This is a genomic window from Marinobacter flavimaris (genome assembly GCF_045057155.1).
In the GTDB taxonomy this organism is placed as follows: Bacteria; Pseudomonadota; Gammaproteobacteria; order Pseudomonadales; family Oleiphilaceae; genus Marinobacter; species Marinobacter manganoxydans.
The window spans coordinates 3303138-3530392 of sequence record NZ_CP171359.1 but is presented as its reverse complement, the minus strand read 5'-3'; the positions used below and the strand labels follow the sequence as shown (position 1 = coordinate 3530392).

Sequence of the window (227255 nt, the reverse complement as noted above, 5' to 3'; positions counted from 1 at the left end):
TCCTGATGAACCTGATGGACCTGGTGCCCGTGGACTTCCTGCCCCAGCTGTTCCACCTGATGGGTCTGGAATACATGAAGGTCGTTCCGACTACGGATGTAAACGTAACTCTGGGCATGTCCCTGTCCGTATTCGCTCTGATCATCTATTACAGCCTGAAAGTGAAGGGCGTGGGTGGCTTCGTTGGTGAGCTGACCCTGCACCCCTTCTCTTCAGACAACCTGTTCCTGAAGATTTTGCTTGTCCCGATCAACTTCCTGCTGGAAGGCGTGAGCCTGATCGCCAAGCCGATCTCACTGGCGCTGCGTCTGTTCGGTAACCTGTACGCAGGCGAGCTGATCTTTATCCTGATTGCACTGCTGCCGTTCTGGGCACAGTGGGCACTGTCTGTACCCTGGGCGATTTTCCACATTCTGGTTATCACCCTGCAGGCATTCATCTTTATGATGTTGACGATCGTGTACCTGAGCATGGCTCACGAAGACAGTCACTGATCGGACACCATTAAGCCGTAGTTCTAAACCCTAAACCCTTAAACTGAAAAACCTAACTGAAAACTGGGAGTTATCATGGAAACTGTAGTTGGAATGACCGCTATTGCCGTTGCACTGCTGATTGGCCTGGGTGCCCTGGGTACTGCGATTGGCTTTGGTATCCTCGGTGGCAAGTTCCTGGAAGGCGCTGCGCGTCAGCCGGAAATGACCCCGATGCTGCAGGTTAAAATGTTCATCGTTGCAGGTCTGCTGGACGCCGTAACCATGATCGGTGTTGGTATCGCACTGTTCTTCACTTTCGCCAACCCGTTTGTCGGCCAGATCGCCGGTTAATCGAGTCGCCAGAGCCGGGGTTTTGCCCCGGTCAGATGATTCTTAACAAAACAGGCGAGAGGTGAAGACGTGAACATTAATTTGACGATGATTGGTCAAGCCATCGCGTTCTTTATCTTTGTCGTCTTCTGCATGAAGTACGTGTGGCCGCCAATCATGGCCGCACTGCAGGAGCGTCAAAAGAAGATCGCTGACGGACTGGCTGCCTCAGACCGCGCTGCGCGCGATCTGGAACTGGCTCAGGAAAAGTCAGCTCAGGAACTGCGTGAAGCCAAGCAGCAAGCTGCTGGTCTGATTGAACAGGCCAACAAGCGCGCGGCCCAGATTGTGGAAGCATCCAAGGATGACGCCCGCAAGGAAGGCCAGAAGCTGATTGAGCAGGCCAAGGCCGAAATTGAACAGGAGCGGAATCAGGCTCGTGACGCTTTGCGTGCAGAAATTGCCAGCATTGCCGTTGCCGGTGCCGAGAAGATCCTGGAAACCTCTGTCGATGCCTCCAAGCACAACGAGATGTTGGAAAAACTGGCGGCAGAACTTTAAACGACGAGGTTCATCATGGCAGAACTGAGAACGCTGGCCCGTCCCTACGCAAAGGCAGCATTTAGTGCCGCTCAGGAGCATGAACAGCTGGCTGAGTGGTCCAAGGTGCTGACGATCGCCGGGCAGGTCACCGCGAACAAAGACATTCGACAGCTTCTCGCGAATCCGGGTCTGGAAGAGCAGAAGAAGGCTGAACTGATTCTGGAGGTCGCTGAAGATGGCGTCACCGATCAGGTCCGCAACTTTTTCGCTGTACTGGCTGAAAACCGCCGGCTGACTCTTCTTCCTGAGATTGCAGCGCTCTTCAACACGTACCGGGCTGATCTGGAGCGCACTGTTGATATCGAAGTTACCGCGGCTTTCGAGCTGACGGACGAACAGCAACAGAAGCTCGCCCAGGCACTTTCGAAGAAACTCGAGCGGCAAGTGTCACTCGCAGCGTCATTGGACAAGTCTCTGATTGGCGGCGTGATTATTCGCACCGGCGATCTGGTCATTGACGCATCTGTACGCGGAAAGCTGACCAAGCTGGCCGACGCTCTGGGCTCCTGATTTCAGCACAAGGTTTGAGGATATTGGCATGCAGCAACTGAATCCATCCGAGATCAGTGACATCATCAAGAAGAGAATCGAGAAACTCGACATCTCTTCCGAAGCAAAGAACGAAGGTACGATCCTGTCGGTATCCGACGGTATCGTGCTGATCCACGGTCTGGCCGACGTTATGTACGGCGAGATGATTGAATTTGCCAACGGCACGTTCGGCATGGCTCTGAACCTGGAGCGTGATTCCGTTGGTGCGGTTGTGCTGGGTGACTACGAAGATCTGGCTGAAGGCCAGAAAGTTCGTTGCACCGGCCGCATCCTGGAAGTACCGGTTGGTCCGGAACTGATGGGCCGTGTGGTCGACGCTCTGGGTAACCCCATCGACGGCAAGGGCGACCTCGGTACCGACCTGACCTCTCCGGTCGAAAAGGTTGCACCGGGTGTTATCGCTCGTCAGTCCGTTGATGAGCCGGTTCAGACTGGTCTGAAGGCAATCGACACCATGGTGCCGATCGGTCGCGGCCAGCGTGAGCTGATCATCGGTGACCGTCAGATCGGTAAGACCGCTGTCGCCATCGACGCGATCATTAACCAGAAAGACACCGGCATCAAGTGTATCTACGTTGCCGTCGGTCAGAAGCAGTCTTCCATTGCCGCCGTTGTGCGCAAGCTGGAAGAGCACGGTGCCATGGATCACACCATCGTGGTTGCCGCCGGTGCCGCCGATCCTGCAGCGATGCAGTTCCTGGCTCCGTACTCCGGTACCTCCATGGGTGAATACTTCCGTGACCGTGGTGAAGACGCCCTGATCATCTATGATGATCTGTCCAAGCAGGCTGTGGCTTACCGCCAGATCTCCCTGCTGCTGCGTCGTCCGCCAGGCCGTGAAGCATACCCGGGTGACGTATTCTACCTGCACTCCCGTCTGCTGGAGCGTGCGTCCCGTGTTAACGCTGATTACGTTGAGCAGCTGACCAACGGTGAAGTGAAAGGCCAGACCGGTTCCCTGACCGCTCTGCCGATCATTGAAACCCAGGCTGGTGACGTATCCGCGTTCGTACCGACCAACGTAATCTCCATTACCGACGGTCAGATCTTCCTGGAAACCAACCTGTTTAACTCCGGTATCCGTCCGGCGATGAACGCCGGTATCTCCGTATCCCGGGTAGGTGGTTCGGCCCAGACCAAGATCATGAAGAAGCTCGGCGGTAACATCCGTCTGGCTCTGGCCCAGTATCGTGAACTGGCCGCTTTCGCACAGTTTGCTTCCGACCTCGACGAAGCAACCCGTCAGCAGCTTGAGCACGGTCAGCGTGTAACGGAACTCATGAAGCAGAACCAGTACAGCCCGATGTCTGTGGCTGAAATGGGTACGGTTCTGTTCGCAGCCAACGAAGGCTTCCTGGACGACGTTGATGTCGACAAGGTAGTGAAGTTTGAAGCGCAGATGCTCGACTGGATGCGCTCCGAGCAGAAAGACCTCCTCGACAAGATCAACGAGAAAGGCGATTACAACGACGAAATCGCTGCCGGCCTCAAAGCTGCACTTGAGAAATTCAAGACCACTCAGAGCTGGTAAGAAAACGGGCCTGCGGCAATTGTCGCGGGCCGCTTTTCGTAGCAACGAGTGTCTAACTTGAGAAGGCAGTGAGTTATGGCCGTCGGCAAAGAAATACGTAACCAGATTTCAAGCATCAAGAGCACGCAGAAAATCACCAGCGCCATGGAAATGGTGGCTGCGAGTAAAATGCGTAAGGCTCAGGAACGCATGCAGGCAACTCGCCCGTATGCCGACAAGATGCGTCAGGTGATCGGGCACATTGCCAAGGCGAATGCTCAGTACAAGCACCCGTTCATGGTCGAGCGCGAGGTAAAGCGCGTGGGCTATATCGTGGTGTCAACTGATCGTGGCCTCTGTGGTGGTCTGAACATCAACCTGTTCAAAGCGCTTGTCCGTGAAATGAAAGCGTGGAAAGAAAAAGGAGTGGAAACCGATCTGTGCGCCATCGGGCAGAAAGGGGCTTCCTTTTTCCGGAGCTACGGCGGCAATGTCGTCGCGGCGCTGACCCATCTGGGGGACAGCCCGAGCTCTGAAAAACTCATCGGCAACGTCAAGGTTATGCTGGATGCGTTCTCGGAAGGCAAGATCGACCGTCTTTATGTGGTCAGCAACGAGTTCGTCAACACCATGACCCAAAGCCCGAAGGTCGAGCAGCTTCTGCCCCTGCCTGAGAGCGAAGACGAAGAAGAGATCAAGAACCAGTGGGATTATCTCTACGAGCCCGATGCCAGGCAGATCCTCGATGGCCTTCTGCCACGTTTTATTGAATCCCAGGTGTACCAGGGTGTGGTAGAAAATCTGGCATGTGAACAGGCAGCCCGGATGATCGCCATGAAGAGCGCAACTGATAACGCCGGTAGCATTATCGACGAGCTTCAGCTGGCTTATAACAAGGCGCGTCAGGCAGCCATTACCCAAGAGATATCGGAGATTGTGAGCGGCGCCGCTTCGGTCTGATCCGACCCACAATCCAACTGGTTTTATTGACTATCAAGATAACGAGGAACCGAGCATGAGTAGCGGACAAATCGTTCAGATCATTGGCGCGGTTATCGACGTGGAATTCCCACGTGACTCCGTACCCAAAGTATATGACGCACTGCTGCTTGAAGGTGGCGAAACAACTCTGGAAGTCCAGCAGCAGCTGGGTGACGGCATTGTTCGTACCATCGCCATGGGCAGCACCGAAGGCCTGAAGCGTGGCCTGAAAGCAGAAAACACCGGCAACCCGATTTCGGTACCGGTTGGTACCCAGACTCTGGGCCGTATCATGGATGTTCTGGGTCGTCCTATCGACGAAGCCGGCGAGATCGGCGAAGAAGAGCGTTGGGCGATTCACCGTAAGGCACCGGGCTATGCCGATCAGGCAGCGTCTGCGGACCTGCTGGAAACCGGCATCAAGGTTATCGACCTGATCTGCCCGTTCGCCAAGGGTGGTAAGGTTGGCCTGTTCGGTGGTGCCGGTGTTGGTAAAACCGTAAACATGATGGAGCTGATCAACAACATCGCGAAAGAGCACTCCGGTCTCTCCGTATTCGCAGGTGTTGGTGAGCGGACCCGGGAAGGTAACGACTTCTACTACGAAATGAAGGAGTCCAACGTTCTCGATAAGGTTGCCATGGTTTACGGCCAGATGAATGAGCCCCCTGGAAACCGTCTGCGTGTGGCCCTGACCGGTCTCACCATGGCCGAGAAGTTCCGGGACGAAGGTCGTGACGTACTGTTGTTCGTCGACAACATCTACCGTTACACCCTGGCAGGTACCGAAGTATCCGCACTGCTCGGCCGTATGCCGTCTGCGGTAGGTTACCAGCCGACTCTGGCTGAAGAGATGGGTCAGCTGCAGGAGCGTATTACCTCCACCAAGAACGGTTCCATCACGTCCATCCAGGCGGTATACGTACCGGCGGATGACTTGACTGACCCGTCGCCTGCAACCACCTTCTCGCACCTGGATGCTACCGTTGTACTGAGCCGTGACATCGCTTCCAAGGGTATCTACCCGGCGATCGATCCGCTGGATTCCACCTCTCGTCAGCTGGATCCGCTGATCATCGGTCAGGAGCATTACGAAGTGGCCCGTGGCGTGCAGACCAACCTGCAGCGCTACAAGGAGCTGAAAGACATCATCGCCATCCTGGGTATGGATGAACTGTCAGAAGAAGACAAGCTGACTGTAGCCCGTGCCCGTAAGATCGAGCGTTTTCTGTCCCAGCCGTTCCACGTTGCTGAAGTATTCACCGGTTCCCCCGGTAAGTACGTTTCCCTCAAGGAAACCATCAGCAGCTTTAAGGGCATCCTGAATGGCGACTATGATGAACTGCCCGAGCAGGCGTTCTACATGGTTGGTACCATTGAGGAAGCGGTCGAGAAAGCGAAGGAAATGAAGAGCAAGGCAAAGAGCTAATCTGAGCCGACGCATTTGTTTCCGGATCGATCAAAGAGGCAACTGACATGGGTATGACCGTGCATTGTGATGTGGTAAGTGCCGAAACAAAGATCTATTCCGGATTGGTGGAAATGCTGATCGCAGCGGGCTCTGAAGGTGACCTGGGTATTGCCCCGGGTCACACCCCACTGCTGACCCAGCTGAAGCCGGGCCCTATTCGGATTATCAAGCAGGGCGGTGAGGAAGAAATTCTTTACGTGTCCGGCGGGTATCTGGAAGTCCAGCCCAATCTGGTGACTTTGTTGGCGGATACCGCTGTTCGTGCAAAGGATGTGGACGAAGCAGCCGCGCTCGAAGCTCAGAAAGAAGCCGAGAAAGCACTTGCCAACAAGACTGGTGAATTCGAGTACTCCCGTGCCGCTGCAGAGCTGGCCGAGGCTGTTGCCCAGCTTCGTACCATCCAGCAGCTGCGTAACAAAATGCGCTAAGCATTTCCGTTTCGGGTTTGCCGAACACCGAAGCCGCATCCTGAGCGGCTGGAAGACCAACGTGTTGCGTTGGCCGTCCGGCCCTGAAGGGTGCGGTTTTTTTATTTTCAGCATTCAGAGAGTAAACACTCCGGGAGCCTGACTTTTCCATGAGCCCGCTACACGTCGTCATTCTGGCCGCTGGCCAGGGTTCCAGAATGAAATCCGCACTGCCAAAGGTGCTGCATCCGATTGCCGGCCACCCTATGCTTCATCACGTGATCGACACCGCCAAACAGCTTGGCGCCGAGAGGATCCATACGGTCATAGGTCATGGTGCTGACAAGGTTCGGGAAACCACCGATGAGGCCTCGGTAAACTGGGTCACCCAGAGTGAGCAGTTGGGTACCGGCCATGCTGTGGCTCAGGCCCTGCCGGATCTTCCCGATGACGCCCGTGTTCTTGTGCTTTACGGCGATGTGCCTCTGACTCGTCATGAGACGCTCGACGGATTGGTTGGGACACTTGATGACCACACCCTGGGTTTGTTGACCGTCACCATGGACAATCCCCAGGGATACGGACGGATTGTCCGGAGTGCTGATGGCGACGTGCAGTCGATCGTCGAGCAGAAAGACGCCTCTCCCGAGCAGCAGCAGATCCGCGAAGTGAACACCGGGATACTTGCGGTGTCGGCGAAACACCTGAAAACCTGGTTGCCGACGCTCTCCAACAGCAACGCCCAGGGCGAATATTATCTGACCGACATCATTGCCATGGCGGTGGAACAGGGTCTCCGTATTGCGGTGTCCCAGCCGGAGAATCCCTATGAAGTCCAGGGAGTCAACAATCGCCTGCAACTGGCTGAACTGGAACGCTGGTTCCAGCGCCAGCAGGCTGACCGGCTGATGACAGAAGGAGCGACACTCGCGGACCCCTCCCGGATAGATGTCCGTGGCGAGCTGAGTATCGGCAATGACCTCTGGATTGATGTGAACGTGGTATTCGAGGGCAAGGTCAGCCTTGGCAGTAATGTATCCATTGGCTCCGGTTGCGTCATCAAGGACGCCACCATTGCAGATGGCGCGGAGATCAAGGCCAACAGCGTGATTGAAGGGGCCGTAATTGGCGCCAGCGCCCAAATCGGGCCGTTTGCACGTATCCGGCCGGGCACGGAACTGGCGGCCAACACCAAAGTGGGCAACTTCGTGGAAACCAAAAAGGCCATTGTGGGTGAGGGCAGCAAGATCAACCATCTCAGCTATGTGGGTGATGCCTCACTGGGCCGTAATGTGAATGTGGGTGCAGGAACCATCACCTGTAATTATGATGGTGTGAACAAGTACCGGACGGTGCTCGGCGATGGTGTTTTCGTAGGTTCTAATTGTTCGCTGGTCGCCCCGGTTACCGTTGCGGCCGAGGCCACCATAGGCGCAGGATCGACCATAACTCGCGACGTTGCCGACCACGAGTTGGCTGTCGCCCGGGGCCGGCAGCGCAATATCGCCGGTTGGGAAAAGCCGAAGAAACACTGATACAAACGATCAACAGACAGGTAGAACAGCATGTGTGGAATTGTAGGCGCGGTTTCGGAAAGGGACGTTCAGGGTATCCTTCTTGAGGGTCTGCGCCGTCTGGAATACCGGGGATATGATTCCGCCGGTATGGCCGTAATTGGTGGAGACCACAGTGTCCAGCGCGCTCGTGAAGTGGGCAAGGTAGCCGCCCTGGCGGAAGCTATGGAAGCTAATCCCCTGGCAGGCCACCTGGGCATTGCCCATACCCGCTGGGCAACCCACGGCGAGCCCTCTCAGATCAACGCCCATCCGCACATGTCCGGCGACCGGCTGGCTATTGTCCACAACGGGATCATCGAAAACTATCAGGAGCTGCGTGAGGAATTGCGTGCTGACGGTTTCGAGTTTACGTCCCAGACCGATACCGAAGTTGTCGCGCACCTGATCGAGAAACACTACCGCACCCTGGGTAATCTCCATGATTCTGTGCGTTCGGCGATCGCCCGTTTGCGTGGAGCCTATGCCCTGGCGGTGGTACACGCCGACGAACCGGAGCACCTCGTGGTATGCCGTGAGGGCAGCCCCCTGGTCATTGGTGTGGGTATTGGCGAAAACTTCATCGCGTCTGACCAGCTGGCGCTGCTGCCAGTGACCGACCGGTTCATGTTCCTGGAAGAAGGCGATATCGCCGATATCCGAAAGGACGCCATTGCCATTCTCGACCGCGATGGCAATGCCGTTGAGCGGGAAGTAACACGCTTCGAGCACGGCGCCGATTCCGCCGACAAGGGCGAGTATCGCCACTTCATGCTCAAGGAAATCTACGAGCAGCCGAAGGTGATCAAGGCGACCATGGAAGGCCGGGTCACCAGGACCCGGGTACTGGAACAGGCCCTCGGGACCGAGGCCGCCAACCTTCTGGAGAACGTTCGTCATGTCCAGATCATTGCCTGTGGCACCAGTTACCATGCCGGTATGGTGGCCCGTTACTGGATTGAGGAGCTGGCGGGCGTTGCCTGCTCCGTCGAGGTGGCTTCCGAATTCCGCTATCGCAAACACGTGATCCAGCAGGACACCCTGTTCCTCTGTATTTCCCAGTCCGGCGAAACCGCCGATACCCTGGCGGCCCTGCGTCAGGCGAAAAAAGCAGGTTTCCGGGCAGCATTGGCCATCTGTAACGTGCCGGGCAGCTCCCTGGTTCGCGAATCCGACCTGGTGATCATGACCCAGGCGGGACCGGAAATCGGCGTGGCCTCTACCAAGGCGTTCACCACCCAGCTCACGGCTTTGCTGATCTTTACCCTGGCCCTGGCCCGTCATAATGGGCTGCCCGAGGAGCAGGAAGCTGAAATCGTCGAGGCTCTTCACCTCGTGCCTGGCCAAGTCAGCGATGTGCTGGCCCTGGATGGCGAGATCGCCGAGATGTCCAAGGCATTCATGGATAAGAACCACAGCCTGTTCCTGGGGCGCGGTTCCCAGTTCCCGGTGGCTCTTGAAGGTGCCCTCAAGCTCAAGGAAATCTCCTACATCCACGCCGAGGCCTATCCTGCCGGCGAGCTCAAGCACGGCCCCCTGGCCCTGGTCGACAGCGAAATGCCAGTGGTCACTGTCGCTCCCAACAATGACCTGGTTGAGAAGCTGAAATCCAACCTGGAAGAGGTCCGGGCCCGCGGCGGTGAACTGTTTGTCTTTGCTGATAAAAAGGCCGACGTCAAAGCGGAAGAGGGCCTGCACGTGATGCAGATTCCGTCCGTGCATCCGATTACCGCGCCGATCGTGTACACCGTGCCACTGCAGCTGCTGTCCTACCATGTGGCCGTGTTGAAGGGTACCGATGTGGACCAGCCGCGGAACCTGGCCAAGAGCGTCACTGTAGAATAGCCCCGCAGGCCAGCAAGGCCTCGATCACAGAATAAACGTTTTCTTGTATTTCACGATAATGATAATTATTATCATTATCGTGAATAAACAAGGAGAACGTGATGGAATTCCTGTGTCCCAATCACCGCCAACAGTTCGCGGACCTGCCGCTGGAAGAACGCAAAGACCTCTGGCTGTTCTGGATGGAGAATGCCCACGACTGCAGTGAGCAGGGGCAGTGGCGGGATGTTATCTCGCTGGCTGGCAGCGCCTTCGATCTTGCTTGCCTGCACGGGCCGCGGGATGAATCCTGCATGCACATCGAACTGACTCTCTCAGCCATACTGGTCTCCCGGGCCCTTTCCGATCGCGGTGAGCGGGCCGGTATGGACGCGGTGATTCTCCGGGCACTGGAGAGCCTTCAGCACCCGGACCATGCCGCCCCCATCGACGGTTGCTGTGATATCCACGACTGCGTTTCTGTGCTTATAGATCCTTCACGGCACGCAGACTTTTTTGCTGACTACCTGAACTGGCCCTCCTTACCTTTCGTTCCACCGAAACGGGCAACTATGGTACGGACGCTCCATTGACCTCGTAACCGGACAAACACAGGCACAGTTAGCAGACCAGGTTGGATAGGCGTGGAGTGGGCAGGTTGCACACATTCAGTCAGGCAGATTTCGAACGTTTCGGGCAGCTTTACGACATAGAATTTCGGTTTCCGGCCATCCAGGGCGACACCGGAAGTGATGACCGTATCGTTGCCCGGGGTGAGATTGCCGAGTACAGCCTGGCTTCGGGTTTTCGGTTTACGTTTTCTTCGCTTCAGGTGCTCCAGGCGTATGAATCAGTCTCTTCTGGTCATGCGCCGTTGCTTGTGCTGGTCGTTCTGGATGGCACCGTTGAGCTTACCCTCGGGTCGGTCGAACACGTTCTGTCATCGGGTAATGCTGTCAGCATGCAGCTGCACCCGGACTATCCGTTACGGGCGCACCAGCCTGAGCAAGAGCATCTGCAAATTGTGGCACTCGCTTTCGACCCACGCGGCGCAACATTGGACCACGTCTCCTCCAGCTTACAAGACCTGACCATTCTTCCCAGGGTTCCCCTGCGTCAATGGAGTGTGCCCCACCCGTTCGAGGAGTTGCTGCGGACCCATGCACGCCTCACGATGACCGTCGCCCAGAAAAGCCTGGTTTTGGAGGGCCTCGCGCTGCAGCTTGCCGGATTGGGTCTGGCAGGCGACGAGCATGAATCCCCGGATGCTCCGGTGGTTCCGGTCCAGCAACGTCAGCGACTTGAGCTCGTAAGGCAGCATCTGGAGTTCACCCCGGACCATGACCACACCCTAAAGGACCTCGCACAGATGGCTGCCATGAGCCCAAGCGGCTTGCGAGTGAAATTCCGGGCGATGTACGGCGTGCCGGTGTTCGACTATCTCAGAAAATGCCGACTTCGGTTGGCAAAGCATTATCTGGAGCAAGGCTTCAGTGTTGAACAGAGCGCGAACAGGGTGGGTTACACCCACGCGACCAATTTTTCGACGGCGTTTCGCCGAGAGTTCGGCTTTTCTCCCCGACAACGGGCGGCCAATCACAAGAAATAGCATTGCGCATAGGTTTTTTGGCTTCTGGAATACCAAAGCTCGGATCTAAACGACAATAATTCGCATTACACTTAAACTTGTAAAGCGCGTTGTTTGGAGCTGATCAATGAATTCGTTACGTGATAATCGCCAGTACTTACTCCCGTCCGGCCTGGCCTTGGCCATAGCCGGGGTTCTGGCAAGCCCGATACTGTACGCGCAGGAAGCGAATATTACCGAGCTGGATGCCATTGAAGTATCGGCAGATGCCGCCGAACCGAGCGGCACCGCACCGAGTGATGGCTACACCGCAGAGGCGACCGTTACCGGCACGAAAACAACCACCAACGTGGTTGAAACGCCCCAGTCCATTTCCACAGTCACAGCGGATCAGATCGAGGACCAGAACGCGGCCAACCTGGGCGAAGTTCTGCGTTATACAGCCGGCGCCCGAGGCGAGACCTTTGGTTTCGAGCCGCGCACCACGTTTCTGAGAATACGCGGCTTCGATGTGGCCACCAGTGGCTTGTTTCGTGACAACCTGAAACTGGCGAACCCCGGCTTTGCCGCCGGTTACAGCCTGGAGCCCTATGGCGCCGAGCGCATTGATGTGCTCAAGGGGCCTTCTTCCGTTCTGTACGGACAAGCGGGCCCGGGTGGGTTGGTGAACTATGTGTCCAAACGTCCTACTTTCGACACCCGTCGAGAAGTGCGCGTTGAGGCTGGTACCAACGATCTGGTCCAGGGCCATTTTGATATCAGTGGGGCGGTGAACGACAGTGATACCCTCGCGGTTCGCCTGGTGGGCCTGGTTCGCGACAGCGAAACCCAGGTGGATTTTGTCAACGACGACCGAAAGTACCTGGCCCCCAGCCTGACCTGGCAGCCCACGGACGCCACCCGACTGACGGTATTGGCGCACTGGCAGTACGACGATACCCAGCCATCTCAACGTTACCCGTTGCAGGGCACGTTGGAGCCAAATCCGAATGGCCCGATTCCTGACAACCGGTTTACCGGCGAGCCAGGGTACGATGCCTATGAGCGTCGCGAGAGTGCCATTGGTTACGAGTTTGAGCACCGCATCAATGACCAGATAGTTCTGCGTCAGAATGTCCGGGACTACCGTAACGATGTTGACGACCAGACCATCTACACCACCGGTTTGCTGGCGGATCAGAGAACCATTACCCGGTCGCGCTTTGACAGTTTCGGTCGCATTGACGGACTGGTCATGGATAACCAGCTGCAGTTGACCGCTCAGGCGGGCGCGGCAGAGCACACGGTATTGGTCGGCCTGGACCATCAGGATATCGATGTGTCATCCCGGCAGTTCTTTGGGGCCGCCAGTAACCTGGACATCTATGATCCTGTCTATGGGGCGCCTGTCCCTGATGCCCCGTTGTTTAAAGACGAGGACGGACAACTCAAACAGACCGGCATTTACCTTCAGGATCAGATCCGGGTAGACCGTTGGACGGTTTCCCTTGGCGGCCGGTATGACGTGGCCCGTTCCGAGACACTCAATAATCTCACCGGCGCCACAGCTAGCCGGGAAGACGAGGCCTTCACTGGTCGTGCCGGTGCCAGTTACCAGTTCGCGAATGGCTTTGCCCCTTATGTGAGCTACATGGAGTCGTTTCTCCCCACCACAGGTACCGATGCGGCCGGCAACCCGTTCGAGCCCGAAACCGCACACCAATATGAGGTGGGCGTAAAGTACCAGCCCAATACGGACACGCTGGTGACACTGGCCTGGTTCGACCTGACCCGGGAAGACTACCTGACCACCAACCCATCGACCTTCGCCAATGAGCAGAAGGGCGAGGCCAACTCACAGGGCCTTGAGATGGAAGCGCGCACCCGTCTGTTCCATGCGCTGGATGTGATCGCCAGCTATAGCTATACCGACGCCGAGATCACCAAAGCCAGCAATCCGGTGGAAGAGGGCGAGCCGCTGGAATACACACCGGAACATGAAGCGGCCTTGTGGGGAAAATACAGCTTCCGGGGCGGCATGCTGCATGGCCTGGGGCTGGGTGCCGGCGTGCGTTACATCGGCGAGAGTTTTGGCGCGGCGTTCAATGCGGATAATTCTGCCCTGGAAGTACCGGATGTCACCCTGGTGGATGCTGCGATTACCTACGACATTGGCCAGGTGTCGCTGGGGCTGCATGCCCAGAACCTGCTGGACGAACAGTATGTAGCAACGGCTTTCGACAGCTCCGGTACGTATGGCACCCGTCGTGAAGTGACCGGTTCCGTTACTTACCGGTTCTGATTGCATTATCCTCCCGGCGCAGGGACGCGCCGGCTCCGACCCATTTTCTCAACAGACCCTATCAGTGTCCTTCCCCCAGAACATTTGTGTATTTTTTTCACAAAGCGACCTCACAGCCACGCAAATCGGTTAAAATACGCGCGCTACATCTTTGTTGATCAAGTAATACTACGAAGATATCTGTGTTGATCAGCGCCCATTCCCCATTTGCTTGTTAGTAAGACCAAAATCGGTCTTCATTTTGTACCTTTGGCCCATACCCCGGTACGCAAATATCAAGGAAGATGCGGGCCTGCTGGCACACAATACCAATAACCCGTTTTCTCAGAAGATTTCCGTAATGCCCAATACCGTTATCTCCGGCTTTACCCACAACTTCCTTGGCAAGGCGCCCGTCTGGTACAAGCAGGTGATCCTGCTGTTTCTTGTCGCCAACCCGATTGTCATGTGGACCCTGGGGCCCGGAACGGCCGGCTGGCTTCTGATCGCAGAGTTTATTTTTACTCTTGCCATGGCCCTGAAATGTTACCCGCTTCTGCCGGGTGGCCTGCTGGCGGTAGAGGCATTGCTGATTGGCCTGACCACGCCGGATGCAGTGTATCTGGAAGTGCTAACCAACTTCCCGGTGATCCTGCTGCTGATGTTCATGGTGGCGGGCATCTACTTCATGAAGGAACTGCTGCTGGTGACGTTCACCCAGATTCTGGTGGGTGTGCGTTCCAAGTCGGCGTTATCGTTGCTGTTCTGTAGCGCAGCAGCACTGCTTTCGGCCTTCCTCGATGCACTGACGGTTACCGCGGTTATTATTAGCGTGGCGGTCGGGTTTTACGCGGTTTACCACAAGGTGGCCTCCGGCAAGGGCTACCAGCACAAGGACCACAACGCGGGCAGCGATGACGAAGTAATCGAGCTGCACCGTGAAGATCTGGAAAATTTCCGGGCGTTCTTGCGCAGCCTTTTGATGCATGGTGCTATCGGTACCGCGTTGGGCGGCGTTGCCACCATGGTAGGTGAGCCCCAGAATCTGTTGATTGCCAAAGTCGTGGGTTGGGACTTTGCCGGTTTCTTCCTGCACATGGCGCCAGTGAGTTTGCCGGTATTGGCGGCTGGTTTATTTACCTGCTGGGCCCTGGAGAAGCTGCGTTGGTTTGGCTACGGCGGGCGTTTGCCCAAGCCTGTGCGTCAGGTGCTGGAAGAATTTGCGGAGAACGAGCGGACCAAGCGGACCAAGGCTGATCAGGCGGCTCTCTGGGTACAAGCCTTTGCCGCCGCGATCCTGGTGGTGGGCCTCGCTTTCCATCTCGCCGAGGTCGGCCTGATTGGCCTGCTGGTCATCATCCTGATTACCTCCTTTACCGGCGTTACCGACGAGCATCAAATTGGCAAGGCCTTCCAGGAATCCCTGCCGTTTACCTCGCTGCTGGTGGTGTTTTTCGCGGTGGTTGCGGTGATCCACGAACAGCACCTGTTCAAGCCGATTATTGATTACGTGCTGTCGCTTCCGGAAGCCCGGCAGCCTGGCATGTTCTTCATTGCCAACGGCGTGCTCTCAATGATCAGCGATAACGTCTTCGTAGCGACTGTTTATATCAGCGAAGTCAAACAGGCTCTGGATGCAGGGGCCATCAGCTACGAGCATTTCCAGAAGTTGGCAGTTGCCATCAACACAGGTACCAACCTTCCCAGCGTTGCGACTCCCAATGGCCAGGCGGCTTTCCTGTTCCTGCTGACGTCTGCCATAGCGCCGCTGGTTCGGCTGTCCTACGGCAAGATGGTGGTGATGGCGTTTCCCTACATGCTGGTAATGGGCGGTGTTGGTCTGTACATGGTTATCAACCATATTTGACATTATGTTCGGATTTTTGCGGGCGGTGTCAGTGCAGATCTTTCCGGGTCTGTTAATCTTTGGCTAAACAGACCCGAACAATACGGATTCCATGCCCAGAAACTGCCCGGTCCATTCTTCCCGACTCTCTGAAGCCATGCATTTGACCGTTGTCCGGCTTTGGATATTGCTGGTAGGTTTATTATTTACGTCCGCCTCCCTTGGCGCGTCGGAATCCGTAAACAAGACTCTGCGCATTGCCTATGTGGAGTTTCCCCCCATTACCTATCAGGCCAGCGATGGCCGCCCTGCTGGCAGCTTTATAGAGCTTACCCGGAAGATCGCTGTGGAAGCGGGTTACGAGCCGGAATTTCTCTTCTTGCCCATCAGCCGGGTATACCTGTATCTGCGCAACGGTAGAATTGACGTTTGGCCAGGTTCGGCCAACGTTCCTGCCCTTAACGGTGAAGTTCTTGAGACCTGGGTCACTCCCCTCGCGACCCAGCTCAGTGCCTGGTATCTGGAGGGAACCGAACCACTTACACATTTTGATCAACTGCAGGGCAAGACCGTCATCACGATAGGCGGGTACACCTATGGAGGGCTCTTGTACTGGCTGGAGGCGGAAGGTTCGATTGACGTCACCCAGGCTCCAAACTATCGGGCTGCTCTGGAAATGCTCAAGCTTGGCCGAGGCCATTACCTGTTTGGGCATCGGGATCCGGTCGTGGAAACCCTGACCATGCCCAAAGACGAGAAAATCCGTGAATCGGCGATCCGTTTGAGGAATCTGACCTGGCTGTTCTCGCTGGCCAATCCCCGGGCAGCGATCCTGCGGGAAGAGTTCAATGATGCCTACATCCGTCTGGCTGAAAAGGGTGAAGTGCCGCCGATACGAAACCTTGGAGAAAGCTTTGTGATCCCCGGATTTCCCGAGCAATACCGTTAGTAGTGTTCAGGGCTCAGGAATCCGGGTTCAGAAGGATGTCCCCATACCAGGCCGTGGCCTTTTCACCGGTGTTGTCCGAATCCGACATGATGGCAATGCCCACGACCGGTGGCGGTTCCTCGCCAAACGCTTCCCGATAATCGGCCATGATATCCCGCTCCACCGTGACCCATTCGCCGACCTGTTCTGATCCGGAATTCACGGCAATCATCATGGTTTTCTCGGTGTACGGGTTGGGCACAATCTCGCCCTTCGGGAGAGTATTGGCCCAGATGTAGTTGAGGGCATTGCCCGGCAGGGACTCACCGAATAACACCTCGACGGTCTTGCGTTTGGCGCGCTCGAAAAACCCCGCCTTCTCGGGCTGGAACTCGAACGCCACATAGATTCTGGCCGGGTAATCGTCCCCGGACTTTTCCCGGGCATCCCCGTTTTCGAAGACATTCGAGACCTTCCAGCACCATTGCAGAATCAGCGAATCGGTTGGCTCCAGCCTGACCCGTGCGATCAGTCCCGACGCACCGCCGTCCGTGGTCGCCCGCACGACCTGCTGACCGTATTCGGTTGTCAGTTCATAGCGGCTGAGCTGATCTATCTTGGGGAATTCCAGGGGTTCCCAGCCATCGTTCAGGGACTGCATCTGGGAGAAGGGTGTCAATGTACTCTCTTGCGAACTGACCGGTGCAGACAGCAGCATGGAAATGAGGAGCGGGCCCCAGATTCTTTTGTATCCGACCTTCTCCATAGTGCCTCTCCTCTTGTCAGGGTGTTTCCGTTGCAGACAGATCTTTTACCGGAAAGTGCCTTGTCCTGAAAAGTGGACCTGTATATAGTGTTTCTATCCTTGGTCAAATACCAGATGTAGTGATCAGCGCGTAACCAACTCGGTCAACGTGTGATCATCTCAGCCATTCTGGTATCGGGAATCCGGTGAGACTCCGGAACTGACGCGCAGCGGTATTGGGGAACAAGCGTGGCATCAAGACACTGGCGAAAGCCGGGAAGTCGCCACACGAGGCCGAATCGAACGATTCACGCCCCTGAGTCCGAAGACCTGCCAGGGATACGGAGCTTCAAAGCTCCTGACTGCACCTTCGCGACCCAGGGTGAGCAGACCGGTTATGCCCAGCCATTCCCATGGCGAGGTGTGCCCCTGCGTACGCGATGGTGAAAGGAACTCAACGCGTATTCAGGAGAACACTGCATGTCTGCCTCAGCCCTGGCCGAACCCCGGCCAACCTCGCACACGGACACCGAATCCCTTCAGGTCATCAAGCGCAACGGCACGCTTGTGGGCTTCGACCCCTCGAAGATCAGCATCGCCGTAACCAAAGCGTTCCTCGCTGTTGAGGGCGACACCGCCGCCGGTTCCGCGCGTATCAATGACGCGGTACACCGGGTGACCGACCAGGTCATCCAGGCGATTAGCCGTCGCCTGAAGGCCGGTGGCAAGGTGCATATCGAAGACATCCAGGATCAGGTGGAACTGGCCCTGATGCGGGCCGAAGAACAGAAGGTGGCCCGCGCCTACGTCCTGTATCGGGAAGAGCATGCCCGCGAGCGCGCCCGCCATGCGCCGGTTGAGGCGCACCCCCATCTGACGGTGAAAAAGACCAGTGGCGAGATTGCTCCGCTGGATCTGGGCCTGATGAAACTGCAGGTGGAAAAGGCCGCCACAGGGCTGGAGGGCATCGACGGTGATTCCCTGGTGGACGATGCCCTGACCAACCTCTACGACGGCATCGCCGAGGAAGACGTGCTGTCGGCCCTGATCATGACGGCCCGCAGCCGGATTGAGCGGGAGCCGGACTACAGCGCGGTCACCGCTCGTCTACTGCTGGAACAGCTGCGTCTGGAGAATGCCGCCGCGTTGGGCCTGCCCATCAGTCTGCCATTGGCTGAGATTTATCCACAGGCACTGAGCGCCTTTGTCGAAGCGGGAATCCGGTACGAATTGCTGGATGACGCTCTGGCCGCCTTTGATCTGGAGCGCCTGGGTGCCGCCCTTCAGCCGGAACGGGATCTGCAGTTCGGCTTCCTGGGTCTGCAAACCCTGTACGACCGTTACTTCCTGCACTGGAACAAGGCCCGCCTGGAATTGCCCCAGGTATTTTTCATGCGCGTTGCCATGGGCCTGGCCCTGCGCGAAGATGACCCGAATGCCCGGGCCATCGAGTTCTACAATCTGCTGTCGTCGTTTGACTACATGGCGTCCACACCCACGCTGTTCAACAGCGGTACCCGCCATTCTCAGCTGTCCTCCTGTTACCTGACGACGGTGGGCGACGATCTTGAAGACATCTACGGCGCCATCCGTGATAACGCCATGCTGTCGAAATGGGCTGGCGGTCTGGGTAACGACTGGACGCCAGTCCGTGCGCTGGGCTCCCACATCAAAGGAACCAACGGCCAGAGCCAGGGCGTGGTGCCCTTCCTGAAAGTAGTCAACGACACCGCCGTGGCGGTCAACCAGGGCGGCAAACGTAAAGGTGCGGTGTGCGCCTACCTGGAAAGCTGGCACCTGGACATCGAGGAGTTCCTGGAACTGCGCAAGAATACCGGCGACGAACGCCGCCGAACCCACGACATGAATACGGCCAACTGGGTGCCCGATCTGCTGATCGAGCGCATGCGCGAAGACCGTGACTGGACCCTGTTCTCCCCCAGCGATGCGCCGGATCTGCACGACCTGTACGGCAACGCCTTCCGTGAACGCTACGAGCATTACGAAGCCCTGGCAGAGCAGGGCAAAATCAAGCTGTTCAAGAAAATCCCGGCCAAGCAACTCTGGCGCAAGATGCTCACCGTTCTGTTCGAAACCGGCCACCCCTGGATCACCTTCAAGGACCCGTGCAACCTGCGTTCCCCCCAGCAGCACCAGGGCGTGGTGCACAGCTCCAACCTGTGCACCGAAATCACCCTGAACACCAGTGCCGACGAGATTGCCGTGTGCAACCTGGGTTCCGTGAACCTGACGGCTCATATCGCCAACGGCGAGCTGGACGTGCGGCGTCTGGAACAAACGGTGAACACCGCCGTGCGCATGCTCGATAACGTTATCGACATCAACTACTACGCCGTGCCCCAGGCCCGCAATTCCAACCTTAGGCATCGCCCGGTTGGCCTCGGCCTCATGGGATTCCAGGACGCGCTCTATCAACTGGGCCTGCCGTATTCCAGCCCGGAAGCGGTTGAGTTCGCTGACGTTGCCATGGAGCAACTCAGCTACTTCGCCATCCGCGCCTCAGCTTCGCTGGCGGGTGAGCGAGGTGCCTATGAGAGCTATGAGGGTTCACTCTGGCAGCAGGGTATCCTGCCCATCGACTCCATCAACCTGCTCAAAGAGAACCGCCGGGAAGGGGACCTCTCTGTAAACACCAACGCCCGGCTGGACTGGTCGCCGATACGCGAACTGATCACGAGAAACGGCATGCGCAACAGCAACGTGATGGCCATTGCCCCGACGGCGACGATTTCCAACATCGTGGGTGTGTCCCAGTCCATCGAGCCGGCGTACCAGAACCTCTTCGTGAAATCGAACCTCTCCGGCGAGTTCACGGTGGTGAATCCCTCCCTGGTCCGGGATCTCAAGGCCGAAGGCCTTTGGGACAACGTGATGGTGAACGACCTCAAATACTTCGACGGCAGCGTTCAGCAGATCGACCGCATCCCGAATGATCTGAAAGCGCGATACGCCACCGCCTTCGAAATCGACGCGAGATGGCTGGTGGAAGCCGCCGCCCGGCGCCAGAAATGGCTCGATCAGGCCCAGAGCCTGAACCTGTACATGGCCGAACCCAGCGGCAAAAAGCTGGATGCCCTGTACCAGCTGGCCTGGGAACGTGGGCTGAAGACCACCTATTACCTGCGCTCCCTGGGTGCCACCGGTGCTGAAAAAACCGCTCCGGTTGCCGCGCCCCAGCCCCAGGTGTGCAGCATCGACGATCCGGACTGCGAAGCCTGTCAGTAACTGCTCACTTAACGATTTCGAGGCAAAACCATGCTTGATTGGGACGACGAACTAAAAACTGAATCCAAAGCGGCGCATCCCGGCGCCCCGGCACCGGTGAACGTGGACGACAAACGAGTCATCAACGGCGAAACCGACATCAACCAGCTGGCACCGTTCAAGTACCCCTGGGCCTGGGAGTACTTCATGAACGCCAACAAAAACCACTGGACCCCCCTGGACGTGAACATGGCCCAGGACGTTCACGACTACCATCACCGGCTAACCGCGCCAGAAAAGCACGTGTACGAAAATGTACTGGCGTACCTCACCACCTCCGACATCCTGGCCATGCGCAACATCGGCCTGGCGGTGATGGAGAAGATGAGCGCCCCGGAGCTACAGATCTACCAGGCCCGGCAGGTATACGAGGAGGCCATGCACACCTGGGCCTACCAGCACTGCATCGAAACCCTCAACCTGGACCAGAGCGAGATCTACAACCGCTACCGCGTGGTACCGGCGATCAACGGCAAGATCCAGATTGCCAACCGCAGGCTGGATGCGGCCATGCGGCCGGACATGAACCTGCGTAACAAGGACGACCTGCAGGAATTCATCATGTCCTACCTGTTCTTCGCGGCGGTGTTCGAAGGCACCTGGTTCTACAACGGCTTCAGCCCCATCTTCGCCCTGCAGCGTCGAGGACTGATGCGCGGCACCGGCGAGCAGTTGCAGTACATCCTGCGGGATGAGGCCATGCACTTCTCATTCGGCCTGAAAGTGGTTAACCAGATCGTGGAAGAGGAAAACATCACCTTCGACCCGAAGGCCGTGCGCGAGATGTGGGACGAATCGGAAGCCGCCGAGAGGGCCTATGCGGACTACATCCTGCGAGACCCGATTCTCGGTTATTCGGCTGAGTATCACAGCGAACAGTTCCGCTTCGTGGCCAACCGCCGTGCCCGCACCGTTGGCCTGGAAGAGCCGTTCCCCGGCGCGAAGAACGTGTCGCCCTGGCTAGATGAGCAGGCCACCCTGCGCAAGGAGAAGAACTTCTTCGAAACGCGGGTGATTGAGTACCAGACCGGGGCACAGTTGGAGTGGTGAGGGCTTACTGACCGCTAGCCGAGCGGACTGCGCACCCCTGCGAAACCCTGTCCGAGGACGTGGGTATAAATCTGGGTGGTGCGCAGATCCGGGTGGCTGCCGCGACATTACGATGCACAGCGAGTTAGGTCAGAAATTCATCGACGTCTCTGGGACCCATATCGCGAGGGTGCTTCGTTTGCTGAAAACGAATGAAATAACGGATCTAGTATCAGTACGTTTTTCGGTACGGATGCTGTAATGATTCACCCGAATAACCGCACGAACCTGGTCCCGTAAGCGAGATTGTTTTCCCTTCATTCGTCCCGGCTCCCTGCCAGCGCTGTTTATTTGTACAGTATTCTTGATGGAGTGGATCACAGATGTCAAATGATTACATGGAAAGGCGGTGTGTCGTGGGCTAACCTGTTGTTTTATACATTTATGGGCATTGCGTACTGTGATCCAGAAGCCGTAATAACGAAGCGGTCAAATTTCTGCAATCATGAAGCGCTCTGTCTAATTGCTGTTATATTTGAGGGAGTAATGAGCAAACTCGACAATGTTGTTCAGGCAATTCGCTCAGATCTCTCTGATATCGCCACAGATCACGATAAAGACGACTGCGATCTGTATCGCTTCGTCGGTGTTGAAACTTCGCGTTCGTACAATTTTATTCTGGATGCTTTTTACCTTTTGGAGGACACCCAATTGGCAAAGGCCTCATTCAGAGATTCTGAGCTTCGAGACTTAGATTTTGGGAAGTTGCATCTGCTTTACTATGGCCTTCTGAATGCGTGTTATATGCAACAACAGGCTACCCTGGTGTTATGTAGAGAGCTTGGCGTTACTGACGGCCTGGAGACAATTAAAACCGCAGACATTGTAAATTTCAGAAATAGCTTTTCTGCCCATTCGCCTAATCGTGGCAGAGGAGACGAGCAGCACAGCTTTATCCTCGACAGACACGCTATGCGTGTTGGCCGAGTTGAAGGTTGTTCCGCCAATCATGTAAGCGGCCATCTTTCTCTTCAAGCAAATATTTTCCAGTTGCTCAACGATTGGGATGACAGCCTCGATAAGGTGTTCGACCTGATTGGAGAGCGTGTCTACGGTGATCAGTTATGCCAGAAAATATAACAAGGCCAGGCACGGCGACGTCTACTACATTGCGGCTTCTCCTCCATTCCGTACCCGCGCATGCTGGCTGGCGTTAGCACTTCATTGGGACCTTAATTGGGATAAGAAATCTATAAAGGGAGTTATTGAGTGTAAGCGCCGTTAAATCGACCCACTTGCCCTAATCGTATTGAGCCACTTTTTTCAAAGCCGGCAACTCGGCATTCCAGGGCAGCAAGGCTTCAAGCTTCTCCAGTGTATCGGCCCCAGCAATGCGCTCCAGCACATGGTGGATATAAGCGGAGGGCTCCAGGCCATTGGCCTTGGCGGTTTCTATGAGCGAATAGCAGGTGGCGCTGGCTTTCGCCCCTTGTGAGGTATCGGCGAAGAGCCAGGCCTTTCTGCCGAGGGCAAACGGGCGAATAGCGTTCTCGGCACCGGCATTGCTGATGTTCAGGTCACCGCGTTCGCAGTAACCAACCAGAGTGTCCCACTGGTTCAGGGTGTAGTCCATGGCCTTACGGGTGAGCAGGCCTTTCATCACCTGGGGGGCATTTTTCTCCAGCCAGGCTTTGAAGGTGTTGAGCAATGGCAGACTCTTTTCCTGACGTAACTGATAGCGCTCTTCATCGCTCAGATCTCGGGCGGCCTTTTCAATGGCGTACAGTTTGCGGATGTGGCTCAGGGCCACATCCGCTTTTGAGGGTGGGCCTTTTTTGCCTTTGGCCGGCGCAGCCCGGGCCGCTTCCACGTATTTACGTCTCGCGTGGTCCCAACATCCGATTCGGGTCAGCTTGTTCGCGGCACAGACCTGACCGTAGCCGGAATAGCCATCGGCTTGCAGAATGCCCTGGAAGTCATCCAGCAGGCGCACCGGCACTTTGCCACCTCGCGATGGGTCGTACTCGAACAGAACAGAGGGTTGTCCCGGTGGGCCACCCCGGGTGACCCACATCCATTTGTCGGAGTGAACCGATTTGCCGTCTTCCTTGAGCACCTGGATCCGGGTTTCATCGGCTTGCAGGTAATCACTGCCGTTCTGGGTTTCCCGCATCAGGTTGATCAGCGGTTGGAAGACGTCATTCAACCGGATGATCCAGTGAGCCATGCTGGTGCGACTCACTTCATGCCCCAGGCGCTGGAACATCTGTTCCTGCCGGTACAACGGCAGGCCGTCGGCATACTTGGAGGTAATGAGGCAGGCCAGCAGTGATGGGGTGGCGATGCACTTACCCAGCGGGTGTGCTGGCCGAGCAGCCGCAACAATCCGTTCTTCGCCGTCCTGCTCGAACACCGCCTTTTCCTGCCAGTACTCCAGCACTTTCAGTTGGGCCGGGATATATTCAAGCTCTTCTTTCACCTTGGTGAAGAAGGTCTTGGTGGCACCGGCTTTCTCTTCGTCGCTGAGGGTCAGTTCAATGCGCTCGCGCAGTAGCGTATCAGAGAAGCCACGCTGACGACGCTTGCGGGAACGACGAGGAGCGTCGGCCTCTTCGACATCCTCGGGCAGCTCCTCGCGCAGTTCATCAATCTCGATTTCCAGCTCCGCTTCATCGAACAGCAGGATCTGGTTGGGCTGCTTTTCACTGCTGGCCGCGAACTGCTGGATCTTCTTGTGACGCAGCAGTTCTTCGAGGATGGCGATATAGTTGTCGCGACGCTGGAGGGTCTCGTCGTGCTGTTTCAGTTGAACTTGTTGGTTCTGGAGGGCGTCTTCTTTAGCGGCCAGCTGTGCTTGCAGATTGCTGATAACAGACATCATTTCAGCGGTGGAGAGACCGCTGAAATCGGGAGTTGAAGAGGCGTTATCAGGCGTTGATTTCATGGCGAAATTATAGCAAAAACAACGTCCTGGCACACCAAAAAAGTGCTACTAAAAGCACTATCCAACGCTCTCATAATGCAGGGTTTTATGGCCTCTCAACAGCGTGATGTCGTAGCCGTCCAGCAGCCAGTTGATCTGCTCACCGGTCAGCGACATCAAGTCATCCGCGGGTCCTGGCCATTTGAACTTTTCTTCAGCCAGAGCTTTGTCCTGAATCAGTGACTCCGCTCGAATATAGCACCCTGAGCCTTGGTTGGCTCACGCCTAACTCATTTTTGAAGCCAGTCCGGTTATGTTGAGAGCACGACTGTCAGTTTACCGATTGAAACACCTGCAAACCGGTCTTGCTTTGGCCGAATATTGATCAAGCTGTAACTCTCAGGCACGGGCGATCTGCCCAACAAGATGATCGGGGTGAGATCAAGCAACGAAGCGATCCGGGTTGTCTACCCGGGAGACGCAAGACCGCGATAGAGGTCACGGTAAACGGCAAAACCCGGGCAATGGCGGCCAAAGCGCAGGAACCGTTGCCTACTGCTGTGGATCAGGCGACAGGCCATGTACATCAGCTCCTGCATCACGGTTCTCAGGCGGCGGCGCTTGGCCGGGTGGCGCACAGGTGCATCGGGGCCGGTGAGCCTCAGTCCCATCCAGCGCAGTACGTTGTAGCCCAGCGTTGCAAACGTCATCACCAAGTTGTTGGTGGCGAATTTGCCTGAAGGCAAGCGCTCCAGATCCAGATCGGTTTTGAACTCACTGTGGAACTGCTCACTGGTGGCATGATCGCAATACAAGTCTATAACCTGCTGGTTGCTGGCAACACTCACTGGCAGCGATGTCACCCAGCCTTCCAGGCTGACGTCCGGTTCCAGATATAACTGGCCCTGCGCATCACTGGTACGGACCGTCACTTTGACGATCCGGCGAATGCCGGGTTCGTCCGGTAGCTCTTCCGACAGAACCGCTTCCATTTTGCCGTAGCGGCCCAGCGTCCAGACTTGCTGCTCCTGAGCTTTGTCGGCCCAGACCAGAGGGTCTTGTTTACGAGGATTCCACTTGATCAGGAAATCCACTTGTTCTTGCTGACTCAGAAAATCCCGGTTGTCGCGGGCATCGTGGGCACTGTCCAGACGCAGCAGGATGGGCGAACCAGTCAGTGACCGGGCCCGGGGTAAGACGCGTTTCAACGTTTCCAAAAAACCGTTATTGGCGTGTTGGCTGCCGGGGCGCAGTTCACACCCTAGACACCAGCCTTCCTGACCAAGGTAAGCAGCAATGGGCGCATAGCCGTCGTGCCCCTTGTAGGTGTAACTGACGCCTTCCTTGCTCGTCTGGCTGTTATCCATAGGGAAAACGTCCATGTCTAAGGCCACATGCCCCATCTTCAGGGGAGAAACCGGCGCTTCGACGGACGTCAAAAACTCACAACTGGCATCCTCCAATAAGGGCGTGAGCGCCTGGGCATCTTCATCAAATCGCTGCCGTAATCGGGCCGAGGAGGGCGATTGTTTGATCCCCATGGCGGATTTAAAAAAGGGATCTGTACGCGCTGACTCCACGGCCTCGAAATCGCTCTTGCCGAGCGTGATCAAGCCCAGATAGGTCCGGATCAGGTCGATGTTCGGAATACCGTGACGCTTGACCACGGTGCGGGCGGTTTGGGGCAGCGACGTGTGCCGATTCAGGCAGTGGCCCACCAGAGCCAGTCCGCCGTGGGGAGTGTAGACTTCGGTCTTTGATTGCTGGAGGGTGAAGGTACGCATGGGCCGGTGCACTGACTGGGTGAATGGATGTCAGGTGCGATTATATCGCCTCAGGCCTTGCGGTTGCAGGTCTGGGGATTAAATTAGACCGTGTGAAGTCACGGATTCAGGTTTGTAATAGAGCACAAAGCCGTTGTCTTCCCACATCAGGCATTTGATCTTGTTCCGCTGCCGGTTGGTGAAGGCATAAAGCGCTCCAGAGAACGGGCTGTGCCCCAGTTCCTGTTCCACCAACAGGGCTAGGCCGTTGGCCTGCTTGCGGAAGTCGATCGGCTTTCGGTACAGATAGATCTCCGGCAGATCCCAGGAGGGACGCAGATAGCGGTGACGCATCACATCTGCCTCAGCACCGCGCCCAGCAACTCAATGTTGCCAGCGTGCAGGCCGGTGATTGATACGCCGCCGGGCAGTGACACGGTCAGACCGGCTCCGGCATTCGCAACCGGTGCCACGCGGGCGAATCCGGATCGAGTTTGAACCGGCTTGCTGGGCTCCTCGCGGCCAGTCAGCTTCTGCCGCCAGTAGACAAACCGGTGGTAAACAAGGGACTCTTGTTTGCAGTAGGCGGCACCGGACAGGCCCGAGGCCTGCCAGTCCGATAGCGTCTGTTGCCAGAACTGATGTAAATCAGGGGTGGTCATCGGATTCCTCCTTCATTTGAAAGCAGGAATCAGTGTGGCGAAATTCAGTTGCCAGCCACAGGTGCGGATTTATTGGCGCTTACTATTGAGTGAATGGCCTTAAAACTGCAAAAAATGCTGTTTTTACCTTGATTGTCTTAGGCTTACTCTCTACCAATGTCTTGTTGGTTACCAGCGCCAAATTCCACGACCTTCTCTACGGGGCACTGTCGAACTTCCCTTATGAATCACTTTTCTCGAATAGCAAATCAAAACAATATCAGTTGCTAGCTGAGGAAAATGATCGCCTGAAAAAGAAAAATGCGAAATTAGAACAGCAAGCAGCCTCGCGCAGAATGAAAATTGCTCGTGCCAAAACTTTATCAAGGAATATCACTAAGAGAACGGCGAGGAATGTAGCGCTGAACGTCTCCTCGGTTGCTGTAGAAGCAATACCTTACCTCGGTATTGGAATGATTGTATCCGTAACCATTGCAGACGTGGCTGCTGGATGCCAAAACGTCAGAGATACAAATGAGATTTTGAGCATTCTTGATGAAGCTCCCCTTGAGGAAATGGAGCGGAAAGTATGTGGCGCTTCTGTTCCAAGCGTCGACCAACTCAAGGCCAAAATAGATGATGTGCAAAGATCTTTGGGTGATGCAATAGGTGGTACGATTTATGAAATATTGCATTAGTGCATGATTTTCATGTTGACTCTCATGAATGCCGCACCGCTGACAAGCCACGGAAGACGGACGCGTGGGACGCGCCGCTTCGCTCCGCAGTTAGGCGAAGAAACACATGAATAGGTTTAGGGGAAATTCAATATGATCTCTGAGTTAGCAGGGTACACATTAACGCGCTCGATTCCGGACAGCGTACTAGCCGGCGTACTCAGTGGCTCATACAAAGTATTTGGTGGCGTTGTCAGAAATGATGCTGGTCAGATTGTTGCCCATTTAGTAAATGCAGGCAATCCAGCTAATCTGCTTTCCACCTTTTTATCACCAGTGAATACAGCCTTCTCCGGGTTGAACACTTATCAGCTGTACCGTATCGGTGCAGATTTCCAGCAATTAATTGGCTTGGCTCAAGCCAGCATGGTCATTTCAGGATTAACCCTGGCAGTCAGTTCTGCTGGCTTTTTGTTTTTAAATAAAAAAATCAATAAAATTGATAAAAAACTTGAGGAAATGGCCGCAGATTTAAAATTCATAAAGAAATTTCTCGAGCTGCAGGAAAGAGCAAGGCTGATTTCCGCATTAAAAGTAATAAGAGAGTTGGGTCAAATCGAAGACATATCAACTAAAACGCAAATGCTTATAAACAGCCGTCAGACTCTTGGTGAGATACATGAGAAATATAAAGCACTGCTTCTTGAGGACAAAAGTGTAAAAGAGCTGATGCCTGTCGAGGAATATTTCACCATAACCGCGATGGGTCATGCGTTGTGTTCCGCAGAATTAGGTATGTACGATCAAGCTACAAATGATCTGCTAGAGTCTCAAATGACATGGAGGGAGGCAGCAAAAACATTTGTAGGCGAGAAGGTGATTGGTAACGAGCCGCAACGATTTCTTACCAAGAAATATGTTGGGCACATTAAGTCAGAAGAAATAGCTGGCTGGATGGATTTCGCAGAAGATACTGAGTTAGGTATTGATCGGCTTGACCAGCTCAGAGGTATGTCCCCTAAGATTGATATCAACATCTTTAATTCAATAGATAAAGAAGAAGCAATAGCGATTGATGTAGCTAGAAAAATTGTTCAACGAGACCGGGTGTTGCAAGGCTATGTTGATCAATACGGATATTATTCTTCATTGAGAAAGAAGCCGTCTGAAATACAGCAGTATTTCGACAGTCTTTCGGAGGAAAGTAAAATCAATGAATGCTATGTGTTTCTTTCAAATGACAAAGTTGGCGCCTAACAATGGTCTCCAAGGGACGCTCCGCTCGTACCTCGCTCCGCGCCGCTTCGCTTGTCGTTAGAACACGTTTTAATTAATGGACTTGGAATGAAAATTCATCGCTTTATGGCAGTCGCGCTCTTTCTTTCCGGCTGCGCATCGGGGCCAAGGTCGTACGACGGTGTGCTTGGCTATAGTACCGAGTCGCTACCAGCTGGAATCCAAGTCACCTATGTGGATGAAGCAGACAGTAGTACAGAGAAAATACTCTCCCAAATCTCTGAGGTTTGTAATGAGGCACTCGGGCCGACCTCTAATGCGCCAGTTATTAAGGTGAAATCGGTTACCGAATATGAGCGTCAAGTTAAAATGAGTGTACCAATACCTGTTGGTGTTCAGAATATTGGGACATTTTCCAGCGGAGGGAGCAGTCTTCCAGGCGCCACAATACAGAGTTCAGTTACCCAAACCGATACGGTGTTTCGCAACATTAAACTTCAAGAAGTGGTGGCTCTTTGTTCAACCGCGCCCTAACCAGCGCAGGCAGGGCGACACCCTTTTCATTGCGTCTTTGGCTCCATTACAAGGGTGCTCATGCTGCGGGCGTTAAATGCCGGTGATAGTCAGGTCCAAAGCTCCAACAATCTGGTCTCTGAAATGTGAGAGAGAGCCAATAGGGCTCTTGAGATGTTTTTCAGGCACGGAGGAAATTTGCGGAGTTAACAGCAACAGCTCTTGATCGGCAAAGCTGATTTCGGGAGTGAGCCCTTGCATAGCTTCGCCACCGAAGGCAGAACGTTTGCCCAAAGGGATGACAATGCGAGTTGCCAAATCGCTAAGAAGGCTGCTTTGAATATCCACAAGGTAAGGATAGTGAGCCTTGCTGATTTTGCTCGGGTTGGGGTACACATCGAACTGTGCCATCAAAACTCCCTGAACTCGTCGCCGAAGCATCCATGTTGTTCGACGAAATCGTTGTAGCTTTTTATCGCAGCGCGATTCTCTTCAACCCATTGAGCGGCTTCGCGTTTCGAAAGCTCTTCTTTCAGAGCTCGTTCCAGGGTGGCAGACAAGTTAATGTTCAGTTCCCGGGTCTTACGCAGAAGATCGCTATTGATTGAGAGGTTCGCTGCCTTTTTGGGGGCGGCTGAGTCATAGAGTTCGGCCATGAGGGCCTCCCAGAAGATTTAGAATACAAAGCTTGATCGTATGCGCATCGCTATGCGCATGCAAGCGGTTAACCAATGGCTGTTGTCGGACGTGCCTACTCTGGCGCTCTGTCACGCCGCAAAGCCAAGGCGTTAGAACTTAGAGAGGAAATGAATGTTTGTTGCCGTTTATGAGTTTGAAATCAAGGAAGGCGCAGAGACTTCATTTCGCGAAGCCTGGCTTGAGGTGACGAAAGCTATCTCCTGAATCAGTGACTCCGCTCGAATATAGCACCCTGAGCCTTGGTTGGCTCACGCCTAACTCATTTTTGAAGCCAGTCCGGTTATGTTGAGAGCACGACTGTCAGTTTACCGATTGAAACACCTGCAAACCGGTCTTGCTTTGGCCGAATATTGATCAAGCTGTAACTCTCAGGCACGGGCGATCTGCCCAACAAGATGATCGGGGTGAGATCAAGCAACGAAGCGATCCGGGTTGTCTACCCGGGAGACGCAAGACCGCGATAGAGGTCACGGTAAACGGCAAAACCCGGGCAATGGCGGCCAAAGCGCAGGAACCGTTGCCTACTGCTGTGGATCAGGCGACAGGCCATGTACATCAGCTCCTGCATCACGGTTCTCAGGCGGCGGCGCTTGGCCGGGTGGCGCACAGGTGCATCGGGGCCGGTGAGCCTCAGTCCCATCCAGCGCAGTACGTTGTAGCCCAGCGTTGCAAACGTCATCACCAAGTTGTTGGTGGCGAATTTGCCTGAAGGCAAGCGCTCCAGATCCAGATCGGTTTTGAACTCACTGTGGAACTGCTCACTGGTGGCATGATCGCAATACAAGTCTATAACCTGCTGGTTGCTGGCAACACTCACTGGCAGCGATGTCACCCAGCCTTCCAGGCTGACGTCCGGTTCCAGATATAACTGGCCCTGCGCATCACTGGTACGGACCGTCACTTTGACGATCCGGCGAATGCCGGGTTCGTCCGGTAGCTCTTCCGACAGAACCGCTTCCATTTTGCCGTAGCGGCCCAGCGTCCAGACTTGCTGCTCCTGAGCTTTGTCGGCCCAGACCAGAGGGTCTTGTTTACGAGGATTCCACTTGATCAGGAAATCCACTTGTTCTTGCTGACTCAGAAAATCCCGGTTGTCGCGGGCATCGTGGGCACTGTCCAGACGCAGCAGGATGGGCGAACCAGTCAGTGACCGGGCCCGGGGTAAGACGCGTTTCAACGTTTCCAAAAAACCGTTATTGGCGTGTTGGCTGCCGGGGCGCAGTTCACACCCTAGACACCAGCCTTCCTGACCAAGGTAAGCAGCAATGGGCGCATAGCCGTCGTGCCCCTTGTAGGTGTAACTGACGCCTTCCTTGCTCGTCTGGCTGTTATCCATAGGGAAAACGTCCATGTCTAAGGCCACATGCCCCATCTTCAGGGGAGAAACCGGCGCTTCGACGGACGTCAAAAACTCACAACTGGCATCCTCCAATAAGGGCGTGAGCGCCTGGGCATCTTCATCAAATCGCTGCCGTAATCGGGCCGAGGAGGGCGATTGTTTGATCCCCATGGCGGATTTAAAAAAGGGATCTGTACGCGCTGACTCCACGGCCTCGAAATCGCTCTTGCCGAGCGTGATCAAGCCCAGATAGGTCCGGATCAGGTCGATGTTCGGAATACCGTGACGCTTGACCACGGTGCGGGCGGTTTGGGGCAGCGACGTGTGCCGATTCAGGCAGTGGCCCACCAGAGCCAGTCCGCCGTGGGGAGTGTAGACTTCGGTCTTTGATTGCTGGAGGGTGAAGGTACGCATGGGCCGGTGCACTGACTGGGTGAATGGATGTCAGGTGCGATTATATCGCCTCAGGCCTTGCGGTTGCAGGTCTGGGGATTAAATTAGACCGTGTGAAGTCACGGATTCAGGTATCTATCAGCACTGTGGCAGTTTTGGTTCAAGACTCCACACTTCAGACAAGCCGAATATCCTGGTTGGTTATGCTCAGTGGCCTGATCGGGAAACGTGGCAGAAAGATCGTCACGTAATCGATGAAAAATATCATAGGGCACGTAAACAAATGCTCGACTGCCTGGTTCAATCGAAAACTGTCTATGAATTGGAAGTCAGTGACGATTACTTGCGTGCCAATCTGTCCCGTAGTCCCAACCAGGACTGACTGACAGCCTTCCCCCGTTCAGCAAGACGCGCAACCTTCTCCATGCCATATCTCACATCAGGCTGCGCGTACGGCTACCCTCGTACCGTTGAACGCCGCATTGCCCGTCAACGCGTCAATGCGCCCGGAATCGGTGACGTCGTTCATGCTCACGCCGGGTTGTCCCTCGGCGATCGACATGGCGGTGTCCGGCCGGTTATGGCCCCAGCCCTGGGGCATGCTGATCACACCCTCGAACATATCGTCGTCGATTTCTACTGGCAGGTTGATGCTTCCGGAAGCCGACGTAACCGTGGCCAGTTGTCCGTCTTCAAGCCCGATTTTGAGGGCATCTGACGCGTTCATCTGCAAAGTGCACGGGTTCTTGCCTTTTACCAGCCGGTGGGAGTTCTGGGTCCAGGTATTGTGGCTGCGGGGCAGGCGGCGGCTGACCAGCGTGAACGGATAGTCGCTGGTCTCATCTGCCTGCAACAGGCCTGAGGCATCCAGGCGTTTCAGATCGTCCAGATACAGCTGCGGAGCCACCCGGATCTTGCCGTCTTCGGTCTGGATGCGCTGCGCCAGGCAGGGCTGCAGCGGTCCCAGATCCACGCCATGGGGGTAGGCTTTCAGGGTCTCGAGGCTCATGCCTTCCTTTCCGTAGGCGCCGTGTTTCAGGCCCAGATCCAGCATGGCCTCCGGCGTTACGCCATCGTCTTCCAGGCCGGTTAACTGCAGGGCCAGATCCCGCAGAATCTCCCAGTCGTGTTTCTGGTTTGGCGCTTTTTCGAACATCGGTTCCGAGAATTTCGCGGTATTGCGAACGGCGAAAGAGTTGAAGAACACATCGAAGTGCGGCACTTCCAGCCCGGTCGTGGCCGGCAGGATGATGTCGGCGTGCCGGGTGGTTTCGTTCAGGTAGATATCCACCGACACCATGAAATCCAGGGTATCGAAAGCGTCTTCCAGTCGGGCTCCGCCGGGCGCCGAAAGCACCGGATTACCGGCGATGGTGATCATCGCGCGAATCTGGCCCTCGCCCGGGGTCAGAATCTCATCGGCCAGGGTGGCCACGGGGAATTCGTTGTTGAAGTAGGGCAGCTTTCGTACCCGGGACTCGTAACGGCCATAGGAACTCGGCTTGCCCTTTTTGTCCCTGACAAGATCAAAGGCCGGCTGGGGGAACATGGCGCCACCGCGGCTATCGAAGTTGCCGGTGAGAATGTTCAATACATTGTTGAGCCACTGGCAGAGGCCGCCGAACGACTGCGTCGAGGCGCCCATGCGGCTGTAGCAAACGGCGCTCTTCGCAGCTGCCATCTCCCGGGCCAGCTCGCGGATGGCCTCCGCGGTCATACCACAGGCTGCCGCCACGTTTTCCGGGCTATAGGGTTTTACGGCCTCGGCCAGTTGCTCCAGCCCGTCGATCCGGTCTTCCAGATGACCAAGGGTAACCAATTGTTCCTCAAACAGGGTGTGAACCATGGCCAGCATGAACAGGGCATCGGTTTCCGGGCGGATAAACAGGTGCTGGTCGGCCTTTCTCGCAGTCTCGGTGCGCCGTGGATCAACCACCACCACCTTGCCGCCACGTTGCTGGATGGCCTTCAGGCGTTTGCCGACGCCGGGGGCGGTCATCAGGCTGCCGTTGGAAACAATCGGGTTGGCACCAATGATCAGCATGAAATCCGTATGGTCGATGTCCGGCACCGGAATCAGCATGCCGGCACCCAGCATGTAATTGGAGGCCACGTGGTGTGGTAACTGGTCCGCCGATGCGGAGCTGTAGCGGTTATTGGTGCCCAGCGCCTTGAAGAACCGCGGCAGCATGATGGCGTTGCCGAAGTTATGGGCGTTTGGATTACCCAGATAAACCCCGACCGCATCCTGCCCGTGTTCCTGCTGGATGCCGCGAAACCGCGAGGCGATTTCCTCGAAGGCAGCTTCCCAGCTGATCTCCTGCCAGCCGTCCGCGGTGCGCTTCATAGGTGCTTTCAGGCGGTCCTTGTCATTGTAGAAATCCTGCAGTGCAACGGCTTTCGGGCAGATATGGCCGTGGCTGAACGGGTCGTTGCTGTCGCCCTTGATGGACAGGATCTCGCTACCCCGATGCTGGATTTCGAGGCCACACATGGCTTCACAGATGTTACAGGTGCGGTAATGGGTCTGGGTGTCGGTCATGGCAAACACTCGGTCCGGATATTGTCGTTATTGGTACTGGCAGTGTGGCACAAGCCGGCGGAAAATCAGACGGTCATAATTCACATAAAACCGGTCAATCCCGCCAAATACTGTTTCTCTCGGTGCCTGAAAGACAGGCCGGAATTTCATCGTACAATAGCCCATGGCTAAAACCTTTTACCGTCGGGGCCCGGACCATCGAGCCGGAGCGCCGGTTACCTTTCTCGACGTCCGCCGTCGTTTCCAGTTCCGTTCCATCGAGCTTGGCCGCTGGGTCACCGAGCCGGAAAAACAGCGCAGTGCGTCGCTGTTCTACGATGCCCTGTGCGACCTGATGACCATTCTTGGCGGCACCGAGTCTCTGGTTTCCCTGCGTGGCACCCTGGCTCTTCAATATGGCATTGGCGGCCGACCGGGTGTGTCGGCCCACTACACGCCGGCCACGCGCAGCTTCTCACTGGCCAAAAATGCCGGGCCCGGCAGCATCGCCCACGAGTGGTTTCACGCCTTTGATCATTACATCGGCGAGAAACTTTTCGGCGAGGCCCACAGAGGCCAGTTTGCTTCGAAGCTCTGGCTTGGCCGTGACGACGCTGTGCGGCATCCGCTGAACGATCGACTGCAGGCCTGCTTCAAGGCGATTCTGCTGGACGAAAAAGGCGCAGAGCCCAGCGAGCTCTTCCGGTGCTCGGTGAGGGCGGACAAAGCGGCAGGGATTCAATATTTCAGCTTGCCTGAAGAGCTTTGCGCCCGGGCGTTTGAAGCGTTTGTGCAGGATGCAAACGTGAAGAACGCCTTTCTGGTGAGCGGAACCCGGGAATCTGAAGAGGCAAAACTGGGTCTGTACCCGGTGGGCGCGGAACGCGAACGCGTCAACAACGCTTTTTACGATTATTATACCGCTCTTGGCCGGGCGCTCCGGTCAGCAGAGGAGTAATGGCTTGTGACAGCACTTGAGCTGAAAATACCACCGGTGGTTCTTGTCGCTATTGTGGCGGTTGGGATGTGGGCTCTGTCCCGCATTGCACCTGACTTGGCAATCGCCATTCCAGCAGCAGGCTGGTTGGCGTCTGGCGTTGCACTGACGGGTATGGCGATCGCGGTTCTTGGTGTCTTGGCGTTCAGAAAGGTGGGCACAACGGTAGATCCCAGGGTTCCCGGGCAGTCGGAAAGTCTCGTGGTTTCTGGTGTCTATCGGTACAGCAGAAACCCGATGTACCTCGGATTCCTGCTGGTTCTCTGCGCCTGGGGGCTGTGGCTTGGCAATCTGCCGGCCCTGCTTTTTCTACCGGCATTTGTCCTCTACATGAACCATTTCCAGATTGTTCCGGAGGAGCGGTTCATGCGGGACAAATTCGGTGCCACCTATACGACCTACTGTGCCAAGGTTCGCCGCTGGATATGAGCAGCAATTCAGCGGCAGTGCGCGTGAGCAAACCAACTAAAGGAGCCGTTCCAGGCTAGAAGCCTTCCTTTCAACCTCCAGCCAGGCCTGTAGCTCGTGGAGCGGCTTCGGCGAGCAGATCCAGTAGCCCTGGAGCATTTCCGCTCCCAACTGGTTGAGAAGGCGGGCCGACTTTTCGGTTTCGACACCCTCGGCCACCACCTGATAGCCCAGGCCCTGGCCCATCCTGATGGCGGTTTCGACAATCATCCGCGCGCCCTCGCTGGATTCGATGTCCTGTAACAGAGCGCGGTCCAGTTTGATTTCGCTGGCCGGTAGTTTCTTGAGATAGGAAAGCGAGGAGTAGCCGGCGCCAAAGTCGTCAATCGACAGCTTCAGCCCGATAGCCGTTAATTCGTTCAGGGCGTTCAGGCCCCTGTGGGGATCGTCCATGGCAGCGGTTTCGGTCAGCTCAATGATGACCTGTTCCGGATTCAGCTGATTGCGCTTTGTCCGGGTTTCGAACAGCCCCACCAGTTCCGGAGAGCTCAGATCCCGGGCAGAGATATTCACAGAAACGGTCAGAGACGGATCGAGGGCATGGAGTTCCTTCAGATCGTTCAGAGCCTGGTCCACCACCCATCGGGTCAGATGTTTGATCACTCCGGTTTTCTCCGCCATCGGAACAAACTCAATCGGCGGCACCCAGCCCCGGTCCGGGTGATGCCAGCGGATCAGGGCTTCCACACCCACCACTTTACCTGTCGCCAGGCTGATTTTAGGCTGATAGTAGAGCTCGGTCTGATTGTGGTGCAGTGCCTCCCGGAGGTCGGACATCAACGTCAGCCGGCTTTCGTCATAGATGTCATCCTTGCGGGAATACAGGCCGGTTTGATACGGGCCATGAGGCGCCATTTCCATGCCGACATGGGCATTGCGGATCAGCAGAGCGGCTTTCTTGCCATGTTCCGGATAGCTGGCGGCACCAAACCGGGGATTGGGCTCTATGGCAATGTTATCCAGCAACACGGGTTCCGCCAGTTGTTTGAGTGCGTTATCCAGCGACTGGAAGTCGTCTGCCGTTTTACTGACGTTCACCAACAAACCAAAACTGTCGCCAGACAGCTGATATACCCGCTCATCGTTCCCACGCGCATCGACGGTGTGATGAACCATGGGCAGGCCTGAGGCCAAACGGGTCATATGCTCTGCCATGGCCTTGAGCAAACGTTCGCTACGGTCGAGGCCCAGGGTCCGGCTGATTTCCTTGAGCTGCGTTATCCGGGTAACGCCCACCATGAAGCGCCCGTTGGGGTTTTCCCGCAATTGCTCATCCACCATCCATTCGAACCGGTTCCGGTTTGGTAGCCCGGTCACCGGATCGTGGGTCAGTGCTTCATTCAACTGGGTCTGGGCTTCGTTGCGGGCCTTCTGTTGTTTGAGGATATCGGCCTGAGCCTGGATTTTCTGTTCCCGTTCCCGGTACAGGCGGTCGGCGAGGGCAAGCGTGAGAATGAAAGCCTCGAGCCCGGAGCCGATCTGCATGGCGTACTCGGTAAAGAAATTCTCTGGCAACAGGCCCAGGGCCCGCCCCGCCGTTGCCGAGACCCCTATCGTAAGAGGTGTCCAGGCGATCGTGAAGAACACCCCGGCCCTGACACCGGCAGCCCAGGCCACAGGGCCGGCCACCAGGAGCAGCGAGAAGAATGCGAACGCGGAAACGGCCGCCACCCGGATACCGGTGTCGTAATCCAGCAGCGGCGCAGACAGGAAAAACAGCATCTCAAACAAGAGCATCGCCTGCAGGGCCCGGTACAGCCTGGGGCTGTTAGAGCGCACCTGGAGGAACTCCATGCAGAACAGTATCGAGAACATCGCCAGGAATGGCATCGACAGCAGAAGCACATGCGTGTGAAGAAACGGTGCGCCCGGGTAGATGTGCTGAAGTGTATAGCCGCGCACAGCGGCGAAGAACAGGAAGTAGCCGGAAATGGCCAGGGCGTAGAACAGGTACAGCTTTTCTCGCAGGGTCAGGAACACGGCCAGGTTGATCAGGATGATCACTGCCAGACTGCCGTAGTAGAAAAAGTGCAGTTTCTGCTCGTTGGCAGCGGCTTCGTAAAAATCATTCTGCTGCCAGATCTGCAGCGGCACCACCATCGTGCCCTGGGTGGCGACCCGGATATAAAGCGTTTTCGAGGCGTCCGGGGCTACATGGAATCGATATAGCATGTTGGGATGGTCGACATCCCTGGGGTAGAAAGAGCGGGTGTCCCCGGTGGCGAATTCTCGGAGCAGGGTGCCGCCGGAGAGCTCGTGAAACACCACGTCATCAAGCTGGGAATAGCCCAGCTCTGCAATCAGAAGCTGGTCGCGGCCGGTCTGGTTTTGCACCTCAACCCGCAGCCAGTAGGCGGAATCGGTAATCCCGAAGGTGGCCTTACCCGATGGATTGGTCTGCCAGGCGCGATCGGGAAGGGCGCGAACATCGGCCAGTTCCGCTTCGGCGCTGGCGTCTTCCCAGTACTGGAAATGGCTTTCAATCGGTTTTTCTGAGGCAAGTGTGACCGGGGCGCTATTCGCATGCGCAAACTGCGACGTGAAAGTCGCCAGACTCAGTAAAAAGATACGCAGAGCAGTGCTGAGGATCACCAACAGTAGACCCCGTTATATCGCCATCAGGCTTTTTTATTTTCCTGATCATCAGCTTAACAGCCTTTCTTCACCGGAAAAGCCGAGAACCAATATTTAATGTAGCGAAATGTCTCATATCTGCAGATTCTCCGCCTTGCCCACCCGTCCTTTTGTGCTCCCCGTAGCCCTCAAGCACCTGTCTCGATAGCGGCCCATCTGCTACGTTGAAAGGAGACATTCATTCCCAAGGAGGCCTCTATGTTCGTCGCTGAAAAAGCAACCGGGCACCTGATCGAAGTTCTGGATACACAGGCGCTGTTTGATCCCCATAGCCAGCAGGTGCGAGGCAGCCTCCATTACGGAGAGGAGGCGCAGGATCCTGAATTGTTTAAAAAAGCCGAACTCGCATTTCCCTCCGGTGAAGCGCTTCCTGTGTGCTGGACAGACCCGGATTACCGTCGCCATAGCTGATATTTGCTTGCCCTTCCTGCCGTCACAACCGCGCCATATCAGAGTGGCGCGAGGCTTCCCTGCTTTCTGATCAGGTTTGAATTCCCCGCCTCGCTTCTGTAAGATTTTTATTAATTGAACGTTCAATTAATAAAAAGCAGGGCTGATTGGTGCTGCTTTTCAACACCGGAAACAAGACGAGTAACCGAAGCCGCCATGCCAAAAGTTGGGGTCAAAGACACACGCAAGCAGCAGCTGATTGAAGCCACCATGCATTCGATTGCCGAGCTGGGCATGCAGAACACCACCATTGTGAGCATCAGCAAACGGGCGGGCATGTCCTCCGGGATTATCAGCCATTATTTCGGCGGCAAGCAGGGTCTGATTGAGGCGGCCCTGCGTTATCTGCTCGATCAACTGGGCAAGGAACTCCGGGAGCGTATGGCCAAGACCGACCGCTCCCCGGAACAGCGGCTCAATTGCATTATCGAGTCGAACTTTTCCGAGTTTCAGCGCTCGGCGCTGGCGGCCAAGACCTGGCTGAGCTTCTGGGCCCGGTCGATGCATGAGCCGGGGCTCAAGCGCCTGCAGCAGATCAACAACGCCCGGCTGTACAGCAACCTGCGATATTCCTTCGCACAGGTGCTTGAACCCGGCGCAGCAACTGAGGCCGCCCGGCAAACCGCGGCAATGATCGATGGGTTCTGGTTGCGCAGTGCCCTGAGCCTGGACCCGGCAGAGAGTTTTGAAGCCGGTGAGCGGCTCTGCAAGAAATTTGTCCACGAGACACTGGCCCAGGCAACCGCCTGAGCCGGGATTGATTCGAACGGCCCACAAGGCCTGAAGACACCGAACCGAGGTTAATTACCGACTATGTCTGCATCTCTTCCTGTTGTTCAGAATTTCGTCCATGGCCGTTTCCTGGCCAACAGCACCGGCGAAACCTTCCCTGTGGTGAATCCGGCCACGGGTCAGGTTATCTACGAAGTGGAAGTGGCGGATGAATCCGTGCAGCAGGCCGCCGTTGAAAGTGCCCGCGCCGGTTTTGCCGAGTGGTCTGCCATGACTGCCATTGAGCGCAGCCGGATTCTGCTTCGGGCGGTTGCGCTTCTGAGAGAGCGTAATGATGATTTGGCTGCCGCAGAGGTGCGCGATACTGGCAAGCCCTGGCAGGAAGCAGAAGCCGTGGATGTGGTCACCGGTGCCGATGCGGTTGAGTTCTTTGCCGGCCTGGCACCCTCCATCGAAGGTAACCAACAGGACCTGGGCGGTGATTTTTACTACACCCGCCGGGAGCCCCTGGGCATCTGCGCCGGCATTGGCGCCTGGAACTACCCGATCCAGATCGCCTGCTGGAAATCCGCGCCGGCCCTGGCCTGCGGTAACGCCATGATCTTCAAGCCATCCGAGGAAACCCCCATGGGTGCGGTGAAGCTGGCGGAAATCTTTACCGAAGCGGGTGTGCCGGCGGGCGTATTCAACGTGGTGCAGGGCGCCGCCGAAGTGGGCCAGTGGCTGACCCACCACCCCGAGATTGCCAAGGTCTCCTTCACCGGCGAAGTGGCCACCGGGAAGAAAGTTATGGCCGCGGCATCTTCCACCCTGAAAGACGTCACCATGGAACTCGGCGGAAAATCCCCGCTGATCATCTTTGACGATGCGGATCTTGAGAACGCCATTTCCGCCGCCATGGTCGGCAACTTCTACACCCAGGGTGAGATCTGCACCAACGGCACCCGGGTGTTTGTTCATGAAGATCTGTACCCGCGCTTTATCGAACGTCTGCTGGAACGCACCCGCAACAATATCAAGCCCGGCGACCCGATGAATCCGGACACCAATTTCGGCGCGCTCATCTCCGCAAAACACCGGGATCTGGTGCTCGATTACATCGCCAAAGGCCTGTCCGAAGGCGCGACTCTCAGCCACGGCGGTCGGGCCTTCGAGCCTGAGGATTCCAAGGGCGGCTATTTTGTGGAACCCACCATTTTCACCGACTGCACCGATGATATGACCATCGTAAAGGAAGAGATTTTCGGGCCGGTGATGTCGGTCCTTACTTTCCGCGATGAGGACGAGGTGATTGCCCGCGCGAATAACACGGATACGGGGCTGGCCGCTGGCGTGTTCACCAACGATATCCGTCGGGCCCACCGGGTGATTCACCAGATCCAGGCCGGCATCTGCTGGATCAACAGCTACGGCGCTTCCCCGGCGGAAATGCCGGTTGGCGGCTACAAACTCTCCGGCATCGGCCGCGAGAACGGGCGCGAAACCATTGCGCACTACACCCAGATCAAATCGGTGTATGTGGGCATGGAAGATTTGGACGCACCCTTTTAGTCGCAGGCCACACAGGAGAACGCGTATGACAGAAAATCGATACGACTACATCATTGTGGGTGCGGGTTCCGCCGGTTGTGTACTGGCCAACCGCCTGACCGAGGACGCGCGCCACCGGGTGCTGCTGCTGGAAACCGGCGGCAGCGACAAGAGCATCTTCATCCAGATGCCCACCGCCCTTTCCATTCCCATGAACACCAAGAAATACGCCTGGCAGTTCGAGACCGAGCCGGAGCCCTTCCTGGACAACCGTCGCATGCACTGCCCACGGGGCAAGGTGCTGGGGGGGCTTCCTCCATCAATGGCATGGTCTATGTCCGTGGCCACGCCCGGGATTTTGACGAATGGGATTCCGAGGGCGCTACTGGCTGGCATTACCGCAACGTCCTGCCGTATTTCAGGAAGGCCGAAACCTGGGCCTTTGGCGGCAACGACTACCGGGGCGATAAGGGCCCGCTCGGTGTGAATAACGGCAATAACATGCAGAATCCGCTCTACAAGGCCTTTATCAGGGCGGGTTCCGATGCCGGTTACTTCGAGACCGATGATTACAACGGTACGCAGCAGGAAGGCTTCGGCGCCATGCACATGACCGTGAAGAACGGTCGTCGCTGGTCCACTGCGAACGCCTATCTGCGCCCGGCCATGGAGCGCGATAACCTGACTGTGGTCACCCATGCGTTGGTGCACAAGGTGTTGCTCGATGGCAAAACCGCCACCGGTGTCCGTTACGAGCAGGGCGGCAAGGTGCACGAGGCGAAAGCCGCCGAGGAAGTCATCCTGTCAGCGGGCTCTATCGGTTCGCCCCACCTGCTTCAGCTGTCCGGAATTGGCAAGCGTGAGGTACTGGAGAAGGCTGGTATCGAGGTAAAGCACGAGCTACCCGGCGTTGGTGAGAACCTGCAGGACCACCTGGAGTTCTACTTTCAGTATCGCTGCAAACAGCCGGTGTCGCTCAACGGCAAGCTAGACTGGTGGAACAAGCTGAAGATCGGTGTTCGCTGGATTCTCCGCAAGGATGGTCTGGGCGCCACCAATCACTTCGAGTCCTGTGGCTTCATCCGGTCCAAGGCCGGCGTCGAGTGGCCCGACCTGCAATATCACTTCTTACCGGCAGCCATGCGCTATGACGGTAAAGAAGCCTTCAACGGAGACGGATTCCAGCTGCACATTGGTCACAACAAGCCGAAAAGTCGGGGCTTTGTGCATGTGCAATCGGCCGACCCGAAACAGGCACCGACCATCCGCTTCAATTATCTGCAGCACGAGGCAGACCGGGAGGGCTTCCGGGACTGTGTGCGCCTGACCCGGGAAATCATCAACCAGCCGGCCATGGACGAGTACCGGGGAGCGGAGATCCAGCCCGGTGCCGAGGTCCAGACCGACGAGGAAATTGATGCGTTTGTCCGCCAGGCGGTGGAGAGCGCCTACCACCCGTCCTTCTCCTGCAAGATGGGCACCGACGAGCTGGCGGTGGTGGACCCGGAGACGCGGGTTCACGGTATCCGGAATCTCAGGGTGGTGGATTCGTCCATCTTCCCGACCATACCCAATGGCAACCTGAATTCGCCCACCATCATGTTGGCCGAGCGGGCAGCCGATCTGATCCGGGGCAGGGAGCCCCTGCAACCTTCTGACGCGCCTGTGGTGATGGACGACCAGTGGCAGACACGTCAGCGACCGGGACAGGCAAAGCGCGCGCTCGCATAGCGCGTCGTCATCCCACCCGGGCGTGCAACGCGCCCGGGGTTTTGCAAGCCCTCAGGATTTCCCTATCAGCGCGACGGTGTTCTGCCGTTTTCGGGCGCCCGATAGGCAAGTCCTGGGTTTGTGTCCGATTCGAACCAAGTAGAGGAGGAACACCCATGCTGTTTATCAAAAAGAAAGAAAGTAACCGGAGGACGTTATGACACTCTGGTTATCCGCAGGTCTGATCTTCACCTTCGCCGCCATTGTGCTGATCCTGTACAAATGGTGGGACATCCAGTGCATCGGCGTAACGCCGGTACGAACCTTCACCTTTATCGCCATTCTGTTCACCTCCGGTCTGGATGTGGGGCTGATCATGTTCCCGCTGACCGAGTTCGGTGGCTATGGCGATCTGTCGGCAAGCCCGGAGTACGGCTTTGCCAATCCGCTGGCTATCGAATTCGGGTTCTGGGCGTTCCTGATCTGGGGCTTCTATTTCCTGACCTGTTTTTACTTCGCGATCATTGAGCCGCGGGTGCAGTTCTTTGAGATTCCGTTGGAGAAGGTCGTAAACAACGTGGTGATCATCGGCACCTGTGCGTTTACCGCCTATCTGCTGCTGGTGAATCTGCCCTGGTACCTGCCCATGCTCGGTGATGGCGAATCGGTGGTACCAGCGTTCTACTTCATTGTATTTGCCTCGATTGCGCTGGCGGTCTATTCCAGCTCCAAGATCAAATATGTGCGCATCCTCAGTCTGGGCTCGAGCCTGTTGTTTATTGCCCTGATCGTGGGCATGTGGTTCCGGGCGTTCGTTATGGGTGCGGGCTCACCGGCAGATTTCTTCGGCACCGCCGGATTGATCGGCGAGTACTTCGCCAACATCCACCAGTTTGCCCTGCCGATCAATGACTACCACGAGTTCTACCTATTTTGGTGGTTTGCCTGAAGCATCATGATCGGCCAGTTCACCGCCCGTTTCGTGAGCGGTATCCGCACCTGGCAGCTGTTGATTGCCATGCTGGTGGTACCGTCCATCGCCATTGGTGTCTGGTTTACCGTGCTTTACCACTACCACGCGGAAGGCCTGCAGATTGCGGCGTTCACCAATATCGCCATGATTTCGGTGGGTGTTTTGATGGTGGTGAACTCGCTGGATTCATTGATCCGGCTCTATACCGACAACCTCAATCTCACTGCCCAGCGCCTCGGGCGGGTGAACTATGTGGTGTTCAATTTCCTGGCGATGGTTGGTCTGACCATGCTGTTCCAGCTGGATTTCTTGCGGATTCAGTGGGTTGGTGCCCTGGTGATTGCGCTGTATTTTGGCTGTTTCGTCTATATCCTGGCGAACAAGCGGGCAGAAGTGGCTGCCATTAAAGTGTCACCGAAAGAGAATATTCTGGACTTTGGAAAGATTGAACTGGCTGGTTAAGACCCCATAAACGGGGTGGCGGAAAAATTCCCTTCAAAAGCCAGAGATAGGTTTTTTCTATCCCTGGCTTGGGAATTATCAATTTTATCCGCATCGCCGATATCCGTACTGTGGGCGCCACAAATTCATTAACCTATGAATCCATCAACAAGGAGTTCTTTAATGGGCATCATTAACAGCGAGATCAAACCGTTCAACGCTACCGCCTTCAAAAACGGCGAGTTCGTTGAGATCAGCGAAGCAGACGTGAAAGGCAAGTGGGCGGTATTTTTCTTCTACCCGGCCGACTTCACTTTCGTGTGCCCGACTGAGCTGGGCGACGTGGCTGACAAGTACGAAGAGCTGCAGAAACTGGGCGTTGAAGTATTCTCCGTGTCTACCGACACGCACTTCACCCACAAGGCATGGCACAGCAGCTCCGAGACCATCGGTAAGATTAACTACTACATGGTTGGCGACCAGAACGGCACCATCACCAACAACTTTGGTGTGATGCGCGAAGGTCAGGGCCTGGCAGACCGCGCTACCTTCCTGATCGATCCGGACGGCGTTATCCAGGCCATGGAAATCACTGCTGAAGGTATCGGCCGTGACGCAGACGACCTGATGCGCAAAGTGAAAGCCGCTCAGTACGTTCGCAAGAACCCTGGCGAAGTATGCCCGGCCAAGTGGAAGGAAGGCGAAGAAACGCTGACTCCGTCACTGGACCTGGTTGGCAAGATCTAAGCTCTCCTGACGGAAAGCTTGGTTACAAAAAACCCCGGAAAATCCGGGGTTTTTTATGTCTGATGAAAAAGTGAGGTTCAAAGAGCCTCTAGGATGGTTTCGGCGCTGGTCTGGTCCAATCCCTGGGCGTCGATATTCAGCAGCTCGACCTTGCCGTCGTTCACGATCATGGCGTAGCGCTGGCTACGAATGCCCATGCCGTTCGCAGTCCGATCCTGGGTCAGATCCAGAGCCTTGGCGAACTCTGCCACGCCATCGGCCAGCATGACGATTTCTTCGGCGTTGTGGGCCTTGCCCCAGGCGTCCATTACAAACGCGTCGTTTACTGACGTGCAAACGATGCTGTCGATGCCCTTGGCCCGCAGTTTGTCGGCATTTACCACAAAACCGGGTAAATGGGCGGCTGAACAGGTGGGGGTAAACGCGCCGGGTACAGCAAACAGAACGGCTTTCTTGCCGGCAAAGAGTTCACTGGTACGGACTTTCTCAGGGCCTTTTTCGCCCATTACCTGAAGTTCGATGTCTGGCAGGGTATCACCCGGCTGAATTGGCATTGCTATGGTCTCCGCTGTTGTCCTTGTTGAAATAGTCGGCACCCCGGGCCTTGAGGCGATAGAACTCTTCAATTACGCCGGCCATCGCCTCGGCACAGTAGGGCCGCAGACCACTTAATACGAGCCGTTTGGTCACTTCGCCCACTGGTTTGTGATCGGCGGTCAGACGGTATTCCAGAAGAACGTTACCCCGTTTACCGGCTGCCTCCAGGGTGGCGTTGTGCAATTCCAGCCCGGGCGAGGGCAGATCCAGATTCTCCAGGGCCAGGCTCATGCTCTCGTACATCACCATGGGGCGATCAGGATTGAACATCACCCCGTTAGACTCCATCAAAGGTTTCAGGGTATGGGGGAAGTTCTTGCCGGAGGCCGCCACATAGGCACGGGTGATGGTCTCGATCAACTCCTCATCCCGGGTTGTCGCGCCGCTGCGGGCCACCTCGATATAGACTTTGCCGGCGTCGTCACAGACGTCAATGGTGTTTTCGGTTTCAACGAACTTGAGCGGCACATTCTCTCCAAGCAGGCTGCGGAACCGGAAGGTCATGTTCTCCGACAGCCCGAACCGGGCGAGCACAATGGCGAAAAGCAGGTCTCCTGGAACGCAGAAACGGCGGGCATCCGGGTCGTGGATGGGATTGAAATCCCCCGCGATTTCCTTGGCGAACTGGCTTGCCTGCAGGGCGGAAATTACGACGTGTCCGTCCTGGACGGAGTGGAAACGGTCTAGAAACATGCGTTGCCTATTCTGGATACCAGAGAATGATGTTGCGACGATATGACAACATCATACTGCGGCAGGCTTTCGGTGGATATGCGCTATTGGTCAAGCCCCGAGCAGCGGTGAATCTGGAGGTATAGCAAAGCCCTATCAAACAGTTTGGGTCAATTAATTTGAGCATTGAGTGGCGGGGCCGTATTGTTGCACCAACTCAACTTAACCACCGTATTTGATTCAAATACTTAGTTCCGAAATTTAAAGGAGAAGTCAGACTATGTTGGATGCCAATATCAAGGAACAGCTCAAGGCCTACATGGACAAGCTGCAGCAGCCGATTGAGCTGGTTGCGGCCTATGACGACAGCAAGAAGTCCCAGGAACTCCGGGAGCTGCTGGAAGAGCTGGAGCCGATGTCTTCCAAGATCAGTCTCCGCACTGAAGAATCCAATGACGTGCGTCGTCCGTCCTTCGCCATCAACCGAGTAGGCACCGATATTGGCGTTCGCTTTGCGGGCATCCCCATGGGCCACGAGTTTACTTCCCTGGTCCTGGCCCTGCTGCAGGTGGGTGGTCATCCCTCCAAGGCGTCCCAGGATGTGATCGAGCAGATCCAGTCTCTGGAAGGCCGGTTCGAGTTTGAAACCTACTTCTCGCTGTCCTGCCAGAACTGCCCGGACGTGGTTCAGGCCCTGAACCTGATGAGCGTGTTGAACCCGAACATCACGAACACCTCTATCGATGGGGCCCTGTTCCAGGATGAAGTGGAGCAGCGCGAAGTCATGGCGGTTCCCAGCGTTTACATGAACGGTGAGCCCTGGGGCCAGGGCCGTATGACCCTGGAAGAAATTGTTGCCAAGCTGGACACCAGCTCCAGCGAGAAAGACGCCGAGAAAATCAATCAGAAAGACGCCTTTGAGGTCCTGATCATTGGTGGCGGCCCGGCTGGCGCTTCTGCTGCTATCTACGCTGCGCGGAAGGGCATTTCCACCGGCATCGCGGCCGAGCGTTTCGGTGGCCAGGTAGCTGACACCATGGGCATTGAGAACCTGATTTCCGTACCCTACACCGAGGGTCCGAAACTGGTGGCGGCCATGGAGCAAAACGTCAAGGAATACGACGTGGAGATCATGAACATGCAGCGCGCGGAGAAGCTGATCCCGGCGTCACGCCCGGGCATGCTCCACCAGGTAAGGTTGGAAAACGGTGCCACACTCAAAGCGCGCAGCCTGGTGCTGTCCACCGGTGCCCGCTGGCGCCAGATGGGCGTTCCGGGAGAGGAAGAGTACCGCAACAAGGGTGTGGCCTACTGCCCGCACTGCGACGGCCCCCTGTTCAAGGGCAAGCGCGTGGCGGTAATCGGTGGAGGTAACTCCGGTGTCGAGGCAGCCATCGATCTGGCCGGTATCGTGGGCCATGTAACCCTGATCGAATTCGGTGCCGAGATGCGTGCTGATGAGGTGTTGCAGAAGAAACTGCGGAGTCTGAAGAACGTGGAGATCATCACGTCAGGACAGACCACCGAGATTACCGGGGAGAATGGCAAGGTCAACGGTCTGAATTACACCGACCGCAACTCCGGTGAGCAGCATCACATCTCCCTGGAAGGTGTGTTTGTACAGATCGGCCTGGTGCCCAACACCGAATGGCTGAAGGGTGACATCGAACTCAGCCAGCACGGCGAGATCATCGTTAACGACCGCAACGAAACCTCCATTCCGGGCGTTTTTGCAGCGGGCGACGCGACGACCGTGCCTTACAAGCAGATCGTGATCTCCATGGGCGAAGGTTCCAAAGCCGCCCTCAGCGCCTTTGACTTCCTGATCCGCAATTCTGTGGACGAGAGCGAAGACGAAGCGGCGTAATCCACTCAACGCCGCCTGATGAGAGAGAAAGGCACCGGAGCGATCCGGTGCCTTTTTTTTCAAATCCCCATATTTAACAAGGTTTTTCTGGCGTATAGAATACGACATTGCCATACTGCGGAACCTGTATGAAAAATAGTCATTTATTTGTCGTCATGGACTGATGCGCGAGTCATGAAACGCTACCTCTCTGGATTTCGGGTACTCCTGTTTGCCGCAGTCATACTGAGTACGCCTGCCGTGGCCGATCCGGTGATCCGGATCGCGGTTCCGGATATCACCAGCCTGCTGACCGAAAACCGGGATGGTGTTTACCAGAGAATCCTGCACAGGGCCCTGGAAGGCCTTGATGTGCCTGTGACCGAGCAGTTCTTTCCCTACAAACGGGCCATGATGGTATTCGAGCAGCATGGCGCAGACTGCATCTATTCCTTCACCGAGGTCCTGGAGCGTCGATTGGGCGACGATGCGGTTATTGCCAGTTTTCCACTCGGCAAATTCACCTATTACCTGTTCACCCCGCAGGACGCAGATCCCATCAGTTCCCTGTCGCAACTGGAGGGGAAAACCGTGGGTGCGGTTATTGGTCATGAGACCTATCTGGACGGAGTGCTGGAGGGCCACGACGTTAATGTGATCTGGTCGAAGAGCGATGCCCAGAACCTGGCCATGCTCGAGCACCAGAGATTCGGCGCCATGATTGCTGCGGTTCCGGATGTCCGGCCTTTCATGGACGAGCTCAGCTACGATCCGAAGACGCCCCTTCTTGAAAGTTACGATCGGCTTACCTGCCACAACACCGAAGCCAACCGGCAGTTCCTGACCAGGCTCTCGGCTCGGATGAAGAGCCTCAAAGAAGCCGGGCTCTACGAACAATTGGCCGGCCAGCTCTACGTTGAGTTTGAAGACCCCGCTCCGGCCGCTGAACATTCCCTTCTGAACTGAGACATTGGTTACGGATCTCCGCTTGTGTGTTACACGACAGGTCGGTAGCTTAGGCCCCTTAAAAGCCAACTCTGCCAGATCGTCCAGAGGGTTGTTCATTACATGAAGTCCTTTCCAGCCCGCTTCCTCATTGGTTTCCTGCTCCTGTTTACAGTTCCTTTGGCAGACGCCGGCACCCGGCCAAGCGTTGTTTTTCTTTCCCCGGACGACTCCCGGTTCTGGCAACTGGTGGCCGGTTTCATGGAGGCAGTAGCGGAGGATCTCGAGGTAGACCTGGAGGTTCAGTACGATCGGGAGAGTCATCGATTCAGCTATCTTCGCATGGCGAAGGACGTATTGGCCCGAGAAGAAAAGCCCGACTACCTGCTGTTCATGTGCAAGGAGCATGTTACCGAATCCATGCTCAGGCTCGCGGATGGGGCCGGTGTAAAGACGTTTACCTTCAATACCGATGTGCCTGACGCCGCTCGAGCCAGCATCGGTATGCCCCGAAGTGTCTTGTCGGGCTGGCTCGGCCATCTTTCGCCGGACAATATTGCCGCCGGCCGTTCTCTGGTAACGCTGCTGGGCAAACAGGCCGAACAATTGGGGCTGGCCTCCGGCCCCAGTATTCCCATGGTCGCCCTCTCGGGAACCCTTGATTCGTCTGCCACCAAGGACAGGAATGGAGGGCTGCTGGCGGCTGCGGTCCAGCAGCGCAGCGAGCTTATGCAACTGGTGTACGCCAACTGGAGCGGCACGCTGGCCCGTGAAAAAACGGAGGTCCTGCTGAAGCGCTATCCGAATACTGTCTCAATCTGGAGCGCGAGTGATGGTATGGCAATGGGTGCCATTGAAGCCGCTCGAAATGCCGGCCGGACGCCGGGCAAAGATCTGTTGGTGGGCGGCGTAGACTGGGAACCTGAGGCCCTGGAAAGTATCCGGCAGGGGGAGTTACTGGTCAGCCTCGGCCGACATTTCATGGGCGGTGGACTTGCCTTGCTCCTGCTGCATGATTATCACCATGGCCAGGATTTCGGAGATATGTCACCGGACTATGTTTTCCGCTACAAGCTGGAACCTGCAACCCGTGAAAATGTTGAGCGGGTGCAGCGCATTATGGACTCGAAGAATTGGAGCGCCATTGATTTTAGGCGCTTCAGCCGCATTGGTGAGACTGAGACCGGGAAAACAGTGCCCGATTCTGATGCCGTGCTGGATGCGATCAGTGGGGCGCTGGCAGGGCAGAGAGCAGACACCGTAGCGAGGAGAGAATAAGGTCTTCCTGGATTCGAGCAGGCTCTAGGGGCTCGATATATCCTGCACCAGACTGCCTTTCGGAGCTTCAGGCTCCTCTTCTTCGGCAAAGAGATGACTGTAGGCCGCCCGGACACCAGAGACGATAAACTCATGGGGCACGTCGTCGAACAGGCCGTGGTCGTTCACATATTCCATGTGCGCGTGGCCATCCTCGGTGTACTCCTGGAACATGGAATCGTGCACCCCATCGAATTCCAGCGGCTCCACCTTCATCAGCTCGCACAGTTGCCGATTGAACGCCGGCGTCGCCTTCACCCATTGGCCATTCAGGAACAGCTCGATATACCCGTGCATACGGAAAATGTCCGACCGCAGCCATTCGATCAGTTTCGGGCTTGAGAGATGGTTGCGTACATCGGCCAGGCCGAGGCGGCTGGGAACGCCAATCGAGCGAGCTGCCGCGCCCAGGAGAACCGCCTTTGGGATGCAGTAGGTTTCGCCGCTTTCCAGAGCGTAGCTGGCACTGAACGTGTTGGCATCGGTCCGGAATACGTAGGGGTTGTAGCTGATGCTGTCACGAACAGCGAGATAGAGCGCCTTGATCTGCTCCACCGGCTCATCAGGAACTCCCTCCAGCTCTGACTCGATCCAGGCCTGCAGCCGGGGATGGTCATAGTCAAAAAAAGCGGTGGGCTGGAGATAGCGTTCCATAGTCATCAGTCCGGTCTCGGGATCAGACTCTGATCGTGCTCAATTGGCAATGCACAGGCAATGGCGGTTTCCGCCAGAACGATTGGGGAAAGTGCTCAGAGCATGGGGTTTGCAGTCTAAAGGTCCCGCATTAATTCGTAGGTGCACATATTCACCGCTGAGGCCAGGTTCAGGGACTCGATCTGCCCCTGGCCTTGAATGCTGTACGACACCGCCTTCAATTGATTGAGGGCCTCCCGCGGCACGCCCCGGGCCTCGTTGCCGAACAGATAACAGTCGTGTTCCCTGAAGCCCCGGGATGCCATCGAACCGCCATTGAGGTCGAGGCAGGCCAGGCTCTGGTATCGGTCGGGAAGGCTTGTCAGAGCAACGTCGGTTTCAAGAGGGACGTGAAAGAGCGCCCCCATGCTGGCTCGCACTACCTTCGGGTTGAAGGGGTCGACACTGCCCGGGCTCAGCAGACACCGGAAACCGCCGAACCAGGCGAGGGTGCGCAGTATCGTACCGAGGTTGCCGGGGTCCTGAACCTCATGCAGGTAAATCGTTTTTTCGCCGGGCACCGGTTCCGCCGGGCGCTCCGGCATGGGCACCACCGCCAGAATCCCCTGGGGTGTTCGGGTGTCGGCGAGCTGTGCCATCTGGCGATCGCTGATGACATGGGTTCTGAACGGGCTCTGCCAGTGCTCATAGGCTCCGGTGACGTAAAGTTCCGAGGCCGTCAGAGCGGGTTGGCGGTCGGCGGCTTTCTGCAGCTCGAGAACCAGGTGTTCGCCCTCAACCAGATAGTGGCCAAACGACTGCCGGTATTTTTTCTGGTGCAGCTTTTTGATGTCGGCCAGATTCACGAGGGGAGTCTCCGGTGAGGTGGGCTTGGTCGGTTCTGAAAAATCACAGAATGCTGGCCGGATTGTACGTGTGGCCAGCGCGGTTGTCAGGGTTTTGCCGCGGCCCGGCGCGGCACGTACAATAAGCGCTTGGCTTTCCCGTTCTGAAGAGACCCCATGGCCCGATCCAAAAGCAGTAACCGCTGGCTCGAAGAGCACGTCAACGACCCCTTCGTGAAGCAGGCGCAGGTGGATGGCTACCGCTCCCGTGCCAGTTACAAGCTACTTGAGATCAACAAGAAGGATCGGCTGATCCACCCCAACATGGTGGTTGTGGATCTGGGCTCCGCCCCCGGTGGCTGGTCCCAGGTGGCGGCCAAACTGGTGGGCCACAAGGGCCGTGTCATCGCCTCCGATATCCTGCCCATGGATGCCATTGCCGGCGTCGATTTTATCCAGGGTGATTTCACCGAGAACGACGTGTTCGAATCGATCATGGCCACCCTGGGCGATGACCCGGTGGACGTGGTGATTTCCGACATGGCTCCGAACATCAGCGGCGTGACCGTGGCCGACCAGGCCGCCTCCATGTACCTGGTGGAACTGGCCCTGGACATGGCAAGCCAGGTACTCAAGCCCAAAGGCAGTTTCCTGGCCAAGGTGTTTCAGGGCGAAGGGTACGATGAGTACCTGAAATCGGTCCGCGCTGTCTTCGACAAGGTTGTGGTGCGAAAGCCGGATTCCTCCCGCTCCCGCTCCCGGGAAGTCTACATTCTCGGCAAGGGCTTCAAGGGCTGATTCAGCCTGCAGCCCTGTCGAATCCCTGCATGACGTTCACCGCATTCACGCCGATGGCGTCGACGTCGTAACCGCCTTCCATGGTAAATACCGTTGGTAGTCCAAGCCGGGCGAGACGTTGGCCCAGGGTCAGATAATCGCCGGAGGTCAGCTTGAAGAACGAAATCGGGTCTTCCTCGAAGGTATCAACACCCAGGGCGACCACCAGGGCGTCCGGCTGGAATGACTGGATCCGCTCGCAGGCGGTTTCCAGCCCCTGACTCCAGACGCTGTAGGGCGTGTTTGGCGGGTAGACGATATTCAGGTTGTAGCCCTCGCCGGCGCCCTCGCCAATCTCGTCTTCAAAGCCCAGAAAATGGGGAAACACCAGGTCCGGATCGCCATGCAGGCTGATGGTGAGCACATCGCTGCGTTCGTAGAAGATCGCCTGGGTGCCGTTGCCGTGGTGGAAGTCCACATCCAGCACCGCGACCTTGCCATAGCCCCGGTCACGAAAGGCCTGAGCCACGATGGCGGCGTTGTTGAAGAAACAGTACCCGCCGAACAGATCGGCATGGGCGTGATGTCCGGGTGGGCGGCACAGGGCAAAGGCCGCGCGCTCGCCTCCGGCCACCAGTTTCTGGGCGGTAAGGGCCACATTGGCGGATGCCCGGGCGGCTTCCCACGTACCATCCGGGATCGACGTCTCCGCCGCGAAGCTGTAATAGCCCAGCCGGCCGTCGATGTCCCTGGGCAGCCGATGGCGCATGCCGCGACCCGCCCAGACCGCCGGGATGGCTTCACCCGGTTTGCCGGCAGCCAGCCAGTCCTGCCAGCAGGTTTCCAGGAACGCCACGTAATCGGCGGTGTGTACCCGTTTGACGGGCTCCAGGCCATATTCTTCCGGTTCCAGAATCTCTCCCAGCGCCTGTTCTTTCACTCGTGCCAGGATGGTTTCGGCACGGGACGGCTTCTCGTGAGGCTCGATCAGCAGTCCGCCATCCAGTTCGGTTTTGACGTGTCGGCGGCTGTGCAATGGAGAGAATACGGTTTTCATGGTCTTGAGTGGTCCTTGCTGAATGACGTGAGCACTTTGGCACAGGGAGCTTGATGGCTCAAAGGCCCTGATTGTGGCAGGCTGAAACCTTTTGCGGGCAGAGGGGATTACCGATATGGCGACGAGCGACAGGCCGGTAAAGGATGATTGATCTGATCGCGGACATGACCCTCGCCGAGGTTCTGGGCCAGGTGTGCGGTCTTGTAGCCCTGGGTTTCTGCATTGCCGGCTTCGCGAACAAGAATGACGACCGGTTGATGGTGCTGCTGATCTCCGCCAACGTTGCGTTTGCCCTGATGTTCGCGTTCTTCGAGAGCTGGACCGCCTCGGCACTGACCGTTCTGGTGATTGTGCGCATTACTTTGGCGCGCAAGTACCAGGGCAACTGGCCTATTATGCTGGGCATGCTCGTGGTGAACCTGGTGGTAGCCTGGGCGACCTGGAAATCCATCACCGATGTATTCCCGCTCGCCGCCGCCGTTTTCGGCACCGTGGGCATGTTCATGCTCAGGGGAATTCCCCTGCGAATCGTGCTCGGGTTTGCTGCCCTGGCCTGGATGCTCAACAACATCGTTATCGGTTCCGTGGGTGGAACCCTGGCAGAAGGCATGGTGCTGGTCACCAACATCATCACCATCATCCGGCTCTATCGGCTGCAGAAGAAATACCCCGATTTCACGCCCGGGAGTTGAACGGCGTTGCGGGTCGGCGGTTTCGCATCTCGAGACTGACTGAAACAACCAGGGGCAGGGACCACTTTGGCCAATTCCCGACCAGCCCAGCCTGAGCTATCTTGATTGCAGGCCATTGATTATAAAAAGCGGACTGGAATCCGAGAGGACAGGCAATGAGTAACCAGCATTTCGATGTACTGATCATCGGCGCCGGCGTTTCCGGCATTGGCATGGCATGCCATCTTAAGCGTGAATGCCCCGGCAAGTCGTTTGCCATCCTCGAACGTCGGCAGTCCCTGGGTGGCACCTGGGATCTGTTCCGTTACCCGGGAATCCGTTCGGATTCGGACATGTTTACCTTCGGCTACAATTTCCGCCCCTGGACAGGCGGCAAAGTGCTGGCCGACGGCGCATCGATCAAGAATTATGTGGCGGAGACCGCCAGGGAGCATGATGTCGAACGCCACATCCGCTTCGGGCTGGCGGTGAAGACAGCGGACTGGTCAGGTGTCGACAAATGCTGGAAGCTCTCGGCCCTGAACGAAGCCACCGGCGAAACAGAACACTACACCGCCAGCTTCATGGTAGGCTGTACCGGCTACTACAATTATGATCAGGGCTACAAGCCGGACTTCCCGGGTGAAAATGATTTCCGCGGCCAGATCATACACCCGCAGCATTGGCCGGAAGATCTCGACTACGCGGGCAAGAAGGTGGTGATTATTGGCAGCGGCGCAACCGCCATTACCCTGGTGCCGACCATGGCAGAGCAGGCCGCTCATGTCACCATGCTTCAGCGCTCACCCACCTATCTGATGCCTCTGCCTTCAACCGACAAGGTGTCTCTTGCCCTGCAGAAAATTCTGCCCGAGAGAACCGCCTATCGGCTGACCCGGGCCCGGAATATTTCCATTTCCCGTTTCCTTTACTTGCGCTCCAGAAGGAGCCCGAAGTTCATGCGCCGGCTGTTCCTGGGCATTATCAAACGCAAGGTTGGGGACACCGCCGACATGCGGCACTTCACGCCGGATTACAATCCCTGGGACCAGCGCCTGTGCGTGGTAAAAGACGGGGACCTTTTCCAGGCCATGAAAGCGGGCAAGGCGTCCATTGCCACCGATCATATTGACCGCTTCACGGAAACCGGCATCCGCCTGAAATCGGGTGAGGAACTGGAAGCAGATATCATCATCCCGGCAACAGGTCTGGATATCCAGATGCTGGGTGGAATCCGGCCGACCGTGGACGGCCAGGAAGTCGTGATGAAAGACAAGATTATCTACAAGAACGTGATGGTGGAGGGCGTGCCCAACGCCGGCATGATCTTCGGTTACACCAACATTTCCTGGACCCTGAAGGTGGACATTGCCGCCGAGTACCTGTGCCGGCTGATGAACCTGATGGACAAGCGTGGCTATCGTACCGTGGTGGCCCGGGACACTGAGAACAGTCGCGGCGACGACACGGTGCTTGGCTCTCTGGATGCCGGCTACATTCGCCGGGCCGCCGATCGCCTGCCCCGCCAGGGCACTCACGGGCCCTGGAAGTCGTCCCAGAATTATCTCGAGGACGTCAAAATCCTGCGATTCGAGCCGATTGAGGATGGCTATCTGGAATTCGATGGAAAGCGGACCCACGCGAGCCACAAGGAATCCGGTGGTTTCCTGCGGCCCCTGCGCTCGGCCCTGTTCGGAACCTGATCACTCAAAAGCCGAACGTATGACATCCCGGTAGTTGCGAATGCGCTGCACGTAATGCACCGGCTCATAGCCTCGGGCGTATCCGTAGCGGGTGCTGGGGTAGTATCGCTTGTCGGCTTTCAGGGGTAGCACCTCGGTCATATCCTGCCAGGAGTCCGGATTCTTGTTCAGGTTCCGCGCCAGTTCCCGGGCATCCAGCAGGTGCCCACGGCCGATGTTGTAGCTTGCCAGCGCCAGGAAGGTGCGGTCCGGCTCAGGAATAGTCTCTGGCAGGCGGCGGTGACGGTCGGCCAGATAGCGGGCGCCACCATCAATAGCTGCATCGGGATCGAGCCGGTTGGTTACACCCAGAGATTCGGCGGTTCGTCGGGTAAGCATCATGATGCCGCGGACACCGGTGGGGGATTTCGCCGCTGGATCCCAGTGGGATTCCTGATAGGCCAGTGCGGCCAGCAGGTCTGCGGGCATGCCGGTTTTGGCCTCCGCTTCCCGGAATTGATCGATGAAATCGGGCAGGCGGTCTTCAATGCGTCGATTCAGGGCCCGCAGATCCACGAAATCAAAGTCGCCAATGTAGGCATAGTAGCGGTTCTCCATCAGCCCTATGGCCTCATCGCCTTCGACGCTATTCATCCACTCGTGGGCATCGGAGGCCAGATCTTCGGAAGCCTTGGGCATGTACCAGCCAAGATTCCGCCCCTGTGTGAGCGTCATCGCCACTTCCAGGTGGGGGAAATGCCGGCGCATGACCTGAACAATGTTGGAATCAGCGACGGTGCAGCCGACATCCCGTTCGGCAACATCCGAGAGAATGACCTCTGTCGTGCGATCTGCATCCTCCTCAAAAGCGATTCCCGGATGCTGTTCATTCAGCTTGTTCAGGGTTTCAACGTAGCTGGAGCCGGCGGTTACGACAATATCAGTGCCGGGAATGTCCTCAGGTTTGCGGGGCATGGGCCGAGCGTCGCGATGGCAGACGAGTTGTTCGGTAATCTCGGTGTGAGCCGGGCCTCTTACAAAGCGCTCATCGCGGGAGGCGAGGTGCGTCAGTCCCGCTGCGGCCAGATGGGTGTTGCCAGATTCCAACGCCGCCAGAACGTCGCTGGTGGAATCAAGCATGGTCCATTCTACCTGCCAGCCCCGACTCTCGGCGTAGGCGCTGATCAGTGCGTGCTCCGGACCGACGGGGTTCTCATGCCGATCCACGTAATAGGTTGTGGAGCCATTGCGGGTAGCCACTTTGAGTACGCCCGTTTCCGACGGTGGCTTGATATCCGTTGTCGTTGGTTGGCTGGTGCTGGTGTTGTCACTGCAGCCGGCAAGCAGGAGTGGCAGGATCACAAGACCCGCGGCGAACTTCCATCGGAACATAGCGAGGAATTTCCTGTCTTTTGAAATGACTTCTACGTATTAACACGTATCTTCTTAAAACCATACTCCTGAATTCGGGAATTGGATTCCCTTTGACCAACCGCATCCATGAGTAAATCACGTATCTAGCTGAGAGAGATTGTGTCAGGCTGGTCGACCGTTTTCTCATTATCACAGGCCACTGTTGAATGGCGTCCGGCAAAAGAAACAGGAAACACTCTCTCTGGCATCCGTCGTACTGGCCGGCCTGGGCTCTGGTCTGCTTGCTCTGGCTTTTGTCCTTTCTTCCGATGGGACTGAAGCAGCGTTTTGGAGGCTGGTTGGGCAAGCGCCTTTCCAGCAAGATGCGATCCCGTGCCAGGGTTGCGGACGCCAACCTGGCGGCCTGCATGCCCGAACTCGACCAAGCGACCCGCAGCCAGTTGGTGGAGGATGCGTTTGTGGCCTCGGCCCGGGGCGTTCTGGAAAGCGTTCATGCCTGGTGGCGGGATATGACCCCCTATTGTGAGAGCGCGTCGGTCCAGGGTACCGAGCACCTTGAAGAAGCGAAACGACGCGGCAAGGGAGTGCTGTTGATCGGCGGGCACTACAGTATTTTCGACTTTGCCCTGCCTCTGATTGCCTGCAAGCTTCAGAAGCCGGGTTACATGTACCGCCCTAACAACAATCCGGTGATTGACCGTATGATCGAACGTGGCCGGCGGCGGCATTTTGGTATTCGCCCCTTCACCAAACGTCAGATCAGACCCATGTTGTCATTCCTGAAAGAAGGGGGGCAGGTCTGGTTCGCCTGTGACCAGGATTTCGGCAAGAAGTCCGAGGTGTTCGTGCCCTTTTTTGGGGTCAGTGCCGGCTGTATTACGTCGCCAAGCTTCGTTGCCAGGGAGTCCGGCGCTGCGGTTATCTGCGTCAGTCACTTGCGAATGCCCGATGGCAGTTACCGGGTGGTGTTTTCTCCGATTCAGGAGTCCTTTGGCGAACATCCGGAACAGGACGCCAAAGTCTGGAACGGTTTTATTGAAGCCACTGTTCGTGAGCAACCCGATCAGTACCTCTGGCTGCACAAGCGATTCAAGAGCAGGCCAGAAGGTGCGGCAACGATATACTGAGGCGCGTTCATGCGTAACGCCTGCCTCTGTTCTATCCTGAAAACTTCAACAAACCCTCTGGAGGATACTATGCGCTGCACTCTCAGACTGGTTCTGGTGGCATCGGCTCTGCTGTTCGCCACGCTCACCCATGCCGCAGATGGACTGGTCGCGATCAAAAGCAGTCACGATGTAAAAGCCACGGCCGACAAACTCGAGTCTGTGCTCAAAGAGAAGGGCATGACGGTCATGGCTCGCGTTAATCATCAGCAGGGCGCGGAAAAAGCCGGTCTGGAATTGCGTCCGACCGAAGTGGTTATTTTCGGCAACCCCAAAGTCGGCACACCGCTGATGCAGTGCGCCCAGAGTGTCGCCATCGACCTGCCCCAAAAAGCCCTGATCTGGGAGGATGCCAACGGAGAGGTGTGGCTGGGTTACAACGACCCGCAATACCTCAAGAGCCGCCATGGCATTGAGGGGTGCGATGAGGTGCTCGGAAAAGTAAGCGGCGCACTGGGAAATTTTGCCAAAGCGGCAACCCGGTAGATAAAAACGCCATGCGGTTAACGGGCACAGCGGGCCTGGTTCACTGGTCGGGTCCGCGGATCTTTTCCAGGCCCCTGGCCAGTGTTGCCCGTGACAGCTCGCCCATGTGGGAATCGATGAGTTCGCCCTGGGCATTGTAGAAAAGCGTTGTTGGCAAGCCATTGCTGCCCACGGCGCGTGCCAGCTGGGCCTGATCGTCCCGGTAAAGGTTGTTCAGGTTCAGGCGGTTTTCCTCAAGAAAGGAACGGATGGTCTCGGGCTGTTCGCGCTGGTTGGCAAACACAAACGCGACATCCGGATAGATGTGTTGGGCTTCCTCCAGCACCGGCATTTCCCGGATGCAGGGTGGACACCAGGTTGCCCAGAGGTTCACCACCAGGGGTTGGCCTGGCGCTAATTGGTCCATGTGGACTGCTTCGCCATTGAGCGAATGCAGCGCAACGTCCGGCATGCCTCGGGCCTGCTGTTCGATCAGTGTGATGGTTCCTGCGGTGGCAGCCCAGAACAGGGCGCCCGTCAGCGCAGCAGTAGCCAGGGGTTTGCGCTGCGCTTCCCTGCGCCAGAGCAGAAAGCCGGTGAAGATGAGGGCGCCGACGACACCCCAGAGCACATCGAAACCGCCGTCCCGGATATCAATGATGCCCAGAAGATCATTCTGGTAATGCTCGAAGTAACTGATAACGAAACCGACCCGGGCACAGAGCATCGCTACCACGAAGATATCGGCCACCGATCCGGCTACGGGCACCCTATATTTGCGGCCCAGCACCCCTCCAACCAGCAGAGCCAGGCCGAAGGCGATGACCAGGAGCAGGTGGTCGATGGACAGGCTCAATGGGCCGATACTGACGCTCATTCTTTCAACTCCATGTTGGCTTCCGGTGATCAAAACACTCTGACTTGAGGATGTCCGCCAGGTTCCTTCGGATGCTTATTATAATCACCTATGGCTAATTGCCCGGGCCTCTGTTAATGTGCCCGCATCCTGCCTCTAGGGATTCCGCAGTTTAAGGCTTTAAGCCCGTGCGACCTTTCCATACGACCTGTCAGAGGACGTCACCCCGATAACGGCGCGTGACCGTAGTCGTCTTTTATTCCATGAATGTTCATGGCATCTGCCCGCATTCACCGAGAACGGTGGTCGTGGAGGCAGAATAATCAAGAGTTGATCCAATATGAGTTTTTCTTCACTCGGTTTGTCCGAGCAGCTGGTCCGTGCCACGTCTGACCAGGGTTATGAAACCCCGTCTCCCATTCAGGCCCAGGCCATTCCCGCCGTGCTTTCTGGCCGGGACGTTATGGCTGCTGCCCAGACCGGTACCGGCAAAACCGCCGGTTTTACCTTGCCCTTGCTGCAGCGTCTGGGTGAAAACCCGCGCACCGGCAAAGGCCCCCGCGCGCTGATCCTGACGCCCACCCGTGAACTGGCGGCACAGGTTCACGACAGCGTGAATCTTTACAGCAAATACGTTCCTACCAAGGCCGCGGTGGTTTTCGGTGGTGTGAAAATCAATCCGCAGATGATGAAGCTGCGCAAAGGCCTGGACGTGCTGGTGGCAACACCGGGCCGCCTGATGGACCTGTATCAGCAGAACGCTGTGCGCTTCAACGAAGTGGAAATCCTGGTGCTGGACGAAGCCGACCGCATGCTGGATATGGGCTTTATTCGCGACATCCGCAAGATTCTTGCGCTGCTGCCAGCCAAGCGCCAGAACCTGTTGTTCTCCGCCACCTTCTCGAACGAGATCCGGACTCTGGCCGAAGGTCTGCTGGATAACCCGGTTCAGGTTGAAGTGGCGGCTCGAAACACCTCTGCCGAAAACATCAAGCAGTCTGTCTACCCGGTGGATCAGAGCCAGAAAACCGCCCTGCTGAGCAAGCTGGTGCGTGACAACAGCTGGGACCAGGTGCTGGTGTTTACCCGCACCAAGCACGGTGCCAACCGCCTGACCCAGAAACTGGAGAAGGACGGTATTACCGCTGCTGCCATTCACGGCAACAAGTCGCAGGGTGCCCGCACCCGCGCGCTGGCGGACTTCAAGGCTGGCGAAGTGCGTGTGCTGGTGGCAACGGATATCGCTGCTCGTGGTCTGGACATCAAGCAGCTGCCCCAGGTGGTGAACTTCGAACTGCCCAACGTGCCGGAAGACTATGTGCATCGTATTGGTCGCACCGGCCGTGCCGGTGAGAGTGGTCATGCGCTGTCACTGGTCAGTGCCGATGAAGGCAAAATGCTGGCGGGCATCGAAAGGCTGATCAAAAAGCAGCTGCCGCGCACGGAAGTGGAAGGCTTTGAGCCGACCAACAACCTGCCGCTGAAGCCGAGAGCCAAGGCCGATCCCAGCCGCGCCCGTACCCGCAGTAGTAACGGTGGTGGTAATGGCCGGCCCGGAGGCAAGCCGAAAAGCTTTGGGGACAAGCCAGGTGGCCGCAGTGGTGGCCGGAGCCAGAATGGCGGTGGTCAGCGAAGCCGCTCAGCCCAGCGCCAGAGTGCCTGAGGCAGGTCAGGAAGGCGGGGCAGATGCTCCGCCTTCCTGTTTCTGGCGGACAAAAAAAGGCGGGGCCGGAGGGCCCCGCACAGGAGAGCGCACCTTTCGTCAGCCAACAGACCGTGGCGACTGACGGAGGCACGGGGATCAAAACTTGTAGGACAGGCCTACCATGTAGACTAGGGGATCAATTTCCACATCCACGGTCTGGTTTACAGCTTCAATTTTCGCCTCGGTGTCGATGTCTATCCACCAGACTGCCGCGTTAACACCGATGTTTTCGGTGATCATGTAATCCAGGCCAACTTCCGCAGCCAGGCCGAAGCTGTCATCGAGCTTGATATCGGTGCCTGCAAGAGCGCCGGCGGTTTGTTCATCAAAAAAGACGGTATAGTTCACACCCGCTCCAACATAGGGTTGCAGCTTGCTGCCGCTCGGCATCGGGAAATACTGAAGTGTGATGGTTGGTGGCAGCTGTTTTGTTTCGGCCAGCTTACCAAGACCAGCGAGGTCACCGTCACCTTTAATATCGTGGCTGAAGGGAGTTGCTGCGAGCACGCCCAAACCCAGTTGATCTGTAAGCATATAGCTCAGGGTCAGGCCTAGTTGGGTGTCGTTGTCTACGTCAACTCTTGCGTCGGAGCTGAGGTTGGTAATAGGGTCACTCGAAGCGTCTGGTGCAACTGTCACCACACCAACGCGGCCAATAAAATCACCAGCTTCGTACGCTTGAACAGCCGGCGCCGCAGCCATAACCGCTGCAGCCAGAACACCAAGTTTAAATGTGCGGGACATATCCATCTCCTTAACCTGAATCGTTGATGGCTTCAGATTAGTGGCAGCGGAGAAAGGAAACTTGATTTAGCGCAAGATTGGCCGGGCAGGGGGGCTGGTTTGATCGCAAGATTGACGTAGCTCAAGAAATCGGGCGGTGCCGCGATTACTGCGGAGAGTCAGGCGGAGGTCTTTTGCCTTCGGGCAGACTCTCGTCCGGTACGAACACATCCCGGATGCTCAGGGGGTTGCCATCGGCATTCTGGACTTCCACCGTGTGAATAGGGCGGCCGGTGGCACGGTCGCGCAGGTCCAGGGGTGTCTGGTCCGGGGCGGGATTCCACTTGTCGCCCCACTGGCGCAGGGCAATCACCACCGGGAACAGATCCCGGCCTTTCTCAGTCAAGCGGTATTCAAAGCGGGAGCCGTGTTCGCCCACATCCACCTTGCGCAACACCTCGTTATCCACCAGCCGGGCCAGACGATCGCAGAGGATATTCTTGGCAATGCCCAGTTCCTGCTGGAAGTCCACGAACCGGCGGGTGCCATACATGGCGTGTAGTACGATCAGCAGGGACCACCAGTCACCCACTTCATTGAGGGCACGGGCGACGGAGCAACTGGAGTCATCAAAACGTTTTCTGGCCATGGTGGGAGTGTACTGAATAGGGTTGCATTTTAAAACCAGATTCAATATGGTTGCTTAACGAAACCAAACTAGTAAGGTTGCACATTACCATGAGCATGAATCTTGGCCCGCTTTTCGAACCGTTTGAACTTCACAACCTCAAGCTGCGTAACCGGGTGGCGATGGCACCGATGACCCGCAACTTCTCGCCTGATGGTGTGCCGGGTGAGGATGTTGTGGCCTATTATCAGCGCCGCGCCGAAGCCGGCGTTGGTCTGATCATTACCGAAGGCACTACAGTAAATCACCCCGCCGCCAGTGGTTATCCCAATGTGCCGGCATTTCATGGTTCCGACGCCCTTCAAGGCTGGAAAAACGTTGTTGATGCCGTGCACGAAGCCGGTGGAGCCATTTTCCCGCAACTCTGGCACGTTGGCGCCGTACGCAAGGAAGGCACACCTCCGGATCCTTCGGTGCCCGGTTACAGCCCATCCGGTCTGTTTGGCCCTGGCAAGCCCAACGGCAAAGCCATGACCAAAGAGGATATTGAGGACGTGGTCACCGCCTTTGCCGATGCCGCCCAGGATGCCAAAGCCCTCGGTTTTGATGGTGTCGAGATCCACGGTGCCCATGGCTACCTGCTGGACCAGTTCCTGTGGGAAGGCACCAACCAGCGGGACGATGAATACGGCGGCTCTATGGAAAACCGCCTGCGCTTTGTGGTCGAAATCGTTGAGGCGGTGCGCCATCGCGTCGGGCCTGATTTCCCGATCATGCTGCGGTTCTCCCAGTGGAAGCAGCAGGATTACGAAGCCAAACTGGTGAACAGCCCTGAGGAACTCGAACGGTTCCTGAAGCCACTGGTGGAAGCCGGTGTGGACATTTTCCACGCCTCTACCCGCCGGTTCTGGGAGCCGGAGTTTGAAGGCTCGGATCTGAACCTCGCAGGCTGGACCCAGAAGCTTTCCGGCAAGCCGACCATGTCCGTGGGCAGTGTCGGGCTGACCGAAGATTTCATCAGCGGCACCTTTGCCAGCAAGCAGGAAGCGGTTGAGAAAGCCGGGATCGATGAGCTGGTGGAGCGGATGAATAACCACGAGTTCGAGCTGATTGCCGTTGGTCGGGCACTTCTGCAGGATCCCGAATGGCTGATCAAGGTGAAAGAAGGCCGGTTGAACGAAGTCGAATCCTTCGCCAAGAAGTCCCTCGCCAAACTGTATTGATTATCCCCTTCGATCGGACGATCGACCTGCCGCAGCGCCTCCCGGCCTGCGGCTTTTTTGTTTCCGGAAACCTGTCGTCTTCGTAATCGCGTCTGCTCAGAGACACGTTATGATGGGTGAAATTCACCCGAATATGAGGGATACGTATGTCGATGATTGGTTCGGTTAAAACGTTGTGCGTGGCTCTGGTGATGGCGGCCATGGTGGGCTGTGCGACTGTCGGCAAAGACTTCGCCACCCACAATGTGGACCAGATCCAGATTGGTGAAACCACGCGGGCCGATATCCAGGAGATGTTCGGCGAGCCGTGGCGCACCGGGATCGAAGACGGCAAACGCACCTGGACCTATGGCAAGTACAAGTGGTCTGCCTTCGGTGAAGCGGAAACCACCGACCTGGTGGTGCGGTTCAACCAGGACGGCACCGTGTCGTCCTACGTGTACAACACCACCGAATAACTCCCGAAGAAAACAGGCGCGGGGCTGCCTTCAGCCCCGCAAGCCTCCTACCAGCTTATCGATGCTTTCCTTGGCATCGCCGAACAGCATACGGGCGTTGTCCTTGAAGAACAGTGGATTCTCCACCCCGGAATAACCGGTGGCCATGCCCCGCTTGAGGATAACCACCTGGTGGGCCTTCCAGACCTCCAGCACCGGCATGCCGGCAATCGGACTGCCCGGGTCTTCGGCGGCGGCCGGGTTCACGGTGTCGTTGGCGCCGATGACCAGCACCACGTCGGTATCCGGGAAGTCATCGTTGATTTCGTCCATTTCCAGCACGATGTCATAAGGGACGTGGGCTTCCGCCAATAGCACGTTCATATGCCCTGGCAGACGGCCGGCCACCGGATGAATGCCGAAACGCACGTTTACGCCCCGTTCCCGAAGGATCTTGGTCATCTCGCTGACGCCGTTCTGGGCCTGGGCGACCGCCATGCCATAACCGGGCACAATGATCACCGACTGGGCGTTGCGCAACTCCTCGCAGACATCATCGGCACTGGATTCGTGCACCGTTTGATCGGCGTCCGCGGCCGCCGAACTGCTGCTGGTCTGGCCGAAGCCACCGAGAATCACGCTGATGAACGAGCGGTTCATGGCCTTGCACATGATGTAGCTGAGGATGGCACCGCTGCTGCCCACCAGGGCACCAACGACAATCAGCAGATCATTGCCCAACATGAAACCGATGGAAGCGGCGGCCCACCCGGAGTAACTGTTTAGCATGGATACCACCACCGGCATGTCGGCGCCGCCAATAGCCATGATCAGGTGAATGCCGAGGACCGAGGCAATGGCGGTCATCAGGATCAGGGCAACGATTCCCAGGGCCATGCTCTCGGTGCCCAGGAACCAGGCCCCGAGCAAGACGCAGACAATGATCGCTGTCAGGTTCATCAGATGCCGTCCGGGCAGGGTCAGCGCCTTGCTGTCGATTCGGCCGTCCAGTTTGCCGCAGGCCACCAGTGAACCAGTGAAGGTAATGGCACCTATAAAAATGCCGACAAACACCTCCACCAGTTTGATGGTGTGCTCGGTACCGGAGGTGGCAATCAACGGCTCGATATAACCGGAAAAACCTACCAATACCGCCGCCAGACCCACGAAACTGTGGAGCAGGGCGACCAGCTGAGGCATCTGGGTCATTTCCACCTTGTTGGCGATGGGAATGCCAATGCCGGCACCGAGCAACACGGCAATGATGATGGCGGTAATGCCTCCGTCTACGCTGGCCAGAGTGGCCCCCACCGCGATGATAATGCCGGCGACGCCGTAGAGATTACCGCGCCGTGCCGATTCCTGGTGGCTGAGGCCACCCAGGCTGAGAATAAACAAGATACTTGCGACCACGTAGGCCACGCTCACCAGTCCTGTGCTCATATCGGGCGCCTCCTACTTGCGGAACATTTTGAGCATGCGATGGGTGACCCGGAAGCCACCGCCCACGTTGATGCTGGCAATCAGCACCGCCACAAACGCCATGATGCCAACGGCAATATTCTCCGCCTGGGCCAGATGCAGAATGGCGCCGATAACGATGATGCCGCTGATGGCGTTGGTAACGCTCATCAGGGGGGTATGCAGGGAAGGGGTTACGTTCCAGATCACCTGCCAGCCAATAAAGCAGGCCAGTACGAACACAGTGAAGTGTTGCAGGAAGCTTTCCGGCGCGTGGGCGCCCACTCCGTAGAGCGCCAGGGCCGTCACCACCAGAAGAACGCCTTTGCCGATCAGGCTGCGACGGTCCGCGTCCTTCTTGGCGGCCGCTTTTGCTTCGGCTGAAGGCTCCTCGGTGCCCGGTGCGGGCTTGGGGCTGACCGGCGATTCCGGTTGTGGCGGCGGCCAGGTTATTTCGTCCTCGTGAACCACCGTCAGGCCACGGATGACTTCGTCTTCCATGTTCACCAGCGGCGTGCCGTCTTTCTCGGGTGTCAGCTCGGTGAGCAGATGCACCAGGTTGGTGGCGTACAGATCACTGGCCACCTTGGCCATCCGGCTGGGCAGGTCGGTGTAGCCGATCAGGGTAACGCCGTGTTGATGGGCGACTTTGCCCGGTTCGGTCAGTTCGCAGTTACCCCCTCGCTCTGAGGCCAGATCCACGATCACGCTGCCGGGCTTCATGGATTTTACCATGTCGGCGGTGATCAGTTTCGGTGCCGGTTTGCCGGGAATCAGGGCGGTGGTGATGATGATATCCACCTCTTCCGCCTGCTCTGCAAACAGCGCCATCTCCGCCTTGATGAACTCGTCACTCATCTGCTTGGCGTAACCACCGCTGCCGCTGCCTTCCTCGTCACCGAAATCCAGTTCCAGGAACTCGGCGCCCATGCTCTCGACCTGTTCCTTTACTTCCAGCCGGGTATCAAAGGCCCGCACGATAGCGCCCATGCTGTTGGCCGCGCCAATGGCTGCCAGGCCAGCCACCCCGGCACCGATGACCATGATTTTCGCGGGTGGCACCTTGCCAGCAGCGGTAACCTGCCCGGTAAAGAAACGCCCGAAGTGGTTCGCCGCCTCGATCACCGCCCGATAGCCGGCGATGTTGGCCATGGCGCTGAGTGCGTCCATCTTCTGGGCGCGGCTGATGCGGGGCAGGCTGTCGATGGCGAAAGACGTGATCTTTCTGGCGGCCAGCTTTTCCAGCAATTCCGGGTTCTGGGCTGGCCAGATGTAGCTGACCAGAAACGCGCCCTCCTTCATCAGATCCGCTTCGTGTTTGCCCAGTGCCGGATTTTCCATGGGCGCGCGGACCTTGAGGATAAAGTCGGCTTCTTTCCACAGTGAGCTGGTATCGGCTGCGATGGCTGCGCCCACTTTTTCATAGGCGGCATCGGAGTAGTTCGCCGCCTCGCCGGCGCCGCCTTCCACGATCACGTCATAACCAAGTCCGATTAACTTGTGAACAGAAGGTGGCGTGGCGGCCACTCGCCGCTCGTCCTCAAAGATTTCCTTGGGGATACCGATTTTCATTATTGGTTTGCCTCCGGATTTCCCGATTGATCACTTGTTCTGGTTATCTACATACTAGTGCAGGTTGCCAGATCTGCCCGGAAAGCGGATTTATCGGAGGTATATCAGCCCTGCCTCAGGGCGAGGCGTTCGACTTCCGTTTGCGACAGGTGATCAAGCATCGCACCCCGGAACTGCCGGTTGATGAAATGTTCGGTTTCGGTCTGGATGGTTTCGCGCTGGGCGGGTTTCTCGATGTAATCCATGGCCCGGAACAGGATGTAGCGGATGGTCATGCGGGAGACTTCATGAATGGTCTCGGACGGCACGGCGCTCACCAGTTGCCGCTCGATAATGTCTTCGGCCATTTCCCGGGCGCTGGCTTCAAGCTGTGATTCAAGGGCCCGTCGCAGTATCGGGGAGGGGCCGTGGAGTTCCCGCACGGCCACCGTAGTTGCCGCCGGATTGGCCAGGAAGTAGTGGTACACAAACGCCACCGTATCCCGCGACGCCTGTTCGGAAGAATCCGCCATCTGCCGCAGATCCCGGACCCCGGCTTTCATCTCCTCGGCAATGTAACCCAGTACCTGCAGGCCGAATTCATCCAGGCTCTTGAAGTGTCGGTAAAAGGTATTCGGATTCAGCCCCGCCTCCCGGGCAAGCTCCCGCAGTCCCAGCGACGTCAGGCTCCGGGTTTCGGTAATCAGCCGAAGCGCAGCCTGGATGAGTTTCAGCTTTCCGCCGGTTAATCCGTTCATCTTTTCCTCTGCTTTGGAGGTTGGCCGCGTTGGCAGGTATTCCGAAAACCGCTGCAAGTACGTCCATGTACGCTTGCTCTCCGCCATCCCTGGCTCCGAGCATTTTCGGAATACCTGCCAACACGGCCCCCGAACAATGGAAGTGGGCTGCCAGACTTGAGGCGACTGTATGAGGGCGGGCCACTGTGAGTCTGACGGTCGTTTGTGGGAAGGGCTTCCAAAACTGTCTCTCGCCATGGATGGCGAGAGCCAAGCGTCACAGGGATGTGCCGCAAGGAGCGCGTTTTGGAAGCCCTTCCCACAAATGACCAGCCCCCCCCAGCCAGAGCCCGCCGCAGAGGCCAATGATCAGTCACCTGAGGCCAATCACCGAACCAGGAGTATACGGTTGTATACCAAGCTGTGTATACATGTGTCTACCGGCCATGATGACCCGCCGGATAACAACAGACAAGGTCTAGTGTCCCGTTTAGCTGGGGCACTGGGGCCAACGCAGGAGTGCAGCAATGACACAGAACACACAGATCGCCATCATCGGCACGGGCTTCTCCGGCCTGGGCATGGCCATCAAACTCAAGGAAGCCGGCTACAACGACTTCGTGATCCTGGAGCAGAGTGACGACATCGGTGGCACCTGGCACCAGAACCACTACCCGGGGTGTGCCTGTGACGTGCAGTCTGCACTCTACTCCTTCTCCTTCGAGCAGAACCCGAACTGGAGCCGGATGTATGCCCAGCAGCACGAGATCAAGGCGTATCTGAAACATTGCGCCGAGAAATACGGGCTGATGAAGCACATCCGGCTGAACACCCACGTGGCGGGAGCGCGATTTGATGAGACCCACCAACGGTGGGTTGTTGAAACCTGTGATAGTCCGACGCTTTGGGCGTACATGCAGGAAAGAGGCGTGAAGCCGGGAGACCGGTTGGATCGAACCGATAAGGGGCTGCCGGAATTCACTACCTTGAGGGCCGATATCCTCGTTTCCGGAATGGGGGGATTGAGCACGCCGGCGTATCCGGAGATCAAGGGGATCGAATCCTTCACGGGCAAGCGTTTCCACTCCCAGGACTGGGATCACGACTACGATTTGCGCGGCAAGCGGGTGGCGGTGATCGGGACCGGTGCCTCGGCCATCCAGTTTGTTCCGGAGGTGGCGAAGCAGGCGGCAAAGGTAGACCTGTACCAGCGCACACCACCGTGGATCATGCCCAAGCCGGACCGTGCCATCCGGCCAGTGGAGAAGCGGCTTTTCCGGATGTTCCCGCAAACACTCAATGCCTTCCGTCAGAGTATTTACTGGTCCCTGGAGGCGCGGGTGCTGGGCTTTGTGGGTAACCCCCGTATTCTGAAGCTTGGTGAACTGCAGGCCCGCCGGCATATTCGCAACCAGATTCCGGACAAGGCGCTTCGCAAAAAAGTTACCCCGGATTTCCATTTTGGCTGCAAGCGGGTACTGATCTCCAACAACTACTATCCGGCGCTGGCGCAGGATCATGTGGACGTGGTGACCGAGGGTATCCGTGAGGTGCAGGGCAACACCGTGATCGACGGCCAGGGTAATGAGCGGCAGGTGGATTGCATCATCTACGGCACCGGCTTCCGGGCCCAGGACCCGATTCCCGCGGGCATGATCTTTGGGCGAAACGGCCAGGACCTGCTGGACGCCTGGAAGGACGGCGCAGAGGCCTACAAAGGCACCACCGTCAGTGGCTTTCCGAACTTTTTCATGCTGATGGGACCGAACACCGGTCTCGGTCACAGCTCCATGGTGTATATGATCGAAAGTCAGATCCAGTACGTGCTGGATGCCCTGCAACAGATGCGCCGGCAGCAGTGGACCAGCATGGAAGTGAAGCCGGACGCCCAGAGCCGCTACAACGCGTCCATTCACGCGAAGCTGGGTGACTCGGTATGGCAGACCGGTTGCAAGAGCTGGTACGTCAACGAAAACGGCAGGAACACGACCCTATGGCCGGGTTTTACCTGGCAGTTCCGGAACCAGACGCGGCGCTTCGACGCAGAGTGGTACCTGTGTAAAGGCGCCAGTGACAGCGTTGCCGGAGTTGATTCTGCCATGGCCATCTAGCATCGGAGCAGCGGGGGCATTTCAGCCGGGTTTTAACGGTGGATAAGTTGCGTTTTGGCCCGGATGGCCAATACTTGAAGCAACGGTCTTGCCGGTATCGGCCAAGGATGTCCCCAAATGAAGCTGTTTCACTGCGGCCGATGCGCCAACCTGCTTTATTTCGAAAACAGCTGCTGTACCAGTTGCGGAGCAAGCCTTGGCTTCGCGCCGGATGTGATGGATCTGGTGGCGATTGATCCGAAGGGTAACGATACCTGGGAAGAGGTCACCGCCAGCGATCAATACCGTCTATGTGGTAACTACCAGAACCAGGGCGCTTGCAACTGGCTGGTGCCTGCCTCTGATTCACACGCTTTCTGCGTTGCCTGCCGTCTTAATCGCACCATTCCCGACCTGAGCACCTTCCGGAACCACGATCTGTGGGTGCGGCTGGAGAAAGAGAAACGTCGCCTGGTCTATTCACTGCTGCGCCTGAAGCTGCCTTGCGAGCCCCGGCAGGAAGACCAATATGGCCTGAACTTCGATTTTCTTGCCGACCAGCCGGCAATGTTTGACGAGCGGTCGAAGGTAAAAACCGGCCACGCCAATGGCGTGATCACCATGAACATTGCCGAGGCCGACCCGGTGGAACGGGAGCGGATGCGCAGCCAGATGGCCGAGCCCTATCGCACTGTTTTGGGGCATTTCCGTCACGAATCCGGTCATTATTTCTGGGACCTCCTGGTGCGGTCCGGGCCATGGCTTGGGTCGGTTCGGGAGATGTTTGGTGACGACACCAGGGACTACAGGCAGGCCATGGACCAGCATTATCAGTACGGCCCGCCCGGTGACTGGCAGAGCTGGTACATCAGCGCCTATGCCAGCAGCCATGCCTGGGAAGACTGGGCCGAGACCTGGGCACATTACCTGCATATGGTGGATACATTAGAGACTGCCTGGCAGTTCGGGATGCGGGTGAATGCCCGCCAGCGCCCGGTAATGAACAGCGAACCAGACCCTGCGTTTGATCCCTACCAGGCCGACGATTTCGATGCACTGATCAAGCACTGGTTACCCCTGACGCTTGCGCTCAACAGCCTTAACCGAAGCATGGGGCATGAGGATGCCTACCCCTTCGTGCTTGCGGCTCCGGTGGTGGAGAAGCTCCGCCTGGTACACCGAATAGCTCACGGTGGTTAACGAAAGGACCCCAAATGAAAAAGAACAAATCGATAGACTGGAAAAACTACGATCCCAACGACTTCTTCGATGAGCTGATTGCCGCCAAGGGCAAGCCCCGGCCGGCGGCCACGGCGATTACCGACTACCTGGGCAACCTTGGTTCCGAGGAAATCCAGGCGCGCCAGCAGGCTGCCGAACTGGCGATACTGGAGATGGGGATCAGCTTTACCATTTACAGTGAGGGTGAGAACATCGACCGGGCCTGGCCCTTCGACATCATTCCGAGGGTGATCTCGCTCCGGGAGTGGGAAACCATCGAGCAGGGCCTGGCGCAGCGCCTGACGGCGCTCAACATGTTCATCAACGACATCTATAACGACCAGAACATCGTCAAGGACAAGGTGATTCCCAAGTACGTGTTCGCCAACTCCAAGAACTTCCGCGAGCAGTGCCGCGGATTCACGCCGCCACTGGGAGTATGGGCGCACATCTGCGGATCGGATCTGGTGCGTGACAAGGACGGCAAGGTGTATGTTCTCGAGGACAACCTGCGGGTGCCCTCGGGTGTTTCCTACATGTTGGAGAACCGTCAGCTGACCAAACGGGTGTTCCCGGAGCTGTTCGACAAAACCAGCATTCTGCCGGTCGATGACTACACCAACCAGCTGTTCGACATGCTGGCGTCGATTTCGCCCCGGCCTCAGGACCACCCGAAAATTGCGGTGCTTACGCCAGGTATTTTCAACTCCGCCTATTTTGAACATTCCTTCCTGGCTCAGCGCATGGGCGCCGAGCTGGTAGAAGGGGCCGACCTGGTGGTTGGCGAAGATGATTGTGTCTACATGCGTACTGTCGAGGGCCTGGAGCGCGTGGATGTGATTTATCGCCGCATTGACGACGATTTCCTGGACCCGGAGGTATTCCGTTCCGATTCCACTCTGGGCGTGCCCGGTCTGATGCGAGCCTGGCGCAATGGCAAGGTTGGCCTCGCCAATGCACCGGGTGCCGGCGTGGCCGACGACAAGGTGATCTACGCCTTCGTGCCGGACATGATCCGTTACTACCTGGATGAGGAGCCGATCATCCCGAACGTGCCCACCTACATGTGTGTGAACAAGCAGGATCAGGAGTATGTCCTTGAGCATCTCGACGAGTTGGTGGTCAAGCCCGCGAACGAGTCCGGGGGCTATGGCATGCTGGTGGGGCCCCATTCCACCAAGAAGCAGCGCACCGAGTTCGCGCGCCTGATCAAGAAGAACCCGCGCAACTACATCGCCCAACCCACATTGAGTCTCTCTGTGGCCCCAACTTTGTGCGACGAGGGCCTGGCGCCCCGACACCTGGATCTTCGGCCTTTTGTGCTGCAGGGCGTGAGAACCTACGTTACGGCTGGCGGGCTTACGCGGGTGGCGATGCGAAAAGGCTCCCTGGTGGTGAATTCGTCCCAGGGCGGTGGAAGCAAGGATACCTGGATCGTGGACGAGGAGAATTGATGTGCTGTCACGTGTAGCGGAACGACTGTACTGGATGGCCAGATACCTTGAGCGGGCCGAGAACAACGCCCGGATGATCATGGCCTTTAATTCCCTGGCGTTGGACATGCCCCGGGAAACCCAGCTTTCCTGGAAGGGACTGGTGGCCGTGACGGGCATGGGGGCGCTGTTTGACCAGCATCATCAGAAGGCCGATGAGCGCAACTGTGTGAAGTTTCTGATGGCGGATGGCTACAACCCGAGCTCCATTGCCTCCTGCATCAAGGCCGCCCGGGAGAACGTGCGCACCACCCGGGACCAGATTCCAACCGACGCCTGGGAGGTGATCAACGAGCTGTACCGGTACATCCTGGAGAACATAGATCAGGGGGTTGGTAAGCGGGCGAGGTACGAATTCCTCAACGAAATCGTGGGTCGCTGCCAGATGCTCAATGGTTTGCTGGCCGGTTGCATGAGTCACGATGAGGGGTATGACTTCATCCGAGTAGGCCGCAACCTGGAGCGGGCGGACATGGCCACCCGGCAGATTGAAGTGGGCGCCCTGCAGTTCCTCGACGGCTGGGATGGCACCGAAACCTATGGCGGGCTGCTGTGGACCAGTGTCCTGCGTTATCAGAGTGCCTTCCAGATGTACCGTCACAATGTGCGGCGGAAGGTCAGCGGGCCACTGGTCATTCGTTTCCTGTTGCAGAATGAGCCGTTCCCGCGATCGGTGCTGCACAGCCTCAGCGAAGTCGCGGGCGCTCTCGACCGTCTGCCAAGGAACGAGATTCCGCTCCGCACCGCGTTGCAGGCGGTACGTCACACCCGGGATGGGGACGTGGATGCACTGATCCGCAAGGAGGACGTGATCCTGTTCCTGGAAAAACTGCAGTTAGAAATCGGTGAGCTTCACGACGATATTGCAGAGACGTGGTTTCCTGTCTACGAGACAGCCTGAAACTCCCAATTTTATTCGCCTGTGAGATAGGTTCCATGTCGATTCACGTTGCCCTGAGCCATACCACCCACTATCGCTATGAGCGCCCGATCAGCCTGGGCCCGCAAATAGTTCGATTGCGTCCGTGTCCGCACGGGCGGACGCGCATCCTCAGCTACTCGCTGAAGGTGGAACCAGAGGGTTATTTCCTGAACTGGCAACAGGACCCCCAGGCCAATTATCTGGCCCGCCTGGTGTTTCCGGAGAAAACCGAAGAACTGAAGATCACTGTGGATCTGGTTGCCGAGATGGCCGTGATCAACCCGTTCGATTTCTTTCTGGAACCCCGGGCAGAGACCATTCCGTTTGAATACGAGGAGTGGCAGACGGCAGAGCTGGCGCCTTATTTACAGAAACTACCGGAAACACCGGAATTCCGTAAGTGGATGGCCACCATAGACCGCAAGGAAACTCCCAGCGTGGATTTCCTGGTGGGTGTGAACCAGAGCCTTGCTGACCGTATTGATTACCTGATCCGGATGGAGCCGGGTGTCCAGACCCCGGAGGAAACCCTGAAAAAGGGCTCCGGCTCCTGTCGGGATTCGACCTGGTTGCTGGTGCAGACGCTCCGGCATCTGGGGCTGGCGGCGCGCTTTGTGTCCGGCTACCTGATTCAGCTCAAGGCAGACCAGAAAGCACTGGATGGCCCTTCGGGCGCTGAGGAAGACTTCACCGATTTGCACGCCTGGTGCGAAGTCTTCCTGCCGGGCGCCGGTTGGGTGGGGCTGGATCCGACGTCCGGCCTGTTTGCCGGAGAAGGGCATATCCCGCTGGCCTGCAGCCCGGATCCGTCCTCGGCGGCGCCAATTACCGGCATGGTTGAGGAGTGCGGGGTCGAGTTCGAGCACCAGATGAGCGTTCAGCGCATCTGGGAAGCACCTCGGGTGACCAAACCCTATACCGAGGCCCAGTGGCAACGCATCGTTGGGCTGGGCCATGACGTGGACCAGCGTCTGACAGAACTGGATGTGCGTCTGACCCAGGGCGGTGAACCCACCTTCGTGGCGAATCACGACCGGGACGAGCCGGAGTGGAACACCGAAGCGATGGGCCCCACCAAGCGCAAGAAGGCCATTGAGCTCTATCACCGGATGCGGGACCGGTATGGTGCTGGCGGGCTGGTGCACTTCGGCCAGGGCAAGTGGTATCCGGGAGAGCCGCTGCCCCGTTGGTCCCTGAACTGTTTCTGGCGCAAGGATGGCGAGCCGATATGGCGCGATGAGCGCTGGCTGGCGGATGAACGCATCGAAGGCAACGCAAGCCCGGAAGATGCTCACAGGTTTTTGTCGGCGTTGGCGAAGGAGCTTGGTGTTGATGGAAAACAGCTGTTCCCAGGGTTCGAGGATGCCTTTTATTACTTGTGGCGGGAACGCCGGCTGCCGGTCAACGTCGATCCTTTCGACGCCAAACTCGAGAATGCCCTGGAGCGGAAGCAGCTCCAGCAGATTTTCAGCCGGGGTCTGGATGAGCCTGTGGGCTACGTGCTCCCCCTGCGTGTCTCCGAAAAGGGACACGAATGGGAAACCGGCCCCTGGTTCCTGCGCAGCCAGCGCTGTTATCTGATTCCGGGCGGCTCACCCATGGGCCATCGCCTGCCTCTGGACAGCCAGCCCTGGGTGGAAGAAGCGGATTACCCCTGGATACACGAGCAGGATCCCTTTGCGCCCCGCGGCCCTTTGCCCGGCAGCGAAGAGATCCGGCAATGGAACAGTGGCCAGGCCGGCCAGTCGTCTCCGGAGCGGGAGCCTCCCGCAAAAGGAAAGTCAGCACCCGAGATTGTCCGAACGGCCCTGTGTGTGGAGCCCCGGGAAGGCATTCTTCGCATCTTCATGCCGCCGTTGGAGGAGCTGGAGCCCTACCTTGCCCTGGTGTCAGCGATCGAGAAAACGGCCGCGGAGCTACAGCAGCCGGTCCTGTTGGAGGGGTACGAGCCGCCTTCGGACCCGCGGTTGAGTCATTTCCGGATCACGCCGGACCCCGGGGTGATCGAAGTGAATGTGCAGCCGGTGCGAACCTGGGATGAGCTGGTTGAACAGACCGAGACTCTGTACGCGGACGCCTACGAGTGCCGGCTGACCTCCGAGAAGTTCATGATGGACGGACGTCACACCGGCACCGGTGGTGGCAACCATTTTGTGCTGGGTTCGCAAAAGGCAGAGGATTCCCCGTTCCTGCGGCGCCCGGATCTGCTGCGCAGCCTGATCAGCTACTGGCATAACCATCCCAGCCTGTCCTATCTGTTTTCCGGCCTGTTTATTGGTCCCAGTTCCCAGGCGCCGCGGATTGATGAGGCGCGCAACGACCATGTGTTCGAAATGGAACTGGCGTTCCGGGAGATGGAGCGGTTATGCCCTGTGGGCAAAAAAGTCGCGCCCTGGGTGGTGGACCGCTTGCTCCGGGACCTGCTTACGGACGTCACCGGCAATACCCACAGGGCCGAGTTCTGTATCGACAAGCTCTATTCCCCGGACGGCCCGGGCGGGCGTCATGGTCTGCTCGAATTGCGGGCCTTCGAGATGCCACCCCATGCCCGCATGAGCCTGACCCAGCAATTGCTGCTGCGGGCGTTGGTGGCCCGATTCTGGGAACAGCCCTACAAACCCAGCGGGCTGGTTCGCTGGGGAACCGAGCTGCACGACCGGTTCCTGCTACCTCACTATGTCTGGCAGGACTTCGAGGACGTCATCGACGATATGAAGGCCCAGGGTTACCCGCTCGAGAGCGAGTGGTTCGCGCCCCATTTCGAGTTCCGGTTCCCCCGGATCGGCGATTACAAGGTCAAGGGCATAACCCTTGAGCTGCGTTCGGCTCTGGAGCCCTGGCATGTGACCGGGGAACACGGCGCGATCGGCGGCACCGCCCGCTACGTGGATTCTTCCCTGGAGCGCTTGCAGGTGAAGGTACGCGGCGCTGCCCCGGATCGTTACCAGATCACCTGCAATCAGGTGCCGCTGCCGCTTCAGCCAACAGGGATGGTGGGTGAATCGGTCGCCGGCGTCCGGTACCGGGCCTGGCAGCCATCCCAGTGCATGCACCCGACCATTGGTGTGGATGGGCCTTTGGTGTTTGATATCGTGGACACCTGGAATGAACGCAGCCTGGGCGGCTGTGAATATCACGTGACCCATCCCGGTGGCCGGAATTTCGAGACTTTGCCGGTGAACTCGTTCGAAGCGGAAGGCCGCCGCATGGCGCGCTTCTTCCGGATGGGACACAGCTCGGGGCAACAGCCCCTGCGGCCGGTTCCGGAGCATCGGGAGTTTCCGTTTACCCTGGATCTGCGATATCACAAATAAGATGCCTGGACATGTGGTTTGATGCTGGCTCCGGAGAGTAGAAAGCGGCTATGCTTCCAGCTCACTGACTAACGGAGCCTGAATTCAAGGTGGCGAAGCAGCAAGCAGTTACTGACATCCTCCGCCAGTACCATCCGGTGCCGGACCGGTTTGATGAGCTTGGCACCGGGGGTTCCGGGCCCAAGTCGCACTGGCGTCCGTTGTTGCAGCAGCTGAACCTTGAGTCTGTCGCTGGTCTCAACCTCAGGGCTCAGGCGGTTTCCAATGCCATCGCCGAAGATGGCGTAACCTACAACGTCTATGAAGACCCCCGCGGCGATACCCGACCCTGGGAGGTGGATCTGCTGCCGCTGGTGTTGGGCGCCGATGAATGGCAATGGCTCTCGAAAGCCGTCGCCCAGCGTGCAGAGCTCCTGGACAGCGTTCTGGCCGATCTATACGGCGAGCAGTCGCTGTTAAAAGAAGGTCTTATGCCTCCGGCCCTGGTCTACGGGCAGGCGGGTTTCCAGTGGCCCTGCCAGGGGATTCAGCCTGCCGGGGGCCGGTTCCTGCACCTGTATGCCGTGGATCTGGCGCGCGCACCAGACGGCGGTTGGTGGGTAATGGCAGACCGTACCCAGGCGCCCTCCGGCGCCGGTTACGCCCTTCAGAACCGGCTGGTGATTTCCCGGGCGTTCCCGGCGCCATTCCACAACCTGCCGGTAACCAACCTTTCGGAATTCTTCCAGGGTTTCCAGAACAGCCTGGCGGGCATGTCGCCAGCCGGAACCGAGTCACCGCTTTGCGTTCTGCTGACCCCGGGCCGTTTCAACGAAACTTATTTCGAACATGTGTTCCTGGCCCGTTACCTGGGTTTGCCGCTGGTCGAGGGCCAGGATCTGACCGTGCGAGATGACACGGTGTACCTGAAAACGCTTCAGGGCCTGCGGCGGGTACACGCCATTTATCGCCGGCTGGACGATGGCTTCTGTGATCCGCTGGAGCTTCGCGCCGATTCCGTGCTGGGGATTCCCGGGCTTCTGGGAGCGGTGCGGGCAGGCAAGGTGCTGATGGCAAATGCCCTGGGTTCCGGGGTGCTTGAGAGTGCGGCGTTATTCGGGTTTTTGCCGGAGATTTCGAAGAAATTACTGGGCTCGCCTCTGGCTATGCCGTCGGTGGCGTCCTGGTGGTGTGGTGAGAAACCGGCTCTGGATTATGTCATTGAGCACCTGGACGAGCTGGTCATTAAACCGGCCTTCGCGAGCATGCGAATGGAGCCGGTGTTCGGTTACCAGGTGAAAGGTGCAGAGCGGGACGCCCTGATCAAGAAGATGCATGCCCATCCCCATGCCTTTGTCGGCCAGGAGCTCGTCCATCTTTCCCAGGCGCCGGTCTGGAAGGGGGATCCGGAGCAGCCGCTGGCCACCCGGTCCATCGGCCTGCGGCTGTTTGCGGCGGCCACGCCCTCCGGCTGGCGGGTCATGCCCGGTGGGCTGACCCGGGTCGCCATGGATGCGGGTGTGGAAGTCATCTCCATGCAACGGGGAGGGCTGTCGAAGGACACCTGGGTACAGGCTCGCTACACGGCCCCCTCCAAGTCACTGATCAAGAAACGGCTGCAGGTGTCTGACCTGCTCGACGGCGAGCGGGACACGCCCTCCCGGGTGGGAGAAAACCTGTTCTGGATGGGCCGGCACTCGGAGCGGGCGGAGGGAACTGCCCGTTTATTGCGGGCGGCGTTCAACCGCCTGTCGGGCCACGACCAGGCCAGTGAAGAAGCCCTGCTCGGGCTGCAACAGGCCGCCGAGCAATTCGGGACCCTTCCGGAGCCTGAAGAAGATGCGGTCCCCGAGCCGCTTCCCGACGCCTTGTTGAGAGCGGTGAGTGACCTGCAATTTCCGGGTTCAATTGCGTCGATTCTCCAGGCGTTGCTGTTCAATGCCAGCCAGGTCCGGGACCGTCTGTCTTCCGACAACTGGCACACGCTCAATCGGGTGGGTAAGCCCCTGAGCCCGGCGCCAACTACGCCGGACCGGTCGATTCGGGCACTGAACCTGGTGTTGCTGGACTGCATCTCCCTGGCGGGCTTTGCGATGGATGACATTACGCGGGATGCCAGTTGGGTTTTCCTCGTGATCGGCCGGCGCCTGGAGCGACTGGCCAATCTCTGTACGCTGATTTGCGTGCCCCTGTTCAGCGACCGGTTCAGCCGCCATGCCATGCTAGAGTGGCTGCTGGAAGTGGCCAACTCGGAAGTCACCTACCGCACCCGATACCGTCGGACACCAGAGCTTCTGGGGGTACTCCATACCCTGGTGATAGACGCAAGCAATCCTCATTCGGTGATGTTCCAGCTGCGCCAGCTCCAGAAGGACCTGCCGGAGATGGGTCGTAAAACCGGTCAGCTGTTTCCGCCGGATCTGAACGAATCGCTGCAGCGGCTGCGAGCGCTTGATTTGCATCCGTTTGAGCGCAAACGCCCGGATAAAGCCTGTGAAGCCCTGGCGGAGCTATTGTGTGACATCCGGTCGGAGGCCTATCGTGTGTCTGATGAAATCCAGCGGCAGTGTTTTATTCACACCCGGTATTCCGACCGGTCTGTGAACCCGGATTGAGGCACCTGTCATGACATTTGTCCGTTACCATGTGCGTCATGAGACCCTCTACCAGTACGATCAGGTGGTGGGGGAGTCCCACCATTTGCTGAGACTGACACCGCGGGCCCTGCCCTGGCAGCGGAATCTGGAACATCATCTGGCGATTGCACCGGAACCCCCGGTGCGAAGCTCGTTCCTGGACAGTTTCGGCAATCGGATTACCAAGATTGATTTTACCGCGGAACATGAGTACTTACGGATCATCAGCGAATTCTGGGTGGAGCTTCGTGAGCGTCCGAAACCCTCGGCAGCCGCGGCAAAAGTTCCCTGGGAAACCGTCCGCGATAGCCTGCGGTACCGTGCCGACAGGAAGTTCCCGGCGGACCATCTTCAGGCCACGGCGTTCCGGTTTGTCTCCACCAATGTGCCCATTGATTCCCAGTACGCCGCCTATGCCCGGGAGGCGTTCCTTCCGGGGCGCGCGCTGGTAGAGGCGGCCGATGCCCTGATGCGGATGATTCATCGCGATTTCAGTTTCGATGCAACGGCGACGGAAACCTTCACTCCGGTCGAACAGGCGTTCAAGGCCCGTCGAGGGGTTTGCCAGGATTTCTCCCACATCATGATTGCCTGTCTTCGCTCGTTGGGCCTGGCCGCACGTTACATGAGCGGGTATATCCTGACCCATCCGCCCGAGGGCAAGGAGCGCCTTGTTGGAGCCGATGCTACCCATGCGTGGGTGGCTGTGTTCGTGCCGGATTTCGGCTGGCTGGAGCTGGATCCTACCAATGCCCTGAGGCCGGACCTGGAACACATTACCCTCGGCTGGGGCAGGGACTTTTCCGATATCACCCCGATGCGGGGCGTCCTGCTGGGGGGTGGTGGACATGAACCGGAGATTGCCGTGACCGTGGTGCCCGAGGAGGAGTTCGCCTCCCTGTACGGCGACGGCGAAACCTATCTGGAAGAACTATCGACTTAACCGAATCCACCCGTCCGGTTGTGGTTGAGCTTATCCATACGTTCACTTCCTTACGGCGGAGTGCCGCGTAGCAAGCTATGCTTGCGGGCTTTCGATGGCACCCGGACGACACGGAATGATTGAAACGTTTTTCTCGACTTACATCAGCAGCACCATTCGCTTCCTGTTCCTGCTGGCGCCTTTTTTCGTAGTGACCATGTTCCTGGCGCTGACCAGGGGCCTTCCAGCAACCGAGAAAACATCGATCATCCGCCGTGCCTGCGTTTCGGCCTTTCTGATGGGCGTGATTCTGTTCTTTGCCGGCCCGCTGTTGTTCAGCGCCATCGGCATTACCCTGAATTCGTTCCGGATCGGTGCCGGTTGCCTGCTGTTTCTGACCGCCATCAGCCTGGTGACCAGTGGTACCCGGAATCACGCCACCGGGCTGCCTGATGAGGACCGTGATGACATTGCCGTTGTGCCACTGGCTATTCCGGTGATGATTGGCCCGGCCACCATTGGTGCAATCATGGTGTATGGCGCCGAGCTTAACCGGGTATCCGAAGTGGCAGGCGGACTCCTGGGATTGGTATCCAGCCTGCTGATCCTCGCGGTGCTGCTGCACCTGTCCGGCTACCTGGAGAAGGTGCTGGGCAAGACCGGCCTGAACATCATGTCCAAGATCAGCGGTCTGATCCTCTCTGCTATGGCGGCTGAAATCGTGTTGACGGGCATTGCGGGTTTCATTGCCTCCACCTAGGAGTCTGCGCGGCAGAAGCTACATTCTGGCACAATAGATCAAAATTCTTCAGCAACAGGATGACTGATGGGAACCACTTTCCGCCCGTATTCGCCTGGCCAGGAACTGCTTCTTCCCCCGAGCCTGAACGAGTGGCTGCCTGAGGGGCATCTGGCCTATTTTGTCAGTGATGTCGTCGAGGAGCTGGATTTAAGCGCGTTTTATGCCCGCTACGAAGGCAACGGCCGACGCAACTCGCCCTTCGATCCACGAATGATGCTGAAGGTTCTGATCTACGCCTACGCCACCGGCGTTTTCTCTTCACGCAAGATCGCCCGGAAGCTGGAAGAAGACGTGGCCTTCCGGGTTCTGGCGGCAGGCAACTTCCCCAGGCATCGCACGATCTGTGATTTCCGCAAACACCATTTGGTTGCCTTCAAGGCCGTGTTTATTCAGGTGGTCCGGATTGCCCGGGAAGCGGAGCTGATCACGCTGGGAACACTGGCGATTGATGGCACCAAGGTTCGGGCTAATGCCAGCAAGCACAAGGCCATGAGCTATGGCCGCATGGGCGAGGAAGACGATCGTTTATCGAAAGAGATCGATGCACTTTGTCGTCAGGCGCGTCAGACAGACCAGTCGGAAGACCGACAGTTCGGCCCGGATAACCGGGGTGATGAACTGCCTGAAGAGCTTCAGTACCGGCAGGCGCGGCTGGACAAGATTCGTGCCGCCAAAGAGAAATTGGAAGCAGACCAGAAAGAGCGGGACAAGGCCCGGGGTCGGTCCCCGGACGATGATCGGCGCTCACCTCGCGGGGGCCCGAACTTCAAGCGGGATTATGGGGTTCCGGATGACAAGGATCAGAGCAATTTTACCGATCCGCAAAGCCGGATTATGAAAACGGCGGACGGGTTCCAGCAATGCTACAACGGCCAGTTGGCCGTGGATGGTGAATTCCAGCTGATTGTCGCCAACCACCTGGGCAATAATCCCAGTGACAATGGCTGTCTGATACCACTGCTGGATCAGGCAAAAGACACTCTGGAAACCTATCCGGATCAGTGTCTGGCTGACGCGGGTTACCGTAAAGAAGAAGATCTACAGACCCTGGAAGACAAAAGCATCGACGGCTATGTCTCGCTGCGCCGGGAGGGCAAGAAGAGTTCAGAGATAGACGCGAGCCGTTATCCGGCCAGCGCCCGGATGGCCGGGAAGCTGGCCACGGCAACCGGGCGATCGGTTTACGCTCAGCGCAAGCATCTGGTTGAGGCGGTCAACGGCTGGATCAAGCATGTTCTGGGCTTCCGACAGTTCAGTCTGCGGGGCCTTCACGCCGTGCAGGGTGAATGGGATCTGGTCTGTCTGTCGCTTAATCTCAGGCGGATGAGTTCACTGATGAGGCTGAAATAGAGGGTCCGAGGGATCCTTGGGCGTACTGAGTGATCGGACTACGATAACGCATTCGCTGATAACCGTCTTGACTGACTGAATAGAGAGAATCGAGACTCTATTCGGCTGGATATTGTGGATACGTTCTCGGGCCGAACTGTGATTCGACGCGGCGGGGTCACTTGCTCAAAATACTTCTGCCGCGCAGACCCCTAGCGGGGGCATTTGAACAGAAACTTACGGTTTCGCCCTCGCGGATCCACCTCAAACCGTAAATTCCTGTGCAAAATCACTCTGGTCGTTTTACCTCTGAATAATCCCCTTCAAATATGCATTCGAAAATCGAAGGAACTTCGGTTTCGATACTTCCAAGGAGATTGCCTGGCCTGGACGCGACTGTTGAGCCAGCATAGTGCTCAGCAATAGGTAAATGCCCAGTGTCCGGTACCGGCATCCACCCAATGATGGCAACACCCTCAGGAATGTTGAACCATTCGCCATCCGCAGCGTAAACATCCGCAATGCCGCTGTTACCACGTCCTGGCCAGTGCCCCAGATACAAGGCAATGACAACCTCCATATCCTCCGGCATTTCTTCTTTGCAATTAATCCACATATTGATTACTCGTCACTTTCGAGGGTTCTTCCACCATCAACTTTTAGCAGCTTCGATGTATTTGTAGAGTGTGGGCTTTGAAATCCCCATCATTTCGCAGATCTGATCCACGGTGTGTTTCTTTTCATCGTAAAGCTTCACGGCCAAGGCCTGCTTATCTTTGTTGAGCGACTTAGGTCTACCGCCTTTTCGTCCTCGCGCTCGCGCTGCCTGGAGTCCCGCCTGTGTGCGCTCACGGATCAGGTTCCGTTCAAATTCGGCCAGCGCTCCGAATATATGGAAAATTAGCTTTCCGGAGCTGGATGAGGTGTCGATGGCTTCTTGGAGGCTCTTCAAGCCGATTCCCTTGGATTCAAGCAATGTCACCATCTCAATCAGGTCTTTGAGTGACCGGCTCAGGCGGTCCAGTCGCCAGACCACTATGGTGTCACCCGCTCTAGCGTACTGCAAAGCTTGGTGTAGCCCTGGGCGTTCCGCTTTGGCACCGCTGAGTTGATCCTCGAAGATTTGCTCACACCCAGCCTGATCGAGGGCGTCTCGTTGCAGGTTGAGGTTTTGATCGTCAGTCGATACTCGTGCATAACCAACCAGCATGTGCTTTTCACTCTCCAGGCAAACTTTACAGATTTGGGGGTTCTTCCGCCGGGCCAAAAAAGTTGGCGGTTATCGCAGCTACCCGGTCATCGCTCGAAAAAAGTTAATTTACTCGTAATTCTAGGCTGTATATTAACATTGAAATATTAACCGAGTATATTAACTTGGGATATACTGCAAATCCGTTGTCTTTTGTCATTTTCAGAAGGTGACTGCACGGAATATCAAGAGTCGGCTGCACAGTCTTTTCTGATCTGTGGTCGTCTCAGAAAACGGAAAATAAAGCACGCTAAGCTGTGGAAGCCCCTGCCAAGCTCGTTCCACCTTGCAACGACGCAATCAGCGGACACGAAACATTCCCCTGCCGCGAATGGCAGGCGCACACCAGGTCAGACAGCACAGCCTCCATGCGCGCCAAATCGGCCATCTTCTCGCGCACGTCTTGGAGCTTGTGCTCGGCCAGGCTGCTGGCCTCCTCGCAGTGGGTGCCATCGTCGAGCCGCAACAGCTCGGCAATCTCGTCCAGACTGAACCCCAGCCGCTGTGCCGATTTCACGAATTTCACCCGAACCACGTCCGCCTCCCCATAGCGGCGGATGCTGCCGTAAGGCTTGTCCGGTTCCGGCAACAGGCCCTTGCGCTGATAGAAGCGGATTGTCTCCACGTTGACCCCGGCCGCCTTGGCAAAAACGCCAATGGTCAGGTTTTCCAAATTATTTTCCATATCGCTTGACTCCGTACATGAGTACGGAAGTAAGGTTACGCTATCCAATCCAAATTCAAAAGGGCCAACGTATGTCTGAACCACAAAACGGGCGCGGTGCGCTCTTCGCCGGCGGGCTGGCCGCCATTCTTGCATCGACCTGCTGCCTGGGGCCGCTAGTACTGGTCGCCCTGGGCTTCTCCGGTGCTTGGATCGGCAACCTGACGGTGCTGGAACCCTATCGACCGTTGTTCATCGGCGCGGCGCTAGTGGCGCTGTTCTTCGCCTGGAAGCGGATTTACCGGCCCGTGCAGGCATGCAAGCCAGGTGAGGTCTGCGCGATTCCGCAGGTGCGCGCCACCTACAAGCTGATTTTCTGGATCGTGGCCGTGCTGGTCCTGGTCGCGCTTGGATTTCCCTATGTCGTTCCATTTTTCTATTAACCAGGAGTTCATCATGAAGAAACTGTTTGCCTCCCTTGCCCTCGCCGCCGCTGTTGCCCCGGTGTGGGCCGCCACGCAGACGGTCACCTTGGCCGTTCCTGGCATGACCTGCGCGACTTGTCCTATCACCATTAAAAAGGCCTTGAGCAAGGTCGACGGTGTTAGCAAGACCGAGGTCGACTTCTCAACCAAGCTTGCCGTCGTAACGTTTGACGATGCGAAGACCAACGTCCAGGCGCTTAGCAAGGCGACGACGGATGTAGGCTACCCATCTGAGCTGAAGAAGTAAGGCAACAAATAACGGCAGCATCGCTAGAACCACGGCAGAGATGCCGCTCAGGCGATTCTGCCGGTCGTCATCGCGTGAGCAGCCTGTAAGCGACCCACGGAGCCTGTTCCCTGAAGCGCACAACCGATTCAGTGACCGAGGCGTCGTACTAGTTGGCTTGGGCACAACGGATAAAAGAGAGAGCGGAATGCAAGAGTTAAACGAAGTTGGTTTGAGCGTGGCGGGAATGACTTGCCCAAGTTGTACAAGGCACGTTGAGGACGCGCTGCTGGCGGTCCCCGGCGTAACGCGAGCGGCTGTCGATTATCCATCGAACAAGGCGCAAGTCACAGGCAATAGGCTTGACGTGTCCGCGCTCGTAGCAGCAGTGGGCGCCCTTGGTTACGGTGCTACGCCTACAGACGAATTTGAAAGCAAAGAGCGCAGTGTTGAACAGCCAGGACTCCTTGGCAAAGCCGCCCAGTGGCTGAGCGGCGAGCGCGCGGTGGAGAAACCGGCAGGTCAGCTGCATGTGGCGATCATCGGTACTGGCGGCGCCGCTGTGGCAGCAGCGCTGAAGGCAGCTGAAAACGGTGCCCGTGTCACCCTGATCGAGCGGGGAACTATCGGCGGCACCTGCGTCAACGTGGGCTGCGTCCCTTCTAAGATCATGATTCGGGCAGCGCATATCGCTCATCTGCGACGCGAAAGTCCTTTTGACGTGGGACTGTCGGCAACGCCCCCAGTTGTCCTGCGTGACCGTCTGCTGGCGCAACAGCAGGCCCGTGTGGACGAGCTGCGTCATGCTAAATATGAAAGCATCCTCGAAAGCAATCCGTCGATCAATCTGGTGCGAGGCAGCGCCCGATTCAAGGATGGCCAAACGCTTATCGTGGAAGCGGCAGAAGGTGACACTCGCGAAGTGGCCTTCGATCGCTGTCTCATTGCCACTGGTGCAAGCGCTGCCATCCCGCCGTTGCCTGGTCTTGCAGGAACGCCATATTGGACGTCCACCGAAGCCCTGGTTAGCGAAGCCATTCCTAAACGGCTGGCAGTAATTGGCGCCTCGGTCGTAGCACTGGAACTGGCACAAGCGTTTGCGCGCTTGGGCAGCGAGGTGACGGTCCTGGCCCGGCGCACCTTGTTTGCCAGTGACGACCCTGCCATTGGCGAGGCCGTGACTGCAGCTTTCCGTGCGGAAGGCATCACGGTGCTGACACAGACGCAGGCGAGTGCCGTGACCTATTGCGACCGCCAATTCATCCTGACGACCGCGCAGGGCGAGTTAAAGGTGGATCAATTGCTTGTTGCCACCGGCCGCACGCCAAATACCGCAAGCCTGAATCTCGAGCGCGCAGGTGTGACGTTTGACTCGCAACATCGCATCCTGATCGATCAAGGCATGCGCACGAGTGCTTCGAACATTTACGCAGCTGGCGACTGCACTGACCAGCCTCAGTACGTCTACGTTGCAGCCGCGGCTGGTACCCGGGCTGGCATTAATATGACCGGCGGCGACGTAAAGCTCGATCTCGACGCCATGCCGGCAGTCGTGTTCACCGATCCGCAAGTTGCCACGGTAGGCTACAGTGAAGCAGAGGCCCAGCGCATTGGTCTGCAAACCGAAAGCCGTACGCTCACGCTCGACAATGTGCCGCGTGCACTCGCCAACTTCGATACCCGCGGCTTTATCAAGCTTGTTGCTGAGGCAGGGTCCGGACGCATTCTCGGAGTCCAGGCTGTGACACCGGAAGCAGGCGAAATCATCCAGACTGCCGCGATTGCCATCCGGGCCCGCATGACCGTCCAGGATCTGGCTAACCAGCTTTTCCCTTACCTCACCATGGTTGAAGGTCTCAAACTGGTGGCACAGACTTTTTCGAAGGATGTGACACAGCTATCGTGCTGTGCCGGCTAAACCTTGGGCACCAAAACAGGGACAGAGGAGTTTTTATGTTTTGTGACATCAGACTTAAATTACGCCGTGTACGCGCGTGCTTGACGATCGTACTGGCAAGTACCGCAACGTTAGGCATGCCAAACCAAGCGTTGGCGGCTTATGATTTTTCTAAGCTCGGCGCCGCGATTGAAACATTGTCGCCAGAGACCGTCAGTGATTGGGAAAAGAAGGCCAGGGCTGGCGATGCCATGGCTCAGAACATCATGGGTCTTGCGTACAAATGCGGTATGGGCGTAAAGCAAAACCACGCGGCATCGATCCAGTGGTTCCGCAGGGCGGCCGAGCAGGGTGAAGCCGATGCACAGTTCAACCTCGGGCGCCTCTACGGAAGTGAAGTCGACGGTATGTATAAGAATGGGCGTGCGGCTCCTGCCAACGATGCAGAGGCTTTCAAGTGGTACCGCCTCGCTGCCGAGCAGGGACACACGCAGGCTCAAGTCAGGCTGGCCCAGCTGTTTGCAAAGGGTCTTACCGACATCGCGCCCGACCAGGTGCAGGCATACCAGTGGATGAGTCTGGCCGCAGCGTCGGGAGAACCGACAGCAGCAAAAGTCGTTGCAGACTATGCAGCTCAAATGAAGCCCGAACAGTTACAGCAAGCCCAGCTGCTGGCCGAGGAATGGCAACGCCGGCAAGGCACAAAGTAATTCGTCTTTGTTAAGCGCAGGACGTAACCGCCGAGTAAGGTTTATCCCGGTTGATCGCTGCCCGATATAACAGGTGGAAAATGGACAAGACTATTTATTCCAAAAAGATTGCCGAAAGCCTTTCATCTGGCAATCATCCTAAAGAGTTCGCAACGCTCTTTGTCGCGCTGCTCCGACAGCTAGCGATGGGGGGACCTGTATCACGCGAAAAGCTCGCCGGCGCACTCGGATGGTCTGGAGCGAGAGTTGCAACGGTACTTGAGCAGGCACCTGGTACGGAATATGACGACGAGGCCAATATCATTGGACTGGGGCTGACACTACGTGAAACCTCTCACGTTTTTGAGGTGGATGGCCGTCATTTGTACACATGGTGTGCGCTGGACACCTTGATGTTTCCCGCCTTGACCGGCAAGATTGCCCGTGTCACTTCCCGCTGCGCCGCCACCGGTAGGCCGATCACTCTCACCGTTGCACCAGAAGCAGTGCTTCATGTCGAACCGGCAGAAGCAATGGTTTCACTGCGAACTCCGGATACTTCGCCCGACATTCGTTGTTCGTTTTGCTGTCATGTGCATTTCTTTGCGTCTCCGTCTATTGCAAATTCGTGGGCTTCGACCCACCAAGGGATTGAGGTCGTGCCTGTCGAGAGTGCGTTCGACCTTGGTCATGATGTCGCGCTTAAGCTGCTAGAGGACTGCGAGGAAAGCCCAGTATGAATGCGTACTCGATATCGAAGCTGGCTGATGATGCTTGCGTCAGCGTGCATGTCGTGCGCGACTACATGATACGCGGCTTGTTGCACCCTGCTCGGCGAACCGAAAGTGGCTATAACATTTTCGATGACAAAACACTCGGAAGGCTGCGGTTTCTCCGCGCAGCCTTCGAGTCCGGAATTGGGCTCGACGAACTGGCGCGACTTTGCAAAGCATTGGACGCAGACGATAGCGAAAGCCTGGACCGATGCGTCGAGCGCGTGCGATGGAAGATCGACGTGCGTCGAACAGTTTTGACTGTCGTCGAGGCCTCTTTGAATGAAATGGCGGCCGGTGCAGCTACTTGAGGTCCGGCCGGTAAAAGCGTTGGAATTAGCCACTTCGTATATAATATATTGATTAATATAGCTTTTTCGATGAATGTTTGACTAAAGCCTTTATCGCGACAGTGACTCCTGAAGCTGCTTAAACTGCCCCTGAATCACCGCTTTTTCCTGAAGAATCAACTTGTTCTCATCGGACAGAACTTCCGCTCTATTCTGAGAGGCTTTCAGATCCGTTTTGGTGACCTCTAATGCTTGGGATAGTACGGCCACCTGCTTATCGGCATCTGCTTTCTGGCTTGCGAGTGCGGCAATATTATCCGCCAATTGTTTGCTTTCATGCTTCCGCTCCCGGTTTTTTGCCGAGGCGTCGTTAAGTTGATGCTCCAAGTTCTGGATATCGGCCACTTGCCTATCCAAGGTGCTTTTGTGCATCGCATTGGCCTGTTCGAGCTCATGCGTTTGTCGTTGTAATTGCGCATTAGTGTCTATCAGCTCGGACGCTCTTGACTCGGCTTGGATGAGCCGGTTTTGCAGGTCTTGAATCTGGTCTTTCAGGCCCCGGTTAACCATCTGGAATTGCTCGCGCTCCTGCTGCCGGTCTTCGGCGGTGCGTTGCTGGTAGGGGGCACCTCAGAAAACGGAAAATAAAGCACGCTAAGCTGTGGAAGCCCCTGCCAAGCTCGTTCCACCTTGCAACGACGCAATCAGCGGACACGAAACATTCCCCTGCCGCGAATGGCAGGCGCACACCAGGTCAGACAGCACAGCCTCCATGCGCGCCAAATCGGCCATCTTCTCGCGCACGTCTTGGAGCTTGTGCTCGGCCAGGCTGCTGGCCTCCTCGCAGTGGGTGCCATCGTCGAGCCGCAGCAACTCGGCGATTTCATCCAGGCTGAAGCCCAACCGCTGGGCCGATTTCACGAATCGCACCCGTGTCACGTCCGCCGCGCCATAGCGGCGAATGCTGCCATAGGGCTTGTCCGGCTCGGGCAACAAGCCCTTGCGCTGATAGAACCGGATGGTCTCCACGTTGACGCCGGCTGCCTTGGCAAAAACGCCAATGGTCAGGTTCTCCAAATTATTTTCCATATCGCTTGACTCCGTACATGAGTACGGAAGTAAGGTTACGCTATCCAATTCAAAAAGGAGATGGAATCATGAAGCTCGCCCCATATATTTTAGAACGTCTCACTTCGGTCAATCGTACCAATGGTACTGCGGATCTCTTGGTCCCGCTACTGCGGGAACTCGCCAAGGGGCGTCCGGTTTCACGAACGACACTTGCCGGGATTCTCGACTGGCCCGCTGAGCGAGTGGCCGCCGTACTCGAACAGGCCACCAGTACCGAATATGACAAAGATGGGAACATCATCGGCTACGGCCTCACCTTGCGCGAGACTTCGCATATCTTTGAGATTGACGGCCGCCGTCTATACGCTTGGTGCGCACTGGACACTCTGATGTTTCCGGCCCTCATCGGCCAGACGGCGCGCGTGACGTCGCATTGCGCTGCAACCGGGGCGCCAGTTTCCCTCACGGTTTCGCCGAACGAAATCCGGGATATCGCACCGACCGACGCCGCAGTGTCGTTGGTACTGCCGCAGGAAACAGCGGACATTCGTCGGTCATTCTGTTGCCACGTCCATTTCTTTGCATCTGTCCCGACGGCGGAAGACTGGGCCTCCAAGCATCAAGGATTGGAAGGATTGGCGATCGTCAGTGTCCACGAGGCTTTCGGCTTGGGCCAGGAGTTTAATCGACATCTGTTGCAGACCATGTCATCTAGGACACCGTGATCGGATATCGACCCAATGTTCTACGGCACCGGCATCGGATTCGCAGCGCGCGGATTGAACTCGGCGAAACGGTATATGCATTGCCGTGAACCGACCAAAAGGAGGTGTTCGATGAACGCCTACACGGTGTCCCGGCTGGCCCTTGATGCCGGGGTGAGCGTGCATATCGTGCGCGACTACCTGCTGCGCGGATTGCTGCGGCCAGTCGCCTGCACCACGGGTGGCTACGGCCTGTTCGATGACGCCGCCTTGCAGCGACTGTGCTTCGTGCGGGCCGCCTTCGAGGCGGGCATCGGCCTCGGCGCATTGGCGCGGCTGTGCCGGGCGCTGGATGCGGCGAACTGCGATGAAACTGCCGCGCAGCTTGCTGTGCTGCGTCAGTTCGTCGAACGCCGGCGCGAAGCGTTGGCCAATCTGGAAGTGCAGTTGGCCGCCATGCCGACCGCGCCGGCACAGCATGCGGAGAGTTTGCCATGAACAGCCCCGAGCGCATGCCGGCCGAGACGCACAAACCGTTCACCGGCTACCTGTGGGGCACGCTGGCCGTGCTGACTTGCCCCTGCCACCTGTCCATCCTCGCTGCCGTGCTGGCCGGCACAACCGCCGGTGCATTCCTTGTCGAGTATTGGGTCATCACGGCGCTCGGTTTGACCGGCCTGTTTCTTCTGTCACTGGCGCGGGCGTTGCGGGCATTCAGGGAAAGATCATGAGCGCTTCCCGGCCGGATGGATGGACTACGGCGGAGGGCCCAAGCGTTCGAGCGCGGGCAAGGCTTTCTGTTCGCAAAGCCGATGCCGGCGGCGGCATTCGCCGTCTTCGTCAGTCAATGGAGGGGTGCCACCATGAATGCAAATGATCCGACCGCCACCAGTTGCTGCGTGTGCTGCAAGGAAATTCCGCTCGATGCCGCCTTCACACCGGAAGGCGCGGAGTACGTCGAGCACTTCTGCGGGCTGGAGTGTTATCAACGTTTCCAGGCGCGGGCCAGCACTGCGACCGAAACGAGCGGCGAACCGAACGCTTGCGGTTCGCCGCCGTCAAATTGAGACAAACCACGCTTTCGCTACGTCGCCTCATGTCGGCATCAAATTCGGCTGAGTAGCTTCTCGCCATCTGGACGTAGCTCGCCCTTGGGTGAAATATGCCGATACAGGGTCTGCCGCGTGATGCCAAGTTCCTGGCACAGGTCGCCGACCTTGGTCTCTGACTGCCCCATTGCCGCCATCGCCAGCCGCAGCTTGGCGGCGGTCATCTTGAACGGCCGGCCGCCTTTCCGGCCGCGTGCCCGTGCTGAGGCCAGGCCCGCCACGGTGCGCTCGGCGATCAACTCGCGCTCGAACTCGGCCAGCGCGGCGAAGATACCGAAGACCAGCTTGCCGGCGGCGGTCGTGGTGTCAATGGCCGCGCCGTGCCCGGTCAGCACCTTGAGGCCGATGCCGCGTCCGGTCAGGTCAAGGACGGTATTGATCAGATGGCGCAGGTCGCGCCCGAGCCGATCCAGTTTCCAAACGACCAACGTGTCGCCTGGCCGTAGTGCCTTCAGACAGCTCGCCAGACCGGGACGATCCTCGCGTTTTCCGGACGCTTGGTCTTCATAGAGATGCGCCGGATCAACACCGGCCGCGACCAGCGCATCGCGCTGCAAGTCCGTCGCCTGGGAGCCATCCGCCTTCGATACTCGCATGTAGCCAATCAGCATCTTGTACCTGTCACATATACGTTCGATTATGTGACAGTTTGCATCGGGAAGCTCTGCACGTCAAAATTTGTCACTTAACCCGTCATTCTGTCTAAGGCATGCAAAGGGTAGGCTAGGCTCATAATGTGACAGAAATTCCGGGGGGATGCCTTCCTTCGCGAAGGTGGCGCGCAACTGTTCCAAGGAAGCGGGGTCGCGCCGACCATAGGAAGCCAACGCGAACAGCGAGCGTGCCGTCTCGGGGTTGTGTCGTGCTTCAATGATGGCCTCATCAATGGCCTGGATTGCACGCTGCCAGTGATCGACGGGTTCGGGCTTCGGCGCTTTCGCCGGCAGGCCACTGGTGAACCCGGTTTGGGGCTCGGACCAGAATAGCTTTGCGTGCTCGCCTGGCGGGCTTATATCCCTCACCTCAATCAAGCTGATTGCCGTTGCCGCCGCCTCCAGCATCTGCAACCGTACTGCCGGGTTCAGGGTTTCATACGGTCGCCACAGACTTTGCCCAGCACGCAGCGGATGCCCGCAGCATTCCCAGATTTGGCGGAGATACCCCGCGTAGGTGCCGCACGTCGAAAGCGGGGTGTTCAGCTCATCGAGCAGCGTGCGTAGCAGCCTAAACCACAATCCGGCGCGGATGCGTCGGCGCGGCAACTCCACGTGGCCGGTCGTCAGTGCCTGCCAGGTACGCTGGTCCATCGCCGCAATCGCGTCGCTGGCAGTGCGCGGTTCGGCGTCGGCGTTCTCCCAGCCGAGAAACCGCCCTGGCACGCCCCAATAGGATTCCAGCCAGCAGCCATGCAGTGGGCAGCTCAGCATCAGGGGCAGCTTCCACGCGAGCAGTACGGCTTGGTTCTCCGGATCGTTCAGACAGAGCGGGCAGGCGCGATGTATCGGCTGGCTGGGCAGCCAGGCACGCCAGCTCGTGATGGATCGCGTCCTACGGCGGAGTTTCGGCAGCAGCACCGAGAGCTGGAACGCATAGGTTTCCAATGCATCTGGAATCTGATCATCAAGGCTGTCCAGTAGCCAAGGCACCCAGCCGGCGAAACTCATGCAACGCAGCCGGTCCGGCTCGATGCCGCTCCGCTGGGAGAGCATCGCCAGCAGCGCCAGTGGTGGCGCGGTGTCCAGGTCATCAACCTGGCCGTGACCAAGATCGTGCTCCAGCAGCTCGGACACCTCCATGTGATAGCAAAGGGCCACGCGGTTGAGCCACGAAGACAAGGCTTCGCCTTCCCTGGGAGCCGGATGCAGTGGCCAGTGTGGCGCTGGCTTCACATCAGTTCCCGCTCGAATTGCCGCCGCCGCTCGCTGGGACCGGTGTAATCGGCCATGCTGAGCGTACGATGGTTGATCGCTTCCTCACCGCTCTCCACGGCAGCGACGGCCGCCGCCATCAACAGGTGCGCCAGCTCGCCGATGGTGCCCTCGCTGCGCGTGAGCAGGTAGCGGGCCATATCCAGCGTGGCAATCGACGAGGGTCGCCGCAGCGGGAGCGAAGCCGCGAAGCTGGCCAGCAGTGAGCAGCAATCGTCGTTGGCCTCCCACACCGGCAGCATCATCGGCTCGAAGCGGTTTTCCAACTGGTCGTCCGAGCGGATCGCCAAGTAGGCATCGCGTGTGCCGACCCCGACCAGCGGGATGCGCAGCTCGTTGCCGAGGAAACGCAGCAGGTTGAGGAATTCCCGGCGGTTGACGCTGTTGCCGGCCAGGACGTTGTGCAATTCGTCGATCACCAGCATGCGCACGCCGACCTTGCGTAGCAGTGCCAGCGCCAATTGCTCCATTTCCGGCAGCCGTGGGCGCGGGCGCAATGGCGCGCCCATCGCGGCAAGTAGCGCGACGTAGAAGCGGATTACCGACGGTTCGGATGGCATCTGCACGACCAGTACCGGAATGTGCTCCTGGTCGGCGTCGGAGCTGGCCGGGTGGGTGCGGCGGAATTTCTCGACGATCATCGACTTGCCGTTGTTGGTTGGACCGACCAACAGCAGGTTGGGCATGCGTTGTTTGTTCGGCCACGCATACAGGGCTTCCAGCCGATTCAGCGCCTCGACTGCTCGCGGATAGCCGATCCAGCGGTCAGCGCGAAGGCGATGGATGCGTTCGTCCGCCGGAAGACGGGCCAAGCCCTGGGCCACCGGCATCAGGTGGGACAAGTCGATGATGGGATATTCTTCCACGGCTACCACTCCTCAATCTGGTCGAACGGTTTGGCAGGTGGCTGGTTGTCTGCCTGCGGGTCAGCCATGTCCGCGTCCGGTGGTGGCGTGGTTTTGAAAAGAACTGCCGTTGCCTTGAGATGCTGGCGTCGATCCGCGTCGCGCCGCGCCTTGCGCGTAGCTTTCTGCGCGGTGGACACGATTTCGCGCATCTGGCCGATCATGCGAAACAGCGCCGACTCATCCACCTGTTCGCGCCCTTGCTGCCGCAATTTCGCCAGCGCCTGTCGTTGTTCCCAGAGGGTGACAGCCGGGTGCGACAAGGTGCGGTATGGAATTTCCAGATAGTGCTGCCCCTCCGGCTCCAGCACCCAAATGCGGCTGATGTCGCGCGGGTCGCGCCGGATCAGGAACGCAGGCAAGCGGTCGCGCCGAGCTATCCACGGCTTGAGCGCATCGGCGTAGTAATGGATGTGGTCGATGACGAAGCCGGTGCGGGTCAGCGTGCGGCGGATGATGGGCAGAAAATCGACCAGAAAAGCCGTGGTGCGAGTGATGACGGTTGGCACGCCGGTCCGCGCGATAGCTTCGGCCCAGCGCGCTGCCGGCGGCTGGAGCAGGCCGTTGTGCACGGAGCCGTGGTAGGTGCCGACCGCCAATGTGAGCCAGCGCTCCAGCTCACGCAGCGTCAGGGCGGCCTTGTTTTCGGAATCGTAGTCGCCGCGCTGGTCAGGGTTGGAGAAGGTCGTCCCTGGCAATTCGTCGTGGATCATCTGCATCGCCGTGCCGATGATCCGTTCCACGATGCCGCCGTAGTGCGGCTGCCCGAGCGGGCGATAGTCAAGCCGGATGCCATGCTGCTCGCAGCCTCGGCGTAGCGCTTCGCTCTTGAACTCGGCCGCGTTGTCCAGGTAGAGCAGCCTGGGCTTGCCGCTCATCGGCCACTCCATTTCTATGTTCAGACCCTCCAGCCAGGGACGCTTGTCGCAGGCGACATGCACAAGGCACAGGCCGACCGAAACAGATGACGGCGCTTCCAGCGTGACGACCATGCCGAGCACGCAGCGGGTAAACACGTCGATGGCGATGGTCAGATACGGACGGCCAATCGGTTGCCGGTCGCGCTCGTCCACCACGATCAGGTCGATGACCGTGTGATCAATCTGCACTTGTTCCAGTGGCGCGGTCACGGCGGGAGGCTCACCACCGACACCTTGCAGGCTGCGGGACGCATCCTGACCTTCCCGGCGGCGAGTGGCCTTGAGCGGATCGAGGCCGGCGATCCGCAGAGCCACGGTGTTGCGCGCCGGCGCCCGCAGCTTTTGCGCTTTGCAAGCCTGCGCGACCTCGCGGTGGAACGCTGCCAGGCTACGCTTCTGCTTGGTCAGGAAGCGCTTTTGCAGCAACTCGCGGATGATGCGCTCAACTGATTCCGGCAAGCGTCCCTTGCCTTTTCCGCCGCCGGATCGGCTGCGAGCCAGGTCCGTCACAAGCCCAGCACCTTGCCGGGCACGGCGGATTAGGACATACACCTGCCGCCTGGACAGGCCAAGCGCGTGAGCAGCGGCATCGGCGGCTTCATGCCCGACCACATCAAGCGCTGCCAGCGGCCCGATGATTTCCGCCCGTTGCCGGGCCTGCGCCCAAGCCGCATCGGGCAGGGTGGCCACGCCTTGCTCGGCAATCAATGATGTGTCTGACGCCATGCTCACACCTCGCTTTGGTGCACACGAGTATTGAGCATAGTCGAGATTGGTGCAGATGACTTCTGATATTGCGTTGTCAGGAGTCGCCTGCACATCTGGCGTTACGCCCCGTCAATTGGTGCAGTCGTCTTCTGAAAATGACATCTTTCAAGGCCTGCGCTAATCAGTTAATAAAACGAGGGTTTTATTTACCTTTAAAGTATTAAAGTAAATGTATAGTTTATATTTCTTGTGGTATCATGCGTGAAATTGGCATTGAGCACATGCAGGAGGTACTGCAATGCAGGCCGTAAATGATGAAGCCATCCAGGTAGAAAATCTGAAAATCCGGGCAACCCTGGCTCGCGCCGTGCGCGACACCCTGGTTCAAAACCATTTGACCCAAATTGAAGCCGCTGAGCGGCTTGGCATTTCCCAGCCACGGGTGAGTGCCTTGTTTAATGGTAAGGCCAGAGAATTTCGCGTGGACGCGCTGGTCAACATGGCGCTCAAGCTGGGCCTGAATGTTTCCCTGGAGGTAGATGCACTTCCGAAACGGGATGTTCTAACACCTGGTGGCATTCTGGATCGCATGTGTGAATCTGCCATTCAACATGACACTGTGGCGTTTATGGATGATGTGCAGCTCTTCTGGCGGAAGGAGTGGGATTTAGCCCAGGTGCCGGATCCCCACGAAAAGGATGCCCTGAAATATGCGTTGAAGGCCTGCTTTTTGGAACGCATGGCCGAGGTTTGGTCGGAGCCACCGAAATCTCATCCTGCGCAAGCGCCTGATTGGTGTCAGCGGATTCCGGCAGTACAAAAAGAATTTTCTGTTATTCCGGAAGAATATCGGGATTTTTACGAGGGTGACTTGGTATCGCCCATTTTCAGCAAGCGCAATATTTTTGCACCGCGCGACTTCATGTTCTTTGTATAAGGATTTTACATGTACCAGTATTCCAGTACCGGCAAACAAATCAGCATTCAGACTTTAACCAAAGCGCTTAAACGTTTAGGTGACTTGCTCCAGAAAGAAAATAAGCGGTTGGAACTGACTTGTTGTGGGGGCATCATCAGTCTGATGTATTTTCACTCACGGGCCATGACTCAGGATGTCGATGCAATTTTCCCGGCGAACCCGGCCAACAAGCAGTTGTTGATTAAATTGATCAAGCAAGTTGGTGATGAAATGGGCTTGGCCGCAGATGAAAAATCCCTGTGGTTCAATGACAGCGTGAGTTTTTTCGGCCTGGAAACTACCTCCAATGTTATTATTTTTCAGCATCCCTTCCTGATCTTAAAAGCTGCGAGCTGGGAAGAGCTCCTGGCCCACAAGGTTCATGCCTCACGTCATGACAAGGATATTCAGGATGCGGTACGCCTGTTAAAGGAGATCAAGGGTAAGGAGAAAGAGCAGATTTACGAGGCCGTGAAAAAGTACGCACCTTTTACACCTCACGTCCCGGAACCCTTGTTGAGAAAGCGTTTTGAAGGGGTTTGGAATATCGCCTTCAAGAATTAGTCTAGGATTTTCTTCATGACTGCCAAAGAGAAGTTCCTGACCCAACGGCAGCGTTACCAGCCAGTGACATTGCCGCAGGACTTCTCCGATGAGGAAATGGCCAGGGACTGGACGCTGTCGGAAGCCGACAAGAAAGAAGTTAATCGCTACCGCACCAACTCTCGCTTATTCATCGCCATTCAGCTTTGTGCCGTGCGCTTGTATGGCCGTTTCTTGGTGGAGGTCAACGACCTATCGCCACGCATTGTGAGTTACCTGAACAGCCAACTCGAATTGCCGCCATCGTTGACCATCAACACCCCGGAGCGGGATGCCACCTTTTCCGAGCAACGCAAAAACATCCTGACTTATCTGGGCTTTTCCAAATACGACGACACCGCCCAAGCTAGCCTTGAAAAGTGGCTCTCCAAACAGGCGGAGCAAGGCTTCTTACCGGATGAGCTGTTTCTACGCGCAGAGCAATATCTGCTGGCCGCCAAGGTGATCCTGCCGGGGCCAAGTGTTATGGAACGCTTGATTATCAGCGTTTGCTCCGAGGTGCATGAGCGATTGTTTGAGTCGCTTTACCGGCAACTATCAGTGGAAATCCGACAGGCCATCGATGAGCTATTGATCGCTGTGCCAGGTGATCAGCGATCGCTGTTCTACCTTCTGAAAGAATATCCGCCCTCGGCCACCATATCGTCGATTCAAAGCTACCTGGAGCGTTACTGGTCTCTCGATGGTACTGGCATCGATGCCATTGAATCCCGAATCGTGGATCCGGCCTTTATGGATTACCTCTACAAACTGGCACGTCGCTATAACGCCAAGGACATCAAACGGTTCAAGGATAACAAGCGCTATTCACTGATGCTGTGTTTCTTGCTGGAAACGCGCAAGGTACTGCTGGATCATTTGGTGAAGATGCACGACCAGTACATCCTGGACATGCTGCGCAAAGGCAAGCAGGTTCACGAGAAAAAGCACCGCGAATTTCGCAAGCGCCAGAAGAAAGCCATTGATACGGTGCTGGATGCAACCCACCTGATTCTGGATTGGCCGGATGACAGGCCGTTGAACAAGGTGGATCTGTGGCAACGCATTGATGAAAAGAAACTGCTGGAGTCCGTGGATGATTTACATATCTTCAAGCGCCTGGAAGAGCGCGGCTATGGTGATTTGCTGCTGGCTCGCTATCCCAGTTTACGCAAGTATTTCCCGGAATTCCTACTTCTGCCGTTCCAAGCCAAACCCGGTACCGAACCCCTTCTGAACTCCATACAACTGATTCGCCAACTTGATTCCGGTGAATTGAAAAACCTGCCTGATGACGTGCCCACGTATTTCATTCCCAAGGAGCTGCGGCGCTGCTTGAAAGGCAAAAACGGCAAGATCCAGCGCAACGCCTGGGAACTGGGCGTGGCTATGGCCATGAAGGAGGCCTTGCGCTCCGGGGATCTGTTTGTACCCAAAAGCAAACAGCACGTGTCTTTCTGGGATCTGATGCTGAATCAGCACCGCTGGGAGGACACCCGCGAAGCCGCTTATGAAGACCTACAGCAACCGTTCAAAGACCAGGTGAAAGCGCAATTGATTCTGCAATTCCACCAAAGTGTGGGGGAAGCGGACAAGCGTTTCGGCCTGGACACCTTTGCCGACATCAAGGATGGCAACCTTAAACTGAAGCGCGATGACAAGGCAGAAATCCCTGAGGCGGTGAAGAAACTCCAGAAGGTCATCGATGCCAGTATGCCCACGATTCGCATTGAAGAATTGCTGATGGAGGTGGACAGGGAAACCAATTTCACCCGGCACTTTATCCCGGTGCAGCAACATCACTCCAGGCCCAAGAATTTCTATAAAACGCTGATTTCGGCCCTGATTTCCCAGGCCACCAATCTCGGTGTCGTGGCCATGAGTGCAAGCGTTGATGATGTCTCAGTGGATATGCTGCGCCACGTCTTGCAGTTCTACGTGCGCGAGGAAACCATTACGGCGGCCAGCGCCGAAATTGTGAACCAGCATCACCAATTGCCGTTTAGTGAGGTGCACGGATCCGGCCAGGTGTCATCATCGGATGCGCAGCGCTTCCGGATCCGGGCTGATAGCCTGTTGGCGGCGTACTATCCCCGATACTACGGCTACTATGAGAAAGCGATCGGCATCTACACCCATGTGTCCGATCAATACTCGGTATACAGCACCAAGGCCATTTCCTGTAATCCCAGGGAAGCCCTGTATGTCCTCGATGGAATACTGGAAAACAATACCATTCTGAAGATCAGGGAGCACACCACCGATACCCACGGCTACACCGAAATTATCTTCGCCTTGTGCTATTTGCTGGGGTACTACTTCATGCCCCGGATCCGCGACCTCAAGGATCAACAGCTCTACCGGGTGGAGCGTAACGTCAATTACGGCATATTCACGCCTTTACTGAACAAGACGGCGGATCTGGATATTGTTGAGGAGCAATGGGATGAAATGATTCATGTTGCCACGTCGCTAAAGGAACGCACGGCACCGGCACATGTGATCGTGGAGCGGCTGACCAACAGCTTTCCCTCTGACCGTCTGGCGAAAGCCTTCACCAACCTGGGCAGGATCATCAAAACTGAATACATCCTGCGCTACATTACGGACAAGGATTTGCGCCGCACGGTTCAGCTCCAGCTCAACAAAGGGGAATACCGGCACAATCTGCCGCGCTGGATCTTCTTTGCCAACCAAGGTGAATTCACTACCGGTGATTACCTGGAGATCATGAATAAGGCAAGTGCTTTAAGCCTGGTATCCAACGCCATTCTGTACTGGAACACCTCCAGGATCAGCAACATCGTCGATGAACTCAGAAATCAGGGTGAGACAGTGGATGACAACCTGCTGGCTCATATTTCCCTACTGCCGTACAAGCATGTATTGCCTAACGGTACCTACTTTATCAAACATGAGGAAACGAAATAGATGGGCGAAGTCCACAACTACCTTCCACGCCTTACGGTCAATCAATTGTTGATCCGTGATCTTATGGCCGCGCAAGCGCCTTGTTTCGCATTGGGTTATGTGGAGGACCGGAAAGAAAAGTGCGGTTTTATTGCGGTAAGGCCAGAGAAACCAATTCCGAACCAGGTAACAATGCAAGGTATGAACTTCGGCCATTCAGTGCTTGGAACAAGCCAGTACAAGGTGCTTCACTTTGGGTTTGAATTCTATGGCCATGCCACATATCACGGCTTGGTGCCAGCCGGTAATCCAATCATCCAGGCGGTGATTGAAACCATGCTGGATACCCAGGATTACTTTTTCTTCGCCATCAATCCGGATCAAACCGTTACAGCCTTTCGCTCCCAATTTGAGGCCCATGACCTAGCGGGACTACGCACCAACCAGGAACAATTTGGTGAGGACAGTTGTTCTTTAGAACAGTATGAAAGCGCAGTGAAGACCTTTACCAAGAACCCGGATCCACCGGGGACTGTGATGAATTGGGTATGCCGCAATAACTGGGATTATCTGGATTTAATGAAGTATCCGCTCGATCTCAACCCACGGCCGTAAATGGGCAGGGGGAAGATTGCGCAGGAATTTACGGTTTGAGGAGGATCCGCGAGGGTGAAACCGTAAGTTTCTGTTCAAATGCCCCCGCTAGGAGTCTGCGCGGCAGAAGCTACATTCTGGCACAATAGATCAAAATTCTTCAGCAACAGGATGACTGATGGGAACCACTTTCCGCCCGTATTCGCCTGGCCAGGAACTGCTTCTTCCCCCGAGCCTGAACGAGTGGCTGCCTGAGGGGCATCTGGCCTATTTTGTCAGTGATGTCGTCGAGGAGCTGGATTTAAGCGCGTTTTATGCCCGCTACGAAGGCAACGGCCGACGCAACTCGCCCTTCGATCCACGAATGATGCTGAAGGTTCTGATCTACGCCTACGCCACCGGCGTTTTCTCTTCACGCAAGATCGCCCGGAAGCTGGAAGAAGACGTGGCCTTCCGGGTTCTGGCGGCAGGCAACTTCCCCAGGCATCGCACGATCTGTGATTTCCGCAAACACCATTTGGTTGCCTTCAAGGCCGTGTTTATTCAGGTGGTCCGGATTGCCCGGGAAGCGGAGCTGATCACGCTGGGAACACTGGCGATTGATGGCACCAAGGTTCGGGCTAATGCCAGCAAGCACAAGGCCATGAGCTATGGCCGCATGGGCGAGGAAGACGATCGTTTATCGAAAGAGATCGATGCACTTTGTCGTCAGGCGCGTCAGACAGACCAGTCGGAAGACCGACAGTTCGGCCCGGATAACCGGGGTGATGAACTGCCTGAAGAGCTTCAGTACCGGCAGGCGCGGCTGGACAAGATTCGTGCCGCCAAAGAGAAATTGGAAGCAGACCAGAAAGAGCGGGACAAGGCCCGGGGTCGGTCCCCGGACGATGATCGGCGCTCACCTCGCGGGGGCCCGAACTTCAAGCGGGATTATGGGGTTCCGGATGACAAGGATCAGAGCAATTTTACCGATCCGCAAAGCCGGATTATGAAAACGGCGGACGGGTTCCAGCAATGCTACAACGGCCAGTTGGCCGTGGATGGTGAATTCCAGCTGATTGTCGCCAACCACCTGGGCAATAATCCCAGTGACAATGGCTGTCTGATACCACTGCTGGATCAGGCAAAAGACACTCTGGAAACCTATCCGGATCAGTGTCTGGCTGACGCGGGTTACCGTAAAGAAGAAGATCTACAGACCCTGGAAGACAAAAGCATCGACGGCTATGTCTCGCTGCGCCGGGAGGGCAAGAAGAGTTCAGAGATAGACGCGAGCCGTTATCCGGCCAGCGCCCGGATGGCCGGGAAGCTGGCCACGGCAACCGGGCGATCGGTTTACGCTCAGCGCAAGCATCTGGTTGAGGCGGTCAACGGCTGGATCAAGCATGTTCTGGGCTTCCGACAGTTCAGTCTGCGGGGCCTTCACGCCGTGCAGGGTGAATGGGATCTGGTCTGTCTGTCGCTTAATCTCAGGCGGATGAGTTCACTGATGAGGCTGAAATAGAGGGTCCGAGGGATCCTTGGGCGTACTGAGTGATCGGACTACGATAACGCATTCGCTGATAACCGTCTTGACTGACTGAATAGAGAGAATCGAGACTCTATTCGGCTGGATATTGTGGATACGTTCTCGGGCCGAACTGTGATTCGACGCGGCGGGGTCACTTGCTCAAAATACTTCTGCCGCGCAGACCCCTAGAGTATCGCGGGACAGGTTTTCGCTGCAGGGTGTCTGATGTCTGCCAATACCATTGAGCACAATCGCAAACGATACGATTTCTCCGGCGTGGAGTCGGTGTGGCTGTTTGGTTACGGCTCGCTGATCTACAAGGTGGATTTCCCCTTTCTGGAGCAGCGCCCGGCGTCGATTCGAGGGTGGGAAAGGCGGTTCTGGCAGGGTTCCCACGATCATCGGGGCACGCCGGAGGCCCCCGGCCGCGTGGTTACCCTGGTAGAAAAGCCAAATGCTGTCTGCAAGGGCATGGCGTTCAGGGTGTCACCCAAAGTGTTCGAGCACCTGGATGTCCGTGAAAAGAACGGCTATCTGCGCCTGAGCATCACGCTCACCTTCGACGATGGCAGCCATGCCGACGGCCTGGTTTACATTGCCACCGAAGACAACGAAGCCTTCCTGGGCCACGCGCCGGACGCGGATATTGCCCGCCAGATCGCCTCTGCCTCAGGCCCCAGTGGCCCGAATGCCGATTATCTCTTGCGCCTTGCAGAGTCCCTGAGGGCAATGGGTGCGGATTGCCCGCACACCTTTGCCATCGAATCCCACCTGCGTGATGAGTTGAGCTAAGTCCGTTTAAGTTTGCTTTAAGGTTCGGGGAGCACACTCACCAGACCTTGAATCACACTTATCCCGGAAAATCCCATGGGCTTGTCCTCAAAACCCACTCTTCACGCGCAGCCGTTTGTGCATAGCGGAACCGGTCGGTTTCAATGGCCTGCAATCAAACCGCATTGGCTGGTGTTGATCAGCGCCTTTGCACTTACCGCTCTGTATAACGTTCCTTTCTACACCGCCCTTGATCGATACGTCGGCTTTGATCAGCCGATGCTGATGTTCAAACTCGCGTTTTTGTTGCTGCTGGTCAACCATCTCCTGATCAGCCTGTTTTCGGCACGATTTATCCTGAAGCCGGTACTGGTGTTTCTGTTTTTAAGTGCAGCGCTCAGTGGGTATTTCATGAACGCGTATGGCGTGCTGATCGACAAGCACATGCTGCAGAACGTGTTCGAAACCGATGTGCAGGAGGCTCGCGGCCTGCTGAGCCTCGGACTGCTTGTGCACATGGCGCTCTTCTTTGTGATTCCGGTTGTGCTGCTCTTCCTGGCACGCGTGAGCTGGCCGGCGGGCCTGAAAAGGGTCACTCACTGGTTGGCCCCGATCATTGTTGATATCGCTCTGATTCTGGTACTGGCGTTGACCAGCTATCAGGAGATGGCTTCAACGTTCCGTAATCACCGCGACATCAAGGATCTTGTGGTGCCGGTGAACAGTGTTGCTGCCCTGGCATCGCTGGGTAGCAAGGTGGCTGCGGCGCAGTTTCCCCAGGAATACCAGCAGGTGGGGCTGGATGCGACGGTTTCTCTCCCGGTTTCCGATCGCGCCAAACCCAATCTGGTGGTTTTCGTTCTTGGTGAAACTGCGCGCGCAGACCATTTTGGTCTGAATGGCTATCAGCGCGATACCACCCCGGAGCTCAGTAAACTGGCCCGGCAATCGGGCGGAACACTGGTCAATTTTCCCCGCGTATCCTCCTGCGGGACCGCAACGGCCTTGTCGGTGCCCTGTATGTTCTCGTGGCTGGGCAGATCGGATTACGATGAAGCCGTGGCCAAGAACAGTGATAACTTCCTGGATGTCATGACCCGCGCCGGCATTGTCAGTACCTGGCTGGATAATAACTCTGGCTGCAAGGGCATGTGTGACCGGATTCCGACCGTTCGTCCGGAGGATACCGACCTTTGCCAGGGCGAGTACTGTGATGATCTGGTGCTGCTGAAGGGTGCCCATCAGCAGCTCGATGTTGCAGAAAACAACGACCATTTCATGGTGTTGCATCAGCTTGGCAGTCACGGTCCCGAGTACTACAAGCGCAGCAAACCGGACCAGAAAAAGTACCTGCCCGAGTGTCAGAGCAATGAACTGCAGAGCTGTGACCAACAGGCCATCATCAACGCCTACGATGACAGTATTCTGGTAACCGATCGCTTGCTTGGGGAAACCGTGCGCATGCTGAAATCCATGCAGGCGGATTACAACACTGCCCTCGTGTATGTCTCTGACCATGGCGAGTCACTGGGCGAGGGTGGCATCTACCTGCACGGTATTCCTTACATGCTGGCGCCGGAGGCCCAGACCCATGTGCCCATGGTTGTGTGGTTGTCAGACGGTTTCCGGATGGATAACCGGATTGATGCCGAGTGCGTCAACCGGATCGCATCGCAACCGTTGAGCCACGACAACCTGTTCTCCTCCATGCTGGGACTGATGAACGTAAAGACCGGGGCGATCGAGCCGTCGCTCAATATTTTCGAGGACTGCAGAACCACCTGAGGCGCTGAACGTTTTCTTCACCTTCTGACAGAAAATACGACACTACCGGCCATTCAAACGTCAAGCTGACGGGGCCTTGCGTAAAGATCCTGCAAAGCAGGCCCCAAGGCACTGACATTCGCTCCCGCTTCGATAATCTGGGTTCAGAGGCATCCGGCACTGGGTCCGGATGCGAGATCTGTCTCTGAGCAGAACGGGAGAATCATCATGAAGCGACTGTTGATCGGAAGCCTGGTAACGGCATTCCTGATGGCATCGGCTCCGGTGATGGCCGGTGACGATGACCGCCGCGGTCATGGCTGGCAACCGCACCATGAGCGGGGGAGTGCGCTACCCCCGGGCCACCAGAAAAAGTTCCTGCAGGCCCACTATCGGGACGACCGTCACCATCGGCACCACCACAAACCACGGCACTACAAGAAGCATCAATGGGACCGGAAGTACCACGATCGCCACAGGTACCACGGTGACAAGCGCGGATGGGGCAAGAAACACAAGCGGGATGTCTATCGCGACAGATACGATCGTCGACGCGACTGGCACCGTCACCATTCGGGCCATTACCGCATCAAACTCGGCTATGGTGACGGATTGCCGCCGGAGGCCCGTATCGGTCGGATTATTCACGACACTCACGTGCTAATTGAATCTTCCCGGCACTGAATGATTCCTCCTGGTTCCGGCGCCCCTGTTGCTCCGGGACCGGGTTGAACCCCCTTGCAGGTTCCTTGCGCCGGTGCTGCAGACCAATGAGCAGCAGGGGCACCACAATCATCAGGCTGCCAGCCAGGAACCACAGGTCGGGCACTTCACCGAACCAGATCCAGCCAATCCCCACGGCCCAGATAAGCCCGGTGTATTCGGCGCTGGTGACCTGGTTGGCATCCACCTGCCGATAGGCCAGCAGTACGGTGATGTTGTAAACGAGAATAAACAGCGCCGAGCCCATGGCACCGATCAGGATGCCAGAATCCCATTGGGCGCCTTCCCACCAGGCCAGTGCACCCGCTGCGGGCAGAATCAGCAGGTAATTCAGGAACAGTTTGTGAACGGTGCTCTGCTGTTTCGGCAGTTTTCGGACCAGCACTGCGTTGATGGCCAGGGCAAAGGCAGAGCCAAGCGCCGCCACGGCCGCCCAGTTGAATTCCACCGGCCGCAGGATGAGCACAATACCGGCAAAGCCGCTGAACACCGCGCTGACACTCAGCGGCGTGAGTTTTTCCCGGAACAGGAATACCGAGAGCACCATCACCAGGATGGGCGCGGCGTAGAACACGGCGTTGGCGGTCGCCAGCGGCAGGTTGGCCAGGGCGACTACCATGCACAGCAGGCCGGCCAGGTGGATGTGGGCCCGGAAGGTGTGGATTTTCAGGCCGGCGAACAGGTTTTTCCGGTCCAGTTGCCCGGCCATTGGCAGCAGGAGTGCCAGGGTGATCAGGCAGCGCAGGAAGGCAAACTGGAACACCGGGGCGCCGGGTTCGAGGAGTTTGATGAACACGTCAGAGATCAATGCCATGGCGTTGCCGATCACCAGCAGCAGGATGGCGCTGTTTACGGTTTTTCCAGACATGTTTTTCTCCTTTGCTCTTCAAGTTCGGGTGCAAGAGCAAATCGAGTGGCTCCCTCCGAAAACCGCTGTGAATACGTCCCTGTACGCTTGCTCTCCGCCATCCATGGCTCCGAGCATTTTCGGAGGGAGCCACACGATCTGCTCCCGTAACATTGTCAGTCCAACGCTAAGGTGAGATCTAGTGGTCTTTGAAATCAGATACTTGCGGCGGGGTCACCAAAACTGTGATTTTGGGTGACCGTGATAAGGCGAGATTTCTCATCGTTATCCACGGATAGCATGAGATTTATTCCGTTGACGATCATCAACTAATTGATAAGACGAGATATTTAGCATCAAAAATAGGGAAGGTAAAGGGCTAATGGCTTTATTGGGGAGGTCTGGGAAGAAAACCGGACTAAAGGTGATGGGTCGAAATAAAATAGCATTGCTACGCTGTGAATGCTTCAGCAGCGGGGGCGTCAAATAGCCTAGCAAGTCATTCAATTTTGTTCCGGCCTGAGCGGGCCTCCAACGGACCGACTTTGCGACGCAGAGCGCCTTTATGTCGGCGAGGGAATACTGGCGTTATGGACCCTGACAATTTGACACAGCTTTTTCAGCGGCTAAGATCAAGGGCAATGCAGCCATCGCTGCATGGGCTAAACGAGGCCTGAGCCCCAACTCTATTCGTCGAAATCCTGCTTCATGAATTTTCATTTGAATTCAGCTGCTAATAAATGGGGTTCGCAGAGGAGAATTCATATGAAAATTAGTTCCAAAAGAGAGTTTCACTCTGTGGTCGGTTCGCTCCGTAGTCTTCTAGCAGACGAAGGAGTTGCAATTAAGACAACGAGAACTCAAGAACTGCTTTCTCAGTCTTTAGGCTACAAGTCTGCAAATGGTTTACTAGCATCTCTGCCTGTCGATATTGAGCTGAACGATGCGGTGTTTCGGAACTTTGACGATCGCTTGAGTAGCAATCACGCTGTTTCGAGTGTTGACGCTACATCGCTCCTTCGATCTTTAGAGGCAGCTCATAGAAGTTACTCAACTGTCTGGAATAGTGATGCTCGATGCTATCCAGAAGAGCTCTCCAAAGATGAGAACTACTGGTATTTAACCGAACATGGCTGGATCCCGTGGAGTCAGATGGACTTTGCAAAAATGAGGGTCGAGCTAAATATCTATAAGGTGGTTCAATCTCATTTCGCACCATTCCTTGATGATGATTCGTTCACCGGTAGCGCAAGGCCTATCTGGACAGCAGACATTGCTAGCGATGAATTTGAGAATCATGCAACTAAACTAGAGAAAGAGTTTGGTGAAATGCCTGATAAAGAGCAGATGTTTTCACGCCCAGATTAAACCATAACAATTGGTAATTGCCGGACGCACACCTATGTTGCGCTCCGGCACGCCGGAAAGACTAGACGATTTATCCCAATCGAAGCCGTCAATCGGAATGTATCCTTCCTATCCTCTCCCTGGCATCCCGCAACTTAAACAGACACGCATTGATAACTCCGAATCAGAAGAGAATCGGTCGTTATACTTCAGGTTCGCCTCTATTCTGTATTCACGCATGCTGGTGGCGCCTTGCATAAAAAGATCCCTCGATAGACTCAAAACTTATTTGCTATAAATACTATAAAAGCTACTATTCTCTCTATAGTCGCTGATTAGAGAGGCCGAGTCATGGCAACTATCGAAGTTGATTTTGAAGTTTTCAAAGAGCTAACAGTTCGTCGAGAGTCTGAGTCGATGACCGAGAATGACGTAATTCGGCTGCTCCTCGGGCTTAACGATCAAGCATCTAAACCGACAGCAGGTAACGAGACTACCGGCGGAAAGCCATGGGTATGTAAGGGTGTTGCCTTTCCCCATGGGACCGAATTTCGCGCAACCTATAAGGGCCAACTTTATACCGGGGTTGTAGCAGAGGGGGCGCTTGTAGTTCAGGGCAAGCGGTTTACTTCACCGTCGTCTGCTGCCGTTTCAATAACGGGCAATCCTGTTAATGGCTGGAGGTTTTGGGAGTGTTTGCTTCCAGGGGAGAAGCACTGGAAAGTTATTGCAGAGCTGCGGAACTAAACATGCCTAGCCAAGCGCGTGATCAGGATGGAGCAAAGGGCCATCCATTTACTCAGCGTTTTACGGTGCGAAAGATTGGAGCAAGTCATGAAATCTGATGGTGTATCGGCTGCATTCTCTTTAATACTAGAGGAAATTGAGGTTGTTGAATCCCAATTGAATCAGGAGGGTTCCGCTGCATTTAGCAAAAGCCAATATGACGACGCTGAAGCTATCAGTAGCGCAGGAAAAAAACTTAAAGAGTTTCGCTCTAAACTGGAAAAATTACAGAGTGAATGGAGCTCTGGAATCGACATAAAAACCCGTGAAAGAGTAAAAATCGAGCCCGGATATTCGATAAGGCCGCACTCTAAATCTGCTCGGACAGGCATCAAAGTGACGCTGGCCAATGGGGCTATAATTCAGAGAGAAAATGCCGCTCAGACGATGGCTGCAACTATCGAGTATTTTGGTCTAGAGAACGTTCGTGCCCTGAGACATACCGTGAGCGGAGTCGACCTGGTATCGACATCGAAGCATCCAAAATATGGGCAAGTTCAAGTCGGTAAATTTTTTGTTTGTACTCACAGCAACACCAAAAGCAAAAAGAAATTGCTGGAGGATCTGTCAATAAAGCTCAATCGACCACTCAAAGTTGAGATTATTGGGTAATAGCCCACAGCCAGTCGCTGTTATCAATGCGTGTCCACTGTATTGGGGCTGGTTATTTCTACTGGTCGGGACAAGGAGAGAGTGTTTGGAAAAGTCTAAAATTGCAGTTTTCATCGACGTTGAAAATCTGACGCAGTGGGTTAAGGACGATGGTACTGAGCGGTTGATGGCAGATATCAGTGCTATTGGTCAGGTGATTGTTCGACGCGCATATGGAGTTTGGAGTAAACCAGGTATCTCCAATTTCCAGGCTCCTTTGAATCGACTAGGATTCGAACTCATCCACAGTTTTCATCCCGTGAGTGGTAAGAACTCTGCTGATATCCAGCTGACTGTTGATGTCATGGAGCATGCGTTGCGGCTAGCTGATGTCGATTGGTTTGTGCTGGCAACGGGGGACTCTGACTTCTCACCGCTATTTCGTCGTCTAAGGGAAATGGGAAAGGAAGTAATCGGGGTTGGCCCTCGTTCACCATTGAGTGAGAGTGTGAAATCGTCCTGCTCTCGCTACATCCATACAGATCCTGTCTCAACCAACACGAGAGAGCTTGAGTTCGATGATGCAGCCGAGATCGTAGAATCCATCCTGGCTGCAAGTACAGAACCCCTACCGCTAAACGTGCTGAAACAAGGTGTCCTCAACGTCAATAGCGCATTCAGTGAGAAGGACATGGGCTTCGGCTCTTTTTCCACGTTTTTGAGGGCCATAGATACAGTGGCCCTTAAAATGTCGCCTGGCAGCAATACTATTTGGTTGGCAGAGCTGATTACAACAGATAGCCCCCGCCAGCCTAGTGCTGATTTGAAGCCTGGAAGCCGAGAGAGTTATCAAGCTCTGCTACGCAAGAAAAAATGGGTCACGGTACCTAGAGAGTTGCTTGGGCTTGTTGGTGATAGGCTTAGAGATTTACCTCCCCTCGAAAAGCAGGAGTTGATCGAGGAGCTAATAGTACGCATCGCACCGGTGCGAAAGGACGTTACCGCAGCAGATATCCGAAAGGCCATTGTCCTGCTTTATAAGGCTCAGATGTTTGAGCTGATTGACGACACTCAACACAATAGTCGGTTGCTGAAGCTAAAGTCTGAGCTTGACCATATGAAAGAAGTGGATATGGCATTTATGCGCAGACTGAGGTCTGCGTGTACCGAGAACAATATTGCGTTTGAGCCCGCAATTTTCCGAGATCTACTTTTTACCAAACCAGCAATGCCGGATCTATCTACGATGTTAAGGGCTGTTGAATTGGAAGAGGTGGCTTGAACATCAGCGCTGCAATATCTATCCCACCACTCTGGCGGGTTTGGGAATGTCCGCAGCAACGGGGTAGAACCCGATTACCACTTCACTTCAGTGGAGGAGCATAACATGAGCTTAACATCTGATTGGTTTGAAGATGCACCGAACAGGAAGAAACGGTGGGATGGAGAGGGATTGTCATTGAAAGAAGGAGTTATGGTGATTTCTGGTGTATGGAAGCAGGTTGAAGGGGTGGCGTATCCTGTTGGTTGATCACCGCGACGATCACAACCAACAGAGGAATGATACGCCATGTCCAAGTCTAACCTGCATGCTCTTTCACAACCAGAGGTAGCCGGCAACGATCCCTTGCACGAGTTAATCCGTCAGGGTGCCCGTGATCTGATTGCACAGGCTGTCGAGACGGAGCTGGAGAGCCTGTTGAAGCAGTGCGCAGACGTCAAGACACCGGATGGCCGCCGTGCTGTGGTGCGCAATGGGCACCTTCCCAAACGCACTGTTCAGACCGGCGTCGGCGACGTAGAAGTCCAGGTTCCCAAAGTCCGGGACCGCAGTGGCTCTGGCATTCGCTTCAACAGCCACCTGCTGCCACCCTACCTGAAGCGTGCCCGGAGTCTGGAGGAACTGATTCCCTGGCTCTACCTGCGGGGCGTCTCCTCCGGTGACTTCCAGGAGGCCCTGAGCGCGCTGGTCGGCGAGCAGGCCAACGGGTTGTCGGCGAACACGGTCTCCCGGCTCAAGGCGAAGTGGCTGGATGAGCACAAGGACTGGCAGCGCCGGGACTTGAGCCAGAAACGCTATGTGTACTGGTGGGCCGACGGCGTGTACAGCAACGTCCGGCTGGACGATCGACTCTGTCTGCTGGTAATCATCGGCGTGACTGAGCATGGCCACAAGGAATTGGTGGCTGTCGAGGATGGCCACCGGGAGTCCGAGGCCAGTTGGCGAGAGCTGCTCACGGACTTGCGGGAACGTGGTCTGGAGCCGTCGCCCAGGCTGGCTGTGGGTGACGGCGCACTGGGCTTCTGGAAGGCTCTGAGCAAAGTGTTTCCGGACACCCGGCACCAGCGGTGCTGGGTGCACAAGACGGCCAATGTGCTGGACAAGCTGCCCAAGTCGGTGCAACCGAAGGTGAAGTCAGCCTTGCATGAGATCTACCTGGCAGAGACTCGTGACAGCGCCCACAAGGCGTTTGACAGCGCTTTGCGGCGGTTCCGGGACAAGTACCCGAAGGCCATGGAAAACCTGGAGAAGGACCGGGATGAGCTGCTGGCCTTCTACGATTTCCCGGCGATTCACTGGATTCACTTACGGACCACCAATCCGATTGAATCCACCTTCGCCACAGTACGGCTGAGAACCAAGCGGAGCCGGTCTTGTGGCAATCGCGACACCACGTTATCGATGGTGTTCAAGTTGCTCCAATCCGCCCAGAAACGCTGGAAGCGGATCAAGGGGTTCAACCAACTGAAGCTGGTCGTGGACAACGTGCAGTTTCAGGATGGAATACCGGTGGAGGATCAATCTGACAGGAGCGCTGCCTGATGGTCATACACCAGATTTGACAATAACTCTGAAAGAAGTTGAAGAGGCTCTTTTTGCAAATTACAGCTCAGCGTATCCAGTGGCAACGGAAATGGCGGAATATATCTTTGAAACCTGGACTGCCCGTCGTGTAGCCATGCTTAAAAAAGAAAGCCGAGAAATCCTTTTTGAAATTTGGGACGGTCGTCTATCTTCTCGCCTTTCATCGAAGTCAGCTGGAGAAACGTAGCGGGTATAGCTTCACTCAAAACGTCGCTACCTCAGGCTCATTCTTGGGGATGGTTACAGTTTTCTCGACCACCACCGGAGTGTAAACATCCCTGTTTCAGTTGCACCGCTGATTAGAGTTTTCCGCTCGTTGGTGTTTCGCCAGGTATTCCCATGGCGTCAGGTCTTCCAGTGAATCGTGAGGGCGCTCATCGTTGTATTCCGTCATCCAGGATTCGGTCAGTTCTCGGACTTCGGTGAGATTCCGGAAGACATACATATTCAAGATCTCGTCCCTGTAAGTCCGATTGAAGCGCTCAACATACGAATTCTGAGTTGGTGTGCCCGGCTTGATAAACTCCAGCTCGATACCGTGTTGCTCAGCCCAATCTGCCAAGGCCATCGAGATGAATTCAGGACCGTTATCCATGCGTAGTTTGGCCGGGTAGCCTCGCCAAGCAATGATGCGCTCCAGAACTCGTATGACCCTCGGTGCTGGCAGGTTCAGGTCAATCTCAATAGCCAGCACCTCCCGGTTAAAATCGTCCACCACGTTGAAGGTGCGGAACCGGCGACCACAGAACAGACTGTCGCTCATGAAATCCATGGACCAGCATCGATTAACGGTGACTGGTACGCTGTAAGCGCCGTTAAATCGACCCACTTGCCCTAATCGTATTGAGCCACTTTTTTCAAAGCCAACAACTCGGCATTCCAGGGCAGCAAGGCTTCAAGCTTCTCCAGCGTGTCGGCCTTAGCAATTCGTTCCAGCACATGGTGGATATAAGCGGAAGGCTCCAGGCCATTGGCCTTGGCGGTTTCGATGAGCGAATAGCAGGTGGCGCTGGCTTTCGCCCCTTGTGAGGTATCGGCGAAGAGCCAGGCCTTTCTGCCGAGGGCAAACGGGCGAATAGCGTTCTCGGCACCGGCATTGCTGATGTTCAGGTCACCGCGTTCGCAGTAACCAACCAGATAGTCCCACTGGTTCAGGGTGTAATCCATGGCCTTACGGGTGAGCAGGCCTTTCATCACCTTGGCGGCATTTTTCTCCAGCCAGGCTTTGAAGGTGTTGAGCAATGGCAGACTCTTTTCCTGACGTAACTGATAGCGCTCTTCATCGCTCAGATCTCGGGCGGCCTTTTCAATGGCGTACAGTTTGCGGATGTGGCTCAGGGCCACATCCGCTTTTGAGGGCTGGCCCTTTTTGCCTTTGGCCGGCGCAGCCCGGGACGCTTCCACGAACTTACGTCTCGCGTGGTCCCAACATCCGATTCGGGTCAGCTTGTTCGCGGCACAGACCTGACCGTAGCCGGAATAGCCATCGGCTTGCAGAATGCCCTGGAAGTCATCCAGCAGGCGCACCGGCACTTTGCCACCTCGCGATGGGTCGTACTCGAACAGAACCGAGGGTTGTCCCGGTGGGCCACCCCGGGTGACCCACATCCATTTGTCGGAGTGGACCGATTTGCCGTCTTCCTTGAGCACCTGGATCCGGGTTTCATCGGCTTGCAGGTAATCACTGCCGTTCTGGGTTTCCCGCATCAGGTTGATCAGCGGTTGGAAGACGTCATTCAACCGGATGATCCAGTGAGCCATGCTGGTGCGACTCACTTCATGCCCCAGGCGCTGGAACATCTGTTCCTGCCGGTACAACGGCAGGCCGTCGGCATACTTGGAGGTAATGAGGCAGGCCAGCAGTGATGGGGTGGCGATGCACTTACCCAGCGGGTGTGCTGGCCGAGCAGCCGCAACAATCCGTTCTTCGCCGTCCTGCTCGAACACCGCCTTTTCCTGCCAGTACTCCAGCACTTTCAGTTGGGCCGGGATATATTCAAGCTCTTCTTTCACCTTGGTGAAGAAGGTCTTGGTGGCACCGGCTTTCTCTTCGTCGCTGAGGGTCAGTTCAATGCGCTCGCGCAGTAGCGTATCAGAGAAGCCACGCTGACGACGCTTGCGGGAACGACGAGGAGCGTCGGCCTCTTCGACATCCTCGGGCAGCTCCTCGCGCAGTTCATCAATCTCGATTTCCAGCTCCGCTTCATCGAACAGCAGGATCTGGTTGGGCTGCTTTTCACTGCTGGCCGCGAACTGCTGGATCTTCTTGTGACGCAGCAGTTCTTCGAGGATGGCGATATAGTTGTCGCGACGCTGGAGGGTCTCGTCGTGCTGTTTCAGTTGAACTTGTTGGTTCTGGAGGGCGTCTTCTTTAGCGGCCAGCTGTGCTTGCAGATTGCTGATAACAGACATCATTTCAGCGGTGGAGAGACCGCTGAAATCGGGAGTTGAAGAGGCGTTATCAGGCGTTGATTTCATGGCGAAATTATAGCAAAAACAACGTCCTGGCACACCAAAAAAGTGCTACTAAAAGCACTATCCAACGCTCTCATAATGCAGGGTTTTATGGCCTCTCAACAGCGTGATGTCGTAGCCGTCCAGCAGCCAGTTGATCTGCTCACCGGTCAGCGACATCAAGTCATCCGCGGGTCCTGGCCATTTGAACTTTTCTTCAGCCAGAGCTTTGTAATAGAGCACAAAGCCGTTGTCTTCCCACATCAGGCATTTGATCTTGTTCCGCTGCCGGTTGGTGAAGGCATAAAGCGCTCCAGAGAACGGGCTGTGCCCCAGTTCCTGTTCCACCAGCAGGGCTAGGCCGTTGGCCTGCTTGCGGAAGTCGATCGGCTTTCGGTACAGATAGATCTCCGGCAGATCCCAGGAGGGACGCAGATAGCGGTGACGCATCACATCTGCCTCAGCACCGCGCCCAGCAACTCAATGTTGCCAGCGTGCAGGCCGGTGATTGATACGCCGCCGGGCAGTGACACGGTCAGACCGGCTCCGGCATTCGCAACCGGTGCCACGCGGGCGAATCCGGATCGAGTTTGAACCGGCTTGCTGGGCTCCTCGCGGCCAGTCAGCTTCTGCCGCCAGTAGACAAACCGGTGGTAAACAAGGGACTCTTGTTTGCAGTAGGCGGCACCGGACAGGCCCGAGGCCTGCCAGTCCGATAGCGTCTGTTGCCAGAACTGATGTAAATCAGGGGTGGTCATCGGATTCCTCCTTCATTTGAAAGCAGGAATCAGTGTGGCGAAATTCAGTTGCCAGCCACAGGTGCGGATTTATTGGCGCTTACGGTACGCTCAATGGCTCCGGGTTTCGTGTCGGGAGTCGTTTCTTGCCCCGTCGTCGTTTGTTCAGGTTGAGAGCACAATACAGCCGGTGTACCCGCTTGTGATTCCATCCGTGACCCCAGCGTCTCAGCACCTTGAACAGCTTGCTGAAGCCGTAGGCGGGATAGCGTTCAGTCGCGCTTTGAAGTGCTGCAATCACCGGTTCATCCCGGGAGGTATCTGGTCGATACCGGTACACAGAGTCACTGATGCCAGCGATTCGGCAGGCCCTGCGGATGCTGACACCGTGAGCCTGCTTGAGGTAATCCACCAGTTCTCGTCGAACGGCTGGCTTTACAGCTTTTTTTCGATCACATCCTTCAGCAGCTTGTGATCCAGGCTCAGCTCGGCGTACATCTGCTTCAGCCGGCGGTTTTCCTCTTCCAACTCTTTGAGGCGCTTCACATCAGAGGCCTCCATGCCGCCATACTTCGATTTCCAGTTGTAGTAGGTCGCATCGGAGATGCCGTACTCCCGGCAGACTTCCTTGACCAGGCGGCCGCCCTCGACCTCCTTCAGGATCTTGACGATCTGTGACTCGCTGTACCGTGATTTCTTCATGTCGTTCTCCGTTTGCCTCATTGTAGGCCGGAGAACTCTAATTACGCATGCGCCGATTTTAGGGGATGGTTACAATGTCCAGACGCAGAAAATATAGCCCAGAGTTCAAACGCGAAGCCATCGCCTTAACCCGGCAACCCGGTGTGAGTTGTCGCCAGGTAGCCTTAGAGATCGGCATCAATCCCAACCTGTTATCCCGGTGGCGCAGAGAAGCGGATGAGGAAACGGATAAGGCCTTTAAAGGCTCTGGTTCCCCCAGAGACGAAGAGGTTGCCCGCCTCAAGCGAGAATTGGCCCGCGTGAAGAAGGAGCGTGATTTTTTGCGCGAAGCGGCAGTGTTCTTCGCAAAGGAGTCGTCCTGAGGTATCAGGCGATTCAACGTTGTCGCAATACTTTCCCAATACGTCTTATGTGCCGATGCCTGAAGGTGTCGGCCAGCGGTTATTACGCTTGGGTCTCTCGCCCTGAGTCCGCCAGGTCAAAGGCGAATCAGCACTTGCTGTCACGCATCAGAGAGATTCATGACGATAGCGGGGGCATGATTGGCTCACCCCGTATGCATGAGGATCTGGTTGCTGAGGGAGCCTCAACCAGCCTGAACCGCGTCGCGCGATTGATGGCCAAACACGGCATTCAGGGGTGGCCACGCAAGAAGCGCGGACGCTTGGGACGTCAATCTTATCGACCACCGGGAATCCGGAATCATCTGGAACGGGATTTCTCCGCTCTGGAGCCAGACACCAAATGGGTGACGGATATAACAGAGATCCCGACGCAGGAAGGAAAGCTCTTTCTCTGCGTGGTTCTCGACCTGTTCAGCAAGCTGATCGTTGGCTGGTCGATGCATCACCGACAGGATCGGCATATGGTAATCAGAGCGGTTGAGATGGCCGTTTGGCAGCGCCAGGGGAAAGTTCCGGTGATATTGCATTCAGATCGAGGCAGTCAATTCACCAGCGGTGATTACCAGCGCTATCTCGGCAGCAACCGACTGGTGAGCAGCATGAGCGCGGTCGGTCATTGTGGTGATAATGCGGCCTGCGAGGGGTTCTTCGGCATGCTCAAGCGTGAGCGAATTCACCACCGGCGCTACCGAACCCAAAATGAAGCACGAGCTGATGTCTTCGATTACATTGAGCGGTTCCATAATCCTAGGATGCGACGTAGAGTTGCTGCTCAGGACAGAAAACTGTTCGCCGTTTTAAAACCGTCCGTGGAAACGGGGTAGAACCCCTGATTAAGAAAGTCTTGCTCGACCATTCGCTTTTCGTCGATGAGAGACTCGACGTATGCGACGTAATCCTCATCACCCTCATCATCCTCAAAGTCAAAATCAAACTTCGACTCAATAGCTTTGAGATCAGATTCGAATTTGCATTCAAGTTCTTCGGCGTATTTACGGAAGACCTCGATCTTGTTCTTAAAAATGGCTTTATGGATCTCGAAAACGATTCTTTTGTCACCCATGAGGCACATCCTTTCGCTTCATATGATGCCTTTGATAAGTGGCGCCCGACTAGGGCATCCGGTGGAGGCCCATCGGGCCGGAACAGACTTAATGCACTTGTTACAAGCTCAATCAAAAACCGGCCTCATAAAACTGCGCTCACAGCTTAGTACACAACGAGTTTCTTCGGCGTATCTGAAGGCGGCCTGGCAATCTGAGTCTTGGAACGAGGCCTCACGGTATTTTTCATAGGCTGCCAGAGACTCGAAGGTGAATAGTGCGATGGCGATATTGTTGGCACCCTCGGAAGGCAAATAATACCCATGATGCTGACCGCCGAACCTCTGAACCAGAGGTATCCACATCTTGGAATAGCGCTCGAACTCGGCGGCTTTGTATGGATCTATGACGTACTTTAGGTAGCAGGTAACCACTTGAACTCCCTTTCAGTTGGCCTTGTAACGCTGAGCGCACCGGTGACCTTTACAGAGCGAAGCGGCGTATAGGACATCCGCCTGACGCGCCTTGTCGGGCCTTTTTCACAGGCCTAGCAGGTTTGAGACAGGAGGCCAAGCACGCGCCGCCAATATGGCCGCAAGTCCGAAGATAAACCCGTATCTATGGATTTTATATTTCAGCTCACCGCCCTTATCCAGTTTTTCGATCTGTGCTCGAGTAATGCTGAGCTTACTATCTAATCGTTTTAGTACGTCATCCAGATCAATGCTCTCTCCAGTGCCACGAACAGTCACCTGCCGAGCTCCTTTTGACTGGGCATCGTGGAGGTCTCTCTGATCTTGCTCGATATCCTGCTGCACATCAAACAGGTGATAAATCTGTGGAGTCCATTCAAGTCGAGAGGCCAGTGTCAATGCAGACGTAAGCAGTAGAGCCCAACCTAGGAGTTCCATAATATCTGCCGCCGGAGATGTACCGAACGATGCAGTTTGAATTGCAAGCCCGAGAAGGGTGAAGGTGAGACCGAGTATATAGAACTGGAACTTCTCTTGGATCCTTTGTCCCGCCTCGGTATTCGACTCAGCCATGGCTGCTCCTTGTTAGGCAAAGTTACCACTGGACATCTATGACTCGGCCATTCGACGTTTCACACAGCCCGACCCCGCCGGCCGTGGTGAAACCGGAGGAATCGGCATACTGAAACTTGCAACGCATGGTATGACCTTTGTTGCCGAACAAAACAGCCTGCATGCTTCCTGTGTAGCTCTCTACTACGCTGAAGCTCGTGCCACTCGCGGTAGCATATCCTCCGCTAGAGGAGGTAGCAGTACCGAAACCAGTCCCTATGCTAGTAGAACGGCCAACCATGACCGCTTTGCCTGTAAATGTTTCTCCATCCGGCATAGTTACTTCGAGATTGTCGTGCTGCATACCCTGTGTGTAAGCAATTGAAAGCGGCTGCCCAGAACTGCGGACCATGCCGTTCATAGTTCCGGCACAAGCGCTCAAGGCGACACAAATTAAAACAATCAAGAGTCTCATATGCCTTCCTACTTGACTCCCAACGCTTGCAGCATGCGCGCCCACGAAATGAAGCCGAAGGCGCAATGTAGTGGGCGTCGCTGTGCCTGCACTGGTTATGCGAGATCAACGTCAGCCTGATAGTCCGGGAGGATTCTCCAATTATCCTCAAATTCGACGACATCCTTGATATTGAGAATCGCCTGCGGAGAAGCGCCGCCTCCAGGACGGCGATAGTCATGCCTCTCCATAAAAGCCGAGTACCGGGCGACGATCTTCTGTTGTATGTCGCGTTCAGTGCAGATGAAAAATCTTGCTCCGCTGATTCCTGAATCACCCAGCCGCACCAAGACCCAGACCAAATTCGGATGTTTAAGCGGTTTCAATGGACCAATTGTTTGACGATTATCCTCGTCGATACTGTGGTCGCACCACTTATCGATAGAGGACTGAACCAACGCACCCGTCGTACTCGCTTTAACCTGAACAGGAAATGACTTGAGAGATTCAGAGTGAACCGCTGTGACATCGAATCCGGGAACGTTTCCAGAATAAGGAGAAGCGTAGTAGCCAAGTGTCCCCAGTACCGCCGACACTAGATGCTCCCCAACCTGTCCCGTTAATTTATTCGATACACCAGATGCCATACTCTCAGCTATTCCATTAGTGCATAACGCCCGGCTCATGCGCCGGTTTGGAGCCGCGAAGCGGCGGAAAAACGGTCGCTGTGCAGCCGATTGTTATGCATTTTTATGATGCATGTGCTCGACCTCGCCACTGCTAAAATCCTGAAGTACCGCCTCTACTAGATTCATAGCATCAATTTCAAGGTCTTTGTCGAACTGCGTAGACATGTACGTGACCACGACTCTCCCCAGCTTTAGTTCTCGATTGTCTGGAGTTACAAGATATGAATTCTCAGGAATCAGCGTTTTCTGACTCTCTACACCAAATCCATCTGATCCTACTGAAACATGACGATCAAGCCATAAATTAAAAGCACAGGGCTCATGCCCCTCGTCTCTGACAACTATTTCGGTCGAATTGACAGACATTACCGATGGGTCTTTCTCGGCTATTTCTCTGGTTTCCTGATCTTTTCCGTCAAACTCTAGCTTGAAATCAAGATAATGGTTCCTGAGAAGTTTCATTTGAATATTGACTATTTGGATACAGCCATCCCAGTCTTCCCCACGAGGCTTTCTTATCAGTTTTAGCCCCATTTCGTAAAAATCCGCATACTCCTTCGCGCCGGATTGAAAGCCTACGGTTGTAACTATTATTCCTGTGCTATTGGGGATGTCCGTTGTAAGCCCGTGTAGGTTTCTAACATGCAACAAACTAACCGCGTGGCCATAGTGCTTGCATTCTATAAGTACCCGGTGAACTATCCCGGCGTACTTATATTCCCAAAAAACATCTATTTGGTGCTCAACGCCTGACTTTCCTTTGATCTTAACATTATGTCTTACGTCAATATTCTCAACACCCTGAAGAGTAAGGATTTCTCCATAAATTTTCTGAGCCAACTTCTCATAACATGCGGAGGTTTCAGAAACTTTCACACCTTACTCCTTGATGCATAACAGCAATTATGCAGCAAGCTTTATTATTGCAGAAATTTGACTGCGTCATTATTACTGACTTTGAACCATCAATCGCGCTGCACATGAAGCGATAAAACAATAGCTTAGCCGAGCATAGATATCTCTGCCATGTGATCATTCAGCGTCTGCAATTTGCTCTGCCAATCATACTGAATGAAATGGCTGTGATTTGCTTGGAGGCTCTGGAGGAAACCCCTAAACTGAATGTTCGCTTTTGTTTATTAGTTGCGGGCTTCAACCATTCACCGTAAGAGCCCGTGGAATCCGATCATTTCGCTGCCGCGAACGCAACCCAATCAGAAGTAAAGGCACCACGATCATGGCGCTGCCCACGGCGAACCAGAGGTCGGGCATTTCATTGAAACCTACCCATCCGATCAACACCGCCCAGATCAGTCCGGTGTATTCAGCGCTGGTGACCTGATTTGCATCCACCTGCTGGTACGCGAGCAGGACGGTCATGTTGTAGCCCAGGATGAACAGCGCCGAGCCTGAGGCACTAATTAGCATTGAGCCGTCCCAATGGGCGCCTTCCCAGAGTGCCAAAGCCCCGGCGGCTGGAACAATCAGCAGGTAGTTAAGGAACAGCTTGTGGATCGTGGACTGCTGCTTGGGCAGCTTGCGCACCATCACGGCATTGATGGCCAGAGTGAAGGCCGAGCCCAGTGCGGCGATGGCTGCCCAATCAAATTCGACTGGTCTCAGGATCAACACGATGCCCAGAAACCCGCTGAATACGGCGGTCACGCTCATGGGCGTCAGGCGCTCACCAAATACCAGCGCAGCGAGGACCATCACCAGGATCGGAGCGGCGTAGAACACGGCGTTGGCAGTCGCGAGGGGCAGATTGCCCAGGGCTATGACCATGCAAAGCATGCCAGCAAGATGAATGTGCGCGCGAAGGGCATGGATTTTCAGACCCGCGAACAGGTACTCCCGGTTCAGTTTGCCAGCTAGCGGTAGGAGCATGAACAGCGTCAGGACGCAGCGCAGGAAGGCAAACTGGAAAATCGGAGCACCGGGTTCCAGTAGCTTGATAAAGACATCGGAAATGATCGCCATAGCGTTGCCGATCACCAGCAAAAGTATGGCGCTATTGACGGTTTTTCCTGACATGGTACCTCCCTTAAAGTTTCGGCGGCGACGGCTTCAAGCCCGCTTCGCAACTAGGTGAATTTCGTTTAGTACCGCTCAGTGCCAGAGACCACAGACAAGCGCCAAAAGGACGTTGAGAGCTTGGAGTCTCACGTTAAAGTTGTATGGCGTTTTTTCAGAGACGGCTAAAACAGTGGCTGAAGCCTTGGTAGCTCTGGCTTGAGCAATCCCACGTATCATGAGATCGAATCTCAATCTCGAGTTGGATTGACAACATGGAGGGCAGTCTAAGTGGGTGCTAATATCCGATAAAATGATCAATATTCACGTGCTATTAGAAAATTAGATAATGAAGCTGCCACCCCTGAAAGCCCTGCCTGTTTTCGAAGCCGTTGCCCGTCTCAACAGCTTTTCACTCGCTGCCGATGAGTTGGCGGTGAGCCAGAGTGCCGTCAGCCATCAGATCAAGCAGCTGGAAACCTACCTGGGCGAGCAGTTGTTCTGGCGCAGTGGACGGACGCTGTCGCTGACCGATGAGGGCCGGCAGTACCTGGATGCGGTCAGTTCAGCGCTGTTGCAGATTGAGCGGGCCAGTGAGCAGATTCTGGGGCATGAGGAGTCCTTGCTGAGGCTCTCGGTGTTCAGTTCGTTTGCCGTGCGCTGGCTGGTGCCACGGTTGCCGGATCTGAAGCGGTTGCATCCTCAGCTGGATCTGGCGCTGGAGATGAGTAGTGGCAATCCGGTGTTGTCGGACCGGGTTGCAGATTGCTTTATTACCGTTAAGCCTTCTTCGCCGGCATTCAGCTATGAGCTGCTTTACGAGGAGCGTCTGTTCCCCGTGTGCAGCCAGGATTACTGGCAGAAGATACGCCGGGAGCTGGCGTTGGAAGAGGTTGCCGGCGACCCGGCATCGGTGTCGTTAACGCCGGCGATGATGGCGGAGTTTCCGTTGCTGTCGACCTACAGCATCTATAACCGGCAGGGTGGGGATTGGGAAGCCTGGTATCGTGAAGCGGGCCTGGACCTGCCCAAATCCTGCCGTTTACTGCACTCGAGTCATATGCTGCTGTCGCTGGAGGCTGCGCGCTTCCACCAGGGAATTGCGCTGACCAACGACTATATGCTCAGCACCCGCAAGGATTCCGGTGACTTTGTGCGCTTGCCCTGCCACTCCGTTATGACGGGCGACATTTTTTACTTTGCATGGAAAACCAGCCGTCGTCGTGAACGAGGGATTCAGCTTCTGCGGCGTTGGCTGGTTTCAGAAGCGATCAATTCAGGATTACGTCCGGAGGAGGTCTCTCAGTAAACATTCGCTTTATCGGGTGCTTTTGGGGTGAAAGCGCAGCGGTCTGGCTTGATGTCCAGTAGCGGAGTGCCATCCAGACAGTCCAGGCCGCGCACGATCAGGGTCCCTTTTTCTATACGAACCAGTTTGACCATGGACGTGCCAATCGGGTTGGGTCGCACCGGGGAGCGCAGGGCGAAGGTGCCGAAGGTCTGGCCGTCGCTTCTGGGGCTTTGCCGGATCAGGTCCCGGCGGCTCTGGTCGAGCCAGTAAAGCACCTCAATGGTGTCGTAGTCTTCGAGCCCCGCCAGCGCGTTGTGCCAGACGGGGTCCAGAACCAGCTGGCACTCCGGGCCGTCAAGGCGGCCCTGGCGCGGGCAGTCCTTGCGATCGCGCCAGGGGGTATGAATGGTGCCGATGAATCGCAGCGTTGCATCGGAGGCCGGTTCAAGTGCCACGGCCTCCTCATTCGGACGCAAATCACCAGGATCGTTCATCGGCTGGCCCACGCTTTATTGCTCGTCATTTCTCTTCTCTGGGTGGGCGCTCGACCACCTTGCGTTTGCCCTTGGCACAGCGCGAAAGCGCTTTCAGGCCGTCGGCATCGAAAGCATCGACGCGGATCACATCATAGAGCGCTTCCAGTGCTTCCAGCAGTTTGTCGCACTCGTCTGCCTTGACCACGCCCTGGGCACAGGCCCAGTCAACCAGTTCCTTGCGCTGATGCCCCATCAACAGGTCAATGCCGCCCAGTTCGTCTTCATCGCGGTTGCGCATGGCGTCATGCAGCCGGCTGCGCATGTCCGCGGTCTCGTTGGCCAGCTTGTAGGCATTGAGCACCCGCCCGAGCGGATCTTCCGGGTCCATGGTGGTGTAGGTACCGCGACTGATGCGCTGGCGTACCGGGGTGTCCTTGACGATGGATTCCGCGACCTGTGCGCCCAGCTTGTCGTCCGGGCCGTTCAGGCCAGTGGCACCCAGCGGGAACACCAGCAGTCGCAGGGGCCAGCGCAGGGCCGGAACCGGGAAGTTGATGATGGCTTCGCGCATGGAGCCCTGTAGATCCCTGAGGCAGGTCTGTAGGCACCACTCTACCAGCGGCCGCTGGTCATCCGGGTAACCCTCCTCATGCCATTGTTTGATGACGGCGGTGGCGTAATAGAGTTGCACCAGGCAGTCGGCCATGCGCCCTGAGAGGCGTTGCCGGGCCTTGAGGCCTCCACCAACGGTCAGCAGAGTGACGTCAGTCATCAGGGCGAAGGCTGCTGAGAACCGCGCCAGCTGTCGGTAGCTGGACTTGATGTTGCCTTGCCGTGGCACCGATTCGGCCCATCCCCTGGTCAGTCCCAGCAGCAGGGCCCGAAGGGCGTTGCGGGTGGTATGGGCCAGATGCCGGTAGAAGATACCGTCGAATTTCTTCGCTGCCTTGTCCTCGTCTTCCATGCCTGCTGCTTCGATTTCCTCAACAATGAACGGATGGCAGCGGATGGAACCCTGGCCGAAGATCATCAGGCTCCGGGTAAGGATATTGGCGCCTTCCACGGTGATCCCGATGGGGACCGCCTGGTAGGCCCGGGCCAGGAAGTTGCGGGGGCCGGTGATGACACCGCGGCCTGCCACCACGTCCATGGCATGGTTGATGACTTCCCGCATCAGGTCGGTATTGCGGTATTTCAGCACGGCGGACGGCACCGAGGGCCGCACGCCACGGTCCAGCATGCCGGAGGTCAGCAGCCGGGCAGCGTCCATCATGTAGGTGTAGCCTGCGATGGGCTCCAGGGCTTCCTGTACGCCTTCAAACTGGCTGATGGTACGGCCGAACTGTTCCCGGGTGTAGGCGTAGGAGCCGGTGGCCAGGCTGGCCACCTTGCCGGCGCCGGTGCCCAGGGCCGGCAGCGAGATGGAACGGCCGATGGACAGGCATTCCAGCAGCATGGTCCAGCCCTTGCCGAGCATATCCTGGCCGCCAATGACCTGTTCCATGGGGATGAACACGTCGTTGCCCCAGGTGGGACCATTCATGAAGACGGTGTTCATGGGCAGGTGGCGGGCACCGGCGTTGACGCCACCGGTGTCCTTCGGCACCAGCACGCAGGTCACGCCGATCTCATCCGAATCGCCCAGCAGCTTGTCCGGATCGTAGACCTTGATGGCAAGGCCAATCAGTGTCGCCACCGGTGCGAGCGTGATGTAGCGCTTGTTCCAGGTGACTTTCAGGCCCAGCACTTCCTTGCCGTTCCATTTGCCCTTGCAGACGATGCCTTTGTCCGGAATGGCGCCGGCGTCGGAGCCGGCCACCGGGGAGGTGAGGGCGAAACAGGGAATCTCGTCGCCGCCGGCCAGTCTGGGAAGATAATGCTGTTTCTGCTCATTCGTGCCGTAGTGCATCAGCAACTCGCCCGGGCCGAGGGAGTTGGGCACCATCACGGTAACGGCAGCCGATACGCTCCGGGTGGAAATCTTCATCACGATTTCAGAGTGGGCGGTGTTGGAGAACCCCAGGCCGCCGTCTTCTTTGGGAATCACCAGGCCGAAAAAACCGTTCTCACGGATAAACTTCCAGACCTTGTCCGGCAGGTCGTACTGCTCGTGGGTGATCTTCCAGTCGTCGAGCATGGCGCAGAGCTTTTCCACCGGGCCGTCCAGGAAGGCCTGTTCCTCGCTGGTGAGGTGCGCCGGCTTGGCGTCCAGCAACTTGTTCCATTTGGGCTTGCCGGAGAAAAGTTCGCCGTCCCAGTCCACCGAGCCGGATTTCAGGGCTTCCGCCTCGGTATCCGAGAGTTTCGGCAGCCGGCTGCGCACCCAGCCAAGCAGGGGGCGGCTGAGCTTGTCGAGGCGCAAGTCGCCGGGAATAACAAGGATTAACGCCAGCGCCAGCAGTACACCGCCACAAAGAATGCTGATCAGGTGCCATTCATCCTGGAACAGACCCACAACGGTCGCAATGGACATGACGGCAGCGGCTGTGGTGCCGCCTATACCCAGGTAGATCAGCACCAGGGCACTGATCAGCAGAAGTAGAACACTCATGTGAAGACCTCCGTATCGTGAATGCAATCAGCGAGAAACTGACCTTTACCATCGGTCAAAGCCTGACCAGTTGCAAGAGGCGTGGGGGCGGGATGTAAAGATTGATTGCAGTAATGAAAAGCATTGTCAAAAACCCGCAAGTTTCTCTCCATTGATTGATCCAGACTGCAACTTTCGGAGAACACATAGCCTCATTCAATAAAAAGTACCCGGAGCCTAATGATGTTTAGCCAGCTCACCGTTGCGAAACGCCTTGCCCTTGGCTTTGGTCTGATTCTGTCGCTGATGATTGCCATAAGTCTGGTTGGTAATCATCGGGTCGGTTTTATCGACAGGACCCTGACCGACGTGGGTGATGGCGCCGCCGTGAAGCAGCGCTACGCCATTAACTTTCGGGGCAGTGTCCATGACCGGGCAATAGCCATTCGCGATGCAGTACTGGTTGAGAACGACCGGGAGCTACAACGGCACCTCGCGGACATTGAGCGTCTTAAGGGGTTCTATCGGGATTCCGCCGGCCCGATGGATAGGATGTTCCGGGAAGAAGGCGCTAACAGCCGGGAAAGGGAGCTCCTGGCAGCGATCAAAGAGATCGAGCGCAGGGCCCTGACGCTGACCGACGACCTCCTCGAGCTTCGCCTGGCGGGAGAGATCGACCAGGCCCGGGCATTTCTGCTCAGCGATGTCTCTGGCGCTTACTCGGAGTGGTTGAAACGGGTAAATGCCTTTATTGATTACCAGGAAGAGGTGGTTACAGGTGGCGTGGATGAGGTTCGCGAGGCAGCGAGTACATTCAATGCGTTGAACCTGGCCGTCACCGGTCTCGCGGTGGTTCTGGGTGCCCTGGTGGCACTGGTGATCATTCGCCGATTGAAGAAGATTCTTGGCGGTGAGCCCGAAGACGTTGCCCGGGCCATTCGTCAGCTGGCCGATGGTGAGTTGGACCAGGAGCTCCGGACACGGTACCCGGATAGCGTGATGGGCGCGCTGCAGGACACTGTGGAGCGATTGGGCGGCATTATCCGGGAAGTAGGGTCTGCCGCTGAAGAGCTCTCCACTTCCTCCTCTGAACTTGAAAGCACTTCGGATAACAACAGCCGACAGATACGTCTCCAGGCGACCGAGGCGGAACAGATGGCCACGGCGGTGAACCAGATGGCCGCCACGGTGAACGAAGTGGCGGGTTTTGCCGCCAGCGCGGCAACCGCCACCCAGAAAGCCGACATCGAAGTGGAGAGCGGTAATCGCGTGGTGCAGGAAACCGCGGCCTCCATCGGAGAGCTGGCGGAAACCCTGGAGCAGGCAACACAGACTGTGCAGCGCGTGTCCCAGGACAGCGCCAATATCGAAAAGATCATCGAGGTGATCAACGCCATCGCCGAACAGACCAACCTGCTGGCGCTGAATGCTGCGATCGAGGCGGCACGCGCCGGCACCCATGGACGAGGATTCGCTGTCGTGGCCGACGAAGTACGGTCGCTGGCATCGCGGACCCAGGATTCCACCCGGGAAATTCAGGAGATGATTGGAAACCTGCAGGCGGGCGCCGGCCAGGCGACCGAGGTTATGGAAAGCAGTCGGGAGCTTGCCCGCACCACGGTGGACAAGACCAGCGAGGCGGAAGCTGCTCTGGCCCGGATTCGTCATGAGGTGGGTGCCATCAACGACATGAATGCCCAGATCGCCAGTGCCTCGGAAGAGCAGAGTTCCGTTGCAGAAGAAGTTAACCGCAATATCAGCCGCATCCATGATGCCACGGTGGAGACCTCAGCCGGTTCCGAGCAGGTGGCCGGGGCAAGCCGTGATCTGGCCGTACTTGCCGGCCAGCTGCGTTCCAGGGTCAGTGTGTTCCGGTTTAAAGGCTGAGTCCGCAGATCAGCAGCGCCAGGGTTGCCAGCAGCACCCCGACGTTGATGCCGAGGAGTGTGTTGAATTGTTCGGGGCGGTTGAGCGCGCCTGGCAGCTTGACGCTTATCCAGATGGCTGCCGGCAGAGGCGCAAACGCGAGAGCGGTCCACAGCGGCAACCAGCCGATCCAGATTGCCGCCTCAAGAATGCCGTAGCTGCCCAGTAACAGCAGCCCCACCAGGCGGGCGGCGGCCGTCTTTCCGAGCGTAATCACCAGATGCCGGCGCCCGACTTTCCGGTCCGCGTCGGCATCCGGTATCTGATTGATCAGCAGCAACTCACTGACCAGCAGCAGGCCGATGGTGGAAACGGTAAGAGCCGTTGCGTCCAGCCGGGCCCCCAGGGCAATCAGACTGCCAAGAATCATCACCGGTCCGAATCCCAGCCCCGGAGCCAGCAGGCAAATCACCGGTGAGCGGGTAATCCAGCGGGTATAGGTGAGCACCAGAACTACGCCGGCGGCGCCAAGTACCAGCATGGGCAGGCCCCGGAGCCATAGAAAGTAGAGACCAATGGCGACAACCAGCCCCAGGGTGCCAAAGGCGGCAAGTAAAACCTGCCGGGCGGCTGAGGGCACTTCCGGCAAGGCACCACTGCCGCCGGAGAAAGGCGTGCGACGGGTAATCAGATCCAGCCCGGAAACAAAGTCTTCGTACTCATTGAGCAGATTGACGGCGGCATGGGCCAGCAGGGCGCCAATCAGGACGAGCAGGGTATTGAGCAGGGCCGGAGGCTCGCCCTGGTGCCAGGCTACCGCCACGCCAAGGCCGGCACACAGCGGTGCGAGTACCAGGAAATTGGGTCGGGAGGCGCGCACCACCGCAACGGTTTCAGACATCGGGTCCTTCCTCGGCTAACAGAGCGGTTAGTGGGGCAGATGCTCAGACGTAGCCGGCGGCAAACACCAGACCGAGCACAACCGGCATAACCACAAGACTGCCCAGATTGCTCAATAATACCAGCGAGGCGACCTTGTGTGGCTCCTGCCGATACTGTTCCGCCACCATGTAATTGAGTACGGCCGGAGGCAAGGCTGCAAATACCCACAGCGCCGCCACCTGCATCCCGGGAAGATCCAGAACCGCAATCATCGGCCATGCAAGGATCAGACCGCTGGCGGGACAGGCGATGGCGCCCAGCATACCCAGTTTCCAGTCACTGAAATCGATATCAAGCATGCGCACGCCAAGGGCAAAGAGCATCAGCGGTATGCTCACACCACCGAGCATGTTCAGGGTTTCCAGCAGCCATTCCGGCAGGGTCACGCCCCCGAGATTGACCGAGAGCCCGGCAATACTGGCAAATACGATGGGCAGCTTCAGGCGTTTTACGATGGAGGTATGGGGGGCGAGCATGTACAGCCCCACCGAAAAGTGCAGCAGCATTTCCACGATGAATAGCACAATGGCCGCCGGCAGGGCCTCATCGCCAAAGGCCAGTACCAGCAGCGGAAGACCCATATTGCCGGAATTGTTAAACATCATCGGTGGCAGAAAGGTCTTCAGGTTCAGCTTCAGAACCCTGGCCACCGGATACAGAACAATTCCTGATCCGAGCACAACCACCGTGGCGGCCAGTGCAAGCTGGGCGTAGTTCTGCAGCGGAGCCTGCTGGTCAGCAAGAACAGCGAAGACCAGCATGGGCACAAACAGCTCCATGTTGAGAACGTTCAGTCCCTGGATGTCGGGCGTCCGGTAGCGGCCATAGAGTGCGCCGCAACCGGCGATCAGAAATACCGGCAACATGGTGGACAGAATCTGGCCAATCATTGAACAGGCTCCGGGGAATGTTTGGAAGTTTTTATTGGATAAACCGTTAGGTTCGCAAGTATCGCCCTGCTTGGGCAAGTGTTTATCGACGATGTTCGACCAAAGCCGGATATGAACACGGTGGCGACATCGGCAGCCGACGGTTGCGATGGCCGTTCGGGCCCACCACAATACCGTTTTCCAATGTTGTTATCTGCCCTGGAGAGTCCCTGTGTCCAGCCCGTTTGATCAGCCGGTTTCCCGGGAACACACCTGTTCCGTCAAGTTTGATGCCCGCAAGGCGGTTTTTGGCACCGAGGATGTTATCCCGGTCTGGGTGGCCGATATGGATTTCGCGGCACCGGAGGCTGTCACCCGTGCGTTGAGGGAGCGGGCGGAACATCCGGTTTATGGCTACACCCTGTTTCCGGACAGTCTTTACCAGTCGATGATCGACTGGTTTGCCAGTCGCCATGACTGGGAGATCCGGCGCGAGTGGATACTGATGGCGCCCGGCGTGGTGCCATCGATCAACGCCGCGTGCATGGCCTACGCGGGACCCGGTGAGGGCGTCATCATCCAGCCGCCGGTTTATCCGCCGTTTTTCAGTTCGGTGCGGCACAGTGGCCGGGTGGTGATCGAAAACCCCTTGGTGCCGGAGGATCCGGACACCGGAGACCCGGGCCACTACCGCATGGATCTTGATCACTTGGAGCAGTGCGCAGCCCGCCCCGATGCCCGGATCCTGCTGCTGTGCTCGCCCCATAACCCGGTTGGCCGGGTTTGGTCGGAGGAAGAACTGACGGCGGTGCTGGATATTGCTCGCCGGCACCGGCTGGTGGTGGTCTCCGACGAGATTCATTGTGACCTGACCTTCACGGATAAACCCCGCCACACCATGCTGGCGAAGCTGGCCGGTCCTGAAGATGCACTGGTAACGGCGGTCGCACCGAGCAAGAGTTTCAACATGCCCGGCCTCGGCCTGTCCGCTCTGGTTATTCCCGATGCGGACCGGCGCAAGGCAATGAAGGACGTGTTTGAATCCATGCATCTGCCCCAGTGCAATCCGTTCAGTATTGCCGGGTTTGAGGCCGGCTACCGCCATGGTGCCCCCTGGCTGGACGATCTGATGGCCTATCTGCAGGCCAGCCGGGACTATGTGGTGGAGGCTGTTGGCCAGCGCCTGCCCGCCATTCGCGTGTCCGCTCCGGAGGGCACCTATCTCATGTGGCTGGATTGCCGCGAACTGGGCCTGGACGATGCGGGCCTGAAACGCTTTTTTGTCCGGGAAGCCGGTGTGGGCATGAATCCCGGACTCTCCTTTGGCGACCCGGGCAGTGGCTTTATGCGCCTGAACATCGGCTGCGCCAGATCGGTTCTGGAAGAGGTCATTGGCCGCATCGAAGCGGCTCTCTAGTTAGTTGCCCGCTCCTCGTTACTGTCGGCCTTCCAGGGAACAATGATCCTCCACCAGTTGCCAACGAGGAGGCTTGTTCATGCCGGGCATGTCTCCGTTGGTTGCCCGGATAGCCTCCCAGATCTGACCGCCGTGGGTGACCAGGCTGCCAACCGTGTAGCTTCTGGAAAATAGCCACGGGTCCGGTCTTACACACATGCCGGAAGACGTCTCGCCCCGTTTGCTCTTGCCGACGGTTTGGCCGGCACCAGCCTCGGTGCCTTTCTGGCCGTCTCCGGCCCGGGTTTGATCAACCGGTTGCTTACGGCCCTCGCAGTCCGGCACAGAATCCAGCTCTTTCCAGTCGAACGTAATGCCCGGTTCCAGGCCCTCGTGCAATTCGCGGGACTCATACCAACTGCCTTTGTGAAAGACCGCAGCACCGGCTGGATAATAGCGGGTAGGTACCCACTTGGACTCCTCGGGATCACAGGGTTCCGCTGCAGCCGGCGCCGACAGGCCAGCGGTCAACAGCACCAGAACCAGGCAAAAGAAGCGGTGAGAGATTTCTGGGACAGGTTTAATCATGGATGTCTCCTTTTGCTGACTGCTCCGGGGTCGGGTAGTCGGTGCGTTTACGGGTCTGCGTGGCCAATACCAGCCCGGCCAGGATCAGCGCGCCGCCTATAACATGAAACAGCCCGAGGGATTCGGCCAGGAAAATGCCGGCCAGAATCGAGGCGAAGACAGGCGTCAGGTACATGAAGATGGCAGCCCTGGCCGGGCCAATTTTATGCACACCGTGGTTCCAGAATCCATAGGCCAGGATCCCCGGGAAGATGGCGAAGTACAGCAACGGCATGGCGGTGCTTTTTGACACTTCGAAACCACCGGAGAAGAAAATCAGATCGGTCAGGTAGAACGGCAGGACAACCAGCGTGCCGAGCAGGATTTGCGTGGTCAGAAAAGTCAGTGCTGGCAAAGGTACAGCCTGCCGTCGCAGTAGCACCGAGAACAGGCCCCAGCTGAATACCGCCGCCACCATGATCAGATCCCCCGGCTGGGCCTGAAGGCTGGTGAGCACCGAGAGATCGCCGCGGGCAATAACGGTAACGATGCCGGTAATGGCCAGCGCGATACCCAGCGCCTGAATCGGCCGGGTGCGGTCGCCGAGGAGAATCCAGGCCAGCAGTGCCACGAAAATGGGGATAGTGGCGTTGATCAGGGCAATATTGGTAGCGGTGGTTGTGGTCGCCGCCAGATACAGCAGGGTATTGAATGCCCCCACGCTGAAGGTCGCCAGCGCCAGCATGGAACCGAACCGCTGGCGGATAATGTCGCGGTGGCGCCAGATACCCGGGAGCCCGAAAGGCAGCAGGATGACCAGGGCGATTACCCAGCGCCAGAACGACATGGAGAGCGGCGGAATGTTCTCTACCGTGCCCCGGGCCACAACGGCGTTACCTGCCCAGAACAGAGGTGTAAGAACCAGACCGATGTAGGCCAGGCCGGGAATTCGCGACAAGACTCCGGCTTTCTCGGAAGACACAAAGGCTCCTGTGGGGTTGGTGATACCCGAAAAAAGCCTAGCATACTACTCTCCGGGAACTTCTGCCTCCGTACCAATGTGGTAGGCGGCAAAACCGGCCATCACTACCTGGTCCACGGCCATACCGATAACCCGGCCATCGGTGGTAGACCGGATGGGGTGCTGGGCATTGGTGATCGGATCGGACACGTAACCGAGAATCTCTCCTTCCGATACGTTTGCCCCCAACTCAATTTCGCTGAACAGAATCCCGCCGTGGTCCGCGCGGATCCAGTCGGAATCGTAATAGACAGGCTCCGGATCGCCCCATACGAACATCCGGGAGATCATGCCCTGACGCTCCATCAGGCTGGTGAGGCTGTTCACGCCGGCGCTGATCTGGTGCTGCTGTATACGGTGGGATTCGCCGGCTTCCAGGGTGACGGTGCGAATACCGGCTTCCACAGCAGCGGTGCGCAACATGCCCGCAGAACCGGAGCTGTGAACCACCGCCATGCGGTCAAAGCCCCGGGTGAATTCCGCCACGTCCGGGTTGTTCATGTCGGCGCGAAGCTGCGGCAGGTTGGTGCGCTTCAGTGAGCCGGTGTGGATGTCCACCAGCATGTCGCACTTGCGAATCACGTTCTCGAACAGTGAATGGGCAATCCGGTCGGCCAGGCTGCCATCGGGGCTGCCCGGGAAATGCCGGTTGAGGTCCCGGCGATCGGGCAGGTAACGACTGCCCTGCTGGAATCCCGGCAGGTTCACAATCGGCACACCCACGACCGTGCCCGACAGCTTCTCCGGGTTCAGGTCATACATGGTCTGGCGGATGATCTCGATGCCATTCAACTCATCCCCGTGAACTGCCCCGGTGAGGCACAGCGTCGGGCCGGCGTTGATGCCGTTGACCACCAGAACCGGGGTTGTCTGGGACAGCCCGGCAATCTGAATGCCGGGGGTCCAGGCCAGGCGGGTAGACGTGCCGGGCAGGACATCATTGTCCAGCAGCGTGAAGACCTCGCCTTCGCGAATCTCGGGCTCCGGCTCCGGCTCCGGCTCCGGCTCGGGTTCGGCCACCGCTTCGGTTGCCATGACCTCGGATTCTGCGGCATCTGCATCGGTATCTCCGGGCGCTGAAACCTGTGCCTCCGGTGGCGGCGCAACCTGCTTGAGATCGATGTTCGGGGCTACCTTGCGGGAACCGGCCGAGGGCGTATCGATACCGGCTCCGCCCTGTGGGACTGCCGGCTGACGGGCTGTATTGTTCTTCCCTTTGGTCTGCAGAGGGGCCGAATGCTCAACGTCCTCGACGCTCTCGTCCTCGGCCAGTTCCGCGATCAGCACTTCGGATTTTTTGCTGGCCTTTGCCGAATCGGTTTCGGCCAGAACAGGTGCCGACAGCCAGGGTATGACCAGGCCAATCAGCAGGATCCGGGGGGACGGTTTTTGAAGCCGCTCAAACAGCATATTTCCTCACGGTTCGTCAGTGTGCGCTCAAGGATAGAGTGCCTCTGGCGGTCATGAATACTGCTGTGACAAAGGTTTAATGCCACTTTCATGAAATCCGGGCAAGTTATAACGAAAACAGTTATACGCCGGAAAAGTGATTAAAAATATGGGTGTTTTGCGAAATCCCGTGTGCTTTCGTTACTCCCGCGTTAGCTGTCGTGTACGACATGCCACAGATCGTCCTCCCGGAACGCCCTGTGCTCCGCCTCCAGCTTCAGTAAATGCGCCAGGGCTGACCGTGCCGCAAGGCCGTGGATGGCGGCCGGAACATCGTCATAGGCTTTTGCGGTAAGAGCTTTCAGGTCTACAGGAGCCAGGGCTTCCAGCGCGCGGGCCACCTTGTGCTCACGGGACAGACGGTGGGTGATCAGGAAATCGATCACCGCTTCGGGATGCCCCATCAGAAAGCCGTGTGCTGGCGCAATGTAGCGAATGGATTCGGCCAGCAACTCGTAGAGCGACTCGATGTAGGCCTTCATGTCGCCGTCCGGCGGATTAATGACCACCGTTGAGCCCTGCATGATGTGGTCACCGGAAAACAGCAGCTTCTGGTCGACCAGCAGAAAACACAGATGGTTCGAGGCATGACCCGGGGTATGAAGCACCTTCAGGAGCCCGGCTTCGGTCACAATCAGATCACCGTGCTCCGGTTCATCATCGGCCCGGAAGGTCTGGTCCTGGCCGGCACCCGGGGGCGCCGGCCAACCGAACACCCGGCAACCGGTGCGCTCTTTCAGGGCCGCAACCGCCGGCGAATGATCCTGGTGCGTGTGGGTAACCACAACCTGATCAATCACCCCACCGGTCACCTCCAGAATTCGCTCGATATGGGACTCGTTGGCGGGGCCGGGGTCGATCACCGTGAAGCGTTCATGGCCCAGAATGTAAGTGTTGGTCCCTGGCCCGGTCATCATCCCCGGGTTGGGCGCCGTCAGCCGGGTGACACGGGCCGCGACCTCAACCGCCTCTCCGGGATTAATCTCCGCCCGGGTCGAGCCTTCACCTTCCGGATCCAGCTTCGCGGCCTCATCATAGGCCGGCGCTCCCGGCTCCAGCGTCACCGGCTTACCCTTTTTGACCGCCGGCCAGGGCTGGTTGGGGTAGGGCTCGGGCGGGTTGGCGTGGGCATAGCGCATCAGCGCATCGGTGGTCTCGAACCCGTTCAGCACCCGCAACGTCCGAATCGTTGGCAACCCCAGCAACCGCTGGCCGTTCCGATGATCCTCAAGGGCCTGTTCCGGGCGGATCCAGACATGATCGATGGTTTCGATACCGTCGTGCCCGGCCAATTGACCTTCCGGAGCGGGCGTCACGAAAAACCGTGTATCGAAACGCCTCGGCGGCCCCGGCGGCGTAATCCAGTGGCCGAGATAGGCAAGCCTGTCCAGCGGAAGCGCCAAGCCGTGCTTTTTGCACAGACTGGCCAGAGACAGATCGCCGTCGAACACCGACCTCCGATCCGCATGGGCCGGATGATCCCCGGATATCGGGTTGCCCTGTTTATCCACCGCAACCAGAACCCCGGACTCCTCAAAACACTCCCGAACCGCCGCCAACATATAGTCCGCGCCGCCTTCATCGACACTCATGGTCTGACTGATCTCGGCGTCTCCGGGCCCGATAATATGGTCCTGCCCGTGAGTCTCGTTTTCCTCGACTCGCCCGCCAGGGAATACAAAATAGCCGGGCATAAACACGGCGTCCCAGGTGCGTTGCAGCAGCAGGACTTCAAGGCCTTCGGCTGTATCTCGAACCAGAACCAAGGTGGCAGCAGGGCGAATATCCATAAAACTCCATCTTCAAATATTTATTGTCAGTGCGCGGGAGTGATACGAACGATGGCAGGGAAGGGCTTTCCAAAACTGTCTGTCGCCAGGGATGGCGACAGTCAAGCGTCACATGGACGTGCCGCAAGGAGCGTGTTTTGGAAAGCCCTTCCCTGCCGTCGCTCCACCAAAACCATCGGCGCGGAGGTCTCATAGCAAGATAACCGATTTGGGACTGGGCGTCTTGAGATGAACACTAAAGTCGAACAGCGTATGATTTGCCCCAAGATACCCAGTGAAAACAGGAACCCCCGTGGCCCGAATCAAACTCTCCTTCCCGGACGACGTCTTCTGCTTCGAAACCAGAATGCCCGTCAGAATCACCGACATCAACGGCGCCAACCACCTCGGCAACGACGCCCTGATCTCGATGCTCTCCGAAGCCCGGGCCCAGTTCCTGGTCAGTTACGGTATCCAGGAAGCGAGCAAAGACGGCACCGGCATTATCGTTACCGACCTGGCCACCATGTACCAGTCGGAATCCTTCTTCCCGGAAATGCTGCGTTTTGAAGTGGGTCTGATGGACTTCAACAAGTATGGCGGGGATTTCGTGTTCCGGGTCACCAAGGCCGAGAGCGGCCAGCCGGTGGCACTGGCCAAATACGGATTCGTCTTCTTCAACTACCACCGCAAGGAAGTGGTGCCGGTACCCGAGAGCTTTCGTTCACGCTTTGCCTGAGGCGAGCTCCGCCTTCAAACGCGTCATGCCGGCCCGGTAGAAGCTGTAAGCCATGGCGCCGGCGAACAGATTGCCCACCAGCGCACCACTCATAAGGCCATAGACCCCGTTGATCTGGCTACCGATCCAGAGCAGGGGCAGGAAGCACAGGAACAGGCGCAGGGTGGACACCAGCAGGGCCCGCATCGCCAGTCCGAGGGCATTGCACACCGACACCATCAGCATGCACACGCCCAGACCGCTGTAGCTGAGCGGCACCCGCACCAGATAACCGGCGAGAACCTTCTGAACATCACTGTCGCTGGAGAACAGTTCCGACACCAACCCGGAAGCCACCACCCAGGTCAGGCCGATGGCCAGCTGCCAGACCACCACAAACCGGACCGCAAGGCGCACCAGTTTACGGATCTGCTCGATATCCCCGGCACCCAATAACCGGCCAATCATCGGCGGCATCGACATGGTCAGGGCCAGCACCACCACAATTGAGAAAAACTCCAGACGGGTGCCCAGGCCCCAGGCGGCAACGGCGGCGGAGCCAAAGCCGGCCACCAAGGCTGTCGCCAGCATGGCCGAGACAGCCGGCATCAGTTGGCTGACCATGGCAGGGGCCATGATGCCGTTGAGCTGTTTCAGGGCCTTCCAGAGGGCAAGCTCGCGCAGATCGAAACGGACCCAGTGGCGTTTCAGCAGTTTCGGGTAGATCACCAGGCAGCCGATACCGAAAGAGGTAACGGTGGCCCAGGCGGCGCCGGGCAGTCCCCAGCCGAAAACAAAGATGTAGAGTGGGTCCAGGGCGATGTTGGTCAGACTCGTGGCCACCATCATATATCCCGGCAATTTGGTGTCACCGTGGGAGCGACACACGCTGTAGCCGAAGTACAGGAACGCCCCGGTCCAGGCGGCCATCAGCCAGGGAACCCAGTACTGCCGGATCAGCGGCAGAAGTGAGTCTTCCGCGCTAAGGGCGGTCATGATGGGCCCCTGCAGAAACCAAAGCGCCACGCAGATGACAAAAACGAGGCTGCCGCCAACGGTAATGATCAGGCCGCCCAGCCGGAAGGCGCGCAGTTCATCGCCGGCACCCAGGGTGCGGGAAACGATAGCTGTGGTCGCAATGCCCAGACCCACCTGAAGGCCGATGATCAACTGCTGCATCGGCAGTGTGAAGCCCAGTGCCGCCAGCGGATCCCGGCCCAGCTGACCCACGAAGGCACTGTCGGCCAGCTGGAAGGTCATCAGGGACAACACGCCGAACAGCATGGGCCAGGTCATGCTGTAGAGCTGGCGGGCCAGGGATGGGTTTTGGGTGGTGGTCTGCACGGGGTGTTGTGGGCCTTCGGTTAGGATTCGGGCTTTGGGCGGGGATTCTAACAGGTTCTGGTTTTGGAGCATGCAGTCGGCTGGGGGCGGGCTTCTGAAACACGCTGTGAATACATCCCTGTACGCTCGGCTCCGCCATCCATGGCTCCGCACGGTTTCAGAAGCCCGCCCCCATCCAACTGCCCCGAAAACCGGTGATATGTCCGGCGCTCAGGGCGATAAGAAGCGTTACAGCACCTTCAGCGCCGCATCGTAATCCGGCTCATCCTTGATCTCATCAACCAGCTGGCTGTGGATGACCTTGTCGTTCTCATCCAGTACGACCACCGCCCTGGCGCAGAGACCGGCGAGGGGGCCATCCTGAATGGCAACGCCGTAGTCCTGCTGGAAGCTGTAGTTCCGGAAGGTGGAGAGGGTTTCGACGTTTTTCAGGCCTTCGGCGCCGCAGAACCGGGCGGCGGCGAAAGGCAGGTCGGCGGAGACGACCAGGACCACGGTGTTGTCCAGGCTGCCAGCCTTTTCGTTGAATTTCCGGGTGGAGGCGGCGCAGACGCCGGTGTCGATGCTGGGGATGATGTTCAGGATTTTGCGTTTGCCGGCCCAGTTGTCGAGTTTGACTTCTTCCAGCCCGCTGTTGGTGAGGGTAAAGGGAGGCGCGTTGTCGCCTGTCTCGGGAAATTTGCCGCTCAGTTCAATGGGATTGCCGTCCAGATTAACGCTGCTCATGGTATTTGCTCCTCGGTGTCTGGTTTAGAGTCTTACGTACTCTGTGTAGACCACTTTGGATGATTTTGCCTGTTCGCTTTGGCGGTTGGGCTGATGCGGGAGGGCTTTTCAAAACACGCTCCTTGCGGCACGTCCCTGTGACGCTTGGCTGTCGCCATCCATGGCGACAGACAGTTTTGGAAAGCCCTCCCGCATCAGCCTCCTAGCATCAGAGTCTTTTCCCCTGAGGCCATTAGACTTCAATTACTGGTTATTGATTGTGGTTCGAAACCTTTCGCAGGATAACGTTGAACCAGCACCAGATAACAGGCCATCGCGAGTGCTGCGCAGGCGGCAATGATCAAGGCCATTACCAGAGAGGTGCCATCGTGCAGGTGGCCGACCAGCATGCCGGCAACAGCGGCGACGGCCATCTGGGTGAAGCCGAACAGGGCCGAGGCGGAGCCGGCCATGGTGGGGAAGTTCGCCAGGGCGCCGGCCATGGTCTGGGGCAGGACCATCCCGGTGCCGATCATGAACAGGGCCTGAGGCAGGATCACCGCCCAGACGTTGAACACTTCACTCAATGCCAGCACGGCCATCAGGCTGCCGCCAGCTACGGCAATGATCAGGCCGCGCACAAGGATCTGGTCCGGCACCAGGCGACGGCCGAGACGGACGGCGGTCAGGTTGCCGACAATATAACCGGCCACCATACAGGCGAAGTACAGGCCGAACTGCTCGGTCGGTACGCCCAGGAAATCGATCAGGACGAACGAAGAACCGGACAGGAACGCAAACAGTCCGGAAAAGATCAGCGCGTTGGTCAGGGTGTAGCCCACGAAGCTGATGTCCTTCGCGATGGTCCGATAGTTCCGCAGCAGGCTGCAGATTTTAAGGGATTGGCGATGCTCCGGACGCATGGGCTCGGGAATACCAAAGGCAACCACCACGGCCATCACCAGGGCGTAGCCACCCAGAGCCAGGAATACCGAAGCCCAACCCAGGCTGGCCGTCAACAGGCCACCGATGGTCGGCGCGACCGCCGGAGCCAGGGCCATGATACTGGCCAGGATAGCCAGGATTTTGGCGGCTTCGCGGGGCGTATAGATATCCCGAATGGCCGCCCGACCCAGAACCGGCCCGGCAGAACCGCCAAGGGCCTGCAGGAAACGGAACAGAATCAGTGTTTCGATGTTCGTCGCCAGGGCACAGCCGATGCTGGCAATGGCGAAAAGCACAAAACCACCGATCATGATCGGTTTGCGACCAAAACGGTCCGCCAACGGACCGCAAACCAGCTGAGCAATGGCAAAGCCCACCAGATACAGGCTCAGTGTCAGCTGAACCTGATCGGTGCCGGTGCCAAAGTCTGAACCTATCTGGGGAAGTGCCGGCAAATACATATCTGTTGCCAGCGGCCCAAGGGCCACAGCGGCAGCAAGCAGAACGGTTGTCCAGACACTCGTCAAAGTCAGCATGTGTTTCCCGATGCGTTATCTCAAAATTCCGACAGGGCGGGTTGGGTAAGGCTTTCCAAAACTGTGCGGAGCCATGGATGGCGGAGCCCAAGCGTCACAGGGACGTGCCGTAAGGAGCGTGTTTTGGAAAGCCTTACCCAACCCGGCCTATAAGGGAGTGAAGGCAGTCTAGGTCAGAGGAGTTCAGAAGATAACGCCAGCAAAGCTCATACAACCTATGAGCAAAACTAATTGATTAACTTTTAAGACCGTTGAGGGTAGCGGCAACGGCATTCACCTGGTTGCGCAGCCACTTGTGGGCGGGATCGTTCTGATTGCGGCGGTGCCACAGCATTAGCAGGGTAAAGGGTTTGAAATCAAAAGGTAGCGGAACCCAGGCGAAGTCCCGGAGTAAGTGTTTGCTCATGCCCTCCGGGGCCGTAGCAAGCATATCTGTTCCGCGGAGGAACTCCGGTAGGCCGGAGAAGTTGGAGACCGTCACCACATTGCGACGAACCAGACCACGGGTGTCCATGGCGGTTTCCACAGTCGGTTTTTCGCCGGTGGCGAACAACAGGGCAATGTGGTCTGCCTTAAGGTATTCCGGCAGATCCGCTGGCGGTTTCCGGTGTTCAGGATCATAGAACACCACCATGCGATCGGCCATCAGGCCCCGCTGCATAATGTCCGTCGCCTCCGGCGCGTGGGGAGAAATCACCAGATCACAGACATCCTTCCGCAAAAGGTCTGCCCGAGGAATGCCAGATGGAATCACCTGAAGGCTGATGCCCGGAGCTTCCTGCCGCAACGTTCGCACCAGGCCCGGCAAAAGCAGGTCCCGCTGGTAGTCATTGGCAGCAATCGTGAAGGTGAACTCTGCCGTGGCGGGACTGAACGGCGGGCCCGAGGACAGCGACTGCAGGTCATCCAAAATCTGGCGGATATGGGGCCCGGCCTGAAGTGCGTAGCGGGTTGGCACAATGCCGCGCCCGGACTTCACGAACAGGGGGTCGCCCAGGGCCTGGCGCAGACGTTCCAGCGTGTGACTCACCGCAGACTGGGTAACGCCCAGCCTGACTGCCGCGCGGGACACGCTGCCTTCATCAAGCACCGCCAGAAAGGTGCTGAGGGCCCGGAAATCCAGGTTGAATGTATCAATCGGGTTCATGAATGGCAGTGTAACCCGATGCCTGCGGTGGCGCTACGGCGCCTCGCCTGATTCGTTTGCCTGAATGAATGTTCCAACAGCCTCTGCCAGATCGTCGAACCAGGGGTTGTAAGTCAGCCGGCTGGTATACACCGGACGCTCCGTGTCGTGCCAGGCACTGAACCAGAGATCTTCCTCCGGCAACTGCCGGCAACCCTCCAGAGAGATGTTATTCGGTTCCAGGCATCGCTGCAGTGGCGCGCCCAGGCCATAGAGTTCGTTGTTCGGAGCAATCAGCAGCGACTGGTGCGAGAACTCCAGGATATTGGCGTCAGGCAAATAGCTGTTGAGAAACCTGATGCGCTCATCAGCCTGCGCGTTGGGCCAGGGTGTGCGGGTATCCCGAAAGATCACCATGGCGTTCCCTGGATTGGTAAACCGTTCCCGGAACTGCGTGATGAGATAGTCGAGGTTTATCACCGAGTCGGCCTCCGTGGCAGCCAGGAACAAAGGCATATCGATGCTTTCTTGCTGCACTATCCGGCCCTGGGCCGCCGATATAACGTCGCCGATCTGACTGCCGGCGTTGAAGGAAAACGACTCGTACTTCACCGGATTAAGTTCGGGCTCCTTCTCTACAAAATCAGCAAACACGTCGGCGATGGGCGCCAGCCAGAGGTAGTCCCGCAAACCGTTAAGCTGCCAGGCCGGTGCAACCGCAATCAGACCCGCCGGTCGAGGACCGGTCTCTGAAAGCGCGTAATCTGTGGCCAGTGCCCCGCCCAGAGAAAAACCGCCAATAAACGCCCGATCCACCTCCTGCGACAGGGCAATAAAGTGATTGCGTACCTGTTCGCGCCAGACCTCGGCGCTGGCCGTCACCATATCGCCGGGCCGGGTGCCATGTCCCTGCAGCAACAGCGTCCGGACTTCAACGCACTGATCCGCCAGGTAACGGGCCAGATCCCGGAACACAAAGGGTGAATCGCTCAGGCCGTGAACCAATAGGATCCCGGCACGATCCCCGGAGCTGCAACCTGCCGCCGGTGCCAGCCGGTACGGCAGGTTCCACTGCACCTGCTGCTCCCGCTCAAACCCGTAAACCGGCACCAGATTGGTATCGACATAGGCTTTGACAGATTCCACGTAGCGGTCGAAGTCGGTAACCGGCTCGGCGCCCAGGGTTGAGGGCCCGGGGCTGTAGAGTTGAGTGCTGGTGGCGCAGGCGGCAGTGGCGGCCAGCACCAGTAAAACAAGTAAAGTCCTGAGGATAGTCATAGCCGGCGTGTGGGTTTCGCCCCTTTGGTATTTACCGTCGTCATTGCTGACTGTGTTGAGTGATCGTTCAAATCCCGATACTGTGACTCCAGTATATGACCCCGAACCCCCTTCCGGATGAGGAGCCCCACCGATGACCATGACCCTCGCTTTCGACGTCTACGGAACCCTGGTTGACCCCATGGGCATGTCCCGCCTGCTGGCGGAAGACGCGGGCGACAGGGCAGAAGCCGTGGCCGCGCTGTGGCGGGAGAAGCAATTGGAGTTCTCGTTTCGCAAGGGCCTGATGAAAGTCTACGAAGACTTCGGTATCTGCACCCGACAAGCCCTGCGCTACGCCATGGCCACCCATAAACTGACCCTGTCCGAAGAGCGCGAAAACGCCCTGATGGCAGCCTACCTGTCTTTGCCCGCGTTCGAGGACGCGTTGCCGGCGTTAAAGAGTCTCAGAGGCGAGTACCCGCTGTTCGCATTCTCCAATGGTGGTTATCCAGCACTGGAGAAAGTGCTCGGGCACAACGACTTGCTCGACCAATTTGAAGGCCTGGTATCGGTAGACGATATCAAGAGTTTCAAACCTGATCCTGCCGTTTACACCTATGCCCGGCGCGCAACCGGTTCCTGGGAAAAACCCCTGTGTCTTGTGTCCAGTAACGCCTGGGATGTGATTGGTGCACGAGCTGCAGGATTACTCGCAATCTGGGTACAGAGGGATCCGAACAAGGTATTTGAAGACTGGGGGATTCAACCCTCAGCAGTGATCAACAGCCTTTCAGAACTGCAGGAAACACTGAAAAACCTCTGAAGTAAGAGGAGGCAGGTGTCGGGGAGGGCTTTCCAAAACTGTCTGTCGCCATGGATGGCGACAGTCAAGCGTCACATGGACGTGCCGCAAGGAGCGTGTTTTGGAAAGCCCTCCCCGACACCTGCCGGCAAACTCCAAACTCAAAAACTCAGTCCGACCGAAAAGCGAGCCAATCCGCCAACTCCAGCCAACTCTGACGAGGCGCCTTACTCCCCGCAAGAATGCCCATATGACCACCCGGCACAACCCGGAACGTCTTGTCCGTAGAGCTCACATGATCCATCACCCGCTTGGCCGCACCCGGCGTCACCAGCGTATCGTCGCCCCCGGCGATGGCCAGTAAGTTGGCACTCACATTATCCAGCCTGGCAACATCTTCACCGATCTGGATCTCACCTTTTGACAGCTGATTGTCGATCCAGACCCTCACCACCGTGTCCTGAATGATCCCGCCGGGGTAGGCCACCATACGGTCCAGAAACGCCGACGTGGTGGCGTGGTTGGTGACAAACTCCCGGTCACCCAGACGGATGATCAGTTCCCAGTAACTCATCACGCTGGCAATCGGATTGGTCAGCTTGAACCCGATGGTATTGGCCCAGCCGGGGGTATGAAACCAGTGAGGTTTCACATCGTGAAGCCGGAACCCGGTGCGTTTCCGCACAAACCCGGCCACATCCGCCATGCGCTGATTCACAAGCCCCAGGATCCCGGATGCATGGCTGTCGATCGGCGAGCCCAGCACAATGGCATTGCGCACATGTTGATCGTTGCTGAGCGCGGAATAGAACAGCGTGAACATGCCACCCATACTCCAGCCATGCAGCGACAACTCCTGTTCACCGCTATGCTCCCGAACCCGGTTCAGGTAGGCCGGCAGCAACTCGGCCACATAGGTATGCAGGTTGTAGTGACTGTGTTCCCGCGTGGGCATGCCCCAGTCGATCAGATACACCTCAAATCCCTTGGCACGCAGAAACCGAACCAGACTGCGCTGGGGAAACAGATCGTAGATCAGCATATTCACCGCCAGGGGCGGCACGATCACAATCGGTGTCTTATGGGCCGTGCGCTCAACCGCAATGGTCTCGCCTTCCAGCTCGATGAAATCCTCGGCCAGTGGTGGGTAGTAACGCAGGCTGACCAGACCATCGGTATACAGGGTTTCAAACGGCGTCTGCCCGGCCTGCACCAGACTGGCGGCCCGGAACACCCGGTCGAAAGCGTTGCCGGCATAAAGGGCCGTTTGCCGGGTAACGCCTGCCGCCCGGTCAGCGGCGGATTTGAAGAGATTGGGCATGGGAATGTCCATGGAGAATTTGACGCTCACTATACGGATTACCGAACTTCTACTGTCCCGTCTCGCAGGCCAGACATCGAGATTATCCATGGTGAGGCGCAAATCACCATGGCAGAAGTGTCCAAACCGGTGGGCAAACCGGTCACTTCAGGCCACTGCCCAATGCGGTCTGTGGTTGCTATCATTAGCCCCTATTTGGAAACAATAACCAGAAACAGGACCGCCATGCTCAGCTTTCTCCCTGCCCCCGTCATCGGTGTACTCAATTCTATCCTGTTGGGAATCAACACCCTGTTCTGGTGCATCCTGCTCTACATCCCGGCCATTCTCAAACTCATCATCCCCATCCAGGGCTTCCGGGTCCTGTGTACTCGGGTCATCATCTGGATCGCGGAAGCCTGGGTTGCCTGCAACACCGGCTGGATGAAGCTGACCCATGGCACGAAATGGGATGTGAAAGGTGCCGAAAACCTCCAGCGGGAAAGCTGGTACCTGGTGCTGGCCAATCACCAGAGCTGGGTGGATATCTTCGCCATGCAGCGGGTGTTCAACCATCGGGCGCCGTTCCTCAAGTTCTTCCTCAAGCAGCAGCTGATCTGGGTGCCGGTGATCGGCCTCGCGTGGTGGGGCCTGGATTTCCCGTTTATGAAGCGCTACACCCGGGAATACCTGATCAAACATCCGGAGAAGCGGGGCGAGGATCTTCGGTCAACCCGCAGGGCCTGTGAGAAGTTCCGGTACACCCCGGTGAGTGTGATGAACTTTGTCGAAGGCACCCGGTTTACCCAGGCCAAACACGACAAACAGAAGTCGGCCTACAAGCACCTGCTGACGCCCAAGGCTGGCGGTGCCGCCTTCGTGCTCGACGCCATGGGCGATTCGATCCAGACCCTGGTGGACGTGACCATCGCCTATCCGGACGGAGCACCCACCTTCTGGGAGTTTATCTGTGGCCGGGTCAAGGAAGTCAAAATGGAAATCCACACCGTTGATATCCCGGAGCATCTGAAAGGCCGGGACTACTCAACGGATGCAGAGCACCGCCGGAACGTGAAAAACTGGCTGGGGGATCAGTGGCAGGCGAAGGATGAACGGCTGGAGCGGATGCTGGCCCGGTAATTACCGGGCATCAGCTGTCGGAGTCGTCTTCCACTTCATCCGGGTGTTCCTGCTTGTAGCGCTCCCACTCTTCCCAGTCGTGGGGCGTCCCCGCATGGGGCCGGCGCAGGTGCTTGGCGTGCTCCATGGCGTTATGGCGCAGGCTGTGGTCCCGCTCTTCCTCTTCCTTGTCAAAACCGTACTTTTTCAGAAATTCGTCAGGGCTGATGGGCATGGCGCACCTCCATCAAAGGAATATGTCCTTGTAAGTACGATGCGCCTGCCCGTGTGGTTTTTCAACCGTCGTCGGAGCCGGTCCCGGTCGGGATCTCCTGTGCTTCCACCAGCTTGAAATTGATCTGCCTGCGCTCTTCGTCCACGCCTGCAAAGCTTACCGTTACCGGCTGCTCCAGCTGGAAGATTCGGCCGTTCTTGTTGTGGATCAGGCGAAGAGTAACGGGGTCAAAGCTGTATTTGCCATCCAGATCCTTGCAGCTGACGAACCCTTCCAATCCGTTGGCATCCAGCCGTACAAAGAAACCGGCGGGCACCGTGCGGCTGATCACACCGCTCATGGGTTCTTCGCCGAGTGTTTTGGCAAAGTCACTCTTGAGCCAGGCTTCCAGACTGTTTGCCGCCTGGCGGGCACGGATCTGGGCTGCTTGCAGAGCCTCCAGCTGATCCTCGCTCAAGGCCTTCATGGGGGTATCCCACAGTGCCGATTTGATCAGCCGGTGGACATAGAAGTCCGAGAACTTGCGCAGTGGCGAAGTAAACGTGGTGTAGGCGTCCAGGCCCATACCCTGGTGAGGCGCGGGCTTGAAGCTCAGTTCGGCCCGGGCCAGCTGGCGGGACAGTATGGCTTTGACCGGCACCTCGGCTTCCAGGGCATCGGTTTCTTTCATCAGTTTCCGGAAGCCTTCGGCCTGATGGGCATCAACCCCCGAGAGATGTGGTGCGTGGCTGTCGATCAGTGCCCGGATGTTGTCGGCGCGATCATCCCGTAGCCCGGGGTGCTGGATAAACAACCCTGCAGTCTGGTTGGCGAGGAAGTCTGCGGCGCAGCGGTTGGCGGCGACCATGCACTCTTCCACCAGCCGATGGGCTTCATTCTGGACGGACGGTTCAATCAGCCGGATGCGTTTGTTTTCATCGAGCCGGAGGCGGAATTCCGGCCGGTCGCCGCTCAGCAGCGCATGTTCACTGCGCCATTTCCTGAGTGCTGTCGCTGCCTGGTGCAACTGGTCCAGGCTGTTGGCAACGTCGTCCGGAAGTGCCTTGATCTCATCGTCCTCCCGACCTTCGATCAGGTTTGAGACGAGCTCGTAGCTGAGCTTGCCCTTGGACTGGATAACCGCCTGGTGAAAGCTGTAGTCGCCCAGGCTGCCATCGTTGTTAACCTGAAGATCACATACCAGAGCCAGCCGCTTCACGTCTGGCATCAGAGAGCACAGGCGGGTGCTGATGCTGTCAGGCAGCATGGGCAGGGGTTCGCCCGGGAAGTAAATGGCGGTGGCGCGATTGAACGCCTCCTGCTCCGCGGGGCTGTCGGTTTCGATCACAGCGGTCGGGTCGGCAATGGCGATCGACAGCGTCCAGCCGGTGGCGTTGGGTTCGGCCAGCAGGGCATCGTCCATGTCCTGGGTGCCCGGGCTGTCGATGGTCACATACGGGCGATCCGTGCGGTCTTCCCGCCCGGCTTCCCGGGATTCGATATCACTCTCACTGAGGCTGTCGGCCTGTGTACGCACCGCGTCCGGCCAGGTGTCGGCCAGATCAAAGGTAGCCAGGGTGAAAGAGCGTTCAATACCGGGTTCTCCCGCCTTGCCGATTACCCGCAGTACCTTGGCCTGGCCCTTGCCATCCTTGATCGGATGCTTGTGAATCTGACAGTAGAGGTAATCGTCCTGCTGGGCGTTCATTCGCTCTTTGGGGGGAATGAAGATCCAGCGGTTGATGCCCGGGGTTTCGGGCACCACGAAATGGCCTTTGCCTTTCACCAGGTAACGGCCAACAAAGGTGTTCAGGCGGGTTTCCAGCAGTTCGTCCACAACACCCTGGGTTTTGCCTTTCTCAACCTCCTGCTCGGTGACATTCACCCGGTCCCCGGGCAGCACCTTCTGCATTTCCTCGGGTGGCAGGAAGACATCCCGGCCTTCGTCGAGCGCAACAAATCCGAAGCGGCCATTGGTGGCTTTGACTGTTCCGGGAAAAACCACCTTGTTGTCCTTGATATCCGATTTCAGCTGGCGCAACTGGCTGAGGGCGTCGGCATTGAGCATGAAGTAACCTGGCTGGTAAAAAAATGAATGATGGGGCGGAGTATAACGGTTATGGCGGTATGAGTCAGACCCGTTACGCGGGGTTAATCTCCGGGTCTTCCGAGGTGGTAATACAGACCCGGTTGCGCCCCTCATCCTTGGCCTGATAAAGCGCCCGATCCGCTTGACGAAGAATGGTATCGGTGCTGTCACCCGGCAGAGCAAAGTAGCCACCAACACTGACGGTGACCTGGGTGCCGGTTTTGCGGCTCTCCTGTTCCACGGATTCCCGGATGCGGAGGGCGATACGGTGTAGTGTCTCTGGATCGCAGGGCGACAACAGGACCACGAACTCGTCCCCACCCCAGCGTCCCGGATGGTCGTAGGGGCGCACGCCGGCTTTCAGCCACAGGGCAACCCGGCACAGGATCTGATCGCCGGCCTGATGGCCCAGGTTGTCATTGATGCTCTTGAAATGGTCAATGTCCAGCCAGATCACGCCAAAGCCGGTCTCCTGGCGGCGGGCCCGCTGGATTTCCTCATCCAGCACTTCGTCCAGGCCGCGACGGTTTTTCAGGCCGGTCAGGGGATCGACGCGGGCCAGTCGGTTCAACTCATCCGTTCTTTGAGCGACTTTTTCTTCGAGTTCCCGGGTAGAGTGGCCGAGGCTCTGGGTCATTTTCTCGAAATGATCCGCCAGCCAGCCGATCTCATTATCCGGTTTATCCAGCCGCGGCAGATCGAAGCTGCCCTCCCGGACTTTTTCCACGGCGTGTTCCAGGCTCATGATGGGCTTGAGAATCCGGGACTGGATAATCAGGTGGAACAGCACCAGTGTGACCAGCAGTGTGCCCAGGAATACCGCCACCAGCGGCCACAGATAGCTGGTTGGCAAGAGTGTATTGAGGTCAAGCAGGGTGATCTCAAACCAGCCAATCGCCGGCAGGAAGGCAACCCCGGCCAGATGCTTGCGGCCATCCACCGTCACGAAGCCGCTTTCCACCTGGCCGGCCTGGTCGCCCGGCTTCTTGAGAAGCTGCAACATACCGAGAATCTGCTGCTTGTCCTGGGGATCATCGAACAGCAGGTCGATGGTGTTCTTCTGGCCTTCGGGTTTGATGATGCTGGCGAAGTCGATGTAGTTCCGGTCGCGATAGAGCTGGATGGCGCCATTGTAATCCACGAACAGGGTGGTGATGCCCTCCTGACCGATGTCGACAATATCCTGCAGAAAAGCATCCAGACTCAGACCGGTTCCGACCATACCGACAATTTCGCCGGCCTCATCGCGCATCAGCACATCAATCCAGAGTTTGGTAACACCCAGCTCGGTATCCGGATTTACGTTGAGGTGGAAGTCGCGACCTTCTTCTATGAGCTGGAAAAACCAGGCGTCATCCGGCTTGTCTTTATCCAGCACATATCGGAACTGGTTACCGGCGTATTCGTTCTCCTCGTTGTTGTAGTAATAGTGGGCATTGTTGACGAGGGCAACGAAGTAGTTGTTGTCCCGGAAATTGGAACGAAAACTCTCCATCTGGCGGATGGCTTCAGCTTGGAGTGCGGTGTCATCCGGATTAGCGGCCCAGTTGATCAGGGCGGAGGAACTGGCCATCTGTTTGGCCAACCCGATTTCCCGCTCCAGGGACTGCAGCAGGCGGGCGCTGTCGTAGCGAACCTGTATTTCCGCGACCTGTTGGCCCCAGCGTTCGATGATGCTCTCGGACAGCTCCCGGTAGGCCAGCCACGAAGCCACGGAAGCCACGATGATGAGACTGGCGGCCAGGCCAAGGATGCGGGTTTTAAGGCTCAACGAGTATCCCTCTCGGATTTTTCTGGGTTTCTGGGCGCCAATGATAGAACACTGGTTAACCAGAGTGTAGAAAAAACAGACAGGGACTGGCAGGAAGCGGGAGGAAAAGGAGGCCGCAAGGGCCGATAAATACCGGCCCTTGCCTGGTTATTGGCGTTAATTGTGCTCGGAAAAGATCCGGGTCTGTCCCGCCTCGTTAAACAGGATGACCTTGTAATGATCTTTCCGGTCGCCCATTTCCATGCCGGGTGACCCCATGGGCATCCCGGGCACGCTGAGGCCGGTGGCCTGGGGTGCTTCGCTGATCAGGCGCTTGATGTCCTCGGCTGGCACATGGCCCTCGATGACGTAGTCACCCACGAATGCGGTATGGCAACTGCCAAGACCGGCAATCAGGCCTGCGTCGGCCTTGATCCTGCCCATATCGTTGGTGTTGGTCGCCTCCACCTCGAAGCCATTTTCTTTCAGGTGATCTATCCAGTCATCACAGCAGCCGCAGGTCGGGGATTTGTAAACGTGGATGCTCTGGGCTGCGCCGGCTGCCAGCGCCGTGGTGCTGAATCCCAGGGCTGCCATCAGGCCAAAAGCCAGGGTGTGTTTTTTCATGGCAAGTACCTCAGTGGTGATGTTGATGTTTACTTGAGCCTGTGTCGTCAGAACCGGAAAGCCAGAACCACCAGACGATGGCTGCCATCAGGGCAAGACCTCCGACGTTGACCAGCATTGTTTCCATCAGTTCCGCTCCTGTTGCTGTTTCGGATCACTGTTGCTGTCGTTCTGTTCCGGACGGTGACTGGTTCGGAACAACCTCAGACGGTTGGCGTTCGAAACCACCGTCACCGAAGACAGGGACATGGCAGCGCCGGCCAGTATCGGACTCATCAGTATTCCCCAGACAGGGTAGAGCAGGCCGGCGGCCACCGGAATACCCATTGTGTTGTATACGAACGCGCCAAACAGGTTCTGGTGAATATTTTTCACCGTGGCCCGGGAGATCTCGATGGCATCGGGCACGCCGTGGAGCGAGCCTCGCATCAGCGTGATGCCGGCGCTCTCAATGGCCACATCCGTGCCGGTGCCGATGGCAAAACCGACGTCCGCCGCCGCCAGGGCCGGAGCATCGTTGATGCCGTCGCCGACCATGGCGACTGTGTGGCCCTTGCCGCGCATTTCACTGACCACCTCGGCCTTGTCTTCAGGCAGCACTTCCGCGCGATAGTCATCGATGCCGGCTTTTTTCGCGATGGCCTTTGCGGTGGCGTCGACATCGCCTGTGACCATCATCACCTTGATGCCAGCCTTGTGAAGGCGCTGGATGGCAGCCTTGGAGTCCGGTTTGATGGCATCGGCAACGCCAATGACCCCCAGAGCTTCGGTGCCCAATGCCAGAAACAGGGGCGTGCCGGCTTCTTGGGTAATCGAGTGGGCGGCATCGTCCAGATCGCCCAGCGTAACGCCCTGGTCTTCCAGCCAGCGGCGGTTGCCCAGACGCACGGGCTTGCCGTCGAGTTCACCTTGCACGCCTTTACCATTCAGGGCCTCGAAACCGGTCAGCTTCTCCAGCTGAACGCTTTTTTCTTTGGCCTTCGCCAGAATCGCCTCGGCCAAAGGGTGTTCGGAGTGTTGTTCCAGCCCCGCCGCGAGCGCCAGCAGGCGTTGCTCTTCACCGTCGCTGGCATGAACCCGGGTAACTGCCGGATGACCTTCGGTGATGGTGCCGGTTTTATCGAGTATCACCAGGTCCAGCTTACCGGCGGTCTGCAGCGCATCGCCCTGGCGGATCAGGGCGCCGTATTCCGCCGCCTTGCCAACGCCAACCATTACCGACATGGGCGTGGCCAGGCCCAGGGCGCAGGGGCAGGCGATGATCAGCACCGTGGTGGCGGCCACCATCATATGAACCACTGCCGGTTCCGGCCCGACGTTGTACCAGACCAGCGCCGCCACGACGGCAATCAGCATCACGGTGGGCACGAACACCGACGAAATCTTGTCCGCAAGCCGTCCAATGGCAGGCTTCGAGCCCTGGGCTTTTTTCACCAGCTTGATGATTTGAGCCAGCGCGGTGTCACTGCCAACCCGGGTGGCCTCGTAGACAATCGAACCATGGGTGTTGAGGGTGCCGGCAGACACCTCATCGCCTTCCGATTTGCTCACCGGCATGGGCTCACCGGTGAGCATGCTCTCATCAATGCGAGTAGAGCCTTCGGCAATCACGCCATCGACCGGCAGTTTCTCACCGGGTCTTACCCGGATGTGGTCGCCCTTGAGAACCTCCTCTACCGGAATGTCCTGCTCTTCACCATCCCGAATCACCCGCGCGGTTTTCGCCCGCAGGTCCAGCAACCGGCGCACCGCCTCCGATGTCTTGCCTTTGGCCCGAAGCTCCAGGGCCTGACCCAGGTTGATCAGGCCGATGATCATCGCCGAGGCCTCAAAGTAGACATGGCGAGCCATCTCCGGCAACGCGCCGGGAATACTGGTGACGACAATGGAATAAAGCCAGGCGGTGCCGGTACCCAGGGCAATCAGGGTGTCCATGTTGGCGTTATGGTGCCGGAATGCCTTCCAAGCACCAGTGTAGAAGTGTCGTCCGGTAGCGATCATTACCCCAAGAGTGAGAATGCCCAGGTTCAGCCAGGTGAGCTGATTGGCATCCGTCACCATCATGGTGTCGAAACCCATGCCGTAGACCATCAGCCCAAGACCCAGGCTCAGACTCACGGCCATCTTTATCAGCAGTGTCTTGTACTGCTTCCGGTCTTCCTCCTGCTTGCGTGCGTCCGCTTCGTCCTCGTCCTCGATCACGCTGGCGCCATAACCGGCATTTTCTATTGCCTTCACCAGCGCCTCGGGATCGGCATCACCCGTGGCCGTGGCGGTATTGTCCGCCAGGTTCATATGGGAATGGCGGATACCGGAGACCGACATCAGGGCCTTCTCAATGGTGTTTACACAGGAAGAACAGGTAGCACCGGTCACTGACAGATGAATCTGCCCGTCCGCACCGGCTGCTGCCCCAGAACCAGTCGGAGCAGAATCTGCCTCGGTTGCCTGATCTTCCGAGTTGTCGGCGGTATCGGCCTCATCCTTATTCCCTGAAGAACAGCAACTGGCCGGCTCGGCGTCTTCCTGGAAAGGCTCGGCCGGGTAGCCGGTCTCGGTAACGATCCGAGCCGCCTCACCGGCATCCACGCCCTCCGGCAGAGCCACGGTCTGCTTTTCCAGATCGACTTCAACCAGCTCAACGTCACCAGTCAACGGCTCCAGGGCGCTGCGAATCTTCTTCACACAGCCCTGGCAGGAAGCACCGGAAATGCTGAGAGTGGTTTGTAAAACAGGTGTGTCAGTCATCCAGAATCACTCCTCGTTCTGTTCAGTTGCCCCGCAACAGGGCGCCGGATCATCCCAGTGTTCGATCAACCGGCAAATGGTATGGCCATCGGGCGTACCATCCGGCATGTCCTGCCAGGCGGCCAGCGCGGCGGTCATCCGCTTGCGCAACTGCTGCAGCTCCCGAATCTCCCGCTCAACCTCCGCCAACCGATGCTGAAACACATCCCGAACCATCGGACACGGCGAATGATGATTGTCCGCCTGATCCAGGATCTGTCTTATCTCAGGCAACGAAAATCCCAGCTGCCGCGCCTTACGGGCAAACCGAAGCCGTCGAAGATCCTCGGCATCGAACTGCTGGTAGTTGTTGTCCGGGTTACGGGTCGGTTTGAGCAGGTTCTCGCGGGTGTAAAACCGGACCGTATCCGGGTTTACGTCAGCGGCTTCTGCAAGCTCTTTTACTTTCATCGCCTTGTTCTCAATGTGCCAAAGATAATGGCTTCAGGAACCAGAGACTGAAGTCAGCACGGCAAACTCCAAACCAATTAATAATAGAGTAAAACCTGTGAGCAACTCACAGGTCAAAGGTTTTCTTGAGGAGGGAAAATCGAAGGACGGCTATCAATCCCGCGAGCGAAGAAACGTACCGCAGGTCTTGCACTGATCCGGCGCCATCAGCTTCGCCTGCCAGCCAATCTTGTGGCCACAAGCCGGACACGCCAGCTTCAGCTGCAGAACAATAATAGGCGTGATCAGCGCAGCGATCAGAACACCCAGGGGGCCCCAGCTTTCACCGCTGGACAACCCAAGCTGACTGCTGAACACCAGAATGACGGTCAGCGCCACAAACGCGAAAATGAAATAGTTCCGGTTCCAGCGTTCCCACTGGCGAATTTTATCGTCCTGCTCCGGAGTCAGGTATTGCGCGGCCATAGAATCTCACCTGAAGGATTTACCCGTATCTTGGGGACGGGCCGCGGCAATTACAATCCGGAATCGGCCTTAATGCCCGCCACCAGAACACCGGAAGCCAAGGCCTTCTCAAGGTCGGAAACCGGAATCGGTCGGCTGATCAGATAACCCTGGGCAAAGTTACATCGATGATTCTTCAGGAAACTCAGCTGCTCCTCGGTTTCCACACCCTCGGCCACCACCTCAATACCCAGGTTGTGAGCCAGGTTGATCACCGCCCGGGTAATCACCGCGTCGTCATGGCGTTCCGTGACTTCCGTGATAAACGAGCGGTCGATTTTCAGCAGGTCAACGGGGAAATCCCGAAGGTAACCGAGCGACGAATAACCCACCCCGAAGTCATCAATGGCAAGGTGAACACCCAACTGGTGCAGACGCGAAAGCTGATTCAGGTTGTGCTCGATGTTCTGGATGAAGATTTCCTCGGTGAGCTCGACCTCCAGGCGATTCGCCGGCACATTCTCCGCCGCCAGGGCTTCCCGAATGTGGTCCACCAGATCCTCGTCGTCCAGCTCCCGGCCCGAGAGATTGACCGCAATGCGCAGGCCCTCATGGGGAGTGCCTTTCCATGCGGCCAACTGCCGACAGGCCGCCATGACCACCCAGCGCCCGATATCAGTGATCCGACCGCTCTCTTCCGCCAGCGGGATAAACTCCACCGGCGGCAGAAGACCGCGGCGGGGATGGCGCCAGCGGATCAGCGCCTCGACGCTCTGGATTTCACCGGTGTTCAGGTTCAGCTGGGGTTGATAGAAGAGCACGAATTCGTTGTTGGCCAGGGCCTGGCTCAGATCCTTGTCCAGTTCAAGACGCATGACTTCCCGTTGCTGCATGCCCTCGGTATAGAACTGATAGGTATTCCGGCCCTGTTCCTTGGCCCGGTAGAGGGCAATGTCGGCATTGCGCAACAGCGTATCCGCATCCAGACCGCTCTGCGGGTACACCGCTACACCCATTGTGGCGGTAATGCTGTGGGACTGTCCCTGAACATCGAAGGGCTGGTCGAAGCACTGTTTGATCTGGCCCAGCAGGTGAATGATGTCGTCAATGTCGTCCACCTGTTGCTGGCAGAACATGAACTCATCGCCCCCGGAGTAGGCCACCAGCAGGCGTTCATTGCTGAGGCGGTTCAGCCGCTCGGACACCTTGATCAGCAGTTCATCCCCGAACTGGTGGCCGAGGGAGTCGTTGAGGGTCTGGAAACGGTCCAGGTCCAGCATCACCAGGGCAACCTGGCGCATCTGGCGATCGGCAATGTTCAGGGTGTGGGACAGGTCTTCCATGAAGAACCGACGGTTCGCCAGGCCGGTGAGGGTGTCGGTGGATTCCAGTCGCGCCAGATCTTTCTGAATGGCGGTGCGCTGCGCGATTTCCTGATCCAGTTCCCGGCGGGTCTTCAGCAGCGCGCGGTTGCGCTTGAGAATGAGCTGTACCAGCAGCGTGGTCAGACTGGTCAGCAGACCCATCAGCAAAAGGGTTGCAAAGGTCATCCCCGGCCAATAGCTGTACTGGCTTTCCACCCATTCAGTGGAAGGGCGCAGGGTCAATGTCCAGTCCAGGGTCGGCAAATTAACGTCCTGGGTCTGGGCAAAGTCGCGACTAACCGGCTGGGACACGTTCAGTTCATAGCTCACCTCGCCGGCCTCGCGAATCTCGACCCGGAAGGATTCCAGAACCCGCTCGGTGAGAAGCTGGCGCGCCAGCACTTCCATTCTGAACACGCCCGCTATAAAGCCATTATTCTCGGGGCCGGCACCCACCGGTGCATAGATCACCATGCCCTTGCCGCCCTGGCGCAAATTAATGATACCGGAAAGATCCCAGCTGCCGGACTGTTTCGCCCGTTCCAGTGCCTGGCGCCGTTCCTCGTTGAAGGCGACGTTGTAGCCGATGACCTCTTCGTTGTCGGTAATCGGCTCCAGCCAGCGGATAATGAAATCGTAGTCAATCCACTCAATGGCCTGGTAAACGCCGAAGTCGTCGAGGTAGTTGCGGGCATCCCGCCGCCACTCCTGTTTGGTTTTGGCAGGGTCTGCCTCCAGGCGTTTGGCCATGCGCCGGATGGCTTCGGCGTGGATCAGAAATTCCCGCTCCAGGTGGTTGGCCATGGCCCGGGCTTCGTTGGTCAGGTTTGCTTCTATCTGACGTTTGTCCTGCTGTACCAGCCCGTAGCGCAGGCCGGCTGCCAGACCCAGGAAAACCAGAAAGATCACCACCGGAAACAGCGGGCTCAGCAGGCCCGAGACAACAGGTTTGGGAGGTGATACAGGTTGTTCCACAGGTTACTCCGTGACTTTAAACGGTGGTACCGGGCAGTCGGCAGCGCCAGCGCAATTATGAAGCATTTCTACCGGCCACCGCCATCAGTTGCTTGATTCGGTCCCGAAGCGAGACTCCAAAGGCGCCGTCGGACAGTGGCCGTGCAATTTCCGGAGAACCCTCGTCAGGTTCGGAACCCGTGCCTCCCAGGTCGATGATACGCGGGGTGACTGGCTGCTTGTCGCCATTGAGCAGCACCTCCACCTTTGGTTTCAGCTTGCGCCGGGGGTGGGTCGCCAGGACGATGGCCACTTCGCCCGTCGACAGCTCGACCAGGCTGCCGGGCGGATACACGCCAATCATCCGTATGAAGGCTTCCACCATGGAAGCGTCGAACTGTTGGCCGCGGTTACGGAACAGGATGCGAATGGCTTCGGAGGCCGGTAGCCCATCCCGGTAACACCGGTCGCTGGTAATGGCATCGAAGGCGTCGACGATGGAAACCAGACGGGCGAAACGGCTGATCTGCCACTCCGCCAGCTGTTCAGGATAGCCGCGACCATCCATGCGTTCATGGTGGTGACGGGAGACATCGCTGATAATCGGATCCAGATTGACATCAGCACAAAGCAATTCGTAACCCAGCGTTGTGTGCTGTCGCATGATGCTGTGCTCTTCTGGCGTCAACGGGCCGGGTTTATTGAGGATCTCGTCGGGAACCCTGAGTTTGCCAAGGTCGTGCAGCAGACCGCACATGCCCACGGTCTCCAGGTCTTCGTCCGGCATGCCCAGGAAGCGGGCAAAGGCGACACAGAATATAGCCACCCTGAGGCAATGCTCTGCGGTGTAGGCATCCCGGGACTTTATCCTGCTCATCCAGAACATGGCGCTTGCGTTGGCTTTCACGCTGTCGACGCACTCCCGGATGATGGGGCGGGCGCTCTGGAGGTTGAGGTCATTGCCGGCTTCAATCTGTCGGGTGACTTCTTCCACAAAGGCCTGGGTCCGGCTCCAGGTTGCGTGTGCCCTTGGGAGTTCCTGCTGGAGAGAGCAGGTTTCCGGCAGCGGTTCGCTGGTGCGACGCTTGAGTAGCGAGATCTGATCGAGCACCGGGTTCAGGCGTGATTCTTCATCCTCCACCAGAACCCACTCACAGTACTGCCGCAGAATCTGCGCCTGGTTGTCATCAGTCAGGGTGAAGCCCTGAAACAGAACCGGCACCTGGGTCCAGGGCCGGTCCAGGCTCACGACGCGCATGCCGGGCTGGAGAAGGTCCACCGGTAAGCGCACCCGCTGGAGAGTCGAAACAGGGGAGTCCGAATGAGTTGCGAGCGCCGACGGCGCCGAGACGGAATGTCGGTGCTGTTTGCTGGATTTACGTCGGAACCACATGGCTCTACCAGTCTTCTGTTTTATGTCCGGTGATTATGTCAGACCTGACAGACCGGTTACAGAAGAGTGCTGGAAGTGTGACGCAGTTCCTGATGCAGATCGGGTATCAGGCGTTTCCGGAAACTCTGGCAATCCCCAGCCGGGGAATTTCCTGCTTGGGGCAACGGTCCATCACCACGGTCAGCCCCGAGGCTTCCGCTCGCGCCGCCCCTTCATGGTTGATGACGCCAATCTGGAGCCAGACCACGGGGATTTTCAGATCGATGGCCTGGTCGATAATCGCATCGGTGCGCTCCGGCGCCAGGAACAGGTCAACCATGTCCACCGGTTCGGGAAGGCTTCGGAGGTCGGCGTATACCGTTTCACCGAGCACGGTCTGACCTGCCAGGCGGGGATTGACCGGTAGGATTCGGTAGCCCTGGGACTGCAGGTACTCCATGACCTCATGGGAAGGCCGGCTGGTCTTTTCACTCGCGCCGACAAGGGCGATGGTCCTGACAGTGGTCAGGATGTCACGCAACTGTTCCGGGCTGGTACTGGGCATGATGCTGGCGAAACCTCGCTGGATTAACGGTGTGCCTGCAGACAGACAGACACGGACTCCGCGTAGCGTAGCGCGTGGGGCTTGTCGATTTCCACCTCGGCCCACTGGACCGCCTCGTGTTCCATGACAATGGTCAGGACCTCGTGGGTCAGGCGTTCCAGCAGGGCGAAGCGATTGCCATCCACGTGGTGAATGATCTGCTTGGTGATGGTGCGATAGTTGAGGGCGGCAGAGATTTCATTCCGGTTTACCGCCTCAGAGGCATCGTAAGTCAGCGCGACGTTAATCAACACGTCCTGCTGATTATTGATTTCTTCTTCCTTGATGCCGATGTAGGCCCTGAGAAGAAGATCCTTGATGCGGACTTTTGCCAGGTGATTCCCGTTGACGTCTGTCATGCGCCCTCCCTCGGGTCAGATAGTTCAGCGATTGTTACTGATCAGCGTCAGAAACTCTGTGCGGGTCGCCTGGGATTTGCGGAACTGCCCCAGCATCATCGAGGTTTTCATGCGGGAATTCTGTTTCTCCACGCCCCGCATCATCATGCACATGTGCTGGGCTTCGATGACAACGGCCACGCCCTTGGCGCCCGTGACGCTCTCAACAGCTTCGGCAATCTGTCGGGTCAGGTTTTCCTGGATCTGCAGACGGCGGGCGTACATGTCGACGATGCGGGCAAACTTGGACAGGCCCAGTACCTTGCCAGCGGGCAGGTAGGCAATGTGGCACTTGCCGATGAACGGCAGCATATGGTGCTCACACATGCTGTAGAGTTCGATATCCTGAACCACGACCATTTCATCCATGGCCGATTCGAATACCGCATTGTTCACCAGGTCGCCAAGGTCCTGCTGGTACCCGCACGTGAGGAACTGCATGGCCTTGGCCGCGCGCATTGGAGTGTCTTGCAGACCCTCGCGATCCGGGTCTTCGCCCAGGCCATCGATGATGGCACGGAAGTGCCCTGAGAGGTCGTCAAGGAGTTTACTCATAGTCTTTTCCGGTTAGCAGTGTCTTACGAGGGCCAAAGCTTAAGGCAATTTGCCCGCCATCTCTACGCTTTACGCAGGCATCGTCGGAAAAGACCACTTTGGCCGCCACGCCCAATGGTATGGGCGGTGGGGCTATGGCAGTGGCGGCCGGTTTGTTCTACAGTTTCAGGCTATCAATGTTCGTCGGGGACAATGCATGGATGAGGTGATGCCGACCGTTGGTGGGGTTTCCGCCGCGGGGCGCGAGGAAGGCACCCTAGAAGGGTGGCAACATGGAGGTAAGTGGTTCAGTTTCGAGGGACATGCCATCTTCAGCCGGATGGCAGGCTCGGGAGAACCGCTGGTGCTGATCCATGGATTTCCCACTGCCAGCTGGGACTGGAATCGACTCTGGCCGATGCTGATTCAGCAGCACAACGTGCTGGCCCTGGACATGCTGGGCTTTGGCTTTTCCGATAAACCCGCCGATTACGATTACAGCATTGAAGACCAGGCGGATCTGTTTCAGGGCTGGATTGAGGGTCTGGGTCTGCCGTCCGTGCACCTTCTGGTTCATGACTACGGGTGCAGTGTTGCCCAGGAGCTTCTGGCGAGGGAGCAAGAGGACCTGCTGCCATTCCGGATTGCGAGTGTCTGTTTCCTCAACGGCGCCCTTTTCCCCGAGGTCCACAATCCCCTGCTTATTCAGAAGCTGCTGGGGAGCCCCTTTGGCGGGCTGATCAGCCGAGGCCTGACCCGACGCAGTTTCGAGCGAAACTTCCGCCGGTTATTCGGAAGCCAGAATCCGCCTGATCGGCAGGATATGGAGGATTTCTGGCACCTGCTGACCTATAACAACGGCCGGGGCATCCTGCATCATCTGATCCAGTTCATGGAAGAACGGCGCTGTCACCGCAACCGGTGGGTTGGCGCGCTGCAGAAGGCAACGCAGCCGATGCGATTGATTTCGGGTACCGCCGATCCGGTCTCGGGTGCCGGCATGGTCAGACGCTACAGGGAACTGATGCCCGATGGTGATGTGGTCACCCTCAGGAATATCGGGCACTACCCCCATCTGGAGTGCCCCTGGGAGGTTTTCAGTGCCTATCGGGAGTTTCGCAAGCGCTGCGAGGGATAACCCCCGGGGCGGGCTTTCCTCAGCCCGATGCGGAATCGGGCATATCCTCGGCACCCCGGCCTACAACCGGTAGCGGCCGGGCCGCGTTGACGACCTGGTTGCGACCCCGGGATTTTGCTTCGTAAAGCGCCTGGTCCGCCCGGTTCAGCCAGACTGACCAGGTCTCACCCTTGCTGACCTCTGCGACACTGGCACTGGCGGTTACCTTGATATCTTCCAGAAATGGCCGTGCGCTGATGCTGGTCAGAAGCTGATTTGCCAGCACATCGGCATCTTTCTGGCGGGTTTCCGGCAGAACGATCATGAACTCCTCACCACCAATCCGGAACAGTTGATCGCTCTCGCGCAGGCGGGATCTCAGGCGCAGTGCCATTTCCGTGAGCACCTTGTCGCCGGCCAGATGACCCCACTGATCGTTGATCGTCTTGAAGTAGTCAAGGTCCAGCAGAATCAGGCTGGAGACCCGCTCATACCGCTCCCGCATCTGAATCTGACCGTTGAGGATGTCAGCCAGTTGCGAACGGTTCAGACAGCCGGTCAGGGGATCGGTGGTTGCCAGTCGCGTGAGTTCCTGCTGAAGCTTGCCCACCAGCGAGGCGAAAATCATGGCAAACAGGCACGTGAGACCCAGCGAAAAGGTTATCCGCCAGAAGTCGGCCTCGGGAAATCGTAAAAAGGACACGACGGCCATAACAACAACGAAAACAATGTTGCTTCCAATCGCCTCCCTGAGCGGTAGTAAAAAGAACAGGGCCGTGGCAGCCGGGTAGGCCCAGTAAAGGCCGGCATGGCCATTGATGTGTGTCGAGTAGGCGGCACTGACCACGGCGAGCAGTGGAAACAGACGGCCTTTGAGGAAGTAGGTGCCCCGGAACCTCAGGAATGCGATAACCAGAAGGGCGTTCGTGCAGAACAGGACCAGTACCGCGGAAAGCAGATAATGGGATTGCTGCCATTGCACCAGAACCAGGGGCGCTACGGCGATAAATGCCCAGAAATGCAGGTGATAAACCAACTGGCGCTTGAACCCCAGCACCGCGAGTGTGGGGTTGGTGGCAAGGGTGGAGGGTGGTACCGAAAAATTCACAGCATACTCCCGCTGTTTGAGTCGTATCCGCCCGCGTCCGGTGCCGGGACAGTCTTGAAGTCTAGCATGGCCGTTCATTTAATGAAGCAGACAGCGCCGTTTATGACCACCATTAGTTTTGTTCAGTTGGCCGCGCCTTGTCCACTTCGTTAAACTCCGCGGGACTGATTCAGGGACACGCCCAGGGACCATCCTATGACTGCTATTCACATCCGAGAACCGGCTCTGACGATCCGGGCAGGCCGGCGCGCGATGCAGCGCCTCAGGGAAACGCCGCTGTCGCCCGAGGATGTGCATGTCATTCCGGGTGCTGCCGGTGGCCCCAAGGCTCTGGGAATAAGTGGCCTGGATAAAGCCATTTTCGGTGACTGGTTGCCAAGGGTTCCCCAGGAGCGATCATTGATCGGCTCGTCGATCGGCAGCTGGCGTTTTGCCGCCGTGGCTTCCTCCGATGACCCGAAAGCCCAGCTTGCCCGGCTGGCGGAACTTTATACCGCACAACGCTTTGCCAAGGGTGTCAGCGCTGAGGAAGTGAGCCGCAAGAGCGTGCTGTTTCTGGAAGAGCTGCTCGGTGGGCGGGAAGACGCCATTCTGAACCACCCATGGTACCGACTGAACGTTGTGGTCGTTCGCAGCCTTGGCATGCTGGCGGAAGACGCCCGGGGCCGGCTGGGGCTCGGCCTTATGGGCGCGATCAGCGCCAACATGGTCAGTCGTCGTCATCTGGGCAGGTTCATGGAGCGGGGCATCATCCACGACGCCCGCCTGAAAGCGCCTTTGGCGAAGCTGGTGGATTTCCCGAGTCACGAAGTGGCGTTATCCCGCGAGAACCTGCTGCCTGCCCTTCTGGCTTCTGCGTCCATTCCCCTGGTGATGGCCGGTGTCCGCAATATCCCCGGCGCGCCCGAGGGTGTCTATCGAGACGGTGGTTTGCTGGACTACCACCTGGATCTGCCTTACCAGCAGCCTGGCGTGGTGCTCTACCCGCATTTCACCGATAAGGTGGTTCCCGGCTGGTTCGACAAGTCCCTGCCCTGGCGGCGGGGCGACGCCTCCCGGTTGCAGGACGTGCTGCTGGTTGCGCCATCAAGAAGCTATCTGGAGTCCCTGCCTGACCGCAAGCTCCCGGACCGGAAGGATTTCGAGCGCTATGCCGGTGACGATGCCGGCCGGGAACGGGCCTGGCGTTCGGCGATTGCCGAGAGTGATCGCCTTGGCGATGAGTTTATGGAACTCACCGAAACCCGGCGCCTGCCCGATGTCATCAGGCCGCTCTGAACACAGGGCTTCCGAAAGAGTGACTATACTGGTGCAGTAAAGTCACGAATCGGGGGATATGTTATGTCGGATGAAAAACCGGTGGTCGCCAGCAAGACACCGTTCTCTGTGATGGTTGAGGCGGGCAAGAACTACTTCTGGTGTGCCTGTGGCCGCAGTAGTAGCCAGCCATTCTGTGACGGTTCCCACAAGGGGACCGGGATAACCCCGATCAAATACGAGGCGGAGAAGAAAGAGTGGGTGTGGTTCTGCGGGTGCAAGCAAACCGGTAACGCCCCTCTCTGCGATGGCAGTCACAAAGCGCTCGAGTAGAGCGCCATTCGCTGCAGGGTACTCACCCTGAAGCCCGAGAGGCCGTGAACCGGGTCTTTCAGCGCCCGAACCCTGAGTACTACTGGAATCTCCGTCTCCTGGTCACGATGGACCAGGGAAAGATCAACGCGTTCAATGGAACTGTCACTGCGGGCGGCTGCGAGAGCTCGCCGGAAATTGTCCCGGGACGCCGGTGCAACAAGTTCCTCCAGGGGCTGGTTGACCAGGTCAGCGGGTGCCTGGTCCAGAAGTTCGGCGATTTGCGGTGAAACAAAACCGATCCTGCCTCTTTCGTCCAGTTCCCATATGACCGCACCGGACAGGGCCACCAGATCCCGGCTCCGTTGCTCACTATCGTTCAGTGCCCGCCGAAGTATCGATTTTTCGACCTGAAAGTTGGCGATCTGATGGTCAGCACCAATTTCTCTCTGTTCCAGACCACGAATGTGAAGTGTTTGCCGGTGTAGCCGTCGGTTCAGCACCAGGGTGAGGGCGGCCGCGAACACCGACAGGGCTGCACCGGCGATCCAGACGGTTCGTCGGGAGGCTTGGGCGACCGCTTCAAGTCCCTCTGGCGACGGTACGGTCGTGAGTATCCAGTTCTGATCCATTGGCGAAACTTCGGTACGCAGCGCCCGTGTCGGGTCCACCGAACCGTTGGTGCCCAGTTCCAACAGCGGCATCTTGGTATGTCGTTCGAGGGTGTCGATGCGCAGTCCGAGAGAATCCGGCAGGGTGTCACTGAACAAGGCCTGGAGCCAGGCAGACACGGGTTGGTTGTGGTCGCCCACCATAGACTGGTCCGGAACGTTGGCCAGCAGATGATTCACCAGGGCCTGATGCTGGGCGTGATATCGCGCTTCGGCAAGCGCCATGGCCCGACGCGCTTCAATGTTTGCAGTAATTCCGGTTACCAGCAGGCCGGCGGCGACCAGAAGCAGGGGAATCCAGATTCCTGGCCATAAGACCGGTCTGCGGAAACGGGCTGGAGTCGAGCTTTCCATGCCGGGCGTCCTTTGCGGCTGGGTCTGTACCCTCAGAACAGACCGACGTTACTCCTATACTCTAGTCCAGCTCGTGAAGAGAGGGAAATGCTCAGGTCCGGACTTTGCCAGCTGCGCCGTAGACCAGCAGGAATACGGCAAAAGCCGTAACAACAACGGAAGGGCCGGCCGGTGTGTCCAGGTGCCAGGACAGACTCAGACCGCCGCTCACCGCGACAAACCCGAACCCGACGGCCATGGCCGCCATGATCTCCGGATTGTGGGCCAGGCGCCTGGCGGTTGCCGCAGGAATGATCAGCAGTGCGGTAATCAGCAGCACGCCGACGATTTTCATGGCTACCGCGATGACCAGTGAGAACATCAGCATCAGAACCAGGCGAAGCCGCTCTACGGCAACACCCTCCACCCGGGCGAGTTCTTCGTGAATCGTGCTCATCAGCAACCCCTGCCAGAGCACGGCAAGGAGGATAATGATCAGTGCCGCGCCGCCGTAGATCCACAGCAGGTCTTCACGGCTCATGGCCAGCAGATCCCCGAACAGAAGGCCAGTCAGATCGACGCGGACATCCGGCATGAAGCTCAGGGTTACCAGCCCTATGGCCAGGGCGCTGTGGGCCAGTATGCCCAGCAGGGTATCGGTTGCCAGAGTCCGGGTCCGTGACAGGAGTACCAGTGCCATGGCCAGCACCACACAGGTGATGATCACACCAAGGTTCAGCGGTACGCTGATCAGGAAGCTCAGGGCGATGCCGAGCAAGGCCGAGTGTGCCAGGGTATCGCCAAAATAGGCCATTCGTCGCCAGACCACGAAACAGCCCAATGGCCCGGCTACCAGGGCCACGCCGAGTCCGCCGATCAGGGCGCGCCAGAAGAAATCGTCCAGAATTGCGTCAATGATGGGCATGGTCACATTCCGTGTGTCTGCCCTCGACAACATCCCCGTGCAGATCGTGGCTGTGGTTGTGGTGATGATGATAGACCGCGAGGGACTCTGCCACGGGGCGACCGAATGTTTCGATGAAAGCCGGGTCGTGGGAGATGTCCTCGGGATAACCGCTGCAGCAGACATGCTGGTTCAGGCAGATAACCTTGTCGGTTGCTGCCATGACGAGGTGCAGGTCGTGGGAGATCATGATAACACCGCAGTTCAGGTCATCCCTTAGCTGGCGTATCAGATCATACAATGACGCCTGGCCATTGATGTCGACGCCCTGGGCGGGCTCATCAAGGACCAGAAGGTCCGGTTTGCGGGCCAGGGCCCGGGCCAGCAACAGCCTCTGCTTCTCTCCCCCGGAGAGGTGGTGCACGGAGGCATGCAGCAGGTGTCCGACGCCGGTGCGGGCAAGGGCAGACTCACATTCCGCGAGGGACTGGCCGCTGAGCAGCATGAACCGCTTGACGCTCAGAGGCAGTGTGGCCTCCAGCGTCAGATGCTGCGGGACGTACCCGATCACCAGGTTCTTTTTCAGGGACACCTGACCCTCAGACACTTTCTGGATGCCGAGTACGGCCTTGATCAGTGTCGTCTTGCCTGCCCCGTTTGGACCAATGATGGTGATGATATCGCCACGGTGAATCTTCAGGTTGACCTGATCAACCACGGGGCGTTCGTCAAACCGGACAGTGAGGTTCTCCAGGTTGACCAGAGGATCAGTCATGGCCGGGCTCCGACTGGCATCGGGGGCAAAGGCCGGCAATTTCAAGCGTCGTGGTCTCGGGCCGGAAGCCTTCGCCGGATGCGGCTTTACGAACCTCTGTTGACACCTCTGGAGCGGTCAGTTCGAGCACATTGCCGCAGGCGCGACAGATCAGAAACATACCGGTGTGGCTTTCACCCGCGTGGGTACAGCCGATAAAGGCGTTGAGCGACGCGATGCGGTGCACCAGCCCATGCTGCTGAAGGAAATCCAGTGCGCGGTAAACGGTGGGCGGCGCAGCGTTATGACCATCGGACGACAGCTCCGCCAGCACGTCGTAGGCGCCCAGCGGCTTGTGGGATTGCCAGATCAGCTCCAGAACCCGTTCCCGGATGGGCGTCAGTCGGGCATTCTGCCGCTGGCAAATGGTCCGGGCGTCAGTCAGGGCCTGACTGACACAGGCATCGTGGTTGTGAGGCCGGTAGGGAATAGCACGGGCAGACATGGTCGCAATCCTGCAAAATTTGAAACATTATAACATTTGCAGGGCTGTCTGCCATGTCCGGCAGTGGCACGGGTCAGTGTCGGGACTTTACAACCAGGGATTCCAGAAATTCCAGATTCGGGATCCAGGCATGCTCACCTTCAACCTCGACCTGCATCAGATCCGCCGGCCCCGGTTCACCCTCCAGCTTCCTGACCTGGTCTTCCGCCAAACGGGCCTGGCTGGGAATGCCCTGGGTAACCAGTGCCATAAACGGGACTTCCTTGTGGTGATCGCCGATGGTATTAAGGACCACGATGCGGCCCCGATTATCGCCCGGAACGGTGAGGGCTCCGCCGTTAGCCGCGTCGTATGAAATCACCGGAAGTTGCAGGCCCCGCCAGTCAAGGTAGCCAACCAGCCATTCCGGCGTGTTCGCGCCGGCATCAGCGCTGGCATAGTCGACCACTTCCGCAATCGAGACGTTGGGCAGCAACAGTTGCCGTCCGCTCATGGGAATCATGACGCAGGAGAGGGATTGGCTGTTGTCATTCATTGCGTGTTACCTCAGGCGGAGTCCCGTTTCTGCCGGCTCTTGAGCAGGCAGGATTCTTCGATGGTTTTTACCAGTTCCCGTGCCAGCTGCTCCGGGGTGCCACAGAAACCGCTGCAACCGGTGGCGGCGACGGATTCGGGCATAGAGCTATTGCCGCAGCTTGTGCTCTCCTGGACCCAGATCCGGCTACCGTAGGCTTTCAGTAAAGGCGCTGCAATAGCGCCATCATTACCCATGCCGGAAAAAAGAATAGCATGGCAGCGCTGGCCGTAATGATCCGCGACGTTGAGCAGGACCTGATCAATGGAAGGGCCATAGGGCCCCGGCCAGGCATTGCTGGTTTCCGTCAGGGCTCCCTGCTCGTTCAGTTTCCATTCGTGCTCTACCGGCATCAGCACCACATCACCATTCCTGACCCGATAGCCTTCCTCGGCTCGCTTGAGCTGGTAATGGGCATGGCGACCCAGTACCCGCGTAAGAACCTCTGTAAAGTTCCCATCTATGTGCTGGGCGTAGATGAAGCCCACGGGCAGATTCGGCGGCAGGTGGTCCAGAAACGTCTTAACCGCCGCCGGCCCTCCCAGTGAAGCGCCCAGAATCCAGACTTCCTCGGCGACCGAACCGGGTACGGCAGGCGTTATCCAGTGAGGCAGGTCCGGCGATGGTGCTGGTGCCGGCGTTTCCTGCTCCAGTTCTGCCAGAGTGGCTTCTGAGTCCAGCTCTTCCAGGTGCCCCAGTTGCTGCTCAAGTTTGCCCAGTAAACGTCGTTCCCAGCGAAAATACTCGGTACTTCCCGGCTTGGGTGCTTCATCCAATCCGAACAGTACCGGTGCGTCGGTATTTTCAAGCAGGTGATCGAACAGTAACGGATGATCGGCCTCGTCTTCGAGGGTGACCAGCCAGAGACTGGCATCCGGGAAATCCGGGTAGCCCAGCAAACGCTCTGGATCCCCGGAAAAACGCACCTCCAGACCGAACTTGGATGTTGCGGCCTGCAGTCGGTGTCGCTGCAGAACCACATCCGAGACGATCCCGACCCGCGGCCGGCCAGACTGGCCGGCCATCACTGACGTCCGGTCAGCCGCTCAATGGTCTCAAGCAACTCGGTTTCCTGGAACGGCTTTCCGAGGTACTCATTCACACCAATGGCCAGCGCACGTTCGCGGTGTTTCTCGCCGGTCCGTGAGGTGATCATGCAGATCGGAATTTCCCGCAGGCTATCGTCGTGGCGCACAAAGCTGGCAACCTCGAAACCATCCATCCGCGGCATTTCGATATCCAGCAGGATGATGTCCGGTTTGTGATCCTGCAGCTGTGCGACCGCGTCCAGGCCGTCTTTGGCAGTGATGACTTCCATGCCGTTGCGCTCCAGCAGTCGTGAGGTAACCTTCCGTACGGTAACCGAGTCGTCCACCACCATGACCACGGTGGCCTGTTCCTCATAACGGGCGGACTCGCGAGCCTTCTCGAGGTTGGCCAGACGCTGGCGCTCGGACAGGATGTCGGAACGGATCATGGCCGGCAGGTCGAGGATTACGACCACGTTGCCGTCACCCAGGATGGTGGCACCGGACACACCGCGCACCGAACTGAATTGCGGGCCGAGGGATTTAACAACGATCTCCCGGCTGCCCATCAGGTTGTCCACCTGCAGGGCCATGGGCTGCTCGGCGCCGCGCACCAGGATCACCGGCAGCGGCAGGGCCTGTCCCTGCAACTTCGGATGGTGATCGCTGTTCAGCAGGCTGCCCAGATACTGGAGCCGGTATTCCTGGCCGGCGTATTCGTACATCGGCGCGTCCGGCTTGTAGTATTCCTCAAGCTCGTAGGTGCTGACCCGGACAATACCCTCGATGGTGTTCAGCGGGATCGCGTAGAAATCCTCGCCGGTGGACACCATCAGCGCCCGGTTGACGGAAACCGTGAACGGCAGGCGAACCGTAAAGGTGGTTCCGCGGCCAACGGCGGAATCGATGTCGAGGCTGCCGCCAAGCTGTTTGATCTCGCTGGCAACGACGTCCATGCCCACGCCGCGGCCGGAAATCTGGGTTACTTGTTGGGCGGTGGAGAAGCCGGGCTGCAGGATAAACTGCAGGATTTCCCGCTCGGACAGATCCTCGTCTTCCCGCAGCATGCCCTGACGGATCGCCTTGTCGCGAATGATCGAAGAGGGAATGCCGGCGCCATCGTCGATCATCCTCAGGACAACGTCGCCACCTTCGCGGGTCAGTGACAGTGTGACTTCGCCGGTCTCCGGCTTACCGGCTTGCTTACGGTCCGCCGGGCTTTCGATGCCGTGGTCCAGGGCGTTCCGGAGCATGTGTTCCAGGGGTGCGATCATGCGCTCCAGGATGCTCCTGTCCATTTCGCCTTCGGCGTTGCGGACATCAAAGTCGACTTTCTTGCCCAGTTCGCCGCTGATCTGGCGAACGATGCGCCGCAGACGCGGCACCATGGAGGCGAACGGAATCATCCGGGTCTTCATCAGACCCTCCTGGAGTTCCGTGTTGATCCGGGACTGCTGCACAAGCAGGGTTTCGGTGTCCCGTACCCGGTCAGACAGGGTTTCCCGCAGGTCTGCAAGGTCCGAAGAGGACTCGGTCAGAGCGCGGGACAGCTGCTGAATGGAGGAGTAACGGTCCATCTCCAGCGGGTCGAAGTCGTCGCCGTAATCCGGTCCGTGTTCTTTCTCGGCACTGAACAGGATCTGGGCTTCCGTCTCGATTTCCATCCGGCGCAGCTGCTCACGCAGACGCTCGATGGTGGCGGCCATTTCCTCCAGGGTATGGCCAAAATCACTGGTCTGCTGCTCAAGCCGGCCACGGGTAATACTGGTTTCACCCGCCAGGTTGACCAGCTCATCCAGCAGCGGTGCGGACACCCGAATGGTCTCCTGGGCCGCCCGCTGTGCCTCGGCCGCCTGTTTGCGAACCTTGGCCGGCGATTTCCCGGGCTTCGGTGCCGGTGCTACCGGTTTTTCTGCCTGGGCGGGAGGCGTTGGCTCTTCAGGCTTTTTCGGTTCCGGCGCGGCCGGGGCTGGCGCAGGCTGTTCGGCCTTTGCCGAAGGCACACCCATGCCGGACTCATAGCCCTTACGGATGTCGGCAACCAGGGCGATGATGGCGTCGTGATCTTCGGTGATGGCCTGCCACTGGGACTCATCTGGGGCATTGCCGCCAAGGTCGATCAGACGTGTCTCAAAGGCGTGGGCGCTGTCCCCAAGCTGAGTCAGTTGGGAGAGGCGAGCGCCGCCTTTCAACGTATGCAATGCACGCTGGGCTTCCTGGTTGAAGGTGTGGTTTGCCGGCTCCTTGCGCCAGTCATCGAGCAGCTGCTCCAGCTGATCCATGATTTCACCGGCTTCCTCCAGGAAGATTTCCAGTACTTCCGGATCGATTGCTTCCTGTTGGGACTCTTCTCGGGGAGCAGCGGTCTCTTCGGCGGCCACTTCGTGGGCCACCCGGAAGTCCTCGATCAGGTCCGCATCCGGCTCGGGCTTGCTGCCCTGTTCCAGGCTGTTGAGCATGGTCTTCAGGCTGCCCAATGCCCGGTCGCTGAGCTTCAGCAACGTCTTCTGGTTATTGGACCCGGAGATGAGGGGATCCAGAGCGTCGGACCAGGCTTCTGCCAGGTTGGCAATCGGATCGACGTCAGAAAGTCGTGCACCACCCTTGAGGGTTTGCAGTTCCTGCTGCAGCTGGGTCAGTCCGGTCAGTTCCTCCGGTTCCTCGCGCCACTGGTCAAGACACTCACTGATGGCGTCGTAGATTTCCAGGCCTTCGTCCAGGAAGATGCCGATCAGGTCATCATCGCTGGCCTGTGTCAGAGTCTCGCTGAGGTCGGGGGCCTCTGCTGACTCCTCGGACGGCGCCGACTCGCCCCGAAGGATGGACTGGACGCGAGCGACCAGCTCCTCCGCCGGTGGGCAAGGCTTCTGCGTCGCCACCTGCTCAACCATTTGCGCCAGCCGGTCATGGCAGGCGAACAAGAGGTCGTTCATGGCGTCGCTGGCTTCCAGCTGGCCCTCTGCAACCTTTTCGAACAGGTCTTCGAGAACGTGGGTCAGGTCGCCAATGGCCTCAACGCCAGCCATCCGGGCGCCACCCTTGAGCGTGTGGACATCCCGTTGCAGTTCCGCGGCAATGCTCCGGTCCGACGGGTCTTCGGTCCAGGTGTGCAGGGCGCTGCCGGTAGAGTTGATCAGGTCGTAGGCTTCTTCCAGGAAAATGCCGACCAGCTCCGGATCCAGGTGCGAGAGATCGGCAACGCCGTCTTCCGCCTCGCCGGTTTCCGCGGTTTCTGAATCGGAATCGACGGGTTCCTCGACTTCCGGGAGCGGGGCCTGCTCTTCGTCGTTGAAATCCGGTTCTGCTTCTTCTTCAGGGCTCGCAACATTGGTGACCGGGCGTGTTCCGGTGGCGCTGTCGATGTACGCCTGGATTTCGCCAATCAGATCCGGCGCAGGGCGCGGTGGCTCCTTGGCTTCAAGGTTCTCGACCATGCCCGCAAGCCGATCGTGGCAGCGGAACAGCAGATCTGAGAGCTCATCATTGATCGATAGCCGCTGCTCGGTCAGTCCCTCAAACAGGTTTTCCAACTCGTGGGAAAGATCGCCTACGGCAGGAATGTCGGCCAGGCGTGCACCACCCTTAAGGGTATGCAGATCCCGCTGCAGCAACCGAAGGATATCCAGGTTTCCGGTATTTTCGCTCCAGCTCTGCAGCGCTTCGGCGGTGCTGTCGATGAGGTCGCGGGCCTCTTCCAGGAAGATCTCCGCAAGCTCTTCGTCCATGTCATCATCGGATTCGGACATTTCCGGGAGCGGCGGTTGTTCGGCCGCCGCTGGTTCTTCATTTGCCGGTACTTCGGTTTCATCCATCTCAAAGCTGAGATCGATTTCCTCGAGTTCACCGGTGAATTCCTGCTCGAAGGCGTCGGGTTCCTGGTTTTCTGTGCTCGGGGCCCGTTTCAGGTTTTCGAGCGCGGTAACCATGTCGTCGCTGGATTCCGTGGCAAGCCCGGCAGCCACCTGATCCATCATGTTGATCAGCTGTTCGTGAGCTGCCCGAACGGTCTCGAAAAAGGTTTCGTCCGGCGCTTCATCGTGTCTGGCGGCCTCGTCGTAGGTGTCTTTCAACGCGCTTGAGAGCGCGGCGACGTCGCCGAGCCCTGCTTCGGAGGCGCCGGAGGTCAACTGCTCCAGCTCGGAACGCAACGGGTTCAACGACTCCATCTCGCCGGGGTTGTCCGCCCAGTGGTCGAGAATCCGGTCAGCATCCAGAACAATGTCGAGGCCTTCGTTCAGGAACAGCTGAACCAGCCGTGACGGAGCCTGCTGCGGATGCTGGCGCGGAGCTTCCTCGCTGTGGCCGCGGAGTGTCTCTTCGGTCAGTTGGTCCAGCTTCTCGAGGAAGGCTTCGGTGCCAGGCAGCGAGGCCTGTGGATTTTCACGGATCTGGGCCAGGCCCTGGGTCAGGAAATCGCAGGCGGATTCGATCAGCGAGAGCACGTCGCGGTTGGCCCGCTTGTTCTGTGCCCGGGATTCCTTGACGAAGCGTTCCAGTGGTGTGATTACAGCAGCAATGGGTGCGATGCCGGCGGTATGGGCGCTGCCTTTGAGTGTATGCAGGGCCCGGGAAAGATCATCGGTGTAGGTAACCGTGGTCTTGTCTCCGGCTGCTGACAGGAAATCCTTCAGCGTCTGCAGATGGGTCTCGGTTTCACTTTCAAAAATATCCAGCAATACCGGGTCGACCGCATCCTCTTCAGTCGTCTCGATCTCTGCGCCTGCAGCGGTGATCTCATCTTCCGCTACGGTTTCGGAGCCGTCCGATTCGGCCGCCGGCATCATGCTGGCATCGGGAATCTCACCGCTGGCCAGGGCGTTGGCGCGGGCTTCGAGGTTGGCGGTATCGAAGGAAGCCGCACGGCGCTTCTCGAAATCGTCGACCAGGGCCGGCAGGCTGGCAGTGACATCCTCCAGAAGACTGGCGATGTCATCGTTCATGAAGATGCTGCCGTCGATAACGCGGTTCAGCATGTTTTCCACGGACCAGGCCAATTCGCCAACAACCAGCGCGCCGACCATACGGCCACTGCCTTTCAGCGTGTGGAAGGCACGGCGAACTTCTGACAGAGCGCTGCGGTCATCGTGCTGGCGCAAAAGCATTGGCAGGTATTCGCGAATGGTGTCCAGCACCTCACCGGCTTCTTCGACGAATATTTCAAGTATTTCATCGTCAATCAGGTCATCGTCATCGGCGGACTCATCCGACACGGCCTCAACGGTGGCTTCTTCAACGATGGATTCCGGGGTTTCCTGCTCTTCTTCTCCCGAGTCGGCGACGGTGTCTTCGACCTCGGGAATGTCCTGCGCCGTCACGGCATCGTCGTCGGTGCGACGGGTGGTTGCCATGGCCTCGGCCCGGTTGATGAGCTCCTCCACGTCGCCTGCGGTCTGGCCGTCCTTGAATTCACGGATCAGTGACGGAATGCGGGCATTGACCTCGTCCACCAGGGTGAACATGTCTTCGGTGGGGCGAATGGTCTGATCGATCACCCGATTCAGCAGGTTTTCCACAGACCATGCCAGCTCGCCGATACTGGTCGCGCCCACAAGTCGTCCGCTGCCCTTGAGCGTATGGAAAGCACGACGAACTTCGGTCAGAGCCTCACGGTCGTCGTGATTCTGGCGCAGACGGGGATAGAATTCATGAATGGTCTCGAGAACCTCTTCGGCTTCCTCAACGAAAATGCCAAGAATTTCGTCGTCCAGGAGCTCCGAATCCGAGCTTTTGGCCTCTTCCGGGGCGGTCGAAACGCTGGCTTCGTCCTGCTCGTAAGACGGTTCAGCGACGGTCTCTTCATGGGCCGTGGTTTCAGTCCAGGTGGGCTCAGCCCCGACCGGGAAGCCGAGGGAAGCGAGACTGTCCTCGGCCACCCGCAGAATCGAATCGTTTTCACCAATCCCCTCAGCGAGGCGCTCCAGGTAATACTCGATGCTGGTAACCGCATCGGCCAGGATGTCGAGCTGCTTCCAGTCAGGAACCTGCTTGCCGTCCAGCAGCACATCGCTGATGTAGCGCTCTGCCGAGGCCAGCATGCTTGCAACCCGGTCCAGCGGAATCAGGCTGAGGCCGCCGCGAATGCTGTGCAGCAGGCCGGGGACATGCTCGATTTCCCGGGTATCCCATTGCGAGGCAATGAAATTGACGATGGCGGATTTCACCTGCTCCAGAGTGTTCCGTGATTCCCGCAGCAACGCGCCGCTGGCCTCGCCCAGTTCCCGGGAGCCAAGGTTAATCGGTGTATCGGAGGTTTCGTCAGCGGACGACTCCTGCTGACCTTCGCTGTCCAGGCCGGCGAGACTGGCTTCGACGTAAAGCAGTGCACCGGCGATATCCATCAGCGTGCCATCGTCAACCAGCTCGGCCTGGGCGCTGAGTTTCTCAACCAGTTCGACCTGCTCGGTGATCACTTTCCGCGGTATGCCCAGACCCAGTACAGCCAGGGTATTGGCCACCTGGCGCAGACCCGGCAACAGGTCGTCAAGCTCACTGTTCTGGCGGAGCTCTGAGCGGACAAACAGATCCAGCTGATCCTTCAGTTTCGCCAGCTCTTCATTGAGCGCGCCGACAACGGAATGGATGGCGTCCCTGCCGGGGCCGGAGACACGGGTTCGGGCGGCATCAACATCGTCTTCTGACGGCAGTGCCTGGTTCAACTGGTAGGCATCCCGCAGGGCACTGACCTGGGGTGAATCCAGATCCCGCGCACGGGCAACGTAGTAGAGCAGGTGTTTGAGCAGCGCTTCCGGTGCCGGTTGCTGAAGGATATCGGCGTGCTCATCGGTCAGTCGGCGTATTTCACTGTCCAGCTCCCTGAGCAGGGATTTCACCGCCGCATTTACCGGGTTTACGTGTGCCTGAAGTGTTTCCACAAACGCACTGGCCGCTTTCCAGAGCTCGCCCCGGGGCGTTTTCTGGCACAGACGGACCAACCGTTGAATAACCTTCTGCATGTACTCGAAATGGGCATCGAGATCCGCTTCCCGGATAACACCGGCCAGCGCAAACTGGTACATCTGACGCAGCTTGCGGATGTGGCCCAGGACTGTGGGGTCCTGCAGGCGCTGGGAGACCTTGCCGGTCACGCTGATTCGCGAGGGGGCCAGGTCCGGTTTGAACAACGAGGTATCAGACAGCAGGGATTCGCCACGGGCGGCCCGGAGGTCGTTAAGCAGTGGCAGCAGCACCATCGGGAAATCGTCCTGGCTGCTGGCCAGATGCTCGAGGTACTGGGGCAACTGCAGGATGGCCTGCATCAGGACTTCAACGGCTTCGTCGGTATTGGCAACGGTTTCGTTGAGCACGGCCTGGGTGAGCTTTTCCATCTCCTCGGTGAGCAGGGCTGCACCGTAGAGCTCGACCATTTGCAGGGTGCCATGTACCTGATGGAGATAATTCAGGCAGAAGCGCAGGCGCGCGGTGTCGTCACGATTCTCGACATACGCTTCCAGTGCATGCTGACCCTGGGTCAGCGTGTCCTGTATCTCTCCCCGAACCCAGTCGAGGGCGATGCTGTCATGGTGATTGCCCATAACCACTCCGGTTATTCTTCGTCAGTCTGGCGTTTGATCCACGCCAGCACATGTTCCGAGGGGACTCTCTGTAACCCTGGAGGCTGCCAGTCGGTCAGCTCTCCCTGGCCCAGTACCAGCAACCCCCCGGGCGCCAGCCGCTCTGCAAGTCGCTTGACAATTTCCCGCCGGCGCCAGCGGCGGAAATAAATCAGCAGATTCTGGCAGAAGATAATGTTCATCCCGTGCATGGGTGCTTTATCCAGGTCCAGAACATTGAGTCTGGTAAAGCACACCCTGTCGCGGATGCTGTTCACGATTTCTACGGTGTTCCGCTCGGCCGGGCGGAAATACCGTGCTTTCATTTCCTCGTCCATTCCCAGCAGTTTGCGGGGATTGAACTGACCGTTCCGGGCCTTCTCGATCACCGGCTTGCTGATATCAGAGCCGGTGACACCGAACAGAGGCTGCAATGCCAGCTGCTCCATGCATTCATTCAGCACCATGGCCAGGGTGTAGGGCTCTTCCCCGGTGGAGCATCCGACACTCCAGGCCTCCAGGGGGCGCTTTTTCAGCTGTTCCCGCGGCCGTGTCAGGACATAGTCGGATACCAGCCGGAAAGCGTCGGGATCCCGGAAGAACCGGGTTTCCTGGACAGTGAGCCGGTCCACCAGCGTTGACCATTCCCTGATTGCATCCGGCCCGGATACGATCTTTTCGTAATAGGCCTGATAGCTGCTGCAGCCGATTTCCCGCATCCGGATGCCAAGGTTCGTTTCCAGAAACGAACGGCGCTCGGAAGACAGGGTGATCCCGGTTCGGTGTTCCAGCAGGGTTTGCCACTGGCTGAACTGCGCCTCGTCCATATCCGGGAGTCGACGCAGTGACCAGATGCCCTCGGCAGGTGACAGGTTGTTATGCATTTGCGCCATAAACCGTCAACAGCCCTGGAACGGAAATCAGCCCACCACCGGAACGTCGCTGTCTTCCTCTTCCTCGTAATCCGCCGCTTCTTCTTCCGGCAGAGTAAAGCCGGCAACGGAGGACCGAAGCTCGGACGCCATTTCTGCCAGGTTACCGATAGACTTCGCAGTCGCGTTGGTACCGGAAGACGTCTGGGACGTGATTTCCTGGATAACGTTCATGGTGTTGGAAATGTGCGCCGCCGAAGAAGACTGCTGACGTGCGGCGTTGGAGATGTTCTGGATCAGTTCCGCCAGAGACATGGATACGTTCTCGATTTCCTCGAGGGCGATACCCGCGTCCTGAGCCAGACGTGCACCACGGACCACCTCGGCGGTGGTGTGTTCCATGGAGATAACGGCTTCGTTGGTATCCGACTGGATCGTCTTAACCAGCGCTTCAATCTGCTTGGTCGCTGCAGAGGAGCGTTCCGCCAGTCGCTGTACTTCGTCCGCAACAACCGCGAAGCCCCGGCCAGCGTCACCGGCCATGGAGGCCTGGATCGCCGCGTTCAGGGACAGGATGTTGGTCTGGTCGGCGATGTCGTTGATCAGGGATACGATGTCACCGATTTCCTGGGAAGATTCACCCAGACGCTTGATCCGTTTGGAGGTTTCCTGGATCTGCTCACGGATGTTGTCCATGCCGCGGATGGTGTTCTGTACCACTTCCGCGCCTTTCTTCGCGATCGCAACCGACCGCTCCGCAACCGCGGAGGACTCGGCAGCGTTCGAGGATACCTGGTCGATGGACACGGCCATCTCGTTCACCGCGGCGGAGGCGCCGGCGATTTCCTGGGCCTGGTGCTCGGAAGCATCGGCAAGATGCATCGCAGTGGCCTGGGTTTCCTGAGCCGCTGACGCTACTCGTACGGCAGTACCACGAATCGCCTGTACCAGTCCGCGCATCTGGTCGATCGCGTAGTTGATGGAGTCGGCGATGGCACCGGTGAAGTCCTCGGTTACCGTGGCCTCGGTGGTCAAGTCACCATCAGCCAGGTCGGCCAGTTCGTCCAGCAGTCGCAGGATCGCGTTCTGGTTCTGCTCGTTCTGCTCTTGCGTAGTAGCCAGTCGGGCCTGGGCTTCGCGGTACAGGGCCAGACCGATAAACACAACAATGGCAACCATGGCGGCCAGGATCGCGAAGGCCAGGGTAGGGCTGACCAGACGTGAGCCGGACTGGGTCCGGAAGTTCTCGGCCAGTACAGACAGTTCGGAAAGCAGGATCTCGGAATTCTGGAAGATGTCGCTGGCAGCAGTACGAACCTTGAAGAGGTCGGGAGAAGCTTCAAGGATTGCGTCTACGTTCTGGGAAACGAACTGGAACAGTTCATCGACAGCTTCAAGGCCGTAGATGGCGTCTTCGTCATTTACCTGGGAGATCCCCATGGCCGGGTTGCCGTTCAGCTGGCCTTCAAGCACTCGCCCGAACAGGCTCGCGTCACGACCGAAACGGTCCGCGGCGATAACCGCGTCTTCGTCACCGGAGAGTACGTTGTTGACCGAGCGAACAATCCGCTCCGCCAGGAGTGACTGACGCTGGGCCAGTGCGATCTGTTCGGCGGGTGCGTCGTTGTCGAGCAGGATTTGTACGATATCGTCGTACTCAACCTGCAGCTGCGGAATGGTTTCGTTCAGAGTCCGGGCAACCTCGTGGAGACCGAGCACCGCATCCTGGGTGGAGAGGATGCTGTCGGCGTTTTCCCGCACGGTATTCCAGTTTTCCTGAACGCCACTCTGCTGGGCCAGTTCACTCGGCGGCAGACCGGTTTCCGGGTTACCCTCGGTTACGTTGGTCCAGAGCTGCTGGAATTCGTCACGGGAGCGGCGCAGCTGGTTGAAGGCCTCGGCGGTACCGCCGGCAGCCTCGGTCGCGTTCTTCGCAATCTCCTGAGAGAGCACTCTCAGTTCGGCGGTGTTGGCGATGTATTCCTGATCGTTCTGGCTGTCTGCATTGATAACGAACAGCACCACAACGAGCAGGATAGTGAGTGCGATCAGCGCGGCGATCAGGCCGGCAACCAGCTTGTTGCCTCCCTGTCCCATACTGAGTCTTCCGGCTCTGTTCTTCATTTTCTGGCTCCCGGCCTCTTCAAGAAATTGGCAAGTTTGTTTTTTCGGGTTTCAGGCGGTCAGGGTGATGTTCCTGCCATTGTCACCACCCTTACCACTGTGCGACGTCAAGAAATCGTTCGTCCTCGAGCAGGTCGACGGCCGAAAACACTTTCCAGACTTCCTCGTTGCGTTCATAACCGCCTGAGACAAACGGTCGAACGTTTTCAGGCACGCCCTCGGGCGAATCCTTGAAACTGTCAGTTGCGAAATACTGCATGCCCAGCACACTATCGACTACCAGCCCGCTGAAAATGTCACCCTGCTCTACCACCAGCACGCGCCGTTCCCGCTGGCTACGGGAAGAGCGGGGAATATCGAAAAAGCCGGCAAGATCAACCAGGGGCAGGAGGCGGCCGCGAACATTGGCCGCGCCAAGCAAAAACGGGCGAACCCCCGGTATATGGGTAAACCGGGGGACGTGGAGGATTTCAGTGACTTCGCCCATGGGGGCAACGTACCGTTCGCCTGCGAGAACGAAGCCGATGCCGTTCCACAGTTCAACGGCTTGCTGTTGTTCCGGCAGGCCGGCAGCCAGCGACCGGCTGCGCGCGGCGATATCCGTCAGAACGGCAAAAGGGGCGGCCTGGGCGGACATGCTTACTCCACGGTTGGGGATCAGGCAATCAGACTGTTGATTGTTTTGATCAGGTCGTCTTCGTTAACCGGCTTGACCAGGTAACCCTTGGCGCCCTGTCGGGTGCCCCAAACTCGGTCAGTTTCCTGGTCCTTGGTGGTTACGATGACGACCGGGATGGATGCGGTTTCCGGGGCGCGGGTCAGTTGGCGGGTTGCCTGAAAGCCGTTCAGGCCCGGCATAACCACATCCATCAGAACCAGGTCCGGGGTCTCTGCACGAGCTTTGGCAACGCCGTCTGCGCCGTTGTCAGCTGTAAGCACCTCGTGCTTATGCTTTTCCAGGATCGTGGAGATTTTCTTAACCTCGGTAGGGGAATCGTCAACAATAAGAATGCGGGCCATGGTTTCCTCGATAGTTCTTGGGGGCAGCAGGTTTACTGTTCCGCCTGTGGAACATACTGGCGGATGGTATTAAGCAGCTCATCCTTACTGAACGGTTTGGTCAGATACTGGTCCGAGCCGACGATGCGGCCCTTGGCCTTGTCGAACAGACCGTCCTTGCTGGAGAGCATGATAACTGGCGTCTTTTTGAAGGAGGAATTGTTCTTGATAAGTGCGCAGGTCTGGTAGCCGTCCAGGCGGGGCATCATGATATCGACAAAAATGATGTCCGGCTGTGAATCGGCAATCTTGGCAAGAGCGTCAAAGCCGTCAGTCGCGGTGATGACCTCACAGCCGACCTTTTTCAGAAGGGTTTCTGCGGTGCGACGTATGGTTTTACTGTCGTCGATCACCATGATCTTCAAGTTCTCGAAGTTGTCATCCATTGTCCAACTGCCTTGCGCTCAGCGACTGTCGTTATTTTAAAACGGGGGTTTTAACACAAACCTTAAGGTTCTTCTATAAACCCCGCTCATTTATAGATTATCAATGGCCGGATAAAAAGTATTAGTTTGTGACCAAATGTACTACTGCCCGCAACGTCACGTAACTGACTGAGGATTTCTCCGGATGCATTTGCAGTTCGGGTACAATACCATCTGATTTCAAAGCATAGCACTTAATGTCTGGTCAGCTCTGCTGACCGGTTCGTGTTTTTAACCCTCAGGAGTGCAGGAACGCCCATGACCGTCAGACTCGGGATCGTGATGGATCCGATTGAGGATATCCACTTCAAGAAAGACAGCTCACTGGCCATGTTGCTGGCTGCCCAGAAACGCGGTTGGGAAATCGAGTACATGGAGCTCCCCGATTTGTACCTGGACGGTGGCCGTGCCATGGCGCGCACCCGTGACCTGACTGTGCACATGGATCCGGAAAACTGGTACAGCTTCGGGCCGTCTCAGGACCGGGCGCTGGGAGATCTTGATGTCATACTCATGCGCAAGGACCCGCCGGTAGACCGGGAGTTCCTGATGGCCACCTATATACTGGAGGCGGCCGAGCAGCAGGGCGCTCTGGTGGTCAATCCGGCGTCCACGCTGCGCGACTGCAATGAGAAGCTGTTCGCCACGCAGTTTACTGACCTGACGCCGCCACTACTTGTCAGCCGTTCGGCGAGTCGTTTCCGCGAGTTCTACGCCGAACACGGCGATGTCATCATGAAGCCGGTGGACGGCATGGGCGGTCATTCGATCTTCCGTATCAGGGAAAACGATTTCAATCTCGGTGTCATCATCGAAACCCTTACCAACTATGGCACGCACCAGGCCATGGCCCAGAAATACATCCCCGAAATCAGCGATGGCGACAAGCGCATCCTGCTGATCGACGGCGAACCGGTACCCTATTCACTTGCGAGAATACCCTCCCATGGCGAGAATCGGGGCAATCTGGCCGCCGGCGGCCGGGGTGAGGGTCGTGAACTGACCGCGCGGGATCGAGAGATCTGCGAACGCGTTGCTCCGGTGATCAAAGAGAAGGGCCTCATTTTTGTGGGTCTGGATGTCATCGGTGACTACCTTACCGAAATCAATGTCACCAGCCCGACCTGTATCCGGGAACTCGATGCGGCCTTCGGAATCGATATTGGTGGCTTATTGATGGAGGCGATTGCAAAGCGTCTGGGCCAGGCATAATCCGGTGATGGCGGCCGGGCAGGTATAACGACAGGATCCATATCAGGAATGGCAGTTCAGGTAAGCGACTTCGACCGGTTTTCCTTCACCCTGTTTATGGCGCTGGCGGTGCACGCCATCGTGGTGCTGGGAATCACCTTTGCGCCTGAACCGCCTCGCTCCTCTGCCCAGACCATGGAAATCACCCTGTCCCAGTTTGACGATGAGGAAGCTCCGGAGAAGGCGGATTTCCTGGCCCAGACCAGTCAGAAGGGCAGTGGTACCGAGGAAGAGGTTCGGGAAATGACCACCCCGCAACCGGCGGAGGTGAGCCAGCCGCAGGTGGCACAGGTTCAACCCGAACCCCCTGCGCAAACCGAGCCGCAGCCGCGTCAGGAAAAGCAGGTCGTTCAGACCGAAAGTTCTTCCAGTCAGAAGGTTCGCCAGCCGGAAGAGCGCACCAGGCCGGAAGAGGAACCTCTGCCGGTTCGCGAGAAAAAGAGCCTGATGGAGCGCAGCCTGGAAATTGCCAGCCTTGAGGCCCGATTCGATGCCCAGCAGCAGGCCTATGCCCGCAAACCCAGGGTGATGCGGGTAACGGCCGCCTCTACGCTCAAGTCCACCAACGCCTGGTACGTTCAGAACTGGGTGAGCAAGGTAACGCGGGTGGGGAATATCAACTACCCGACCGAGGCGCGCAATGCCGGAATCTATGGCACACTGCGAATGCTGGTGTCACTCAAGAAAGACGGCACCATTAAAGAGGTGGCGATCCTGCAGTCTTCCGGCAGCACCGTCCTGGATGATGCTGCCATCCGTATAGTCAGGATGGCCTCGCCTTTTGCACCATTTCCGGACGAAATGCGGAAAGAGGTGGATGAACTTGAAATCATACGTACCTGGTCCTTCCAGCGTCGGGGGCTGACATCCGGATGACAGCATCAAAACACTCTCCCCATAGCTTGCGCCACCAGTTCCTGGTGGCATCGCCGTATCTCGCTGATCCCCGTTTCCATGGCGGCGTGATATACATTTGCGAGCATTCCGACGACGGTGCCCTGGGGTTAATGATCAATCAGCCGCTGGATATCCACCTTGGTGAAATTCTGGAACAACTGGACCTGCCAGGAGGCGAGCTGGATCTGCCGGTATTCAGCGGAGGTCCGGTGCAGCCGGAACGCGGCTTTGTGCTGCATCCCCCAGGCACCAGCTGGCAGAACACGGCGAAGGTCACCGACGATGTTCTGCTGACCACATCCCGCGATGTATTGGCAGGCATTGGTCGTGGCGAAGGTCCCGACGAGTACCTGGTGGCATTGGGCTATTCCGGCTGGAGCGAAGGGCAGCTGGAAGAGGAGCTGGGCAGCAACGCCTGGCTCACCTGTCCGGCCAACACCGACATCCTGTTCCGTACTCCCTGGGAAGAGCGCTACAAGGCGGTGCTGCAGCTGATCGGCATTGATCTCAATCAGCTCAGCGAATCGGTCGGTCATGCCTGAACCGGCCAGTCGTCGCGTCATGGCGTTCGATTTTGGCACCCGCCGTATTGGCGTAGCGGTCGGTCAGGAGTTGCTTGGGTCCGGCCAACCGGTGGCTCTGATTCCTGCCCGAGACGGTATCCCCGATTGGCAACAGATTGAATCCCTGCTCGAGGAGTGGCACCCGGACCTGGTCGTGGTCGGTTTGCCCCTCAACATGGACGACACCGAAAACGATATGTGTGCCCGGGCGCGCAAATTCGGCAAGCGCCTGCATGGGCGCTACCACGTGCCGGTCGAGATGGTGGACGAGCGGCTCACCAGCTTCGAGGCCAAGGGTGAAGTGATGGCCGCCGGAGGCAGTCGTGATTTTGGTCGCCACGGAGTGGATGACCGGGCCGCGGTGCTGATCCTGGAAACCTTTTTTCAACAGTGAGGACCGAATGACGGCATTGCTTGATATTGATCAGTTGCTGGACCAGATGGAAACCGGGCTGCGTCAGGCGCTCGAGCAACGGGGCGTGCAATCCCCGGTTCTGATCGGTATACGGACCGGAGGCGTCTGGCTGGCCGACGTGCTGAGCAAACGCCTTGGCATCGAAGAGCCGTTCGGCGAACTGGATATCTCCTTCTACCGCGATGATTTCAGCCGCATCGGTCTGAATCCCCGGGTGAAACCCTCGAGTCTGCCCTTCGATACCGAAGGCCGTGACATCATCCTGATTGACGATGTCATCATGAGCGGCCGGACGATCCGGGCCGCCATGAATGAGATCTTCGATTATGGCCGTCCAGCCAGTATCATACTGGCCAGCCTGATTGACCTCGGTGCCCGGGAATTGCCCATCCAGCCGGATGTGGCTGGCAAGACAATGGCGTTGGAATCCCATCAACGCGTCAAACTGCGTGGCCCCGACCCGCTCCGTATCGAGCTTCAGGAAGCCGGACAATAAACCTCCGAATCGGATAACAGGCGACCCATGACCGCGAACGACTCTTCCCCGCACCACTTGCAGCTGACCCGGGATGGTCAGTTGCGGCACTTCCTCACCCTCGACGGCCTTGACCGCGCCTTGCTGACCGACATCCTGGACACTGCGGACTCCTTTATCGAGGTCGGTGAGCGAACTATCAAGAAAGTGCCACTGCTTCGCGGACGAACCGTGGTAAACCTGTTTTTCGAGTCCAGCACCCGAACCCGCAGTACCTTTGAGCTGGCGGCCAAGCGACTGTCTGCGGATGTGCTCAACCTGGATATCAGCACCTCGGCTACCTCCAAGGGTGAATCCCTGTCTGACACCCTGCTGAACCTAGAAGCCATGGCCAGCGACATGTTCGTGGTCAGGCACTCTCAGAGTGGTGCACCGCATTTTATTGCCGAGAGCGTTACTCCGGGGGTGGCCATCATCAACGCCGGTGACGGTCGTCATGCGCACCCGACCCAGGCCATGCTGGATATGCTGACGATTCGCCAGCACAAGGGGCGTTTCGAGGGCCTCAAAGTCGCTATCGTTGGCGACGTGCTGCACTCCCGGGTGGCCCGCTCCCAGATTCGGGCTCTCAACGAGCTGGGTGCCGAGGAAGTTCGCGTCATTGCCCCGGGAACCCTGCTTCCCAAAGACGTGGAAAGCCTCGGCTGCACGGTGGAATACGACATGACCCGCGGGATGAAGGATCTGGATGTGGTCATCATGCTGCGACTGCAGAAAGAGCGGATGGAAGGCGCATTGCTGCCCAGCGAGCGCGAGTTCTACCGGCTCTACGGCCTAAACCAGCAAAAACTGGCGTTGGCCCATCCGGAATGCATCGTTATGCACCCGGGGCCGATCAACCGGGGCGTTGAAATCGAATCGGCGGTTGCCGACGGACCACAGTCGGTCATTCTGAACCAGGTGACCAACGGCATCGCCATCCGGATGGCGGTCATGTCCATGGCCATGGGTGGCCAGGTTTCAGAACGGCAGCAGAAATTGAGTGAGAGGGGCCAGGCATGAGCAGTGTCAACACATCCGGAAACAGCCTGAAGATTACCGGAGGCCGACTGTTCGATGGTCAGGGCACGGAGCAGCAGAATACCGCGCTGCTGATCCGGGATGGCCGTATTGCCGCGATGGGCGAAGCTGCCGCCCGGGCACAGGCCGACGAGACAATCAGCGCAGAGAACGCTGTCATAACGCCGGGCTTTGTCGATCTTTGCTGTAACCTCCGTGAGCCGGGCAATGGCCAGAAAGGCAATATTGCCTCGGAAACTCTCGCAGCGGCTCATGGCGGTTTCACGACGGTCTGCGCTTCGCCGGAAACTTCGCCGGTGAACGATTCCAGTGCCGTCACCCACCTGATCCGGGACGGCGCCGCCAGCCGGTCGCCGATCCGGGTGTTGCCCATTGGTGCCATCACCCGGGGTCTGGAGGGTGATTTGCTCAGCGACATGGCGGGCCTGGCCTCGGCGGGTTGTGTCGCTGTGGGTAATGGCTCCCGGGGCGTGCGCAACGCCCGCATCTTGCGCCGCTGCATGGCCTACGCCCAGACCTTTGGTTTGACGGTGATGTTCAGTCCCGAGAACCAGGCCCTGGCCGCCGACGGCTACGCCCACGATGGCCTGGTAACATCTCGCCTGGGCCTGCTCGGTATTCCGGAAGTGGCGGAAACCGCCGCGGTGATGGAAATGCTGTTGCTGGCGGAGGAGACCGGGGTACGGTTGCATCTGAGCCAGCTCTCCTGTGGTCGCAGTGTTGAAATGCTGGCTGAAGCCCGCCGCCGCGGCATTGCGGTAACCGCCGATGTGGCCATGCACCAGCTTGTGTTCACCGAGGAGGCCCTGGCCGGTTTCGACAGCCGCTTCCATGTTCGGCCTCCTCTGCGCGGCGAGGGTGATCGGAAGGCGTTGATAGCCGGTGTTCGGGACGGCGTGATTGATGCCATTGTCAGTCAGCATCAACCTCACGATACCGCCGCCAAGCAGGCGCCCATGGCAGCCACCGAACCGGGACTGTCGAGCATTGAGAGTGTGCTGTCGTTGGGGCTGGAACTGGTGGAGATGAATGAACTGGCACTGCCCGATCTGATTCGCGCGCTGACCAACGGTCCGGCTTCCGCGCTGGGCAGAACAGCCCGCCTTGCCGAGGGCGAAATCGCTGATGTCTGTGTGTTTGATCCTGATGCCTTCTGGACACCGAACTCGAAAACACTGGTTTCAGCCGGTCGCCATGCGCCGGTGACCGATCGCGAACTGCCGGGTGTCGTCCGGCTCACTCTCAGTGAGGGTCGAAAGGCCTGGCCAAAGCCGGCAATCTGAATCCGGCTCAGGCGACAAAGTGCGGCAGGGGTTGCGGAACCTCTGTCGACACCATCACAGAATCCCCCCTTTATGCTGAAAAACCCTTGATGGCAGGCACCTGTGCCAACGTATTCTTGTAGCCGTCGCCCTATGGTCGACCAAGGAAAGCGTGGCCTGACCGGTTCATTTTCACAGACCGGCGCCCGACAATAATAATCAGGAGTCATCCCGTGAAATCAGCAAACCTCCCCCAGCGGGTAGCTTTGGCAACTGCCCTCTGTGCCAGTCTGGTATTCCCCTCGATGGGGCAGGCACAGGCGCAGAACGAGCCTCTGGAACGCAGCTTTTGCGTTTTTGACCCGGTTGGTGCCAATGGTCCCCTGTTTGCCATCACCAAAACCTTCCAGCCGGTTGCCCTGAAAAACGGCATCAAGCTGGACCTTCGCGCCTACACCGATGAGAAGGTGGCCGCCGAGGACTTCAAGGCGGGCCAGTGCGACGCAGTGCTGCTTACTGGCACCCGGGCCCGGGAATTCAACAAGTTCACGGGCAGCCTTGAAGCCATGGGCGCAGTGCCCGGCGAAGAGGAAATGCGGCTGCTGTACAACACCCTCAGCCAGCCCAAAGCCCGGCCGTTCCTGATTGATGGTCCCTACGAGGTTGCCGGTGTATTCCCCGGGGGCGCCATTTACCTCCACACCCGGGACCGCAACATTGATTCTGTTGAGAAACTGCAGGGCAAACGGATTGCAACCCTCGATTACGATCAGGCATCCGTGCGGATGGTTCGCCATGTGGGGGCATCTGTGGTGGGGTCCAATTCCGCCAACTTTGCCGGCAAGTTCAACAACGGTAGCGTGGACCTGGCCTATGCTCCGGCCGTCGCCTACACACCACTGGAACTTTACAAGGGCGTTCAGCCCAACGGTGCGGTGGTCAAATATGCCCTCGGGTATATGAATTTCCAGGTAATCATCCACCGTGACCGGTTCCCGGATTCCGCCGGCCAGATGGTGCGTGACCAGGCCATCAAACGCATAGACGAGGCCTACGAGATTATTGCCCAGGCAGAGGCTGAAATTCCGGAAGGCGTCTGGATGCAGCTGCCCCAGGAAGACACCGCTGAATACGACAAGATGCTGCGCAAGGTGCGTCTCTCGTTGCTGGAGGACGGTGTATACGATGAGCGGGCTATCAAGTTGATGAAAGCGATTCGGTGCCGGGTAGATGCCACTCGCTCTGAGTGTGCTTCCGTCGCCGGAACCTGAACCAGGGGTAAAGCAGGCCCGCAGCTGCGTGCCTGTGCCTGACTAGCGGATTTCGTCTTTGAGCGCCTTGCCGGCCTTGAAGCCTACGGTTTTGCTGGCAGGGATGCGAATGGTCTCGCCGGTTTGCGGGTTTCGTCCATCACGCGCTTCGCGGCTGCGGATGTTGAAAGTGCCAAAGCCGATCAGGGTGACATCCTCGCCACGGGAGGCGGCGGCCGATACCTGGTCGGTAAATGCGGTAATCACTTCGCTGGCCTTTTCCCGGGTCAGCCCGGTGCGGTCGGCAATGGCCGCGGCGAGTTCAGGTTTGCGCATCGGATACTCCTTTTATTGTATTTCTGCGGGTTCGGTCTGTACTGGCCGGAATCACAACGACTCTCGGTTGCTCCAATCTATAGCGGCTCGCGGCCCATTGTGCAAACCAAGGGGTGGCATAGGTGTGTGTAAATTGGCGTCATTTGCGGCATCGGTCGCATAAAAACGGGGCCTCCTGCGCCATAATGCGTGCCTGGTTACAGACTGTAACAAACCGGTTTCTCCGCCAGAGTCCGGGCCGTGCGATTGCAGCAGGGCTGCATCAGAACAAAAAACGCAAAAGGTGAAGAAGGTATGACCCATTTCCGGAATCCCTCCCGCAAGTCGCCGTTTTCCGCGCGTCGAGTGCGTAACCTTGTGGCGGCTTTCACGGCCAGTTTGGTCCTTGGCGGCTGCAGCGCGGTGAATCACGTGATGTACAAGACCACCGGGGATGTGATGCAGGGCTTCTCCAGGGATCACACGGTGCCTTTTCTGATGGAAAGCAACGATCTGGCCATGGGGTGCGCCATGAGCGAGGCGACTGCGCCACTGCTGATGTCCTTCGGCCGCGTTACCAATGAGCCGGACCAGTTGGCGGTGATGCTCTACCTCAGTGCCGGCGGCTGCGCCGAAGAAGAGGCCAGGGAGCACGAGCTGGCCGCACTTGCCGCCCTGAATGCCATGAACGGCAATGAGGCCGAGGATGCCATGATCCAGCAGAAGCGCGCACATAGCGTTGCTGCCCGGCGCTATTACAAGGCCTGGCAGCACCACAATGCCCATTACGGCAATCCTGCCGATGGCGAATGCCCGGATTTTGATGACGACATGGACGAGTTCATCTACATGGCGGGTCTTCTTTCCGGCCTCCAGGCGCTTAATGCCCAGATTCAGTCCACCTCGTCCATTGGCGTACCGGCGAACGTTGGCTCCATTGCCGCCCGGGCCACAAGCTGCCTCGATAATGAAAAATGGTGGGGTGCGCCCATGGCATTGCGGGCAACGGTGTGGGCGATGATTCCGGGTGCCCAGCCCGAGGGTGAGAACGCGTTTGAACGGCTGGCCATCGCCGACGATCAGGGCGAGGTTGCGGGTGTGCGTTTGCCCCACGTGTTCCACGCCATCGCGGCCCTGAACAAGGGAGACGAAGCCATGGTCCGTTCGGTGATCCGGGATCATGCCGAATCGATCGAGACTACGCCGGCCAATGAGCAGTGGCGGTTCGTGGACGCCATGGCCACCGATATGATCGTCGCGGTTTCTGACCGTCTCTGGGTTGAGAACACCGGGCACCGTACACCCATGGGACAGCTGGGCAGCTTCTGGGATGACCAGGCGGAAGCCGTTGAAACCATGGATCTGGACGATCTGCTGTAACCACTCCCTATCCAGAGTAATCAGTTATGTCGAAGGGCGGTTTTCATCGTAGCGGGCTGGAGTGGTTTTCATCGCTGCCCGCCTGTCTGTTATTGCTTGCAGTGGTCATTTTCTCCACGAGCAGCGACATCCACAACCAGATGCTTCGGGGCGGTGAACAGCTCTGGAGTGGCTATTACAAGTTGCGGATGGATCCGGTTCAGCCCACCTGCGACCCGACTCGGGATATCGACGCGGCGGTTGCTGAAGAAATGGCGGCGGATGCCGAGACGGATGACCCGATGGCCGCGTTGCTGGGGGCCGAGGAAAAAGACCCGGCTGACGTCCGGCTTGCCATCGAACGAGCGGTTGCTGACTGCCGCGAGGCCCACCAGAATTTCGAAAATCTCAGTGAACAGCTGACACCAGGGGTGAAAGCCTATCGGGCCATCGAACTTTTTATTGCTGACCTGATCGCCTTTGGCCTGGAGTCACAGCGTTTCATCCTCGTGATCCTTGTCATGCTGTGCGCGGTCACGGCGACCCTCACTCGTCATCATATCGCCATGCGTGCCATGGAAACCCGGCTGGATTACACGGTCTCCCATACTCTTCAAACCATCGCCAATGCCATGCTGCTGGGGTCGAGCGCAATCTTTCGCCAGTCCAGCCTTGGTTCAGACACGGCGGTCTCGTCCGAAGAGTTGTTGCTGCACAATTTCTGGATTATCGGTTTCGCCTGCCTCACGTTGGCCAGCCTCTACCGGCTGTTCCGGGTGCCTGATGATCTTGAGGAGGGCGGCAGCCTGAACAAGGCCTTCCTGGCCGTTCCGCTCTATACCGTGATGTGTCTGATCTCCGGCACCTATTTTGCGCTGATCGGACACGCGTCGGGGATTGGTATCTATCTCGGAAAGATGATGGAGCTGTCCGACATGTTCCTGAATGTCGGTCTGTATGTGTGGGTGGGCATGATGCTCAAGCAGACCCGCCTGGCCACCCTGGTGTTCAATGTCTTCCGGCCCTGGCGCATGCCACCGGAAATGCTGGCGGTTGTAGCGGTTCTGGTGGCGGCCGTGCCAACGGCCTACACCGGCGCTTCCGGCATTTTCGTGATCGCGGCCGGCGCAGTGATATACAGTGAGCTGCGTGCCGCCGGTGCCCGGCGGCATCTGGCCCTGGCGGCGACCGCTATGTCCGGTTCCCTGGGCGTGGTTTTGCGCCCCTGCCTGCTGGTGGTTGTCATTGCTTACCTGAACCGGGAAGTCACCACTGATGAGCTGTTTGGCTGGGGCATCTGGGTGTTCGTGCTGACCGCCACCATGTTCGCGATCGTGGCCCTCAGTGTGAACCGACAGAGTGAATTCAACCTGGCGCCCTCTGCTGAAGCCTTCCCGGCCATGACGCAGGCGCTCAAACCCCTGATTCCCTACGTTCTGGTCATCGCTGCCGTGGTGCTGTTTTACCGGCTGGCGCTGGACGTGAGCATGGATGAATTCTCGGCGCCAAGGCTGCTGCCGGTGATCATGCTGGCAATCCTTGTGTACGAGCATGTCAGCCTGAAAAACCGGTCAGGAAAAGCCTCGGGAGAGATCAATCATCAGGGCCTGGAGCGAAGTCTCCGCGGCGCCACAAACGATACGACGGCGGAAATTGGCGCGCTGCTGCTGTTGCTGGGGCTGTCGGTCAGCATCGGTGGTGTGATCGAGCGGGCCCACCTGATGGAGGCTTTCCCGCAGTCGTTCGACAGTGCCTGGTCGGCCATGCTGCTGATGGTGGTAATCCTGGTGATCCTGGGCATGATCATGGACGCATTCGGTGCCGTGATCCTGGTGACCGCCACGGTTGCCACGATTGCCTATTCCAGCGGAATTCATCCGATCCATTTCTGGATGGTGACCCTGGTGGCATTTGAACTCGGCTACCTGAGCCCGCCGGTAGCCCTGAACCATCTGCTGACCCGGCAGGTGGTTGGAGAGGCGGAAGTGCTGGCGGCGCAACAGGAAACGGGGACTTTTTATCAGCGCCATGAGCGTATCATTATGCCGCTGATTGCCATGGGGATTTCGCTGGTTCTGGTGGCCTTTGTGCCGCTTATTTTCTACGCCTGATTACAGGATATGGGGCGTCCGCTAGCGGTTGCCCCACATCTTCGACACCGCGGCATCCGAGCCCAACGTCCCGACCACCAGGGACACGCCACCAATACCGAAGAAAACAAGCACGGGAATCAAGGCGCCTGCCTTACCGGTGTAAACGAGCATCGCCGCCGACACCGTCGCCAGAACGAGGAACAGGACGCCCACCACATTCAGCACAGTGCGGTGCGAATCTTTGTAGCTGGGCCCAACCTTTCCGGATTCCAGTGGTTTGAGAATAAACGAAAAGAGCTGGCGTAGACGCTGTTTCATGAAGCCGTTTCCTGGAGTGTGTTGGGCTATCATACAAAAAAAGCGCCGTGCTTTCGCAGGGCGCTTTCCTTACTTGCCGTAATCGACTCAGCTAAGCTTCGGACCGGCTTCGACGATCGAATCTGCCACGTCGAACTTCTTGAAGTTCTCGACGAACTGGGCGATCAGTTCCTGGGCCTTGCCATCGTAGTAGTCCGGGCTTACCCATGTGTTGCGCGGGTTCAGCAGCTCGGTGTCCACGCCCGGAACATGCTTGGGCACGTCCAGGTTCAGGGTCGGCAGGTGTTCGGTTTCCACGTCGTCCAGGTCGCCATTCTGGATTGAGGCGATGATGGCACGGGTGGTCGGAATGCTGAATCGCTGGCCTTCACCGTAAGGACCGCCGGTCCAGCCGGTGTTGACCAGGAAGACCTTGCTGCCAAACTCGTCCATCCGCTTCATCAGAAGCTCGGCGTAAACGCCCGCCGGACGGGGGAAGAAGGGCGCACCGAAGCAGGTTGAGAAGGTGGACTTCAGCTTCGAGGAGGAACCCATCTCGGTGGAGCCAACCAGAGCGGTATAGCCACTCAGGAAGTGGTAAGCGGCGCCTTCGCGGCTCAGGATGGACACGGGCGGCAGGACGCCGGTCATGTCGCAGGTCAGGAACACGATGTGAGATGGCTCACCGGCGCGGTTCTCGATCACGCGCTTTTCAACGTGCTCAAGCGGGTAGGCGCAGCGGGAATTTTCGGTGAGGGATACGTCGGTGTAATCCGGCTCACGGGTCTCAGGGTCGATGGTCACGTTCTCGACAATGGCACCGAAACGGATGGCGTCCCAGATGATCGGTTCATTTTTCCGGGTCAGGTCGATGCACTTCGCGTAGCAACCGCCTTCGATGTTGAATACGGTGCCCGGGCCCCAACCGTGCTCGTCGTCACCGATGAGGAAGCGGTGCGGATCGGCGGAGAGGGTAGTCTTGCCAGTGCCGGACAGACCGAAGAACAGGCAGGTTTCGCCGTCTTCACCGACGTTGGCCGAGCAGTGCATGGGCAGCACGTCTTTTTCCGGCAGCAGGAAGTTCTGCACGGAGAACATGGCCTTTTTCATCTCGCCGGCGTAGTGCATGCCAGCCAGCAGAACCTTGCGCTTGGCAAAGTTGATCATCACGCAGCCGTTGCTGTTGGTGCCATCGCGCTCAGGATCGCACTCGAAGTTGGCGGCGTTCAGGATCTGCCATTCCTGCTTGTCGGCCGGGTTATAGCTGTCCGGACGGATAAACAGGTTGCGGCCGAACAGATTCTGCCAGGCGGTCTCGGTCGTCATTTTGACCGGCAGGTAGTGTTCCGGGTCGGAACCAACATGAACGTGAGACACGAACTGGTCTTTCTCGGCGATGTAGGCTTCAACACGATCCCAGAGGGCGTCGAATTTTTCAGCGTCGAAAGGACGGTTGATCGGACCCCAGTGGATATCGTCCGAGGTGCTGGGCTCCTCGACAATATAACGGTCCTTGGGAGACCGGCCCGTGCGCTCACCGGTTTTTACGACCAGGGAACCGTTGGATGCCAGCTGGCCTTCTTCACGCGCCAGTGCCACCTCAACCAGTCGTGCTGTACTCAGATCACTATAAGTGTTGCTCACTTCGACCTCGCCCTCGGGATGCTTAGTGATTGCTCAGGCCGCTTCCTAAAATTGACGGAAATCTGAGCAGTCGGGTCAATTCAGGCGCGCTATTATGCCAGAGACGCCGGTAAAAAACGACTGCCCGGGAAGCCTTGCTATCAGCGGGTTCCCGGCTAATCGAACGTGTTTCTAGTGTAGCGTATGACCGGTGAAAAGATGATCAATATCATTTCTATCGAAGCGATAGTGAGCATGACAGAACTGGCAGTCCATTTCGATAGAGCCCTCTTCCTCGAGGATGCTGTAACACTCCTCGCGGCCGATGGCTTCCAGGGCACCGAGGGTACGCTCCCGTGAGCAGCTGCACTGGAAGGCGACCGGTTCGGAGTCAAACAGGCGTACGGTCTCCTCATGGAACAGGCGGTGAAGCAGGGTTTCGCTGTCCAGCTCCAGTAATTCGGAGGCTTCCACGGTTCGGGCCAGATGGTTTACCCGGTCCCAGAGGTCTTCATCCTCCTCTGTGGCGCCCGGCAGGCGCTGTAGCATCAAGCCGGCGGCGCCGTTTTCGTCGGCAAACAGGAACAGGCTGGTGGGAATCTGCTCCGAGCGATCAAAGTATTCCTCAAGGCAGCCGGCGAGTGTCTCCTGATCCCGGGGTACAACGCCCTGATAACGGTTGCCGCGGTTGGGCGTGATGGTAATAGCCATCCGACCCTCGCCGAGCAGATCGTGGAAGCTGTCTTCGCTGACCGCATGCTCATCAAAGCGGGCCAGGCCGCGGATGTGTCTGTCGTGGCTGCACTCGGCCATTAATGTGCGCAGAGGCCCTTCCCCCTGGGCCTGTACCGACAATGTACCCTCAAACTTCAGGGTGCTGCTCATCAGGATGCTCGCCACCAGTGCTTCTCCGAGGAGTTCCCGGACCGTGTCCGGGTAGGGCGCCTGGCTGCCGATTTCCTGATAGCTGTCCGCTAGCTGAACCCAGGCTCCCCGCACCTGGCTGTGTTCAAAGATAAAGCGCTGGAACTGGTCGCGGGCTGCCATGTTGTGTCTCCTGAATGCTGAATGCCGGTCGTTGCACGTTTGACTGAGGGCGGGGATGTAATAAAGGGTTCAGAGGCCGTTCTGTTCGCGAAAGCGCTGAATGTCCCTTCGGTCTTTCTTTGAGGGGCGTCTGGCCGGAGGAAGCTGCGCTGCCTGCATAGTTTTACGCTGCCAGGCCATTTCCTCGCGTTTCTTAACGCTGTCTTCGGTTTCGTGGTAGAGCTTCTGAGCTTCGGGTGCACCACGGCGCCGGTCGCTGATGTCATCAACAATAATGATTTTTTCCTGCCAGCCCAGGCGCAACGTCAGCTTTGCGCCGGCTTCCACCAGCCTGCCGGGTTTGCATCTCTGGCTGTTGTAGTGGACCTTGCCACCCTCGATCGCTTCCTTGGCCAGGGAGCGGGTCTTGTAGAATCGGGCGGCCCAGAGCCATTTATCGAGTCTTACACGTTGGTCGTCAGCGGTTGATGCCGTCATGTCTCCTCACCTGATGGGCTTGTAGCCCAATTATAACCCTGTCATCGGCCGGATGGCAGGGGCGACCGCTGGCGAAGCGCGGGGAGAATTTCATCGAAGTGATGAATACAGGGTATTTCCGGGTGCTGCTCCCGGGCTTCCTGTTGGCTGTCCGGCGCCAATACGGCCAGACATTGGGCAATGCCGGCCGCCAGCGCACTTTCCAGCACCGGAAAACTGTCGTCGACCATCAGGGTGCTTTCGGCCTGGTAAGGCGTTACTCGCTGGAGGTCCTGCCAGAATGAGGGATCTTCCTTGGGCTTGCCCAACTGGTGGCTGGAAACAATGGCATCCACCCGTGTATCAAGGCCGGTTCGTTTCAGCTTCAGGGCCAGGGGGTCGGGGTGACAGTTGGTGACAATCACCGAGTGAAGCCCGGCTTGTCGGAGGGCATCGAGAAAATCCGTGACGTGGGGGCGGTAACCGATCCGGTCGCCTACCTCTGCTTTCAGCCCCGTGATGTCGAGAGACAGCCGCTCGCTCCAGTAATCGGTGCAATACCAGTTCAGTGAGCCGCGCTCGGCCATGATCATCGGAATCAGGCGGTCTTTCGCTTCCTGGGGGTGGAGGTCGTATTGCTCGGCGTACCTTGCCGGCAGATGTTCGAGCCAGAAGTGGTTATCGAAATGCAGATCCAGCAGTGTCCCGTCCATATCCAGGAACACCGTGTTAAGCGAGGACCAGTCAACCATAGAGAAAAACAGCCTGAAGAATTTGCTTCAGGCTGCCGGAGTTCGCTCGTCGGGGCAAGCCGTGATAGTACGGAGGCGTGCCCGATGGAGCCGGATCAGTTGCTGGTCTGGACCGTCTCGGGTTTCTTGCCGGTACGGGTGCAGCCCAGGCAGCGCACGAAAGTCGCCTTGGCCGGGCCCATTACCAGAACTTCCCCTGCTTCATCAGCGTTGCCGCCCAGCAGGGAGAAGGGCAGGGAGACCAGGTAGACAGCGCTGCCCACGATGGTGGTAGCCAGCAAGGCCGGGCGAACAAAAATTGCATCACCGGTCATTGCCAGTGCCGAAGGGGTTTCGTCCACGGCCTGGGCGTGCCCAAGGGATGAGAATGCCAACAGGCAGGCCGCCACAGTGGCTACCAGGGTGCGGGAAATCTTGCGGGTCATCTTACTGTCTCCTGAGCTTTAGTGGCCCTGAAAGGGTACTGCTTTAAAGAAAAGCAAACCCGGATCGTATCAACCGGATACCATCCTATTGTAAACCGTGGGCGTTAATCCTCTGTTAACTATGAATCATATTTGCGCATTTTCAAACGATTTTTCGTTGCAGAATGTGCGATCTGGTAAGCGTTCAGCGCTGGCAACGGGGACAGTAAACCGTTGAGCGATTGTTCATCCGGATTTCCTTCAGTGGTGCCCCGCATTCCTTGCAGGGCTGGCCGCCACGGCCGTACACCAGCAGGGACTGGGCAAAATAGCCGGGCTTGCCATCGCTGTTCACGAAGTCCCGAAGGGTGGTTCCGCCCATCAGAATGGCGGCGCTGAGCGTTTCCCGGATGGCTTCGGCCAGCCTGTGATAGCGGTCGAGGCTGATTCTCCCGGCCTTGCGCCGGGGATGAATGCCCGATTTGAACAGCGCTTCATTGGCATAGATGTTACCGGCACCCACGACCACCTGATTGTCCATGATGAACGATTTCACCGGTGTGTTTTTGCCGCGGGAGAGCCGGAACAGGTGCGCGCCATTGAATTCCGGGGCCAGGGGTTCCGGACCCAGGTGGGTGATCAGCGGGTGCTCTTCGGCGGAATCAGCCCACAGCCAGCAGCCGAACCGGCGTGGGTCGTTGAATCGAAGGATGACGCCGGACTGCAATGCCACGTCGATATGATCATGGGTCAGGGGAGGGGTATTGTCAGTGATGATGCGCAGGCTGCCGGACATGCCAAGGTGAACAATCACCGTGCCCCGGTCCATGTTCAGGAACAAATACTTGGCCCGGCGGTCTACACTTTTAATCACCTGACCTTCCAGTTTCTCGCCCAGATCGGCCGGAACGGGCCAGCGCAGACTGCCGTTGCGGACTGTCACTCGTGTAATAGTCTCGCCTTCGCAGTGGGGTGCTATACCCCGTCGGGTCGTTTCTACTTCGGGCAGTTCAGGCACGGGCGGGAATCTCCGGTGGAAAACGTCTAAGTGTAATCAGTAACAATTTTGCATCCAAATGCTGTTGTTGTGGCTTACAGCTGTACGCTAAAGTGTGGAGGTTGGCCTCGCGCCAAAGATATTGATTTTGAGGATTTGCTATGTGGTTTAATGGTCTTCTTGACCTGTCGGTGATGCAGCTCATTCTGGTCACCCTCGGAATGACACACGTCACGATTGTCAGTGTAACGCTCTACCTGCATCGCCATTCGGCGCATAACTCGCTGGACCTGCATCCGGCCCTGAAACACTTCTTCCGGTTCTGGCTCTGGTTAACCACTGCGCAGAACACCAAGGAATGGACCGCCATCCATCGTAAACACCACGCCAAGTGCGAAACCGAGGAAGATCCCCACAGCCCGGTCGTCTTGGGTATTCGCAAGGTGCTGTTCCAGGGCGCCGAACTCTATGCGGAATCGGCGACGCCCGAAACGCTCGAGCGCTACGGCCAGCGGACACCGGAAGACTGGGTGGAGCGCAATGTTTACAGCCGCTACAAGATGCTCGGCATCGCGTTGATGGCGGTAATCAACCTGGCCCTGTTTGGCGTTCACGGTATCTGGATCTGGGCGGTGCAGATGATGTGGATTCCGGTCTGGGCTGCCGGTGTGGTCAACGGTATCGGCCACTGGATGGGTTACCGGAACTACGAATGTGCCGATAACGCCCGCAATATCAGCCCACTGGGTCTTCTGATTGGCGGTGAAGAGTTGCACAACAACCACCATACCTATCCCAACTCATCCAAGCTGTCTCGCCGCTGGTTCGAGGTGGATATCGGCTGGGGCTACATCCGCCTGTTCCAGTTGTTCGGACTGGCCAAGCCCAAGGGTTATCGACCGATTGCCCACCATGTGCCAGGTAAACTGGAGGTGGATGTGGAAACGGTTCAGGCCATCGCCAACAACCGGTTCGATATCATGCGCCAGTACCGTAAACGTGTCATGGAGCCGGTCCTGCGCCAGCAGAAGTCGCTGATGGACGATGAGATCCGTCCCCGTTACCGGAAGCTCAAGCAACTGCTCTCCCGTGAGATCACACTGATTCAGCCGAAGGAGAAGGAAACCCTCGAGTCTGTGCTGGAGCGCAATGCGGTGCTGCGCCAGATCTATGAGAAGAGCCACGAGCTGCAGGCCCTCTGGCGCCAGCGTGGGCTCAAACCCCAGGACAAGCTGAACGCGCTGATGGAGTGGTGCCGTGAGGCGGAAGCCAGCGGTATCCGCTATCTGGAAGAGTTCGCCGAGCACCTCCGGGCCTACTCGCTGCGCCCCTCAACCTGATGCCGGGTAGAGAATCGACGTAAACCTGCTTCGGCGGGGAATCCGGGGCCAGATGAAAGCGTTCATCTGGCCCTTTTTTATTCTGGCCCGGAAACAACCCGGAACAGGGAGTAGGTGACCTGTCCCGCACTTTTTTGCCGGTGCAACTGCCAGGAAACGGGCACAGAAGGCGTTGGCAGCTCGCTCTCGTGTTCCACGTAAACCCAGCCGCCGGGTTTGATCCACGCCTGTTTTTCCAGCAACGGAAACAGCTTTTCGAGCCAGCCCTGGCGAAACGGCGGATCCATGAACACGATATCGAATGGCGGTCGGTTTCTCTGGGCCAGATAGCTTTCGACGTCCGAACACACCACTTCGCCGTTGTCGGATTTCAACAACCGGAGGTTGTCTCGCAGTGCTCTGGCCAGGGCTGGCGTGTGGTCCACGAGGGTGGCCTGCCCGGCACCCCGGGAAAGAGCCTCTAGCCCAAGCGCGCCGGAGCCGGCGAACAAATCGAGGCAGTCACTGCCGGCAAGGTGGAAGGCAAGCCAGTTGAACAGGGTTTCGCGGGTGCGCGCGGGGGTGGGTCGAACGCCACCGGCGTCCGGGAAGCGCAGTTTGCGGCTGCGCCAGTCGCCGCCAATGATTCGCAGCTCACCGGTGCCGCTGCCTTTGCCAGCCGGAGCCGCCTCGCGACCAGCTGGGGATCTCGTCTGGTGAGACCTGCTTGCGGATTGTCTGCGCGTCATAGCCGCCGCTCCACGGAAATATTCGGTTCAGGATATGTGCCTGCATCTTACCGGAAACGTTTACGGTCGCGATAATCGGAGCGACCCTCACTTCACCGGGACAGTCTGCTAGAATACCGGCTTTCTTTGTCCCGCCCATTCAGACTGATGGATTGATTTTTATGACGGCAGAGTGGATTTCAATCGGCCTCCTGGCCCTTCTTGTGCTCGTATTTGTCCTGGATATCGCCGGCAACCGTAGCCGGGCACCACGCCCCAAGCCGGTGCCGCAGCGCAAGCCCGAGGTTTCCAAAGGGCCGGCACCAGAGCCGGAAGAGGGCGAGATTGAAGCGCCTGCCGCCGCAGAGCCACAACCAGAGCCGGTGGCTGAGCCGGAACCGACCCCAGAGCCCGCGGAAGAACCGCAGAAAGCACCGGAACCGGAGCCTCAGGTCAGCGTTTTCGAGCGCTTCAAAAAGGGGTTGGGCAAAACCCGGGCAAGCCTGACCGGTGGCTTGTCCGACATGTTCTCGCTTGGCAAGAAAATCGATGAGGAACTGCTGGAGGAAATCGAGACTACGCTACTGATGGCAGACGTCGGCGTAACCGCCACTTCTGAAATCATCGACTCACTCACCGACAAACTTGAGCGCAATCAGCTCAAGGACGGCGAGGCCCTGCGAAAGGCTCTGAGGGATGAACTGCATGGTCTGCTGAAGGATGTCACCAAGCCACTGCAGATCGACTCCGGCAAGACGCCTTACGTGATTCTCATGGTGGGCGTAAATGGGGTGGGCAAGACCACCACCATCGGCAAGCTCACCAAGAAATTCCAGAACGAAGGAAAATCGGTCATGCTGGCAGCCGGCGATACCTTCCGTGCCGCTGCGGTTGAGCAGCTGCAGGTCTGGGGCGAGCGCAACAAGGTTCCGGTGGTGGCGCAACACACCGGCGCTGACAGTGCCTCGGTGATTTTCGATGCCATCCAGTCGGCCAAGTCCCGTGGTGTTGATGTGGTGATTGCCGATACTGCCGGCCGCCTGCAGAACAAGGACAACCTGATGCAGGAGCTGGAAAAGGTGGTCCGGGTTATGAAAAAGCTGGACGAATCCGCACCCCACGAGGTCATGCTGGTGCTGGATGCAGGCACCGGCCAGAACGCCCTGAGCCAGGCGCAGGTGTTCCAGCAGGCCGTCGGCGTCAGTGGCATTACGTTAACGAAACTGGACGGCACGGCCAAAGGCGGTATCGTGTTTGCCATCGCCCGTCAGTTGCAGTTGCCCATCCGGTTTATTGGTGTCGGCGAGCAGGTGGACGACCTGCGCAGTTTTGATGCCGAAACCTTTGTGGACGCCCTGTTTGACGAATAGCCCGGAATCCAGCCGCGCGGAAGCCGCCCATGATTGAGTTTCGCCAGGTCACCAAGCGTTACGACAGTGATCACACCGCTCTGCGACAGGTCAATTTTGGCCTGGAACGCGGCGAGCTGGCGTTCCTGACCGGCCATTCCGGCGCCGGCAAGAGTACCCTTCTGAAGCTGATCATGGTGATGGAGCGCCCCAGTGCCGGTGAAGTGGTGGTTGGGGGGCAGGTTCTGAACCGTTTGCCCCGACGCCAGATTCCCTACATTCGTCGTCACATTGGCGTGGTCTTCCAGAACCACCAACTGTTGTTTGATCGCACGGTGTTCGACAACGTCGCCATGCCACTGGAAGTCATGGGCGCCTCCCCCAGAGATACGGGTCGCCGCGTGCGCGCGGCCCTGGACAAGGTGGGTTTGCTGCAGAAGGAAAAAATGAACCCGATGCAGCTCTCTGGCGGGGAGCAGCAGCGCGTGGGTATTGCCCGGGCGGTGGTGAACAAACCCCCGGTGCTGCTGGCGGATGAGCCCACGGGTAACCTGGACCCGGCTCTGTCTGCGGACATCATGAATCTGTTCGGGCAGTTCAGCCAAGTGGGTGTGACCGTGTTGATCGCAACCCACGACATCGCCCTGATCAACGAGATGGGGCGTCGAACGCTGAAGCTGGATCATGGCCGTCTGGTGGCCGGCGGCACGCCAGTTCTCGGGGGAGGTGTCCATGGCCGCTGATCCCCGCAAGAAAGCACAGCCTACCCGCGGCGCCAACCAGGCTCGCGCGCCCTGGCGTGAGCAGGCAGAAAGTTATTTCATCCATCACCGCAAGGTCGCCAGGGACAGTGCCAACCGCCTTTTGCATACACCGGTGGCGAGTCTGATGACGTGGACGGTCATGGGGGTTGCCCTGGCGCTGCCAGTGGCATTGCTGTTGCTGCTGACCAGTCTTCAGGGAGTCAGCGCAGGCTGGGAGAGCAGCGCCCGGGTGACCGCCTATATCGAGTTGGATGTGCCTCTCGAACGAGCCCGAGTGCTGGGTAACGAGATTTCCGGAGACGGCCGGGTGGCAGGTGTTGAGCTGGTGGATCGCGACCAGGCGCTTGCGGAGTTCCGCGCTTCATCGGGCCTGGAAGATGCTCTGGACTATCTCGAGGATAATCCGCTGCCACATACCCTGCTGATTACCCCGGAAGAGGGCGCCCGGTCCACTGAGGGTGTTGAGGGGTTGGTGCGGTTTATCGAGGGCATGGAAGGCATAGAGCGGGTTCAGGTAGACCTGGGCTGGTTGCAGCGGCTGAACGCCATGACGGATCTTCTTGCCCGTGCTGTCTGGGCGTTGGCGATCCTGCTTGCGGCGGCGGTTGTGCTGGTGATCGGCAATACCGTACGGCTTTCAATCGAGAGCCGTCGGGACGAGATTCTGGTTGCGAAGCTGGTGGGCGGAACAGACAGCTTCGTTCGCAGGCCCTTTCTGTACACCGGCGCCTGGTTCGGGCTCGGTGGTGGGATTGTTGCCCTGATATTACTGCAATTGTCACTTTGGTGGCTCAGCGGGCCCATAGAGCGGCTGGCAGGCCTGTACAGGAGCGACTTTTCCCTGGATGGGCTGCACATTGATGGCGCCCTGGCGTTGATAATTGTTTCGATGCTGCTAGGCTGGCTAGGCGCTTGGGTGGCCGTGAAGCGTCATCTGGATGACATGGAGCCGGGTGATATTGCCGGAGGAGCATGATCCGAATAACGGGAAAACCGTATTGAAGAGACAGCTTCTATTGGCGTAAGTTGTTAGATAGTAAAGCCACGGTGAATTTCCCAGATAGTTGTTTTATAACGTTTTACTGGGAATTTCGGGAACTTTCAGGGTTCTTGGCGGTCTAAAGGGTAATTGATATATTTAGGGCCGTTGGGTTCGGAGGTTAGAGCATGGGTACGAGTTTACAACTGGTTGACAGACTGGTTCCGGGTCAGAATCTCGAGTCTTATATTCAGGCTGCGAGCCGCATCCCGGTGCTCACAGTTGACGAAGAGCGGGAGCTGGCTGAACGGCTCCATTACGAGGGCGATGTGGAAGCCGCCCGTCAGCTGGTTATGTCCCACCTGCGCTTCGTGATTCACATTGCCCGGAGCTATTCCGGCTATGGCCTCGCTCAGGCGGATTTGATCCAGGAAGGCAACGTTGGCCTGATGAAGGCGGTCAAGCGCTTCAATCCTGAGTACGGTGTGCGGCTGGTGTCTTTTGCGGTGCACTGGATCAAGGCAGAGATTCACGAGTTTATCCTGCGTAACTGGCGGATTGTTAAAGTGGCCACCACCAAGGCCCAGCGTAAGCTGTTCTTTAACCTTCGCAGCCAGAAGAAGAAGCTTGCGTGGCTCAGCCATGATGAGCTGAACGCTGTTGCCGAGGATCTGGGTGTCGAGCCCAGGGTTGTCCGCGAAATGGAAGGCCGGCTGGCGTCTCAGGATACCGCCTTTGACGGTCCTCAGGACGACGATGACGACAACGCCTATCAGGCGCCTGCGTACTATCTGGAAGACGCTCGCAGCAACCCGGCGACCCAGCTTGAGAACGCGGATTGGTCGGACGATTCCAATGGCCGGCTGATGCAGGCTCTGGGGCAATTGGATGAGCGCAGCCAGGATATTCTCCGGGAGCGCTGGTTGTCTGAAAGCAAGTCGACCCTGCACGAGCTGGCCGACAGGTACGGCGTCTCGGCCGAGCGTATACGGCAGCTAGAGAAGAATGCGATGAAGAAGATTCGCATGCAGATGTCAGAGGTGGCCTGAGTTATTGGCTAGCCACTGAGTACCTGAGTCGTAAAAAACGCCACCACCGGTTCCGGTTGGTGGCGTTTTTGTTTGTATAATCGGAAACTTTACCTTGGGGGCAGAAGCGATTGGGTGGGCCTTTCCAAAACACGCTGTGAATACATCCATGTACGCTCGGCTCCGGCCCTCAGTGCTTATTGCTCCTGCGTCGCACTGAGGGTCCGGGGCAGGCCATCCATGGCCAGCCCGTGAAGCGCTTTCGCGCTTCACCCATGGCTCCGCACGGTTCTGGAAAGGCCCACCCAATCCCTTCTCCAACCTTCGTACAAGGCCTGAAAAATGACTCATAAACACCTTCATATCGCATTCCTTGGCATCGGCCTGATGGGCGCGCCCATGACCCGTAACCTCCTGAACGCGGGTTTTCCAATGACTCTGTGGAACCGCACGTCCAGCAAGTGCGAGCCGTTTGCCTCTGAGGCGGTGATCGCCGAATCCCCGGCGGAAGCGGTTGCCAATGCCGATGTGGTGATCACCATGCTGGAGAACAGCGATGTGGTGGAGCAGGTGCTGGTCGCCCAGGGCGCGATTGATGCCCTGAAGCCGGGCGCGCTGGTGATTGATATGAGTTCAATTCAACCTTCCGTGGCCCGGCGGCATGGCGAGTTGGTTGCAGAGCAGGGCGCTGGGTATGTGGATGCGCCGGTGTCCGGGGGGACTGTGGGCGCGGCTGAAGCCCGCCTGAGTATCATGGCGGGTGGCTCGGAAGCGGATGTGGATCGCGCCCGGCCGGTGTTCGAGGCGCTCGGCAAGTGCACGCGGATTGGTCCTGTTGGCGCGGGGCAACTGGCGAAGCTGGCCAATCAGGCTATTGTTGGTATCACCATTGGTGCTGTGTCCGAGGCGCTTTTGCTGGCGGCGAAAGGCGGTGCCGATCCTGCCGCTGTGCGGGAAGCGTTGCTGGGCGGGTTTGCCGGTAGCCGGATTCTGGAGCTCCATGGCCAGCGGATGATCGACCGGGAATTTGCACCCGGCGCGCCGGCTCGGATCCAGCTAAAGGACATGCGGATGATTCTGGATGAGGCCCGTGCGGAAGGGTTGACCCTGCCCCTGGCTCAACAGACGCACAATGAATACCTGTCGCTGGTGGCCAATGGCCACAGTGATGTCGACCACAGTGGCCTGTTGCTGGAGCTGGAGCATCTGAACGGTGCCCTGCTTGGCTCCCTTGGCCGCGGACCGAAGGAGTAAACACGCCATGCCCCGTTTTGCTGCCAATCTGTCCATGCTGTTCACGGAAGTGGACTTTCCCGAGCGCTTTGCCATGGCCCGGGCCGCGGGTTTTGAGGGCGTGGAATACCTGTTCCCCTATGCCTACCCCAAAGAGCGACTCGGCCAGATGCTGAGCGATAATCAGCTGACTCAGGTGCTGTTCAATCTGCCGCCCGGTAACTGGGACGCCGGTGAACGGGGCATCGCCTGCCTGCCGGACCGGGTTGAGGAGTTCCAGGCCGGCGTGGATCAGGCGATCGACTATGCCAAAGCCCTTGGCTGCCGGCAGCTGAACTGCCTTGCGGGACTGAAGCCGGCGAACGTTTCCGATGACATTGCCTGGCAGACGTTGGTGAGTAATGTCGCCTGGGCAGCGGGCAGGCTGGCTGACGAGGGTATCACCCTGTGCCTGGAAGCCATTAACTCGCGCGTGGATATGCCAGGCTTCGTACTGGATACCTCCGGCAAGGTGCTCGCACTGATCGAGGAAATCGACGCGGACAACGTGCGCCTGCAGTACGACCTTTACCATATGCAAATCATGGAAGGGGATCTGGTGCGCTCCATGGAGTGTCTTTTGCCCTGGATCGGCCACATTCAGTTTGCGGACAACCCGGGGCGACATGAACCCGGCACGGGGGAGATTAACTTTTCGAATGTTTTTGCGGCCATCGATGCCATGGGATATGACGGCTGGGTAAGCGCGGAATACCGGCCTACCGGGGCAACCGGTGACAGTCTAGGCTGGTTTCCGGGGAAAGCCTGACCGTCGCCATTGGCGACACCCTCTTACAAGATCGTAACTGGCCGGGTTGCCAACTTCTTCGTACCCTTGTCGTTACTGTAATCCGCTATCGGGAGGAGAGCCGGTGAAAGCGCTGGTAATCGAAGACGATCAGGACGTTGCAAATTATCTTGTCAAAGGGCTGAAGGAATCCGACTTCGTGGTCGACCATGCAGCCGATGGCAAGGAAGGCATGATGATGGCGGCCAGCGAGGATTACGACATCATGATTGTAGATCGCATGCTGCCGGGAATGGACGGTCTGTCCATTATCAAAACCGTGCGTGCGACCGGAAACCAGGTGCCGGTTCTGATTCTCAGCGCCCTGGGTGATGTGGACGACCGCGTGGAAGGTTTGCGTGGCGGCGGCGATGACTACCTCACCAAGCCGTTTTCATTCACCGAATTGTTGGCCCGTATCGAATCCCTGGTGCGCAGAAATCGGCAGTCGGCGGAAACCGAGACCGTACTGCGGGTCGCCGATCTCGAAATGGATCTGCTTGCACGCACGGTAAAGCGGGCCGGCCAGAATATTGATGTCCAGCCGCGGGAGTTCCGTCTGCTGGAGTACCTGATGCGTAATGCCGGCCAGGTGGTCACCCGGACCATGTTGCTGGAGAAAGTCTGGGATTACCATTTCGATCCCCAGACCAACGTTATCGACGTACACATCAGCCGGCTGCGAGCCAAGATCGATAAGGAATTCGATACACCCTTACTGCAGACCATCCGGGGTGCAGGGTACATGTTACGTGAAACTGCTTAGCCAGCTCAGGACCTCGTCCTTCCAGCTAGCCCTGCTGTACATGGTGGTGTTCGCCACCTCGGTATTTCTGTTACTGGCCTTTATCTACTGGCGTACGGCGGGCTTCATGACCGCCCAGACCGACGAAACCATTGAAGCGGAAATCGCCGGTCTGGCGGAGCAGTATCGTGGCCGTGGCGTAAATGGCCTCATCACCATCATCCGTGAACGTGTTGCCCGCGACCCCAACGCCAAATCCATCTATCTGCTGACCACCGACGACTTTCTGAAGCTGGCCGGCAACATAGAGACCTGGCCGGAAGGCAGCCGTTCAGAGAGCGGCTGGATCAACTTCACCCTGAACGAATCCGTCGGCTGGACCGGGCCCGAACGCCTCGCCCGTGCCCGGATCTTTGAGGTTCAGGGTGGCTTGCGCCTGCTGGTCGGGCGGGATGTCGACGAACTCACTAACCTCAAGCGGGTAATTGAAACCGCCATCAACTGGGGTATGGGGATCACCCTTGCCCTTGCGCTGCTTGGTGGCTTCCTGATGAGCCGCAGTACGACCCGGCGTATCGAGGTTATCAACAACACATCACGTCGGATCATGAACGGCCACCTTTCCCTGCGGATACCAACCCGTGGCACCGACGATGATTTCGACCAGCTGGCGGAAAACCTCAATCAGATGCTGGACCGGATTGTGTATCTGATGGAGGGCATCCGGCACGTTTCCGACAGTATTGCCCACGATTTGCGCACGCCCCTGACCCGACTCCGCAACCAGCTTGAAAACACGCTGATGTCGGTGGATAACGACGAGGCGAGGGAGCAGGCCGGCCGCGCCGTGGCGGAGGCCGATCAGCTGCTGGCCACCTTCAACGCATTGTTGCGCATCGCCCGCCTGGAAACCCGTGGTAATACCGCCGACATGAAACCTGTGCCGCTGGATGAGTTGGTCACCGATGCCTGTGAGCTCTATGAGGCCTTGGCTGAGGATAAGGACCAGTCGTTCGAGCAGGGCCTGGAAAGCGGAGTGATGATCGAGGGCGACCGCGACCTTCTGTTCCAGATGGTCAGCAACCTGATTGATAACGCTATCAAATATACGCCGGAGCATGGCGTTATAGGCGTATCTGTTCGGCGCGAGGGTGCCGATGCGGTGTTTGAAGTCCGGGACAGTGGAATCGGTATTCCCGATGCCGAGAAAGACCAGGTCTTCCAGCGGTTTTACCGGGTAGGCAAGAGCCGTTCTTTACCGGGTAATGGTCTGGGCCTGAGCCTTGTGAGCGCTGTTGCAGAGATTCACCAGGGCCAGATTGTCCTCAGTGATACCCATCCCGGGGAAGAACCGCCGGGGCTTACCGTGGCGGTGAAGATTCCCGCCTACACCGAAGCCCGCAAACGCATTCGCGCGGCCCAGGCCGAGCAGCCGACGGATCCAGCGGCCGGGGAAACCCGAACCGCCTCTTGATCCACCGGCGTAAATACTTACTGACTGGCGCGGAAACGGTTAATGCGTGACATCACGGGGCCAATCAGCGCATCCCTGCGGGACTCGATCTCGTGGGTAATCTTTTCCACCTGAGAGCGGCGACGGTTTACACGCACCTGAATGCTGTCCCACTCACCTTCCAGATGCTTCTGCTCGGCCGCGAGAAAAGCCGCAATGTTGTGCCGATTGACCTTGCCAGTAATTCCGTACTGGTCGAGCCGGTAACCAATAGCATCCACGCCATTAAGTGCCATGTTCAGCAGCTTCTGTGTATTCATTTTGTTTTCTCCGAGAATGGAAACGTTCGAAAAGAATATAAGCGCTACGCTATGCTCCGAACCTAGAGTCTGCAACCTAATTCCCGGGGCCGGCGTTCGTAGTTTCCCTGACGAAAACGTAATTCCTCGGCCACGCCGGTGTAATCCATGCTGTGCATAATTGAAACTGTAGCTTTGGAAGCCTGCAGATTTGTTGCTTGCTTCTCCCTCCAGCACAGCGCTAGCCTTACCCCGTTTTTACGGGGTTTTTTTATGCCCTTCCAATTTCTGATTCCCAACTGGCAGAGGACGTTGCGAGACCAATGACCCAGGTTCCCGGTAATGGCGGCCCACGCCCCAGATACATCACTCCGGAAGGCGAGCGGGCCTTGCGTGATGAACTGCAGTATCTCTGGAAGGTAAAGCGCCCGGAAGTGACTCAGGCCGTGCGGGAAGCTGCCGCTCTTGGTGATCGATCCGAGAACGCCGAGTACATCTACGGCAAGAAGCAGCTGCGGGAAATCGACCGTCGGGTGCGCTTTCTGGGCAAGCGCCTGGAAGAGCTGACCGTTGTGGACCGATTGCCGGATGACCGGGACAAAGTGTTTTTTGGTGCCTGGGTAACAGTGGAAGACGAAGAGGGTGACGAACAGACCTATCGCCTGGTCGGCGCCGACGAGTTTGATTTGAACAAAGGCTATCTCAGCATCAACTCACCGCTCGCCCGGGCCCTGATCGGCAAACGCCTTGACGACGAAGTGAGCGTTCGCACGCCGGAAGGTTGGAAGTCGGTCTTTGTCGTAGGAATTCGCTACGAGGCGCCATCCGACGACAAGTGAATGATGTCACAAAATTGGCGAGTGCCCGGGCAGGTTGTGTGATTTGTCGATAAACTGATCAAAATTTGTCACAACTGGTCGCAGACAGGATCGTCTGCCGGGGTAAATGCCATGGGTATGCGTGGAGAAGCGGGGAACGTTCAGAGCAGGGTAATCACGGTGCTTGTCTTGGCTGCGGCATTTTCTGCCGGTGCGGCCTTTGCGCAGAGCGATGCGCAGGACAGTGCTTTCCAGTACGAAGAACGCTCAACCATCCACACCATCCAGCTGAATTCCATGGAGGAAGAGACGCTGGCCAATACCGTTATCGAGGGTGGCCTTGCGGCACCGGCTGCGGGTGTACCGCTCAAACCCCGGGTTGAAGACGACTTCTACCTGGATCCCCTCGGGCTTCGACCCGGAGATAACCGCACGGACCTCGGCCGATCACAGATTCCGGTGGAGTTCCGGTTCAGCAATCCGAAATCCATTCCCGGGCAGACCCACAGCAACAACTACGTGATCCGCCCACCCGAGAACCGCACTTACGATGCGCTTAACATCAATATGAATGAGCGTTGAGACAGGCTATCAGGCTGCGGCGCAGCCGTTGTCTCCGGCGGGCGTTTTACCAAGTACATCTTCATAGAAAAATGCCAGGGCCTGACTGGCCTGATTGAAACGCGCCCGGGATACCCGCATGCGATCGTTCAGGTATTCCAGAAACAGCCGGCGGTCTTCATTGGCCAGCGCATCCGGATCTTTCATGTCGCTAAACAGCACGAACCGTGTGATCCAGTGCAGGTAGGTTTGCTCAGAGCGTTGATTGAGCTTGTGCTTGTGGATTGCGTCCTTGACCCGGCCCACAAGGCCTGGCTGGGATTGTTCCAGCGCCTCGGTGATGTCCATAAATTACTCTTCCTGATGAATTGGTATTGTTATTTTGCGCGCATCTTATGACAGCTCATTTACGAGCGCAAAGCTTTATTCAGGAAGATTGACTCTGGTCATTTTTCGACCAGAGTCTGGGCTGGAACACCAGTTATTTCAGGGCTTCAAGCTTGTCTATGTACTTCTGCATGGCCTCATCGCTGGACATGCCCTTAGCCTTTTCCCAGGCATCAAACTTGGCGCGGCCGACAAAATCCATCATGCCCGGGCGCTTGCCGGACACATCTCCCTCGGTGGCCTGCTTATAGAGCGCATAGAACTCCAGTTTCATCTCGTTGGACGGTTTGAAGTCGCCCTCGGCAGTCTGGATGTAATTCACGGCTTCGTCGAAGCGGGTTTTCAGGTCACTCATGTTGATCTCCTTATGGTTTCGTGTTGATCCTGCTCGTTGGGCGAGTATAGCCACAGCCAACAATGCCGTCATTGACTGAATTTTCGTATGAGTGATGACAGATTGGAGATCCCGCGTATTCTGGCAAAAGCTTGCCCGGCCGCACATTCGCGAACAAAGTTGGCCAGTTTTTGCTTGAGCCTGGCAAGTGATCTGTGTAGAGTTTTGATCGTTGCGCGCCAGGAGGGTGCGTACAAGGGATTGAACAATTGCAAATGATTTGCACAGGGAGCAAGCGCATGTCTTCAAAAGACGGTTCCGTCGCGCCTAAAGAGCGCATCAATATCAAGTACGTCCCCGCCACCGGAGATCAGCAGGCAGAAACCGAGTTGCCGCTGAAGATGTTCGTGGTTGGTGATTTCAAGGGACACGCCGAAGAAACCCCCATCGAAGATCGCAAGGCCATTTCCGTCGACAAGAACAACTTCCGTTCGGTCATGAAGGAAGCCGGCCTGACCCTTTCCACCACCGTGACCAACAAGCTGGATGAGGAAGCCGACGAACTGCCGGTAAACCTGGAATTCCAGACCCTTGATGACTTCTCTCCCGACAGCGTTGCCCGTCAGGTTCCGGAGCTGAACAAGCTGATTGAACTGCGGGAAGCCCTGGTGGCCCTGAAAGGCCCATTGGGTAACGTACCGTCGTTCCGTTCCAAGCTTCAGGAACTGCTGGACAACGACGACGCCCGGGACAAGCTGCTGGCCGAACTGGAACTGGCCACAGACAGCAACGAGTAAGGGAACACCCGCTCATAATTTCCGACTGAATTCAAAGCGTACTAAAAGGATGTGGTATGTCTGATACTGCTGTGCAGCAATCTGCTGCCTCCGAATCCGTCACTGAAGGCTCTCTCCTCGACCAGGTCATGGCCAACAGCCGCATGGCGCCGGCGGATGAGGGTTACGATGTTGCTCGCAAGGGCGTGGCAACGTTTATTGCCAACCTGCTGAAAAGCGACGAAAAAGGCCAGCCGGTCAACAAGGCCCTGGTGGACCAGATGGTGGTGGAGCTGGATCGAAAGATCAGCGCCCAGATGGATGAAATCCTGCACGCGCCCAAGCTGCAGGAGTTGGAGTCGTCCTGGCGCGGCCTGAAGCTGATGGTCGATCGCACCGACTTCCGCGAAAACATCAAGGTGGATATTCTCCACGCCACCAAGACCGAGCTGTTGGAAGACTTCGAGTTCGCGCCGGACGTTACCCAGACTGGCTTCTACAAGCACATCTATTCTACGGAATATGGCCAGTTCGGTGGCGAGCCGGTCGGCGCGGTTGTTGGCAACTACGCCTTTACCCCGTCCACACCCGACATGAAGTTGCTGCAGTACGTATCGTCTGTCGGAGCGATGGCCCATGCTCCGTTTTTGTCCTCGGTGGCACCGTCGTTCTTTGGCGTCGACAGCTACCAGGAACTGCCCGCCATCAAGGAACTGAAGGCCGTTTTCGAGGGCCCGAAATACGCCAAATGGCGCTCCCTCCGAGAGTCTGAAGACGCCCGCTATCTGGGCCTGACCTCACCACGCTTCCTGCTGCGGGTACCTTACGATCCCACCGAAAACCCGGTGCGCAGCTTCAACTACAAGGAAGACGTATCGGCGGACCACGAGCATTACCTGTGGGGCAACACGGCCTACCTGCTGGCCACCCGCCTGACCGAAAGCTTCGCCAAGTACCGCTGGTGTCCGAACATCATCGGTCCCCAAAGTGGCGGCGCAGTCGAGGACCTGCCGGTGCACCTGTTCGAATCCTTCGGTCAGCTGGAAGCCAAGATCCCGACCGAAGTGCTGATCACCGATCGTCGCGAATACGAAATGGCAGACGAGGGCTTCATTGCCCTGACCATGCGCAAGGGCAGCGACAACGCGGCCTTCTTCTCCGCCAACTCGGTGCAGAAACCCAAGCAGTTCCCCAACACCAAGGAAGGCAAGGAAGCGGAAACCAACTACAAGCTGGGTACCCAGCTGCCTTACATGATGATCGTCAACCGCCTGGCCCACTACATCAAGGTCCTGCAGCGGGAACAGATCGGCTCATGGAAGGAGCGCCAGGACCTGGAGCGTGAGTTGAACACCTGGATTCGCCAGTACGTGGCCGATCAGGAAAACCCGCCCGCGGAAGTCCGCAGCCGTCGACCCCTGCGCGCGGCACAGGTCACCGTCTCTGACGTGGAAGGCGATCCGGGCTGGTACCAGGTGTCCCTGGCGGTTCGGCCCCACTTCAAGTACATGGGTGCCAACTTCGAACTGTCACTGGTTGGCCGGCTGGACAAGGATTAATCCGTGTTCCAGCACCCGGCCAGCGACGGATCGCAGGCCGGCAGCGGCAGCCTGTTCGAGAGACTGGAGCAGGCTGCCGAACCGGCCGGCCAGAGTATGGGAGAAGTCACCCACGTTGTTGAATCCATCAAGCGCCATCTGGTTCGGCTGCTGAACGCCCACCCGGGCAACAGCGCCAGCGTGCCGGATCTGGGCCTGCTGGACTTCAACGACGCCACGCTCGGCACCCACGATCTGAGCGTCCAGATCCGTGGCGCGATCCGGCAGTGCATCGAGAAGTTCGAACCCAGGGTGAAGCGGGTGGATGTGGTTAATCTGCCCCAGGGACCCGATCCGCTGCAGTTGCGGTTTCAGGTGACCGTGTACCTGAATGTCGGCGCAAATGACGACAAAACGACCATAGATTTAGTGTTGGATGACAAACGTTACTACCAGGTGGTGTAACGAAACGGATAAGCAAACACCAAGGATGGCGAGAGACGGTGGGGATGCTTTTCTGCAGGGAAAAAAATGTCTGAGCGCAGCGAGTTGTTTTTTCCCGGAAGAAAAGTGTACCGACCGTCTCATACTCCCAAGGATGCGGTAGTTGTATGAAGTTGAATCGCTTTTACCGGGACGAATTAAGCTTTCTCAGGCTCCAGGGCCGGGAATTCGCGGATGCCCATCCGCAGTTGACCCGCTTTCTGTCGGAGCAGAGCACAGACCCGGATGTGGAACGCCTACTGGAAGGCTTCGCCTTTTTGACCGGAAAGCTCCGGGAAAAGGTCGAGGACGAGTTCCCGGAGATTACCCACTCGCTGCTGAACATGCTGTGGCCGAATTATCTGCGGCCGGTGCCCAGTTGCACCATCATGCGGTTTGATCCGCAGTTGCATGCAATCAGTGAGCGCCAGAGGGTAGACCGCCACACCGAGATCAAGAGCCGGCCCCTGGGCGATGCCAATCGCCAGACCCAGTGTCGGTTCCGCACTTGCCGGGCGGTGGATGTGTTCCCGGTGAGCGTGGCGGCGGCCCATGCCGAGCACTCACGGGAAGTGTCCTCAGTGACCGTGGACCTGGCGCTACACACCGATCAGCCCCTGTCGTCACTGGGTATGGACAGCCTGCGCTTTTATCTGGGCGGCGAGAGTCATATCGCCGAAACCCTGTTTCTCTGGCTGAACCACTATTTGGAACGCATCGATCTTGTGGTGGGCGAGGCTGTTTACCGCCTGCCGGCCTCGCTGTTGCAGCCGGTGGGATTTGGCAACGATGAGGCTCTGCTGCCGTACCCAAAGAACGCCTACCCCGGCTATCGCATTTTGCAGGAATACCTCAGCTTCCCTGAGGCCTTCCGTTTCGTGGACATCCACGGCCTGGCCCGCCGGCTACCGGCGCTGCAGGCGGATGAAATCAGCCTGCGGTTTCATTTCAGCCGGATATTGCCGCCGGATGCGAAAGTGCGGGAGGACAATTTCCAACTCTACTGCACCCCGGCGGTGAATCTGTTTACCCACGAAGGCGAGCCGGTGGATCTGAACGGCCGCCAGACCGAATACCGGATTTCACCGTCCAGCCGCTCCCCGGACCACTACGAGGTGTTCAGCATCGAGCAGGTGGAAGGCTGGCTGGAGGGACGGTCCGGGCGCGGTGAGCCCCGCATCTACACGGCCTTCGAGAGTTTCCAGCATGAGGTGGAACGGGACCGGGGGCGTACCGCCCTGTACTACCGGGTTCGGGCCCGGGACAGCGTGCGCGGGGACGGCTTTGATCATTACATGTCGTTTGTCCGGGGCGACGAGTCCGAGTGCCTGAGCCGGCAGGAAGCGGTTTCCCTGACCCTCACCTGCACCAACCGCCAGTTGCCCAGCCAGCTGGCGGTAGGCGAAATCTGCATGGCGACCGAGAGCACGCCGGCGTTTGCCACCTTCAGCAACATTACCCGGCCCACGGCGACCCTGCGGCCAACCCTCGATGGCAGCCTGTTGTGGACGCTGATCTCGAATCTGTCACTCAACTACCTGTCCATGCTGGACGTGGATGCCCTGCGCACGGTGCTGCGGGTCTATGATTTCCGGGCCCTGGTGGACCGTCAGGCGGAGCGGGTCTCCCAGAAGCGTCTGGCCGGTATTACCGGTATCGAGACATCCCCGGTTGACCGGATGGTCAAGGGCCAGCCGGTGCGGGGGATCCGCTCGGTACTGAAACTGGACCAGCAGGCCTTTGCATCGGAGGGTGATCTTTACCTGTTCGGCACGGTTCTCAGCCAGTTCTTTGCTCTTTACGCCAGTATCAACGCATTTCACCAACTGGAAGTGGTGAACACCGATAATCAGGAACGGTACACATGGACGTTACAGCAAGGTCAGCAGCCGCTGATGTAGCCGAGCTGCAACCCGTTCTGGGCAATGCGCGGCGATACAGTTTTTTCCAGCTGGTGGACCTGATTCACCGGCATCACGGGGATGATCTGGAGCGAAACAGCGACGACCAACCCCGCCAGGAACGGATCCGGTTTTCTGCTTCCGCAGGGTTGGGGTTTCCCGGCAGCGATGTGGTTTCGGCGCTGTCGCCGGAGCACGAGCATGCCCCGTATCAGATGGAAGTCAGCTTTCTGGGGTTGCACGGCTCCCAGTCGCCATTGCCGGGCTATTACCTGGAGGATCTGGCCTGGGAAGCGGGGCAGAATCTGGGCATCCGGCGGCATTTTCTTGATTTTTTCAATCATCGCCTGGTCACGCTGTTCCACCGGGCGTGGCGCAAGTATCGCTACTACGTTCGGTTTAAACCCGGTGCCTCGGACGGCTTTTCAGAACTGATCTTTGCCCTGATAGGGCTCGGCGACAGCCGGTTGCGGGAGGCAACACCGGTTAACTGGTCCAAGATGCTGGCCTATTCCGGCCTGATGGCCGGTCGCAGCCGGTCGCCGGAGGTGGTGAGCGGCATCGTTGCCCATTGCTTCGATCTGGACAATGTCAGTATTGAACAGTGGGTCCTGCGCAAGGTGGCCATCGCCGATGATCAACAGACCCGACTGGGCCAGGCCAACGCCTGTCTGGGCAGCGACACATTGGTGGGATCCGCCATTCGGGATCGCAGTGGCAAATTCGTGCTCCGGTTGCGGAATCTCAGCCGACAGCGCTTTGCGGATTTCCTGCCCAATGGCCAGGACCACCAGCGCCTGGTCAAACTCGTGGAGTTCGCCACACGGGAGCAACTGGCCTACGACCTGGAGCTTCAAATGCGTCCGAAAGACATCCGCCCCATGGAGCTGGGGGAAGATGTGCGGCTGGGCTGGAATTCCTTCGTGAACCCGGAAAAGGCTCGGCGCCGACCGGCGGTCCGGATTCAGATTCGCCGGTAAACCCGGCAGGGAAGGCATTCATGGATGAACAACAGGCTGCGGGCCTCAAGCTGACAGTCACCAATCCGACCGTTGCCGGCGGTGGGGCAACCATCGAGCACTGTTTCAGCGTTCGCGGCGGCTCTATCGGTACAGCAGCCAGTGATACCTGGCGGTTATCCTCCCAGCGAACGGGTGCGGTTCCTGGCCACGCAGAGATCCGTTTTCTGGACGGCGGCTTCTGCCTGATTGATCGCAGTGGCCGGACCTACATCAATAGCGCAAGTCAGCCGGTGGGTCGGGGCCGTCGGGCACGACTGAATCATGGCGATACCATCAGTATTGGTCGCTATCAACTTCGTGCGGAGTTGGCCGAGGTTGTAAGTGAACCGCTGCTTGAGAGAGGTGAGGCAGATCAGGCCCGGCAACTGATTGATGTCGATGAAGGGCCGCTGATGCGGGCCGAGTACTTAACCAGCCAGACTGAGAACCCGGAGCCGCTGCAGAATTTTGGCGCGATAGCCGGGGAGGCAGTCAGTGATGACCCATTGGCACCCTGGAACCTACAGCCGGACCAACAGAAGTCGGATGCTGACGCGCTGATGGTCAGCGAGACCTCCTGGCGCGCCGCCGAAAGGCAGGTTTCGGATGAGTACCGTGAAAACCGCGACGTAGCGATGGGCCTGCCAGTTCGCAAAGGAGAGAAAGACAGGATGTCTGAGATTTCAGAGAGCACTGATCGCAGGGAGGCTTCCGATCAGAGCAGCAAGCACATCAGTGGTGCCCCCCTGTTGCGGGGTATGGAAGTCGGGCTGGACTTTGCCGACAGCGACGAGATGCGTCTGTTCCTGGAGGAAGTAGGGCAAACACTGAAGTCGACCGTGGAAGGCCTGTTGGCCCTGCATCAGGGAGAAGACAGCAGGCATCAGGCGCTGCGAACCCGCCTGCAACCCATCGAGGATAATCCACTGCGGTTGGGTGAGGGTTATGAGGATACGGTGCAGACCCTGTTCGCCAGCCATCGTAGCCCGGTTCACCTGTCGGCGCCGGCGGCGGTGCGGGAGAGTCTGCAGAGCCTGAATCATCACCAGCAGGCAACCCGTGAGGCCATCAGCGAGGCATTGGAGGCCATCCTGCATGCCTTTTCGCCCGAGGCCTTGCTGCGTCGTTTCCATGGTTACCGCCGGGGACTGCGCCAGAACGAGGACGAGGGACGCTGGGCATGGGATATGTACCAGCATTATTACCGAGAGTTGAAATCCAGTCGTCAGCAGGGATTCGAGCGTCTGTTCCAGGAAGTGTTCGAACAGGCTTACGACCAGAACCTGCGCCAACTACAGAGGGAGAACCGTTGTGAAGACCTGCAAATGGAGTTTGCTGGCCATCGTATTCGTGCTTGCCGGATGCAGCACACCCTATAACGCGGTCACCAAAACCGCAAAAGTGCTTTGGGACCCGGATATCCCGGTGGGATACCCGGAGGATCTGCCCAGCCGGGTCGGTCTGACCATGGTGGCCGAACCGGATGTAAACCCGAATGAATCCCTGGCACCCACGCCCGTTGCGTTTCAGATCATCGAGATGCGCGACAGCTCACTACTGATGGCCGGGGATTTCGACCAGCTACTGAGTGACCTCGAGTCGTCACTGGGCCAGAACTATGTGGACCACAGCGATTACTCCCTGGTGCCGGGCCAGTTCAAGTTCATCGAACCCTTTGAGATTGGCGAGGACACCCGATTTATCGGCGTGATCGCCTTTTACGCCTATCCCAACCTGTCCCAGTGGAAGAAAGTGGTGAAGGTGGATCCAATCGGTGGCCGCTACAACCTGCTGGTGAACCTGCGGGAGCGGGAAGTTCAACTCAAGCATTCGGATGACACCTGATGGCGGTAACCAATCGAGTCGTCTGGAGTGATGGCCTGTTCATCAAGCCCCAACACTTCCAGCAACAGCAGCGATATCTGGAACACCAGATCAATGAACGGGCGCTCGCGATCTCCGATTATCTGTATGGCTTCAGCGACCTGGAACTGAACGCAGAGTACCTGAGTTTCGGCCGGGTTGGCCTGGTTCGGGCATCCGGCCTGTTCCCGGATGGCACCCGCTTCAGTCTGCCCCAGGACGATGTGATGCCGGAGCCGATGGAAATCACCGATGCCTCCGTGGCCAATCAGATCGTGTACCTGGCCCTGCCACTGGGCAGTGACAGCCTCGCCGAAGTGGAATGGCCGGACGCCCCGGTGGCGGGCCGGTTCCGTGCCGACTCCCTGGAAATCCGGGATCTGCATTCGGTCGAAGGTGATGCCCACACCATCAATGTGGGCCGGGTTGCACCCCGCCTGATGCTGGAGCGAGACGATCGCAGTGCCTATGCGGCCCTGGCCATCGGCCGGATTCTTGAGAAGCGCCCGGACGGCAGCCTGGTGATGGACCCGAACTTCATCCCGACCATGCTGAGTGTGCGAGCGGCACCGAGGCTGCAGCGATTTGTCGGGGAAATGGCGGGCCTGATGCGGGAGCGGGCACGCACTATCGCCGAGCGTGTCGGTGCGCCCGGGCAGGGGGGCGTTGCGGATGTGGCGGATTTCATGTTGCTGCAGATGCTGAACCGGGCCCATCCCAGGTTCATGCACCTGGCCCGCCTGCGCCAGTTGCATCCTGAACGGCTGTTCGAAGCCCTGCTGGAACTGTGTGGCGAGCTGGTGACCTTCACCGATGAAGGGCGCCTGCCGAGGGAGTACCCGGCCTATGACCACGATCTGCCGGAGGATTGTTTTACCCCGCTCATGCAGGTTCTGCGGCAGTCCCTGAGCACGGTGCTGGAACCAAGAGCCCTGGCTATCCAGCTTCAGCAGCGCCAGTACGGCCTGACCGTGGCCCCGGTTCAGGATGCCCAGTTGGTCCGGGATGCGGAATTCATTCTTGCGGTCAAAGCCGACATGCCGCTGGACGATCTGCGCAAGCAGTTCACCCAGCAGTGCAAGGTGGCCTCGGTGGAGAAAATACGGGATCTCATCAGCCTGCAGCTGCCGGGAATTCCGCTCGCTGCGTTACCGGTTGCACCCCGGCAGTTGCCGTACCACGCCGGCTTCGTGTACTTCCGCCTGGACGACCAGAGCCAGGCCTGGCAAATGCTCGACAACGCCAGCGGCTTCGCATTCCACGTGGCCGGCAGTTTCCCGGGCATGGAAATGCAGTTCTGGGCAATCAGGAGCTAAATCATGGCAGATGCACAGGTAATGGACTTACCCAACGGCAGCAGGAATTCCGGCAGCAGTGCGTTCAGTGATCTGATCTTTGCCGACAGCCGGGGAGCCGCTGAGGGCAACAGGGAAGGCCAGGTCGACGAGCAGTTCCAGCTCAGAGGGTTGGAACATAACCGCCTGATTGACGCCGCCACACCATTGCTTGGCCTGGTGATCAGGATACGCAGGCTGGCGGATTATCGCGTGGTGGAACCCCTCTACCAGCAGGTGGTGGATGAGATTGCTGCCATCGACCGGGAACTGGTGGAGCAGGGTTACGACCGGCCGGTTGTTGTCGCCTATCGGTACGTCCTCTGCGCCTTCATCGATGAGGCCGTGCTGGGGACCGACTGGGGCGCCCATAGCGTCTGGTCTCAGCACTCCCTGCTGTCCCGCTTCCACAACGAGACCTGGGGTGGGGAAAAGGTTTTTGCCATTCTTGCCCGGATGGAGCAGGAACCGGCCCGTTATCGCGACATGCTGTCGTTTATCTACCTGTGCCTCTCCCTGGGTTTCGAAGGGCGGTACAAGGTGATGGAAAACGGCCGGGATGAATACGACCGGATTGTTCGTGGCCTGCACGAGCAACTGAAAGCGTTGCAGGAGGAACAGGACCCGGCGCCTCTTGCGGATGCCCGGGCGAACGTAACGCCAACCCGGAACCGGTTGCGCAGCGGCATGCCCGTCTGGGGCATTGCAGGTCTGTTTGTGGCGGCCATGGCCGGCATCTACTCCCTGTATAACATGGCACTGAACGAGCGCATCACGGACGTATTGCGCGTACTCGACCAACTACCGAAATAAGGACATCAACGTGATTCGGGTAGAACTGCCGGCGCTGATCGGGCGCCTCAACGACATGTCACGCCAGGCGCTGGAAGCCTCCGCCGCCCTGTGCATCAGCCGCCAGGGCGCGGAAATCACTCCGGCCCATTTGCTGTTCAAGCTGCTGGAAACACCGTTTTCCGACGTGCGCCAGATTCTGGAGCACACCGGCATTGATCATCAGCAACTGCAACCGCTGGTGGGCGACAGCCTGAACGGAGAGGTGCAAAGCGCTGAGCCCTATCCATCGTTCTCGCCGCTGTTGGTGGAACTGATGCAGGATGCCTGGCTGCTGGCTTCCACCGAACTGGGGCACACCGAACTGCGCTCGGGCGCGGTTTTCCTGGCCCTGCTGATGAATGCCGACCGATACCTTATGCCCCGGGTGGCACAGGCACTGGCGGACATCAACCGTGAGCAGCTGCGCAAGCAATTTGACCGGTTCACCGAGGGCTCCGCGGAGCGGCTGGAACCGAGCGAGCAGGAACCCGGGCAACCGGTGGCAAGCGCGGATCTGGACCCGCTCAAACGCTACGCTACCGACTTCACCGGACTGGCCCGGGAAGAAAAACTGGATCCGGTGGTGTGCCGTGACGCCGAGATCGACCAGATGATCGACATCCTCTGCCGCCGCCGCAAGAACAACCCTATTGTGGTGGGCGATGCCGGTGTGGGCAAAAGCGCCGTGGTGGAGGGCCTGGCTCTGCGCATCGTCAACGGCGATGTGCCTGACCGCTTGAGAAACGTTGAGCTCTGGACCCTGGACATGGGCGCCCTGCAGGCCGGCGCCTCGGTGAAGGGCGAGTTCGAGAAACGCCTCAAAGGCGTGATTGAAGCGGTCAAAGGCTCCGCTACCCCCATCATCCTGTTCATTGACGAAGCCCATACCCTGATTGGCGCCGGCAACAGCGAAGGCGGCTCCGATGCGGCCAACCTGCTCAAACCGGCCCTGGCCCGGGGCGAGCTGCGCACCATCGCCGCGACCACCTGGCGCGAGTACAAGAAATACTTCGAAAAAGACCCGGCCCTGAGCCGCCGTTTCCAGCCCGTGGCATTGGATGAACCCACACCCGGAGAAGCCGTCCACATCCTCCGTGGCCTGCGCACCGTCTATGAAAAAGCCCATCAGGTCCTGATCGCCGACAGCGCCCTGAAAGCCGCTGCCGAGATGTCTGCCCGTTACCTTGCCGGCCGTCAGCTACCGGACAAAGCCATCGACGTACTGGACACCGCCTGCGCACGGGTCAGCCTGAATCTGAGCATGCCGCCCAGACGCCTGAGCCACGTCCGCAGCGAGCTGCATCAGCTGGCCATGGAACAGAACCTGCTGAGCCGGGAACACACCCTGGGCCAGACCGTGGATGCCGACCGGGAAAGGGAACTTGAACAGCGCATTGCCGGGATCACTGCTGAATCCGCAGCCCTGGAACAACGCTGGAACGACCAGCGCGAGCTGGTGGCACGACTGGTGGAGATTCGTGAACAGTTGCTCACCGGCGAATCCCAGGCCGAAGCGGATACCTCTGAATTGACCGATGGGGATACAGAAGAACGCCCGGACCTGAAAAGCGAAGCCGCCGCCATCGAGCAGGAACTGACTGAACTCCATGCCGACGAGCCGCTGGTACACGCCCGCGTTGATGCCAGGCAGGTGGCCGAAGTCATCGCCGACTGGACCGGCATTCCGGTCAATCGCATGACCACCGACGAACTGGAAAAAATCACCCACTTGCCGGCGTATCTGCAGGAGCACATCAAAGGCCAGGACACCGCCATCGACTGCCTGCACCAACACCTGCTCACCGCCCGCGCCGACCTGCGCCGGCCTGGCCGCCCCATGGGCGCCTTCCTGCTGGTGGGGCCCAGCGGCGTCGGCAAAACCGAAACCGTGGTACAGCTCGCCGAACTGCTCTACGGCGGCCGCCAGTTCCTCACCACCATCAACATGTCCGAATACCAGGAAAAACACACCGTCTCGCGCCTGATCGGTTCACCTCCGGGGTACGTTGGCTTCGGCGAAGGCGGCATCCTCACCGAAGCCATCCGTCAGAAACCTTACTCCGTGGTTTTGCTCGACGAAGTCGAAAAAGCCCATCCGGAAGTCCTCAACCTGTTCTACCAGGCGTTCGACAAAGGCGAACTGGCTGACGGCGAAGGCCGACTCATCGACTGCAAAAATGTCGTCTTCTTCCTCACCTCCAACCTCGGCTACCAGACCATCGTCAACCACGCCGAGTCCCCGGCCAGCCTGGACGAAGCCCTCTACCCGGAACTGGCCAGCTTCTTCAAACCGGCCTTGCTGGCAAGAATGGAAGTGGTGCCCTACCTGCCTCTGGGCGAGGAAACCCTCAACCGCATCGTTGGCGACAAACTCCAGCGCCTGGCGGACCAGATCAAGGCCCGTTATCACACCGAAGTGGAACTTCAGGACGGCCTGATCGATGCCATCCGTAGCCGTGCGACAAGAAGCGAAAACGGCGCAAGGATGCTTGAGTCGATCATAGAGGGTGAGCTTTTGCCGCCGGTTTCATTGGCGTTGCTGGAGAAACTGGCGGCGAGGGAGTCGGTTACGAAGGTCATGTTGGGTGTTGAAGATGCCAGATTTACGGGAATGGTGGTTTAGGGACACTCCAAAGTAGCGCGGCGTGGGGATTTGCTTTCCAAAACCCTGCGGAGCCATGGATGGCGGAGCGGAGCCTACAGGGACGTATTCACGGCGTGTTTTGGAAAGCAAATCCGCACGGTGTGCGGTTGGCGAACACAAAAGCATAAAAATCTTAGGGAAGAGAACCATGGGACGGATGCAGATGGAACTGCACACCGGAATCGACCTGGCGGTGGCCCTGATCCAGCAAGACAACCTGCCGGATCTGCTGAAAACCGCCACAAGACAGCTGGAAAACGCCTTCGGCCTGACCCGCTGCTGGGCACTCGAACTCGACCTCAGTGGCCGGACCCTGCACTGCAGCGACCTCGCCGAACACGGCGAATTCGACTGCGGTGACTTCAGCCACCCCTTTGCCCACGTGCTGCAAACCGGCAAAGCCCGGGAACTTACCCGTGCCGCCAGCTACCGCCTGGACCACGTCGGCTTCCAGGCCCTGTTTGAGGCCAGCGACCGGCCGCGTTCCCTGTGGCTTGAGCCCCTCACCGGTAATGACGGCCGAACCCTGGGGGTGCTCGTACTGTGTCGGGACGAACCCGACTGGGACGGCATTACCGGCCAGCCTCTGTATTGTGGCCTACGGCAACTGCTGGTTCATCAATGGATTACCCAGCTTCAGAGCCGTGATCAGGTCTGGCAGCGTCGCCTGCTCAAGCGCTCACTGGATCATCTGCACGACGCCGAAACCGTTCGCACCCGGTGCGAACAACTGGCCCGAACCCTGGTCGGCAACTCCCAGGTCATGACCAGCCTCCGGGCCCAGATCGTCCGGGCCGCCGGCAGCCAACTGTCCGTTTTGGTGCAGGGTGAAACCGGCTGTGGCAAGGATGTGGTCGCCCGCGGTATCCATGAACTGTCCGACCGGGCCGACGGCCCGATGGTGGTGGTCAACTGCGCCGCGATTCCCGATACCCTCCTGGAAAGCGAACTTTTCGGGCATACCAGGGGAGCGTTCTCAGGCGCCGACCGGGACAAGCAGGGGCTTCTGGCACAGGCCAACGGCGGCACCCTGTTCCTGGATGAAATCGGCGACATGCCCTTGGCCCTGCAGTCGAAGCTGCTCCGGGTGTTGGAGAGCCGTCAGTTCCGCCCACTGGGCGCCCGTGAGGAACAGCACTCCGATTTTCGCCTGGTAGCGGCCACCCACCAGCCGCTGCAGGCAGGTATCGAAGACGGCAGCTTCCGGCGGGACCTGTTTTATCGCCTGAGCCAGTTTCCGCTGCGGGTGACGCCCTTGCGGGAGCGCCCCGAGGACCTCGAAGCCCTGAGCCGTCACTTTATCCGCCTGTATACCGAGCGTGAGGGTAGCGGGCCCATGGGCATTTCCAGCCACGCTCTGCACCTGCTGGCTGGATACGACTTCCCGGGCAATGTCCGTGAGCTGCGCAACATCATTGAACTGGCCTGCCTGCAGACCCCGGGCGGGGATGATATCCAGCCGGAAGTTCTGAGGATTAATGACCTGTTTGAAGAGCCCGATGGCTGGACCCGCGCACCCTCGGATGCCAGAGACAGAAATCCCGTTGATCTACCTGCTGTGGAAGAGGTCCGGGATCTTAAAGTCGCGGCACAGGCCTTTGAAGCGGCAATTATTCGCGAGCGTCTGCGCCAGTATGGTGGCAACCGGGCCCAGGCGGCAGAAAGCCTCGGCCTGCCAAAGCGGACCCTGGCCCACAAGTGTCTCAAGTACCGGGTGACAGAGTCATGATTCCCCGAAGAGTGCGATTAACCGGTGGTATTGCAGCGGCATTGGCGCTGCTTTCGCTGGTCTCCAATGCCAGCGCTGACCAGCTTGAAGATGCCCGACTCTGTACCAGTGAGCCCCAGCGACTTGAACGGCTGGCCTGCTTTGACGAGGTTTTTGGTACTCCCCTGGCGGCATCCGGCGAGGAACTTGCGGCCCCGGATACCCGGCGATCCGAGCGATGGCGACAGGCCTACGCCAGCCTTGATGCAGAAAATGCCGGTGCCGGTGTGCTTTACCGGAATACCGGGCGAGCAGCTGGCCACCTGGTGACGGTTCCGGCTCTGGGCGTTCAACCTCCCAGACCTCTGCTGGCCCTTCAGTGCTACAACAACATCACGGAACTCACGCTGATGCTGCCCGAGGCAATGGACGAGCAGCGGATTCGGCTGGGGTTTGGCCGGGGACAGACCGTCTGGCGGGTGCGGGACAACGGTTTCGTGCTCAGCGGCGGCCGGGGACTGCCAGCCATTCGTACCGTGAAAGCCATGATCGACGGCACAGAGGCGCGCATTGACTCGCCCAACGGTCGCATTGATGGCCTGCTGTTTGATCTCTCGGGATACCGCCGGGCCATCGAACCGCTACGCGAGACCTGTGGCTGGTAAATGCCGGCTGAACACAGCGATTCAGGACAGCAACATGCAGATCATTGAGCAACATCCCTACGTTGAACAGGTTGTCTCACCATTGCCCGGCGATTCCGGTGTCGGCGAGGCACTCGGAGACGATGCAACGCTCGAGTCTCTGGAAAACGAGATTATGAAGGTGGGCTCTCTGGCCCATACCGACATCGACTGGAGCAAGGTTGAAAGCGATGCCCTGACGATTCTCTCGGACCGCAGCAAGGATCTGAAAGTGCTCGGTTTTCTTCTGGTCGCCCTGCAACGCGGTGGTGATGGTGAACGGTTCGCCCTATCCCTGTACCTGCTGCACCGGGTGCTGGACGAATGGTGGGAGCAGGCCTGGCCCTACCCTGGAGAGACGGGCAAGCGGGCACGCAAGATGATGTTCACCCAGATGCTCCAGCGCGCCGGCAAGGGCGTCGACGCCCTGGCGTTTGATGGCAGTGTTGGCGACGGTCGGGCGTTCTGCCTTGAACTTCTGGCGAGATTGATGGACCAGGCCGCTGGCCGGGAATTGCCCGAGGAGTCGCTGCAGGATCTTAAACGGGCGGTTGAAAAGCTGCCCAGGGTTAACGACGCCGCGGCAGCCCCCGAAACCCGTCCGCAGGCAGGGCAGGTCAGCCAGGATTCGCGAACTGAAACGCCAGAGCAGAAACCTGCACCGTCGAAGCCTTCCCTGGGGGCACTCACCCTGGACCCGGGCGACGAACGAGCAACCCGGCAGAGTCTTCTGAAAGTCGCGGACATGCTCACCGAAACCGGGCCGGACCAGCCTCTGGGGTACCAGGTTCGCCGTTACGCTATCTGGCAGAACATCACCACGGTACCGCCGACACGGGACGGAAAGCGCACCGATCTTGCCGCCGTCAGTGCCGATCGGGTGGCTGACTATCGCGAAGCCCTGGAAAAATCCGCCGACCTGGCGTTGTGGCAGAAAATCGAGCAGAGCCTGTCGGTCAGTCCGTTCTGGCTGGACGGCCATTGGTTAAGTGCCCGGGTAGCGGCGGCCCTGGGCCACCACGCCTGCGCTGAGGCCATCCGTGTGTCCGCAAAGGAGTTTGTTGAGCGCCTTGCCCAGTTGCCGGAGCTCACCTTCAACGATGGCACCCCGTTCCTCTCCCGGGAGGCGGAAGAGTGGCTCTGGTCCGCGCCGGCGACCGGTGGTTCCGCCGGCAGCGCCAACGCCTGGGAGCAGGCTTATGACAAAGCCCGGGAGCTGGCCGGGCAAAAGGGGCTGGCTGCCGGGATGCAACTTCTGGAGGACGGGCTGGCGGAAGCGAGAGAACCAAGAGACCGCTTTTACTGGCGCCTTGCCAGCGCCCGATTAATGAAGGACTCCGGCCTGAAATCACTGGCCACGCAGCAGATTCAGGATCTGCAAATGCAGGTGCGCGGGCTGGCTCTCGAGAACTGGGAGCCAGCCCTGATCAGGCAGCTTGAAAAGCTGGGCTGATACCCGGAACACACCAAGGAATCACAGCAGGAATGGACACCATGTGGAGAAAAGCTTTACTCATCGGTCGCTGGCTTCTGCCATACCTCAAAAACGCAGCCCCGGTCACCCTGGTACTGGGCATTATTGCCTTGGTGGTGGCCACCTGGTGGCTGGGGCCACGCTGGGAGCTCAATGGTGAGTTTCCATTGGCGGCCTGGCAGATGCGGGCCGTGGTAACCCTGGGCGTTGTGCTGGTCGTGGCCATGGTGTGGGGCATGATGCTGGCGCGCCGCCTGCGCAAGGTGAACGTCAGGCAGGCGGAAGCGCAGAAGGAACAGGAAGATCCGATTCTGCCCATGGAGCGCAAGCAACAGCGCCTGCTGGATCGCCAGCTGGCGGCCCTGAAAAGCAACCTCCCCGGCCGCAAAGGCATTTACCGGCTGCCCTGGTATCTGGCGATGGGCCTTGAGGATGCTGGCAAGACCAGCCTGATTCAACGCTCCGGGCAGACCTACACGCTCACCAACGTAACCCGCAACAATCGAATGGATCGCAATGCCTTCGGTTTTGACTGGTGGATCGGCGATAAAGGCGTGCTGATCGATCCGGATGGTGAACTGCTGAGCCAGAGTCAGGGGGAGGGCGCCGGCGCGGAGATCCAGCAGCGTCTTTGGCATCATTTCATCGCCTGGCTGGAGCGAAATCGTCCTCAACGCCCTCTGAACGGGGTGGTGCTGGCCATAGATCTGGCCAGTCTCAGCGTGGCAGACTCCGGCCAGAGGCGGGACCGGGCCATCCTGTTGCGCACGCGCCTGCGGGAACTGATGGAGCAGATCGGCTCCCGCCTGCCCGTTTATGTCACCTTCACCAAGATGGACCTGCTTTACGGATTTGGCCCGCTGGTGCGGACCCTGAGCAAGCAGGACAAGGAGCAGGCCCTGGGCTTTACCTTCAGCCTCGAAGGCCAGATGGATAACGACGATTGGCTGAACCAGTTCGCTGACCGATACACCGCCATGGTTGAGCGGCTTACCGATCGCTTGCCGGATGTTCTGGCCAATACCCGGAATGCCGAGGAGCGGGCAGCGGCCTACTCCTTTACCCGCCAGCTTGCCGGCCTTAAGCCCGTTCTGGAGCAATTCCTGACCGACCTGCTGTCTGCGGATGTGTTCTCGACACCGGCGATGGTCCGCGGCACCTACTTCACCTCGGTGTTGCAGGAGGGTGTCCCGGAGGATGCCTTTGTCTCAGCGGCTGCTGCCAACTACCAGATTGCAGGGCCCAT

At 57.9% G+C, this 227255-nt stretch carries 210 protein-coding genes, 4 pseudogenes and 1 riboswitch (2 of these 215 cut by a window edge); of the genes and pseudogenes, 119 read left to right on the top strand and 95 right to left on the bottom strand.

Going from position 1 to position 227255, the window contains the following annotated elements:
- From atpB to ACGK9W_RS16480, 15 genes are all read left to right on the top strand, one after another.
- Positions 1–494, top strand: partial view of a F0F1 ATP synthase subunit A gene (gene atpB, locus ACGK9W_RS16550; RefSeq protein WP_008172580.1) — the 3' portion only. Its footprint begins 379 nt before the window's first position; only the last 494 of its 873 coding nucleotides appear in the window; its start codon lies off the left edge, out of view; the stop codon is at positions 492–494.
- Positions 495–569: 75 nt separating this feature from the next.
- Entirely contained in the window at positions 570–827 is a 258-nt protein-coding gene (gene atpE, locus ACGK9W_RS16545; protein ID WP_012138088.1) for a F0F1 ATP synthase subunit C, read from the top strand.
- Between the two features lie 69 nt (positions 828–896).
- Complete coding sequence (locus tag ACGK9W_RS16540) at positions 897–1367, top strand: F0F1 ATP synthase subunit B (protein ID WP_008172587.1); 471 nt, start codon at positions 897–899, stop codon at positions 1365–1367.
- Between the two features lie 15 nt (positions 1368–1382).
- Positions 1383–1919, top strand: a complete 537-nt coding sequence (locus ACGK9W_RS16535) for a F0F1 ATP synthase subunit delta (protein WP_008172588.1) — start codon at positions 1383–1385, stop codon at positions 1917–1919.
- Between the two features lie 28 nt (positions 1920–1947).
- Positions 1948–3492 (top strand): F0F1 ATP synthase subunit alpha, encoded by a 1545-nt coding sequence (gene atpA, locus ACGK9W_RS16530; RefSeq protein WP_008172590.1) that lies wholly within the window; start codon positions 1948–1950, stop codon positions 3490–3492.
- A 75-nt stretch (positions 3493–3567) separates the two neighbouring features.
- On the top strand, positions 3568–4431 hold the full coding sequence (gene atpG, locus ACGK9W_RS16525) for a F0F1 ATP synthase subunit gamma (RefSeq protein WP_008172593.1): 864 nt from the start codon (positions 3568–3570) through the stop codon (positions 4429–4431).
- 55 nt (positions 4432–4486) lie between these two features.
- Positions 4487–5881, top strand: a complete 1395-nt coding sequence (gene atpD / locus ACGK9W_RS16520; RefSeq protein ID WP_008172594.1) for a F0F1 ATP synthase subunit beta — start codon at positions 4487–4489, stop codon at positions 5879–5881.
- Between the two features lie 47 nt (positions 5882–5928).
- The gene (locus tag ACGK9W_RS16515; protein ID WP_008172596.1) at positions 5929–6351 is read left to right on the top strand and encodes a F0F1 ATP synthase subunit epsilon; all 423 of its coding nucleotides are present in this window, start codon (positions 5929–5931) and stop codon (positions 6349–6351) included.
- A gap of 149 nt (positions 6352–6500) precedes the next feature.
- On the top strand, positions 6501–7865 hold the full coding sequence (glmU, locus tag ACGK9W_RS16510) for a bifunctional UDP-N-acetylglucosamine diphosphorylase/glucosamine-1-phosphate N-acetyltransferase GlmU (RefSeq protein WP_405417660.1): 1365 nt from the start codon (positions 6501–6503) through the stop codon (positions 7863–7865).
- A 30-nt stretch (positions 7866–7895) separates the two neighbouring features.
- Positions 7896–9728, top strand: a complete 1833-nt coding sequence (glmS, locus tag ACGK9W_RS16505) for a glutamine--fructose-6-phosphate transaminase (isomerizing) (protein ID WP_219122606.1) — start codon at positions 7896–7898, stop codon at positions 9726–9728.
- Positions 9729–9829: 101 nt separating this feature from the next.
- The gene (locus tag ACGK9W_RS16500; RefSeq protein WP_008172602.1) at positions 9830–10300 is read left to right on the top strand and encodes a hypothetical protein; all 471 of its coding nucleotides are present in this window, start codon (positions 9830–9832) and stop codon (positions 10298–10300) included.
- Between the two features lie 56 nt (positions 10301–10356).
- Positions 10357–11316, top strand: coding sequence for a helix-turn-helix transcriptional regulator (locus tag ACGK9W_RS16495; protein ID WP_405417656.1), 960 nt, complete (start codon positions 10357–10359; stop codon positions 11314–11316).
- 106 nt (positions 11317–11422) lie between these two features.
- The gene (locus tag ACGK9W_RS16490) at positions 11423–13576 is read left to right on the top strand and encodes a TonB-dependent siderophore receptor (RefSeq protein ID WP_104270960.1); all 2154 of its coding nucleotides are present in this window, start codon (positions 11423–11425) and stop codon (positions 13574–13576) included.
- 340 nt (positions 13577–13916) lie between these two features.
- Positions 13917–15422 (top strand): sodium/proton antiporter NhaB, encoded by a 1506-nt coding sequence (nhaB, locus tag ACGK9W_RS16485; RefSeq protein WP_053115500.1) that lies wholly within the window; start codon positions 13917–13919, stop codon positions 15420–15422.
- Between the two features lie 91 nt (positions 15423–15513).
- Complete coding sequence (locus ACGK9W_RS16480) at positions 15514–16350, top strand: ABC transporter substrate-binding protein (RefSeq protein WP_053113354.1); 837 nt, start codon at positions 15514–15516, stop codon at positions 16348–16350.
- A gap of 13 nt (positions 16351–16363) precedes the next feature.
- Here ACGK9W_RS16480 and ACGK9W_RS16475 read toward each other — a convergent pair whose 3' ends face one another.
- Entirely contained in the window at positions 16364–17095 is a 732-nt protein-coding gene (locus tag ACGK9W_RS16475; protein ID WP_405417651.1) for a DUF3047 domain-containing protein, read from the bottom strand.
- A 123-nt stretch (positions 17096–17218) separates the two neighbouring features.
- A riboswitch (cobalamin riboswitch) is annotated at positions 17219–17427 on the top strand.
- Positions 17428–17554: 127 nt separating this feature from the next.
- On the opposite strand from ACGK9W_RS16475, the gene ACGK9W_RS16470 reads away from it, so the two are divergent.
- From ACGK9W_RS16470 to ACGK9W_RS16460, 3 genes are all read left to right on the top strand, one after another.
- Positions 17555–20320: a ribonucleoside-diphosphate reductase subunit alpha gene (locus ACGK9W_RS16470; RefSeq protein WP_104270957.1), complete on the top strand. Its 2766-nt coding sequence runs from the start codon at positions 17555–17557 to the stop codon at positions 20318–20320.
- 30 nt (positions 20321–20350) lie between these two features.
- Positions 20351–21409, top strand: coding sequence for a ribonucleotide-diphosphate reductase subunit beta (locus ACGK9W_RS16465; protein WP_405417648.1), 1059 nt, complete (start codon positions 20351–20353; stop codon positions 21407–21409).
- Between the two features lie 525 nt (positions 21410–21934).
- Positions 21935–22528, top strand: a complete 594-nt coding sequence (locus ACGK9W_RS16460) for a hypothetical protein (protein ID WP_405417645.1) — start codon at positions 21935–21937, stop codon at positions 22526–22528.
- Between the two features lie 160 nt (positions 22529–22688).
- Here ACGK9W_RS16460 and tnpC (ACGK9W_RS16455) read toward each other — a convergent pair whose 3' ends face one another.
- From tnpC (ACGK9W_RS16455) to tnpA (ACGK9W_RS16440), 4 genes are all read right to left on the bottom strand, one after another.
- Positions 22689–24332, bottom strand: coding sequence for an IS66 family transposase (tnpC, locus tag ACGK9W_RS16455; RefSeq protein WP_248185957.1), 1644 nt, complete (start codon positions 24330–24332; stop codon positions 22689–22691).
- Positions 24333–24778: 446 nt separating this feature from the next.
- The gene (locus ACGK9W_RS16450; protein ID WP_104272564.1) at positions 24779–26095 is read right to left on the bottom strand and encodes an IS1380 family transposase; all 1317 of its coding nucleotides are present in this window, start codon (positions 26093–26095) and stop codon (positions 24779–24781) included.
- A 78-nt stretch (positions 26096–26173) separates the two neighbouring features.
- Positions 26174–26428, bottom strand: a complete 255-nt coding sequence (tnpB, locus tag ACGK9W_RS16445) for an IS66 family insertion sequence element accessory protein TnpB (protein WP_405417641.1) — start codon at positions 26426–26428, stop codon at positions 26174–26176.
- Complete coding sequence (gene tnpA, locus ACGK9W_RS16440; protein ID WP_008169631.1) at positions 26428–26736, bottom strand: IS66 family insertion sequence element accessory protein TnpA; 309 nt, start codon at positions 26734–26736, stop codon at positions 26428–26430. Before tnpA (ACGK9W_RS16440) ends, tnpB (ACGK9W_RS16445) begins: the two co-directional genes overlap by 1 nt.
- 89 nt (positions 26737–26825) lie before the next feature.
- Here tnpA (ACGK9W_RS16440) and ACGK9W_RS16435 point away from each other — a divergent pair, with 89 nt between their 5' ends.
- The 3 genes from ACGK9W_RS16435 to ACGK9W_RS16425 all read left to right on the top strand — a co-directional run bounded on the left by ACGK9W_RS16435 (position 26826) and on the right by ACGK9W_RS16425 (position 29162).
- Positions 26826–27413 carry a hypothetical protein gene (locus ACGK9W_RS16435; protein ID WP_405417638.1) on the top strand — a complete coding sequence of 196 codons (588 nt, stop codon included), beginning with the start codon at positions 26826–26828 and terminating at the stop codon, positions 27411–27413.
- A 132-nt stretch (positions 27414–27545) separates the two neighbouring features.
- On the top strand, positions 27546–28649 hold the full coding sequence (locus ACGK9W_RS16430) for a hypothetical protein (protein WP_405417636.1): 1104 nt from the start codon (positions 27546–27548) through the stop codon (positions 28647–28649).
- A gap of 87 nt (positions 28650–28736) precedes the next feature.
- Entirely contained in the window at positions 28737–29162 is a 426-nt protein-coding gene (locus ACGK9W_RS16425) for a hypothetical protein (protein ID WP_405417633.1), read from the top strand.
- Positions 29163–29234: 72 nt separating this feature from the next.
- Here the strand turns inward: ACGK9W_RS16425 and ACGK9W_RS16420 are convergent, their stop codons facing one another.
- The 4 genes from ACGK9W_RS16420 to ACGK9W_RS16405 all read right to left on the bottom strand — a co-directional run bounded on the left by ACGK9W_RS16420 (position 29235) and on the right by ACGK9W_RS16405 (position 34114).
- Positions 29235–29552: a CcdB family protein gene (locus ACGK9W_RS16420; RefSeq protein WP_405417630.1), complete on the bottom strand. Its 318-nt coding sequence runs from the start codon at positions 29550–29552 to the stop codon at positions 29235–29237.
- Positions 29552–29797, bottom strand: coding sequence for a type II toxin-antitoxin system CcdA family antitoxin (locus ACGK9W_RS16415; RefSeq protein WP_053113336.1), 246 nt, complete (start codon positions 29795–29797; stop codon positions 29552–29554). Before ACGK9W_RS16415 ends, ACGK9W_RS16420 begins: the two co-directional genes overlap by 1 nt.
- Positions 29798–30276: 479 nt before the next feature.
- Complete coding sequence (locus tag ACGK9W_RS16410) at positions 30277–31593, bottom strand: IS1380 family transposase (RefSeq protein ID WP_104272564.1); 1317 nt, start codon at positions 31591–31593, stop codon at positions 30277–30279.
- 418 nt (positions 31594–32011) lie between these two features.
- Positions 32012–34114, bottom strand: coding sequence for a molybdopterin-dependent oxidoreductase (locus tag ACGK9W_RS16405; RefSeq protein ID WP_405417627.1), 2103 nt, complete (start codon positions 34112–34114; stop codon positions 32012–32014).
- 163 nt (positions 34115–34277) lie between these two features.
- On the opposite strand from ACGK9W_RS16405, the gene ACGK9W_RS16400 reads away from it, so the two are divergent.
- Positions 34278–35051 (top strand): CLCA_X family protein, encoded by a 774-nt coding sequence (locus ACGK9W_RS16400; protein ID WP_405417624.1) that lies wholly within the window; start codon positions 34278–34280, stop codon positions 35049–35051.
- A 6-nt stretch (positions 35052–35057) separates the two neighbouring features.
- Positions 35058–35519 carry a methyltransferase family protein gene (locus tag ACGK9W_RS16395; protein WP_405417621.1) on the top strand — a complete coding sequence of 154 codons (462 nt, stop codon included), beginning with the start codon at positions 35058–35060 and terminating at the stop codon, positions 35517–35519.
- 36 nt (positions 35520–35555) lie between these two features.
- Here ACGK9W_RS16395 and ACGK9W_RS16390 read toward each other — a convergent pair whose 3' ends face one another.
- A complete protein-coding gene (locus ACGK9W_RS16390; RefSeq protein WP_405417618.1) occupies positions 35556–38150 on the bottom strand; it encodes an EAL domain-containing protein in 2595 nt (864 codons plus the stop codon).
- Between the two features lie 240 nt (positions 38151–38390).
- Between ACGK9W_RS16390 and ACGK9W_RS16385 the strand changes: the two genes are divergently transcribed.
- The 7 genes and pseudogenes from ACGK9W_RS16385 (at position 38391) to ahpC (ending at position 44775) form a co-directional block, all read left to right on the top strand.
- Positions 38391–38603, top strand: a complete 213-nt coding sequence (locus ACGK9W_RS16385; protein WP_053113332.1) for a hypothetical protein — start codon at positions 38391–38393, stop codon at positions 38601–38603.
- Between the two features lie 195 nt (positions 38604–38798).
- Positions 38799–39392 (top strand): transcriptional regulator BetI, encoded by a 594-nt coding sequence (gene betI / locus ACGK9W_RS16380; protein ID WP_014578776.1) that lies wholly within the window; start codon positions 38799–38801, stop codon positions 39390–39392.
- 63 nt (positions 39393–39455) lie between these two features.
- A complete protein-coding gene (gene betB / locus ACGK9W_RS16375; RefSeq protein WP_405417614.1) occupies positions 39456–40925 on the top strand; it encodes a betaine-aldehyde dehydrogenase in 1470 nt (489 codons plus the stop codon).
- A gap of 25 nt (positions 40926–40950) precedes the next feature.
- Positions 40951–42635: pseudogene (gene betA / locus ACGK9W_RS16370) on the top strand (choline dehydrogenase).
- Between the two features lie 196 nt (positions 42636–42831).
- Positions 42832–43563, top strand: a complete 732-nt coding sequence (locus ACGK9W_RS16365; RefSeq protein ID WP_405417611.1) for a hypothetical protein — start codon at positions 42832–42834, stop codon at positions 43561–43563.
- Positions 43564–43569: 6 nt separating this feature from the next.
- Complete coding sequence (locus ACGK9W_RS16360) at positions 43570–44049, top strand: hypothetical protein (RefSeq protein ID WP_405417608.1); 480 nt, start codon at positions 43570–43572, stop codon at positions 44047–44049.
- A gap of 162 nt (positions 44050–44211) precedes the next feature.
- Positions 44212–44775 carry an alkyl hydroperoxide reductase subunit C gene (gene ahpC / locus ACGK9W_RS16355; protein WP_008172630.1) on the top strand — a complete coding sequence of 188 codons (564 nt, stop codon included), beginning with the start codon at positions 44212–44214 and terminating at the stop codon, positions 44773–44775.
- Between the two features lie 77 nt (positions 44776–44852).
- Here ahpC and ACGK9W_RS16350 read toward each other — a convergent pair whose 3' ends face one another.
- Both ACGK9W_RS16350 and ACGK9W_RS16345 read right to left on the bottom strand, forming a co-directional pair.
- Positions 44853–45329, bottom strand: coding sequence for a peroxiredoxin (locus ACGK9W_RS16350; protein WP_008172631.1), 477 nt, complete (start codon positions 45327–45329; stop codon positions 44853–44855).
- On the bottom strand, positions 45310–46065 hold the full coding sequence (locus ACGK9W_RS16345; protein ID WP_008172632.1) for a DUF3581 domain-containing protein: 756 nt from the start codon (positions 46063–46065) through the stop codon (positions 45310–45312). Before ACGK9W_RS16345 ends, ACGK9W_RS16350 begins: the two co-directional genes overlap by 20 nt.
- Before the next feature lie 259 nt (positions 46066–46324).
- Here ACGK9W_RS16345 and ahpF point away from each other — a divergent pair, with 259 nt between their 5' ends.
- The 3 genes from ahpF (at position 46325) to ACGK9W_RS16330 (ending at position 50113) form a co-directional block, all read left to right on the top strand.
- The gene (ahpF, locus tag ACGK9W_RS16340; RefSeq protein ID WP_053113328.1) at positions 46325–47911 is read left to right on the top strand and encodes an alkyl hydroperoxide reductase subunit F; all 1587 of its coding nucleotides are present in this window, start codon (positions 46325–46327) and stop codon (positions 47909–47911) included.
- 174 nt (positions 47912–48085) lie between these two features.
- Positions 48086–48856 (top strand): hypothetical protein, encoded by a 771-nt coding sequence (locus ACGK9W_RS16335; protein WP_405417604.1) that lies wholly within the window; start codon positions 48086–48088, stop codon positions 48854–48856.
- A 102-nt stretch (positions 48857–48958) separates the two neighbouring features.
- Positions 48959–50113, top strand: coding sequence for an ABC transporter substrate-binding protein (locus ACGK9W_RS16330; protein WP_405417603.1), 1155 nt, complete (start codon positions 48959–48961; stop codon positions 50111–50113).
- 24 nt (positions 50114–50137) lie between these two features.
- On the opposite strand, the gene ACGK9W_RS16325 is transcribed toward ACGK9W_RS16330, so the two are convergent.
- Positions 50138–50806: a transglutaminase family protein gene (locus tag ACGK9W_RS16325; RefSeq protein ID WP_008172637.1), complete on the bottom strand. Its 669-nt coding sequence runs from the start codon at positions 50804–50806 to the stop codon at positions 50138–50140.
- Positions 50807–50922: 116 nt separating this feature from the next.
- Positions 50923–51651, bottom strand: coding sequence for an RNA methyltransferase (locus ACGK9W_RS16320; protein WP_092030706.1), 729 nt, complete (start codon positions 51649–51651; stop codon positions 50923–50925).
- Between the two features lie 156 nt (positions 51652–51807).
- On the opposite strand from ACGK9W_RS16320, the gene rlmE reads away from it, so the two are divergent.
- Positions 51808–52428, top strand: a complete 621-nt coding sequence (gene rlmE, locus ACGK9W_RS16315; protein ID WP_053113324.1) for a 23S rRNA (uridine(2552)-2'-O)-methyltransferase RlmE — start codon at positions 51808–51810, stop codon at positions 52426–52428.
- 1 nt (position 52429) lies between these two features.
- Here the strand turns inward: rlmE and ACGK9W_RS16310 are convergent, their stop codons facing one another.
- A complete protein-coding gene (locus ACGK9W_RS16310) occupies positions 52430–53464 on the bottom strand; it encodes a histone deacetylase family protein (protein ID WP_405417598.1) in 1035 nt (344 codons plus the stop codon).
- A gap of 143 nt (positions 53465–53607) precedes the next feature.
- Between ACGK9W_RS16310 and ACGK9W_RS16305 the strand changes: the two genes are divergently transcribed.
- Positions 53608–54156: a YgjV family protein gene (locus tag ACGK9W_RS16305; RefSeq protein WP_108018289.1), complete on the top strand. Its 549-nt coding sequence runs from the start codon at positions 53608–53610 to the stop codon at positions 54154–54156.
- Between the two features lie 155 nt (positions 54157–54311).
- On the top strand, positions 54312–55838 hold the full coding sequence (locus ACGK9W_RS16300) for a flavin-containing monooxygenase (RefSeq protein WP_405417595.1): 1527 nt from the start codon (positions 54312–54314) through the stop codon (positions 55836–55838).
- On the opposite strand, the gene mltF is transcribed toward ACGK9W_RS16300, so the two are convergent.
- Positions 55839–57209 (bottom strand): membrane-bound lytic murein transglycosylase MltF, encoded by a 1371-nt coding sequence (mltF, locus tag ACGK9W_RS16295; RefSeq protein ID WP_405417593.1) that lies wholly within the window; start codon positions 57207–57209, stop codon positions 55839–55841. It abuts the gene before it with no gap.
- 188 nt (positions 57210–57397) lie between these two features.
- Here mltF and ACGK9W_RS16290 point away from each other — a divergent pair, with 188 nt between their 5' ends.
- On the top strand, positions 57398–58318 hold the full coding sequence (locus tag ACGK9W_RS16290; protein WP_405417590.1) for a lysophospholipid acyltransferase family protein: 921 nt from the start codon (positions 57398–57400) through the stop codon (positions 58316–58318).
- A 69-nt stretch (positions 58319–58387) separates the two neighbouring features.
- A complete protein-coding gene (locus ACGK9W_RS16285; RefSeq protein ID WP_092030715.1) occupies positions 58388–58843 on the top strand; it encodes a DUF302 domain-containing protein in 456 nt (151 codons plus the stop codon).
- Positions 58844–58883: 40 nt separating this feature from the next.
- Here the strand turns inward: ACGK9W_RS16285 and ACGK9W_RS16280 are convergent, their stop codons facing one another.
- Complete coding sequence (locus tag ACGK9W_RS16280) at positions 58884–59699, bottom strand: prolipoprotein diacylglyceryl transferase family protein (protein WP_405417587.1); 816 nt, start codon at positions 59697–59699, stop codon at positions 58884–58886.
- Between the two features lie 319 nt (positions 59700–60018).
- Between ACGK9W_RS16280 and ACGK9W_RS16275 the strand changes: the two genes are divergently transcribed.
- On the top strand, positions 60019–61341 hold the full coding sequence (locus ACGK9W_RS16275; protein WP_104270941.1) for a DEAD/DEAH box helicase: 1323 nt from the start codon (positions 60019–60021) through the stop codon (positions 61339–61341).
- A gap of 138 nt (positions 61342–61479) precedes the next feature.
- Here ACGK9W_RS16275 and ACGK9W_RS16270 read toward each other — a convergent pair whose 3' ends face one another.
- Both ACGK9W_RS16270 and ACGK9W_RS16265 read right to left on the bottom strand, forming a co-directional pair.
- Positions 61480–62127, bottom strand: a complete 648-nt coding sequence (locus ACGK9W_RS16270; protein ID WP_104270940.1) for an OmpW family protein — start codon at positions 62125–62127, stop codon at positions 61480–61482.
- Between the two features lie 145 nt (positions 62128–62272).
- Positions 62273–62755, bottom strand: coding sequence for a helix-turn-helix domain-containing protein (locus ACGK9W_RS16265; protein ID WP_008172663.1), 483 nt, complete (start codon positions 62753–62755; stop codon positions 62273–62275).
- A gap of 89 nt (positions 62756–62844) precedes the next feature.
- On the opposite strand from ACGK9W_RS16265, the gene ACGK9W_RS16260 reads away from it, so the two are divergent.
- Together ACGK9W_RS16260 and bamE are read left to right on the top strand one after the other, a co-directional pair.
- A complete protein-coding gene (locus ACGK9W_RS16260) occupies positions 62845–63957 on the top strand; it encodes an NADH:flavin oxidoreductase (protein WP_008172665.1) in 1113 nt (370 codons plus the stop codon).
- Between the two features lie 152 nt (positions 63958–64109).
- Positions 64110–64415, top strand: coding sequence for an outer membrane protein assembly factor BamE (gene bamE, locus ACGK9W_RS16255; RefSeq protein ID WP_053113314.1), 306 nt, complete (start codon positions 64110–64112; stop codon positions 64413–64415).
- A gap of 30 nt (positions 64416–64445) precedes the next feature.
- Here the strand turns inward: bamE and pntB are convergent, their stop codons facing one another.
- The 3 genes from pntB to ACGK9W_RS16240 all read right to left on the bottom strand — a co-directional run bounded on the left by pntB (position 64446) and on the right by ACGK9W_RS16240 (position 68164).
- A complete protein-coding gene (pntB, locus tag ACGK9W_RS16250) occupies positions 64446–65837 on the bottom strand; it encodes a Re/Si-specific NAD(P)(+) transhydrogenase subunit beta (RefSeq protein ID WP_053113313.1) in 1392 nt (463 codons plus the stop codon).
- A gap of 12 nt (positions 65838–65849) precedes the next feature.
- Positions 65850–67427, bottom strand: a complete 1578-nt coding sequence (locus ACGK9W_RS16245) for a Re/Si-specific NAD(P)(+) transhydrogenase subunit alpha (RefSeq protein ID WP_008172671.1) — start codon at positions 67425–67427, stop codon at positions 65850–65852.
- Positions 67428–67531: 104 nt separating this feature from the next.
- A complete protein-coding gene (locus tag ACGK9W_RS16240; protein WP_039881970.1) occupies positions 67532–68164 on the bottom strand; it encodes a TetR family transcriptional regulator in 633 nt (210 codons plus the stop codon).
- A gap of 506 nt (positions 68165–68670) precedes the next feature.
- Here ACGK9W_RS16240 and ACGK9W_RS16235 point away from each other — a divergent pair.
- From ACGK9W_RS16235 to ACGK9W_RS16195, 9 genes are all read left to right on the top strand, one after another.
- A complete protein-coding gene (locus ACGK9W_RS16235) occupies positions 68671–70254 on the top strand; it encodes a flavin-containing monooxygenase (RefSeq protein WP_405417580.1) in 1584 nt (527 codons plus the stop codon).
- 117 nt (positions 70255–70371) lie between these two features.
- Positions 70372–71433 carry a putative zinc-binding metallopeptidase gene (locus ACGK9W_RS16230; protein ID WP_405417577.1) on the top strand — a complete coding sequence of 354 codons (1062 nt, stop codon included), beginning with the start codon at positions 70372–70374 and terminating at the stop codon, positions 71431–71433.
- A gap of 14 nt (positions 71434–71447) precedes the next feature.
- Positions 71448–72908, top strand: a complete 1461-nt coding sequence (locus ACGK9W_RS16225) for a circularly permuted type 2 ATP-grasp protein (RefSeq protein WP_008172675.1) — start codon at positions 71448–71450, stop codon at positions 72906–72908.
- Between the two features lies 1 nt (position 72909).
- Positions 72910–73848 carry an alpha-E domain-containing protein gene (locus ACGK9W_RS16220; protein WP_008172676.1) on the top strand — a complete coding sequence of 313 codons (939 nt, stop codon included), beginning with the start codon at positions 72910–72912 and terminating at the stop codon, positions 73846–73848.
- 35 nt (positions 73849–73883) lie between these two features.
- The gene (locus ACGK9W_RS16215; RefSeq protein WP_405417574.1) at positions 73884–77183 is read left to right on the top strand and encodes a DUF2126 domain-containing protein; all 3300 of its coding nucleotides are present in this window, start codon (positions 73884–73886) and stop codon (positions 77181–77183) included.
- Positions 77184–77272: 89 nt separating this feature from the next.
- Positions 77273–79777 (top strand): circularly permuted type 2 ATP-grasp protein, encoded by a 2505-nt coding sequence (locus ACGK9W_RS16210; RefSeq protein WP_053113308.1) that lies wholly within the window; start codon positions 77273–77275, stop codon positions 79775–79777.
- Positions 79778–79787: 10 nt separating this feature from the next.
- A complete protein-coding gene (locus tag ACGK9W_RS16205; RefSeq protein WP_053113307.1) occupies positions 79788–80741 on the top strand; it encodes a transglutaminase family protein in 954 nt (317 codons plus the stop codon).
- A gap of 115 nt (positions 80742–80856) precedes the next feature.
- Complete coding sequence (locus tag ACGK9W_RS16200) at positions 80857–81480, top strand: MarC family protein (protein WP_008172684.1); 624 nt, start codon at positions 80857–80859, stop codon at positions 81478–81480.
- Between the two features lie 66 nt (positions 81481–81546).
- Positions 81547–82872: an IS1182 family transposase gene (locus tag ACGK9W_RS16195; RefSeq protein WP_053112091.1), complete on the top strand. Its 1326-nt coding sequence runs from the start codon at positions 81547–81549 to the stop codon at positions 82870–82872.
- 268 nt (positions 82873–83140) lie between these two features.
- On the opposite strand, the gene ACGK9W_RS16190 is transcribed toward ACGK9W_RS16195, so the two are convergent.
- The 3 genes from ACGK9W_RS16190 to ACGK9W_RS16180 all read right to left on the bottom strand — a co-directional run bounded on the left by ACGK9W_RS16190 (position 83141) and on the right by ACGK9W_RS16180 (position 84785).
- Positions 83141–83467 carry a DUF551 domain-containing protein gene (locus tag ACGK9W_RS16190; protein WP_405417569.1) on the bottom strand — a complete coding sequence of 109 codons (327 nt, stop codon included), beginning with the start codon at positions 83465–83467 and terminating at the stop codon, positions 83141–83143.
- Between the two features lie 36 nt (positions 83468–83503).
- Positions 83504–84061: a recombinase family protein gene (locus ACGK9W_RS16185; RefSeq protein WP_405417566.1), complete on the bottom strand. Its 558-nt coding sequence runs from the start codon at positions 84059–84061 to the stop codon at positions 83504–83506.
- A gap of 289 nt (positions 84062–84350) precedes the next feature.
- Entirely contained in the window at positions 84351–84785 is a 435-nt protein-coding gene (locus ACGK9W_RS16180; protein WP_032490487.1) for a mercury resistance transcriptional regulator MerR, read from the bottom strand.
- Positions 84786–84856: 71 nt separating this feature from the next.
- On the opposite strand from ACGK9W_RS16180, the gene ACGK9W_RS16175 reads away from it, so the two are divergent.
- The 6 genes from ACGK9W_RS16175 (at position 84857) to merD (ACGK9W_RS16150) (ending at position 89145) form a co-directional block, all read left to right on the top strand.
- Entirely contained in the window at positions 84857–85207 is a 351-nt protein-coding gene (locus ACGK9W_RS16175; protein WP_001294663.1) for a mercuric transport protein MerT, read from the top strand.
- Positions 85208–85220: 13 nt separating this feature from the next.
- Positions 85221–85496 (top strand): mercury resistance system periplasmic binding protein MerP, encoded by a 276-nt coding sequence (gene merP / locus ACGK9W_RS16170; protein ID WP_011405607.1) that lies wholly within the window; start codon positions 85221–85223, stop codon positions 85494–85496.
- A 187-nt stretch (positions 85497–85683) separates the two neighbouring features.
- The gene (merA, locus tag ACGK9W_RS16165) at positions 85684–87393 is read left to right on the top strand and encodes a mercury(II) reductase (protein ID WP_011405608.1); all 1710 of its coding nucleotides are present in this window, start codon (positions 85684–85686) and stop codon (positions 87391–87393) included.
- 35 nt (positions 87394–87428) lie between these two features.
- On the top strand, positions 87429–88082 hold the full coding sequence (gene merG, locus ACGK9W_RS16160) for a phenylmercury resistance protein MerG (RefSeq protein WP_011405609.1): 654 nt from the start codon (positions 87429–87431) through the stop codon (positions 88080–88082).
- A gap of 80 nt (positions 88083–88162) precedes the next feature.
- Positions 88163–88801 carry an organomercurial lyase MerB gene (gene merB / locus ACGK9W_RS16155; protein WP_011405610.1) on the top strand — a complete coding sequence of 213 codons (639 nt, stop codon included), beginning with the start codon at positions 88163–88165 and terminating at the stop codon, positions 88799–88801.
- Positions 88798–89145 (top strand): mercuric resistance transcriptional repressor MerD, encoded by a 348-nt coding sequence (merD, locus tag ACGK9W_RS16150; RefSeq protein WP_021443905.1) that lies wholly within the window; start codon positions 88798–88800, stop codon positions 89143–89145. The genes merB (ACGK9W_RS16155) and merD (ACGK9W_RS16150) overlap by 4 nt, the downstream gene beginning before the upstream one ends.
- 90 nt (positions 89146–89235) lie before the next feature.
- On the opposite strand, the gene ACGK9W_RS16145 is transcribed toward merD (ACGK9W_RS16150), so the two are convergent.
- Together ACGK9W_RS16145 and ACGK9W_RS16140 are read right to left on the bottom strand one after the other, a co-directional pair.
- The gene (locus tag ACGK9W_RS16145) at positions 89236–89694 is read right to left on the bottom strand and encodes a hypothetical protein (protein ID WP_011405611.1); all 459 of its coding nucleotides are present in this window, start codon (positions 89692–89694) and stop codon (positions 89236–89238) included.
- 84 nt (positions 89695–89778) lie between these two features.
- A complete protein-coding gene (locus tag ACGK9W_RS16140) occupies positions 89779–90213 on the bottom strand; it encodes a mercury resistance transcriptional regulator MerR (RefSeq protein WP_010981353.1) in 435 nt (144 codons plus the stop codon).
- Between the two features lie 68 nt (positions 90214–90281).
- Here ACGK9W_RS16140 and merB (ACGK9W_RS16135) point away from each other — a divergent pair, with 68 nt between their 5' ends.
- The 4 genes and pseudogenes from merB (ACGK9W_RS16135) to ACGK9W_RS16120 all read left to right on the top strand — a co-directional run.
- Positions 90282–90920 carry an organomercurial lyase MerB gene (gene merB, locus ACGK9W_RS16135; RefSeq protein WP_405417557.1) on the top strand — a complete coding sequence of 213 codons (639 nt, stop codon included), beginning with the start codon at positions 90282–90284 and terminating at the stop codon, positions 90918–90920.
- A 111-nt stretch (positions 90921–91031) separates the two neighbouring features.
- Positions 91032–91397, top strand: coding sequence for a mercury resistance co-regulator MerD (gene merD / locus ACGK9W_RS16130; protein ID WP_000995361.1), 366 nt, complete (start codon positions 91032–91034; stop codon positions 91395–91397).
- On the top strand, positions 91394–91630 hold the full coding sequence (gene merE / locus ACGK9W_RS16125) for a broad-spectrum mercury transporter MerE (RefSeq protein WP_005413392.1): 237 nt from the start codon (positions 91394–91396) through the stop codon (positions 91628–91630). The genes merD (ACGK9W_RS16130) and merE overlap by 4 nt, the downstream gene beginning before the upstream one ends.
- Before the next feature lie 48 nt (positions 91631–91678).
- Positions 91679–91966: pseudogene (locus tag ACGK9W_RS16120) on the top strand (DUF3330 domain-containing protein); the annotation flags it as partial.
- A 38-nt stretch (positions 91967–92004) separates the two neighbouring features.
- Here ACGK9W_RS16120 and ACGK9W_RS16115 read toward each other — a convergent pair.
- Genes ACGK9W_RS16115 through ACGK9W_RS16100 form a run of 4 tightly spaced genes read right to left on the bottom strand, consistent with a single transcriptional unit; the run spans position 92005 to position 96487 of the window.
- The gene (locus tag ACGK9W_RS16115) at positions 92005–92619 is read right to left on the bottom strand and encodes a recombinase family protein (RefSeq protein ID WP_102642956.1); all 615 of its coding nucleotides are present in this window, start codon (positions 92617–92619) and stop codon (positions 92005–92007) included.
- A 60-nt stretch (positions 92620–92679) separates the two neighbouring features.
- Complete coding sequence (locus tag ACGK9W_RS16110) at positions 92680–93897, bottom strand: TniQ family protein (protein WP_405417551.1); 1218 nt, start codon at positions 93895–93897, stop codon at positions 92680–92682.
- Positions 93894–94802 carry a TniB family NTP-binding protein gene (locus ACGK9W_RS16105; RefSeq protein WP_000393453.1) on the bottom strand — a complete coding sequence of 303 codons (909 nt, stop codon included), beginning with the start codon at positions 94800–94802 and terminating at the stop codon, positions 93894–93896. Before ACGK9W_RS16105 ends, ACGK9W_RS16110 begins: the two co-directional genes overlap by 4 nt.
- Before the next feature lie 2 nt (positions 94803–94804).
- The gene (locus ACGK9W_RS16100; protein ID WP_010791757.1) at positions 94805–96487 is read right to left on the bottom strand and encodes a Mu transposase C-terminal domain-containing protein; all 1683 of its coding nucleotides are present in this window, start codon (positions 96485–96487) and stop codon (positions 94805–94807) included.
- 280 nt (positions 96488–96767) lie between these two features.
- Here ACGK9W_RS16100 and ACGK9W_RS16095 point away from each other — a divergent pair, with 280 nt between their 5' ends.
- From ACGK9W_RS16095 to ACGK9W_RS16060, 8 genes are all read left to right on the top strand, one after another.
- Positions 96768–97406 carry a helix-turn-helix domain-containing protein gene (locus tag ACGK9W_RS16095; protein WP_405417546.1) on the top strand — a complete coding sequence of 213 codons (639 nt, stop codon included), beginning with the start codon at positions 96768–96770 and terminating at the stop codon, positions 97404–97406.
- A 9-nt stretch (positions 97407–97415) separates the two neighbouring features.
- Positions 97416–97991: a hypothetical protein gene (locus ACGK9W_RS16090; protein WP_405417544.1), complete on the top strand. Its 576-nt coding sequence runs from the start codon at positions 97416–97418 to the stop codon at positions 97989–97991.
- A 15-nt stretch (positions 97992–98006) separates the two neighbouring features.
- Positions 98007–100940 (top strand): Tn3 family transposase, encoded by a 2934-nt coding sequence (locus ACGK9W_RS16085; protein ID WP_405417541.1) that lies wholly within the window; start codon positions 98007–98009, stop codon positions 100938–100940.
- The gene (locus ACGK9W_RS16080; RefSeq protein WP_405417538.1) at positions 100941–101534 is read left to right on the top strand and encodes a hypothetical protein; all 594 of its coding nucleotides are present in this window, start codon (positions 100941–100943) and stop codon (positions 101532–101534) included.
- 157 nt (positions 101535–101691) lie between these two features.
- The gene (locus ACGK9W_RS16075) at positions 101692–103017 is read left to right on the top strand and encodes an IS1182 family transposase (protein WP_053112091.1); all 1326 of its coding nucleotides are present in this window, start codon (positions 101692–101694) and stop codon (positions 103015–103017) included.
- A 231-nt stretch (positions 103018–103248) separates the two neighbouring features.
- Entirely contained in the window at positions 103249–103815 is a 567-nt protein-coding gene (locus tag ACGK9W_RS16070; RefSeq protein ID WP_092030729.1) for a gamma-glutamylcyclotransferase, read from the top strand.
- 75 nt (positions 103816–103890) lie between these two features.
- Entirely contained in the window at positions 103891–105579 is a 1689-nt protein-coding gene (locus ACGK9W_RS16065; protein WP_082220551.1) for a phosphoethanolamine transferase, read from the top strand.
- Positions 105580–105786: 207 nt separating this feature from the next.
- On the top strand, positions 105787–106242 hold the full coding sequence (locus tag ACGK9W_RS16060) for a hypothetical protein (RefSeq protein ID WP_146083415.1): 456 nt from the start codon (positions 105787–105789) through the stop codon (positions 106240–106242).
- Here the strand turns inward: ACGK9W_RS16060 and ACGK9W_RS16055 are convergent.
- Entirely contained in the window at positions 106199–107149 is a 951-nt protein-coding gene (locus ACGK9W_RS16055; protein WP_104270935.1) for a DMT family transporter, read from the bottom strand. The genes ACGK9W_RS16060 and ACGK9W_RS16055 overlap by 44 nt on opposite strands.
- Positions 107150–107893: 744 nt before the next feature.
- Here ACGK9W_RS16055 and ACGK9W_RS16050 point away from each other — a divergent pair.
- The 6 genes from ACGK9W_RS16050 to ACGK9W_RS16025 all read left to right on the top strand — a co-directional run bounded on the left by ACGK9W_RS16050 (position 107894) and on the right by ACGK9W_RS16025 (position 112676).
- On the top strand, positions 107894–108496 hold the full coding sequence (locus ACGK9W_RS16050; protein ID WP_126810980.1) for a hypothetical protein: 603 nt from the start codon (positions 107894–107896) through the stop codon (positions 108494–108496).
- A gap of 330 nt (positions 108497–108826) precedes the next feature.
- Positions 108827–109222: a DUF4357 domain-containing protein gene (locus ACGK9W_RS16045; protein ID WP_126810981.1), complete on the top strand. Its 396-nt coding sequence runs from the start codon at positions 108827–108829 to the stop codon at positions 109220–109222.
- A gap of 87 nt (positions 109223–109309) precedes the next feature.
- Entirely contained in the window at positions 109310–109873 is a 564-nt protein-coding gene (locus ACGK9W_RS16040; protein WP_288367445.1) for a hypothetical protein, read from the top strand.
- Between the two features lie 85 nt (positions 109874–109958).
- On the top strand, positions 109959–111134 hold the full coding sequence (locus ACGK9W_RS16035; RefSeq protein WP_405417530.1) for an NYN domain-containing protein: 1176 nt from the start codon (positions 109959–109961) through the stop codon (positions 111132–111134).
- 105 nt (positions 111135–111239) lie between these two features.
- Complete coding sequence (locus ACGK9W_RS16030) at positions 111240–111383, top strand: hypothetical protein (RefSeq protein WP_405417528.1); 144 nt, start codon at positions 111240–111242, stop codon at positions 111381–111383.
- Between the two features lie 39 nt (positions 111384–111422).
- Positions 111423–112676, top strand: a complete 1254-nt coding sequence (locus ACGK9W_RS16025; protein WP_008172221.1) for an IS256 family transposase — start codon at positions 111423–111425, stop codon at positions 112674–112676.
- A 325-nt stretch (positions 112677–113001) separates the two neighbouring features.
- Here ACGK9W_RS16025 and ACGK9W_RS16020 read toward each other — a convergent pair.
- From ACGK9W_RS16020 to ACGK9W_RS16000, 5 genes and pseudogenes are all read right to left on the bottom strand, one after another.
- Positions 113002–113523, bottom strand: a pseudogene (locus ACGK9W_RS16020) (integrase core domain-containing protein); the annotation flags it as partial.
- Positions 113524–113552: 29 nt separating this feature from the next.
- Positions 113553–115196: an IS66 family transposase gene (gene tnpC, locus ACGK9W_RS16015; RefSeq protein ID WP_008169627.1), complete on the bottom strand. Its 1644-nt coding sequence runs from the start codon at positions 115194–115196 to the stop codon at positions 113553–113555.
- Between the two features lie 57 nt (positions 115197–115253).
- On the bottom strand, positions 115254–115622 hold the full coding sequence (tnpB, locus tag ACGK9W_RS16010) for an IS66 family insertion sequence element accessory protein TnpB (protein WP_008169629.1): 369 nt from the start codon (positions 115620–115622) through the stop codon (positions 115254–115256).
- Complete coding sequence (tnpA, locus tag ACGK9W_RS16005; RefSeq protein ID WP_008169631.1) at positions 115622–115930, bottom strand: IS66 family insertion sequence element accessory protein TnpA; 309 nt, start codon at positions 115928–115930, stop codon at positions 115622–115624. The genes tnpB (ACGK9W_RS16010) and tnpA (ACGK9W_RS16005) overlap by 1 nt, the downstream gene beginning before the upstream one ends.
- 82 nt (positions 115931–116012) lie before the next feature.
- Positions 116013–116611, bottom strand: a pseudogene (locus ACGK9W_RS16000) (transposase); the annotation flags it as partial.
- 74 nt (positions 116612–116685) lie between these two features.
- Here ACGK9W_RS16000 and ACGK9W_RS15995 point away from each other — a divergent pair.
- Positions 116686–117839, top strand: a protein-coding gene (locus ACGK9W_RS15995; RefSeq protein WP_085986445.1) for an IS3 family transposase whose coding sequence is annotated in 2 segments (ribosomal slippage) — positions 116686–116926 and positions 116926–117839 — 1155 coding nt in all. Because the reading frame shifts where the segments join, the coding sequence is not laid out codon by codon here.
- Here the strand turns inward: ACGK9W_RS15995 and ACGK9W_RS15990 are convergent.
- The 7 genes from ACGK9W_RS15990 to ACGK9W_RS15960 form a co-directional block, all read right to left on the bottom strand.
- On the bottom strand, positions 117788–118078 hold the full coding sequence (locus ACGK9W_RS15990; RefSeq protein ID WP_405417521.1) for a hypothetical protein: 291 nt from the start codon (positions 118076–118078) through the stop codon (positions 117788–117790). The two genes, ACGK9W_RS15995 and ACGK9W_RS15990, sit on opposite strands and share 52 nt — an antisense overlap.
- 108 nt (positions 118079–118186) lie before the next feature.
- Complete coding sequence (locus ACGK9W_RS15985) at positions 118187–118492, bottom strand: NIPSNAP family protein (RefSeq protein WP_405417518.1); 306 nt, start codon at positions 118490–118492, stop codon at positions 118187–118189.
- Between the two features lie 105 nt (positions 118493–118597).
- Positions 118598–119104, bottom strand: a complete 507-nt coding sequence (locus tag ACGK9W_RS15980; protein WP_405417515.1) for a hypothetical protein — start codon at positions 119102–119104, stop codon at positions 118598–118600.
- Positions 119105–119126: 22 nt separating this feature from the next.
- The gene (locus ACGK9W_RS15975) at positions 119127–119558 is read right to left on the bottom strand and encodes a hypothetical protein (RefSeq protein WP_405417512.1); all 432 of its coding nucleotides are present in this window, start codon (positions 119556–119558) and stop codon (positions 119127–119129) included.
- Positions 119559–119653: 95 nt separating this feature from the next.
- Complete coding sequence (locus ACGK9W_RS15970; protein ID WP_405417509.1) at positions 119654–120184, bottom strand: hypothetical protein; 531 nt, start codon at positions 120182–120184, stop codon at positions 119654–119656.
- Between the two features lie 93 nt (positions 120185–120277).
- Complete coding sequence (locus ACGK9W_RS15965; RefSeq protein WP_405417506.1) at positions 120278–121102, bottom strand: restriction endonuclease; 825 nt, start codon at positions 121100–121102, stop codon at positions 120278–120280.
- A 276-nt stretch (positions 121103–121378) separates the two neighbouring features.
- Entirely contained in the window at positions 121379–122260 is an 882-nt protein-coding gene (locus ACGK9W_RS15960; protein ID WP_405417504.1) for a DMT family transporter, read from the bottom strand.
- 328 nt (positions 122261–122588) lie between these two features.
- On the opposite strand from ACGK9W_RS15960, the gene ACGK9W_RS15955 reads away from it, so the two are divergent.
- Positions 122589–123548, top strand: coding sequence for a LysR family transcriptional regulator (locus tag ACGK9W_RS15955; RefSeq protein WP_088826548.1), 960 nt, complete (start codon positions 122589–122591; stop codon positions 123546–123548).
- Here the strand turns inward: ACGK9W_RS15955 and tsaA are convergent.
- Positions 123542–123985: a tRNA (N6-threonylcarbamoyladenosine(37)-N6)-methyltransferase TrmO gene (gene tsaA / locus ACGK9W_RS15950; RefSeq protein WP_405417500.1), complete on the bottom strand. Its 444-nt coding sequence runs from the start codon at positions 123983–123985 to the stop codon at positions 123542–123544. The genes ACGK9W_RS15955 and tsaA overlap by 7 nt on opposite strands.
- A gap of 64 nt (positions 123986–124049) precedes the next feature.
- A complete protein-coding gene (locus ACGK9W_RS15945) occupies positions 124050–126557 on the bottom strand; it encodes an acyl-CoA dehydrogenase (RefSeq protein ID WP_405417497.1) in 2508 nt (835 codons plus the stop codon).
- Positions 126558–126779: 222 nt separating this feature from the next.
- Between ACGK9W_RS15945 and ACGK9W_RS15940 the strand changes: the two genes are divergently transcribed.
- Positions 126780–128423, top strand: a complete 1644-nt coding sequence (locus ACGK9W_RS15940) for a methyl-accepting chemotaxis protein (protein WP_104270930.1) — start codon at positions 126780–126782, stop codon at positions 128421–128423.
- On the opposite strand, the gene ACGK9W_RS15935 is transcribed toward ACGK9W_RS15940, so the two are convergent.
- Together ACGK9W_RS15935 and ACGK9W_RS15930 are read right to left on the bottom strand one after the other, a co-directional pair.
- Positions 128413–129303, bottom strand: coding sequence for a prenyltransferase (locus tag ACGK9W_RS15935; protein WP_405417493.1), 891 nt, complete (start codon positions 129301–129303; stop codon positions 128413–128415). The genes ACGK9W_RS15940 and ACGK9W_RS15935 overlap by 11 nt on opposite strands.
- 43 nt (positions 129304–129346) lie before the next feature.
- Complete coding sequence (locus tag ACGK9W_RS15930) at positions 129347–130234, bottom strand: AEC family transporter (RefSeq protein ID WP_405417490.1); 888 nt, start codon at positions 130232–130234, stop codon at positions 129347–129349.
- A gap of 211 nt (positions 130235–130445) precedes the next feature.
- On the opposite strand from ACGK9W_RS15930, the gene ACGK9W_RS15925 reads away from it, so the two are divergent.
- Entirely contained in the window at positions 130446–131630 is a 1185-nt protein-coding gene (locus ACGK9W_RS15925) for a MalY/PatB family protein (protein ID WP_405417487.1), read from the top strand.
- Between the two features lie 18 nt (positions 131631–131648).
- Here ACGK9W_RS15925 and ACGK9W_RS15920 read toward each other — a convergent pair whose 3' ends face one another.
- The 4 genes from ACGK9W_RS15920 to ACGK9W_RS15905 all read right to left on the bottom strand — a co-directional run bounded on the left by ACGK9W_RS15920 (position 131649) and on the right by ACGK9W_RS15905 (position 136436).
- Positions 131649–132197: a carbohydrate-binding protein gene (locus ACGK9W_RS15920; RefSeq protein ID WP_405417485.1), complete on the bottom strand. Its 549-nt coding sequence runs from the start codon at positions 132195–132197 to the stop codon at positions 131649–131651.
- Positions 132190–133158 carry a DMT family transporter gene (locus ACGK9W_RS15915; protein ID WP_405417483.1) on the bottom strand — a complete coding sequence of 323 codons (969 nt, stop codon included), beginning with the start codon at positions 133156–133158 and terminating at the stop codon, positions 132190–132192. The genes ACGK9W_RS15920 and ACGK9W_RS15915 overlap by 8 nt, the downstream gene beginning before the upstream one ends.
- Before the next feature lie 45 nt (positions 133159–133203).
- Positions 133204–134607 carry a succinylglutamate desuccinylase/aspartoacylase family protein gene (locus ACGK9W_RS15910; RefSeq protein WP_405417481.1) on the bottom strand — a complete coding sequence of 468 codons (1404 nt, stop codon included), beginning with the start codon at positions 134605–134607 and terminating at the stop codon, positions 133204–133206.
- Positions 134608–134798: 191 nt separating this feature from the next.
- Positions 134799–136436: an MBL fold metallo-hydrolase gene (locus ACGK9W_RS15905; protein WP_008172715.1), complete on the bottom strand. Its 1638-nt coding sequence runs from the start codon at positions 136434–136436 to the stop codon at positions 134799–134801.
- 292 nt (positions 136437–136728) lie between these two features.
- Between ACGK9W_RS15905 and ACGK9W_RS15900 the strand changes: the two genes are divergently transcribed.
- Positions 136729–137154 (top strand): thioesterase family protein, encoded by a 426-nt coding sequence (locus ACGK9W_RS15900; protein ID WP_008172718.1) that lies wholly within the window; start codon positions 136729–136731, stop codon positions 137152–137154.
- Here the strand turns inward: ACGK9W_RS15900 and ACGK9W_RS15895 are convergent.
- From ACGK9W_RS15895 to ACGK9W_RS15875, 5 genes are all read right to left on the bottom strand, one after another.
- Positions 137140–138477, bottom strand: coding sequence for an MATE family efflux transporter (locus ACGK9W_RS15895; protein WP_405417479.1), 1338 nt, complete (start codon positions 138475–138477; stop codon positions 137140–137142). The two genes, ACGK9W_RS15900 and ACGK9W_RS15895, sit on opposite strands and share 15 nt — an antisense overlap.
- Before the next feature lie 228 nt (positions 138478–138705).
- The gene (gene tpx / locus ACGK9W_RS15890) at positions 138706–139203 is read right to left on the bottom strand and encodes a thiol peroxidase (protein WP_008172722.1); all 498 of its coding nucleotides are present in this window, start codon (positions 139201–139203) and stop codon (positions 138706–138708) included.
- A gap of 239 nt (positions 139204–139442) precedes the next feature.
- Entirely contained in the window at positions 139443–140663 is a 1221-nt protein-coding gene (locus ACGK9W_RS15885) for a Bcr/CflA family multidrug efflux MFS transporter (protein WP_405417477.1), read from the bottom strand.
- Positions 140664–140898: 235 nt separating this feature from the next.
- Positions 140899–141810, bottom strand: coding sequence for a LysR family transcriptional regulator (locus ACGK9W_RS15880; protein WP_008172727.1), 912 nt, complete (start codon positions 141808–141810; stop codon positions 140899–140901).
- A 33-nt stretch (positions 141811–141843) separates the two neighbouring features.
- Complete coding sequence (locus ACGK9W_RS15875) at positions 141844–143067, bottom strand: alpha/beta hydrolase (RefSeq protein WP_405417475.1); 1224 nt, start codon at positions 143065–143067, stop codon at positions 141844–141846.
- 133 nt (positions 143068–143200) lie between these two features.
- Between ACGK9W_RS15875 and ACGK9W_RS15870 the strand changes: the two genes are divergently transcribed.
- The gene (locus tag ACGK9W_RS15870; protein WP_104270924.1) at positions 143201–143872 is read left to right on the top strand and encodes a haloacid dehalogenase type II; all 672 of its coding nucleotides are present in this window, start codon (positions 143201–143203) and stop codon (positions 143870–143872) included.
- A 148-nt stretch (positions 143873–144020) separates the two neighbouring features.
- Here ACGK9W_RS15870 and ACGK9W_RS15865 read toward each other — a convergent pair whose 3' ends face one another.
- Complete coding sequence (locus tag ACGK9W_RS15865) at positions 144021–145172, bottom strand: alpha/beta fold hydrolase (RefSeq protein ID WP_039881962.1); 1152 nt, start codon at positions 145170–145172, stop codon at positions 144021–144023.
- 225 nt (positions 145173–145397) lie between these two features.
- Between ACGK9W_RS15865 and ACGK9W_RS15860 the strand changes: the two genes are divergently transcribed.
- Positions 145398–146291 carry an acyltransferase gene (locus ACGK9W_RS15860; protein WP_039881963.1) on the top strand — a complete coding sequence of 298 codons (894 nt, stop codon included), beginning with the start codon at positions 145398–145400 and terminating at the stop codon, positions 146289–146291.
- Between the two features lie 10 nt (positions 146292–146301).
- Here ACGK9W_RS15860 and ACGK9W_RS15855 read toward each other — a convergent pair whose 3' ends face one another.
- The 12 genes from ACGK9W_RS15855 to folE all read right to left on the bottom strand — a co-directional run bounded on the left by ACGK9W_RS15855 (position 146302) and on the right by folE (position 159839).
- Positions 146302–146505 (bottom strand): hypothetical protein, encoded by a 204-nt coding sequence (locus ACGK9W_RS15855; RefSeq protein WP_008172739.1) that lies wholly within the window; start codon positions 146503–146505, stop codon positions 146302–146304.
- Positions 146506–146566: 61 nt separating this feature from the next.
- A complete protein-coding gene (locus ACGK9W_RS15850) occupies positions 146567–148552 on the bottom strand; it encodes a ribonuclease R family protein (protein ID WP_008172740.1) in 1986 nt (661 codons plus the stop codon).
- A gap of 73 nt (positions 148553–148625) precedes the next feature.
- On the bottom strand, positions 148626–150344 hold the full coding sequence (locus ACGK9W_RS15845) for a diguanylate cyclase (RefSeq protein ID WP_008172742.1): 1719 nt from the start codon (positions 150342–150344) through the stop codon (positions 148626–148628).
- A gap of 156 nt (positions 150345–150500) precedes the next feature.
- Positions 150501–150950, bottom strand: a complete 450-nt coding sequence (locus ACGK9W_RS15840) for a DUF411 domain-containing protein (protein WP_008172744.1) — start codon at positions 150948–150950, stop codon at positions 150501–150503.
- Positions 150951–151076: 126 nt separating this feature from the next.
- Positions 151077–153698, bottom strand: a complete 2622-nt coding sequence (locus ACGK9W_RS15835) for a heavy metal translocating P-type ATPase (protein ID WP_405417471.1) — start codon at positions 153696–153698, stop codon at positions 151077–151079.
- A gap of 6 nt (positions 153699–153704) precedes the next feature.
- The gene (locus tag ACGK9W_RS15830; protein ID WP_273095609.1) at positions 153705–154148 is read right to left on the bottom strand and encodes a MerR family DNA-binding protein; all 444 of its coding nucleotides are present in this window, start codon (positions 154146–154148) and stop codon (positions 153705–153707) included.
- A 153-nt stretch (positions 154149–154301) separates the two neighbouring features.
- Positions 154302–154613 (bottom strand): hypothetical protein, encoded by a 312-nt coding sequence (locus ACGK9W_RS15825; RefSeq protein ID WP_008172753.1) that lies wholly within the window; start codon positions 154611–154613, stop codon positions 154302–154304.
- Between the two features lie 50 nt (positions 154614–154663).
- Entirely contained in the window at positions 154664–156931 is a 2268-nt protein-coding gene (locus ACGK9W_RS15820; RefSeq protein WP_405417469.1) for an EAL domain-containing protein, read from the bottom strand.
- 55 nt (positions 156932–156986) lie between these two features.
- Positions 156987–158303 carry an HD-GYP domain-containing protein gene (locus ACGK9W_RS15815; RefSeq protein ID WP_053113276.1) on the bottom strand — a complete coding sequence of 439 codons (1317 nt, stop codon included), beginning with the start codon at positions 158301–158303 and terminating at the stop codon, positions 156987–156989.
- Between the two features lie 106 nt (positions 158304–158409).
- Complete coding sequence (locus ACGK9W_RS15810; protein WP_053113275.1) at positions 158410–158847, bottom strand: CoA-binding protein; 438 nt, start codon at positions 158845–158847, stop codon at positions 158410–158412.
- Between the two features lie 23 nt (positions 158848–158870).
- Entirely contained in the window at positions 158871–159245 is a 375-nt protein-coding gene (folX, locus tag ACGK9W_RS15805; protein ID WP_053113274.1) for a dihydroneopterin triphosphate 2'-epimerase, read from the bottom strand.
- Between the two features lie 24 nt (positions 159246–159269).
- Positions 159270–159839 carry a GTP cyclohydrolase I FolE gene (gene folE / locus ACGK9W_RS15800; protein WP_008172758.1) on the bottom strand — a complete coding sequence of 190 codons (570 nt, stop codon included), beginning with the start codon at positions 159837–159839 and terminating at the stop codon, positions 159270–159272.
- A gap of 196 nt (positions 159840–160035) precedes the next feature.
- Between folE and ACGK9W_RS15795 the strand changes: the two genes are divergently transcribed.
- Positions 160036–160956 carry an alpha/beta fold hydrolase gene (locus ACGK9W_RS15795; RefSeq protein WP_008172759.1) on the top strand — a complete coding sequence of 307 codons (921 nt, stop codon included), beginning with the start codon at positions 160036–160038 and terminating at the stop codon, positions 160954–160956.
- A gap of 19 nt (positions 160957–160975) precedes the next feature.
- On the opposite strand, the gene ACGK9W_RS15790 is transcribed toward ACGK9W_RS15795, so the two are convergent.
- Positions 160976–162043, bottom strand: coding sequence for a GGDEF domain-containing protein (locus ACGK9W_RS15790; RefSeq protein WP_273070364.1), 1068 nt, complete (start codon positions 162041–162043; stop codon positions 160976–160978).
- Positions 162044–162238: 195 nt separating this feature from the next.
- Between ACGK9W_RS15790 and ACGK9W_RS15785 the strand changes: the two genes are divergently transcribed.
- Positions 162239–163321: a patatin-like phospholipase family protein gene (locus ACGK9W_RS15785; protein ID WP_273070362.1), complete on the top strand. Its 1083-nt coding sequence runs from the start codon at positions 162239–162241 to the stop codon at positions 163319–163321.
- 63 nt (positions 163322–163384) lie between these two features.
- Positions 163385–163633, top strand: a complete 249-nt coding sequence (locus ACGK9W_RS15780) for a CDGSH iron-sulfur domain-containing protein (RefSeq protein WP_092030765.1) — start codon at positions 163385–163387, stop codon at positions 163631–163633.
- Here ACGK9W_RS15780 and ACGK9W_RS15775 read toward each other — a convergent pair.
- The 12 genes from ACGK9W_RS15775 to pilG all read right to left on the bottom strand — a co-directional run bounded on the left by ACGK9W_RS15775 (position 163615) and on the right by pilG (position 180372).
- A complete protein-coding gene (locus ACGK9W_RS15775; RefSeq protein WP_008172765.1) occupies positions 163615–164637 on the bottom strand; it encodes a PAS domain-containing protein in 1023 nt (340 codons plus the stop codon). The two genes, ACGK9W_RS15780 and ACGK9W_RS15775, sit on opposite strands and share 19 nt — an antisense overlap.
- A 91-nt stretch (positions 164638–164728) precedes the next feature.
- Positions 164729–165541 carry a zinc ABC transporter permease subunit ZnuB gene (gene znuB, locus ACGK9W_RS15770; RefSeq protein WP_008172766.1) on the bottom strand — a complete coding sequence of 271 codons (813 nt, stop codon included), beginning with the start codon at positions 165539–165541 and terminating at the stop codon, positions 164729–164731.
- Positions 165528–166295, bottom strand: coding sequence for a zinc ABC transporter ATP-binding protein ZnuC (znuC, locus tag ACGK9W_RS15765; RefSeq protein ID WP_008172767.1), 768 nt, complete (start codon positions 166293–166295; stop codon positions 165528–165530). The genes znuB and znuC overlap by 14 nt, the downstream gene beginning before the upstream one ends.
- A complete protein-coding gene (locus tag ACGK9W_RS15760; protein WP_008172768.1) occupies positions 166288–166779 on the bottom strand; it encodes a Fur family transcriptional regulator in 492 nt (163 codons plus the stop codon). Before ACGK9W_RS15760 ends, znuC begins: the two co-directional genes overlap by 8 nt.
- Positions 166780–166852: 73 nt before the next feature.
- Positions 166853–167314: a chemotaxis protein CheW gene (locus ACGK9W_RS15755; protein ID WP_008172769.1), complete on the bottom strand. Its 462-nt coding sequence runs from the start codon at positions 167312–167314 to the stop codon at positions 166853–166855.
- 11 nt (positions 167315–167325) lie between these two features.
- Positions 167326–168378: a chemotaxis protein CheB gene (locus ACGK9W_RS15750; RefSeq protein ID WP_053113272.1), complete on the bottom strand. Its 1053-nt coding sequence runs from the start codon at positions 168376–168378 to the stop codon at positions 167326–167328.
- Positions 168378–175913, bottom strand: coding sequence for an Hpt domain-containing protein (locus ACGK9W_RS15745; protein ID WP_405417464.1), 7536 nt, complete (start codon positions 175911–175913; stop codon positions 168378–168380). The genes ACGK9W_RS15750 and ACGK9W_RS15745 overlap by 1 nt, the downstream gene beginning before the upstream one ends.
- 11 nt (positions 175914–175924) lie before the next feature.
- Positions 175925–176824, bottom strand: a complete 900-nt coding sequence (locus ACGK9W_RS15740; RefSeq protein ID WP_039881965.1) for a protein-glutamate O-methyltransferase CheR — start codon at positions 176822–176824, stop codon at positions 175925–175927.
- 27 nt (positions 176825–176851) lie between these two features.
- Positions 176852–178927, bottom strand: a complete 2076-nt coding sequence (locus ACGK9W_RS15735) for a methyl-accepting chemotaxis protein (RefSeq protein WP_273070353.1) — start codon at positions 178925–178927, stop codon at positions 176852–176854.
- Positions 178928–179018: 91 nt separating this feature from the next.
- A complete protein-coding gene (locus tag ACGK9W_RS15730; RefSeq protein ID WP_008172777.1) occupies positions 179019–179564 on the bottom strand; it encodes a chemotaxis protein CheW in 546 nt (181 codons plus the stop codon).
- A 20-nt stretch (positions 179565–179584) separates the two neighbouring features.
- Entirely contained in the window at positions 179585–179947 is a 363-nt protein-coding gene (gene pilH / locus ACGK9W_RS15725; RefSeq protein ID WP_011787171.1) for a twitching motility response regulator PilH, read from the bottom strand.
- Positions 179948–179979: 32 nt separating this feature from the next.
- Positions 179980–180372, bottom strand: a complete 393-nt coding sequence (pilG, locus tag ACGK9W_RS15720) for a twitching motility response regulator PilG (RefSeq protein WP_008175635.1) — start codon at positions 180370–180372, stop codon at positions 179980–179982.
- A gap of 297 nt (positions 180373–180669) precedes the next feature.
- Here pilG and gshB point away from each other — a divergent pair, with 297 nt between their 5' ends.
- The 8 genes from gshB to ACGK9W_RS15680 all read left to right on the top strand — a co-directional run bounded on the left by gshB (position 180670) and on the right by ACGK9W_RS15680 (position 187625).
- Positions 180670–181623 carry a glutathione synthase gene (gene gshB / locus ACGK9W_RS15715; protein WP_405417459.1) on the top strand — a complete coding sequence of 318 codons (954 nt, stop codon included), beginning with the start codon at positions 180670–180672 and terminating at the stop codon, positions 181621–181623.
- 48 nt (positions 181624–181671) lie between these two features.
- A complete protein-coding gene (locus ACGK9W_RS15710) occupies positions 181672–182538 on the top strand; it encodes an energy transducer TonB (protein ID WP_014578671.1) in 867 nt (288 codons plus the stop codon).
- On the top strand, positions 182535–183101 hold the full coding sequence (locus tag ACGK9W_RS15705; protein ID WP_039882120.1) for a YqgE/AlgH family protein: 567 nt from the start codon (positions 182535–182537) through the stop codon (positions 183099–183101). Before ACGK9W_RS15710 ends, ACGK9W_RS15705 begins: the two co-directional genes overlap by 4 nt.
- Positions 183094–183516, top strand: a complete 423-nt coding sequence (ruvX, locus tag ACGK9W_RS15700; RefSeq protein WP_405417458.1) for a Holliday junction resolvase RuvX — start codon at positions 183094–183096, stop codon at positions 183514–183516. The genes ACGK9W_RS15705 and ruvX overlap by 8 nt, the downstream gene beginning before the upstream one ends.
- A gap of 7 nt (positions 183517–183523) precedes the next feature.
- Positions 183524–184033 carry a bifunctional pyr operon transcriptional regulator/uracil phosphoribosyltransferase PyrR gene (pyrR, locus tag ACGK9W_RS15695; protein WP_405417456.1) on the top strand — a complete coding sequence of 170 codons (510 nt, stop codon included), beginning with the start codon at positions 183524–183526 and terminating at the stop codon, positions 184031–184033.
- A gap of 27 nt (positions 184034–184060) precedes the next feature.
- Entirely contained in the window at positions 184061–185074 is a 1014-nt protein-coding gene (locus ACGK9W_RS15690) for an aspartate carbamoyltransferase catalytic subunit (protein WP_008175649.1), read from the top strand.
- Entirely contained in the window at positions 185071–186375 is a 1305-nt protein-coding gene (locus tag ACGK9W_RS15685; protein WP_288367110.1) for a dihydroorotase family protein, read from the top strand. The genes ACGK9W_RS15690 and ACGK9W_RS15685 overlap by 4 nt, the downstream gene beginning before the upstream one ends.
- A 284-nt stretch (positions 186376–186659) precedes the next feature.
- The gene (locus tag ACGK9W_RS15680; protein ID WP_264752596.1) at positions 186660–187625 is read left to right on the top strand and encodes a putative solute-binding protein; all 966 of its coding nucleotides are present in this window, start codon (positions 186660–186662) and stop codon (positions 187623–187625) included.
- Positions 187626–187667: 42 nt separating this feature from the next.
- Here ACGK9W_RS15680 and ACGK9W_RS15675 read toward each other — a convergent pair whose 3' ends face one another.
- Positions 187668–187940, bottom strand: coding sequence for an HU family DNA-binding protein (locus tag ACGK9W_RS15675; RefSeq protein WP_008175654.1), 273 nt, complete (start codon positions 187938–187940; stop codon positions 187668–187670).
- Between the two features lie 294 nt (positions 187941–188234).
- Between ACGK9W_RS15675 and ACGK9W_RS15670 the strand changes: the two genes are divergently transcribed.
- Positions 188235–189299, top strand: coding sequence for a hypothetical protein (locus ACGK9W_RS15670; protein WP_008175657.1), 1065 nt, complete (start codon positions 188235–188237; stop codon positions 189297–189299).
- A 26-nt stretch (positions 189300–189325) separates the two neighbouring features.
- Positions 189326–191389, top strand: coding sequence for a TRAP transporter large permease subunit (locus ACGK9W_RS15665; RefSeq protein ID WP_008175659.1), 2064 nt, complete (start codon positions 189326–189328; stop codon positions 191387–191389).
- Positions 191390–191410: 21 nt separating this feature from the next.
- Here the strand turns inward: ACGK9W_RS15665 and ACGK9W_RS15660 are convergent, their stop codons facing one another.
- The 7 genes from ACGK9W_RS15660 to mutM all read right to left on the bottom strand — a co-directional run bounded on the left by ACGK9W_RS15660 (position 191411) and on the right by mutM (position 196968).
- Positions 191411–191689, bottom strand: coding sequence for a hypothetical protein (locus tag ACGK9W_RS15660; protein ID WP_014578662.1), 279 nt, complete (start codon positions 191687–191689; stop codon positions 191411–191413).
- 87 nt (positions 191690–191776) lie between these two features.
- Entirely contained in the window at positions 191777–193312 is a 1536-nt protein-coding gene (locus ACGK9W_RS15655) for a phosphoenolpyruvate carboxykinase (protein WP_008175663.1), read from the bottom strand.
- A gap of 171 nt (positions 193313–193483) precedes the next feature.
- A complete protein-coding gene (gene hslO / locus ACGK9W_RS15650) occupies positions 193484–194338 on the bottom strand; it encodes an Hsp33 family molecular chaperone HslO (RefSeq protein WP_008175666.1) in 855 nt (284 codons plus the stop codon).
- Positions 194339–194407: 69 nt separating this feature from the next.
- Positions 194408–194815, bottom strand: coding sequence for a ribosome-associated heat shock protein Hsp15 (hslR, locus tag ACGK9W_RS15645; protein WP_008175667.1), 408 nt, complete (start codon positions 194813–194815; stop codon positions 194408–194410).
- A gap of 41 nt (positions 194816–194856) precedes the next feature.
- On the bottom strand, positions 194857–195546 hold the full coding sequence (gene yrfG, locus ACGK9W_RS15640; RefSeq protein ID WP_405417451.1) for a GMP/IMP nucleotidase: 690 nt from the start codon (positions 195544–195546) through the stop codon (positions 194857–194859).
- 95 nt (positions 195547–195641) lie between these two features.
- The gene (locus ACGK9W_RS15635) at positions 195642–195971 is read right to left on the bottom strand and encodes a hypothetical protein (protein ID WP_008175672.1); all 330 of its coding nucleotides are present in this window, start codon (positions 195969–195971) and stop codon (positions 195642–195644) included.
- A gap of 184 nt (positions 195972–196155) precedes the next feature.
- The gene (gene mutM / locus ACGK9W_RS15630; RefSeq protein WP_039882121.1) at positions 196156–196968 is read right to left on the bottom strand and encodes a bifunctional DNA-formamidopyrimidine glycosylase/DNA-(apurinic or apyrimidinic site) lyase; all 813 of its coding nucleotides are present in this window, start codon (positions 196966–196968) and stop codon (positions 196156–196158) included.
- Positions 196969–197108: 140 nt separating this feature from the next.
- On the opposite strand from mutM, the gene ACGK9W_RS15625 reads away from it, so the two are divergent.
- The gene (locus tag ACGK9W_RS15625) at positions 197109–198287 is read left to right on the top strand and encodes a fatty acid desaturase (protein ID WP_053113263.1); all 1179 of its coding nucleotides are present in this window, start codon (positions 197109–197111) and stop codon (positions 198285–198287) included.
- A 77-nt stretch (positions 198288–198364) separates the two neighbouring features.
- On the opposite strand, the gene rsmD is transcribed toward ACGK9W_RS15625, so the two are convergent.
- Positions 198365–199015, bottom strand: a complete 651-nt coding sequence (gene rsmD, locus ACGK9W_RS15620; protein ID WP_405417448.1) for a 16S rRNA (guanine(966)-N(2))-methyltransferase RsmD — start codon at positions 199013–199015, stop codon at positions 198365–198367.
- 161 nt (positions 199016–199176) lie between these two features.
- Here rsmD and ftsY point away from each other — a divergent pair, with 161 nt between their 5' ends.
- From ftsY to ACGK9W_RS15580, 8 genes are all read left to right on the top strand, one after another.
- The gene (ftsY, locus tag ACGK9W_RS15615; protein ID WP_405417446.1) at positions 199177–200364 is read left to right on the top strand and encodes a signal recognition particle-docking protein FtsY; all 1188 of its coding nucleotides are present in this window, start codon (positions 199177–199179) and stop codon (positions 200362–200364) included.
- A gap of 29 nt (positions 200365–200393) precedes the next feature.
- Positions 200394–201086 (top strand): cell division ATP-binding protein FtsE, encoded by a 693-nt coding sequence (gene ftsE, locus ACGK9W_RS15610; protein ID WP_008175683.1) that lies wholly within the window; start codon positions 200394–200396, stop codon positions 201084–201086.
- A complete protein-coding gene (gene ftsX / locus ACGK9W_RS15605; protein WP_008175686.1) occupies positions 201076–202083 on the top strand; it encodes a permease-like cell division protein FtsX in 1008 nt (335 codons plus the stop codon). Before ftsE ends, ftsX begins: the two co-directional genes overlap by 11 nt.
- A 191-nt stretch (positions 202084–202274) precedes the next feature.
- The gene (gene rpoH / locus ACGK9W_RS15600) at positions 202275–203135 is read left to right on the top strand and encodes an RNA polymerase sigma factor RpoH (protein ID WP_008175688.1); all 861 of its coding nucleotides are present in this window, start codon (positions 202275–202277) and stop codon (positions 203133–203135) included.
- Between the two features lie 321 nt (positions 203136–203456).
- On the top strand, positions 203457–204368 hold the full coding sequence (locus tag ACGK9W_RS15595; protein WP_053113261.1) for an NAD(P)-dependent oxidoreductase: 912 nt from the start codon (positions 203457–203459) through the stop codon (positions 204366–204368).
- A gap of 7 nt (positions 204369–204375) precedes the next feature.
- Positions 204376–205155: a hydroxypyruvate isomerase gene (gene hyi, locus ACGK9W_RS15590; protein WP_008175692.1), complete on the top strand. Its 780-nt coding sequence runs from the start codon at positions 204376–204378 to the stop codon at positions 205153–205155.
- Positions 205156–205258: 103 nt separating this feature from the next.
- Positions 205259–205939 carry a response regulator transcription factor gene (locus tag ACGK9W_RS15585; RefSeq protein ID WP_008175694.1) on the top strand — a complete coding sequence of 227 codons (681 nt, stop codon included), beginning with the start codon at positions 205259–205261 and terminating at the stop codon, positions 205937–205939.
- Positions 205926–207392, top strand: a complete 1467-nt coding sequence (locus tag ACGK9W_RS15580; protein WP_273068811.1) for a HAMP domain-containing sensor histidine kinase — start codon at positions 205926–205928, stop codon at positions 207390–207392. Before ACGK9W_RS15585 ends, ACGK9W_RS15580 begins: the two co-directional genes overlap by 14 nt.
- A gap of 17 nt (positions 207393–207409) precedes the next feature.
- Here the strand turns inward: ACGK9W_RS15580 and ACGK9W_RS15575 are convergent, their stop codons facing one another.
- A complete protein-coding gene (locus ACGK9W_RS15575) occupies positions 207410–207691 on the bottom strand; it encodes a hypothetical protein (RefSeq protein ID WP_108018356.1) in 282 nt (93 codons plus the stop codon).
- Between the two features lie 302 nt (positions 207692–207993).
- Here ACGK9W_RS15575 and greB point away from each other — a divergent pair, with 302 nt between their 5' ends.
- Both greB and ACGK9W_RS15565 read left to right on the top strand, forming a co-directional pair.
- A complete protein-coding gene (gene greB, locus ACGK9W_RS15570; RefSeq protein ID WP_014578652.1) occupies positions 207994–208509 on the top strand; it encodes a transcription elongation factor GreB in 516 nt (171 codons plus the stop codon).
- Between the two features lie 111 nt (positions 208510–208620).
- Entirely contained in the window at positions 208621–209070 is a 450-nt protein-coding gene (locus ACGK9W_RS15565) for a hypothetical protein (RefSeq protein WP_008175703.1), read from the top strand.
- A gap of 9 nt (positions 209071–209079) precedes the next feature.
- Here the strand turns inward: ACGK9W_RS15565 and ACGK9W_RS15560 are convergent, their stop codons facing one another.
- On the bottom strand, positions 209080–209397 hold the full coding sequence (locus ACGK9W_RS15560) for a site-specific integrase (RefSeq protein WP_405417440.1): 318 nt from the start codon (positions 209395–209397) through the stop codon (positions 209080–209082).
- Between the two features lie 133 nt (positions 209398–209530).
- Positions 209531–209791 carry an acyl-CoA-binding protein gene (locus tag ACGK9W_RS15555; protein ID WP_008175707.1) on the bottom strand — a complete coding sequence of 87 codons (261 nt, stop codon included), beginning with the start codon at positions 209789–209791 and terminating at the stop codon, positions 209531–209533.
- 278 nt (positions 209792–210069) lie between these two features.
- Here ACGK9W_RS15555 and tssB point away from each other — a divergent pair, with 278 nt between their 5' ends.
- The 14 genes from tssB to tssM all read left to right on the top strand — a co-directional run.
- Complete coding sequence (tssB, locus tag ACGK9W_RS15550; RefSeq protein ID WP_008175709.1) at positions 210070–210567, top strand: type VI secretion system contractile sheath small subunit; 498 nt, start codon at positions 210070–210072, stop codon at positions 210565–210567.
- Between the two features lie 56 nt (positions 210568–210623).
- The gene (tssC, locus tag ACGK9W_RS15545; protein ID WP_008175710.1) at positions 210624–212105 is read left to right on the top strand and encodes a type VI secretion system contractile sheath large subunit; all 1482 of its coding nucleotides are present in this window, start codon (positions 210624–210626) and stop codon (positions 212103–212105) included.
- 3 nt (positions 212106–212108) lie between these two features.
- A complete protein-coding gene (tssE, locus tag ACGK9W_RS15540) occupies positions 212109–212549 on the top strand; it encodes a type VI secretion system baseplate subunit TssE (protein WP_008175712.1) in 441 nt (146 codons plus the stop codon).
- A gap of 146 nt (positions 212550–212695) precedes the next feature.
- Complete coding sequence (gene tssF, locus ACGK9W_RS15535) at positions 212696–214468, top strand: type VI secretion system baseplate subunit TssF (RefSeq protein ID WP_405417436.1); 1773 nt, start codon at positions 212696–212698, stop codon at positions 214466–214468.
- The gene (gene tssG / locus ACGK9W_RS15530) at positions 214432–215448 is read left to right on the top strand and encodes a type VI secretion system baseplate subunit TssG (protein ID WP_405417434.1); all 1017 of its coding nucleotides are present in this window, start codon (positions 214432–214434) and stop codon (positions 215446–215448) included. The genes tssF and tssG overlap by 37 nt, the downstream gene beginning before the upstream one ends.
- A 20-nt stretch (positions 215449–215468) precedes the next feature.
- On the top strand, positions 215469–216848 hold the full coding sequence (gene tagH / locus ACGK9W_RS15525; RefSeq protein ID WP_405417432.1) for a type VI secretion system-associated FHA domain protein TagH: 1380 nt from the start codon (positions 215469–215471) through the stop codon (positions 216846–216848).
- Complete coding sequence (gene tssJ, locus ACGK9W_RS15520) at positions 216781–217314, top strand: type VI secretion system lipoprotein TssJ (protein ID WP_008175720.1); 534 nt, start codon at positions 216781–216783, stop codon at positions 217312–217314. Before tagH ends, tssJ begins: the two co-directional genes overlap by 68 nt.
- A complete protein-coding gene (gene tssK, locus ACGK9W_RS15515; RefSeq protein ID WP_288367150.1) occupies positions 217314–218648 on the top strand; it encodes a type VI secretion system baseplate subunit TssK in 1335 nt (444 codons plus the stop codon). The genes tssJ and tssK overlap by 1 nt, the downstream gene beginning before the upstream one ends.
- 3 nt (positions 218649–218651) lie before the next feature.
- On the top strand, positions 218652–219479 hold the full coding sequence (icmH, locus tag ACGK9W_RS15510; protein WP_288367152.1) for a type IVB secretion system protein IcmH/DotU: 828 nt from the start codon (positions 218652–218654) through the stop codon (positions 219477–219479).
- A gap of 10 nt (positions 219480–219489) precedes the next feature.
- Entirely contained in the window at positions 219490–222123 is a 2634-nt protein-coding gene (tssH, locus tag ACGK9W_RS15505; protein ID WP_008175725.1) for a type VI secretion system ATPase TssH, read from the top strand.
- Positions 222124–222301: 178 nt separating this feature from the next.
- Entirely contained in the window at positions 222302–223873 is a 1572-nt protein-coding gene (locus tag ACGK9W_RS15500; protein WP_008175727.1) for a sigma-54-dependent Fis family transcriptional regulator, read from the top strand.
- Positions 223870–224517, top strand: coding sequence for a type VI secretion system-associated protein VasI (gene vasI / locus ACGK9W_RS15495; protein WP_008175730.1), 648 nt, complete (start codon positions 223870–223872; stop codon positions 224515–224517). Before ACGK9W_RS15500 ends, vasI begins: the two co-directional genes overlap by 4 nt.
- A gap of 34 nt (positions 224518–224551) precedes the next feature.
- Entirely contained in the window at positions 224552–225988 is a 1437-nt protein-coding gene (gene tssA / locus ACGK9W_RS15490; RefSeq protein ID WP_288367158.1) for a type VI secretion system protein TssA, read from the top strand.
- A 32-nt stretch (positions 225989–226020) separates the two neighbouring features.
- Positions 226021–227255, top strand: partial view of a type VI secretion system membrane subunit TssM gene (gene tssM / locus ACGK9W_RS15485; RefSeq protein WP_288367160.1) — the start only. It continues 2359 nt past the right edge of the window; 1235 of the gene's 3594 nt are visible here — the first part of the coding sequence; it begins with the start codon at positions 226021–226023; the stop codon falls past the right edge of the window.

What these genes read in the sequence shown, in the direction of transcription:
- ftsX (WP_008175686.1), top strand. Translation starts at nt 201,076, where the DNA reads ATGGCCGCTGATCCCCGCAAGAAAGCACAGCCTACCCGCGGCGCCAAC.
- ACGK9W_RS15905 (WP_008172715.1), bottom strand. Translation starts at nt 136,436, where the DNA reads ATGGATATTCGCCCTGCTGCCACCTTGGTTCTGGTTCGAGATACAGCC.
- tssK (WP_288367150.1), top strand. Translation starts at nt 217,314, where the DNA reads ATGGCGGTAACCAATCGAGTCGTCTGGAGTGATGGCCTGTTCATCAAG.
- ACGK9W_RS16070 (WP_092030729.1), top strand. Translation starts at nt 103,249, where the DNA reads ATGTCTGCCAATACCATTGAGCACAATCGCAAACGATACGATTTCTCC.
- ACGK9W_RS16515 (WP_008172596.1), top strand. Translation starts at nt 5,929, where the DNA reads ATGGGTATGACCGTGCATTGTGATGTGGTAAGTGCCGAAACAAAGATC.
- ACGK9W_RS15930 (WP_405417490.1), bottom strand. Translation starts at nt 130,234, where the DNA reads ATGATTGGCCAGATTCTGTCCACCATGTTGCCGGTATTTCTGATCGCC.
- ACGK9W_RS16420 (WP_405417630.1), bottom strand. Translation starts at nt 29,552, where the DNA reads ATGGCACAGTTCGATGTGTACCCCAACCCGAGCAAAATCAGCAAGGCT.
- icmH (WP_288367152.1), top strand. Translation starts at nt 218,652, where the DNA reads ATGGCAGATGCACAGGTAATGGACTTACCCAACGGCAGCAGGAATTCC.
- ACGK9W_RS15785 (WP_273070362.1), top strand. Translation starts at nt 162,239, where the DNA reads ATGACTGCTATTCACATCCGAGAACCGGCTCTGACGATCCGGGCAGGC.
- rsmD (WP_405417448.1), bottom strand. Translation starts at nt 199,015, where the DNA reads ATGACGCGCAGACAATCCGCAAGCAGGTCTCACCAGACGAGATCCCCA.
- ACGK9W_RS15825 (WP_008172753.1), bottom strand. Translation starts at nt 154,613, where the DNA reads ATGGCCGCGCAATACCTGACTCCGGAGCAGGACGATAAAATTCGCCAG.
- atpD (WP_008172594.1), top strand. Translation starts at nt 4,487, where the DNA reads ATGAGTAGCGGACAAATCGTTCAGATCATTGGCGCGGTTATCGACGTG.
- ACGK9W_RS16145 (WP_011405611.1), bottom strand. Translation starts at nt 89,694, where the DNA reads ATGGTTAACCGGGGCCTGAAAGACCAGATTCAAGACCTGCAAAACCGG.
- bamE (WP_053113314.1), top strand. Translation starts at nt 64,110, where the DNA reads ATGATTGGTTCGGTTAAAACGTTGTGCGTGGCTCTGGTGATGGCGGCC.
- ACGK9W_RS16500 (WP_008172602.1), top strand. Translation starts at nt 9,830, where the DNA reads ATGGAATTCCTGTGTCCCAATCACCGCCAACAGTTCGCGGACCTGCCG.
- merE (WP_005413392.1), top strand. Translation starts at nt 91,394, where the DNA reads ATGAACAGCCCCGAGCGCATGCCGGCCGAGACGCACAAACCGTTCACC.
- ACGK9W_RS15755 (WP_008172769.1), bottom strand. Translation starts at nt 167,314, where the DNA reads ATGAATGACAACAGCCAATCCCTCTCCTGCGTCATGATTCCCATGAGC.
- ACGK9W_RS15685 (WP_288367110.1), top strand. Translation starts at nt 185,071, where the DNA reads ATGAGCAGTGTCAACACATCCGGAAACAGCCTGAAGATTACCGGAGGC.
- ACGK9W_RS15935 (WP_405417493.1), bottom strand. Translation starts at nt 129,303, where the DNA reads ATGTCTGAAACCGTTGCGGTGGTGCGCGCCTCCCGACCCAATTTCCTG.
- tagH (WP_405417432.1), top strand. Translation starts at nt 215,469, where the DNA reads ATGGATGAACAACAGGCTGCGGGCCTCAAGCTGACAGTCACCAATCCG.
- ACGK9W_RS15730 (WP_008172777.1), bottom strand. Translation starts at nt 179,564, where the DNA reads ATGTCCGCCCAGGCCGCCCCTTTTGCCGTTCTGACGGATATCGCCGCG.
- merB (WP_405417557.1), top strand. Translation starts at nt 90,282, where the DNA reads ATGAAGCTCGCCCCATATATTTTAGAACGTCTCACTTCGGTCAATCGT.
- ACGK9W_RS15710 (WP_014578671.1), top strand. Translation starts at nt 181,672, where the DNA reads ATGGCAGTTCAGGTAAGCGACTTCGACCGGTTTTCCTTCACCCTGTTT.
- tssB (WP_008175709.1), top strand. Translation starts at nt 210,070, where the DNA reads ATGTCTTCAAAAGACGGTTCCGTCGCGCCTAAAGAGCGCATCAATATC.
- ACGK9W_RS16325 (WP_008172637.1), bottom strand. Translation starts at nt 50,806, where the DNA reads ATGGAACGCTATCTCCAGCCCACCGCTTTTTTTGACTATGACCATCCC.
- tnpA (WP_008169631.1), bottom strand. Translation starts at nt 26,736, where the DNA reads ATGACCACCCCTGATTTACATCAGTTCTGGCAACAGACGCTATCGGAC.
- ACGK9W_RS16425 (WP_405417633.1), top strand. Translation starts at nt 28,737, where the DNA reads ATGAAAATTCATCGCTTTATGGCAGTCGCGCTCTTTCTTTCCGGCTGC.
- ACGK9W_RS15870 (WP_104270924.1), top strand. Translation starts at nt 143,201, where the DNA reads ATGACCATGACCCTCGCTTTCGACGTCTACGGAACCCTGGTTGACCCC.
- ACGK9W_RS16270 (WP_104270940.1), bottom strand. Translation starts at nt 62,127, where the DNA reads ATGTCCCGCACATTTAAACTTGGTGTTCTGGCTGCAGCGGTTATGGCT.
- ACGK9W_RS16405 (WP_405417627.1), bottom strand. Translation starts at nt 34,114, where the DNA reads ATGACCGACACCCAGACCCATTACCGCACCTGTAACATCTGTGAAGCC.
- ACGK9W_RS16305 (WP_108018289.1), top strand. Translation starts at nt 53,608, where the DNA reads ATGATTGATCTGATCGCGGACATGACCCTCGCCGAGGTTCTGGGCCAG.
- ACGK9W_RS16055 (WP_104270935.1), bottom strand. Translation starts at nt 107,149, where the DNA reads ATGTCTGGAAAAACCGTAAACAGCGCCATCCTGCTGCTGGTGATCGGC.
- ACGK9W_RS16190 (WP_405417569.1), bottom strand. Translation starts at nt 83,467, where the DNA reads ATGTGGATTAATTGCAAAGAAGAAATGCCGGAGGATATGGAGGTTGTC.
- gshB (WP_405417459.1), top strand. Translation starts at nt 180,670, where the DNA reads ATGACCGTCAGACTCGGGATCGTGATGGATCCGATTGAGGATATCCAC.
- ACGK9W_RS16100 (WP_010791757.1), bottom strand. Translation starts at nt 96,487, where the DNA reads ATGGCGTCAGACACATCATTGATTGCCGAGCAAGGCGTGGCCACCCTG.
- ACGK9W_RS16310 (WP_405417598.1), bottom strand. Translation starts at nt 53,464, where the DNA reads ATGAAAACCGTATTCTCTCCATTGCACAGCCGCCGACACGTCAAAACC.
- folE (WP_008172758.1), bottom strand. Translation starts at nt 159,839, where the DNA reads ATGAGTAAACTCCTTGACGACCTCTCAGGGCACTTCCGTGCCATCATC.
- ACGK9W_RS15940 (WP_104270930.1), top strand. Translation starts at nt 126,780, where the DNA reads ATGTTTAGCCAGCTCACCGTTGCGAAACGCCTTGCCCTTGGCTTTGGT.
- ACGK9W_RS15635 (WP_008175672.1), bottom strand. Translation starts at nt 195,971, where the DNA reads ATGACCCGCAAGATTTCCCGCACCCTGGTAGCCACTGTGGCGGCCTGC.
- ACGK9W_RS15960 (WP_405417504.1), bottom strand. Translation starts at nt 122,260, where the DNA reads ATGTCAGGAAAAACCGTCAATAGCGCCATACTTTTGCTGGTGATCGGC.
- ACGK9W_RS16415 (WP_053113336.1), bottom strand. Translation starts at nt 29,797, where the DNA reads ATGGCCGAACTCTATGACTCAGCCGCCCCCAAAAAGGCAGCGAACCTC.
- ACGK9W_RS16195 (WP_053112091.1), top strand. Translation starts at nt 81,547, where the DNA reads ATGGGAACCACTTTCCGCCCGTATTCGCCTGGCCAGGAACTGCTTCTT.
- tpx (WP_008172722.1), bottom strand. Translation starts at nt 139,203, where the DNA reads ATGAGCAGCGTTAATCTGGACGGCAATCCCATTGAACTGAGCGGCAAA.
- glmU (WP_405417660.1), top strand. Translation starts at nt 6,501, where the DNA reads ATGAGCCCGCTACACGTCGTCATTCTGGCCGCTGGCCAGGGTTCCAGA.
- ACGK9W_RS15865 (WP_039881962.1), bottom strand. Translation starts at nt 145,172, where the DNA reads ATGCCCAATCTCTTCAAATCCGCCGCTGACCGGGCGGCAGGCGTTACC.
- merG (WP_011405609.1), top strand. Translation starts at nt 87,429, where the DNA reads ATGTTTTGTGACATCAGACTTAAATTACGCCGTGTACGCGCGTGCTTG.
- ACGK9W_RS16140 (WP_010981353.1), bottom strand. Translation starts at nt 90,213, where the DNA reads ATGGAAAATAATTTGGAGAACCTGACCATTGGCGTTTTTGCCAAGGCA.
- folX (WP_053113274.1), bottom strand. Translation starts at nt 159,245, where the DNA reads ATGACAGACGTCAACGGGAATCACCTGGCAAAAGTCCGCATCAAGGAT.
- ACGK9W_RS15595 (WP_053113261.1), top strand. Translation starts at nt 203,457, where the DNA reads ATGACTCATAAACACCTTCATATCGCATTCCTTGGCATCGGCCTGATG.
- glmS (WP_219122606.1), top strand. Translation starts at nt 7,896, where the DNA reads ATGTGTGGAATTGTAGGCGCGGTTTCGGAAAGGGACGTTCAGGGTATC.
- ACGK9W_RS16365 (WP_405417611.1), top strand. Translation starts at nt 42,832, where the DNA reads ATGACACTCTGGTTATCCGCAGGTCTGATCTTCACCTTCGCCGCCATT.
- betI (WP_014578776.1), top strand. Translation starts at nt 38,799, where the DNA reads ATGCCAAAAGTTGGGGTCAAAGACACACGCAAGCAGCAGCTGATTGAA.
- ACGK9W_RS15670 (WP_008175657.1), top strand. Translation starts at nt 188,235, where the DNA reads ATGACCCATTTCCGGAATCCCTCCCGCAAGTCGCCGTTTTCCGCGCGT.
- ACGK9W_RS16450 (WP_104272564.1), bottom strand. Translation starts at nt 26,095, where the DNA reads ATGCGTACCTTCACCCTCCAGCAATCAAAGACCGAAGTCTACACTCCC.
- hslR (WP_008175667.1), bottom strand. Translation starts at nt 194,815, where the DNA reads ATGACGGCATCAACCGCTGACGACCAACGTGTAAGACTCGATAAATGG.
- tnpB (WP_405417641.1), bottom strand. Translation starts at nt 26,428, where the DNA reads ATGCGTCACCGCTATCTGCGTCCCTCCTGGGATCTGCCGGAGATCTAT.
- ACGK9W_RS15835 (WP_405417471.1), bottom strand. Translation starts at nt 153,698, where the DNA reads ATGACTGACACACCTGTTTTACAAACCACTCTCAGCATTTCCGGTGCT.
- pntB (WP_053113313.1), bottom strand. Translation starts at nt 65,837, where the DNA reads ATGAGCACAGGACTGGTGAGCGTGGCCTACGTGGTCGCAAGTATCTTG.
- merD (WP_000995361.1), top strand. Translation starts at nt 91,032, where the DNA reads ATGAACGCCTACACGGTGTCCCGGCTGGCCCTTGATGCCGGGGTGAGC.
- ACGK9W_RS16335 (WP_405417604.1), top strand. Translation starts at nt 48,086, where the DNA reads ATGAAACGCTACCTCTCTGGATTTCGGGTACTCCTGTTTGCCGCAGTC.
- rlmE (WP_053113324.1), top strand. Translation starts at nt 51,808, where the DNA reads ATGGCCCGATCCAAAAGCAGTAACCGCTGGCTCGAAGAGCACGTCAAC.
- ACGK9W_RS16330 (WP_405417603.1), top strand. Translation starts at nt 48,959, where the DNA reads ATGAAGTCCTTTCCAGCCCGCTTCCTCATTGGTTTCCTGCTCCTGTTT.
- ACGK9W_RS16400 (WP_405417624.1), top strand. Translation starts at nt 34,278, where the DNA reads ATGGCTAAAACCTTTTACCGTCGGGGCCCGGACCATCGAGCCGGAGCG.
- tnpB (WP_008169629.1), bottom strand. Translation starts at nt 115,622, where the DNA reads ATGCGTCACCGCTATCTGCGTCCCTCCTGGGATCTGCCGGAGATCTAT.
- ACGK9W_RS16180 (WP_032490487.1), bottom strand. Translation starts at nt 84,785, where the DNA reads ATGGAAAATAATTTGGAAAACCTGACCATTGGCGTTTTTGCCAAGGCG.
- ACGK9W_RS16025 (WP_008172221.1), top strand. Translation starts at nt 111,423, where the DNA reads ATGTCCAAGTCTAACCTGCATGCTCTTTCACAACCAGAGGTAGCCGGC.
- ACGK9W_RS15565 (WP_008175703.1), top strand. Translation starts at nt 208,621, where the DNA reads ATGGGTATGCGTGGAGAAGCGGGGAACGTTCAGAGCAGGGTAATCACG.
- tssA (WP_288367158.1), top strand. Translation starts at nt 224,552, where the DNA reads ATGCAGATCATTGAGCAACATCCCTACGTTGAACAGGTTGTCTCACCA.
- merD (WP_021443905.1), top strand. Translation starts at nt 88,798, where the DNA reads ATGAATGCGTACTCGATATCGAAGCTGGCTGATGATGCTTGCGTCAGC.
- ACGK9W_RS15775 (WP_008172765.1), bottom strand. Translation starts at nt 164,637, where the DNA reads ATGGAAAGCTCGACTCCAGCCCGTTTCCGCAGACCGGTCTTATGGCCA.
- vasI (WP_008175730.1), top strand. Translation starts at nt 223,870, where the DNA reads ATGATTCCCCGAAGAGTGCGATTAACCGGTGGTATTGCAGCGGCATTG.
- ACGK9W_RS15625 (WP_053113263.1), top strand. Translation starts at nt 197,109, where the DNA reads ATGTGGTTTAATGGTCTTCTTGACCTGTCGGTGATGCAGCTCATTCTG.
- ACGK9W_RS15875 (WP_405417475.1), bottom strand. Translation starts at nt 143,067, where the DNA reads ATGACTATCCTCAGGACTTTACTTGTTTTACTGGTGCTGGCCGCCACT.
- ACGK9W_RS15970 (WP_405417509.1), bottom strand. Translation starts at nt 120,184, where the DNA reads ATGGCATCTGGTGTATCGAATAAATTAACGGGACAGGTTGGGGAGCAT.
- ftsY (WP_405417446.1), top strand. Translation starts at nt 199,177, where the DNA reads ATGACGGCAGAGTGGATTTCAATCGGCCTCCTGGCCCTTCTTGTGCTC.
- ACGK9W_RS15780 (WP_092030765.1), top strand. Translation starts at nt 163,385, where the DNA reads ATGTCGGATGAAAAACCGGTGGTCGCCAGCAAGACACCGTTCTCTGTG.
- merA (WP_011405608.1), top strand. Translation starts at nt 85,684, where the DNA reads ATGCAAGAGTTAAACGAAGTTGGTTTGAGCGTGGCGGGAATGACTTGC.
- pyrR (WP_405417456.1), top strand. Translation starts at nt 183,524, where the DNA reads ATGACGGCATTGCTTGATATTGATCAGTTGCTGGACCAGATGGAAACC.
- ACGK9W_RS15575 (WP_108018356.1), bottom strand. Translation starts at nt 207,691, where the DNA reads ATGAATACACAGAAGCTGCTGAACATGGCACTTAATGGCGTGGATGCT.
- ACGK9W_RS16285 (WP_092030715.1), top strand. Translation starts at nt 58,388, where the DNA reads ATGCGCTGCACTCTCAGACTGGTTCTGGTGGCATCGGCTCTGCTGTTC.
- mltF (WP_405417593.1), bottom strand. Translation starts at nt 57,209, where the DNA reads ATGTTCCGATGGAAGTTCGCCGCGGGTCTTGTGATCCTGCCACTCCTG.
- ACGK9W_RS15665 (WP_008175659.1), top strand. Translation starts at nt 189,326, where the DNA reads ATGTCGAAGGGCGGTTTTCATCGTAGCGGGCTGGAGTGGTTTTCATCG.
- atpE (WP_012138088.1), top strand. Translation starts at nt 570, where the DNA reads ATGGAAACTGTAGTTGGAATGACCGCTATTGCCGTTGCACTGCTGATT.
- ACGK9W_RS16030 (WP_405417528.1), top strand. Translation starts at nt 111,240, where the DNA reads ATGAGCTTAACATCTGATTGGTTTGAAGATGCACCGAACAGGAAGAAA.
- ACGK9W_RS15690 (WP_008175649.1), top strand. Translation starts at nt 184,061, where the DNA reads ATGACCGCGAACGACTCTTCCCCGCACCACTTGCAGCTGACCCGGGAT.
- ACGK9W_RS16275 (WP_104270941.1), top strand. Translation starts at nt 60,019, where the DNA reads ATGAGTTTTTCTTCACTCGGTTTGTCCGAGCAGCTGGTCCGTGCCACG.
- tssF (WP_405417436.1), top strand. Translation starts at nt 212,696, where the DNA reads ATGAAGTTGAATCGCTTTTACCGGGACGAATTAAGCTTTCTCAGGCTC.
- ACGK9W_RS15860 (WP_039881963.1), top strand. Translation starts at nt 145,398, where the DNA reads ATGCTCAGCTTTCTCCCTGCCCCCGTCATCGGTGTACTCAATTCTATC.
- znuB (WP_008172766.1), bottom strand. Translation starts at nt 165,541, where the DNA reads ATGCCCATCATTGACGCAATTCTGGACGATTTCTTCTGGCGCGCCCTG.
- ACGK9W_RS15760 (WP_008172768.1), bottom strand. Translation starts at nt 166,779, where the DNA reads ATGTCTGCCCGTGCTATTCCCTACCGGCCTCACAACCACGATGCCTGT.
- ACGK9W_RS16350 (WP_008172631.1), bottom strand. Translation starts at nt 45,329, where the DNA reads ATGCCAATTCAGCCGGGTGATACCCTGCCAGACATCGAACTTCAGGTA.
- ACGK9W_RS16185 (WP_405417566.1), bottom strand. Translation starts at nt 84,061, where the DNA reads ATGCTGGTTGGTTATGCACGAGTATCGACTGACGATCAAAACCTCAAC.
- ACGK9W_RS16175 (WP_001294663.1), top strand. Translation starts at nt 84,857, where the DNA reads ATGTCTGAACCACAAAACGGGCGCGGTGCGCTCTTCGCCGGCGGGCTG.
- ACGK9W_RS15810 (WP_053113275.1), bottom strand. Translation starts at nt 158,847, where the DNA reads ATGCCCAGTACCAGCCCGGAACAGTTGCGTGACATCCTGACCACTGTC.
- ACGK9W_RS15855 (WP_008172739.1), bottom strand. Translation starts at nt 146,505, where the DNA reads ATGCCCATCAGCCCTGACGAATTTCTGAAAAAGTACGGTTTTGACAAG.
- ACGK9W_RS16535 (WP_008172588.1), top strand. Translation starts at nt 1,383, where the DNA reads ATGGCAGAACTGAGAACGCTGGCCCGTCCCTACGCAAAGGCAGCATTT.
- rpoH (WP_008175688.1), top strand. Translation starts at nt 202,275, where the DNA reads ATGGGTACGAGTTTACAACTGGTTGACAGACTGGTTCCGGGTCAGAAT.
- ACGK9W_RS16280 (WP_405417587.1), bottom strand. Translation starts at nt 59,699, where the DNA reads ATGAGCGTCAGTATCGGCCCATTGAGCCTGTCCATCGACCACCTGCTC.
- ACGK9W_RS15955 (WP_088826548.1), top strand. Translation starts at nt 122,589, where the DNA reads ATGAAGCTGCCACCCCTGAAAGCCCTGCCTGTTTTCGAAGCCGTTGCC.
- ACGK9W_RS16360 (WP_405417608.1), top strand. Translation starts at nt 43,570, where the DNA reads ATGATCGGCCAGTTCACCGCCCGTTTCGTGAGCGGTATCCGCACCTGG.
- ACGK9W_RS15560 (WP_405417440.1), bottom strand. Translation starts at nt 209,397, where the DNA reads ATGGACATCACCGAGGCGCTGGAACAATCCCAGCCAGGCCTTGTGGGC.
- ACGK9W_RS15830 (WP_273095609.1), bottom strand. Translation starts at nt 154,148, where the DNA reads ATGAAAGTAAAAGAGCTTGCAGAAGCCGCTGACGTAAACCCGGATACG.
- ACGK9W_RS15880 (WP_008172727.1), bottom strand. Translation starts at nt 141,810, where the DNA reads ATGAACCCGATTGATACATTCAACCTGGATTTCCGGGCCCTCAGCACC.
- ACGK9W_RS16095 (WP_405417546.1), top strand. Translation starts at nt 96,768, where the DNA reads ATGCAGGCCGTAAATGATGAAGCCATCCAGGTAGAAAATCTGAAAATC.
- ACGK9W_RS15795 (WP_008172759.1), top strand. Translation starts at nt 160,036, where the DNA reads ATGGATGAGGTGATGCCGACCGTTGGTGGGGTTTCCGCCGCGGGGCGC.
- ACGK9W_RS15975 (WP_405417512.1), bottom strand. Translation starts at nt 119,558, where the DNA reads ATGAGACTCTTGATTGTTTTAATTTGTGTCGCCTTGAGCGCTTGTGCC.
- merB (WP_011405610.1), top strand. Translation starts at nt 88,163, where the DNA reads ATGGACAAGACTATTTATTCCAAAAAGATTGCCGAAAGCCTTTCATCT.
- ACGK9W_RS16265 (WP_008172663.1), bottom strand. Translation starts at nt 62,755, where the DNA reads ATGGCCAGAAAACGTTTTGATGACTCCAGTTGCTCCGTCGCCCGTGCC.
- merP (WP_011405607.1), top strand. Translation starts at nt 85,221, where the DNA reads ATGAAGAAACTGTTTGCCTCCCTTGCCCTCGCCGCCGCTGTTGCCCCG.
- ACGK9W_RS16065 (WP_082220551.1), top strand. Translation starts at nt 103,891, where the DNA reads ATGGGCTTGTCCTCAAAACCCACTCTTCACGCGCAGCCGTTTGTGCAT.
- ACGK9W_RS16290 (WP_405417590.1), top strand. Translation starts at nt 57,398, where the DNA reads ATGGCGTCCGGCAAAAGAAACAGGAAACACTCTCTCTGGCATCCGTCG.
- ACGK9W_RS16205 (WP_053113307.1), top strand. Translation starts at nt 79,788, where the DNA reads ATGACATTTGTCCGTTACCATGTGCGTCATGAGACCCTCTACCAGTAC.
- pilH (WP_011787171.1), bottom strand. Translation starts at nt 179,947, where the DNA reads ATGGCCCGCATTCTTATTGTTGACGATTCCCCTACCGAGGTTAAGAAA.
- ACGK9W_RS15920 (WP_405417485.1), bottom strand. Translation starts at nt 132,197, where the DNA reads ATGATTAAACCTGTCCCAGAAATCTCTCACCGCTTCTTTTGCCTGGTT.
- ACGK9W_RS16480 (WP_053113354.1), top strand. Translation starts at nt 15,514, where the DNA reads ATGCCCAGAAACTGCCCGGTCCATTCTTCCCGACTCTCTGAAGCCATG.
- ACGK9W_RS16465 (WP_405417648.1), top strand. Translation starts at nt 20,351, where the DNA reads ATGCTTGATTGGGACGACGAACTAAAAACTGAATCCAAAGCGGCGCAT.
- ACGK9W_RS16240 (WP_039881970.1), bottom strand. Translation starts at nt 68,164, where the DNA reads ATGAACGGATTAACCGGCGGAAAGCTGAAACTCATCCAGGCTGCGCTT.
- ACGK9W_RS16115 (WP_102642956.1), bottom strand. Translation starts at nt 92,619, where the DNA reads ATGCTGATTGGCTACATGCGAGTATCGAAGGCGGATGGCTCCCAGGCG.
- ACGK9W_RS16235 (WP_405417580.1), top strand. Translation starts at nt 68,671, where the DNA reads ATGACACAGAACACACAGATCGCCATCATCGGCACGGGCTTCTCCGGC.
- ACGK9W_RS16230 (WP_405417577.1), top strand. Translation starts at nt 70,372, where the DNA reads ATGAAGCTGTTTCACTGCGGCCGATGCGCCAACCTGCTTTATTTCGAA.
- hyi (WP_008175692.1), top strand. Translation starts at nt 204,376, where the DNA reads ATGCCCCGTTTTGCTGCCAATCTGTCCATGCTGTTCACGGAAGTGGAC.
- nhaB (WP_053115500.1), top strand. Translation starts at nt 13,917, where the DNA reads ATGCCCAATACCGTTATCTCCGGCTTTACCCACAACTTCCTTGGCAAG.
- yrfG (WP_405417451.1), bottom strand. Translation starts at nt 195,546, where the DNA reads ATGGTTGACTGGTCCTCGCTTAACACGGTGTTCCTGGATATGGACGGG.
- betB (WP_405417614.1), top strand. Translation starts at nt 39,456, where the DNA reads ATGTCTGCATCTCTTCCTGTTGTTCAGAATTTCGTCCATGGCCGTTTC.
- ACGK9W_RS16475 (WP_405417651.1), bottom strand. Translation starts at nt 17,095, where the DNA reads ATGGAGAAGGTCGGATACAAAAGAATCTGGGGCCCGCTCCTCATTTCC.
- tssG (WP_405417434.1), top strand. Translation starts at nt 214,432, where the DNA reads ATGGACGTTACAGCAAGGTCAGCAGCCGCTGATGTAGCCGAGCTGCAA.
- ACGK9W_RS15555 (WP_008175707.1), bottom strand. Translation starts at nt 209,791, where the DNA reads ATGAGTGACCTGAAAACCCGCTTCGACGAAGCCGTGAATTACATCCAG.
- ACGK9W_RS16090 (WP_405417544.1), top strand. Translation starts at nt 97,416, where the DNA reads ATGTACCAGTATTCCAGTACCGGCAAACAAATCAGCATTCAGACTTTA.
- pilG (WP_008175635.1), bottom strand. Translation starts at nt 180,372, where the DNA reads ATGGATGACAACTTCGAGAACTTGAAGATCATGGTGATCGACGACAGT.
- ACGK9W_RS16045 (WP_126810981.1), top strand. Translation starts at nt 108,827, where the DNA reads ATGGCAACTATCGAAGTTGATTTTGAAGTTTTCAAAGAGCTAACAGTT.
- atpG (WP_008172593.1), top strand. Translation starts at nt 3,568, where the DNA reads ATGGCCGTCGGCAAAGAAATACGTAACCAGATTTCAAGCATCAAGAGC.
- tnpA (WP_008169631.1), bottom strand. Translation starts at nt 115,930, where the DNA reads ATGACCACCCCTGATTTACATCAGTTCTGGCAACAGACGCTATCGGAC.
- ACGK9W_RS16215 (WP_405417574.1), top strand. Translation starts at nt 73,884, where the DNA reads ATGTCGATTCACGTTGCCCTGAGCCATACCACCCACTATCGCTATGAG.
- ruvX (WP_405417458.1), top strand. Translation starts at nt 183,094, where the DNA reads ATGCCTGAACCGGCCAGTCGTCGCGTCATGGCGTTCGATTTTGGCACC.
- ACGK9W_RS15910 (WP_405417481.1), bottom strand. Translation starts at nt 134,607, where the DNA reads ATGCTGTTTGAGCGGCTTCAAAAACCGTCCCCCCGGATCCTGCTGATT.
- znuC (WP_008172767.1), bottom strand. Translation starts at nt 166,295, where the DNA reads ATGACTGATCCTCTGGTCAACCTGGAGAACCTCACTGTCCGGTTTGAC.
- ACGK9W_RS15990 (WP_405417521.1), bottom strand. Translation starts at nt 118,078, where the DNA reads ATGGGTGACAAAAGAATCGTTTTCGAGATCCATAAAGCCATTTTTAAG.
- ACGK9W_RS15740 (WP_039881965.1), bottom strand. Translation starts at nt 176,824, where the DNA reads ATGGCGCAAATGCATAACAACCTGTCACCTGCCGAGGGCATCTGGTCA.
- ACGK9W_RS15735 (WP_273070353.1), bottom strand. Translation starts at nt 178,927, where the DNA reads ATGAAGAACAGAGCCGGAAGACTCAGTATGGGACAGGGAGGCAACAAG.
- ACGK9W_RS16345 (WP_008172632.1), bottom strand. Translation starts at nt 46,065, where the DNA reads ATGTTTCTAGACCGTTTCCACTCCGTCCAGGACGGACACGTCGTAATT.
- ACGK9W_RS16410 (WP_104272564.1), bottom strand. Translation starts at nt 31,593, where the DNA reads ATGCGTACCTTCACCCTCCAGCAATCAAAGACCGAAGTCTACACTCCC.
- ACGK9W_RS15840 (WP_008172744.1), bottom strand. Translation starts at nt 150,950, where the DNA reads ATGAAAAAACACACCCTGGCTTTTGGCCTGATGGCAGCCCTGGGATTC.
- greB (WP_014578652.1), top strand. Translation starts at nt 207,994, where the DNA reads ATGACCCAGGTTCCCGGTAATGGCGGCCCACGCCCCAGATACATCACT.
- ACGK9W_RS16225 (WP_008172675.1), top strand. Translation starts at nt 71,448, where the DNA reads ATGAAAAAGAACAAATCGATAGACTGGAAAAACTACGATCCCAACGAC.
- ACGK9W_RS15980 (WP_405417515.1), bottom strand. Translation starts at nt 119,104, where the DNA reads ATGGCTGAGTCGAATACCGAGGCGGGACAAAGGATCCAAGAGAAGTTC.
- tnpC (WP_008169627.1), bottom strand. Translation starts at nt 115,196, where the DNA reads ATGAAATCAACGCCTGATAACGCCTCTTCAACTCCCGATTTCAGCGGT.
- atpA (WP_008172590.1), top strand. Translation starts at nt 1,948, where the DNA reads ATGCAGCAACTGAATCCATCCGAGATCAGTGACATCATCAAGAAGAGA.
- ACGK9W_RS16085 (WP_405417541.1), top strand. Translation starts at nt 98,007, where the DNA reads ATGACTGCCAAAGAGAAGTTCCTGACCCAACGGCAGCGTTACCAGCCA.
- ACGK9W_RS16470 (WP_104270957.1), top strand. Translation starts at nt 17,555, where the DNA reads ATGTCTGCCTCAGCCCTGGCCGAACCCCGGCCAACCTCGCACACGGAC.
- ACGK9W_RS16050 (WP_126810980.1), top strand. Translation starts at nt 107,894, where the DNA reads ATGAAAATTAGTTCCAAAAGAGAGTTTCACTCTGTGGTCGGTTCGCTC.
- ACGK9W_RS15675 (WP_008175654.1), bottom strand. Translation starts at nt 187,940, where the DNA reads ATGCGCAAACCTGAACTCGCCGCGGCCATTGCCGACCGCACCGGGCTG.
- ACGK9W_RS15750 (WP_053113272.1), bottom strand. Translation starts at nt 168,378, where the DNA reads ATGGCCGGCCAGTCTGGCCGGCCGCGGGTCGGGATCGTCTCGGATGTG.
- ahpC (WP_008172630.1), top strand. Translation starts at nt 44,212, where the DNA reads ATGGGCATCATTAACAGCGAGATCAAACCGTTCAACGCTACCGCCTTC.
- ACGK9W_RS16385 (WP_053113332.1), top strand. Translation starts at nt 38,391, where the DNA reads ATGTTCGTCGCTGAAAAAGCAACCGGGCACCTGATCGAAGTTCTGGAT.
- ACGK9W_RS16260 (WP_008172665.1), top strand. Translation starts at nt 62,845, where the DNA reads ATGAGCATGAATCTTGGCCCGCTTTTCGAACCGTTTGAACTTCACAAC.
- ACGK9W_RS16300 (WP_405417595.1), top strand. Translation starts at nt 54,312, where the DNA reads ATGAGTAACCAGCATTTCGATGTACTGATCATCGGCGCCGGCGTTTCC.
- ACGK9W_RS16200 (WP_008172684.1), top strand. Translation starts at nt 80,857, where the DNA reads ATGATTGAAACGTTTTTCTCGACTTACATCAGCAGCACCATTCGCTTC.
- tssC (WP_008175710.1), top strand. Translation starts at nt 210,624, where the DNA reads ATGTCTGATACTGCTGTGCAGCAATCTGCTGCCTCCGAATCCGTCACT.
- hslO (WP_008175666.1), bottom strand. Translation starts at nt 194,338, where the DNA reads ATGGCAGCCCGCGACCAGTTCCAGCGCTTTATCTTTGAACACAGCCAG.
- ACGK9W_RS15945 (WP_405417497.1), bottom strand. Translation starts at nt 126,557, where the DNA reads ATGAGTGTTCTACTTCTGCTGATCAGTGCCCTGGTGCTGATCTACCTG.
- ftsE (WP_008175683.1), top strand. Translation starts at nt 200,394, where the DNA reads ATGATTGAGTTTCGCCAGGTCACCAAGCGTTACGACAGTGATCACACC.
- ahpF (WP_053113328.1), top strand. Translation starts at nt 46,325, where the DNA reads ATGTTGGATGCCAATATCAAGGAACAGCTCAAGGCCTACATGGACAAG.
- ACGK9W_RS16460 (WP_405417645.1), top strand. Translation starts at nt 21,935, where the DNA reads ATGAGCAAACTCGACAATGTTGTTCAGGCAATTCGCTCAGATCTCTCT.
- tnpC (WP_248185957.1), bottom strand. Translation starts at nt 24,332, where the DNA reads ATGAAATCAACGCCTGATAACGCCTCTTCAACTCCCGATTTCAGCGGT.
- ACGK9W_RS15680 (WP_264752596.1), top strand. Translation starts at nt 186,660, where the DNA reads ATGGGGCAGGCACAGGCGCAGAACGAGCCTCTGGAACGCAGCTTTTGC.
- ACGK9W_RS15885 (WP_405417477.1), bottom strand. Translation starts at nt 140,663, where the DNA reads ATGCTGACTTTGACGAGTGTCTGGACAACCGTTCTGCTTGCTGCCGCT.
- ACGK9W_RS15660 (WP_014578662.1), bottom strand. Translation starts at nt 191,689, where the DNA reads ATGAAACAGCGTCTACGCCAGCTCTTTTCGTTTATTCTCAAACCACTG.
- ACGK9W_RS16080 (WP_405417538.1), top strand. Translation starts at nt 100,941, where the DNA reads ATGGGCGAAGTCCACAACTACCTTCCACGCCTTACGGTCAATCAATTG.
- ACGK9W_RS15815 (WP_053113276.1), bottom strand. Translation starts at nt 158,303, where the DNA reads ATGTGGTTCCGACGTAAATCCAGCAAACAGCACCGACATTCCGTCTCG.
- ACGK9W_RS15705 (WP_039882120.1), top strand. Translation starts at nt 182,535, where the DNA reads ATGACAGCATCAAAACACTCTCCCCATAGCTTGCGCCACCAGTTCCTG.
- ACGK9W_RS15500 (WP_008175727.1), top strand. Translation starts at nt 222,302, where the DNA reads ATGCAGATGGAACTGCACACCGGAATCGACCTGGCGGTGGCCCTGATC.
- ACGK9W_RS15850 (WP_008172740.1), bottom strand. Translation starts at nt 148,552, where the DNA reads ATGCTCAATGCCGACGCCCTCAGCCAGTTGCGCCAGCTGAAATCGGAT.
- ACGK9W_RS16245 (WP_008172671.1), bottom strand. Translation starts at nt 67,427, where the DNA reads ATGAAAATCGGTATCCCCAAGGAAATCTTTGAGGACGAGCGGCGAGTG.
- ACGK9W_RS16490 (WP_104270960.1), top strand. Translation starts at nt 11,423, where the DNA reads ATGAATTCGTTACGTGATAATCGCCAGTACTTACTCCCGTCCGGCCTG.
- ACGK9W_RS16040 (WP_288367445.1), top strand. Translation starts at nt 109,310, where the DNA reads ATGAAATCTGATGGTGTATCGGCTGCATTCTCTTTAATACTAGAGGAA.
- ACGK9W_RS16075 (WP_053112091.1), top strand. Translation starts at nt 101,692, where the DNA reads ATGGGAACCACTTTCCGCCCGTATTCGCCTGGCCAGGAACTGCTTCTT.
- ACGK9W_RS15745 (WP_405417464.1), bottom strand. Translation starts at nt 175,913, where the DNA reads ATGGGCAATCACCATGACAGCATCGCCCTCGACTGGGTTCGGGGAGAG.
- ACGK9W_RS16060 (WP_146083415.1), top strand. Translation starts at nt 105,787, where the DNA reads ATGAAGCGACTGTTGATCGGAAGCCTGGTAACGGCATTCCTGATGGCA.
- ACGK9W_RS16430 (WP_405417636.1), top strand. Translation starts at nt 27,546, where the DNA reads ATGATCTCTGAGTTAGCAGGGTACACATTAACGCGCTCGATTCCGGAC.